The 176309-nt window shown below is 73.3% G+C and carries 177 protein-coding genes, 4 pseudogenes and 1 riboswitch (1 of these 182 only partly in view); of the genes and pseudogenes, 96 read left to right on the top strand and 85 right to left on the bottom strand.

Features of this window, described 5'->3' with window-relative positions:
* Positions 1-191: pseudogene (locus ACZ56V_RS24550) on the bottom strand (aa3-type cytochrome oxidase subunit I); the annotation flags it as partial.
* Positions 192-266: 75 nt separating this feature from the next.
* Between ACZ56V_RS24550 and ACZ56V_RS24545 the strand changes: the two are divergent.
* Together ACZ56V_RS24545 and ACZ56V_RS24540 are read left to right on the top strand one after the other, a co-directional pair.
* Positions 267-848 carry an RNA polymerase sigma factor gene (locus ACZ56V_RS24545; RefSeq protein WP_403873863.1) on the top strand — a complete coding sequence of 194 codons (582 nt, stop codon included), beginning with the start codon at positions 267-269 and terminating at the stop codon, positions 846-848.
* Positions 841-1851 carry a CU044_5270 family protein gene (locus ACZ56V_RS24540; RefSeq protein WP_398908416.1) on the top strand — a complete coding sequence of 337 codons (1011 nt, stop codon included), beginning with the start codon at positions 841-843 and terminating at the stop codon, positions 1849-1851. The genes ACZ56V_RS24545 and ACZ56V_RS24540 overlap by 8 nt, the downstream gene beginning before the upstream one ends.
* Positions 1852-1876: 25 nt before the next feature.
* Here the strand turns inward: ACZ56V_RS24540 and ACZ56V_RS24535 are convergent, their stop codons facing one another.
* Positions 1877-2242 (bottom strand): nuclear transport factor 2 family protein, encoded by a 366-nt coding sequence (locus tag ACZ56V_RS24535; protein ID WP_356372677.1) that lies wholly within the window; start codon positions 2240-2242, stop codon positions 1877-1879.
* Positions 2243-2422: 180 nt separating this feature from the next.
* Here ACZ56V_RS24535 and ACZ56V_RS24530 point away from each other — a divergent pair, with 180 nt between their 5' ends.
* The 4 genes from ACZ56V_RS24530 (at position 2423) to ACZ56V_RS24515 (ending at position 5651) form a co-directional block, all read left to right on the top strand.
* On the top strand, positions 2423-2707 hold the full coding sequence (locus ACZ56V_RS24530) for a hypothetical protein (protein WP_356372675.1): 285 nt from the start codon (positions 2423-2425) through the stop codon (positions 2705-2707).
* Between the two features lie 127 nt (positions 2708-2834).
* Positions 2835-3923: an S-(hydroxymethyl)mycothiol dehydrogenase gene (locus tag ACZ56V_RS24525; protein WP_468945213.1), complete on the top strand. Its 1089-nt coding sequence runs from the start codon at positions 2835-2837 to the stop codon at positions 3921-3923.
* Complete coding sequence (locus tag ACZ56V_RS24520) at positions 3923-4552, top strand: MBL fold metallo-hydrolase (protein WP_398908420.1); 630 nt, start codon at positions 3923-3925, stop codon at positions 4550-4552. Before ACZ56V_RS24525 ends, ACZ56V_RS24520 begins: the two co-directional genes overlap by 1 nt.
* A 172-nt stretch (positions 4553-4724) precedes the next feature.
* On the top strand, positions 4725-5651 hold the full coding sequence (locus tag ACZ56V_RS24515; protein WP_398908422.1) for an SDR family oxidoreductase: 927 nt from the start codon (positions 4725-4727) through the stop codon (positions 5649-5651).
* Here the strand turns inward: ACZ56V_RS24515 and ACZ56V_RS24510 are convergent.
* On the bottom strand, positions 5635-6174 hold the full coding sequence (locus ACZ56V_RS24510; protein WP_468945208.1) for a hypothetical protein: 540 nt from the start codon (positions 6172-6174) through the stop codon (positions 5635-5637). The two genes, ACZ56V_RS24515 and ACZ56V_RS24510, sit on opposite strands and share 17 nt — an antisense overlap.
* Positions 6175-6223: 49 nt before the next feature.
* On the opposite strand from ACZ56V_RS24510, the gene ACZ56V_RS24505 reads away from it, so the two are divergent.
* Together ACZ56V_RS24505 and ACZ56V_RS24500 are read left to right on the top strand one after the other, a co-directional pair.
* Positions 6224-7024 (top strand): SDR family NAD(P)-dependent oxidoreductase, encoded by an 801-nt coding sequence (locus tag ACZ56V_RS24505; protein ID WP_398908426.1) that lies wholly within the window; start codon positions 6224-6226, stop codon positions 7022-7024.
* A gap of 155 nt (positions 7025-7179) precedes the next feature.
* Positions 7180-7875 (top strand): L,D-transpeptidase family protein, encoded by a 696-nt coding sequence (locus tag ACZ56V_RS24500; RefSeq protein WP_398908427.1) that lies wholly within the window; start codon positions 7180-7182, stop codon positions 7873-7875.
* A gap of 32 nt (positions 7876-7907) precedes the next feature.
* On the opposite strand, the gene ACZ56V_RS24495 is transcribed toward ACZ56V_RS24500, so the two are convergent.
* Positions 7908-9110, bottom strand: coding sequence for a Gfo/Idh/MocA family protein (locus ACZ56V_RS24495; RefSeq protein ID WP_398908428.1), 1203 nt, complete (start codon positions 9108-9110; stop codon positions 7908-7910).
* Between the two features lie 167 nt (positions 9111-9277).
* Between ACZ56V_RS24495 and ACZ56V_RS24490 the strand changes: the two genes are divergently transcribed.
* On the top strand, positions 9278-10444 hold the full coding sequence (locus ACZ56V_RS24490; RefSeq protein ID WP_467379869.1) for an ROK family protein: 1167 nt from the start codon (positions 9278-9280) through the stop codon (positions 10442-10444).
* Positions 10445-10594: 150 nt separating this feature from the next.
* On the top strand, positions 10595-10780 hold the full coding sequence (locus ACZ56V_RS24485) for a hypothetical protein (RefSeq protein WP_356372657.1): 186 nt from the start codon (positions 10595-10597) through the stop codon (positions 10778-10780).
* A gap of 73 nt (positions 10781-10853) precedes the next feature.
* Here the strand turns inward: ACZ56V_RS24485 and ACZ56V_RS24480 are convergent, their stop codons facing one another.
* A complete protein-coding gene (locus ACZ56V_RS24480; RefSeq protein ID WP_468945203.1) occupies positions 10854-12197 on the bottom strand; it encodes a S1 family peptidase in 1344 nt (447 codons plus the stop codon).
* A gap of 150 nt (positions 12198-12347) precedes the next feature.
* On the opposite strand from ACZ56V_RS24480, the gene ACZ56V_RS24475 reads away from it, so the two are divergent.
* Both ACZ56V_RS24475 and ACZ56V_RS24470 read left to right on the top strand, forming a co-directional pair.
* Positions 12348-13529 (top strand): MalY/PatB family protein, encoded by a 1182-nt coding sequence (locus ACZ56V_RS24475; protein ID WP_468945200.1) that lies wholly within the window; start codon positions 12348-12350, stop codon positions 13527-13529.
* A gap of 48 nt (positions 13530-13577) precedes the next feature.
* On the top strand, positions 13578-13985 hold the full coding sequence (locus ACZ56V_RS24470; protein ID WP_467379875.1) for a PPOX class F420-dependent oxidoreductase: 408 nt from the start codon (positions 13578-13580) through the stop codon (positions 13983-13985).
* A gap of 7 nt (positions 13986-13992) precedes the next feature.
* On the opposite strand, the gene ACZ56V_RS24465 is transcribed toward ACZ56V_RS24470, so the two are convergent.
* Positions 13993-14415 (bottom strand): Zn-ribbon domain-containing OB-fold protein, encoded by a 423-nt coding sequence (locus tag ACZ56V_RS24465; protein ID WP_467379877.1) that lies wholly within the window; start codon positions 14413-14415, stop codon positions 13993-13995.
* A gap of 195 nt (positions 14416-14610) precedes the next feature.
* On the bottom strand, positions 14611-15345 hold the full coding sequence (locus ACZ56V_RS24460; RefSeq protein ID WP_467379878.1) for a TetR family transcriptional regulator: 735 nt from the start codon (positions 15343-15345) through the stop codon (positions 14611-14613).
* A gap of 160 nt (positions 15346-15505) precedes the next feature.
* Between ACZ56V_RS24460 and ACZ56V_RS24455 the strand changes: the two genes are divergently transcribed.
* Both ACZ56V_RS24455 and ACZ56V_RS24450 read left to right on the top strand, forming a co-directional pair.
* Entirely contained in the window at positions 15506-16339 is an 834-nt protein-coding gene (locus ACZ56V_RS24455; RefSeq protein WP_468945195.1) for an ATP-grasp domain-containing protein, read from the top strand.
* 220 nt (positions 16340-16559) lie between these two features.
* Positions 16560-17051, top strand: coding sequence for a flavin reductase family protein (locus ACZ56V_RS24450; protein ID WP_398908443.1), 492 nt, complete (start codon positions 16560-16562; stop codon positions 17049-17051).
* A gap of 17 nt (positions 17052-17068) precedes the next feature.
* Here ACZ56V_RS24450 and ACZ56V_RS24445 read toward each other — a convergent pair whose 3' ends face one another.
* Together ACZ56V_RS24445 and ACZ56V_RS24440 are read right to left on the bottom strand one after the other, a co-directional pair.
* Positions 17069-17452 carry a hypothetical protein gene (locus ACZ56V_RS24445; RefSeq protein ID WP_356372515.1) on the bottom strand — a complete coding sequence of 128 codons (384 nt, stop codon included), beginning with the start codon at positions 17450-17452 and terminating at the stop codon, positions 17069-17071.
* 305 nt (positions 17453-17757) lie between these two features.
* Entirely contained in the window at positions 17758-18675 is a 918-nt protein-coding gene (locus ACZ56V_RS24440; protein ID WP_398908448.1) for a MurR/RpiR family transcriptional regulator, read from the bottom strand.
* Between the two features lie 236 nt (positions 18676-18911).
* Here ACZ56V_RS24440 and ACZ56V_RS24435 point away from each other — a divergent pair, with 236 nt between their 5' ends.
* A complete protein-coding gene (locus ACZ56V_RS24435; RefSeq protein WP_167307139.1) occupies positions 18912-19085 on the top strand; it encodes a hypothetical protein in 174 nt (57 codons plus the stop codon).
* Between the two features lie 5 nt (positions 19086-19090).
* Here ACZ56V_RS24435 and ACZ56V_RS24430 read toward each other — a convergent pair whose 3' ends face one another.
* Entirely contained in the window at positions 19091-19768 is a 678-nt protein-coding gene (locus ACZ56V_RS24430; RefSeq protein WP_467379884.1) for a nucleoside/nucleotide kinase family protein, read from the bottom strand.
* A gap of 53 nt (positions 19769-19821) precedes the next feature.
* Here ACZ56V_RS24430 and ACZ56V_RS24425 point away from each other — a divergent pair, with 53 nt between their 5' ends.
* The 4 genes from ACZ56V_RS24425 (at position 19822) to ACZ56V_RS24410 (ending at position 25143) form a co-directional block, all read left to right on the top strand.
* Positions 19822-20562: a beta-phosphoglucomutase family hydrolase gene (locus ACZ56V_RS24425; protein ID WP_356372509.1), complete on the top strand. Its 741-nt coding sequence runs from the start codon at positions 19822-19824 to the stop codon at positions 20560-20562.
* On the top strand, positions 20559-22937 hold the full coding sequence (locus ACZ56V_RS24420) for a glycoside hydrolase family 65 protein (RefSeq protein WP_467379886.1): 2379 nt from the start codon (positions 20559-20561) through the stop codon (positions 22935-22937). Before ACZ56V_RS24425 ends, ACZ56V_RS24420 begins: the two co-directional genes overlap by 4 nt.
* A 163-nt stretch (positions 22938-23100) precedes the next feature.
* A complete protein-coding gene (locus ACZ56V_RS24415; protein ID WP_468945188.1) occupies positions 23101-24594 on the top strand; it encodes a hypothetical protein in 1494 nt (497 codons plus the stop codon).
* A 72-nt stretch (positions 24595-24666) separates the two neighbouring features.
* Positions 24667-25143, top strand: a complete 477-nt coding sequence (locus ACZ56V_RS24410) for a DUF5709 domain-containing protein (RefSeq protein ID WP_398908456.1) — start codon at positions 24667-24669, stop codon at positions 25141-25143.
* Positions 25144-25201: 58 nt separating this feature from the next.
* Here ACZ56V_RS24410 and ACZ56V_RS24405 read toward each other — a convergent pair whose 3' ends face one another.
* The 3 genes from ACZ56V_RS24405 to ACZ56V_RS24395 form a co-directional block, all read right to left on the bottom strand.
* Positions 25202-25423 (bottom strand): hypothetical protein, encoded by a 222-nt coding sequence (locus ACZ56V_RS24405; RefSeq protein ID WP_104635345.1) that lies wholly within the window; start codon positions 25421-25423, stop codon positions 25202-25204.
* 91 nt (positions 25424-25514) lie between these two features.
* Positions 25515-26645 carry a PP2C family protein-serine/threonine phosphatase gene (locus ACZ56V_RS24400; protein ID WP_468945183.1) on the bottom strand — a complete coding sequence of 377 codons (1131 nt, stop codon included), beginning with the start codon at positions 26643-26645 and terminating at the stop codon, positions 25515-25517.
* Between the two features lie 81 nt (positions 26646-26726).
* Positions 26727-27929 (bottom strand): glycoside hydrolase family 64 protein, encoded by a 1203-nt coding sequence (locus ACZ56V_RS24395; RefSeq protein ID WP_468945180.1) that lies wholly within the window; start codon positions 27927-27929, stop codon positions 26727-26729.
* A gap of 280 nt (positions 27930-28209) precedes the next feature.
* Here ACZ56V_RS24395 and ACZ56V_RS24390 point away from each other — a divergent pair, with 280 nt between their 5' ends.
* Positions 28210-28584 (top strand): hypothetical protein, encoded by a 375-nt coding sequence (locus ACZ56V_RS24390; RefSeq protein WP_398908462.1) that lies wholly within the window; start codon positions 28210-28212, stop codon positions 28582-28584.
* Positions 28585-28589: 5 nt separating this feature from the next.
* Here the strand turns inward: ACZ56V_RS24390 and ACZ56V_RS24385 are convergent, their stop codons facing one another.
* Positions 28590-29474, bottom strand: a complete 885-nt coding sequence (locus ACZ56V_RS24385; protein ID WP_467379894.1) for a Gfo/Idh/MocA family protein — start codon at positions 29472-29474, stop codon at positions 28590-28592.
* A 383-nt stretch (positions 29475-29857) separates the two neighbouring features.
* On the opposite strand from ACZ56V_RS24385, the gene bdeA reads away from it, so the two are divergent.
* From bdeA to ACZ56V_RS24340, 9 genes and pseudogenes are all read left to right on the top strand, one after another.
* Positions 29858-30790 carry a bis(hydroxyethyl) terephthalate hydrolase gene (gene bdeA, locus ACZ56V_RS24380; RefSeq protein ID WP_398908466.1) on the top strand — a complete coding sequence of 311 codons (933 nt, stop codon included), beginning with the start codon at positions 29858-29860 and terminating at the stop codon, positions 30788-30790.
* 134 nt (positions 30791-30924) lie between these two features.
* Positions 30925-33762: a helix-turn-helix transcriptional regulator gene (locus ACZ56V_RS24375; RefSeq protein ID WP_468945174.1), complete on the top strand. Its 2838-nt coding sequence runs from the start codon at positions 30925-30927 to the stop codon at positions 33760-33762.
* A 120-nt stretch (positions 33763-33882) separates the two neighbouring features.
* Positions 33883-35164 (top strand): annotated as a pseudogene (locus tag ACZ56V_RS24370) (PucR family transcriptional regulator).
* A 485-nt stretch (positions 35165-35649) separates the two neighbouring features.
* Positions 35650-36441 (top strand): ABC transporter ATP-binding protein, encoded by a 792-nt coding sequence (locus tag ACZ56V_RS24365; RefSeq protein ID WP_468945171.1) that lies wholly within the window; start codon positions 35650-35652, stop codon positions 36439-36441.
* Positions 36438-37235, top strand: coding sequence for an ABC transporter ATP-binding protein (locus ACZ56V_RS24360; protein WP_468945168.1), 798 nt, complete (start codon positions 36438-36440; stop codon positions 37233-37235). The genes ACZ56V_RS24365 and ACZ56V_RS24360 overlap by 4 nt, the downstream gene beginning before the upstream one ends.
* Positions 37232-38131: a branched-chain amino acid ABC transporter permease gene (locus tag ACZ56V_RS24355; RefSeq protein WP_467379903.1), complete on the top strand. Its 900-nt coding sequence runs from the start codon at positions 37232-37234 to the stop codon at positions 38129-38131. Before ACZ56V_RS24360 ends, ACZ56V_RS24355 begins: the two co-directional genes overlap by 4 nt.
* Entirely contained in the window at positions 38124-39275 is a 1152-nt protein-coding gene (locus ACZ56V_RS24350) for a branched-chain amino acid ABC transporter permease (protein ID WP_468945163.1), read from the top strand. The genes ACZ56V_RS24355 and ACZ56V_RS24350 overlap by 8 nt, the downstream gene beginning before the upstream one ends.
* The gene (locus tag ACZ56V_RS24345) at positions 39272-40552 is read left to right on the top strand and encodes an ABC transporter substrate-binding protein (protein ID WP_398908478.1); all 1281 of its coding nucleotides are present in this window, start codon (positions 39272-39274) and stop codon (positions 40550-40552) included. Before ACZ56V_RS24350 ends, ACZ56V_RS24345 begins: the two co-directional genes overlap by 4 nt.
* 147 nt (positions 40553-40699) lie before the next feature.
* Complete coding sequence (locus ACZ56V_RS24340; protein WP_398908480.1) at positions 40700-41518, top strand: SAM-dependent methyltransferase; 819 nt, start codon at positions 40700-40702, stop codon at positions 41516-41518.
* An 80-nt stretch (positions 41519-41598) separates the two neighbouring features.
* Here the strand turns inward: ACZ56V_RS24340 and ACZ56V_RS24335 are convergent, their stop codons facing one another.
* The gene (locus tag ACZ56V_RS24335; protein WP_356371907.1) at positions 41599-42519 is read right to left on the bottom strand and encodes a helix-turn-helix domain-containing protein; all 921 of its coding nucleotides are present in this window, start codon (positions 42517-42519) and stop codon (positions 41599-41601) included.
* 121 nt (positions 42520-42640) lie between these two features.
* The gene (locus ACZ56V_RS24330; protein WP_356371906.1) at positions 42641-42868 is read right to left on the bottom strand and encodes a DUF397 domain-containing protein; all 228 of its coding nucleotides are present in this window, start codon (positions 42866-42868) and stop codon (positions 42641-42643) included.
* Between the two features lie 226 nt (positions 42869-43094).
* On the opposite strand from ACZ56V_RS24330, the gene ACZ56V_RS24325 reads away from it, so the two are divergent.
* From ACZ56V_RS24325 to ACZ56V_RS24310, 4 genes are all read left to right on the top strand, one after another.
* Entirely contained in the window at positions 43095-43577 is a 483-nt protein-coding gene (locus ACZ56V_RS24325) for an ATP-binding protein (protein WP_398908483.1), read from the top strand.
* A gap of 28 nt (positions 43578-43605) precedes the next feature.
* Positions 43606-44151 (top strand): hypothetical protein, encoded by a 546-nt coding sequence (locus ACZ56V_RS24320; RefSeq protein ID WP_198601889.1) that lies wholly within the window; start codon positions 43606-43608, stop codon positions 44149-44151.
* A gap of 161 nt (positions 44152-44312) precedes the next feature.
* Positions 44313-46082 carry an ABC transporter ATP-binding protein gene (locus ACZ56V_RS24315; protein WP_467379908.1) on the top strand — a complete coding sequence of 590 codons (1770 nt, stop codon included), beginning with the start codon at positions 44313-44315 and terminating at the stop codon, positions 46080-46082.
* A 159-nt stretch (positions 46083-46241) separates the two neighbouring features.
* Positions 46242-46505: a DUF5133 domain-containing protein gene (locus ACZ56V_RS24310; RefSeq protein WP_398908487.1), complete on the top strand. Its 264-nt coding sequence runs from the start codon at positions 46242-46244 to the stop codon at positions 46503-46505.
* Between the two features lie 24 nt (positions 46506-46529).
* Here the strand turns inward: ACZ56V_RS24310 and ACZ56V_RS24305 are convergent, their stop codons facing one another.
* Positions 46530-47498 carry a GlxA family transcriptional regulator gene (locus tag ACZ56V_RS24305; protein ID WP_468945154.1) on the bottom strand — a complete coding sequence of 323 codons (969 nt, stop codon included), beginning with the start codon at positions 47496-47498 and terminating at the stop codon, positions 46530-46532.
* Between the two features lie 207 nt (positions 47499-47705).
* Between ACZ56V_RS24305 and ACZ56V_RS24300 the strand changes: the two genes are divergently transcribed.
* Positions 47706-48200, top strand: coding sequence for a hypothetical protein (locus ACZ56V_RS24300; RefSeq protein ID WP_467379913.1), 495 nt, complete (start codon positions 47706-47708; stop codon positions 48198-48200).
* 108 nt (positions 48201-48308) lie between these two features.
* Positions 48309-48524 (top strand): hypothetical protein, encoded by a 216-nt coding sequence (locus tag ACZ56V_RS24295; protein WP_398908492.1) that lies wholly within the window; start codon positions 48309-48311, stop codon positions 48522-48524.
* Between the two features lie 15 nt (positions 48525-48539).
* Here ACZ56V_RS24295 and tgmB read toward each other — a convergent pair whose 3' ends face one another.
* From tgmB to ACZ56V_RS24280, 3 genes are all read right to left on the bottom strand, one after another.
* Positions 48540-49526 carry an ATP-grasp ribosomal peptide maturase gene (gene tgmB / locus ACZ56V_RS24290; RefSeq protein WP_468945150.1) on the bottom strand — a complete coding sequence of 329 codons (987 nt, stop codon included), beginning with the start codon at positions 49524-49526 and terminating at the stop codon, positions 48540-48542.
* A gap of 16 nt (positions 49527-49542) precedes the next feature.
* Entirely contained in the window at positions 49543-49734 is a 192-nt protein-coding gene (tgmA, locus tag ACZ56V_RS24285) for a putative ATP-grasp-modified RiPP (protein ID WP_003978169.1), read from the bottom strand.
* Between the two features lie 119 nt (positions 49735-49853).
* Positions 49854-50174, bottom strand: a complete 321-nt coding sequence (locus tag ACZ56V_RS24280) for a YkvA family protein (RefSeq protein WP_398908496.1) — start codon at positions 50172-50174, stop codon at positions 49854-49856.
* Between the two features lie 203 nt (positions 50175-50377).
* Here ACZ56V_RS24280 and ACZ56V_RS24275 point away from each other — a divergent pair, with 203 nt between their 5' ends.
* The gene (locus tag ACZ56V_RS24275) at positions 50378-51826 is read left to right on the top strand and encodes a hypothetical protein (RefSeq protein ID WP_467379918.1); all 1449 of its coding nucleotides are present in this window, start codon (positions 50378-50380) and stop codon (positions 51824-51826) included.
* A 73-nt stretch (positions 51827-51899) separates the two neighbouring features.
* Here ACZ56V_RS24275 and ACZ56V_RS24270 read toward each other — a convergent pair whose 3' ends face one another.
* The 4 genes from ACZ56V_RS24270 to ACZ56V_RS24255 form a co-directional block, all read right to left on the bottom strand.
* On the bottom strand, positions 51900-54029 hold the full coding sequence (locus tag ACZ56V_RS24270; protein ID WP_468945145.1) for a xanthine dehydrogenase family protein molybdopterin-binding subunit: 2130 nt from the start codon (positions 54027-54029) through the stop codon (positions 51900-51902).
* Positions 54030-54057: 28 nt separating this feature from the next.
* The gene (locus tag ACZ56V_RS24265; protein WP_468945142.1) at positions 54058-55050 is read right to left on the bottom strand and encodes an FAD binding domain-containing protein; all 993 of its coding nucleotides are present in this window, start codon (positions 55048-55050) and stop codon (positions 54058-54060) included.
* Positions 55047-55610 carry a 2Fe-2S iron-sulfur cluster-binding protein gene (locus ACZ56V_RS24260; RefSeq protein ID WP_468945139.1) on the bottom strand — a complete coding sequence of 188 codons (564 nt, stop codon included), beginning with the start codon at positions 55608-55610 and terminating at the stop codon, positions 55047-55049. Before ACZ56V_RS24260 ends, ACZ56V_RS24265 begins: the two co-directional genes overlap by 4 nt.
* A 168-nt stretch (positions 55611-55778) precedes the next feature.
* Positions 55779-56954 (bottom strand): hypothetical protein, encoded by a 1176-nt coding sequence (locus tag ACZ56V_RS24255; protein WP_468945136.1) that lies wholly within the window; start codon positions 56952-56954, stop codon positions 55779-55781.
* A gap of 195 nt (positions 56955-57149) precedes the next feature.
* Here ACZ56V_RS24255 and ACZ56V_RS24250 point away from each other — a divergent pair, with 195 nt between their 5' ends.
* The gene (locus ACZ56V_RS24250) at positions 57150-57944 is read left to right on the top strand and encodes an SDR family NAD(P)-dependent oxidoreductase (RefSeq protein ID WP_365618496.1); all 795 of its coding nucleotides are present in this window, start codon (positions 57150-57152) and stop codon (positions 57942-57944) included.
* 27 nt (positions 57945-57971) lie between these two features.
* On the opposite strand, the gene ACZ56V_RS24245 is transcribed toward ACZ56V_RS24250, so the two are convergent.
* A complete protein-coding gene (locus tag ACZ56V_RS24245) occupies positions 57972-59054 on the bottom strand; it encodes a YihY/virulence factor BrkB family protein (protein ID WP_467379924.1) in 1083 nt (360 codons plus the stop codon).
* A gap of 192 nt (positions 59055-59246) precedes the next feature.
* On the opposite strand from ACZ56V_RS24245, the gene ACZ56V_RS24240 reads away from it, so the two are divergent.
* Genes ACZ56V_RS24240 through ACZ56V_RS24225 form a run of 4 tightly spaced genes read left to right on the top strand, consistent with a single transcriptional unit; the run spans position 59247 to position 61404 of the window.
* Entirely contained in the window at positions 59247-59642 is a 396-nt protein-coding gene (locus ACZ56V_RS24240; protein WP_356368064.1) for a hypothetical protein, read from the top strand.
* Complete coding sequence (locus ACZ56V_RS24235) at positions 59639-60424, top strand: hypothetical protein (protein WP_398908507.1); 786 nt, start codon at positions 59639-59641, stop codon at positions 60422-60424. The genes ACZ56V_RS24240 and ACZ56V_RS24235 overlap by 4 nt, the downstream gene beginning before the upstream one ends.
* 38 nt (positions 60425-60462) lie before the next feature.
* Positions 60463-60987 (top strand): roadblock/LC7 domain-containing protein, encoded by a 525-nt coding sequence (locus ACZ56V_RS24230; RefSeq protein ID WP_398908509.1) that lies wholly within the window; start codon positions 60463-60465, stop codon positions 60985-60987.
* Between the two features lie 42 nt (positions 60988-61029).
* Positions 61030-61404 (top strand): roadblock/LC7 domain-containing protein, encoded by a 375-nt coding sequence (locus ACZ56V_RS24225; RefSeq protein WP_104633220.1) that lies wholly within the window; start codon positions 61030-61032, stop codon positions 61402-61404.
* A 90-nt stretch (positions 61405-61494) separates the two neighbouring features.
* Here the strand turns inward: ACZ56V_RS24225 and ACZ56V_RS24220 are convergent, their stop codons facing one another.
* On the bottom strand, positions 61495-62859 hold the full coding sequence (locus ACZ56V_RS24220; protein WP_398908512.1) for an FAD-dependent oxidoreductase: 1365 nt from the start codon (positions 62857-62859) through the stop codon (positions 61495-61497).
* A 242-nt stretch (positions 62860-63101) separates the two neighbouring features.
* Between ACZ56V_RS24220 and ACZ56V_RS24215 the strand changes: the two genes are divergently transcribed.
* Positions 63102-64574: an MFS transporter gene (locus tag ACZ56V_RS24215; protein WP_356368051.1), complete on the top strand. Its 1473-nt coding sequence runs from the start codon at positions 63102-63104 to the stop codon at positions 64572-64574.
* A gap of 30 nt (positions 64575-64604) precedes the next feature.
* Here ACZ56V_RS24215 and ACZ56V_RS24210 read toward each other — a convergent pair whose 3' ends face one another.
* Positions 64605-64751: a hypothetical protein gene (locus tag ACZ56V_RS24210; protein ID WP_104633223.1), complete on the bottom strand. Its 147-nt coding sequence runs from the start codon at positions 64749-64751 to the stop codon at positions 64605-64607.
* Between the two features lie 165 nt (positions 64752-64916).
* On the opposite strand from ACZ56V_RS24210, the gene ACZ56V_RS24205 reads away from it, so the two are divergent.
* Entirely contained in the window at positions 64917-65090 is a 174-nt protein-coding gene (locus ACZ56V_RS24205) for a CsbD family protein (RefSeq protein ID WP_356368089.1), read from the top strand.
* Between the two features lie 111 nt (positions 65091-65201).
* Here the strand turns inward: ACZ56V_RS24205 and csnA are convergent, their stop codons facing one another.
* The 3 genes and pseudogenes from csnA to ACZ56V_RS24190 all read right to left on the bottom strand — a co-directional run.
* A complete protein-coding gene (gene csnA, locus ACZ56V_RS24200) occupies positions 65202-66044 on the bottom strand; it encodes a chitosanase CsnA (protein ID WP_467379932.1) in 843 nt (280 codons plus the stop codon).
* A gap of 152 nt (positions 66045-66196) precedes the next feature.
* A complete protein-coding gene (locus ACZ56V_RS24195; protein ID WP_468945125.1) occupies positions 66197-68944 on the bottom strand; it encodes a SpoIIE family protein phosphatase in 2748 nt (915 codons plus the stop codon).
* 120 nt (positions 68945-69064) lie between these two features.
* Positions 69065-70037: pseudogene (locus tag ACZ56V_RS24190) on the bottom strand (PP2C family protein-serine/threonine phosphatase); the annotation flags it as partial.
* Here ACZ56V_RS24190 and ACZ56V_RS24185 point away from each other — a divergent pair.
* Together ACZ56V_RS24185 and ACZ56V_RS24180 are read left to right on the top strand one after the other, a co-directional pair.
* A pseudogene (locus ACZ56V_RS24185) lies at positions 70018-70484 on the top strand (endo-1,4-beta-xylanase); the annotation flags it as partial. The pseudogenes ACZ56V_RS24190 and ACZ56V_RS24185 sit on opposite strands and share 20 nt — an antisense overlap.
* Before the next feature lie 255 nt (positions 70485-70739).
* A complete protein-coding gene (locus tag ACZ56V_RS24180; RefSeq protein ID WP_467379936.1) occupies positions 70740-71090 on the top strand; it encodes an ATP-binding protein in 351 nt (116 codons plus the stop codon).
* A gap of 8 nt (positions 71091-71098) precedes the next feature.
* Here ACZ56V_RS24180 and ACZ56V_RS24175 read toward each other — a convergent pair whose 3' ends face one another.
* Positions 71099-71464, bottom strand: coding sequence for an STAS domain-containing protein (locus tag ACZ56V_RS24175; RefSeq protein ID WP_104633230.1), 366 nt, complete (start codon positions 71462-71464; stop codon positions 71099-71101).
* Between the two features lie 174 nt (positions 71465-71638).
* On the opposite strand from ACZ56V_RS24175, the gene ACZ56V_RS24170 reads away from it, so the two are divergent.
* Positions 71639-71917, top strand: a complete 279-nt coding sequence (locus ACZ56V_RS24170) for a hypothetical protein (protein ID WP_398909391.1) — start codon at positions 71639-71641, stop codon at positions 71915-71917.
* A gap of 109 nt (positions 71918-72026) precedes the next feature.
* On the opposite strand, the gene ACZ56V_RS24165 is transcribed toward ACZ56V_RS24170, so the two are convergent.
* Together ACZ56V_RS24165 and ACZ56V_RS24160 are read right to left on the bottom strand one after the other, a co-directional pair.
* Entirely contained in the window at positions 72027-73610 is a 1584-nt protein-coding gene (locus ACZ56V_RS24165; RefSeq protein ID WP_468945121.1) for a glycerol-3-phosphate dehydrogenase/oxidase, read from the bottom strand.
* Entirely contained in the window at positions 73607-74224 is a 618-nt protein-coding gene (locus tag ACZ56V_RS24160) for a TetR/AcrR family transcriptional regulator (RefSeq protein ID WP_398908524.1), read from the bottom strand. The genes ACZ56V_RS24165 and ACZ56V_RS24160 overlap by 4 nt, the downstream gene beginning before the upstream one ends.
* 71 nt (positions 74225-74295) lie before the next feature.
* Between ACZ56V_RS24160 and ACZ56V_RS24155 the strand changes: the two genes are divergently transcribed.
* Together ACZ56V_RS24155 and ACZ56V_RS24150 are read left to right on the top strand one after the other, a co-directional pair.
* The gene (locus ACZ56V_RS24155; protein WP_468945118.1) at positions 74296-75894 is read left to right on the top strand and encodes an FAD-binding oxidoreductase; all 1599 of its coding nucleotides are present in this window, start codon (positions 74296-74298) and stop codon (positions 75892-75894) included.
* Positions 75895-75967: 73 nt separating this feature from the next.
* On the top strand, positions 75968-76849 hold the full coding sequence (locus ACZ56V_RS24150; RefSeq protein ID WP_468945115.1) for a diacylglycerol kinase family protein: 882 nt from the start codon (positions 75968-75970) through the stop codon (positions 76847-76849).
* A gap of 54 nt (positions 76850-76903) precedes the next feature.
* On the opposite strand, the gene catB is transcribed toward ACZ56V_RS24150, so the two are convergent.
* The 19 genes from catB to ACZ56V_RS24055 form a co-directional block, all read right to left on the bottom strand.
* Positions 76904-79183: a catalase CatB gene (gene catB / locus ACZ56V_RS24145; RefSeq protein WP_356368020.1), complete on the bottom strand. Its 2280-nt coding sequence runs from the start codon at positions 79181-79183 to the stop codon at positions 76904-76906.
* A gap of 134 nt (positions 79184-79317) precedes the next feature.
* On the bottom strand, positions 79318-79545 hold the full coding sequence (locus ACZ56V_RS24140; RefSeq protein ID WP_468945111.1) for a hypothetical protein: 228 nt from the start codon (positions 79543-79545) through the stop codon (positions 79318-79320).
* 173 nt (positions 79546-79718) lie between these two features.
* Complete coding sequence (locus ACZ56V_RS24135; RefSeq protein WP_468945108.1) at positions 79719-81614, bottom strand: DUF2264 domain-containing protein; 1896 nt, start codon at positions 81612-81614, stop codon at positions 79719-79721.
* On the bottom strand, positions 81611-82642 hold the full coding sequence (locus tag ACZ56V_RS24130; RefSeq protein WP_468945105.1) for a hydroxyacid dehydrogenase: 1032 nt from the start codon (positions 82640-82642) through the stop codon (positions 81611-81613). The genes ACZ56V_RS24135 and ACZ56V_RS24130 overlap by 4 nt, the downstream gene beginning before the upstream one ends.
* On the bottom strand, positions 82639-83502 hold the full coding sequence (locus tag ACZ56V_RS24125) for a carbohydrate ABC transporter permease (RefSeq protein WP_104633238.1): 864 nt from the start codon (positions 83500-83502) through the stop codon (positions 82639-82641). The genes ACZ56V_RS24130 and ACZ56V_RS24125 overlap by 4 nt, the downstream gene beginning before the upstream one ends.
* Positions 83499-84485: a carbohydrate ABC transporter permease gene (locus ACZ56V_RS24120; protein WP_467379951.1), complete on the bottom strand. Its 987-nt coding sequence runs from the start codon at positions 84483-84485 to the stop codon at positions 83499-83501. The genes ACZ56V_RS24125 and ACZ56V_RS24120 overlap by 4 nt, the downstream gene beginning before the upstream one ends.
* Before the next feature lie 26 nt (positions 84486-84511).
* Complete coding sequence (locus ACZ56V_RS24115; RefSeq protein WP_467379952.1) at positions 84512-85843, bottom strand: ABC transporter substrate-binding protein; 1332 nt, start codon at positions 85841-85843, stop codon at positions 84512-84514.
* Between the two features lie 125 nt (positions 85844-85968).
* Entirely contained in the window at positions 85969-87072 is a 1104-nt protein-coding gene (locus tag ACZ56V_RS24110; RefSeq protein WP_398908539.1) for a substrate-binding domain-containing protein, read from the bottom strand.
* A gap of 114 nt (positions 87073-87186) precedes the next feature.
* Complete coding sequence (locus ACZ56V_RS24105) at positions 87187-87489, bottom strand: gas vesicle protein K (protein WP_356368000.1); 303 nt, start codon at positions 87487-87489, stop codon at positions 87187-87189.
* On the bottom strand, positions 87486-87734 hold the full coding sequence (locus ACZ56V_RS24100; RefSeq protein ID WP_468945099.1) for a gas vesicle protein: 249 nt from the start codon (positions 87732-87734) through the stop codon (positions 87486-87488). Before ACZ56V_RS24100 ends, ACZ56V_RS24105 begins: the two co-directional genes overlap by 4 nt.
* On the bottom strand, positions 87731-88579 hold the full coding sequence (locus tag ACZ56V_RS24095; RefSeq protein ID WP_468945096.1) for a GvpL/GvpF family gas vesicle protein: 849 nt from the start codon (positions 88577-88579) through the stop codon (positions 87731-87733). The genes ACZ56V_RS24100 and ACZ56V_RS24095 overlap by 4 nt, the downstream gene beginning before the upstream one ends.
* The gene (locus ACZ56V_RS24090; RefSeq protein ID WP_468945094.1) at positions 88576-88923 is read right to left on the bottom strand and encodes a gas vesicle protein; all 348 of its coding nucleotides are present in this window, start codon (positions 88921-88923) and stop codon (positions 88576-88578) included. The genes ACZ56V_RS24095 and ACZ56V_RS24090 overlap by 4 nt, the downstream gene beginning before the upstream one ends.
* 21 nt (positions 88924-88944) lie before the next feature.
* On the bottom strand, positions 88945-89868 hold the full coding sequence (locus ACZ56V_RS24085) for an SRPBCC family protein (RefSeq protein ID WP_468945092.1): 924 nt from the start codon (positions 89866-89868) through the stop codon (positions 88945-88947).
* The gene (locus ACZ56V_RS24080) at positions 89865-90476 is read right to left on the bottom strand and encodes a hypothetical protein (RefSeq protein ID WP_467379961.1); all 612 of its coding nucleotides are present in this window, start codon (positions 90474-90476) and stop codon (positions 89865-89867) included. The genes ACZ56V_RS24085 and ACZ56V_RS24080 overlap by 4 nt, the downstream gene beginning before the upstream one ends.
* Entirely contained in the window at positions 90473-90751 is a 279-nt protein-coding gene (locus tag ACZ56V_RS24075) for a gas vesicle protein GvpG (RefSeq protein ID WP_398908552.1), read from the bottom strand. The genes ACZ56V_RS24080 and ACZ56V_RS24075 overlap by 4 nt, the downstream gene beginning before the upstream one ends.
* A 4-nt stretch (positions 90752-90755) precedes the next feature.
* Positions 90756-91547: a GvpL/GvpF family gas vesicle protein gene (locus ACZ56V_RS24070; RefSeq protein WP_468945088.1), complete on the bottom strand. Its 792-nt coding sequence runs from the start codon at positions 91545-91547 to the stop codon at positions 90756-90758.
* Positions 91544-92056: a gas vesicle structural protein GvpA gene (locus ACZ56V_RS24065; RefSeq protein WP_468945084.1), complete on the bottom strand. Its 513-nt coding sequence runs from the start codon at positions 92054-92056 to the stop codon at positions 91544-91546. The genes ACZ56V_RS24070 and ACZ56V_RS24065 overlap by 4 nt, the downstream gene beginning before the upstream one ends.
* A gap of 36 nt (positions 92057-92092) precedes the next feature.
* The gene (locus ACZ56V_RS24060; protein WP_356367974.1) at positions 92093-92410 is read right to left on the bottom strand and encodes a gas vesicle protein GvpO; all 318 of its coding nucleotides are present in this window, start codon (positions 92408-92410) and stop codon (positions 92093-92095) included.
* 42 nt (positions 92411-92452) lie between these two features.
* Complete coding sequence (locus ACZ56V_RS24055; protein WP_468945081.1) at positions 92453-93106, bottom strand: class I SAM-dependent methyltransferase; 654 nt, start codon at positions 93104-93106, stop codon at positions 92453-92455.
* Between the two features lie 411 nt (positions 93107-93517).
* Here ACZ56V_RS24055 and ACZ56V_RS24050 point away from each other — a divergent pair, with 411 nt between their 5' ends.
* Both ACZ56V_RS24050 and ACZ56V_RS24045 read left to right on the top strand, forming a co-directional pair.
* A complete protein-coding gene (locus tag ACZ56V_RS24050; protein ID WP_468945078.1) occupies positions 93518-95629 on the top strand; it encodes a DUF1996 domain-containing protein in 2112 nt (703 codons plus the stop codon).
* 227 nt (positions 95630-95856) lie between these two features.
* Positions 95857-96543 carry a lytic polysaccharide monooxygenase auxiliary activity family 9 protein gene (locus ACZ56V_RS24045; RefSeq protein ID WP_468945075.1) on the top strand — a complete coding sequence of 229 codons (687 nt, stop codon included), beginning with the start codon at positions 95857-95859 and terminating at the stop codon, positions 96541-96543.
* A gap of 88 nt (positions 96544-96631) precedes the next feature.
* Here the strand turns inward: ACZ56V_RS24045 and ACZ56V_RS24040 are convergent, their stop codons facing one another.
* A complete protein-coding gene (locus ACZ56V_RS24040; RefSeq protein ID WP_104633254.1) occupies positions 96632-97207 on the bottom strand; it encodes a TerD family protein in 576 nt (191 codons plus the stop codon).
* A 95-nt stretch (positions 97208-97302) separates the two neighbouring features.
* Here ACZ56V_RS24040 and ACZ56V_RS24035 point away from each other — a divergent pair, with 95 nt between their 5' ends.
* From ACZ56V_RS24035 to ACZ56V_RS24015, 5 genes are all read left to right on the top strand, one after another.
* Positions 97303-97731 carry a BlaI/MecI/CopY family transcriptional regulator gene (locus tag ACZ56V_RS24035; protein WP_356367961.1) on the top strand — a complete coding sequence of 143 codons (429 nt, stop codon included), beginning with the start codon at positions 97303-97305 and terminating at the stop codon, positions 97729-97731.
* Positions 97732-97737: 6 nt separating this feature from the next.
* Positions 97738-98670 carry a M56 family metallopeptidase gene (locus ACZ56V_RS24030; RefSeq protein ID WP_356367959.1) on the top strand — a complete coding sequence of 311 codons (933 nt, stop codon included), beginning with the start codon at positions 97738-97740 and terminating at the stop codon, positions 98668-98670.
* A gap of 159 nt (positions 98671-98829) precedes the next feature.
* Positions 98830-99015: riboswitch (cobalamin riboswitch) on the top strand.
* A gap of 64 nt (positions 99016-99079) precedes the next feature.
* A complete protein-coding gene (locus ACZ56V_RS24025) occupies positions 99080-100159 on the top strand; it encodes an ABC transporter substrate-binding protein (protein WP_398908564.1) in 1080 nt (359 codons plus the stop codon).
* Positions 100160-100191: 32 nt separating this feature from the next.
* Positions 100192-101217, top strand: coding sequence for a FecCD family ABC transporter permease (locus tag ACZ56V_RS24020; protein WP_468945230.1), 1026 nt, complete (start codon positions 100192-100194; stop codon positions 101215-101217).
* Positions 101214-101987: an ABC transporter ATP-binding protein gene (locus ACZ56V_RS24015; RefSeq protein ID WP_467379975.1), complete on the top strand. Its 774-nt coding sequence runs from the start codon at positions 101214-101216 to the stop codon at positions 101985-101987. The genes ACZ56V_RS24020 and ACZ56V_RS24015 overlap by 4 nt, the downstream gene beginning before the upstream one ends.
* 44 nt (positions 101988-102031) lie before the next feature.
* On the opposite strand, the gene ACZ56V_RS24010 is transcribed toward ACZ56V_RS24015, so the two are convergent.
* Together ACZ56V_RS24010 and abc-f are read right to left on the bottom strand one after the other, a co-directional pair.
* Entirely contained in the window at positions 102032-102487 is a 456-nt protein-coding gene (locus ACZ56V_RS24010) for a flavodoxin family protein (RefSeq protein WP_398908568.1), read from the bottom strand.
* A 78-nt stretch (positions 102488-102565) separates the two neighbouring features.
* A complete protein-coding gene (gene abc-f, locus ACZ56V_RS24005; RefSeq protein WP_468945069.1) occupies positions 102566-104200 on the bottom strand; it encodes a ribosomal protection-like ABC-F family protein in 1635 nt (544 codons plus the stop codon).
* Positions 104201-104795: 595 nt separating this feature from the next.
* On the opposite strand from abc-f, the gene ACZ56V_RS24000 reads away from it, so the two are divergent.
* The 7 genes from ACZ56V_RS24000 (at position 104796) to ACZ56V_RS23970 (ending at position 113424) form a co-directional block, all read left to right on the top strand.
* Positions 104796-105314, top strand: coding sequence for a GNAT family N-acetyltransferase (locus ACZ56V_RS24000; RefSeq protein ID WP_468945066.1), 519 nt, complete (start codon positions 104796-104798; stop codon positions 105312-105314).
* A gap of 248 nt (positions 105315-105562) precedes the next feature.
* On the top strand, positions 105563-106588 hold the full coding sequence (locus ACZ56V_RS23995; protein WP_468945227.1) for a LacI family DNA-binding transcriptional regulator: 1026 nt from the start codon (positions 105563-105565) through the stop codon (positions 106586-106588).
* A gap of 46 nt (positions 106589-106634) precedes the next feature.
* A complete protein-coding gene (locus tag ACZ56V_RS23990; protein ID WP_398908575.1) occupies positions 106635-108233 on the top strand; it encodes an FAD-dependent oxidoreductase in 1599 nt (532 codons plus the stop codon).
* 100 nt (positions 108234-108333) lie between these two features.
* Positions 108334-110463 carry a hydantoinase/oxoprolinase family protein gene (locus ACZ56V_RS23985; protein WP_468945064.1) on the top strand — a complete coding sequence of 710 codons (2130 nt, stop codon included), beginning with the start codon at positions 108334-108336 and terminating at the stop codon, positions 110461-110463.
* Entirely contained in the window at positions 110460-111110 is a 651-nt protein-coding gene (locus tag ACZ56V_RS23980; RefSeq protein ID WP_398908578.1) for a hypothetical protein, read from the top strand. The genes ACZ56V_RS23985 and ACZ56V_RS23980 overlap by 4 nt, the downstream gene beginning before the upstream one ends.
* A gap of 3 nt (positions 111111-111113) precedes the next feature.
* On the top strand, positions 111114-112394 hold the full coding sequence (locus tag ACZ56V_RS23975) for a TRAP transporter large permease subunit (protein WP_356367927.1): 1281 nt from the start codon (positions 111114-111116) through the stop codon (positions 112392-112394).
* A gap of 25 nt (positions 112395-112419) precedes the next feature.
* Entirely contained in the window at positions 112420-113424 is a 1005-nt protein-coding gene (locus tag ACZ56V_RS23970) for a twin-arginine translocation signal domain-containing protein (protein WP_467379984.1), read from the top strand.
* 81 nt (positions 113425-113505) lie between these two features.
* Here ACZ56V_RS23970 and ACZ56V_RS23965 read toward each other — a convergent pair whose 3' ends face one another.
* Together ACZ56V_RS23965 and ACZ56V_RS23960 are read right to left on the bottom strand one after the other, a co-directional pair.
* Positions 113506-115080: an MDR family MFS transporter gene (locus ACZ56V_RS23965; protein WP_398909395.1), complete on the bottom strand. Its 1575-nt coding sequence runs from the start codon at positions 115078-115080 to the stop codon at positions 113506-113508.
* A gap of 94 nt (positions 115081-115174) precedes the next feature.
* On the bottom strand, positions 115175-115840 hold the full coding sequence (locus ACZ56V_RS23960; protein ID WP_398908583.1) for a TetR/AcrR family transcriptional regulator: 666 nt from the start codon (positions 115838-115840) through the stop codon (positions 115175-115177).
* 357 nt (positions 115841-116197) lie between these two features.
* Between ACZ56V_RS23960 and ACZ56V_RS23955 the strand changes: the two genes are divergently transcribed.
* Together ACZ56V_RS23955 and ACZ56V_RS23950 are read left to right on the top strand one after the other, a co-directional pair.
* Positions 116198-118588, top strand: coding sequence for a phosphoketolase family protein (locus tag ACZ56V_RS23955; RefSeq protein ID WP_468945058.1), 2391 nt, complete (start codon positions 116198-116200; stop codon positions 118586-118588).
* Positions 118585-120960 (top strand): glycoside hydrolase family 65 protein, encoded by a 2376-nt coding sequence (locus tag ACZ56V_RS23950; RefSeq protein ID WP_468945055.1) that lies wholly within the window; start codon positions 118585-118587, stop codon positions 120958-120960. Before ACZ56V_RS23955 ends, ACZ56V_RS23950 begins: the two co-directional genes overlap by 4 nt.
* Before the next feature lie 29 nt (positions 120961-120989).
* Here the strand turns inward: ACZ56V_RS23950 and ACZ56V_RS23945 are convergent, their stop codons facing one another.
* Positions 120990-121451: a hypothetical protein gene (locus ACZ56V_RS23945; RefSeq protein WP_356367912.1), complete on the bottom strand. Its 462-nt coding sequence runs from the start codon at positions 121449-121451 to the stop codon at positions 120990-120992.
* A gap of 283 nt (positions 121452-121734) precedes the next feature.
* Between ACZ56V_RS23945 and ACZ56V_RS23940 the strand changes: the two genes are divergently transcribed.
* Positions 121735-122016: a hypothetical protein gene (locus tag ACZ56V_RS23940; protein ID WP_398908588.1), complete on the top strand. Its 282-nt coding sequence runs from the start codon at positions 121735-121737 to the stop codon at positions 122014-122016.
* Positions 122017-122018: 2 nt separating this feature from the next.
* On the opposite strand, the gene ACZ56V_RS23935 is transcribed toward ACZ56V_RS23940, so the two are convergent.
* The 10 genes from ACZ56V_RS23935 to ACZ56V_RS23890 all read right to left on the bottom strand — a co-directional run bounded on the left by ACZ56V_RS23935 (position 122019) and on the right by ACZ56V_RS23890 (position 131509).
* On the bottom strand, positions 122019-123281 hold the full coding sequence (locus tag ACZ56V_RS23935; RefSeq protein ID WP_467379991.1) for an arginine deiminase: 1263 nt from the start codon (positions 123279-123281) through the stop codon (positions 122019-122021).
* 66 nt (positions 123282-123347) lie between these two features.
* Positions 123348-124802, bottom strand: coding sequence for a basic amino acid/polyamine antiporter (locus ACZ56V_RS23930; protein ID WP_467379993.1), 1455 nt, complete (start codon positions 124800-124802; stop codon positions 123348-123350).
* Between the two features lie 67 nt (positions 124803-124869).
* On the bottom strand, positions 124870-125634 hold the full coding sequence (locus ACZ56V_RS23925) for a sulfite exporter TauE/SafE family protein (RefSeq protein WP_468945050.1): 765 nt from the start codon (positions 125632-125634) through the stop codon (positions 124870-124872).
* A gap of 1 nt (position 125635) precedes the next feature.
* Positions 125636-126394, bottom strand: coding sequence for a GntR family transcriptional regulator (locus ACZ56V_RS23920; RefSeq protein ID WP_468945047.1), 759 nt, complete (start codon positions 126392-126394; stop codon positions 125636-125638).
* 125 nt (positions 126395-126519) lie between these two features.
* On the bottom strand, positions 126520-127383 hold the full coding sequence (locus ACZ56V_RS23915; RefSeq protein ID WP_398908597.1) for a DMT family transporter: 864 nt from the start codon (positions 127381-127383) through the stop codon (positions 126520-126522).
* 67 nt (positions 127384-127450) lie between these two features.
* A complete protein-coding gene (locus tag ACZ56V_RS23910) occupies positions 127451-128284 on the bottom strand; it encodes a hypothetical protein (protein WP_467379998.1) in 834 nt (277 codons plus the stop codon).
* A 155-nt stretch (positions 128285-128439) separates the two neighbouring features.
* Positions 128440-128778 carry an SCO0607 family lipoprotein gene (locus tag ACZ56V_RS23905; protein ID WP_398908600.1) on the bottom strand — a complete coding sequence of 113 codons (339 nt, stop codon included), beginning with the start codon at positions 128776-128778 and terminating at the stop codon, positions 128440-128442.
* A 93-nt stretch (positions 128779-128871) separates the two neighbouring features.
* Entirely contained in the window at positions 128872-129822 is a 951-nt protein-coding gene (locus ACZ56V_RS23900; protein WP_468945043.1) for a hypothetical protein, read from the bottom strand.
* 91 nt (positions 129823-129913) lie between these two features.
* Positions 129914-130492, bottom strand: a complete 579-nt coding sequence (locus ACZ56V_RS23895; protein WP_398908604.1) for a DUF488 family protein — start codon at positions 130490-130492, stop codon at positions 129914-129916.
* 15 nt (positions 130493-130507) lie between these two features.
* Entirely contained in the window at positions 130508-131509 is a 1002-nt protein-coding gene (locus tag ACZ56V_RS23890) for a GlxA family transcriptional regulator (RefSeq protein WP_468945040.1), read from the bottom strand.
* A 193-nt stretch (positions 131510-131702) separates the two neighbouring features.
* On the opposite strand from ACZ56V_RS23890, the gene ACZ56V_RS23885 reads away from it, so the two are divergent.
* Entirely contained in the window at positions 131703-132878 is a 1176-nt protein-coding gene (locus ACZ56V_RS23885) for a GDSL-type esterase/lipase family protein (RefSeq protein ID WP_468945037.1), read from the top strand.
* Between the two features lie 13 nt (positions 132879-132891).
* On the opposite strand, the gene ACZ56V_RS23880 is transcribed toward ACZ56V_RS23885, so the two are convergent.
* From ACZ56V_RS23880 to ACZ56V_RS23870, 3 genes are all read right to left on the bottom strand, one after another.
* A complete protein-coding gene (locus tag ACZ56V_RS23880; RefSeq protein WP_398908608.1) occupies positions 132892-133593 on the bottom strand; it encodes a type 1 glutamine amidotransferase in 702 nt (233 codons plus the stop codon).
* A gap of 73 nt (positions 133594-133666) precedes the next feature.
* A complete protein-coding gene (locus tag ACZ56V_RS23875) occupies positions 133667-135292 on the bottom strand; it encodes an amidohydrolase (protein ID WP_467380006.1) in 1626 nt (541 codons plus the stop codon).
* A 20-nt stretch (positions 135293-135312) separates the two neighbouring features.
* Positions 135313-135957: a TetR/AcrR family transcriptional regulator gene (locus tag ACZ56V_RS23870; RefSeq protein WP_468945033.1), complete on the bottom strand. Its 645-nt coding sequence runs from the start codon at positions 135955-135957 to the stop codon at positions 135313-135315.
* A 69-nt stretch (positions 135958-136026) separates the two neighbouring features.
* Here ACZ56V_RS23870 and ACZ56V_RS23865 point away from each other — a divergent pair, with 69 nt between their 5' ends.
* Positions 136027-137490, top strand: a complete 1464-nt coding sequence (locus tag ACZ56V_RS23865) for a purine-cytosine permease family protein (RefSeq protein ID WP_468945030.1) — start codon at positions 136027-136029, stop codon at positions 137488-137490.
* Between the two features lies 1 nt (position 137491).
* Here ACZ56V_RS23865 and femY read toward each other — a convergent pair whose 3' ends face one another.
* Positions 137492-138613, bottom strand: coding sequence for a peptidoglycan bridge formation glycyltransferase FemY (gene femY / locus ACZ56V_RS23860; RefSeq protein WP_398908609.1), 1122 nt, complete (start codon positions 138611-138613; stop codon positions 137492-137494).
* Positions 138614-138888: 275 nt separating this feature from the next.
* On the opposite strand from femY, the gene ku reads away from it, so the two are divergent.
* Complete coding sequence (ku, locus tag ACZ56V_RS23855; RefSeq protein WP_467380012.1) at positions 138889-139932, top strand: non-homologous end joining protein Ku; 1044 nt, start codon at positions 138889-138891, stop codon at positions 139930-139932.
* Positions 139933-139946: 14 nt separating this feature from the next.
* On the opposite strand, the gene ACZ56V_RS23850 is transcribed toward ku, so the two are convergent.
* From ACZ56V_RS23850 to ACZ56V_RS23840, 3 genes are all read right to left on the bottom strand, one after another.
* The gene (locus ACZ56V_RS23850; RefSeq protein WP_398908613.1) at positions 139947-140792 is read right to left on the bottom strand and encodes an RNA polymerase sigma factor SigF; all 846 of its coding nucleotides are present in this window, start codon (positions 140790-140792) and stop codon (positions 139947-139949) included.
* A gap of 127 nt (positions 140793-140919) precedes the next feature.
* Entirely contained in the window at positions 140920-141849 is a 930-nt protein-coding gene (locus tag ACZ56V_RS23845; RefSeq protein ID WP_467380014.1) for an anti-sigma factor RsbA family regulatory protein, read from the bottom strand.
* The gene (locus ACZ56V_RS23840; RefSeq protein ID WP_467380016.1) at positions 141846-142199 is read right to left on the bottom strand and encodes an STAS domain-containing protein; all 354 of its coding nucleotides are present in this window, start codon (positions 142197-142199) and stop codon (positions 141846-141848) included. Before ACZ56V_RS23840 ends, ACZ56V_RS23845 begins: the two co-directional genes overlap by 4 nt.
* 171 nt (positions 142200-142370) lie before the next feature.
* Between ACZ56V_RS23840 and ACZ56V_RS23835 the strand changes: the two genes are divergently transcribed.
* Positions 142371-142727 (top strand): PRC-barrel domain-containing protein, encoded by a 357-nt coding sequence (locus ACZ56V_RS23835; protein WP_398908620.1) that lies wholly within the window; start codon positions 142371-142373, stop codon positions 142725-142727.
* A 62-nt stretch (positions 142728-142789) separates the two neighbouring features.
* Here the strand turns inward: ACZ56V_RS23835 and ACZ56V_RS23830 are convergent, their stop codons facing one another.
* Positions 142790-143353, bottom strand: a complete 564-nt coding sequence (locus ACZ56V_RS23830) for a Dps family protein (protein WP_398908622.1) — start codon at positions 143351-143353, stop codon at positions 142790-142792.
* Positions 143354-143447: 94 nt separating this feature from the next.
* The gene (locus tag ACZ56V_RS23825) at positions 143448-144053 is read right to left on the bottom strand and encodes a flavodoxin family protein (protein WP_398908623.1); all 606 of its coding nucleotides are present in this window, start codon (positions 144051-144053) and stop codon (positions 143448-143450) included.
* 44 nt (positions 144054-144097) lie between these two features.
* Here ACZ56V_RS23825 and ACZ56V_RS23820 point away from each other — a divergent pair, with 44 nt between their 5' ends.
* From ACZ56V_RS23820 to ACZ56V_RS23810, 3 genes are all read left to right on the top strand, one after another.
* On the top strand, positions 144098-144838 hold the full coding sequence (locus tag ACZ56V_RS23820) for a class I SAM-dependent methyltransferase (RefSeq protein ID WP_467380019.1): 741 nt from the start codon (positions 144098-144100) through the stop codon (positions 144836-144838).
* 106 nt (positions 144839-144944) lie between these two features.
* Positions 144945-145733 carry a hypothetical protein gene (locus tag ACZ56V_RS23815; RefSeq protein ID WP_468945021.1) on the top strand — a complete coding sequence of 263 codons (789 nt, stop codon included), beginning with the start codon at positions 144945-144947 and terminating at the stop codon, positions 145731-145733.
* Between the two features lie 171 nt (positions 145734-145904).
* The gene (locus ACZ56V_RS23810; protein ID WP_468945018.1) at positions 145905-146627 is read left to right on the top strand and encodes an FAD binding domain-containing protein; all 723 of its coding nucleotides are present in this window, start codon (positions 145905-145907) and stop codon (positions 146625-146627) included.
* A 28-nt stretch (positions 146628-146655) separates the two neighbouring features.
* Here the strand turns inward: ACZ56V_RS23810 and ACZ56V_RS23805 are convergent, their stop codons facing one another.
* Together ACZ56V_RS23805 and ACZ56V_RS23800 are read right to left on the bottom strand one after the other, a co-directional pair.
* On the bottom strand, positions 146656-147495 hold the full coding sequence (locus ACZ56V_RS23805) for a lysozyme (protein ID WP_468945015.1): 840 nt from the start codon (positions 147493-147495) through the stop codon (positions 146656-146658).
* Positions 147496-147564: 69 nt separating this feature from the next.
* Complete coding sequence (locus tag ACZ56V_RS23800) at positions 147565-148425, bottom strand: PhzF family phenazine biosynthesis isomerase (protein WP_398908634.1); 861 nt, start codon at positions 148423-148425, stop codon at positions 147565-147567.
* 85 nt (positions 148426-148510) lie between these two features.
* Between ACZ56V_RS23800 and ACZ56V_RS23795 the strand changes: the two genes are divergently transcribed.
* From ACZ56V_RS23795 to ACZ56V_RS23770, 6 genes are all read left to right on the top strand, one after another.
* Positions 148511-149398 (top strand): LysR family transcriptional regulator, encoded by an 888-nt coding sequence (locus ACZ56V_RS23795; protein WP_468945011.1) that lies wholly within the window; start codon positions 148511-148513, stop codon positions 149396-149398.
* 296 nt (positions 149399-149694) lie between these two features.
* Entirely contained in the window at positions 149695-151425 is a 1731-nt protein-coding gene (locus ACZ56V_RS23790; RefSeq protein WP_468945008.1) for a sensor histidine kinase, read from the top strand.
* A gap of 146 nt (positions 151426-151571) precedes the next feature.
* Positions 151572-151991, top strand: a complete 420-nt coding sequence (locus ACZ56V_RS23785; protein ID WP_171986992.1) for a roadblock/LC7 domain-containing protein — start codon at positions 151572-151574, stop codon at positions 151989-151991.
* On the top strand, positions 151988-152344 hold the full coding sequence (locus ACZ56V_RS23780) for a DUF742 domain-containing protein (RefSeq protein ID WP_468945005.1): 357 nt from the start codon (positions 151988-151990) through the stop codon (positions 152342-152344). Before ACZ56V_RS23785 ends, ACZ56V_RS23780 begins: the two co-directional genes overlap by 4 nt.
* Positions 152325-152999, top strand: a complete 675-nt coding sequence (locus ACZ56V_RS23775) for a GTP-binding protein (RefSeq protein ID WP_467380034.1) — start codon at positions 152325-152327, stop codon at positions 152997-152999. The genes ACZ56V_RS23780 and ACZ56V_RS23775 overlap by 20 nt, the downstream gene beginning before the upstream one ends.
* Complete coding sequence (locus tag ACZ56V_RS23770; protein WP_398908643.1) at positions 152996-154258, top strand: cytochrome P450; 1263 nt, start codon at positions 152996-152998, stop codon at positions 154256-154258. Before ACZ56V_RS23775 ends, ACZ56V_RS23770 begins: the two co-directional genes overlap by 4 nt.
* 15 nt (positions 154259-154273) lie before the next feature.
* Here the strand turns inward: ACZ56V_RS23770 and ACZ56V_RS23765 are convergent, their stop codons facing one another.
* Positions 154274-155497 carry a cytochrome P450 gene (locus ACZ56V_RS23765; RefSeq protein WP_398908645.1) on the bottom strand — a complete coding sequence of 408 codons (1224 nt, stop codon included), beginning with the start codon at positions 155495-155497 and terminating at the stop codon, positions 154274-154276.
* A gap of 92 nt (positions 155498-155589) precedes the next feature.
* A complete protein-coding gene (locus ACZ56V_RS23760) occupies positions 155590-156351 on the bottom strand; it encodes a FadR/GntR family transcriptional regulator (protein ID WP_356369255.1) in 762 nt (253 codons plus the stop codon).
* Between the two features lie 236 nt (positions 156352-156587).
* Between ACZ56V_RS23760 and ACZ56V_RS23755 the strand changes: the two genes are divergently transcribed.
* From ACZ56V_RS23755 to ACZ56V_RS23730, 6 genes are read left to right on the top strand one after another with little or no spacing between them, the layout of a single operon-like run.
* Positions 156588-157955 carry an MFS transporter gene (locus ACZ56V_RS23755; protein ID WP_398908647.1) on the top strand — a complete coding sequence of 456 codons (1368 nt, stop codon included), beginning with the start codon at positions 156588-156590 and terminating at the stop codon, positions 157953-157955.
* Positions 157952-159682, top strand: a complete 1731-nt coding sequence (locus ACZ56V_RS23750) for a dihydroxyacetone kinase family protein (protein ID WP_468944998.1) — start codon at positions 157952-157954, stop codon at positions 159680-159682. Before ACZ56V_RS23755 ends, ACZ56V_RS23750 begins: the two co-directional genes overlap by 4 nt.
* Positions 159683-159693: 11 nt before the next feature.
* Positions 159694-160191, top strand: coding sequence for a ribose-5-phosphate isomerase (locus tag ACZ56V_RS23745; protein ID WP_356369249.1), 498 nt, complete (start codon positions 159694-159696; stop codon positions 160189-160191).
* Positions 160191-160970, top strand: coding sequence for a triose-phosphate isomerase family protein (locus tag ACZ56V_RS23740; RefSeq protein ID WP_468944994.1), 780 nt, complete (start codon positions 160191-160193; stop codon positions 160968-160970). The genes ACZ56V_RS23745 and ACZ56V_RS23740 overlap by 1 nt, the downstream gene beginning before the upstream one ends.
* On the top strand, positions 160970-161770 hold the full coding sequence (locus ACZ56V_RS23735; protein WP_468944991.1) for a sugar phosphate isomerase/epimerase family protein: 801 nt from the start codon (positions 160970-160972) through the stop codon (positions 161768-161770). The genes ACZ56V_RS23740 and ACZ56V_RS23735 overlap by 1 nt, the downstream gene beginning before the upstream one ends.
* Entirely contained in the window at positions 161770-162645 is an 876-nt protein-coding gene (locus ACZ56V_RS23730; protein ID WP_468944988.1) for a phosphogluconate dehydrogenase C-terminal domain-containing protein, read from the top strand. The genes ACZ56V_RS23735 and ACZ56V_RS23730 overlap by 1 nt, the downstream gene beginning before the upstream one ends.
* A 54-nt stretch (positions 162646-162699) precedes the next feature.
* Here ACZ56V_RS23730 and pepE read toward each other — a convergent pair whose 3' ends face one another.
* Both pepE and ACZ56V_RS23720 read right to left on the bottom strand, forming a co-directional pair.
* A complete protein-coding gene (gene pepE, locus ACZ56V_RS23725; RefSeq protein WP_467380044.1) occupies positions 162700-163425 on the bottom strand; it encodes a dipeptidase PepE in 726 nt (241 codons plus the stop codon).
* 53 nt (positions 163426-163478) lie between these two features.
* Complete coding sequence (locus ACZ56V_RS23720) at positions 163479-164321, bottom strand: IclR family transcriptional regulator (RefSeq protein WP_398908659.1); 843 nt, start codon at positions 164319-164321, stop codon at positions 163479-163481.
* 140 nt (positions 164322-164461) lie between these two features.
* Between ACZ56V_RS23720 and ACZ56V_RS23715 the strand changes: the two genes are divergently transcribed.
* The 10 genes from ACZ56V_RS23715 to ACZ56V_RS23670 all read left to right on the top strand — a co-directional run bounded on the left by ACZ56V_RS23715 (position 164462) and on the right by ACZ56V_RS23670 (position 173966).
* Positions 164462-165415, top strand: coding sequence for a DUF1177 domain-containing protein (locus ACZ56V_RS23715; RefSeq protein WP_398908661.1), 954 nt, complete (start codon positions 164462-164464; stop codon positions 165413-165415).
* A gap of 2 nt (positions 165416-165417) precedes the next feature.
* Entirely contained in the window at positions 165418-166812 is a 1395-nt protein-coding gene (locus ACZ56V_RS23710) for a cytosine permease (protein WP_398908663.1), read from the top strand.
* The gene (locus ACZ56V_RS23705; RefSeq protein WP_468944983.1) at positions 166809-168137 is read left to right on the top strand and encodes a M20/M25/M40 family metallo-hydrolase; all 1329 of its coding nucleotides are present in this window, start codon (positions 166809-166811) and stop codon (positions 168135-168137) included. The genes ACZ56V_RS23710 and ACZ56V_RS23705 overlap by 4 nt, the downstream gene beginning before the upstream one ends.
* A gap of 105 nt (positions 168138-168242) precedes the next feature.
* Positions 168243-168407, top strand: a complete 165-nt coding sequence (gene rpmG, locus ACZ56V_RS23700) for a 50S ribosomal protein L33 (protein ID WP_030749084.1) — start codon at positions 168243-168245, stop codon at positions 168405-168407.
* Positions 168408-168436: 29 nt separating this feature from the next.
* A complete protein-coding gene (ykgO, locus tag ACZ56V_RS23695) occupies positions 168437-168559 on the top strand; it encodes a type B 50S ribosomal protein L36 (RefSeq protein WP_059296629.1) in 123 nt (40 codons plus the stop codon).
* 142 nt (positions 168560-168701) lie between these two features.
* Positions 168702-169775: a polyprenyl synthetase family protein gene (locus ACZ56V_RS23690; RefSeq protein WP_467380051.1), complete on the top strand. Its 1074-nt coding sequence runs from the start codon at positions 168702-168704 to the stop codon at positions 169773-169775.
* A 126-nt stretch (positions 169776-169901) separates the two neighbouring features.
* Positions 169902-170186, top strand: a complete 285-nt coding sequence (locus ACZ56V_RS23685) for a polyprenyl synthetase (RefSeq protein ID WP_356369219.1) — start codon at positions 169902-169904, stop codon at positions 170184-170186.
* The gene (locus ACZ56V_RS23680) at positions 170179-171237 is read left to right on the top strand and encodes a polyprenyl synthetase family protein (RefSeq protein ID WP_398908670.1); all 1059 of its coding nucleotides are present in this window, start codon (positions 170179-170181) and stop codon (positions 171235-171237) included. The genes ACZ56V_RS23685 and ACZ56V_RS23680 overlap by 8 nt, the downstream gene beginning before the upstream one ends.
* 13 nt (positions 171238-171250) lie before the next feature.
* On the top strand, positions 171251-172411 hold the full coding sequence (locus tag ACZ56V_RS23675) for an oxygenase MpaB family protein (RefSeq protein ID WP_468944977.1): 1161 nt from the start codon (positions 171251-171253) through the stop codon (positions 172409-172411).
* A 121-nt stretch (positions 172412-172532) separates the two neighbouring features.
* Positions 172533-173966, top strand: a complete 1434-nt coding sequence (locus ACZ56V_RS23670) for a WGR domain-containing protein (RefSeq protein WP_398908673.1) — start codon at positions 172533-172535, stop codon at positions 173964-173966.
* 13 nt (positions 173967-173979) lie between these two features.
* Here ACZ56V_RS23670 and ACZ56V_RS23665 read toward each other — a convergent pair whose 3' ends face one another.
* Together ACZ56V_RS23665 and ACZ56V_RS23660 are read right to left on the bottom strand one after the other, a co-directional pair.
* A complete protein-coding gene (locus ACZ56V_RS23665; protein ID WP_052841286.1) occupies positions 173980-174402 on the bottom strand; it encodes a DUF350 domain-containing protein in 423 nt (140 codons plus the stop codon).
* A gap of 83 nt (positions 174403-174485) precedes the next feature.
* Positions 174486-175589, bottom strand: coding sequence for a DUF475 domain-containing protein (locus ACZ56V_RS23660; protein WP_398908674.1), 1104 nt, complete (start codon positions 175587-175589; stop codon positions 174486-174488).
* A gap of 132 nt (positions 175590-175721) precedes the next feature.
* Here ACZ56V_RS23660 and ACZ56V_RS23655 point away from each other — a divergent pair, with 132 nt between their 5' ends.
* Both ACZ56V_RS23655 and katG read left to right on the top strand, forming a co-directional pair.
* Positions 175722-176177 carry a Fur family transcriptional regulator gene (locus ACZ56V_RS23655; RefSeq protein ID WP_398908676.1) on the top strand — a complete coding sequence of 152 codons (456 nt, stop codon included), beginning with the start codon at positions 175722-175724 and terminating at the stop codon, positions 176175-176177.
* Between the two features lie 24 nt (positions 176178-176201).
* Positions 176202-176309 carry the beginning of a catalase/peroxidase HPI gene (katG, locus tag ACZ56V_RS23650; RefSeq protein WP_468944973.1) on the top strand. It continues 2115 nt past the right edge of the window, so only the first 108 of its 2223 coding nucleotides appear in the window; the start codon lies at positions 176202-176204; the stop codon falls past the right edge of the window.

Here is a 176309-nt window from a genome sequence, read left to right as displayed (position 1 = left end):
TTCGACATGATCTGCAGACCGGGCCGGGCGAGCTCGGCGCGCATGAACAGCGCCATCACGCCGCCGATCACGAAGAACGCGAACGACGTCACCAGATACAGCGTGCCGATCGTCTTGTGGTCCGTGGTCGTCAGCCACTTGATGCTCTTGAGGTTCCTCACGCCCCGCCTGTGTCCGCGCCCGGCCCGCACGTCACACTCGACGGACGAGACGAGCGTCACGAAATCACCCGTGACGATCACGAGGGTGCCGGACAGATACGGAGCATGAGCAACGACGAGATCTTCGCCGCTGCCTACCGGGAGCACTACTGGGCGGTCAGCCGCTATGTGGCGCGCCGGCTGGACGGGCGCACGGGCGAGGTCGAGGAAGTGGTGGCCGAGGTCTTCACGGTGGCCTGGCGCCGCCGTGCGGAACTGCCGCACACCCCGCTGCCCTGGCTGTACGGGGTGGCACGCAACTGCCTGGCCAACGCGGTACGCGGCCAGGGACGCCGCCGCCGGCTCCTCGCCCGGCTGGGCAACGACGACGCCGCCCACGGGCGGCACATCGCCTCGGGGCCCGAGGCGGAGCCGCCCGGCGGCTGGGTGCACGAGGCCCTCGGCAGACTCTCCGCCAAGGACCAGGAGGTGCTGCGGCTGACGGCCTGGGAGGAGCTGGGCGTGGACGAGCTGGCCGTCGCCCTCGGCTGCGGCAGCCGGGCCGCGTCGATGCGCCTGCACCGCGCCCGCGCCCGGTTGAGAACGGAGATCGACCGCATGGGCCCGGCATCCGCCCCGGCCCCGCACCGCCCGCATCCGGCGACCGCTGTCGACGCCACCCCCGCGAAGGAACACGGCCATGGCTGACGAACTCGACCTCCTGCGCCGCGCCAACCCGGTGCCGGCCGACGCCCCGCCCTTCGCCGACGGGCCGCTCGACCACCGCGGCGCCCACCACCTGGACCGGCTGCTGCACGCACGGACCCGCGCCACGCCCTCCCGGGGGCCACGGTCCGGCCGGCGGTCAGGCCGCCGCGGCGTCCGCCTGGCCTGGAGCCTCGCCGCCGGCGCCGTGGTCGCCGTGACCGCACTGGCCCTGCTGCTCGGCGGACCGAGCGCCCCGCCCGCCGTCGCCGCGCCCCGCCCGCTCGCCGTGCGCGCCGACGCCACCCCCGTCTCCCTGGACCGGCTCGCCGAGCGCGCCGAGGCCGCCGCGGCGGAGGGCGGGCCGGCCCTGCGCAGGGGCACGCACGTACAGTCCTGGAGCCTCGGCATGTCCGACGACGCGCCTCCGATCACGCTGCCCGAGGAGCGCGTCGTGCGCTGGACGGCCGACGGCCGGCACACCGAGCTGGTGGTGGCCACCGATCCGCGCCACCCCGGCCGCCCGGTCATCGGTGAGGACGCGGACGGCAACCCGCGCAGGGTCGAGGACGGCCACGTCATCAGCGACACGACGTACCCGCCGAGCTGGAGCGACGCCCCGCCCCAGGCCCGGCCGCCGCACGATCCCGGCCGGCTGCGCGCCTACCTGGAGGAGGCCCAGCAGACCGACTCGATGAACACCTCCCAGCTGCTCGACGCGGCCGACCTGCTCCTCGACAACTGGACCCTGGGCGCCCGCGAGTCGGCGGCACTCGTCCGCCTCCTCGCGGACACCGGCGGACTGCGGCCCGCCGGAGAGGTCACCGACCGCCTCGGGCGGCACGGCCAGGCCTACGTCCACGAGCTGACCGGCGTGCGCCGCATGCTGATCATGGACCCGGACACCGGCGCCGTCCTCGGTCTGGAGACCACCTTCACCGAGGCACAGCCGGAGTACGGCGTCGCGGCCGGCGACGTCATGGAGTACAGCGCCTGGACACGCTGACCCGACCGTCTCCCGAGACCCCGGACTACTCGTCCCAGGCCTGGATCATGGTCTGCTCGACGATCTCGCCGTCGCGCAGCGACAGCATCGACTCGGAGAGCACCCGCACCCCGTCCGGGTAGGTGCACTCCTCGCTGAACGCCACCTGGTCGCCCTGGACCACGCAGCGTTCCATCCGGTGGGTCAGGTCGCGGCTGTAGACGTCGTCGAGCATCTCGGCGATCTCGTCCCGGCCGTGCAGGACCTTGGGGCGGCTGGGCTGGTCGTACCGGTCGACGATGCGGACCTCCGCGTCCCGCGCGTACAGCGACAACAGGGGTGCCGCCGTCTCTCCTTCGATGCCCCGGCGCAGCGCTTCGGTGTCGAAGCCGGGGCCTGCCGTGGTACTCATGACGACCTCCTTCGAAGGGCGAAGGCCGCGGCCCGCAGCGGGAACGGGCCGTCTCGGCCCTCTCCTTTCGAGGTTCCTCCGTTCCGGCGCCCTCGGCAACGGCACCCGTGACACTGGTCCTCACGGGTGAGCGGCGCCGCCCGCCCGTGTCCGTCCCGGGGCGCCAGCGTTGCTCAGGACATGATCTCAACACGACGTATCGTCGCCGTCGTCGGACTCGCCGCCGGTGTCACCGGCCTCGCCGTCCCCATGGCGAGCGCGGCCGACGGGGGCGCGCTGGGCACGAAGAAGCTCAGCGTGACGAACACCCTCGACTCGCTCGCGGTCAACGACATGCCCGCCGAGGACCGGGCGCGGATGCCGCTCCCGTCCCAGCAGCTGAACCGGCTGCAGGACCTCCAGCAGCTCCAGCAGGTCACCGGCCTGGTCTCGCCCCTCTTCGGCGTCGTCCCCGCCCTGGGCTGACGCCCGCGTCCAGCCTGACGGCCCGGTCGGCCGGATCCCGTGAACCGCCCCGCCACCTGCCCCTTCACGATCACTTGCGCGTAGGGTCTGGGGGGAACGCTGAACGGCCGAGGAAGGGGTCAGGACCATGGCGCAGGAAGTACGCGGCGTGATCGCGCCGGGCAAGGACGAGCCGGTGCGCATCGAGACGATCGTCGTGCCGGACCCCGGCCCGGGCGAGGCCGTGGTCGAGATCCAGGCCTGCGGGGTGTGCCACACCGACCTGCACTACAAGCAGGGCGGCATCAGTGACGACTTCCCCTTCCTGCTCGGCCACGAGGCCGCGGGCGTCGTGGAGTCGGTCGGCGCCGGTGTCACCGACGTCGCCCCCGGCGATTTCGTGATCCTCAACTGGCGTGCCGTGTGCGGCAAGTGCCGGGCCTGTCTGCGCGGACGGCCCTGGTACTGCTTCGACACCCACAACGCCGAGCAGAAGATGGCCCTCGCCTCCACCGGCCAGGAACTGTCCCCGGCGCTCGGCATCGGCGCCTTCGCCGAGAAGACCCTGGTCGCCGCCGGACAGTGCACCAAGGTCGACCCGGCCGTCTCCGCCGAGGTGGCCGGGCTCCTCGGCTGCGGGGTGATGGCCGGCATCGGCGCCGCCATCAACACCGGCAACGTCGGCCGCGGTGACACCGTCGCCGTCATCGGCTGCGGCGGCGTCGGCGACGCGGCGATCGCCGGGTCCCACCTGGCGGGTGCGTCGAAGGTCATCGCCGTGGACATCGACGACCGCAAGCTGGAGACCGCCCGGGGCATGGGCGCGACCCACACCGTCAACTCCCGCGAGACCGACCCCGTCGACGCGATCCGGGAACTGACCGGCGGCTTCGGCGCCGACGTCGTCATCGAGGCCGTCGGCCGCCCCGAGACCTATCGGCAGGCCTTCTACGCCCGCGACCTGGCCGGCACCGTCGTCCTCGTCGGCGTGCCGACCCCCGAGATGAAGCTGGAGCTGCCGCTGCTCGACGTGTTCGGCCGCGGCGGCTCCCTCAAGTCCTCCTGGTACGGCGACTGCCTGCCCTCCCGCGACTTCCCGATGCTCATCGACCTCCACCTCCAGGGCCGCCTGGACCTGGGCAAGTTCGTCACCGAGACCATCGGTCTCGACCAGGTCGAGCAGGCCTTCGACCGGATGCACGCCGGTGACGTGCTGCGTTCGGTGGTGGTGCTCTGATGGCCGCCCGCATCGAACGCCTCGTCACCTCGGGACAGTTCAGCCTCGACGGCGGCACCTGGGACGTCGACAACAACGTCTGGCTCGTCGGCGACGACCACGAGGTCGTCGTCATCGACGCCGCCCACGACGCCGACGCGATCGCCGAGGCCGTCGGGGACCGGCGGCTCACCGCCATCGTGTGCACCCACGCCCACAACGACCACATCGACGCCGCCCCCGCCCTCGCCGAGCGCACCGGCGCCACCATCTGGCTGCACCGCGACGACCTGCCCCTGTGGCGGCAGACCCACCCCGACCGCGACCCGGACGCGTGGCTGACCGACGACCTCGTCATCGAGGCCGCCGGCGCCGACCTGACCGTCCTGCACACCCCGGGCCACGCACCCGGCGCGGTCTGCCTCTACGACCCCGGCCTCGGCACCGTCTTCACCGGCGACACCCTCTTCCAGGGCGGGCCCGGCGCCACCGGCCGGTCCTACTCCCACTTCCCGACCATCATCGACTCGATCCGGGACAAGCTGCTGGTCCTCCCGCCCGAGACCGAGGTCCGCACCGGCCACGGCGACTCCACGACCATCGGCGCCGAGGCCCCGCACCTGGAGGAATGGATCAGGCGCGGGCACTAGACCGGCGCGGCCGCGTCCCGCTCGTCCCGGTAGACGCGGGACACGCGGTAAAAGGTGACAGAAGATGTCCGGCTTCCCGGGCACTCTCGAACACGACATCGCCCGTGGGCGGCGTGACCCGTACGCGACGTGAGTTCGTGCGGGACGTGAGGGAGAGGAACGGAAGCCGGACATGACAGGGTCATCGAAAGGTCCGCTGGCGGGCAGGGTCGCACTGGTCGCCGGAGCGACCCGCGGCGCCGGACGGGGCATCGCCGTCGAACTGGGCGCGGCCGGCGCCACCGTCTACGTCACCGGCCGCAGCACCCGCGCCCGGCGCTCGGAGTACGACCGTCCCGAGGTGATCGAGGACACCGCCGACCTGGTCACCGAGGCGGGCGGCCACGGCATCGCCGTACCCGCCGACCACCTCGACCCGGCGCAGGTCGCCACCGTCGTCGACCGGATCGCCAGCGAACACGCCCGCCTCGACGTCCTGGTCAACGACATCTGGGGCGGCGAGACGCTCTTCGAGTGGGACAGCCCGGTCTGGGAGCACGACCTCGACAAGGGGCTCAGGCTGCTGCGGCTCGCCGTCGAGACCCACGCCATCACCAGCCACCACGCCCTGCCGCTGCTGCTGCGCCGCCCCGGCGGACTCGTCGTCGAGGTCACCGACGGCACCGACGCCTACAACCGCGACCACTACCGCAACTCGTTCTTCTACGACCTCGCCAAGACGTCCGTCCTGCGCATGGCCTTCTCCCTCGGGCACGAGGTGGGGCCGCGCGGCGCCACGGCCGTCGCGCTGACCCCCGGCTGGCTGCGCTCGGAGATCATGCTCGACCACTTCGGCGTGCGCGAGGAGAACTGGCGCGACGCCCTCGACCGCGTCCCGCACTTCGCCATCTCCGAGACGCCCCGCTACGTCGGCCGCGCGGTCGCCGCCCTCGCCGCCGATCCTGCCGTGGCGCGCTTCAACGGCCAGTCCCTCTCCAGCGGCGGCCTGGCCCAGCAGTACGGCTTCACCGACCTCGACGGCAGCCGCCCGGACGCCTGGCGCTATCTCGTCGAGGTCCAGGACGCGGACAAACCGGCCGACGTCACCGGTTACCGCTGACGGGCGGCAACGGCCACCGGGCGCCGTGCCCCGGCGGCAGGGCGAGGTCCTCGCGCACGGCCGTGTAGTAGCCCTCGCGTGCGGTGCGCTGCCGCTCCAGCAGGGCCCGCCAGGCGTCCGGGTCGCGGGTCTCCTCGCGCAGGAAGCGTTCCATCTCCATCACGGCCACCACCCAGACCCGCGCCTTCGCCACCACGTCCTTGCTTCCCAGCAGGAGCAGCGTCTCACCGGCCGGGTCCCGGGCGACGGTGGCCTCGGCCTGGGCGGGGGCGGCCTCCTGAGGGGTCAGCGGATGCGGGTGGGGGTCGTTGCCGAGGTGGGCGGCGACCCGGTACGTCAGCGTCACGGAGGTCTTCACGGTCCGCGCGTAGTCGGCGTACACCGCGAGCCTGCGCTCCTCCCAGCGGGCCGCCGTCTCCCGGTCGAACCGGGCCCGGTCGCTGCGGACCACGGCGAGATAGGAACCGAGGGCGCCGATGACGACGCCTATGAGCGCGGGGAGTTGCTGCAGGAACGCGGACATGACCGCACGGTATCGCCCGTGTGATCGTCGCGGCAGTACGGTCGGGCCCATGACGGACACCAGGCGATTCACCGACCACGCGGCACTCGTGACGGGCGCGGCCCGGGGCATCGGCGCGGCCACCGCACGCCGGCTCGCCACGGAGGGGGCCCGGGTGCTGCTGACCGACGTGGACCTCCCCGCGGCGCGGCGGAGGGCGCAGGGGCTGGCGGACGACGGGCTCGACGTGGCCGCGTTCCCCTGCGACGTGGGCGACCGGGCGTCCGTGGAGGCGGCCGTCGCCCACGCCGTGGAGACCTTCGGCGGCCTGGACGTGCTCGTCAACAACGCCTTCGCCTGCACGCCCGACGCCCCGCTCTTCGAGGACGAGCCGGACGAGGTCTGGGCCCGCGACCTCGACATCACCCTCACCGGGGCCTACCGCTGCTGCCGGGCCGCCCTGCCCCACCTCGCGGCCTCGGGGCGCGGCGCGATCGTGAGCATCGGCTCGGTCAACGGGGTCCAGGACTTCGGCAACCACGCCTACAGCGCCGCGAAGGCCGGTCTCGGCTCGCTGACCCGCACCCTCGCCGGACACGCGGCCCCGCGCGGCGTCCGCGTCAACCTGGTGACGCCGGGCACGGTGCGCACCACGGCCTGGGAGGGCCGGGACGAGGAACTGGCCGCGGTACGGGGGCTGTACCCGCTCGGGCGGGTCGGCGAGCCCGAGGACATCGCGGCGGCCGTCGCCTTCCTCGCCTCGCACGACGCCGCCTGGATCACCGGGACCACCCTGACGGTCGACGGCGGCCTGACCGCGGTCAACACCGGCTTCCGGCGGGCCGTCGCGGAGGCGGAAGGCGCGGACTGACGGACAAGGGCGGTCCGGTGGTGTTTGTCACGGTCGCGTCCCGGCGGCCTGCGACACGCAACCAAAGCCGCCGGACGGCGGTCTAGCATGCCGGGATCGCACGAAGGCGACCTTCCGCACAGCGCACCGCCTCGACGCGAAAGGCATGACCGGCCATGGGGGACAAACGCAGACGGGGAGCCGTCGCACTCGGGGTCACCGCACTGGTGGCACCGCTCACACTCGCGCTCACGGCGGCACCGGCCCAGGCCGCGAGCTGCACCGCGAAGGCGGGTCCGTACCAGAAGAAGGTGGAGAAGTTCCTCGGCCGCACGGCCGACGGCAAGCAGTCCACCGCCGACTGCAAGGCCATCCGCGCCTTCCAGACCAAGCACGGCATCCAGCCGAACGCCGGCTACGCGGGGCCCGTCACCTGGGGTGTGATGGACCTGATGACCAAGCAGAAGGCCGTCGGCAAGAACCCGAACAAATCCGGCAAGTGCCCCACCAACAAGGGTCGTATCGCCTGTGTGAACCTCAGCCTCCAGCTGAGCTGGATCCAGGACGGCAAGAAACTGGTGTACGGGCCGGTGCCGGTCCGCACCGGACGCAACGGCTACGAGACGCGCACCGGCCTGAAGAAGGTCTACTGGCGCCACATCGACCACGTCTCGACCATCTACCACGTGCCGATGCCCTACAGCCAGTTCTTCGACGGCGGCCAGGCCTTCCACTCCGTCGGCGTCAGCATGTGGAACCCGCCGGGCTCCCACGGCTGCGTCAACATGACGAAGACCACCGCCAAGAAGTACTGGTCGCTGTTGAAGAAGGGCGACGACGTCTACGTGTACGGCCGCAAGCCGGGCACCTGACCGAGACGGGCGCCCGGCGCGTGCCGCGGCGCCTACTGCTCGGGGGCGTCCCCGAAGTCCGGGATCGCGAGACGGACCCCGCCCTGCCGAGCGGACTCGTGCGCGACGATGCCCGGAAGGGTGTAGCGGGCGGCGACCCAGGCGTTCACGGGCGGCAGGGCCCGGGAGTTGACCGCGGTCACGAAGTCGTCCACCAGGAAGTGGTGGCTGCCCTCGTGCCCGTTGTGCATCCGGTCGAACGTCCGCGGCAGCCGTCCCCGGTCGTGCACGGGGGCCGAACCCGAGGTGAAGGCGGCCCGCAGCTCCGGCGCTATGTGCCGGAGCGACGGGTCGTCCGGGGACGTGGTGGGCTTGGGCTCCAGCAGCTCGCTGATGTCCTCCACCCCGGTCTTGTCCTGCCACAGTGCCACCGTGGCCAACTGCTCCATGCTCGCCTCGGTGCCGAAGAACCGGAAACGGGACTCCCTGATGTGCGACGGGTAGCCGACCCGGCGGAACTCGTTCGTGCGGAACGAACCGCCACCGGCCACCTCGAACAGCGCGGTCGCGTTGGAGACGTCGTTGTCGAACCGGCTGACCGACCGGTCGAAGACCCCGTCCCCGCGCTCGTCGACCACACCGATCGCCGAGACACTGACCGCGTGCGTCCGCCAGGCGCCCAGTACCCCGCCCACCGAGTGCGTGGGGTAGAGCAGCGGCGGATAGCTCGCGGTGGCCTTCCAGTCCTCGCCACCGCTGTACCGGTACGCGTCGTAGAAGCCGAGGTCCATGTCGTGGACGTAGTCGCCCTCGGCGTGGAAGAGCCTGCCGAAGGCACCCTCGGCGATCTTGTTGCGGGCGTGCACCGTCGCCGGGTTGTACTGGCTGGTCTCACCCATCATGTACGTCAGTCCGGTGGTCCCGACCGCGTCGATGATCTCCGCGATCTCCTGGGCGCTGACCGCCATGGGGACCGCCGAGTACACGTGCTTGCCCGCGGCCAGCGCCTGGAGCACGAGTGGGCCGTGGGTCCAGCGCTGGGTGAAGACCGCGACGGCGTCGACCGCGGCGGACTCCAGCATCGCCTCGTAGCTCGGGAAGGTGCCGGTCAGGCCTTCGGCGGCGGCGACCCGCTCGGCGCGCTCCGGCAGCAGGTCGGTGACGAACACGTCGCGCACACCCGGGTGCGCCAGGAACAGCCTGGCGAACTGTCCGGAGAACTGGCCGGCACCGACGATGCCGAGGGAGAACGTCATGGATGGCGTGCCCTTCACTGGTCGTACGACTGGACCACTTACTTTTGGCGCGGAACAATCCGACCGTCAAGGGGTCGCGTCTCCTTCCTTTCGCCCTACTCCCGTGGTCCACAGCGGCTTACAGTGGCCCTGTTGTTTCCGATGCGGAAGAAAATGGACACGAGCCCATGCCCACACGTGCCGACAGCTGGCCGCCCCTGAGCCCCGGGGAACGCTCCGTGGCGATCGAGGTCCTCGTGCACGGCCCCCTGTCCCGCAGTGAGATCGCGCGGCGGCTCGGCCTCTCGCCCGGCAGCCTCACCCGGCTGACCAAGCCGCTCATCGAGTCGGGGCTGCTGGTGGAGGTCCCGGAGGCGGGCGGCGGGGCCGGAGTGCGGCAGGGCCGTCCGTCCCGGCCGCTCGACGTGGTCGCGGACTCCCGGTACTTCCTCGGCTTCAAGATCACTCAGGACATGGTGTACGGCGTCGTCACCACCCTCAGGAGCGAGATCGTCGCCCGCCACGACCGCCCGCTCACCACCCACGACCCCGCGGAGGTCGTCGCCCTGCTGGCCGGCATGACCGCCGAACTGTCCCGCGGCCGGCCCGCGCTCGGCGGGATCGGCATCGGCGTCGGCGGACTCGTCGAGGACCGGGCCGTCGTCGGTGAGTCCCCCTTCCTGGGGTGGCGGGGGGTGCCGCTGGCCGCGCTCGTGGAGGAGCGCACCGGGCTGCCGGTCGTCGTCGAGAACGACACGGCCGCTTTCGTGGAGGCCGAGACCTGGTTCGGGGCGGGGCGCGGCCTGGACCGGTTCGTCGTCCTCACCATCGGCGCCGGCATCGGGTACGGACTGGTGCTGGGCGGCAGGCGGGTGCCGTACGCGGGGGACGAGGACCGTGGCTTCGGGCGCCACTGGATCCTGGACCCGCACGGCGGTCCGCTCACCCCCGACGGGCGGCGGGGCAGTGCCGTCTCCCTGCTGACCATCCCCAACATCCGCTACCAGGTGCGGGCCGCAACCGGCCGGGACCGGACCTACGAGGAGATCCTCGCCTCCGCCGCCGCGGGCGAGCCCGTGCCCGCGCGGGTCATGACGGAGGCCGGGCGGGCGCTGGGCACCCTGGTGGCGCAGATCGCCAACTTCGTGATGCCGCAGAAGATCCTGCTGGCCGGGGAGGGGGTCGGGCTGATGGACGTGGCGGGCGAGACGGTGGAGGAGGCCGTCCGTGCCAACCGGCATCCGCGGGCCGCCCCGGTCGGCCTGGAGACCCGGGTGTCCGACTTCCACGACTGGGCGCGCGGCGCCGCCGTACTGGCCATCCAGGTCCTGGTGCTGGGGGCGGCACAGGTGTGAACAGGTGAGCCGTGTGCGGCAGAACACATCCGGCGGTAACGAACTCGCCCGCAGGTCTTGACAGATGGGAGCACCGACGTGATCAGTAACACGGTCCGTTATGTCCGTTTGGCTCGCGATTACTCACATCGTCTTCACGCCGGGCGCCGTATGCTTCACAGCATGTCCACCACTGTTGAACCCTCCTCCGAGCGATCGGCTGCCGAGGTCAACGAGGAGATCCGAGCCCTGTGGCTCCGGTCGGGCGGGACACTGAGCGTCGAGCAGCGCGCGGAGTACCAGCGGCTCGTCATGGAGTGGGCCACCGCGGCCCCGGAGTCCGTGACCGCCGCCTGACCGGCGCCCGGGCTCCTCGCCGTCCCGGCCGCCCCCGGCAGCCCGCACGGGCCGGACCTCGTACCGGCCTCCGTCAGCCCCACGTCGCCGAGTAGTGCCGCCGGTACGCCTTGCGGTCCTGCTCCGCCCGGATCCACCGCGTGGCCACCAGCGCCACCAGGCTGCCCGCGACGATCAGCAGCCCCGGGCCGACGTTGCGGGGGTCCGCGAGCCGGGCGAGCAGGGGCGACCCGCCGACACCCGTCGCGGGCGCCGACGCCCCCGGGGCCGCGGCGCCCGGTGACGCGGTTGCCGAGGTGCCCGCGGCGGTGCCCTGCCGTCCGGAGCCGATGAGCCGGACCCCGAGCGACTCCATGGCCTCCGGCAGCGGCTGGAAGAACGTGGTGCCGCCCTTGGCGCAGTCACCGCTGCCGCCCGAGGTGACACCGAGCGCGACGCCCTCGGAGAACATCGGCCCACCGCTGTCCCCGGGCTCGGCGCACACATCGGTCTCGATCAGGCCGGTGACCGTGCCCTCCGGATAGTTGACCGTCGCGTCCAGCGCCGTCACCCGGCCGTCGCGCAGCCCACTGGTGCTCCCGCTGCGGAACACCCGCTGCCCGACCGCCGGTTCACCCGTCCCCGTGATCCGTACCCCCTTGCCGTCGCCGACCGCCACCACGTCGGCGCCGTCGCCCGCCTTGCCGTTCGCGTACTCGACCAGGGAGAAGTCGTCCCCGGGGAAGCTTCCGGCCACCGTCGTGCCGACCTGCCGGTCACCCCGGCCGTCGCCGAACCAGACGGAGCCCGTCGGCCCGCAGTGGCCCGCGGTCAGGATGAAGTCGCTCGTGCCGTTGGTCACGTTGAACCCCGCCGAGCAGCGCCCCGCCGTGGACAGGATCGGCTCCGCCCCGTTCAGCCGGGTGCTGAAGATGCCCTCCGTGCGCTCCATGCGGACGAACCCGCCGATGCCCTGAGCGACGCCCGTCAGCCGCGACCAGTCGGACCCGGAGACCGTGCGGTCGCCGCGCACCACCACCTCGTTCGACCGGTAGTCCAGCGCCCAGGCCGTACCGGACACCCGGGGGGCCGCACGCAGCGTCGAGGCCGCCGACCTCAGCTCGGACATGCTGTGCCGCACCCGCTTCGCCACGGCCCCCGCCCGCCGCACCGCCTCGGCCGCGCGCTCGTCCGTGACGGCCACCACCGGCCGCCCGTCGGAGCCGACCCAGTGACCCGCCGTGCGGTCGGTGCCGAGCCGGGAGACGAGGCCGGCGCCCGCGCCGGAGGCGCTCTGGGCGAGGGTGCGCGGTGCGGCGGACGCGTCGGGGGGCTCGCTCGCCACGGCCCGGGTGACCATCGTCCCCCCGAGCAGCAGTCCGCCGACCGCCGCCAGCCGTGCCACTCGCCGGACGATGCGTCGTCGTGCGTGCCTCATGCGTGCGCTCCCGAAACCGACCGCGCGGCGTCGCCGCCGCGGGGGCCTCCGGACGTCGAGCGCCCCCCTCCCATACGGCGGCGGGAACGTCCGTGTTCACCGGGCGGGCGTCCGGTTCCCCGCGCCGCCGCGGCGACCTATCTTGGCCCCATGACCAGCATCCCGTGGGACCAGTCCGGTGAACCGAACCCCCTGCGCGCGCTCACGCCGGACCAGCTGCGCCGGCGTACCAGCATGAAGTGGCGCACCTACCCCGCGGACGTGCTGCCGCTGTGGGTGGCCGAGATGGACGTGCCGCTCGCCGGACCCGTCGTGCGCGCCGTGACGCGGGCCATGGAACTCGGCGACACCGGCTACCCCGTCGGCACCGCCTACGCCGAGGCCCTCGCCGCCTTCGCCGGCAAGCGGTGGGGCTGGGACGACCTGGCGGTGGAACGCACGGCGATCGTGCCCGACGTGATGCTGGGCGTCGTCGAGATGCTCAAGCTCGTCACCGGGCCCGGCGACCCGGTGATCGTCAACCCGCCGGTGTACCCGCCGTTCTACCAGTTCGTCACCCACCTGGACCGGCGCGTGGTCGAGTCGCCGCTCGGTCCGGACCTGCGGATCGACCTCGGCGTGCTGGAGGAGGAGTTCCGGCGGGCCGTCACGGGCGGCGGCCGGGCGGCCTTCCTGCTGTGCAGCCCGCACAACCCGACCGGCACCGTCCACACCGCCGGCGAGCTGGCGGCCGTCGCCGCCCTCGCGGAGCGGTACGGCGTCCGGGTCGTCGCCGACGAGATCCACGCCCCGGTCGTCACCGCCCCCGACACGCGGTTCGTGCCCTACCTGAGCGTGCCCGGCGCCGAGCGCGGCCTCTCGCTGATGTCGGCGTCCAAGGGCTGGAACCTGGCCGGCCTCAAGGCGGCCCTGGCCGTCGCAGGACCCGGTGCCGCCGACGACCTGGCGCGGATGCCCGAGGAGGTCGGTCACGGGCCGAGTCACGTCGGCGTCCTCGCCCACACCGCCGCCCTGCGCGACGGCACCGCCTGGCTGGACGCCGTGCTCACCGGACTCGACGAGAACCGGCGGCTGCTCACCGGCCTGCTCGCCGAGCGGCTCCCGGGTGTCGTCCACCGCCCCGGGGACGCGACCTACCTGGCCTGGCTCGACTGCCGCGCCCTCGGCCTCGGTGACGACCCGGCGGCGGTCTTCCTCGACCGGGGCCGGGTGGCCCTCAGCTCCGGCATCCCCTTCGGCAGCGGCGGGGCGGGGCACGTACGGCTCAACCTGGCGACCTCGCCGGAGGTGCTCACGGAGGCGGTGCGCAGGATGGCGTCGGTCCTGGAGTGAGCGCGGGCGGCGCCGGGCGCCGGCGCGGGGGCGCCTAGACTTCCCGGCATGGACGACGACGCGTCACTGGACCGGCTCGGCTCCGGCAAGTACCTGCTGGTCACCACGTACCGGAAGAACGGCACCCCGGTCGCCACCCCGGTGTGGGTCGTGCGGGACGGTGACGCGCTCGGCGTCTGGACGGTGGCCGACTCCTGGAAGGTCAAGCGCGTGCGCAACCGCGCCGACGTCCTGGTGGGCCCCTGCGACGTGCGCGGCAGGCCGACCGGCGCCCAGGTCCCGGGAACGGCGGAGATCTGCGACCCGGCCACCACCGCCCGCTACCGGCGGCTGCTCGCCCGCAAGTACGGCGTCGTCGGCCGGCTCACCCTCCTCGGCAGCCGGTTGCGCAGAGGGCTCGACGGCACCCTGGGCATCCGCATCACGCTCACGCCCGGGCCGGCTTCCGGAAACTGACCGGCCCTCAGGTCCAGGCCCGGTACGGCTCGTCGACCAGCTGGAAGACCGGCTCGCCGCGCACCGGGTCCTTGGCCGTGGACAGCCGCACCCGGTCGCCGCTGTGGATGCCGATGAGCGGACCCATGACCCGGCCGCGCAGCACGAAACCCTCGGCCATCTCGATGAGGGAGACATTGCGCGCGGCGGGGGTGTTGCGGTGCACCACCGTGGCGTGGCGCACCGTCCCCGTGCCCTCGCTGCGCTCCGTCCGCAGCTCGCTGCCGCGGCAGACCGGGCACAGCACCCGGTGGTACATGGCGGTGCCGCACCAGGTGCAGCGCTGGTAGAAGACGGCCTCGGTGTCCGCGGTCCGGCTCTCGGCCTTCGGGTCGAGCAGGCCCGTCGCGGGGCCGGCTGCCTGCTGAGCGACGTTTCCTGAGTGGTACACGCTGGTCAACTCCCTGCACTCGGGCCGGAATCCCGCGTGCGCGGTCACCGGGCACGCGTGTGCGCGGCTCACCGTGCCACCGTGCACGGACCACAGCGTATGGCACTCAGTGTCACTCGTAAAGGCACTCGGTACCCCGGATTGCCGTGAGCGGGCGAGTGTGCGAGCCGTGGTCTCCCGGCCGCCTCCCCACCGTCAGTCGCGCCCGAACGCGTCCTCGATCTCCCGCAGTACCTGCCACAGGGGCGTCCCGCGGCGCGCCGCCACCACCACGACGTCCTCGGGCGAGGTGCCGCGCGGCGGCACGGGCACGTCGCCGAAGGCGGACTGCGCGTACGCCAGCGCGTGGTCCACCGCGGCACCCGCGTCGTCGCGGCCGTCCGAACGCAGCCAGGACCGCAGGGCGTTGTTGTGCGCCGCGACCACGGCGGCCGCGATGACGTCGGCGCGCAGGATCCCGTCCGGGCGTCCGCCCAGCCGCCCGCGCAGGTACTCGGCGAGGGCGCGCTCATAGCGCCACACCACCGACAACTCGTAGGCGCGCAGCCCGGGGACCTGCTTGGTGAGGCGGTAGCGCTGGACGGAGAACGCCGGGTTCTCGGCGTACATGCGCAGCACCAGCCGGGCCGCGTCGCACACCCGCCGCACCGGGTCGGCGTCCTCGGGGGAGCGGGCCAGGAACGCCTCCATGTCGGTCAGGCACCGCTCGTGGTCGGGGAAGACCACGTCCTCCTTGGACGGGAAGTACCGGAAGAAGGAGCGCCGTCCGACGCCGGCGAGGGTCACGATGTCGTCCACGGTGGTCTGTTCGTACCCCCGCTCGAGGAACAGCCGGAACGCCGCCGAGACCAGCGCCTCCCGCATCGGTGGCCGGACCTCCGCCGGGTCCGTCCCGTCCCCGCGGCGGGGAGCCGCGCTGCTGGTGCTCATGAAGGGGAACGTAGCAGCCCGCCGAGGTGGATGGCACTCAGTGCAGTAATGGGAGGGAACTGAGTGCGCTTGCCTGCATCTGACTGCGTCTGACCGCACCCGCCACCTCGCCACACCCGTCGCATACGATCACTTCCGATCAGCCCCGGAGGAGTCCCGTATGCCGTTCGCCCGCCCCCGCATCCTGTACGTCACCGACCTGGCCTACGAGGCGCGCGGGCGGCGCTACTGCGACGAGGACATCTACCTGACCGCGCGGCTGCGCGAGGAGTTCGACCTGGGCCTGTGCCACCCCCGGGACGCCGCCGCTCTGCTGGACGCCTTCGACGCCGTCGTCGTCCGCAACAGCGGGCCCGTGCTGGAGTACAAGGCCGCGTACGACGCCTTCCGCGAGCGCGCGGCCGAGCGCGGGACGCGCGTCTACAACCAGCTCACCGGCAGGGCCGACATGATCGGCAAGCAGTACCTGCCCGACCTCACCGCCGCGGGCTTCCCGGTCATCCCCACCGTCGACCGCGCCGAGGACCTGCACCGGCTGCCCGTCGCCGACGAGTACGTCGTCAAGCCCAGGCTCGGCGCCGACTCGGCGGGCCTGAGGATCGTCCCCGCGGGCCGCGTCCCCGACGCACTGGCCGGAAACGGGGACCTGCTCGTCCAGCCGCGCGTCGACTTCGTCTACGAGGTCTCCTTCTACTTCGTCGACCACGACTACCAGTACGCCCTCCACGCGCCGCACCCCGACCGCCGCTGGCAACTGGAGCCGTACGACGCCACCGTGGCCGACCTCGGCTTCGCACGGCGGTTCATCGAGTGGAACGGCATCGACCACGGCATCCAGCGCGTCGACGCCTGCCGCGCCCCCGACGGCGAGCTGCTGCTGGTCGAGCTGGAGGACCTCAACCCCTACCTGTCCCTGGACGCCCTCGACGAGCCGGCCCGCGACGCCTTCGTCACCGCCCTGCGCACGGCCCTGCGGCGCCTGCTCACCACCTGAGCCGCCCCGGCGGCCCAGGCCCTGTCGTCACATTCCCACCTGCCCGGCGACGCCATGCGCGCACTCTCGCCGCACCGGGGCGCCGACCACGTACCACCAGTACGCCGGTCGACGCCCGGCACTCCCCCAGCCTCCGGCCGGGGGACCCCCAGAGCACGCACCTGACGCCGCCGGGCCCGCCCTTCGGGCGGACGACGGGAATGTGACGACAGGGCCTAGCATGGCGGCCATGGACGTGTTCCTGGACCGGCTCGACCCGGACATGTGCGTCGTCACGGCCGCCGCGGACGGAGAACGGGCCGGCTGTCTGGTCGGTTTCTCCTCGCAGTGCTCCATCCGGCCCGTGCGGTACGCCGTGTGGATCTCCGACGTCAACCGGACCTTCCGCGTCGCACGGTCCGCCGATCTCCTGGCGGTCCACCTGCTGGCCCGCGACCAACGCGGGACCGCCGAGCTGTTCGGCGGGCGGTCCGGCGACGACGTGGACAAGTTCCGGCGGGTCCGCTGGCGGGAGGCGTACGGCGGGGCCCCCGTACTGGAGGACGCCGAGGCGTGGTTCGTCGGCCGGGTCGTGGAGCGGATGCCGGGGGGCGACCACGTCGGTTTCGTCCTCGAGCCGGTCGAGTGGGGCGGGCGAGGGAAGACTTTTGACGGCCCGCTGCTGCGGCTCGCCGACGCCCGCACCATCCGGCCCGGGCACCCGGTGGACTGAGGTGCGCCGCCGGCCGGTCAGCGTCCGGCCGCGCCCCGCTCGGCCAGCGCCTCGGTGACGGCCCGTACGCTGCGCGCGATGTGCTGCAACTGGAGCACCTCCGCCGCGTACAGCTTGATGGTGTGCTCGATGGCCGCCTCGTGCAGGCCGAGCCGCGGCAGGTCCGCCCGGGCGGTCTGCAGCGCGGTGCGGGCCACCCGGATCTCCTGCTGGACCTGGAGCTGCGCATGGCGGGCGAGCAGCACCGGGTGCCGGATCAGGGCCGGATAGCCGGCGTAGCGCGCCGGGACCAGCTCGCGCAGCCACCTGGTGGCCGAGCGTTCCCAGTCGTAGCTGCCGGGGGCCTTGACCTGGCAGGGCCAGTCCGGGCTGATGCGCGTGGTCGTCAGGGGCATGATCATCGCTTCCGGGTGTGCGGCGTCGAGGGGGTGGGCGACGGGTGGGGGCGGTCCCGGTCCAGGGGACGACCGGGACCGCCGCGGGCGCTCGCGCAGGCGATGCCCGCTCCGGAACACCCGGTGCGCCGGAGCGGGTAGGAGTCGGCGGCCGAGATGTTCGCGGCAGGTGCGGACGCGTTCCGGGGCGGCCGGGTCGCGATCCGTGAGCAGTATTTATATATGCCTTCCGGTTTGCAAGACGTATGAAAACATTCATGCCTGCTTTGACGGGGGATGACCCCCTCTGCGCCGCCCCGTCGCCGGGCGGCTCAGTCGCGCAGGAAGAACTGGTGCTGGTCCGCGACCTGCTCGTACTCCTCCAGCCGCGCCTGCGTCCGCTCGGGATCGGCGTCGGTCATGGCCTGCAGCAGTGCCGCGCACATCACGCCCGGCGCCGCGTAGGAGTCGAAGACGAGCCGGGAGCCCGTGCCGGTGGCGAAGGTGACGTCGGCCTCGTCCACGACGGGGCCGAGCGCGAGGTCGGTGATCAGCGCCACCTTCAGCCCGGCGCCGCGCGCCACGCGTACGGCGCCCAGGGTCTCCTGGGCGTGCCGGGGCATGGAGAAGGCAAGTACCCAGGTGCCGCCCGCCTCCCGGGACTGGAGCAGGGCGTCGTAGGCGACCGTGCCGCCCCGGGTGACCAGGCGCACGTCGGGATGGACCCGGCGGGCCGCGTAGGCGAAGTACTCGGCGAGCGAGACGGAGATGCGCAGCCCGAGGACGGTCAGCGGCGCCGAGGCGGCCAGCTTGCGGCCGACGTCGATCACCCGGTCCGCGTCGGCGAAGTCGCGCCGCAGGTTCTCCAGGTTCTCGATCTCGGCGTCCACGGCCGCCTGCAACTCGTTCCCCTGGTACTCCTCGGCCGCGGACCCGCCCCGGCCGCCCAGCGCGATCGCCTGGAGTTGCTCCCGCAACGCCGGGTAGCCGCTGAAGCCGACCGCCGAGGCGAACCGCGTGACCGAGGGCTGGCTCACGCCCACCCGGTCGGCCAGGTCGGTGATCGACAGGAACGCCGCCTCGGTGAGGTGCTCGATGAGGTACTGCGCGATGCGCCGCTGCCCCGGGGAGAGGCGGGGCCGGTCGAAGAGCGTCCTGAGCCGGGAGGTGGGGGAGATCTCCGACTCCGGGGCGGCCCGTCCCGAGGTGATCGCCGACGCCTGTGCACGTGCCTGCTGCGGCGATGGCACGGGTGCGCCTCCCTTGTCTCCCATGTCTCCCACGGAGGTCAACATAACCCACCCCCCGCACCCGGCAGAGCGGACCGCCGCGCCCCGAGGGACCTCACCGCACCCCCACCCGGAGGGGCCTCACCGCGTCCCCGGACGGCACCGCGCCGCATCACCCCCGGTCGGGGATAGCACCGCGTCGCCCGGGAACCCGGCGTCACGGAAGGACCCCCAGACACGGACGAGGAGCCGACGTCATGACCGTCCCGGAAGAGAACCGGCCGAAGACCGACACCACCGACGACGTCCTCGGCCGGCGCCGGCGCGAGCGCGAGGAGGACGAACCCCGTCCGCCGGGCGGCACCGGCCGGACCCTGCGCGAGGCCCTCGAAGAGGCCCACGTCCGCCCCGACGACTTCGACGAGGAGTGACCGCGTCACCCAGGAGCTGAGGGCGCGGACCCCCGGGCGTCCGGCACCGCCTGGGCCGGTACCACCAGGTCGGCCCGGTGCCGGGTGGCGGCGACCAGGTCGGCGTTGCGCTGGTCGGGGCCGAGTGCCCACGCGGCCGCGTCCTCGGGGGACTTGCCGAAGCGCTCGTGCCGCGCCACGAGGCGTCTGACGCGCTCCGGCTCCTCCAGCCCGCAGAACCACACCTCGTCGAGGCAGGACCGCACCCGCGCCCAGGGCCCGCTCTCCAGCAGCAGGTAGTTGCCCTCCGTCACGACCAGCCGGGCCGAGGGCGGCACCGGCACGGCCCCGGCGAGCGGCTGCTCCAGCACCCGTTCGAAACCGGGCGCGTAGACGACGTCGTCGTACCGCTTGGCGCGCAGCCGCTCCAGCAGCGCCGCGTACCCGGCGGCGTCGAAGGTGTCCGGCGCGCCCTTGCGGTCCCGGCGGCCCAGCCGGTCCAGTTCCGCGTCGGCGAGGTGGAAGCCGTCCATCGGCACGTGCGCCACCCACGGTTCGCCCGTGCCGTTCAGCTCCCGCACCAGGGACTCGGCGAGAGTCGACTTCCCCGCGCCGGGACTGCCCGCGATGCCCAGGATCGCGCGCCGTCCGGGACGGGGGAGTCGGCGGGCACGGGCGAGCAGATCCTGGAAAGTCAGCGGCACACCGCACAGTGTGTCACCTGATCGGACCCGCCCCGGCGGGGAACTGTGGGGGTATGACGACGCAGCTCGGACTTCCCGACGACATCCAGGCCTGCCTCTTCGACCTCGACGGGGTCGTCACCCGGACGGCCGTGGTGCACGCCGCCGCCTGGAAGGAGACGTTCGACGCCTTCCTGCGCGAGCGGGACGGCACGGACTTCCGGCCCTTCACCGACTCCGACTACGACCAGTACGTCGACGGCCGCCCCCGTGCCGACGGCGTCCGCTCCTTCCTCGCCTCCCGAGGCGTCGAACTGCCCGAGGGCACCCCCGACGACCCACCGGACGCGCGGACCGTCAACGGCGTCGGCAACCGCAAGAACGAGCTCCTCCTGGAGAAGATCCGCACCGACGGCGTGGAGCCCTACGAGGGCACGCTGCGTTACATCGACGCCGTCCGCGGCGCCGGACTCGCCACCGCGATCGTCTCCTCCAGCGCCAACACCCGGGACGTGCTGCACTCCATCGACGCCGAGCGGCTGTTCGACGTGCGGATCGACGGCGTCGTGGCCCGGGAGAGGAAACTGCCGGGCAAACCACACCCCGACACCTTCCTGGCCGCCGCCCGCGACCTCGGCGTCGAACCGTCCCGCGCCGCCGTCTTCGAGGACGCGCTGGCCGGCATGGACGCCGGCCGCTCCGGACACTTCGGCTACGTCGTCGGCGTCGACCGCGTCGGCCAGACCGACGCCCTCTACGCCCACGGCGCCGACCGCGTCGTTAAGGACCTCGCCGAGCTGGGGGGCCACGCGTGATCACCAACCGGACGTACACCGTGGAGCCCTGGCGGGTGCGCGAGACGGCGCTCAACCTCGACCTGCTCGCCCAGAGCGAGTCCGTGTTCGCCCTGTCCAACGGGCACGTCGGCTGGCGCGGCAACCTCGACGAGGGCGAACCGCACGGCCTTCCCGGCAGCTACCTCAACGGCGTCTACGAACTCCACCCGCTGCCCTACGCCGAGGCGGGCTACGGCTATCCGGAGTCGGGCCAGACCGTCATCAACGTCACCAACGGCAAGCTGCTGCGGCTGCTGGTCGACGACGAGCCCTTCGACCTGCGCTACGGACGGCTCGGCAAGCACGAACGCACCCTGGACCTCAGGCGCGGTGTGCTGGAGCGCACCTGCGAGTGGACCTCGCCGGCCGGTACGACCGTCCGGGTGCGCTCCACCCGCCTGGTCTCCCTCACCCAGCGCGCCATCGCCGCCGTGGAGTACGAGGTGGAGCCCGTCGACAGCCGCACCCGGATCGTCATCCAGTCCGAACTGGTCACCAACGAGAGCCTGCCCAGCGCCGACGGCGACCCCCGGGCGGCCCAGGCGCTGCAGTCCCCGCTGGAACCGGAGGAGAACCTGGCCATCGGCTCCCGGCTGCGTCTGGTCCACCGCACCCGGCGCAGCGGCCTGAGGGTCGCGGTGGCCGCCGACCACGTGGTCGACGCGCCCGGTGAGATCACCACCAGCAGCGAGAGCAACACGGACGTGTCCCGCCTGACCATCACCTCCGTCCTGGACCCGGGCCAGCGGCTGCGGGTGCAGAAGACCGTCGCCCACGGCTGGTCCGGCACCCGCTCCAGGCCCGCGATGAGCGACCAGGTCGAGGCCGCGCTGGCCGCCGCCGCCCACGGCGGCTGGGACGGACTCGTGGCCGAACAGCGGGACTACCTCGACGACTTCTGGGCCCGCGCGGACGTCGAGGTGCACGGCGACGAGGAGATCCAGCAGGCGGTCCGCTTCGCCCTGTTCCACGTGCTGCAGGCCGGCGCCCGCGCCGAGCAGCGCGCGATTCCGGCCAAGGGACTGACCGGCTCCGGATACGACGGCCACGCGTTCTGGGACACCGAGATGTTCGTGCTGCCCGTCCTCACCTACACCGCGCCCAAGGCGGTCGCCGAGGCGCTGCGCTGGCGCCAGGCCACCCTGCCCGCCGCCCGCGACCGCGCCACCCAGCTCGGGCTGCGCGGCGCCGCCTTCCCCTGGCGGACCATCGACGGCTCGGAGGGCTCCGCGTACTGGCCCGCCGGCACGGCGGCGTTCCACGTGGCCGCCGACATCGCGCACGCCGCGGTGCGCTACACGGCGGCGACCGGCGACACCGACTTCGAACGCGAGACCGCTCTCGAACTCCTGGTGGAGACGGCCCGCCTGTGGCGCTCGCTGGGCCACCACGACCCCCACGGCGTCTTCCACATCGACGGCGTCACGGGACCGGACGAGTACAGCGCCGTCGTCGACGACAACACGTACACCAACCTCATGGCGCGCTCCAACCTGCTCGCCGCCGCCGACGCGTGCGAACGCCACCCGGAGGAGGCGACCCGGCTGGGCGTCGACGAGGAGGAGAGCGCCACCTGGCGGGACGCCGCCGAGGCCGTGCACATCCCCTACAACGAGGAGATCGGCGTCCACGAACAGCACGCCGGCTTCACCCGCCACCAGCGCTGGGACTTCGCCGGCACCGGCGCCGACCAGTACCCGCTGATGCTGCACTTCCCGTACTTCGACATCTACCGCAAGCAGGTCGTCAAGCAGTCCGACCTCGTGCTCGCCATGTACACCTGCGGCAGCTGGTTCGACGCCCACTGCGACGAGGACCAGATGGCCGCCAACTTCGCCTACTACGAGCCGCTGACCGTACGGGACTCCTCGCTGTCCGCGTGCTGCCAGGCCGTCGTCGCCGCCCAGACCGGCCACCTGCGCCTCGCCTACGACTACGCCACCGAGGCCGCCCTGATGGACCTCGCGGACCTGGAGCACAACACCCGCGACGGACTGCACATCGCCTCCCTGGCCGGTACGTGGATGGCGCTGGTCGCCGGATTCGGCGGCACCCGGCGGGAGGGCGACAGCCTGCGCTTCACGCCCCGCCTGCCCGAGAAGTTCAGCCGCCTCGCCTTCCGGCTCCAGTTCCGCGGCCGGTGCCTGCAGGTGGAGATCGGTCCCGACCGGGCGTCGTACTCGCTGCTGGCCGGGCCGCCCCTGACGATCCATCACCACGGGACCGAGGCACACGTGACCGGGGACGGGCCCGTCACCCTCGGCATCTCCGCGCCCAAGTGGCGTCCCACGCCCGAACAGCCCCCGCACCGCCGCCCCGGCGTCATCGAGCGGTCGGTCCCGGACGACGGATGAGTCCGCGCGACTGGCCGAGTTCCGCCCTGCGTATCAGTGGCGCGCGGGTTAGTTTGATCATGTTTTCCGGGATTTCGGGCTCACCCGGTTCCGGGCTCCAGCCACAGGCGGCAGGAGGTGAAGGACGAGACACCCCGCGACGAGCGGGGGTGAGGGGTGCACGATGGCCGACGGCGCGAACGCAATTCTCGTCGGCGGACGCGGACGCGGCGGCGAGGCGGCGGGGACGCCCGGCACCCCCCGGCGGCTGCGCGGCGACGCGCCGGTCGCGGTGGTCGCCGCCGTCTTCGTCCTGGCCCAACTGGTCTTCGTACACCCCTCGATGGGCCTCGGCTGGGACGAGATCGTGTACGTCAGCCAGGTCACCACCCACCACCCCGCCGCTTTCTTCAGCGCACCGCGCTCCCGGGGAGTCTCCCTGCTGGCGGCACCCGTCGCCTCCTGGTCGGCCTCCACCGAACTCCTGCGCGTCTACCTCGCCGTCCTCTCGGGCCTTGGCCTGTACCTCGCCCTGCGCGCCTGGAAGGGCCTGTTCCCGACCCGCGTCCTCGCCACGGCCGGGGCGTTCTTCGCCACCCTGTGGGTGACCCTCTTCTACGGCCCGCAGGCCATGCCCAACTACTGGGTCGCGATCGGCGCCCTCGTCACCGTGGGCTGCGCCCTGCGCGCCCTGGGGGCAGGGAGGGGCCGCGCCGGCCGGGGCGCCCTGTGGGGGGTGGCCGCCGGGGCCGTGCTCATGGCGCTGATGCGGCCCACCGACGCGGTCTGGGTGGCCCTGCCCCTGCTGGTCCTCGTCCTCGCGCGCCGCCACTGGCCGCTGCTGCCGGCCCTGGCGGGAGGTCTCGCGGCCGGGGGAGTGGAGTGGGCGATCGAGGCGTACGCCTGGTACGGCGGCCTCGGGGAGCGGCTGTCCCGGGCCTCGGAGATCCAGGGCGGCCTCGGCTGGAACATCGCCGTCGACGACCAGATGCGCAGCCTGGGCGGACGGGGCCTGTGCCGGCCGTGCACCGGAGTGATGCCGCACCCGGTCGTCACCCTGTGGTGGCTGCTCCTCCCGGTCGTCGCCGTCCTCGGCACGGTCGTCGCGGTCCGGGCCCGCCGCGCCACCGCCACACTGCTCCCGCTGGCCTGCGCCGTCACGGCCGCGGTGCCGTACCTGTTCATGATCGGCTACGCGGCGCCCCGCTTCCTGCAGCCCGCCTACGCCCTGCTCGCCGTCCCGGTCGCCGACGCGCTGTGGCACCTGGTCAAGGCCGGGCGGGACCGGTGGCGGCCGGTGGCGGCGACGCTGGTCGCGCTCGCGGTGACCGGGCACCTCGCGGTCCAGTTCTCGGTGCTCGTGGGCACCGTGGACCGCAACGTCGAGAGCCGCGAGGACTGGGCCAGGGTCGCCGACGAACTGCACCGGCTCGGGGTCGGTCCGCCCTGCCTGCTCACCGAGCACGAGTCCATCCCGGTCGGCTACTACACGGGCTGCTCCTCCGGCGCCACCAGCGGCAACAACGAGAACACCACCGCCGCCGAGATCGTGGACACCGCCCGGCGCATCCCGGTCGCCGCCCTCACCGGCCCCGGCGGCACCCCGCCCGCCTACGCCCGCGACTGGGCGACGTATCGCGTCACCGACCTGGAGATCCGGATCGCACCCCCGGGTTAAAGATCGCGTATCGGGAAACGCGAACCGGACAGCCAGACGAACGAGCCGACGCAGCGCGAGAGGGAGGCAGCGATGGGCACGGACCCGATGGCCGACGACGCCTACCAGCCCACCGGAACCAACGAGGAGCAGGAGGACGCCGCGCCCCTCGACCTCCAGGACGCCGTCGACGAGCGGACCTACGACGACACGCTCGACGAGGGCTACTCCCCGCCGGAGAAGCCCCTGGGCGTGACCAAGCACGGCACCACGGCCGCCGAGCAGCACGACGGCGAGACCCTCGACGAACGGCTGGCCGAGGAGGTGCCGGACGTGTCGGTGCCCGACGGGGACGGCGTCGGCGACGAACCCGACGGCGAGGGCGAACCGGTCGACCCGGAGGCGGGCACCGACCGGGCCGGCCGTCTGGTCGCCCCCGACGAGGGCGTACGCACCGACACCACCAAGGAGAGCGTCGCGGAGGATGTCGGCATCGACGGCGGGGCCGCGGGCGCCGAGGAGGCCGCGGTGCATGTCGTGGAGGACGAGACGGAGCTGCCGGAGTCCTAGGACCCTGAATGCCGGGAGCCCCGGACGGACGACGTCGTCCGTCCGGGGCTCCCGGCATTCAGGGCAGCAGCTTGTCGAGGGCCGACGGGCCCTCCTCCGCCAGCTTGCGCCTGGCCCACTCCAGGCTTTCCGGGGTGACGTCCCGGCCGGCCGCCAGGACCAGGTCCTCCGGGGACACGTCCGTCCCGGTGCGGGCGTGGAGCAGGTCGTCCGGAGTGGCGCGGTCGTCGTCCGCGCGGGCTTCGGAGGGTCGGGAGGCGTCGGGCTGTGACATCGACATGATCAGTGCTCCTCGGATCCGGGTCGCTGCTTCGGTCCCGTGCTGTGGTCGGTCGTGCTGTTGTCGGTCCCGAATATCCCGATAACACCATTCAATGCCGAACCGGCCCGCGCATCCGGAGCGCCGGCGGCGAAGGGGCGAGCACCAGCATCGTCACGTCGTCCTGCACGTCCGGGCTGAAGCGCGCGAGGTCCGCCCAGACCAGGTCGGGGAGGGCGGCGGAGTCCTCGCCGACGAGGGTGCGCAGCCGCTCCGCCAGCGGGTAGAACGCGCCGCTGTCGTCCCTCGCCTCGACCACTCCGTCGGAGGCGAGGAAGAGCCGGTCGCCGGGGCGCAGCGACACCGTGCACGCCTCGATCGACCCGGCGTCCGCGAGGCCCAGCCCGAGCGGTGTCCACGGCGACACCTCCAGCTCCGTGGCATCCGCGCCCCGCAGCAGCAGGGGCGGCGGGTTGCCGCAGACGACGACGCGCACCTCCAGGGCGTCGGCGGAGAACTCCAGCAGCGCGGCCGTCGCGAACAGCTCGGCGTGCCGCGCGTCCGCCGAGTCCACCAGCAGCCTGCGGTCCAGCCGCCCCGCCACCGACGCCAGGTCCGGCTGGTCGAGCACCGCCTCCCGGAACGCCCCCAGCAGCGAGGCGACCGTCGACACCGCCGACAGGCCGTGCCCCTGCACGTCACCCATCACCACCCGTACGCCGAAGGGGCCGTCCCGCACGTCGAAGAAGTCGCCCCCGACCAGCGTCCCGCGCTGCGCCGCCCGGTACAGCCCCGTGCAGCGCACCGCCCCCACCCGCTCGGGCAGCGGCGGCGCGACGGCACGCTGCGCGGCCTCGGCGACCGTGCGCTCCAGGCCCAGCTGGGCGTCGCGGCGACTGCGTACGAAGGACACGAAGACGCTGAGTACCGCGACGAAGACGATGGTCAGCAGGTCGGCGTCGCCCGGCCGGTCGAGCCGGAGGGCCGGGATGTGCAGCAGCGCGATCACCACACCGCCCAGCACGGCGGTCGCCAGCGGGCCGTAGGACAGCACGGCCAGCGGCGGGATGGCACCCAGCAGGAACCCGATCTCCAGGGGCTCGTCGCTGAGCAGGGTGGCCGCGCAGATCGCCGCGACGAGGGCCGGCGGCAGCACCCGCACCCAGCGGGGCGGCGGCGCCCCGCTCAGCCAGCTCCGCCGGTCCTCGCCCCGGCGCGGCTGCGGGACGGACACCTTTCGCACACCCCTACGCTCCTACGCCGCCGCGCCGTCCGCATGTGGAGAGGCGGCGGGCGGACGACCCCGGACGGGCCCGGACGGGTCCTAGAAGGCGCCGAGCGTCAGCCGGAAGCCGGTGGGCGCCGTGTCCTGGATGTAGGAGGCGAAGTCGGCCACGTCGTCGAAGGCGAAGCCGTAAGCCCTGCCGTCCTCGGTGGCCGCGTGCACCGCCTTCGCATAGTGGTTGGTCAGCGCGGTCCCGTAGAACGCCGCGGGGTCGGTCGTGGGCTGGTCGGCCGAGGAGACCAGCGTGGAGCGGTTGAACCCGGCGCCGAGGACCGCGGCGACCGGACCGGTCGTGCCGTCGTTGGGCGCGGCGAGATCGCCGTCGCAGAACAGCACGTCCCGGGTCGACGGCTTGGCGAAGGACACCTGGGCGGGCCCGTCGAACGTCAGCCGGTCCCCGCGCACCCGGCCGGTGAAGGTCCCGGCGTTGGTGGTGATCCTCAGGTCCTTTCCGGTGTAGGTGCTCCACACCTCGTCGACGTACGGGGCGAGGTAGTCCTTGGGGAACAGACCGGCGTCAAGACCGTGGCCGGGGGCGATCACCCGGGTGTCGTCCACGACCAGCGGCGCGAACTCCTCCACCTTCCGCACCGCCTCGAAGACGGCCGCCCGGCCACCCGGACGCACGGTGCCGGTGGTCTGGTCGTCGGCGCCGGTCAGCCTGATGGCGAGGGGCACGCTGAACATGTCGACCATGGTGGTGTTGCAGAACATCCCGGCGGAGTTGTAGGTGAACTCCGCGCAGTCGTGCAGCACCCCGTAGTTCGGGTCGGACTCGACCCAGCCCGCCGGGTACTGCAGCGCGGCGTTTCCCGCGCCGTCCGCGACGACCTTGAACTTCAGCTTCTCGCCCAGGGACACGTAGATCCGGCCGGAGAGGTGCGGCAGGCTCAGCTCGGTCTCGCCGCTGCCGGCGAGGCCGATCGCGTAGTCGGTGTAGCCGTCGGCGCCGTTGTCGGAGAGGGACACGGGGGCGACGGTGCCGTCGGGGGTGACGCGCACCTGGCGGCCGTCCACGTTGCCGACGATGTAGACGTGCACGTCGGCGTTGCCGAAGGAGCCGGTGCCGTTGACGATCGTCAGCGGCAGGGCGCCTGCGGCCTCGGGGGCCGGGCCGTCCGAGCCGACGCCCGCGAGGGCGTGCGGGGCGACGGCGGCGGCGACCGGTGCGGCCACGACCGCTCCGCCGAGGGCGACGAGCAGCTTGCGGCGGGCGAGCGGACGCTGGTGACGAGGAGTCATGTGGGGGGTCTCCAGTGATCGGGGCCTGACAGAGCCTGAGAGCGCTCTCACGCGGTGCGGCGATGGTACGCAGCACGGCCTGCCCGGCCAACCGTCCGCATCCTGCTCCAAACCCGTTGCCCCAGTTGGGACTTGGGGTGCGGGCGAGTCGCGCAGGGAACGCTTAACCGGTGTTTAAGGCGCGCTTAATCGGCGGCGCGAGGCGGTGTCGGCCGATCGCGGGGGCCGGATGACATGCTGGCCCCTCGGTTACAGGCGGCGAGGGCGCGGCGGAGGCGGTATGGGATTCGAGGGCGAGGTCTGGCACGTGCGGCGGGCGCCGGACGCCGGTCGGGTGTCCGACGCGGAGTCCGGCGACATCGGGGAGATCCTGATCGACGACGCCGACTTCCCCTGGCTGTCCGGCCGGTTCCGCGCGGGTCCGGCCTACGGCGCCGTCCGCGATCTGTTCGCCCGTGAACTCGCCCTCGCGGAAGCGGACGACACGGAGCACCGGGCGCGGTGGGAGGCCGCCTACGCCGAGATCGAACGGCGGGTGCGGCTGGTGTCGCCCGACGGCCCGGTGGCCGAGTTCCTGCTGCACATCAAGGGCGACCGGGCCTGGTTCCGGTGGAGTGACGAACCCTTCGGGGCGACTCGGCAAGCCAGTACGTAGGTACGTCAGGACGTCAGCAGGCCCTCGGCCTCGGCGAGGATCTCGGTGACCCGCAGCCCGAACGCGGCGTCGCACGGATGCGGGCGCCCGCCACCGGCAGCGGCGAGCAGCGCGTCCGCGGCCCGACGCAACGCGGGCACCGGACCGTCCGTGGTCTCCGGGAGCAGCGTCACCCCGGCCCGGCCGCGCAGCTCCACCGTGGCGCCCGCCGCCGCGGGCGGCGCCGTCAGGCTGAGCGTGAGCGTGCTGGAGGCCCCGCCCGTGTGGTCGAGCACCAGGTGGACGGTGTCCCCGGGGCCCGGTGCGGCCGCCGCCACGCGCCGGGCGTCACCGAGGACCGGCAGCAGTACGGACAGGGCATGCGGTCCCACGTCCCACAGGGCGCCCTTCTCGCGCCGCCAGGGCGAGGCGGCGAACGGGCTGTCGCCGCCGTCCCCGAACACGGCACCCAGCCACTGCGCCCGTGCGGTGAACCAGCCGTCCGCGGCGGCCTGTTCGGTGATCCACGCCTCCGTCTCGGGCTGGAACCGGGTGGTGAAGAAGACCGCCGAGGCGACGTCCGCCGCCCGTACCGCCTCCACCACGGCCCGCCCCTGCGCCACCGTCGCCGCGAGCGGCTTGTCGAGCAGCAGATGGCACCCCGCCCGCGCCGCGCGCACCGCCAGGTCGGCCTGCACGGCCGGGGGCAGCGCGACGGCGACGGCCTCCACGTCGGCCAGCAGGGCGTCGACGTCGTCGTAGGCCCGCGTGCCGTGCCGCTCCGCCAGCTCCTTGGCGGCGTCCGGGCGGCGGCCCCACACCCCCACGAAATCCAGGTCGCCGTGCCCGGCCAGGGCGGGGGCGTGCGCCATGTCCGCCCAGGGGCCGGTGCCGAGCAGTCCGATGCGCATCCCGTCGCCTCTCCACGGTGCCGACCCGATGACGGGCCCGCCGACGATCCTCCGACGACCGGCGCACGACAGCCCGGCCGAGGTCGAGCGTGCCACATGGGCGGGGGTGCGGACAGGGCGGAGGGTGTCCGGCAGCAGAGGCGGCAGGGCGTTACCGGCCTCCGCGTCGGCAGCGTGATGCGCCCGCGCTCCGGAAGGCCGCCCCCGTCGTACGAGACCGGTGAAATTGCCGATCCCCCCGCCCGTCCCGCCGCCCGACAGTGGCAACGCCAACCCATCGGCGAGGCCCGCCCGGCGGATGTCCCGGGACGCGACCCCACGCGTTCCGGGCCGTGTGCGATCACCGGGCGGCCGGCTCGCCACGACCGAGAGGACCACCCCTCGTGCAGCAGAACCCCCACACCCACGCCGCCCCCGGGGCCGCACGCCCCGCCTTCCGCGGTGCCCGGCGGCGACTCGCCGGCGTGACGGCCGCCGCGGCCGCGATGGTCGCGCTCGGCGCCCTCACCGGCCCGGGCGCCCAGGCCGCCGACAACCCGTACGAGCGCGGCCCGGCACCCACCGAGTCAAGCATCGAGGCACTGCGCGGCCCCTACTCCGTGGCCGACACCAGCGTCTCCTCCCTCGCGGTCACCGGATTCGGCGGCGGCACCATCTACTACCCGACCAGCACGAGCGACGGCACGTTCGGCGCCGTCGTGATCGCGCCGGGGTTCACCGCGTACCAGTCCTCCATCGCCTGGCTCGGGCCGCGGCTGGCCTCCCAGGGCTTCGTCGTGTTCACCATCGACACCAACACCACGCTGGACCAGCCCGACTCCCGCGGGCGCCAACTGCTGGCCGCCCTGGACTACCTCACCGAGCGCAGCTCCGTCCGCGGCCGGATCGACAGCAGCCGACTCGGCGTCATGGGCCACTCCATGGGCGGCGGCGGCACCCTGGAGGCCGCCAAGTCCCGGCCGTCGATCCAGGCCGCGATCCCCCTCACCCCCTGGAACCTGGACAAGAGTTGGCCCGAGGTCAGCACCCCGACGCTGATCGTGGGGGCCGACGGCGACACGATCGCCCCCGTGGCCTCGCACGCCGAGCCGTTCTACTCGGGCCTGCCCTCCGCGACCGACCGGGCCTATCTGGAGCTGAACAACGCGACCCACTTCTCGCCCAACACGTCCAACACGACGATCGCGAAGTACAGCGTTTCCTGGCTCAAGCGGTTCATCGACAACGACACCCGCTACGAGCAGTTCCTGTGCCCGCTGCCCCGGCCGAGCCTGACGATCGAGGAGTACCGGGGCAACTGCCCGCACGGTTCCTGATCTCCGGTCCGCTGTGCCGGCGCACGACCGGGCCCGGGGCCGGTTGGGCGCCGGCACAGTGCGCGTGCCGCCCGCCCGGGCGTGGGCGGACCGGTGCCTTCCGCCTCAGGTTACGCGCGCGTAACCTCCCGGGAATGACCGGAGAGACGACCGTACCCACGGCCGGGCGGATCCACGGCCGAAGCGCACAACGCAAGGCGCTGCGCGCGCTGTTGGACGCGCTGCCCCGCCACGGCGGCCCACTCCTCCTGGCCGGCGAACCCGGGCTCGGCCGCACCGCCCTGCTCCAGTGGGCCGCCCGCTCCTTCCGGGCCGGTCCCGTACTCCACCTCGGCCCCGCCCCCGACATGAGCGCGCACGGCACCGCGGAACAACTCCTCGACACCCTGCGGGCGGCAGCTGCCGAGGCGCCGGTACTCGTGTGTGCGGACGACGCCCACCTGTGGGACGCCCCGGCACGGACGGCGCTCGGCCGCGCGGCCCGGCGCCTGCGCACCGCCGACCGGGTCGGCCTGCTGCTCACCGTCGCCTCGGACCGCGCCGTCGACCCGGAGTTCGCCCGGCTGCCCGTCGTCCACCTGGACCCGCTGGCCCCGTCGAGGGCCGCCGCCCTGCTCGACGACGTGACCGACGGCGCCGCCGCCCCGGCCGTCCGCGAGCAACTCCTCGCGGAGGCGGAGGGGAACCCGGCCCTCCTCGTCGCCCTCGTGCGCCGCCTGTCACCCGCCGAACTGCGCGGACACCGGCCGCTGCCGCACCCGCTGGCCGACGCGACCGCCCTCGCCGAGGCCGCGGGCGGCGTGCCGAGCGGCCCGTCCGCCCACGCGCGGGACCTGCTGCTGACGGTGGCGGCGGCCGGACAGGCCGCGGACGGCGCGGACGTCGACGCCGGTCTGGTCCACGACGCGCTGCGGCGCCTGCGGCCGGAAGCGGGACCCGGCCCCCGGGCGGAACCGCTGCCCGGGCAACTCGTCCTGGCCGGCGACCGGCTCCGCTTCCGCAGTCCGCTGGTCCGCCGTACGGTGCACGCCACCGCCGCTCCGGAGCGGCGCCGCGCCGTGCACCGCGCGCTGGCCGACGTGCTGGAGGGCGGTGGCCACCGGCTCACGTGTCTGCTGCACCGCTCGTGGTCCCTGGGCGGCGGCCCGGACTCCGCGCCCGGGCCGGCGGACCGGCTCGCGGCGGTGGCGGCGGACCGGCTCGCGCTGGTGGCGGCCGACGGCGCGGTGCCCGCCTCGCACCGGCTGCGCGCGACCGCGTACGCCCGGGCCGCCGAGCTGACGGCCGACGGTGTGCGGCGGGCCGAGCGGTACACCGCCGCGGCCGAGCAGGCCCTGCTCGCCGGGCGCCCCGAACGGGCCCGCCCCCTGCTCGCCGCGGCTCGTGACCGCACCGCCCCCGCCGCCGTACGGGGGCGGGCCGAACTGGTGCGCGGCGTGACGGAACTGAGGGACGGTCCGGTCGGCGACGCCCACCAGTCCCTGCTGCTGGCCGCGTCCCTGCTCGCCGCGGACGCGCCCGCCGACGCCGCGACCGCCGCACTGGCCGCCGCCGACGCGGCCTGGGCGGCGGGCGACCTGCCGGCGTGCCTGGCCACGCTCGCCCCCGAACCGCCGCCTCGGGCCGAGAACCCGGCACCCGGGACCGACGGGCCCGCCGCCGCCCGTGGTCCCGCGGCGCCCACTTCGCGCACGGCTGCCGTCGTACATGACCACCGCGTCGGCATGCGGGCGCTGCTCGAAGGACGGCTCGACCGGGCCGGGACCCCGCTAGGGCAGGTCGTGGAGCGGGGCAGGACCGAGGAACGGCCGGAGGCGCTGCTGCGGTCGGCGGCGGCCGCGCTGCTGCTCGGGGACGTGGACGCGGCCCGCAGCGGCGGGGCCCGGGCCCTGGCCGCCGCGCGGCAGCTCGGGTCGGACGCGCTGGTGCCGCAGGCGCTGGAGTACCTCGCCTACGCCGAACTGCGCGCCGGCCGCCACCCGCAGGCCCGTACCCACGCGGAGGAGGGGCTGCGCACCGCACTGCGGGCCGGACAGCGCAACACGGCGGCCCACCACCGGGCGGTACTGGCGCTCGCCGCGTCGATCGAGGAGGAGCCGGACGTCGTGTCCCGGCACGTCACGGCCGCGCTGGACACGGCCCGCCGGCACGGACTGGCCCAGGCGGCCACCCTCGCCCAGTGGGCGGCGGCCCGCGCCGACCTCGGCCGGGGGCGCCCCTTCGACGCCGCCGACCGGCTCGGACTCCTGGTCCTGCCCGGGCCCGGGCGGGGCCACTTCGCGGTGTGGCGGCTGGCCGTGCCCTGCTTCGTGGAGGCCGCGGTGCTCGCCGGACGCCACGAGGACGCCCGTACGGTGCTCACGGACTTCGCCGACTGGGCGGCGTTCGGCGCCGACCCGCAGGCCGCCGCCCAACTGGCCCGCTGCCACGCCCTCCTCGCCCCCGCGGAGCACGCCGACGACCTCTACCGCCGCGCCCTCGACCGGCACGACGAGGCGGGCGGCGACTTCGAGCGGGCCCGCACCGTGCTGCTGTACGGCAAGTGGCTGCGCCGGCGCCGCAGACCGCGCGAGGCCCGCGGCCGGCTCGGTACCGCGCTGGCCGGCTTCGAGCGCTGCGGCGCCGGTGTCTGGGCCGCACAGGCGCGCGACGAACTCCGCGCCCTCGGGGCGGCCCCGCAGCAGGGCACCGACGCCGCTGCGCCGACCCGGCTCGGCCGTCTCACCCCGCAGCAACTGCGCATCGCGCGGCACGTCGCCGAGGGCGCCACCAACCGCGAGGTCGCGCTGGCCCTCGGCGTGAGCACCCGCACCGTCGACTACCACCTGCGCAAGGTCTTCGCCGCCCTCGGCGTACGGTCCCGCCTGGAGCTGGCCCGCCTGGTGGGCCAGGCCGAACAGGCCCGGGAGGTTCAGGGGGCCAGAGAGGCCCGCCGGGCCGGGCACCACGAAAAGACCGGTGCACAACACTAGGGACCGACCGGACGGTATGCCATCCTTCGGGGCAGGACGAGTCAGGGGGCAGGCCCGGCGCGGCGGGACGGCCCGTCGCGGCGCGGCACCTCCACCAGCCCTGCCCCGGGGAGGACCGCGATGCAGCACGCCGTACGGTCACGAGCAGCGATCCGCACCGGGCTGACGCCCGTTCCACGCCCGCGGACACCCGGCGTCACGTCGTTGATCGACGCCGACGCCCTGCGTGTCCTGCACCGGGCCGCCCGCGCCCTGCTCGACGACCTTCCCGACCTGACCGACCGGCTGACGGCCCTGCTGCGGGAACAGGAGCCCGCGTACCGGACCGCGCTCGCGAAGGACCCCGCCGCCACCTGGCAGGAGGCCCACCGCTCCCTGCGGCACAGCGTGGCCTCCCTGCTCGACCCGCGCGGCGCCCGGGACGCGGCCCGCCGCTGCTCCTGGCGGATCGGCGCCGCCCGCGCCGAGCAGGGGCTCCCGCTGGACGCCCTGCTGCACGCCTTCCGCCTGGGCGGCTCGCTGGTGTGGCAGCGGCTGGTCGAGGAGACGTCCAGGGCCGCCCCGGAGGACGTGCGGCTCCTCGTGCACGTGGCCGCGGACGTGTGGAACTTCGTCGACGAGCACTGCACCCTCGTCGCGGACGCCTACCGGCAGACCGAGTGGCAGATCGGCCGGCGCCGCGAGAACCGGGCCCGGCTGCTGGCGGCCGGGCTGCTCGACGGCACCGGCCGCATCGCCGACCTGCCCGAGGCCGCCCGCGCCCTCGGCCTGCCCGAGCAGGGCCGGTACGTCGTCGTCGCCGTCACCGGCGGGCCGCCGGTCCGGTCCGCGGCCGCCCGCGCCGCCGCCGTACCGCCCGGGAGCCACGTCCACTGGCACGCCGAGGCGGAGGTCGACTACGGCATCGTCCTGGTCGGCGCCCGCGAGGGGCTCCCGGAGACGCACGAACCCACCATCGCGCCGCCCGTCCCCGTCCCGGGGCTCCGGATCGGCGTCGGCAGCCCGGTCGACGGACTCGCCGCCGTCGGGGACGCCCGCAGGCTCGCGGACACCGCCCTCGCCATCTGCCCGGCGACGGGCGGCACCGTGCGGCTGGCCGACCAGCTCCCCGCCGCCCTGGTCGTCTCCAGCCCCGAACTGGGCCGGGCCCTCGCCGAGAAGGTGCTCGGCCCCCTGCTCCGCCTGGAGCCCGCCGACCGCGAGGTGCTCCTCGACACCCTCACCACCTGGCTCGACTGCGACGGCGGCCCAGCGTGCCGGTGAGCGCCTCTACTGCCACCGCAACACCGTCCTCAACCGCCTCCGCCGCTGCGAACAACTCACCGGCCGCTCCCTGGCCCGCCCGGCCGACGTCGTCGAGTTCAGCCTGGCCCTGACGGCCCGACGGGTCCTGCACGACTGAGCGGGGGCGCGGGGCGCGACGTCCCCGCGAGCACCGCGGCCACCGGACCGCCACGGCATGCCCCTGTCCCTCCCACCGGCACCCTCGGCGGCCCCGCGGCTGTGCCGTCGAGTCCGGCTCGGCCGTGACGATCCGGCGGCGGGCGGCACACGGCTGGGCGGCGGGACGGGGCGAGGCCCGTGAGCGTGAGGGCCGCAACGGGTGCGTTACCGGGCTTCCTGCCCCTCTCGTCCCCGGCTCCGGCTGCCGGGGCGGCGGACCGTGTCCCGTGGGGCAACCGGGGACCGCCGGTGCCTGGTGGGTGATCCCGCTCGGAGCCGGGCCGGCACCGGCCTCTGGGCATCCGCACAGACTCGCCGCCTCCCGACTGGGACACCGCAGCGACCCTGCCCGGGACCCCTGTACGGCCCCCGGTGCCCGTGCTGTCGTGAGCTCCCCCCTTCACCCGTCACCGTGCCGTTCCGGCCCGGTCCCAAGGAGCCGCGATGCCCGCAGCACGACCGGACGGCGCGCCCGCGCTGCACGTCGAGAGCCTCGACGTGACGTACGGGCGCGCACTGTCCGCCCTCCGCTCCGTGTCCCTGACCGTCCCGCACGGCGCCGTCGTCGCCCTGCTCGGAGCCAACGGCGCGGGCAAGACGACGCTGCTGCGGGCCGTCTCGGGCACCCTGCGTCTGCACCGCGGCGCGATCACGGCCGGCCGCGTCCGCTACGGCGACACGGTCCTGGACGGCCGGGACCCGGTCGCCGCCGTACGCGCCGGAGTCGTCCAGGTGCCCGAGGGCAGGCGGGTCTTCGCCGGACTCACCGTCGACGAGAACCTGCGGGCCGGCGGGCTCGGCCTCAACCGGCGGGCCCCGGCCCAGGTCCGCGAGGCCAGGGACCGCGTCTTCACCCTGTTCCCGCGGCTCGCCGAGCGCACCCGCCAGGCCGCCGGCCTGCTGTCCGGCGGGGAGCAGCAGATGCTGGCCATCGGCCGCGCCCTGATGGCGGCGCCCCGGCTGCTCCTCCTCGACGAACCCTCGCTCGGGCTCGCCCCGATGATGGTGGACCGCATCGCCGAGGTCGTCCGCGAGATCAACGCCCAGGGCACCGCCGTCCTCCTCGTCGAGCAGAACGCCGGCATGGCGCTCTCCCTCGCCGGACAGGCCCACGTCCTGGAGGTCGGCGAGATCAGGCTCTCCGGCGCCGCCGCCGACCTCGCGCGCACGGACGCCGTACGCCGTCTCTACCTGGGCGAGACCACCGACGGCGCCGACGGCAAGGGGGCCGCGTGACCACCCCCGCCGCCGCACCGCCCGCGCTGGAGGTGAGGGGCGTGACCGTGCGCTTCGCCGGTCTCCTCGCCCTCGAGGACGTCTCCTTCACCGTCGCCCCCGGCACCGTGCACGCCGTCATCGGTCCCAACGGCGCCGGCAAGTCCACCTGCTTCAACGTCCTGTCCGGCCTCTACCGCCCCACCGCCGGTTCCGTACGGCTCGGCGCCGCCGAACTGACCCGGCTCGCCCCGCACCGGATCGCCGCCCTGGGCGTCGCCCGCACCTTCCAGAACATCGTCACCACCCAGGGCACCGTCGCCGACAACCTGATGCTCGGCCGGCACGCCCTGTCCCACGCCGGGTTCGCCGCCAGCGCCCTGCGTCTGCCACGCGCCCGGCGCGAACAGCGCGAGCACCTCGCGAAGGCCCGCGAGATCGCCGAACTGACCGGCCTGGCACCCCACTTCGACTCACCCGTCGCGCTGCTGTCCTACGGCGACCGCAAACGCGTCGAACTCGCCCGCGCCCTCTGTCTGGAGCCCCGTGTCCTGCTGCTCGACGAACCCGTGGCCGGCATGAACGCCGCCGAACGCACCCGCATGACCGGGGTGGTCCGGGAGATCCGCGCCGAACTCGGCCTGTCCGTCGTGCTGGTCGAGCACGACATGGGCCTGGTCATGCGGCTCGCCGACGAGGTCACCGTCCTCGACTTCGGCCGGGCCATCGCCCACGGCACCCCCGACGAGGTCCGGCGCCACCCCGAGGTGCTCCGCGCCTACCTCGGCACCACCACGGGGGAGGACGCGGCATGACCGGCTTCCTCGACAGCCTGTTCAACGGCCTGGCTCTCGGCTCCGTGTACGCCCTGATCGCCCTCGGCTTCGTCACCATCTTCAAGGCATCCGGAGTCCTGAGCTTCACCCACGGCTCGCTGCTGCTGCTCGGCGGGTACCTCGTCGCCGTCCTCCACGACGACGTCGGCTTCGCCGGGGCGCTGGCCGTCGCGGTCCTCGTGACGGCGGCCGTGGCCGGGATCCTGGACCGGCTGGTGCTGCAACGCGTCGGCGGGACCGACCCGCACGCCGCCCACGTCCAGACCATCGTCACCATCGGCATCGACATCGTCCTGGTCACCGACCTCGCCCGGCGCATCGGCGGCGACCTGCTGCCGCTCGGCGACCCCTGGGGCTCCGCCGTGACCGACCTCGGCCCGGTGACCGTGGCCGACAGCCGCGTCGCCGCGATCCTGGTGTCCGCCGTCGCCATCGCCGGCGCCTTCGCCCTCTTCCGGTTCACGCCCTGGGGCCTGTCGCTGCGCGCGGCGGCCGAGGACCGCGAGGCCGCCGCCCTCATGGGCGTACGGCTCACCCGGGTGCGCACCGTCGCCTGGTGCCTGGCCGGGGGGCTCGCCGCCCTCGCCGCCGTCTTCCTGGTCGCCTTCCCGGCGCCCGGCCTGGAGCGCACCACCGGGCAGATCGCGCTGAAGGCCTTCCCGGCCGCCATCCTCGGCGGCATGACCTCCCCGGTCGGCGCCCTGGTCGGCAGCATGCTGATCGGCCTCACCGAGGCCTTCGTCGCCGGCTATCAGTCCGACCTGCACGTCCTCGGCGAGGGCTTCGGCGACGTCGCGCCGTACGCGGTGATGGTGCTCGTCCTGCTGGTGCGCCCCGCCGGACTCTTCGCGGCCAAGGGAGCGGCCCGTGTCTGACCTGCGCCCCCTCCTCAAGCGCGGCCCGCTCCTGCTGTGCGCCCTGCTCCTGTGCGCCCCGCCCTTCTACCTGGACGCCTTCTGGCTGCGCATCGGCCTGTTCTCCATGGCCGCGGCCATCGGCGCCGTCGGGCTCGGCCTGCTCAGCGGCACCGCCGGACAGCTCTCCCTCGGGCACGCCTTCTTCCTCGCCGTCGGTGCCTACGGCTACGTCTGGCTGGCGGGCGAGCCGGGCCCCGGGCTGCCGCCCGCCGTCGCCGCCGTCCTCGCCGTACTCCTCGCCGGGGCGGCGGGCGGGCTGTTCAGCCCCGTCGCCGGACGCGTGAAGGGCATCTACCTCGGCGTCGCCACGCTCGCCCTGGTCTTCCTCGGCCACCACCTCCTGCTCACCGCCGACTCCGTCACCGGCGGCTTCAACGGCCGCTCGGTGCCGCCGCTGGAGCTGGGCGGCTTCACCTTCGCCGAGTCGGACCCGGAACTGACCGTCCTGGGCGTGCCGTTCGGCGCCGAGGAACGCCTCTGGTACCTGGGACTCGCCCTGTTCGCCGTCACCTGGTTCACCGCGCGCGGCCTGCTGCGCGGACGCCCCGGACGCGCCCTGGCGGCGCTGCGCGACAGCGAGACCGCGGCGTCCGTGATGGGGGTGCACGTGGCCCGGTACCGCTCGGCCGCGTTCGTCGTCTCGTCGATGTACGCGGGCCTCGCCGGCGTCCTGCTCGCGCTCTCCTTCCGCCGCGTGGTGCCCGACTACTTCTCCCTCGCCCTCTCCGTCGACTACCTCGCGATGATCGTCATCGGGGGGCTCGGCTCGGTGGCCGGAGCCACCGCCGGAGCCGTCTTCGTCACCGCGCTGCCCCTGCTGATGACCCGCTACGCCGACCAGCTGCCCCTGGTGGCGGCGCCCGGGTCCGGCGGCGGCTCGATCGGCCCGACCGAGGCGTCCCGCTACCTCTACGGCGCGGCGATCGTCGTGATCCTCCTCTACGCCCTCGACGGCCTGCACGGACTGGCCCGCCGCACCCGGGCCCGCCTGCGCCGCCGCCCGCCCCGCACCGGACCGCCCGGCACCGGGCCCGCGCCCGGCCCCAGCACCACCTCCGACACGACCGACACCACCGCACGAGCCAAGGAGCACACCCCGTGAACGTCACGCACCCCAGGCCCCGCACCGCCCGGACCGCCGCCCTGGCCGCGGCACTGGCCGCCGTGCTGCTCGCGGGCACCGCCTGCAGCTCCAAGGCGGACGGCGGGAGCACCGACGACGCCGCCGACGGCGTCAGGTCCGGCCCCGGAGTCACCGACAAGACCATCAGACTCGGCGCGCTGACCGACCTCACCGGCCCCTACGCCACCCTCGGCAAGAGCATCGTGCAGGCCCAGCAGATGTGGGCCGACGAGACCAACGCCGCGGGCGGCATCTGCGGGCGCAAGGTGGAGATCGTCGTCAAGGACCACGGCTACGACGTGCAGAAGGCGGTCACCGCCTACGCCGACATCGCCCCGGACGTCGTCGCCCTGCCCCAGGTCATCGGCTCTCCGGTGGTCGCCGCGCTGCTCGACGACATCGAGCGGGACCACATGCTGACCTTCCCGCAGGCCTGGGCGGCCAGCCTGCTCGGCCGGGACTCCGTCCAGGTCCTCGGCACCACCTACGACCTCGACATGATCGCCGCCGTCGACTTCCTCACCCGCACCAAGAAGATCGCCAAGGGCGACACGATCGGTCACGTCTACTTCGAGGGCGACTACGGCGCCAACGCGCTGGAGGGCTCCGAGTGGGCCGCCGAACAGGCGGGGATGAAGGTCGCCGGGCAGAAGATCAAGGCCACCGACACCGACCTGACCGCGCAGGTGTCCGCGCTGAGCAAGGCCGGGGTGAAGGCGATCCTGATCAGCGCGGGCCCCGCCCAGACCGCCTCCCTCGCCGGCGTTGCCGCCGCCCGCGGCCTGAAGGTGCCGATCGTCAGCAGCGCGCCCGGCTACGCCCCGCAGCTCCTCAAGACACCCGCGGCGCCGGCGCTGGAAGCCATGGTCCACGTCGTCAGCGCCGCACCGGCGGTCAGCTCCGACCTGCCGGGCGTCAAGAAGATGGTCGCCTCCTACCGGAAGGCGTACCCGGGGGAGCCCGTCGACTCCGGCGTGCTGTCCGGATACAACGCCGCCCAGCTGACCGGCGCCGACCTGAAGAAGGCCTGCGAGGGCGGCGGCCTCGCCCGTCAGGACGTGGTCAAGGCGCACCGTTCGCAGAAGAACGCCGACACCGGACTCGGCACCCCGCAGAACTTCACCTACGTGACCGCGCCGGCCAGCCGGTCCACGTACGTGCTGAAGCCCGACGCCAAGGCGGTGGGCGGCCTGGTCGGTGTGGAGGAGGCGCACAAGGCGCCCGGAGTGGACGCGTACCTGGCCGCCCGCGGCTGACCCGTTCGAGTGGCCGTCAACTGGTTTGTGCCGCAACCGGGTTGACGGCCACATGATCCGGCCTCTGGTTTGGCTGACCACTAGGTCTTTAAGATGTACTGTCTGTCATGCCAGTCCAGTTGGCGCCGGTACGGAGCTGGGGGAACGATGCAAGCCGACAAGCAGCTGTCCACGGAGATCGACGCCAACGTGCCGACAGCGGCACGTATGTACGACTTCTACCTGGGCGGCAAGGACAACTACGCGGCCGACCGCGAGGCCGTGGGCGAACTCGACAAGGTCGTCCCCAGCACGCGTCGGCTGGCGCTGAACAACCGGCGCTTCCTCCAGCGGGTCGTCCGGGTCCTCGCCCAGGACTACGGCATCCGTCAGTTCCTCGACCACGGCTCCGGCCTGCCCACGCAGGACAACGTGCACCAGGTCGCCCAGCGCATCGCCCCCGAGTCGCGCGTCGTCTACGTCGACAACGACCCGATGGTGCTGGTCCACGGCCGGGCCCTGCTCGACCAGAACGACCAGACCGCCGTCATCCACGCCGACATGCGTGCCACCGACGAGATCTTCTCCCACCCGGAGACCCAGCGTCTGATCGACTTCTCGCAGCCGGTCGCCGTCCTGTTCAACTCGGTGTTCCACTGCATCCCGGACAGTGACACCGACGGGCCCAAGGCGGTCGTCCGCCGGGTGACCGAGCGGCTGGCACCCGGAAGCTACGCGGTGATGTGTCAGCTGGTCAGCGAGGACGCCGAAGTGCGGAAGTTCGTCACGGACTTCATGAACCAGGCGACGCAGGGCCACTGGGGCCGGGTGCGCGAGCCCAAGGACGTCGAGGCCCTCTTCGAGGGCATGGACATCCTGGAACCGGGTCTGGTGGAGGTCTCCACCTGGCGCCCGGACACCGAGGTGGCGCCGCGTCAGCTCAGCGACGAGTGGATCGAGTTCGGCGGACTGGGTCGTCTGCGCTGACCGGACGGGCCGAGTCGATCACGGTATGACGGAGGAGGGGCCACGCGCGGTGCGCGTGGCCCCTCCTCCGTGCCGTGCCGCTACTTCGCGGGGTAGCGCGTCGCCATCGTCTCGCGCAGCCGCTCCACTGACTCGCGCGGAGTGAGCGCCTCGTCGGCCAGCCGGTCCAGCGCGACCCGGTACTGCTCGGTCTCGTCCCGGTCCTCGAGGAAGTTGGCGCTCCCGATGTGCTCCAGGTAGACCACGTCCGGCAGATCGGCGCCGCCGAAACGCAGATAGGTGACGGGGATCGCCGGCGCCGACGCGTTCGTCACGTCCAGCGGCACGATCTGCAGCGTCACATGGGGCCGCTTCGCCATGGTGACCAGGTGCTCCAGCTGTGCGCGCATGACCTCACGGCTGCCCAGCACGCGCAGCAGGACCGACTCGTCGATGACCGCCCACAGCTGCGGCGCGTCCTTGCGCTCCAGCAGCGCGGCCCGGCGCTTGCGCAGTTCGACGCGGCGCCGGACCTCCGCCGTGGGGGCGTTCGGCAGGCCGCGCTCGACCACTGCCTCCGTGTAGTCCTCGGTCTGCAGCAGACCGGGGACGTACTGGATCTCGAAGGTACGGATGGTCGCCGCGGCCTCCTGGAGGCCGACCAGACGGTCGAACCACTCGGGCATCAGGCGCTTGTCGTACCGCTGCCACCAGCCCGGTTCGCCCGCGCGCTGCAACAGCTTGAGCAGGACCGAGGCCTCGTAGGCATCGGTGCCGTACCGCTCGAGCAGCGCACGGACGTCCTTCTCCGAAGGGGGCCTGCGGCCCTTGCCCGACTCGATGCGCGAGAGCTTCGCGCCGCTGAAGCCCAGGTCGCGTGCCGCCTGGTCCTGGGAGAGGCCGGCATCCTCGCGGAAACCCGCCAGCTGCACGCCGACGAGCATCTTGAGCAGAGTCGGAGCCGGCTCGGCGCGGTCCAGATAGGGTTCGAGACGGGAGATGCGATGCGACGTGGCGGACATCCTGGCTCCCAGCAGACCGGCAGACTTGAAGGAAAGACTATCTCATCCCCTCGGTGCTCGCCGCATCCGCCCGTGGAAATCGGGTAGTTGGACTCCGCTTCGGGCCGCCGCGTCGCCCGGTCTACAGCAGGTGGTCGAACTCGCCCTCCTTCGCCCCCGCCAGGAACGCGGCCACCTCCGCCGGGGTGTACACGAGCGCGGGGCCGTCGGGGTCACGGGAGTTGCGCATCGCGATGCCTCCGTCCACGAGGGCGACCTCGACGCAGTTGCCCTCGGCGTTGCTGTGCCGACTCTTCTTCCAGCAGGCGTCCAACTGGCTGGCCTGCACTCCGTTGCGCACTGGTGGCACCGCGGTCTCCTTGCTGTTCGGGGGGAGCGGACCGAGTCGTGCCGGTCCCCGAGCGCCCCCATCCGATTTTTTTCGCGCAATTTCTCGTGCAATTGCACGCGAGCGCTCTCAGCGTGGATAATAGCCGTGGCGTCAACCCTCCGGTTGAGGTCCCTTTCTGACGTCGCATCAGGGAGATGCAGTGCCGTCACCTGCGCATCCAACGCTCCGGTCGCCCGGCGAACCCGTGTCGGAGGCAGGCGCGACGAGTCGCTCCGCAGGGCTCCCGCACGCGGGGCGCCCCGCCCTCGGCGGCCCCCCGGCCGCCGTGGCGCTGCGCGTCGCGTGCAGCGGGGCCGGGTTCGCCCGGGCCCGGCGCTTCACGCGGGACACACTGCGCGCGTGGTCGCTCGACCACCGCGGTGACGACGCGGCCCTCGTGATCACCGAACTGATCGCCAACGCCGTGACGCACGCGGTGCCGTCGGCCGCGGCCGGCGCTCCGGAGATCAGGCTCGGACTGGCCCTGGGCCCCGGCGACCTGACGCTGACCGTCTCCGATCCCGGGGACAACATGCCCGTGTTCAACCCGTCCGACGGCTCCGCACTCCGGGAGCACGGACGCGGCCTGTGCATCGTCGACGCCCTCGCCGAGGAGTGGGGCTGGACCCCGCGCCCTCCGGCGGGCAAGACGGTCTGGGCCACGTTGTCGACCCGCCCCCTCACCTGACCCGACTGCCGCGGAAGGGCCCCACACCATGCGCAGCGCTCCGACACCCGAGCCGAGCATCCAGCGCAGCGACCGTCAGACGTCGCCCGGCTCCCCCCGCACCACCGCCCTGCTCGCAGGACTCGACGGAGTGCCCTGGAGCGACATCCAGGACTCCACCGGTTCGGCGGCGGCCATTCCCAGGCTGCTGCGCAAGGTCGCCCGGGGCGACGCCGAAACCGCCCGTGCCGCCCTCGGCGACCTGCGCAAGCGCATCTGCCAGTACGGCTTCGTCGTCGAGCAGGCGACCGCCGCCACCGTCCCCTTCCTGTGGGAGCTGGCGCAGCGGCCCCAGGTGAGCTGCCGGGCGCAGATCATCCAACTGCTCAAGAACATCGCCGACGCCCGGCAGTGGGAGACCACCGCCACCGCCTACCCCAAGCTGCTCAACCACCGTGAGAACCCGGTGGCCTGGGAGCGCGCGGCGCGGCAGGCCGTCCGCGCCCGGCGGGACGGCCTGGAACGGCTGCTGGCCGAGGACGACACCGAGATCACCCGCGCCACCACCGAACTCGCCCGCACCCTCGGCGACTGAGCCCCGCGCCCCCGAAGACCGGGACCCGCGCCCTCCACGGGGGAGAAGGCGCGGGTCCCCCTTCCAAGGCGCGGAACGGTGTGGCGTACTCCAGGCCGACCGGGTAGGAAAGCGCGGGAAGCAAGCGCTTGCCCCACTCGGTCACCAGGAGGACCACGCCGATGGCGTCGTCGATGGAAAAGCCGCTCGATCACCGCTACCGGGGCGAACACCCGATACGCACCCTCGTCTACCTGTTCCGCGCCGACCGCCGCCGACTGGCCGGCGCGGTCGCCGTCTTCACCGTCAAGCACAGCCCCGTCTGGCTGCTGCCCCTGATCACCGCGGCCATCATCGACACCGTCGTCCAGCACGGTCCCATCACCGACCTGTGGACCAGCACCGGGATCATCATGTTCATCCTGGTGGTCAACTACCCGCTGCACCTGCTGTACGTGCGCCTCCTGTACGGCAGCGTGCGCCGCATGGGCACCGCCCTGCGTTCCGCGCTGTGCACGCGCATGCAGCAGCTCTCCATCGGCTACCACTCGCGGGTGAGCGCGGGCGTCCTGCAGGCCAAGGTCGTCCGGGACGTGGAGACGGTGGAACAGATGGTGCAGCAGACCGCCGAGACCGGACTCGGCGCGTTCACCGTGCTCACCGGCGGCCTCGTCATCATCGCCGTGCGCACCCCGGAGTTCCTCCCCGTCTTCCTCGTCGTGGTCCCCGCCGCCTCCCTCCTCGTGGCCCGCCTCCGCGCCCGGCTGCGCACCCACAACGAGCACTTCCGCCACGAGGTCGAGACCCTGTCCTCGCGGGTCACGGAGATGACCCGGCTCATCCCGGTCACCCGTGCCCACGGACTGGAGGGCAAGGCGCTGCGCCGCATGGACGGCACCCTGGACCGGCTGCTGACCTCCGGGATGCGCCTGGACCTGGTCAACGGACGCTTCGGCTCGCTGTCCTGGGTCGTCCTCAACGTGGTCGGCGTCCTGGTGCTGGCGGGCGCCGCGCTGGTCTCGTACTACGACGTCTGGGGCGTCACCGCCGGCGACGTCGTGATGCTCAGCGCCTTCCTGACCACCCTCACCAACTCCACGACGACGCTGGCGGGCCTGGCCCCGGTCATCACCAAGGGCCTGGAGTCCGTCCGTTCGGTCGGCGAGGTGCTCCAGGCCCCCGAACTGGAGGACAACGAGGGCAAGGCGGAGCTGACCTCGCTGCGCGGAGCCGTCGCCTTCGAGGGAGTCGAGCACCTCTACGACAGCGACGGGCGGCCCGCGGTCAGCGACTTCACCCTCCGCGTCGAGCCGGGCGAGACCATCGCCCTGGTGGGCGCGTCCGGCGCGGGCAAGTCCACCGTGCTCAACCTGGTGATCGGCTTCCTGCGGCCGACCTCGGGCCGGCTGCTGCTGGACGGCGTCGACATGAACACCCTCGACCTGCGCACGTACCGGCGCTTCGTCTCGGTGGTGCCGCAGGAGTCGATCCTGTTCGACGGCACGATCCGGGAGAACGTCGCCTACGGCATGGACGACGCCGACGAGGAGACCGTGCGCGCCGCCCTGCGCGACGCCAACGCCCTGGAGTTCGTCGACCGGCTGCCGCACGGCCTGGACACCCTGGTCGGAGAGCACGGGGCGCGGCTGTCCGGCGGGCAGCGCCAGCGCCTGGCCATCGCCCGCGCCCTGATCCGGGACCCCCGGGTGCTGATCCTCGACGAGGCCACCTCGGCCCTGGACACCCGCTCGGAGGCGCTCGTCCAGCAGGCGCTGGCCCGGCTGCTGCGCGGGCGCACCACGTTCGTCGTGGCGCACCGGCTGTCCACGGTGCGCGGTGCGGACCGCATCGTGGTGATGGGCGACGGCCGGATCCAGGAGACCGGCACCCACGAGGAACTGCTGGCCGGCGGAGGGGCGTACGCGGCACTGCACAGCGGCCAGGTCGCCTGAGCGCGTCCGCGCCGTCCGGATCCCAGGACCGTGAAGCCTGAAGGGGGAGGTGCTGAAAGAAGGGGCGGGATCCGGTCAATCGCGAGCAGGGGTGCCCATGGTGCGATTGCGGCGAGGGGTTCGGGGCATACGCAGCGAAAGTCGAGAGAGGGGCGCTTCGTGCTGGAACCGGACCCGAAGGTCGTCAGAGAGTTGCTGACGCGGTACGCGTCGTTGAGGATCGCTCAGGCGGAGAGGCCCCGGCACGCGACGGTGCGGGAGCTGACGGACGTCAGTTACACACTGTGCGTGATGATGGCGACCACCAGCGTCCACGACGCGGTGGCGAAGGCGGACGCGCTGCTGCTCGCCAAGGGGCGGACGGCGCCGCAGGCGCGCCCGGTGGACGCCAACGGGGAGACCGGGCTTTCGCTGGCCGTGTGACGGTGCCGGACCGCGCCGCGCGGCCTACGAGGTCCCCGGCGACACGGGGGTCTTCGCCCGGAAGGCGGCGCGGTAGGCGTACGGCGTGGTGCCGACCACGCGGCGGAACCGCTCGCGGAACGCCGTGGGAGAGCCGAAACCCGCCTGCCGGGCGATCCGTTCGACGGAGTGCTCCCCGTTCTCCAGCAGGTACTGGGCGCGTCGCACCCGCGCCCGCAGCAGCCACTGCAGCGGAGTGGTGCCCGTCTGCTCGCGGAACCGACGGCTGAAGGTGCGCTCGCTCATCCCCGAGCGCGCCGCCATGGCCCCGAGGGTGACCTCCTCGGCCAGATGGTCCTCGATCCACCGGAGGAGCGGTTCCAGGTCCGACCCCCGCGGCACGGGTGGATGCTCCTGCACGATGAACTGGGCCTGCCCGCCCTCCCGTTCCAGTGGGACGACGCACATCCGGGCGGCGTGCGCGGCCACGGCCGATCCGAGGTCCCGGCGGATCATGTGCAAGCACATGTCCAGACCGGCGGCCGCGCCCGCCGAGGTGAGGATCTGCCCGTTGTCGACGTAGAGCACGTCCGGCCGCACGTCCACCCGGGGGTACCGGCGGGCCAGTTCCGCCGCGGCGATCCAGTGGGTGGTGGCCCGCAGCCCGTCCAGCAGCCCGGCCTCCGCGAGCACGAAGGCGCCCGCGCACACCGAAGCGACGCGCGTCCCGGCGGCGGCCGCTCGCCGCAGGGCGCCGAGGACGCGGTCGGAGGGCGGAGCGGACTCGTCGGAGCGACCCGGCACGATGACCGTGTCGGCGGTCTCCAGTGCCTCCAGGCCCCTCTCGATCCGCAGGGCGAGGCCTTCGGTGCGGACCTCGGGCGACTCCGCGCACAGAGTGACCCGGTAGGGGCTGCGGCCGTCGGGCAGCCGCGTCCAGTCGAACGCCTGCATGGGCACCGCCATGTCGAACGGCACCACGTCGTCGAGGACCAGGATCGCCACCGAGTGCATGGGGGCCACCCTAGGCGGATTCCCGCCGGTCGCAGAAGCCCGGGCCGGCCCGGGCAGAGTCCGGGTGGCGTCCGGGAGGCGCTGGTGGAAGCACTGGCGGGATTCCGTTGGAAGCTGTCGTTTCAGCCCCTGTGCGACCGGTCGCCGCCTTTCTACCTTGGTTTTCGATCACCGCATCGCCCGATCCTGCCTCCCGGAGCCCGACCGATGACCAAGTTCCTGCTGTCCCTCCACGTCCTCGCGGCCATCGTCGCCGTCGGGCCCGTCACCGTCGCGGCCAGCATGTTCCCGGCGGCCGCGCGGCGCGTGCCGGTGGACGTGCCCGTCGGGGGCGGGGGCGGGGACGGGGCGGTGGACGCCGGGGACGTGCGCACTGTCCGGCTGCTGCACCGCATCTGCCGGGTCTACGCCGGCCTCGGCATCGCGGTGCCGGTCCTCGGCTTCGCCACCGCCGCCTCGATGGGGGTCCTGCAAGACGCCTGGCTGATCGCGTCCGTCACTCTCACCGCCGTCGCCGCCGGGCTCCTGGCCGCCTTCGTCCTGCCGCGCCAGGAGGAGCTCCTGCAGCAACTGGCCGACGGGCAGCCCGTCGAACGGGCCCGCACGGCCCGGCTCGCCATGTTCACCGGCCTGTTCAACCTGCTGTGGGCCACGGTGACCATCCTCATGATCGTGCGGCCCGGGTCCACGACCGGCGCCTGAGGGTCCGTTCACATCCTGGCGGAATGCGCACCACCACGTGAACGGGCGCCTAGACTGCTCAGTCGCGCCCCCGTACGGGGGCGGACGACACGAAAGGCACGTTGACGGGTGTTCCAGGATTCCCCCATCTACGACCGACTCGTCGCCGAACGCGGTGACGTCCCCGAGCAGGTGCGGCGGGACGCCGAGCGTGTGAGCAGGGAACTGGAGGTGGTCATGCGTCCGTTGCGCGCCCCCGGGCACCTGCCGGGCGTCGAGCGCCAGCCGTCCCCGGGTGCCGGCTGGCAGCGTACCGCCCTGCTGCCCGGTCCCCGCCCGCACTGACGGGCGCGCCGGACCTCACCCGACCGCCGCCGTCTCGGGACCGCCCGCCTCCACCGCCTCCTCGGCGCCGGGCCGGGCCAGCCACTCGGCGATGGTGCGGGCGATCGGCTGGCCCGTGTCCACCTCGACGAAGCCGAACTGCCCCGACTGGTTGCACTCGAGGAACCACCAGGTGCCGTCGCCGTCCTCGGCGAAGTCGAGGGCGCCGTAGGCCAGTCCGGCCGCCCGGAGGTAGGCCCGCACCTGCTCGGCGACGCGCGGCGGCACCTCGGCCGGCCGCCACGGCTCGCCCGACGCCGTGAAACGGACGTCCACCTCGTCCGGGTCCAGGCTCGCCAGTGCCGTCTTGCGGGCGGCCAGCAACACCTCGCCGACGGCGGTCAGCCGGATGTCGGCGCGCTTGGCGATCCGGCGTTGCAGCAGCGTCGGGCCGTGCGCGACGGCGGAGAAGTCGGCCTCGGGCGGAACCCGGCTGGTCGGCACGGCCCGGGGCGGATCCTGCGGATGGGCGCCCGAGACGGGCTTGACCACCAGATCCGGATAGCGCTCGGCGAACTCGCGTGCCGCCCGCGGAAACGTCGTGATCAGCGTCGCCGGCACGGGCAGCCCGCACCGCTGGGCGAGACGCAGCTGCCAGGGCTTGTACCTGGCCCGGTACGCGGCGTCGGGCTGGTTCATCCAGCGTGCCTCCGAGCCGCGCAGCATGCCGTACAGCGCCTGGCCGGCCTCCTCGGTCAGCCACGCGGACGGCTCGGCGGCCCGCGTGGCCGCGCCGCCCGGCCTGCGCACCCAGACGGACCGCAGCCCGCCGATGCTCACCAGGCGGCCGCCCGAGGACAGATGGCCCCGGAAGGAGCCGTGCACGAACTCGCCGGACAGCGCGACGGAGTCGGTGAGGTCGGCGGGGTCCAGGCGGACCACCGGTACTCCCGACGCGTTCAGGTGCACCACCACCATGTCGGCGGTGACGTCCTCTTCACTGGTCAGGATCAACACGGTCATTCTCGACGGCCCGTGTTCAGTCGTCGAAGTGGGTCTTCGACCCCGCGGTGGAGGTCGTGGTCCCCAGTTCCCTCAGCAGCGCGTGGTCGCAGGCGGCGACCCGCCCGTCGAGGAGCACGTTCAACTGCAGCCCGGAGTCGTAGACGTACGGAGTGGTGGCTTCCAACTCCACTGCGGGCCGTGCGTAGTTGAGCGCGAACGGTTGCATCGTCTCTCCCTAGTCGGTGCTGCGCCGATCAGGCGACGATCCCTGTGCGCCGTCACCTGGTCCGCCGACTTCCTTCGGCTTCCAGAGACTTATACGAATCGAACGGGTGATTGGTTTCCTTACGCTGCGTAATCACCGGGCGGGCCGGTGCCCTGCCGCCCGTCCGCGGGGCCGCGCCGCCCGGCGATCGGGCCGCGCGCGGAACGCAGGGCCAGGAGCAGCACGCCGATGTCGTCCAGGTAGACCGGATCGGGCAACAGGTCCGTCGGGAGCACCAGGTAGAGGACGGCGCCCCAGAACACCCAGCGCGGGCCCGTGGGCAGGCCGGCCCGCCTGAGGTCCCGCCGGGTGCGGACCAGACGCACCAGGACGGCGAGAGCCGCCGCGAGGACGAGCGCCGCGAGCAGCACCGCCACGACGATCACTGTGGTCGTATCCACGGTCCCCTCCTTCGGCGCGCGGTACGCGCCTCCCCACCCGGATGCCCGCTCAAGTCGGCGGCAAGACCCGGGGAGGCGGTCTCTCATCCCTGTGGCCCACCGGAGTGGCACGGCGCGCTGGACGTGCCTAGTAATGGCAGCACACAGCGCGAGTCGCATGTCGGGGACGCAGGGCGGCCGCACCCCCACCACACGGAGAGATCATGACCACCGGCTCTTCATCACCCCGCTCGCCCGAGTACGCCATATCCGCCGTGGACCTGCCCACCGGGGAGACGACCACGACCACCGGCACGGCGCGACCGCCCGGCGCGGAACACGCGGTCCGGACGTCCGCCGACCGGCCCTCGCCCGAGCTGGAGGGCGACCTCTGGGACGTCGACTTCGACGACGCCGACCTCCCCGAACTCGAGCCCGATCCCGACCTCCCCGCCTCCGAAGCGGCTGCCGCCCCCGACGCGCAGCCCGACGCCGCCGACGGTGCGGCGCGCGCGTACGGCGATCCCGTCGGCGACCTGGTGCGCGCCGCCGTCGCCGACCGGCCGCTGGACGAGGTCGTCGACCTGATCACGACGCTGGAGCAGTCACCGCGGTACGCGCAGGCCACGATCGACGCGCTCCGCGCGGTCGGCGTGAACCGGTCCGTCGAGGACGTCACCCGGCTGGTCGGCCTGCTGACCCGGCCGCCGCGGCCGTCCGACAGCGCGGACGAGGCGATCCGGGCCGCGGCGGAGTGCCGCTCCGTGGAGGACGTGACCCGGCTGATGGCGCTGCTGCACCGCACCCCCCTGGAACCGCACTGCGGGCAGGAGGCCGTGCGCGCCGCCGCCACCGGACGGCCCGTGGAGGAACTGGTCGAACTGATCGGCCGGCTCGCCGAGGACGGCCACGTACGCCCGGAGCGGCCCGATGCCCGGCGGTTGCGGGCGGCCCGGGACGCGGCCGACGAGGACGACGGCGGCGAGCCCGCCACCCGGTCGGCGGGGCTCACCGGCGCCCCCGGCGGAGCGGACCGCCGCGGCCGCGAACGCCGCAGGCCGCCACTCCCGTTCCGCCGGGGACGCGACCGCGACGAGTCCCGTGCGGCCCGCGACCGTGAGGCGCCCCGTGCGGCCCGCGACCGTGCGGAATCCCGTGCGTCGCGTCATGAGGAGTCCCGTGCTCCGCGCGACCGCGACCGGGCCCGTGCGGCCCGCGACCGGGACCGCGCGGCACGGCGGGCCGCCCGCGGCCCGGTCTGGCCGGCCTGGCTCACCGTCGCGGTCCTGGCCGGGTGCGGCGTGGCCTACTTCCCGCTGCACCGCGGCGACGCCTCCGCCCCGGCCTACGGGGTGGCGCTCGGCCTGTCGGCGCTCTGCCTGGTGCTGGCCCTGCTGCTGACCGTGCGGCCGGCCGTACCGCTGCTCGCCGCCGCGGTCGTGGGACCGGCGGCCCTGGCCGCGGCCAAGCTCTACGGCAGCGCCACCCCCTCGGCCCGGGTGTCCCCGGTCACGGACCTGACGCTGGCACCGGTCTGGATCGCGGTCGCGGTGGCCGTGGTCGCCTCGCTCGTCGCGCTGACGGCACTGTGCGTGCGGGTGGCCGCACCGGCCTCCGCGCGGCGCAGGCCGGCCCGCTCCGTGGCCGTGGCGAGCCGCACCGCCGCGGACTGACCGGCACGGCCCGCTTCCCGACAGCGCGTGGTCCGCGCCGGAAGGTGAACCGGCGCGGACCACGCGTGTGCCGTCAGACGCCCAGCGTGCCCGCGGGATGCTCGTGTTCCAGCAGGGCGGTGAGCACCCGGTCGGGAGTGAGCGGCAGTTCCCGGAAGCGGATGCCGGTGGCGTGGTGGACGGCGTTGCCCACGGCCGCCGCCGAACCCACGATCCCGATCTCGCCGATCCCCTTGCTGCCCATGGGGTTGAGGTGGTCGTCCTCCTCGTCGACCCAGTGCGCCTCGACGTCCCCGACGTCGGCGTGCGCGGGCACGTGGTACGACGCCAGATCACGCTCGACGAAGTCGCCGAACACCGGGTCCACGGTGCTGTCCTCGGTCAACGCCATGCCCAGGCCCATCGTCATGCCCCCGATGAACTGGGAACGGGCCGTCCGCGCGTTGAGGATGCGCCCCGCGGCGAACACGCCCAGCAGCCGGGTCACCCGCACCTCACCGGAGACGGTGTCCACGCCCACCTCGGCGAAATGGGCGCCGAACGCGTGCCGGGCGAAGGGGCTCTCCGCGTCCACCGTCCCGGAGGTGTCGGCCTCGGCCGTGACCCCCTCGTCCGGCAGCGGCCCCGAGCGCTCCGCCAGCCGGGCGGTCAGCCGGACGCAGGCCTGGTGCACGGCCGACCCCCAGGACGCGGTGCCCGAGGAACCACCGGCCATCGGGGCGAACCCGATACCGCTGTCGGCGACCTCGACCCGCACCCGGTCCAGCGGGGCGCCGAGGGCATCGGCCGCGATCTGCGCGAGCACCGTGCGGGCACCCGTGCCGATGTCGGTGGCGTTCACCCGCACCAGGAACCCGCCGTCGGGCAGGGCGCGCGCCGAGGCGACGCACGGGGAGACCAGCACCGGGTAGGTGGCCGCGGCCACCCCGCTGCCGATCAGCAGGGGACCGGCCTCGCGGGACCGCGGACGGGGATCGCGGCCCTCCCAGCCGAAGCGCCGGGCGCCCTCGCGCAGACACTCCACCAGATGCCTGCTGCTGAACGGCTTTCCGCTGTCCGGCTCGCGCTCCGGTTCGTTGCGGATCCTCAGCTCCACCGGGTCGACGCCGAGTTCGGCTGCCAGCTCGTCCATCGCCGATTCGAGGGCGTACATGCCGGGGCACTCGCCGGGGGCGCGCATCCAGGAGGGCGTGGGCACGTCGAGCGCCGCCACGCGGTGGACCGTGCGCAGGGCGGGAGCGGCGTACATGACCCGCGCGGGAACCGCCGCCTGTTCCACGAACTCCTTCACCCGCGAGGTGTGCGTCGTCACCTCGTGCACGAGCGAGGTGAGCCGGCCGCCGTCGTCCGCGCCGAGGCGCAGCCGGTGCAGGGTCGGCGCGCGGTGCCCGACGACGGCGGGCAGGTAGCGGCGCGGCAGCGCGACGGTCACCCGCCGGCCGGTCTCGCGCGCCGCCATCGCGGCCAGCACCACCTCGGGACGCGGCGTGCCCTTCGAGCCGAACCCGCCGCCCACGTGCTCGGCGCGCACCGTGATCCGGTCCTCGGGCAGCCCGAACAGTCGCGCCAGTTCCTTGCGCACCGCCGTGGTGCCCTGGCTGGAGCAGTGCACGGACAGCCGGTCGCCGTCCCAGTGCGCCGTACTGGCGTGGGGTTCCATGGGGTGGTTGTGCAGCGGAGGCACCCGGTACTCGACGTCCACCCGGGCCGCCGAGGAGGCGAGGGCGCCGTCCGGGTCGCCCTGCTCGGTGACGGCCGGGAAGCCGCCGTTGGCGGACTCGGGGATGTACGCCCCGGAGTGCGAGGCGGTGAGCGTCACGTCGTGCGGCTCGGTCTCGTAGGTGATCCGGACGGCGGCGGCTCCGGCCCGGGCCGCCTCCAGCGTCTCGGCCACCACCACGCCCACGAACCAGCCCCGGTGCGGGACGTGCGGGTCCTGCAGCACGGCCAGCGTCGGGTCGTCCGGGGTGCCGAGCCGGGGCGCGTTCTCGTGCGTGAGCACCGCGAGCACGCCGGGCAGGGCGAGCGCGGGCGCGGTGTCGACGCCGGTCACCCGGCCCCGTACGACCGTCGCCGGCACGGGCCAGGCCTGGGCGCGGCCCGGCGCGGGGTACTCGGCGGCGTACCGGGCGGTGCCGGTGACCTTCTCCCGCCCCTCCCGGCGCTCGACGGGAGCGCCCAGGACGGCATCGGTGGCGGTCATGGAGTCCTCCTCGTGGACACCTCGGTCGTCAGGTGGTGGCGGGCGGGGCGAGCCGACCCAGTACGTCCAGGGCCAGCCGGCGGGCCAGCGGCACCTTGTAGGCGTTGTCCCGCAGGGGTTCGGCCGCGGCCAGTTCCAGGTCGACGGCGTGTTCGAACGCCGCCGTCGTGGGCGCCGCGCCCAGCAGCGCGTCCTCGGCCCGCCGGGCCCGCCAGGGCCGGTGCGCCAGCGCGCCGAAGGCGATCCCGGCCCGCTCCACCACCCCGTCCGCGAGGTGCAGCACGACGGCGACGGAGGCCAGCGCGAAGGCGTACGACGCCCGGTCGCGGGCCTTGCGGTACGCCGAGGGCAGCCCGGCCGTGGCCGCGGGCAGGACCACACCGGTGATCAGCTCGCCCGGGTGGATCTCCGTGTCCCGTTCCGGATGCAGCCCGGGGAGCCGGTGGAAGTCGGCGGCGGGCACGCTGCGGGCGCCCTCGGGGCCGTGCAGCTCCACGCGCGCGTCGAGGGCGGCCAGCGCCACCGCCATGTCCGAGGGGTGGGTGGCGATGCACCGGTCGGAGTGGCCGAGCACCGCGTGATCGCGGTGCACGCCCTCCAGCGCGCCGCAGCCGCTGCCGGGCTCCCGCTTGTTGCAGGGCTTGGAGACGTCCTGGAAGTAGGGGCAGCGGGTGCGCTGCAACAGGTTGCCGCCGGTGGTGGCGGCGTTGCGCAACTGGCCGGAGGCACCGGCCAGCAGCGCCTGGGACAGCGCGGGGTAACGGTCGCGCACCGCGGGGTGGGCCGCGAGGTCGCTGTTGCGCACCGTCGCCCCGGCCCGCAGACCGCCGTCCGGCAGTTCCTCCACGGTGTCCAGCGGCAGCCGGGTGACGTCGACGAGCACGGCGGGCGTCTCCACGCCGAGCTTCATCAGGTCGACGAGGTTGGTGCCGCCGCCGAGGTAGCGGGCGCCGGGGTGGGCCGCGAAGGCCTCGGTGGCCTCCTCGACGCTGCCCGCGCGTACGTAGGCGAAGGACTTCACGGGATCACGTCCTCGACCGCGTCGGCGATCCGCGGATACGCACCGCACCGGCACAGGTTGCCGCTCAGCCGCTCCCGGATCTCGTCCCGGCCCAGCGCGACGGGCTCCCCGGAGGGCGTCCCCGGGTCGGTGACGTGGGAGGGATGTCCGGCCGCTGCCTCGGCGAGCGCGCCGACCGCGGAGCAGATCTGGCCCGGGGTGCAGTAGCCGCACTGGAAGGCGTCGCGGTCCAGGAAGGCGCGCTGCACCGGGTGCAGCTCCTCGCCGTCCCCGGCGAGACCCTCGACGGTGGTGATCTCACAGCCGTCCAGGGCGACCGCGAACAGCAGGCAGCTGTTGACGCGCCGCCCGTCGACCAGGACCGTGCAGGCCCCGCACTGCCCGTGGTCGCAGCCCTTCTTGGCGCCCGCGAGGTCGAGATCCTCCCGCAGGAGGTCCAGCAGGACGCGGCGGTGATCGACGGTGAGGGTGTGCGGTTTGCCGTTGACGCGCAGCGTGGTCTGCGAACGGGAGGGTGCCGGTGGGCGGGAAGCGGGGGCGCTGTCGTGCTGGCTGTCCATGGCGTCGATGACCTTCCGGGACGGGCCGTGCTCCTGTGCCGTCCGCGTATCCACCTCGCGCCGGATGACACGTGAGGGTGCCCTCACCGCACGGCACCGCCTCCCGCAGGGGAGACCCCCGGGTTCGATGCCCCCGAGCCAGCCGAAGGCGCCCGGCGCCGGGCGCCTTCAGTCGTCGGTCGCCCGGGGCCCGGGAGGCTCCGACGTGTCGCGAGGGGCGGTGGCGTGCGGGCGGGAGGCCCTGGCGGAGCCCCTGAACCGCTCCAGCGTGCGGGTCAGACCCCGCAGGGGAGACGCCGACGGTGTCTGGGCGGGCGCGGGTGCCGCCGGTGCCGCCTCGGCGGACTCCCGGTACACGGCCAGGGCCTCGGCCGCGCGTTCCGCCGCCTCCCGGTACAGGTCACGGGACCGGGTCATGGCCTCCAGCGCCTCCGCGTACATCTTCACCAGCTTGCGCTCGCGCTCCAGCTCCTCCTCCAGCGTCAGCAGCCGCCAGTCCTCCCGCAGCGAGCCGAGGGCCGCCACCGCGTCGTCGGGCAGCGGCCTGGGCAGCGCGGCGAAGGACGTCACCGCCGCGATCAGCCCGGTGGGCTCGGAGCCGTCCAGGAAGACGGTGCGGACGGAGAAGTCGTCGGCGGCGTAGTCGGCCGGGGCCGGCGTGCCGGGCAGCACCACGGCGCCGCCGCGCGGCACCTGGACCCCGAAGTCCTCCAGGGCCCAGTTCACCACCCGCAACTGCTGCGGCGCGGCGCGGTGCTCGACCACCCGGTGCCGCAGACCGGGCGGCAGCCGCTGCGCCAGCGGCACCCGGCCGCGGTGGTCCGGGGTCATCGCCTCGTGCAGGACGACGTGGATGTTCCACGGGCTGCGCCCGGCCTCCTTGAGCAGCCGGCGCACGGCCTTGTCGTCGTCGGGCAGGGTGTTGATGCCCCGCAGCCGCAGCCCCGTGGCGGCGTCCCGGTCCCAGGTGACGTCCGGGTCGTCGGGCCAGAACACGGTGGCGGGGGAGGGCCAGGCGAGGTCCCAGGCCTCCTCGGCCTCCGCGAGCAGCGTCCAGTCCTGGCCGCCCGCCGAGCCGGGCTCCAGGATCAGTCGGGCCCGCACGGTGACGGCCCCGGGGGCCTTCCAGCGCGCCTCGAAGATCCGTGGACCGGGAGTCCCGGCGGCCGCGGGCTCGGCCGCAGGCTCCCCGGGCGGCTCCAGGAAGTCGTCGATGACGTGGTCGTCCTTGAGCCGCTGCAGCCGGTGCCGGACGGTGTCCTCGGCCGCTGAGCCGACATGGCGGCCGCGAGCGGCCCACAGCGTGGGCGGATGCGTGGGGCGGGCGGTGGGAGAGGTCGGCATGGGTCCATCGGGCAGCAGGGGCACGGACGTAGGCAAGTATCGTCGCCGCAGGTCGGTCGAGAGCACCGGGGGGTCCGCCGACCGGGCGTGCCGCGGCGCTGCGCACGGTGCGGCCGGCCGTGGCGCGGGTGCGTGGTGAGCGAGGGTGGGCAGGAGCAACCCGACCGACCGTACGGCACGAGAAGGAGCGACCTGATGAACCTCGACCTCGGCGGACGCACCGCACTGGTGACGGGCTCCTCGCAGGGCATCGGGGCGGCGATCGCCGCCGGGCTGGCGCGGGCCGGTGCCACCGTGGGCGTCAACGGGCGCGACGCCGGTCGCCTGGCGGAGAGCGTCGAGAAGCTGCGGGCCGAGGTGCCGGACGGCGCGTTCGTGCCGGTCGCGGCCGACCTCGGTACCGAGGAGGGCGCCGAGCGGGCCCTGGAGGCGCTGCCCGACGTGGACGTCCTCGTGAACAACCTCGGCGTCTTCGGTGCCGCGCCCGCGCTGGAGATCAGCGACGCCGAGTGGCGCCGCTACTTCGAGATCAACGTCCTCGCGGGCGTCAGGCTGACGCGCGCCCATCTCCCCCGGATGAGGGACCGCGGCTGGGGCCGGGTGCTGTACATCGCGAGTGACTCGGCCGTGGTGATCCCGGCCGAGATGATCCACTACGGGGTGTCCAAGACGGCCCTGCTCGGAGTCGGCCGCGGCTTCGCCAAGGAGGCCGCGGGCAGCGGCGTCACGGTGAACTGCGTCATCGCCGGGCCGACCCACACCGAGGGCGTCGAGGACTTCGTGTACCAGCTGGTCGACCGCGACCTGCCCTGGGACGAGGCACAGCGCGTCTTCATGCGCGAACACCGCCCGCAGTCCCTCCTCCAGCGGCTGATCGAGCCGGAGGAGATCGCCAACCTGGTGGTGTACCTCAGCTCCCCGCTCGCCTCGGCCACCACCGGTGCGGCCGTCCGGGTCGACGGCGGATACGTCGACTCGATCCTGCCGTAGCGTCTTGGGCCCCGGTCGCCCTCGGCCTCAGTCGTCCTCGGCCGCGCGGCGCCGGTCCGCCTCGTTCCAGGCCCGGGTGTCGCGCGGTTCGACGTACGGTTCCTCGTCCGGCGGGAAACCGCCGTCGATGACCCGCTGCCGGGCCAGCTCCGCGTCGAACTCCAGGCCGAGCAGAATGGCCAGGTTCGTCACCCAGAGCCACACGAGGAAGATGATGACGCCCGCGAGGGTGCCGTACGTCTTGTTGTACGAGCCGAAGTTGGCCACGTAGAAGGCGAACCCGGCGGAGGCGAGCAGCCAGATCAGCAGCGCGACCAGGCTGCCCGGAGAGATCCACTTGAATCCCTTGACCCGGGCGTTCGGCGCGGCCCAGTACAGGATCGCGATCATCAGGGTGACGAGCAGGACCAGCACCGGCCACTTGGCGATCGACCACACGGTCAGCGCGGTGTCGCCGACGCCGAGCGCCGTGCCGGCCTGCCGGGCCAGGCTCCCGGTGAACACCACGATGAGCGCGCTGACCACCGCGAGCACGAGCAGCACCACCGTCAGGGCCACCCGCAGCGGCAGCACCTTCCACACCGGACGCCCCTCGGGCACGTCGTAGACCGCGTTGGCGGCGCGGATGAACGCGGCCACGTAGCCGGACGCCGACCAGACCGCGCCCACCAGACCGACCACGGCCAGCACGGAGCCCAGGCCCGCCTTGGCCTGGAGTTGCTCCACGGCGTTCGTGATCACGTCCCGCGCGGAACCCGGCGCGAGCTTCTGTACGTTGTCCAGGACCTCCTGGGTGGCGGACTGCCCGGCGATGCCGAGCAGCGAGACCAGCACCAGCAGGGCCGGGAACAGCGACAGGATGCCGTAGTAGGTCAGGGCGGCGGCCCGGTCGGTCAGCTCGTCGTCCTTGAACTCGTGGACGACGCGCCGCGACAGCGCGAACCACGAACGCCGGGGCAGTTCGGTGGGGGAGTCGGGGGCGGCGTCCTCGGTGGCGGCGCCGGGACCGTAGTCCTCGGCCGTCTTCTCGCCGTCCGGTCCGTCGGCCGGTTCGTCCGCCGGTGTGTCCTTAGGATGCTTCCCGCTGCGGGGGAGGTGGAGTCGGGCCATGACCCCCGGGTTGCCCGTCTCGGCGGTCGCACGCTCCCTCACCGGACGGGCCCTGGACGGGCCGAACTCCGCAGTATGCCCGAGCGCGCGCACGTTCCTCTGGAAAATGCCAAAGCGCTCACCGGATGCGTGCACTTTCCGTAGTGTCGTCGTCACGTTCGCGGTACAGCCGTGCAGGGGAGGGGATCCGGCGTGCCCGGAATCGACGAGAGTCTGCTGGAAGCCATGCGACTGCCCGGCGCGCGCGGAGCGTCCCTGGTCGACTGGATCAGCGGGCTCGCTCTCGGTGCCGTCGGCGAGGCACCGGGCGGCGACTGGGAGGCGACCGCCGCGGAGACGGCGGAGCTGGGCCGGCACGTCGCGGAGAGCGGCTCCCTCGCGGCGGGCGGCATCGCGGAGCCCGGCAAGGAACCCCCGGTGGAGGACCTGATCGCCACCACCGGCGACGCCTACCACCTGCTCAGGTTCGTCAGCACCCCGTTCGACAGCACCGTCTTCCTCCACCTGTGGCTGGACCGCAACGACGGAAACCTCGCCCTGGCCCGCATCCGGCTGGCCGAGCTGGCGGACCGGCTGGTGCTCGGATGACCCGGGTGACGACCGCCTGGACCACGCACGGGACGACGTCGGAGGCGCTCGGTGCCCTCGCGGCCGAAGGCGCCACCGGTGCCCTGTCGGGCGAGCGGGGCATCGTCTACCTCTCGGCGGGCCGCGTCGTGCACGTGGAGTCGGCCGTCACACCCGACCTCGGCGCGCTGCTCACCCGCAGCGGCGCGGTCCCGCCGGACGGCTGGTGGGAGGCGGTCGACCGGGGTGGCGCCCAGCACCGGGTCGGCCACCGGCTCGTGGCCGGCGGCCGGCTCACCGCGGGCGCGCTGGAGGTCTGCCACCTGGGCGCACTGTTCGACGCCGCGTACTTCGTCCTGGCCCACGACACACGCGCCCAGCGCTTCCGGCCCGGGGCGGTGCACTGGCTCGGCGCGGTCCGCTCCGTCCCGGTGGACGTCGTCGTCCGCGAGTGCGGGCGCCGGCGCGACCTGCTGGACCGGATCTGGCCCGACCCCGCCATCGACGCGCTCCCCCTGGCCCGGGTGCCGGGCGCGGACACCGCCGAGCTGCCGGTGCGGCGCGGCCGCACCCTGGCCCAGGTCGACGGCGTACGCACCGCCGCGCAGATCGCGTCGGCGCTCGCCTGCCGCACGTACCACACCCTGGTCGAACTGCGGCGCCTGGCCGCCGACGGCCTCGTCCGTGCCGCGCCACCCGCCGCCCCGCCCCTTCCCCCCGGCCCGGAACCGCGGGCGGTCGTGTGGGACGACCCCGACACGGCCCTGCTGCGACGGCTTCGAGACGCCTTGGAGGCCCTGTGATCCGCGCGCGCCGCCGGCGCGACGAAAGGAGACTGCTCATGGCCGTCGAGAGCGACGTCCTGGACGAACTGCACCGACTGCGCAACCGCGTGCCCCAGCTGACCGGGTCGCTCGCGGCCACCGTGGACGGCCTCGTCCTGGCCCACGACGCGCCGGGCACCGAACCCGAGGGTCTCGCCGCGCTCACCGCGGCCGCGCTCGGTGTCGCGCACCGCATGGCCGAAGCCACCGCGCGCGGCGGTTTCCGCGAACTGCTGCTGCGCGGGACGGACGGTTATGTCGCCACCTACGCCGCCGGTCCGGCCGCCGTGCTCACCCTGCTCGCCGACGGCCGGGTCAACGTGGGCCGCCTGCACCTGGAGGGGCGGCGCAGCGGCGCGCGGATCGGGGAGCTGGTCGCCGCCGGGACCGGGGCGGAACGCGTCCGCGCCCCGGCCGCCGGGCACGGTGCGACGCCGCCCGCCCAGCCGGCCCGCCCCATCGGCACCCTGCCGGTGCGCACCCCGCAACGGCCCGCACACCAGCCCACCCCCCGGGCCGGCGGTCACCACCGGCCGGCCTGATCCACCCCTCGCGTACCGATCACGTCCGGAAAGGAAACCACCATGGCCAACCTGGAGACCTCGCTCAAGGAATGCCTCAGCTCCATCGACGGAGCGACCGCCGTCGCGCTGGTCGACTACACCAGCGGAATGGCGCTCGGCACCCTGGGCGGCGGCAAGGACTTCAACCTCGAGGTCGCCGCCGCCGGCAACACCGACGTCGTACGGTCCAAACTGCGCACGATGGAGCACCTCGGTCTCAAGGACGAGATCGAGGACATCCTGATCACCCTGAACACCCAGTACCACATGATCCGCCTGCTCAAGGGGCGCGGCGGCAACGGGCTGTTCCTCTACCTGGTGCTGGACGCGAGCCGCGCCAACCTGGCCATGGCCCGCCACCAGCTGCGCCGCATCGAGACCGACCTGGAGGTCTGAGCCCGCCCGCCCGTTCGCCCGCCGCGGACCCCGCGGACGCGTCCGGCGCCGGTGCCCCGCGAGGGGGCCACCGGCGCCGGACGTCCTGGCTCAGGCGCCGCTCTCGCGGAGCATGTCCTCGCGCTCGACGTACTTCACGCGCTCACGTCCCTGCGGTTCGCCCTGCGCCTTCTCCGCGGCGTCGAGCCTGTACCAGCCGTCCCAGGTGGTGAAGCGGACGTTGCGCTCGGCGAGGAAGGCGTCCACGGCCTCGGGAGCGGGCGAGGCGGGCGTCTGGAGACGGCCGTTCGCGTAGTCGTCCAGCAGGTTGGCCACCGTCTCGTTGGCATCGCCCTTGGTGTGCCCGATCAGACCGACCGGACCGCGCCGGATCCAGCCGGTGACGTACGTCGACTGCAGGTGCTCGCCGGACTCCTGGACGACCCGGCCGCCCACGTCCGGGACGGTGCCCGTCTCGAGGTCCCAGGGCAGCTTGGGCAGCTGGTCGGAGAGGTAGCCGACGGCCCGGTAGACCGCCTGGACGTCCCAGTCCTTGAACTCGCCGGTGCCCTTGACGTTGCCCGTGCCGTCCAGCTCGGTGCGCTCGGTGCGCAGGCCGACCACCTTGCCGTCCTCGCCGAGGATCTCCGCGGGCGACTCGAAGAAGTGCAGGAACAGCTTGTGCGGGCGGTCGCCGACGTCGCGGATCGCCCAGTTCTCCAGGGTCTTGGCGACCATGTCGGCCTGCTTGTTGCCGCGCCGGGTCGCGATCGAGCCCTCGTCGTAGTCGATGTCCTCGGGGTCGACGATCACCTCGATGTTGGGGGAGTGGTCCAGCTCCCGCAGCTCCATCGGGCTGAACTTCGCCTGCGCCGGGCCGCGGCGGCCGAAGACGTGGACCTCCAGCGCCTTGTTGGCCTTCAGGCCCTCGTACACGTTCGGCGGGATCTCGGTGGGCAGCAGCTCGTCCGCGGTCTTGGCGAGGACACGGGCGATGTCGAGGGCCACGTTGCCGACACCGAGGACGGCGACCTTCTCCGCCTCCAGCGGCCAGGTGCGCGGGAAGTCGGGGTGGCCGTCGTACCAGGCGACGAAGTCGGCCGCGCCGTACGAACCGTCGAGGTCGATGCCGGGAAGGGACAGCGCCCGGTCCGCCGTGGCGCCGGTGGCGAAGATCACACCGTCGTAGAAGGCGCGCAGATCGTCCAGGCTGACGTCGGTGGGGTAGTTCACGTTGCCGAAGAGGCGGATCTGCGGCTTGTCGAGCACCTGGTGCAGGGCCGTGATGATGCCCTTGATCCGCGGGTGGTCGGGCGCGACGCCGTAACGGATGAGTCCGAACGGGGCGGGCATGCGCTCGAAGATGTCGATGGAAACACCGGGGTCGGCGGCCACTTCGGACTTGAGCAGGGCGTCAGCGGCGTAGATCCCGGCCGGGCCGGATCCGACGATGGCTACCCGCAGAGGGCGGGGCATGTTCAGGTTCCCTTCGAGCGGTGACAGATCGACTCTCCGGGAAGCCTAAGCTAAGGCAAGCCTAAGTCGGTACGCGGGTCCGGTCTATGAGGTCATAAGGACATCTTATGGGATCTCATGGCCCGGGTTTGGGGGTCGGGTGCGCGTACCGGGCCGGGCACGGGTTTGAAGCCCTGGTCACGGGTGACGCAGGCGTGGGGACGCGGTGGTGCGCCCCGTGCCGCCTCACGAGAGGAGCCCGTGTGCAGCGTCCGGACGACGACAGCTCGGACCCCAACCGTTGGCGGGCCCTGTGGGTGACCCTGGTCGCCGGGTTCATGACCCTGCTGGACGTGACGATCGTCGCCGTGGCCCTGCCCTCCATGCGGGAGGGGCTGCACACCTCGCCGGCGGCCGTGCAGTGGGTCGTCTCCGGCTACGCGCTCGCGTTCGCCCTGACCCTGGTGACCGCGGGCCGGATCGGCGACGCGTTCGGCAGGCGACGCGTCTTCCTCGCCGCCCTGGCCGCCTTCGTGCTCTGCAGCGCCGCGGCGGGGGCCGCGCCCGGCATCGAACTGCTGGTGGCCGCCCGGCTCGCCCAGGGAGTCGCCGCGGGCAGCCTCGCGCCCCAGAACTCGGCACTGATCCAGCAGCTGTTCCGGGGCGCGGAACGCGGGCGCGCGTTCGGGCTGTTCGGTGCCACCGTGGGGGTCTCCAGCGCCGTGGGACCCGTCGTCGGCGGTCTGATCCTGGCGCTGGCGGGCCCCGAGGGCTGGCGGTGGATCTTCTACGTGAACGTGCCGGTCGGCGTGCTCGCGCTGCTCCTCGGCTTCCGCCTGCTGCCCCGGGTGGCACCCGGCGGCCGGGGGAGGCTCGACCCCGTGGGCGTGGCGCTCCTCGGCGCGGGCATCCTGGCGGTGATGCTGCCGCTGGTCCTCGCCGAGGGCGGGGGCCTGACCAAGGTGTGGTGGCTGTTCCCCGCGGGCGCGCTCGTCCTCGTCGCCTTCGCGCGATGGGAGCGCCGGGTCGCCCGGCGGGGCGGGCAGCCGCTCCTGGAGCCGGGACTGCTCACCGAGACCCGCGGCTACGCCACCGGCGCGGGCCTGGGCGCCCTGTACTTCGTGGGGTTCAGCGGGGTGTGGCTCGTCTTCGCGCTCTTCTTCCAGAACGGCCTGGGCTACTCACCGCTCATGTCCGGCCTGGCGGTGACCCCGTTCGCCGTGGGCTCGGCCGTCGCCGCCGCCGTGGCCGGCCGGCTGGTGGAACGGCTGGGGCGGCTGCTGACCGTCTGGGGGCTGGTAGCCGTCATGGTGGGGCTGGGCACGACCGCGCTGCTGCTCTGGCTCGCACCCTCCGGCCCGGCCGCCTGGCTCGCCGCCCCGGCCCTGCTGCTCGGCGGGCTCGGCAGCGGCTGTGTGATCTCCCCGAACATCACCATGACACTCCGCGACGTGCCGGTGCGGATGGCGGGCGCCGCCGGGGGCGCCCTGCAGACGGGCCAGCGGCTGGGCGGCGCCGTGGGCACCGCCGCGCTGCCGGGACTCTTCTACCTGACGCTGAACGCCACCCACGACGACTACCACGAGGCCGTGGCCCTGTCGGTGGGCACCGGAGTCGCCGCCATGCTATGCGCGCTGACCGTCGCGGTCCGCGACTGGCAGCGGGACCGCCCCGGCGGCGACCGCGGCTGCCCGCCGGAGACGTCCCACAGTCACACCCACGCCGGTCAGAACTGACCGCCCCGCCGCACCTCCGCGGGCGGGCGCTCAGCGGCGCTTGCCGAACCTGCGCAGCATCTCCTGGGCCTGCGCGCGGCGGCGCGGGTCCGAGGCGGCCCGGCGCACCTGTTCGGTCGCCCGGCGCCCCTGCGGGCTGCGCGCGAACCGCTTGATCCGGTCCAGTACTCCGGCCATGACGTTCCTCCGAGTCGACGACGTGACGTTCCGTCCTGCTGTCCTGCCGTGCTCGTACCCAGAGCCCCGCCGGACACCCCTGCCGGGCGTTCGCACGTTTGAACCCGCCGCACCGGGCGACCCGCCGGACAGGACATCGCACACGAACGCCGAGAGGTGAACACAGTGGCCGGCAAGGAGAAGTCCAAGTCCAAGATGGAGCAGGCCAAGGGGAAGGCCAAGGAAGCGGCCGGCCGGGCCGTCGGCAACGAGAGGATGACGGCCGAGGGCCGCGCCGAGCAGTCCAAGGGCGACGCCCGGCAGGCCAAGGAGAAGGGCAAGGACGTGTTCCGGCACTGACGCGGAACACGGAACCGGCGGCACACGGGCCGCGGAACCCGGCGTACGGCCGGTTCCGCGGCCCGTCTCCTGCCCGGACGCCCCGGTGGGGGCCGTGGGCCGGACCGAGGGTCAGCCGATGTGGTAGGCGTCCCCGTACACGTGCCAGTCCAGCGGCGGCTCCAGGTCGAGGTTGCCCTCGTTCAGGAAGACGCGCTGGGCCGTGTCGACCCGGCTGGTGTCGCTGTGCGCCTCCTCCTGCTTCATCGCCCACACCCGCTCGTCGAGGAAGGCGTGCAGGTAGGCGACCTCGTCGCCGCCCTGGGCGGGCGGCCGGGCCCGGCCGAGCGCGCGCTCCCGGATGCTGCCGAAGCCGAGGCCGCCGCCGTCGCCGTGCATCACGAGCGCGTCGTAGTACGCGAACTGTCCCAGCGTCCGCAGCCCGTCCTCCTTGCCCCGCCGCACGGCCGGGTCGAAGTACACGCGGTCGCGCTCGTCGTCCTGGGCCCGGCGGAAGTCCGGGTCCTCGTCGGCGGCCCGGCGCCAGTCGTCCGGGAAGCCGGGGTCGAGGCCCTCGTGCGAGTCGGAGCCGTCCACCCGGCGCAGCGCCGGCAGATAGGGCGCGAGCACGTTCCCGGGACGCCGCTCGGCGTACAGCTCCACCAGGTCGAGCATGTCGCCGGTGCCGGAGCAGAAGCCGATGATGCCCGCGGTGTAGCCGCGGCCGTCACCGATGTCCTCGATGTACCGGTACTGCGCCTTCCAGTCGAGCGAGGAGTTCTCCGCGCTCGACACCAGTTGCATGGCGATCTCCTTCTTCGCCGGGTCGTCGAGTCCCGTCGCGCGCGCGGACGCCGCCGCGGCACGCGAGGGGGTGAGCAGGGGGACCGTCGCCAGGGACGCGCATGCCATGGCGAGCACGGTACGGCGCGAGGGGCCTGCGGGGCGCGCCGGGCCGGGGATGGGGTGCCTCACGGGATCTCCAGGTGTGGGGGAGTGGGGGAGGGAGTGCCGGGCACTGATAGGAAAGTTTCCTACCAGACAATCGGCGTACTGGGCACCCGTCCGGCGCGAAATCGGTACGGAACAGGGGACGGCCACGGGGCGGCCACGGCCCCCCGCGTCCGTCAGGGAACCGGCTGCTCCGCCCAGATGACCTTGCCGGCCGGTGTGTAGCGCGTGCCCCAGCGCTCCGCGAGCTGGGCGACCAGGAAGAGTCCGCGTCCGCCCTCGTCCGTCATGGCCGCGTAGCGCAGGTGCGGGGAGGTGCTGCTGCTGTCGAACACCTCGCAGATCAGGCTGCGGTCGCGCACCATCCGCACATGCACGGTGTCACCGCCGTACCGGATCGCGTTGGTGACCAGCTCGCTCAGGATCAGCTCCGTGGTGAACGCCAGCTCGTCCAGACCCCACTCGTCCAGCCGCCGGGTGACCTGGGACCGGATCTCGGCGACCGCCGCCGGATCGTTCGGGACGTCCCACTCGGCCACCTGGTCCGGACCCAGCAACCGGGTCCGGGCGACCAGCAGGGCGATGTCGTCGCCCGGCCGGTCCGGGAGCCGGGCGTCCAGGACGGTCCGGCAGGTCTCCTCGGGCGTCTCGCCGGCCGTCTCCAGAGCCTGGCGCAGCTGCTCCAGACCGACGTCGATGTCGTGCACGCGGTCCTCGACCAGCCCGTCGGTGTACAGCACCAGACGGCTGCCCTCCGCCAGCCGCAGTTCCGTCGTCTCGAACGGGAGGCCGCCCAGGCCCAGCGGGGGCCCCGCGGGCACCTCCGGGAACTCCACGGTGCCGTCCGGCCGGATCAGGGCGGGCGGCGGATGACCCGCCCGGGCGATCACACAGGAGCCGGCGACCGGGTCGTAGATCGCGTAGAGGCAGGTCGCGCCGGTCACCGGGGCGTTGCTGTCGTCGGCCGCCTCGTCCTGGTCGATCCGTCCGACCAGCTCGTCCAGCAGCCCGAGCAGTTCGTCGGGCGGCAGGTCGAGGGCGGTGAAGTTGTGCACCGCCGTGCGCAGCCGGCCCATGGTGGCGGCGGCGTGCAGCCCGTGCCCGACGACGTCGCCGACCACGAGGGCGACCCGGGCCCCGGACAGCGGCAGCACGTCGAACCAGTCCCCGCCGACCCCCGCCTGCGCGGGCAGGTAGCGATAGGCGACGTCCAGCGCGTTCTGCTCGGGCAGCCTGCGGGGCAGCAGACTGCGCTGGAGGGTCACTGCCATGCTGTGCTCGCGGGTGTAGCGGCGGGCGTTGTCGATGGAGACCGCGGCCCGCGCGACCAGTTCCTCGCCGAGCGCCAGCTCGTCCTCGTCGAACGGCTCGGGCTTGACCGAACGCCAGAAACTCACCACGCCGAGCACCAGGGTCCCCGCGCGCAGCGGGACGGTGATCAGCGAGTGGACCCCGTACTCCACCACCTGCGCGGAACGCTCCTGGTCCTGCGCCTGCCAGCCCGGGGCCTCGCCGAGGCGGGGCTCCAGGACGGCCCGGCCGCTCCGCAGGGTGCGGCCCTGCGGGGACGAGTCCACGTAGCGGATCTGCCGTCCCACCGGATAGAGCGGAACGTCCTCGGTGATGCCGCTGAGCGCGGCGCGGCGCAGCGGCGTCACGCCGCCCGGCTGACCGCCGGCCAGCACGGTGTCGAAGAGGTCGACGGTGACGTAGTCCGCGAACCGGGGCACCGCCAGCTCGCCCAGTTCCTCGGCGGTGCGGGTGACGTCCAGGCTGGTCCCGATGCCCACGCCGGCCGCGTAGAGGATGTCCAGGCGTTCCCGGGCGGTCTCCGCCCGGCCGGACAGGGCCCGCAGCTCGGTGGAGTCCCGCAGGGTCGCGACACTGCCGGCCGGACCGCCCCGGACGTCCGTGGGGCGCTGGTTGATGGCCAGCAGCCGGTCCTTGACCAGATGCACCTCGTCGGTGGCGGCCTGGCCCGAGGCCAGCAGCTCCGCCAGGTCGGACGGCAGCCCGAGCGCGCTGACGTGCCGCCCCTCGGCGTCGGGGGGCAGGGCGAGTAGCCGCCGCGCCTCGTCGTTGGCCAGCAGCAGTCTGCCCTCGCCGCCGACGATGAGCACGCCCTCGCGGACGCTGTGCAGCACGGCGTCGTGGTGTTCGTACATCCGGGTCATCTCGTGCGGCCCCAGGCCGTGCGTCTGCCGCAGCAGCCGGCGGCTCACCAGGGCCGTGCCCCCGGTCGCCAGGGCCAGTCCGACGGCCGCCGCGCTCAGCACCAGGGGCAGCTGGCGGTCGGCGACACCGCCCACGTTCTCGGTCGTGATGCCCGCCGAGACCAGCCCCACCACCCGGCCGTCGGGGTCCTCGACGGGCACGATGGCCTGGACCAGCGGGCCGATGGTCCCCTCGATCTCCTCGGTCACCGTCTTTCCGGCCAGCGCGGGGGCGGTGTTCCCGACGAACTTCTTGCCGATGCGGTCCGGCTTGGGATGGGTGTAGCGGACGCCCTCGGGGTTGGTGACCACCACGAAGTCCACGTCCGTGGCCTTGCGCACCGCCTCGGCGCGGGGCTGCAGCACCGCCGTGGGGTCGGGGCTGCGCAGCGCCTGGAGGATGCCGGGGGAGTTGGCGAACGTCTCGGCCACGGAGACGGACCGGTTGCGGGCCTCCACCGTGCTGTCGTGCCGCACCTGGAGCACCAGGGCGACCGCCGCGGCCACCACCAGGAGCAGCACGATGACCACGTTCATCACGAAGACCTGGCCGGCCACGCTGCGTCCGGACAGCGCCGAGCGCAGCGCCGAGGCAGGCCGCCCCGCGCCCCCTCCCCGCCGTGACCGGTCCGCGTCCTGCCGGTGTCGGGCGTGCGGGCCGCCGGGACGACGGGGTGACCGTTGTCCCGATCGACCCATCAGTCGGACCATGTGCCCATGTCTACACTGCCGGGCCCGGAGTGGCGAGGGGCACCCCCCGTGACACGGGGCTCGCCGGACGGGGGCCGCGGGCGCGGGCGCCGCGGGTTACCGGGTCGGGCACGGCTGTGTTCACCGGGGGCTCCCCGGGCGGGCGCGGCGGGTGGCGAGCAGCAGCGCGATGTCGTCGGGACGGTCCGTGGTGCGGCGGGCGGTCACGACGATCCGGTCCGCGACGCCCGCGAGCGAACGGCTCCCCGGCCGCGCGGCGGGCGCACCGGCCCTGGTCGGCGCGAGGCGCAGGGCGGTGATCCCCTCGTCGATGTCGGTGCCGGGCCGCTCCACGAGACCGTCCGTGTACAGGGCGAGGACGGCGCCGGGCCCGACCGTGAACTCGGTCAGCGGATACGGCGCGCCCGGGTCCACCCCGAGCACCACCACGCCGGGCAGGTCGAGCGTCTCGGTGCGTCCGTCCGGGTGGCGCAGCAACGGCGGCGGGTGCCCCGCGCGAAGCCGCGCAGGCCCGCCCGGTGGCGGGGTCGAGCCGGATGTAGCAGCAGCTCGCGAACAGGCCGGGGTCCAGATCGGCCAGCAGGTGGTTGACGCCGCTCATCACCTCGTCGGGCGGACGGTCGCCGAGGGCGAAGGCGCGCACCGCGCTGCGCAGTTGCCCCATGGTGGCCGCGGCCTGCACGCCGTGCCCCTGCACGTCCCCGATGACCAGGGCCATGCCGTCGCCGGAGGCCACCACGTCGTACCAGTCCCCGCCCACGTCCAGGCCCTGGGTGCCGGGCAGAGAACGGCCCGCGGTGTCGAGCAGCGGGTGCGCGGGCAGCCGCCGGGGCAGCAGCACCTCCTGCAGCCCGCGGGCGAGCGCGGTCTCGGACTCGTGGCGCCGGGCCTTCTCCATGGCGTGGGCCATGAGCCCGGCGAGGGCGGTGAGCACCGTGCGCTCCTCGGTGCTGAAGCCCCGGGAACGCTCGAGGCCGAGGATGCAGGAGCCGACCGGGCGTCCGGAAGCGATCAGCGGCAGGAAGGCGCGGGCGCCCTCCGTGGCGTCCAGCGGGATGCCCGGGCCCGCGGCGGCGAGCGCCTCCATCGAGTCGCGCCCGGCGCAGCTCGCCCTTCCAGGACAAGCCGGGCGACGGATTCAGCGAGGAGGCAAAGTGGTGGAGGCCTGCCTCGCGGTGAGCCGTTGCACCGGCATGACGGTCTGGGGCGTCACCGACAAGTACTCGTGGCGCGGCAGCGGCACCCCGCTGCTGTTCGACGGCGACTACAACGAGAAGCCGGCCTACGACGCCGTCCTGGCCGCCCTCGGCGGCGCGGGCGACCCCGGAGACCCTCCTGGACCGCGACGGTCACCCTGCCCGCGCAGCAGACCGTCTCGTCCCTCTGGAACGGCACGCCCACCCGGAGCGGCAACGTCATGACGGTGCGGCCGAGCTGGAACGGCACCCTGGCGGCCGGCGCGTCGACCAGTTTCGGGTTCACCGTGGCGAAGAACGACAGTGACGCAGCGCCCACGGCCGGCACCTGCACCGCCTCCTGACCCGGGCGTTCCGGGCCGGCCGTCCGCGGGCGCGGTCGGCCCGGGGCCCGTGCGAAAAACGGTGTGTCCGGCGGAAGTCGGGGCAAAGGGTTCGTGGGAAGCGCCCTGGTGCGTATCGTGAGAACCGGGGACCTTCGCTTCCTCCACTCGGCCCCGGACCGGACGGTGAGGCTCGGTATGACTCCGGCGCACGGATGCGACGCCGCGGATGCCTCCGTCGTGTCCGCGGTCGCCGAGTTCAGGGGAGAACCGGCGATGATCCCCGCTTCCAGGGACGTCGTGCACGGCTTCGTCGCGCGGCTCGCCGAGCGGGGCCTGGACCTGACGGACGCCTTCCTGGACGCCGCCCGTCTGGTCGCGACCGAGCTGGTGACGAACGCGCTGCGGCACGCGCCCGGCCCCTGCCGGCTGGAGCTGACCCTGGTGGACGACCGGGTGGAGTTCGCGGTGTCGGACACGGGGGACGCCTTCCCCACGTTCCTGCCCCGTGATCCCTTGCGGGTCGGCCGGCACGGACTGGAGATTGTGACGCGGCTGTGCGGCGAGGTCATCACCAAGCCGCACGCGGCCGGGAAGACGGTGTACGCGCGCCTGCCGCTGGCCTGACCCGCCGCTCAGGCGGTCAGGGCCTGCTCCACACTCGGGTAGCAGGGAATCAGCGCGTCGACGCCCACCAGCCGCAGCACGCGTTCGACGGCGTCGCGCGGCGCGGCGAGCCGGAACCAGACGCCGCGGGACTCGGCGGCCCGGTGCGCGGAGATGAGGACGTTGATGCCGCTGGAGTCGAGGAACCCCACCTCGCCGAAGTCCACCACGGTGCCCGGCGCCGACTCCACCGATGCCAGCAGGACCTCGTGCAGCTGACTGCTGCCGTCGAGGTCGACCTCCCCGGAGAGGCTCACGAGGCTGACACCGCCGCCCGTGGTGGTACGGGTGATCAGCAGCCGCTCCGGTACTGCCGCTCCCTCGATCTCCGCCACGCCGACCTCATCTCTCGTGTGCGCCGCATATGCCCCGGCCGTCTTCGGTGGCTTGATGTTAAGGCTCTTCGCGGCCCGCGTGGCCCACTTGAGCGGACCGGAACACATCGGCCGGACGGCCGCGGGGCGCTCGACGCGCGCGACGGCGTTCCTCTGACTACGGTCGGAGGTGTGGTGGTACACACATTCGAGGAGCTCGTGCACAAGCGCCGCGCGGCTGACCTGGCACAGCACCGGGTCGAGGAGCTGCGCGACTCGTACGGGCCTCCCACGCAGCATCAGTGGACCCCGCGGCAGTCGGACACGTACGAGACCGCCGTACGGGCCTGGCGCGACCTGGACCGGGACGCGCGGACCGCGATGTCGGAGTACGTCAAGGAGGGAGGCCAGTCCCGGCACAAGATCGAGGCGAGGCTCCGCAGGGCCGTCCAGGAGGACGACCGGAACGGCTGACCGATCGGGCCGGCCCGGTCCGGGCGTTCGGGGACAGCCCGCCTGGCCGGGCGCGGCCCGGACCGGTCGGCGCCCAGGTCGCTGCCGTGGGGCCGACGGACGGCCGGCGTCAGCCCCGTTCCGCCGTGATCTCACCGACGAGGTCGCGTGCGGCGGTCAGGGCCGCCGCACGGTCCTCGGGGACCAGGCCGACGCGGGTGCGCCGGTCGAGCAGGTCGGCCTCGTCCAGGGCGCCCTCGTGGCGCAGGGCCCACACCAGTTCGGCCCCGGTGACGGGGTGCTCCGGCAGCACGCGGTCGGCGAGGCGGGGATCACGGGCCGCGAGGGCCTGGACCGCCGGGGCCTCGGTGCCGTACCGCTGTACCAGGCGGCGCGGCGCCCGGACCACGGCCAGGGTGTGCGGGGCGGCGGCGCCGACCAGGGGCAGCGAGGCGGTGGGGGAGGGGCCGGCAGCCAGCCCGCGGGCGGCGACGGCGGCGTCCACGGCGTCCTCGGCCATGCGCCGGTAGGTGGTGAGCTTGCCGCCGACCACGGTGATCACGCCCTCGGACGAGGTGAGCACGGCGTGCCGGCGCGACACGTCCGCCGTGCGGGGTCCGGCGCCGGGCCGGTTCGAGGGGGTGGTGTCGAGCAGGGGGCGCAGGCCCGCGAAGGCGCCCACCACGTCCTCGCGGCGGACCGGCACGTCAAGCACCGAGCCGAGCACGTCGAGCAGGAAGCCGACGTCCGTCTCGGGTACCTCCGGAACGTCCGGAACGTCCCCGTCCACGGGCTCGTCGGTGAGCCCGACGTAGACGCGGCCGTCGCCCTGGGGCAGGACGAGGACGAACCGGTTCGTCTCCCCGGGGACGGGCACGTGCAGGCCGGCCGGGAGCGGGCCGAGCCGCTCGGAGCGCAGGACGAGGTGGGTGCCGCGGGAGGGGCGGATCCGGAGGCCGTCCACCAGGCCGTCGGCCCACACCCCGGAGGCGTTGACCACCGCGCGGGCCCGTATCAGGCCCTCCTCGCCGGTCAGCTCGTCGCGTACGCGGGCGCCTGACCCGGTCAGCTCCAGCGCCCTGACCCGGGTCAGGATCCGCGCGCCGCGGGCCGCCGCGGTCCTGGCCAGCGCCGTCACCAGCCGGGCGTCGTCGGTGAGCCGGCCGTCCCAGGAGAGCAGCCCGCCCCGCAGCCGGTCGGAGCGCAGCGCGGGGGCGAGGTGGCGGGTCTCCACCGCGGACAGCCGGCGCGGCGCGGGCAGCGTGGCCCGTGCGGTGCGCGCCGCGAGGCGCAGGGTGTCCCCGGCCCGGAACCCGGCCCACGCCAGCGCGCCCTGGCCGCGGGAGACCAGCGGGGTGAGCGGCAGGACGAACGGCTGGGCGCGTACCAGGTGGGGTGCCGTGCGCTCCATCAGCACCCCGCGTTCCACCGCGCTCTCGTGGGCGACGTCGAGCTGGCCGGAGGCGAGGTAGCGCAGTCCGCCGTGGATGAGCTTGGAGCTCCAGCGGGAGGTGCCGAAGGCCAGGTCGTGGGCGTCCACGGCGGCGACGCTCAGGCCCCGGGCGGCGGCGTCGAGGGCGGCACCGGCACCGGTCGCGCCGAGACCGACGACCAGGACGTCCACGACGGGGCCGCCGACGGTGTCGGCCACCTCCCGGGAGCGCCGTGCGGCGGACAGGGAGGCCCCGGCGGCGGGGCGGCTGGCGGGGCTCATGGGGTGAGGGTCCTCTCCAGGATGGTGCGCAGCTCCGCGAGGAGGGCCGCGGGGGTCAGCTCGGCGTCGTCCTCGTCGGTCATGGTCCGCAGTGACAGGGCGAAGGACTGCACGACCAGCAGCACCGAGCGTGCCTGCCGCCCGGTGTGCGCCCGGCGGACCGACCCGTCGGCGTGGCCCTCCTCCAGCGCGTCGGCCAGCAGCTCCAGCAGGGCCTCCTGGCTCGCCCCGCGCCGGTCGAGGACATAGGGCAGGAGCAGCTCCGGATCGACGTCGACGATCTTGCGGAACAGGGGATGGGCGCGGAACGCCTCCACCCCCGCCACCAGGCCCTCGACGATGCGCGAACGGGTGTCGGTGTCCTGTCCGGGTCCGGGGATGGCGCCGGTGGCCACCGCGATCCACTCCCGGGTCATCAGATCGCCGACCAGGGACCGCACGTCCGGCCAGCGCCGGTACAGCGTCATCCGGGAGACACCGGCGCGGCGGGCGACGTCGGTCATCGTCGTGCGCCGCACCCCGACGGCCAGCACGCAGTCGCGCACGGCGTCCAGCACCGTGTCGTTGTCCGAGGGGGTCTGCCTGCTCGAGTGGTTGTGACGATTGGGCGTCATGTGTAACAGTGTAACGCCCAGTGGGGCGGTGCGTACGGCATCCCTCGAAGCGACCGTGAGGACGACAGTCAATGGACATGCTGTGGAACGGCTGGGGCGACCCGGCCAGGGCGACGCCGCTGCCCGACACGGTGACCGGGCTGCTGCGCGAGCTGCTCGGCGTCGCCCCCCGCGAGGCCGCGCCCCTCCCGCTGGAGGAGATCGACGTACCCGAGTCGCCGCTGGACCCGGACGCCCGCCGTGCCCTGGAGGCCGCCGTCGGACAGCGCGCGCGGGACGTGCGCACGGACGCCGAGAGCCGCATCCGGCACACCCGCGGCAAGTCCACCCCCGACCTGCTCCGGATGCGGACCGGCGACGTCGCCGACACCCCGGCCGCCGTCGTCCTGCCGGACAGCCACGACGAGGTGCTCGCCGTACTGGCCGCCTGCGCGGAACACCGCCTGCCCCTCGTCCCCTTCGGCGGCGGCACCTCCGTCGTCGGCGGCCTCGCCCCCGGGCGCCGGGGCGCGTTCGTCGCCCTCGACCTGCGCCGCATGAACCGGCTGCTCGACCTCGACGAGGTCTCCCGCACCGCCACCCTCCAGCCCGGACTGCGCGCCCCCGAGGCCGAGGCGCTGCTCGCGGAACACGGATACACCCTCGGCCACTTCCCCCAGTCCTACGAGTGGGCCACCATCGGCGGCTTCGCCGCGACCCGCTCCAGCGGACAGGCCTCCGCCGGGTACGGCCGCTTCGACGAGATGGTCCTCGGCCTCACCCTCGCCACCCCCGAGGGCACCCTCGTCACCGGCCGTGCCCCGCGCTCGGCGGCCGGACCCGACCTGCGCCAGCTCGTCCTGGGCTCGGAGGGCGCCTTCGGCGTCATCACCTCCGTCACCGTGCGGGTGCGACCCGTACCGAAGGCCCGCCGCTACGAGGGCTGGCGCTTCGCCTCCTTCGACGAGGGAGCCGCCGCCCTGCGCCGGCTCGCCCAGGACGGCCCGCGCCCCACGGTGCTGCGGCTGTCCGACGAGACCGAGACCCTGATCGGCCTCGCCCAGCCCGACGCCATCGGTGCCTCCCTGGAGCGCCAGGACGCCGGATGCCTGGCGGTCGTCGGCTTCGAGGGCACCGAGGAGGACACCGCGCACCGCCGCGAGGGCGCCGCCGCCGTCCTGCGCGAGAGCGGCGGCACCTTCGCCGGTCAGGAGCCGGGGGAGCGCTGGGCCCACGGCCGCTACGCGGCGCCGTACCTGCGCGACGCCCTGCTCGACGCCGGGGCGCTCGCCGAGACCCTGGAGACCGCGGCCCGCTGGTCCCGCCTCCCCGCCCTGTACGCCGCCGTCCGCGAGGCGCTCACCGCCACCCTCACCGGGGCCGGCACCCCGCCCCTGGTCATGTGCCACATCTCGCACGTCTACGAGAACGGCGCCTCCCTGTACTTCACGGTCGTCTCCGCCCAGGGCGAGGACGCGGTGGCGCACTGGACCCGGGCCAAGCACGCCGCCAACGACGCCATCCTCGCCGCGGGCGGCACCATCACCCACCACCACGCGGTGGGCACCGACCACCGCGACTGGTACGTCCGGGAGGCGGGCCCCCTCGGCGTCGAGGCCCTGCGCGCCGTCAAGCGGGTCCTGGACCCCGCCGGACTGCTCAGCCCGGGCGTCCTGCTGCCCGCGGACTGACCCCGCCGCACGACCCGCTCCCCACCCCGTGAGACAACAGTCCGGCACCACCCGTCAGCCCGGAGGCACATCGATGCGACAGTTCACCGCCGTCGTCAACCCCACCGCGGGCGGAGCCACCTCGGCCGCCGCGCTCCTCGGGGTGGCCCGCCTGCTGCGGGAGGCGGGGGCCGGGCTGGAGACCGAGTACAGCCACAGCCTCGCGCACGCCCGTGAACTCGCCCGGCAGGCCGGGGAGCGGGGGCGGGTGGTGCTCGCCGTGGGCGGGGACGGCATGGCGGGCGGGATCGGCGGCGCCCTCAGCGGCACCGGAGCCGTGCTCGGACTGGTCCCGGCCGGACGCGGCAACGACTTCGCCCGCGCCCTGGAGCTGCCCGCCGCACCGGCCGAACTGGCCGAGGTGCTGCTGCACGCCGAACCCCGCCCCGTCGACACCGTCGAGGTCACCTCCGCCGTCCACGACCGCACCGTCGTCCTCGGCAGCGTGTACGCCGGTGTCGACGCGCTCGCCAACCGGCACGCCAACCACGCGCGGCTGCTGCGCGGCGCCGCCTCCTACTACGCGGGGGCGGTGCGGGCCGTGGCGGGCTGGCGTGCGGCGGGCTACCGGGTCACGGTCGACGGCGAGGAGCACGCCTTCAGCGGCTACACGGTGGTGGCCGCCAACTCCGGCTACTACGGCTTCAACCGCCGCATCGCCCCCTCCGCCCGGGTGGACGACGGCCTGCTGGACGTGGTGATGATCCACGACGCCCCGCGGCGGCTGTTCTTCGCCCTGATGAACGAACTCTCGACGGGCGCCCACGTCCGCCGGCCCCAAGTACGCGTCCTGCGCGGCCGGGAGGTCCGCATCGAGGCGGACCGGGCGATACCCTACGGCGCCGACGGCGAGGTCGAGGCCGTCGTGCCCGTCACCGCCAGGGTGCTGCCCGGAGCGCTGCGCGTCCTGTGCTGAACACACCGCGGGGCCGGACGCCCGCAACGGCGCCCGGCCCCACGGCCCGTCGGTTCAGCCCCGCGGCGTGGTGAAGCGTTCCCACACGCGGTGCGAGCCCATCAGCTCCGTGACCCGTTCCAGGGCCGCGGTGCCGGAGTCGGCGACGATCACGCCCGGTGCGTCGGCGGGCACACCCGACGCCGCCAGCGCCGGCTCGCCGCCCGCCCAGACACCGATCGCCTTGCCGTGCCGGAACGCCTCCGACAGCAGCAGGCTCACCCGCGGGTCGATCGTCCCCGGGCCCGCGGGCGCCGGTCCGGCCTTGTAGTCGCGCGGGGTGTAGGCGTCGCCGCCCATGTCGGGCGTCCCCGCGATCAGCACCGCGTCGAACTCGACCGACCGCGCGGTGACATAGCTGCGCTGCACGGTCAGCGCGGCGTCGCCGGAGCCGAGGGTGCCGCCGGTCGGCGCCACCACCAGCGGCACCATCCCGGCGTTCAGCACCGCCTCCCGTACCGCGCCCACGCCCTCCAGGTCGGCCCCGCCGGTCACGATGCCGATCACCCTGCCGTCCAGCGGCCAGGTACCGCCCACCTGGGACAGCGCCGGGCTGGGCTCGACGTCGGCCAGCGGCACGGTCGGCTCCGGGGCGGGCAGGCCGAGGCCCTCGGCGACGCCCGCGCACAGCTCGGGGTCGATGTTGGCCAGGACCTGAAGCGTCCGCTCCCGGATCGCCTGCTCGTAGCACTTGCCCAGCTCGAAGGTGTAGGCGCCGATGATGTGCTCGCGCTCCACCGAACTCATGCTCAGCCAGAACCGCCGCGGCTGGCTGAAGTGGTCCGCGAAGGTCTCGGGGGCCTCCCGGACCTTCCTGCCCTCCGGCACCCGGACCGGGGCCTCGATGAACGCGTTCGTGTCCGCGCCCGCGGTGAACGGGCAGCCGCCGTCCAGGGAGTTGGGCCGGTAGGGCGCCACGCCCCGGTGCACGGCGGTCTGGTGCATGCCGTCCCGCAGCATGTCGTTGACCGGCGCCTGCGGCCGGTTGATCGGCAACTGCGGGAAGTTGGGGCCGCCCAGACGCGTGATCTGCGTGTCCAGGTACGAGAACAGCCGCCCCGCGAGCAGCGGGTCGTCGGTGACGTCGATACCGGGCACCAGGTGGCCGACGTGGAAGGCGATCTGCTCGGTCTCGGCGAAGAAGTTGGACGGGTTGCGGTTCAGGGTCAGCAGGCCGACCGGCTGCACCGGCGCGAGCTCCTCGGGCACGAGGTTGGTCGGGTCCAGCAGGTCGATGCCCTCGAAGGTCTGCTCCGGGTTGTCGGGGAAGGTCTGGATGCCCAGCTCCCACTGCGGGTACGCGCCCGCCTCGATCGCGTCGGCGAGGTCCCGGCGGTGGAAGTCCGGATCGACGCCGTTGATGATCTGCGCCTCGTCCCAGACCAGCGAGTGCACGCCCAGCTTGGGCTTCCAGTGGAACTTCACCAGCGTCGTGGCGCCCTCCGCGTTCACCAGCCGGAAGGTGTGGACGCCGAAGCCCTCCATCATCCGGTAGGAGCGCGGGATGCCCCGGTCGCCCATGAAGAAGAGGGTGTGGTGCGTCGCCTCGGTGTGCAGCGAGACGAAGTCCCAGAAGGTGTCGTGGGCGCTCTGCGCCTGCGGGATCTCCCGGTCGGGGTGCGGCTTCGCGGCGTGCACGACGTCCGGGAACTTGATGGCGTCCTGGATGAAGAAGACCGGGATGTTGTTGCCGACCAGGTCGAAGACGCCCTCACTGGTGTAGAACTTCGTCGCGAACCCGCGGGTGTCCCGCACCGTGTCCGACGATCCGCGGGAGCCGACCACCGTGGAGAACCGGGTGAACACCGGCGTCTCCACGTCCGCGGCCAGGAAACCGGCCTTGGTCACCGAGGCCGCCGTGCCGTAGCTCTGGAACACCCCGTGCGCGCCCGCGCCCCGCGCGTGCACCACGCGCTCCGGGATGCGCTCGTGGTCGAAGTGCATCACCTTCTCGCGCAGGTGGTGGTCCTGGAGCAGCACGGGTCCGCGCGGCCCGGCCTTCAGCGAGTGGTCGGTGTCGTACAGCCGGGTCCCCTGAGCGTCCGTCAGATAGCTGCCGGACTGTGCCACCCGGGCCTGGTCGGCGCCCGTGGGCTGACCGGTCGGCGACACGGTGTCCGGGCCGCTCTGGTCCGGCTTCGGGGGCAGCGGCTCGCGGGGCTCGGTGGGTTCGGCGACGGGCGGCGACTCGGGGCCGGGCCTGCCGGGGATCCCGTCCGGCGGGCCGCCGGCCTCGCCGTGCAGGCCCTCGGTCACCTTGTGGACTGCTCGCTTGAGGGGATTGGCCTCGCTCATCGGCCTTTCTCCGTTCTGGGCGGGCCGCTGGACGCGCCCGATCGTGTTCGAGTACCGACTGCCGTGGTGGGCCGTGACCGCGTACCCAGCGTTCGGCACTCAAGGCATGGGCGCGGGCGACGGAAGCCGTCGGCTCAGGTGACGGCCTGTCCGTCGCGGGTGCCGCCCCGGCAGAGCGCCGTGAAGGAGCCGGTCCCGTCGCCGTCCGCCGAGATGACGATCACTCCGCCGCCCTCGATGCACTCGTTCGCCGTCACGTCGCTCGGCAGGCCCGGGGCGCGCGGCACCGAGGCCCGCGCTCCGGTGGCGCACAGGACCGACAGGACCATGGCCGCGATCACGGTGCACGACGACTTGCGCATGGGGACGACTCCTTCTCGCGGGTGCCGTCCCAGCGTCACCGGCCCGGACGCGGCACGCCACCGGGGAAGCGCGCACGGGGGAGGACGCGTGGGAAGGACGCAGGCGGGAGGACGCACGCGAGAGGGCTCCGACCGCGGCCACGGGTCGGAGCCCCTCGAAGCGCCGTACGCGTCTACGCCTCCGTGTGTGTCACTCCCACCGGCTCGAACGAGACCCGGGTGCGGGCGCCGTCGGCCGACCAGACCACCTCCACGCCGTCCTCACCCGGCACCACCTCCGCGACGGCCCCGGCAGCCGGGACGCTCACCGGCTCACCGGTCAGCGCGGCCAGGCTCACGTGCACGGAGGTGCCGCCCGCCGGTCCGGACAGCCGGGGCAGCTCCGCCCACGGCACATACGCGGTGCCCTGCGGGGCGCGCACGGTCTCCGCCTCGGGCTCCCAGCCGTACAGGCCGCACAGCGCGGAGGTCAGGGGTTCCTCGGGACCGGTGGCCCAGCCGGTGTGGGTCACCCGCGCCCCGGGCGGCGCCCCGACCACCCGGTGCACCCGCAGCTCGTACGGCCCCCGGGCCACCGTCACGCTCTCCACCCGCAGCCCCGGCACCATCGGCGGCCCGGCCGCGAAGACGGGACGGTGCCAGGACGCCGCCCAGCCCCAGCCGTCGCCGTGCCCCGCCCCCAGCGGATGGACGCGGCGGCGCACACTGGACCGGCCGTCCACCTCGACCGACAGATGGTTGTCCGCCGTGTTCTCCCGCGCCGTGGGACCCGTCCGGGTCGAATAGGCCTGACGGCCGTAGTGCGGGTCGTCCTCGGCGGCCGACTCGCCCTCGTGCGGCCGGACGTGGTCGCTGCCGTGGTTGTGCAGCCGTACGATCCCGTCGCCGCGGGTCGCCTGCACCAGCAGCCCCGGCGCCGGCAGCGCCAGGACCCGGTCGGCCTCCTCCACCGGCGCGGGCTCCTCCGGCGCCGTCCACAGCGGGTGGTCCGCCGGGGCGAGCAGCGACACGAACGCCTTCGACGCCCAGTACGGGGAGGCCGGGCCCGAGTACGGCTGCAGGGACGCCTCGTGCGGGCCGTACCAGCCGAGGCTCAGCACCCCCTCGTCCGTCAGCGCCCCGCGGTCCACGAAGTACCGCAGACTGCCGCTGACCAGCCGCCGCGAGGCACCCGGCGTCAGTGGGGTGTGCCCGGTCAGCGCGCCCAGGCCCACGGCCGCCGACGCGGCGAAACGGTAGGTGAGCGAGCGGCCGAAGTGCAGCGGCGCCCCGTCGGCGCCGAACATCAGGGCGAAGCCGTCGAGGTGGGCGCGCAGCCGGTCCCCGTACAGGGCGAGGGCGTCGGTGTCGCCGCCGAGGTGGGCGTCGAGCACCGGGTAGAGGTGCAGCGCCCAGCCGTTGTAGTGGTCGAAGGCGCGGCCGTCGCCGTCGGCGTACCAGCCCCCGCCCCGGTACCAGCCCTCCATCAGCTCCAGCGCCCGGTGCCGGGCCGCGGCCGTCTCGGCGTCGCCGCGGCCGACCGACTCCAGGAACCCGGCGACCGTGTACGGGAACAGGTACCAGTTGTTCGGCGCCGGCACGTGCCGCAGCGCCCCGCGCAGCCATTCCTCCACCCGGTCCTGCACCCCGGAGTCCAGGTGCTTCCACAGCCACGGCGCGGTCAGCCGCAGCCCCAGCGCCACCGAGGCCGACTCGACCATGGGCTGGCCCTGCACGTCGTGGTCGAGGATCAGCGGCCAGGACTCGGTGTCGTCGCGGCCGGGCGTGCGGGTGCCGGAGGCGAGGCCCTCGGCGTAGCGGTCCAGCCAGCCGTGCGGGTCCGCGCCGTCCGCGCCCGCGACGCGGAAGCCCGCCGCGAGGAAGGTCCGCGCGAAGCCCTCCAGTCCGTCGGAGCGCACCCCCGAGCGCGAGGGCCGCCCCGGCAGGTCGAGCAGGGCGCGGCCCGGGGTGCTCCAGCGCCACGCGGCCCACAGCAGCCCGTCCGCGACGGCCTCCCAGTGGGCCCGGGTGTAACCGGTGTACGGGCTGGACGCACGGTCCTCGGTGGGCAGTTCGAACGGGATGCTCATGCCAGGAACGCCAGCCTTTCGCGTCGTACGGGATGGAGAAAGCCGGAACCGGACGCCCAGCGGGTCGTCTCGGCGAGGGCGAGGTCGGCGAGACGGCGCCACTCGTTGCCCTCGGAACCGGCCAGGTGCGGGGTGATCAGGGCGTGCTCGCAGTCCCACAGCGGGTGGTCCGGCGGCAGCACCTCGGGGTCGGTGACGTCGAGGACGGCCCTGATCCGGCCCGCCAGCACGGCATCGGTCAGCGCCTCCTGGTCGACGACCGCCCCGCGGGAGGTGTTGATCAGCACCGCATCGGCGGGCATCGCGTCGATCAGCGGACGGCTCACCAGCCCACGGGTCGTGGGCAGCAGCGGGGTGTGCACACTGACGGTGTCGCAGCGCGCGAACAGCTCCGGCAGCCCCACGTTCTCGACGCCCAGCCCGGCGGCCTCCGCGTCGGTGATGTACGGGTCGTGCAGGAGGACCTCCACGTCGTGCGGCCGCAGCAGTTCGACGACCCGGCGGCCGATCAGCGACGCCGACAGGATCCCCACCGTGCGGCGGTAGTTGCCGACGCCGCGCGGGGTGCGCAGCCAGTTGCCGCGCGTCCGGGACACCCGGAAGTCGCGGGCCCGCTCCAGCACCCGCTTGCCGGTGAGCAGGATCATGCCGAGGGTGTACTCGGCCACCGGCAGCGCGTTGGCCGCGGCGGCCGAGGAGACCTCGACGCCCCGCTCCCAGCACGCGTCGGTGACGTGCCCGCGGACACTGCCCGCCGTGTGCACCACGGCCCGCAGCCGGGGCGCCGCCCGCAGCACGTCCGCGTCCAGCGGCGGACAGCCCCAGCCGGTGATCAGCAGCTCCACGTCCGCCAGTACGGATCTCGCCCGTGCCGCGGTCAGGTCGTCGAGCACCGGGAACGGTGCGAGGTCGCACACCCGGCGGAACGCGGCGAGGGACTGGGGGTCGAGGACGGCCGAGGCGGCGTCCGGGGACATGGCCACGGCGGCACGGGGCCGGAAGCCGGGGCCCGGGGCGTGCACGGTCACTTGACGGCTCCGGCGGTCAGGCCGCTGCGCCAGAAACGCTGGAGCAGCACGAAGGCGAGGATGAGCGGCAGTACGGCGAGCAGCGAGCCCATGATGACCACGGGGTAGTACTCGGGCGACACCGACGCCGAGCTGTTCCACTGGTACAGGCCGAGACTGACGGGATACAGGTCCTGGTCGGACAGCATCACCATGGGCAGGAAGAAGTTGTTCCAGATCGCGGTCAGCTGGAAGAGGAAGACGGTGATCAGGCCGGGTCCCAGCATTCTGAGCGCCACCCGGGCGTACATGGTCAGCTCCCCGGCCCCGTCCACGCGCGCCGCCTCCAGGACCTCGTCGGGCACGTAGCCCCGCGCGAAGATCCGGCCGAGGTAGACGCCGAACGGATTGAACAGCACCGGGATGAACACCGACCAGAAGGTGTTGACCAGGCCGGCCTCGGAGGCCATCAGGTACAGCGGCAGCGCGAGCACCGTCTGCGGCACCATGACCGCCGCGAGGACCAGGCCGAACAGCTTCTCCTTGTGCCGGAAGCGGTACTTGTCGAATGCGTAGCCGCAGGCAACGCTCACCAGTGCGCCCACGGCGGCGCCGATCACCGCGTACAGCAGGCTGTTGACGTACCAGCGGCCGTAGAGCCCGCCGTCCATGGCGAAGACGTCCTTGAGGTTCTGCAGGAAGGAGAAGTCGCTCAGGGACAGCAGATCGCTGCTGAACAGCGCGTCGCGGTTCTTGGCCGAGGCGAGCACCAGCCACAGCACCGGCAGCAGGGTGTAGAGGACGGAGACGGCGACGACCACGTTGACGGTGGCGCGGCCCAGCAGCTTCGGGCGGAGCAGGGAGCTGTCGGTGGCGCTCATCGGGCCTCCTCGGAGTCGGCGCGGCTGGTGAAGCGGGTGACGCCGTACGACAGGGCGATGGTGCACACCAGCAGGACCACCGAGGCGGCCGCCGCGAGGCTGTAGTTGTTGCGGGTGAAGGCCGCGTCGTAGATGTACATGCTGGGCGAGAACCGCGAGTTGATCATCGGGGAGGACTGGCTGAGCAGCATCGGCTCGGTGAACAGCTGGAGCGCCCAGATCAGGGTGAAGATCGAGACCATCACGATGGAGGCCCGCACCAGCGGCGTCTTGACCTGGAGCGCCGTGCGCACCGGTCCGGCGCCGTCGACGACGGACGCCTCGATCACCTCGCGCGGCACGGCCTGGAGGGCGGCGTAGAAGACCACCATGTTGTAGCCGAGGTTGCTCCACAGGGCGATGTTTACGATGGACGGGATCACCGTGTGCACGCCCAGGAAGTCGATCGTGATGTCGCCCTCGGCGAACAGCTCGATCACCGGGCTGATGCCGGGCGTGTACAGGTACAGCCAGATCAGCGCCGCGATGATGCCGGGCACCGCGTGCGGCAGGAACAGGCCCAGCTGGGCGAAGCCGCGCAGCCGCACCACGCCGGAGTCGAGCAGCAGGGCGAGCGCGAGCGCGCCGACCACCATCAGCGGGATGTAGATCAGGCAGTACAGGGCGACCGTGCCGAGGCCGCCGAGGAAGGTGGGGTCGGTGAGCACGGCCGTGTAGGACCGCAGTCCGACGAAGACCGTGCGCTCGGGGCCGAAGCCGAGGCCCGGCTGGTCGTCGCTGAAGAAGCTGAGGTAGACGGCGGTGCCGACGGGGATCAGGAAGACGGTGACCAGCAGGGCGAAGAACGGCGTCATGAGGACGCCGGCGGCGGTCAGTTGACGGCGCCTGGCCGCTCTGCGGGCACGCAGGCCGGAGGCGGGGCCGTCCGGGGCGGTGGCGCGGGAGGCGCCGGTCGCCACCCGTGCGGGGGTCGTCGTGGTCATGGGGGTGTCACCTGCCTTTCGTCGGCTCAGGTGCTGTGCTGGGTGGTGGACAGGCCCAGGGCCTTGAGGTCGGGCATGGTGCCCTCCTGGGCGGTGCGCAGCGACTCGACGAGGCTGCCCTGGCCGCCGCTGACGCGGGCGAAGGAGTCCTGCATGACCTTCTGGGTGGCGCTCATCCGCGGACCCCACAGCCACTGGTCGCCGATCTTCTCGGCCTCCTGCTCGAACAGGCGGTAGATGTCCTGACCTCCGTAGTACGAGCGGTCGAAGGCCTCGCGGCCCACCGCGACCAGGCCGGGTGCGGCCGGGTACTGGCTGCTGGTGCCGCTGGAGAGCCGGGCGCGCAGGGCGTCGGGGTGGGAGACCTGCCACTCGATGAACTCCATCGCGGCCTCCGGGTGCCTGCTGTCCTCGGTGATCGCGAAGGTGGAGCCGCCGTGCGTGCCGGCCGAGGGGCTGCCGGGGTCCCACTGCGGCAGCGGCGCGATCCGCCACTGGCCCTTCTGTCCCGGCCGCGCGTTCATCTGCGCACCGGCGTCCCAGGCGCCGCTGAGCCGGGTCAGGACCAGTCCGTTGCCGATCTGCGCGTCCGACTGCCTGCTCTCGACGGCGTTCATGAAGACGTCGTCCCGGTCGATCAGCCCCTGCCAGTACTCCGCGACCCGCCGGGAGGGCGCGTCGGCGAGCGAGACGTTCCAGGCGCCCTTCGAGGTGTCGAACCACTGGGCGCCCGCCTGCCAGGCGTAGCAGGCGAACTGGGTCATCCCGTCGGTGGGGAAGAGCACCAGCCGGCGGTCGGGCGTCTTGCGGCGCACCGTCGCGGCCTGCTCGGCGAACTCGTCCCAGGTACGGGCGACTTCCAGCCCGTAGCGGTCGAACAGGTCGGCGCGGTAGTGCATCACCATGGGCTCGACGTCCAGCGGCACGGCGAACACCCGGCGTTCGAAGGTGGTCAGGCCGAGCGCTTGCGGCAGCAGTTTGCGGCGCAGGCCGTCGCTCATCAGGTCGGTGATGTCGCGGGCGACGCCGTCGATGGCGAACCCCGGGACCTGCGGGTATTCGAGGGTGGCGACATCGGGCGCGTTCCCGGCCCGGGCGGCGTTGCTGAGCTTGGCGTAACCGCCCTGCCCACCGGAGGGGATCTGCTGGAACTCCACCTGGACGGTGCGGTGGGTGCGGTTGAACGCGTCGACCACCTCCTGGCTGCCGCGCAGGGCGGACCAGAAGGTGATGCGCGTGGTGGTGCCCGTGCGGGCCGACGATGCGCCGCTCCCCCCGCTGCAGGCGCTCGCGGCTCCTGCCAGGGGTAGGGCGGTCATCGCGGCGAGCACGGAGCGACGGCTGGGTCGTCCGGGCATGGCGCCTCCGCGGCTCCTGCGGGTCCGCGCGGGTGCGGACACGACTCTTCGAGACACCGGAATCCTGAACGCCCTGACTCAAACGGTCAATAGATCGATCAGAAGAAAATGAAACGCTCAAACGCTCATTCGGCAAGCGGTTCGGCCGGCCGGTCCGTCGAACCGCGCACCATCAACCGCGGCAGCAGCTCGACCCGGCGGCCCGGCCGGCTGCCGGGCGCCTCGGCCAGCCGCTGGAGCAGCAGTTCCGCCGCCGCGTGCCCGACCTCGGCCTTCGGCGGCGACACGGCCGTCAGCGGAGGCGAGGCGAGACCGGCCACCACATCGTCGTACGCGACCACCGAGCAGTCCTGCGGCACCCGCACCCCCTCCTCCGCGAGCCGCTGGACGACCATCAGCGCGTCCACGTCGCCGTGCAGCACCATCGCGGACGCGCCCATCTTGCGCATCAGCGCGGGCAGCTCGGCGGTCTCGTCCGCGGAGTACGGCCCGTCGGCCCCGGCCTCCCGCGCCACCAGCGCCCACGCCCACCGCTCCACCAGGGGGTGCGCCCCGGCGATCCGGGTGAACGCGGCACGCAGCGAGCGGGCGGTGGGGCTGTCGTGCCGGGTGGCGAACACGATCCGCCGGTGCCCCAGCCCCACCAGGTGCTCCACCGCCAGGTGCGCGCCGTACCAGTGGTCCGAGCAGACCGAGTCCAGGGCGTGCAGCGCGCTGCCGCGCCACGGGCGGCGCTCCATCAGCACCGTGGGCACCCCGACCCCGGCCAGCCACTCGTGGTCGGCCTCCTCGTCGGCCCGGCCGCGCCAGCGCGGGGCGATCAGCAGCCCGTCCGCGCCGTCCGCCAGCGCCCGCTCCACCAGCGGGCGTTCGGCGCCGGACGCCTGCGGCGCGAGGTGCAGGGCCATGCGCACCCCCGCCCGCTCCAGGACCGTGCGGGCCCCGTGCAGGGTCTCGGTCAGGTACGAGTGCCGCACGGGAACCACCACGGCCACCCGGTCCCCGGCCGCCGGGACCGCTTCGGCGACGGTCTCCCGGGCCGGCAGCGTCGACCGCACGACCCCGTGCCCGCGGCTCAGCCTGCCCTCGCGCGTCAGCTCCTCGACGTCGCGCCGCACGGTGACCACCGAGACCTGCAACTCGTCGGCGAGGTCGCGCACCCGCGCGGTACCGCGCGCCTGGACCGCCGCGAGTATCCGCTGGCGCCTGAGATCGACCGGCTCCCGCATCAGGTCTCCCCACCCGAGAATGTTCGTTTGAGCGATTCCGCGTCATCATAACGATCGCTCGCGCCGGGTGTCCGGGCCTTTCCCCACGACCGGGCGTCTCACGCCAGGAGCGTCCTACGGCTCCGGGTCCGCCAGCAGCGGTCCCAGCGGGCCCAGGTCGAGGTTCAGGTCGCAGCGGCGCAGACCGTGCTGGGCGCACAGGTCGTCCATGCGCTCGTCCAGCAGCATGAGCGCCGTGCCGAGCCGGTCCTCCTGCTCCGCGCTCAGCGTCCCCTCGTCGAAGCGGCGCACGGCCTGCCGTTCCATGAGCTGGCGCAGCAGCTCCACCACGGTGAGGACCAGCGCGGCGAGGTCGTTGGTGACCCGCTCGGGATCCAGGTCGAGGGCGTGGGCGGCACGGTCCCGGGGCGCGGTCACAGCGGCCCGCTGTCCGGCCAGGGAGCGGGCACCCGCTCGTTCACCGACGACAGCAGCGCGTGCAGGGAGATCCGCACCAGCGGCACGTCCGCGACGGCCAGCACCAGATCGCCGCTGACCACGACGCCGGTCGCCAGCACCCGGTCCAGCAGGTCGACGAGGGGCACCCCGACCGGTGCGTACGGCTCCGGGCCGCCCCAGGGCACGGTGGCCGGGCCTGGCGTACGGGCGTCCGGGACGGTCATGAAGGCGCCTCCTGGTCCGGTCCGGCCTGCGGGTCCTCGTCCCAGCGGGCGAAGGAGTACGGGATCCACGGGCCCGAGGCCTCCACCCGCACCGCCGGGTGCGGCCCGCCGGCGGTGAACCGGGCCAGGGCCGCGGTGAAGTCGGCGCGCCGCGCGTCCTCCACCAGGTAGGCCGCGTTGAGCAGTTGCGGGGTCCGGCGGCCGGTCAGCCGCTCGCTCTGCGGGCGGTGCCGGGTCGCGGCCACCGCATGGCGCCGCAGTGCCGCGTCGACGGCCTCCGCCTCGGCCAGCGCCTTCCCGCGCGCACCCCGCTCTTCGCTCCGCCGTGCGCTGACCCGGCTGAGGTAGGCACGCCCGCCGCCGCCGGATCCGGTGGGGGCAACGGTGCCGGTGTCTCCGGCGGCCTCGGGCGCGGCCTCGGCGGCGTGCACCTTCACCGCCCACTCCGTACGGTCCCGGAGCCGGTCCAGCAGCGTTTCCAGCACCGGCTGCCGGGCGGCCACCGCCCGCGCCGCGGTCAGGTCGCCCCGGTACAGCGTCGCCATCGGCAGCGGTACGACGGGGCCCCGCCCGGCCGCGGCCTCGACGCCCCGGTGGTGGGCGCGGGCGCAGCGCTCCAGGTCCTCGGGCCGGTTGAGGCGCTCGGTCAGCGCCTCCTCGCCGAACAGGGCCGCGGGCACGTCCTGCACGACCAGGCACAGGCCGCCCGCACGCAGCACGCGCAGCGGGCCGCCTTCCTCGTGCCCCCTGGCCGCCGCCAGACCGTCCGGGTCGGGCGGGGTGCGGGTGACGGCGAAGGCGCACACGAGGCCGGTGGCCGCCGGGGAGACGGCGGACGCGCTCATCGCACGGCTCCCGTCGTCTCGCCCTCGGCGGCCCCCTCCAGGGCATCAAGGCGCTCCCGCAGCCGCGCGTTCTCCTCGGCGAGCGCCTCCCGCGCGGCCCGGGACGACAGCGCGGGATCGGTCTCCCACCAGTCGATGCCCGCCTTCTTGGCGGTGTCCACGGAGGCGATGAACAACCGCAGCCGGATCGTCAGCAGTTCGATGTCGAGGAGGTCGATCTTGATGTCGCCGGCGATGACGATGCCCTTGTCGAGGACGCGTTCGAGGAGGTCGGCGAGGCTGCCGGAAGGGGGCCCGTAGGGCTCTGTCCCCGGGCCCGGGTACCGGTTGTCGAGGTCGGTCACCGCCTGCCCCCCGCGGCGGCGTCAGCGACGCGGGCGAGCACGTTCGTCGTCCTCCTCGTCCTCGTCGTCGTCCTCCTCGTCCGCATACGGCTCCTCCTCGTCGTCGTACTCACCTTCCTCGTCGTCCTCGTACCGGTCCTCGTACTCGTCCTCGGCGTCCTCGGCGTCCTCCGCGTCGTCGGAGTCGTCGGCGTGCTCCTCCTCTTCCAGCGCTTCCTCGTGGCTCCTGACGACCTCGCCGTCGCGGATCTCGCCGCGCCAGCCCTCGACGTCCTCGCCGTCCGTCAGGGACACGTGCCGCGCGAAGTGCTTCAGGTCCAGCCGCAGCCGGCGCCCCTGGGCGCGCCAGAGGTTCCCGGTCTTCTCGAAGAAGCCCGCCGGGTAGTACTCGACGACCACGACGACCCGGGTGAGCCGGGGCGCCAGTTCGTGGAAGGTGACCACTCCGTTGGTACTGCCCTTGGCGCCCTCGGAGGTCCAGGCGATGCGCTGGTCCGGGATCTGCTCCTGGACGGTCGCCTTCCAACTGCGGGTCGACCAGGCGATCTTGGCGGTCCAGTCCGAGGTCACCTCGTCGTGCGGGCTGACGCTCTGGACGCCCTTGGTGAAACCGCTGAAGTCCTGGAGCTGCGTCCACTGGTCGTAGACGGTGCGCAGGGGGACGCCGATGTCGACGGTCTCCATGATGTGCGTCGCCTTGACGCTGCCGCCGCCGCTCTTCGAACCGCCGCCGCTCTTCGAATCGCCACCGGTTTTCGAATCGCCGCCGCCTCCTGGGGAACCGCCGCCGTCGGCGGACTCGGTCAGGCGGTCCGTCAGGGAACCGATCCGTTCCCCGGCCTTGCCTACGAGCCCGTGTCCCGCGGCGGAGAGGTAGCCGCCCAGGGCGTCCTTGAGGTCGCCGAGGGGGGACGGTCCGCCGTCGTCCTGCCGGTCGGGGGTCATGCGCGCCCACCTCCGCGCCTGCCGCCCGGACCCGCCGCCCGCTTCGCCGGTGCGGCCTTCTTGGCGGCTGACTTCTTCGCCGTGGTCTTCTTGGCCGGCGGCCTCTTCGCCGCCTTCTCCGCCGACTTGCGGGGCGGTGCCGGCGCGGGCCGCCGGTCTTCCGCCCGGTCCTCGTCGTCGAAGTAGGCGTCCTCGTCCGGAGCCTCCTCGTCCGGAGCGTTCTCGTCCGGAGCGTTCTCGTCCCATGAGTCGTCGTCGTAGTCGTCGCGGCCGTCGTCCCCTCGCTCCCCGCGGTCCTCGCCGGTGAGCGCGTCGGTACGGTCGCGGAGGCTGTCCGCGAGGCCGGTGAGCCGGCGGTTCGCCGCGGCGGTGACGGCCGCGCGTCCGGCGGTCAGCAGCTCGCCCCGGACCTGGTCGCTCAACTCCTTGAACTGCGGAGCCTGTCGTAGGCTGCCCAGCCCCTGGCCGAGCACCTGGCCGGGGGAGAGGCCGACGCGTCGGCCCACCAGGTAGGAGCCGACCGCGAAGGCGAGCTTGGCCTTCTTGGTGCGTCCCAGGAGGTATCCGCCCGCCACGGCAGCCGCCATGGCCGTCCTGCTGTCGTTCATAGGTGTCGTCTCCGCGCTGGATTCGTGGTGGTCGTAGGGCTGGTGGTCCGGGCCGGGCGTTCGAGGAGGGTGAGCAGCCGCTCCTCCTCGCGTTCGAAGGACGCCTCGTCGACGGCGCCCTCGTCCAGGGCCCGGTTGAGTGCGGCCAGCCGAGCCTGTACGGCGCGCGGGTCGTGGGCCTGGCGCCGGGCCTCCTGGAGCAGGTGGTCGGCGATCCACGCCGTGCCGCGCACCGGCGCGAGGGGCAGCAGGAGGAGACCGCTCACGATGCCCACGCGGTCACCGGCCGGCCGGTGTCGTGGGGCGCGGGTCGACGAAGCTGTAGCAGGGCAGCGGTCCGGTCACGCTCAGGGCCAGCCGGTCCCCGCAGGCCCGGGCCCGTGCCGCCACCGCCTCCCTGAACCGCGCCTCGTCGGCCGAGCGCAGCAGGAACGACGCGCTGAGCACCTGCTCGTCGTCGGTCGTGCCCTGGACCGTGCGCACGGCGAGCGGGGCCAGCCGGTCGACGACCTCCCGGGCCGCGCGCCGCGCCTCGCGGCGCACACCGAGGGCGATCGCCTCTCCCAGCCGGACGTTGGCCTCATAGTCGGGCCGGCGCCGGGTCCGCAGGGCCAGGCTGCGCAGCTTGTCGTCCCGGCGTACCAGATCGGCGAAGTGGCCGGGCACCACCGTCCCCTTGACGTTGAATTCCACGCACCCCCGTACGCCGTCGAGCTGTGCCGTCAGGTGGGCGGCGTCCGAGCGCAGTTGGGAGAGCAGGGTGTCTGGCCGCGGGCTGAGGACCGCGAACCGCATGGGCAGCACCGGTCCCTGGGCCGCCAGTTCGTCCAGAACGGCCTGGTGGGCCAGCAGGTCCCGGCGCCGGGGACGCAGCCGCGGGGGCGCGTCGGACACCGCGGCGCACAGTCCGGACCGGCTCAGCAGCCGTACCGGGGCGCCGTCGACGCCCGGGGAGCGGGGGGTGCGGGTCCCGGCGGGGGCGATGCCGTAGACGTACAGGGCCTTCGGGGCGGGCGCCGGTTCGACGGCGGTGCCGGTGCCGGTGGTGGTGGTAGTGGCGGGCGCGGTCATCGGTCCTCCTCCTCGGTGCGCCGGCGGGGGCGGGAACGGGGGCGGTCGTCCTCGTCGCGGGGCCGAGCGGAGGGCCGGCTGCGGGACCGCTGCGGGCTCCTGCCGCGCTCCGCGCGTGCGCGGGGACGGTCCTCCGCCCCCTCCTCGTCGTGCTCGGGCTCGTCCTCGGGCGTGAGGACGTCGCGCACCTTGTCGGTCAGGGAGCGTGCCGTCCGCCTGGCACCGGCCCTGCCCACGGTCTTGGCCACCGGGCTGCCGAACATCTCGGGCACGGTCTTGGACCGCACGTCGTGCTCAAGGTCCAGCCGGTTGCAGGCCTCGGCGAACCGGAGATAGGTGTCGACGCTCGCGACCACGATGCGCGCGTCCACCTTGAGGATCTCGATGCCGACCAGGGAGACGCGCACGAAGACGTCGATCACCATGCCGCGGTCGAGAATCAGTTCGAGGACGTCGTAGAGGGTTCCGGCGCGGGGCGCGCAGACGACCTCGTCGTCGTAGGTGATCATGCGGGGGTCCTTCCGGGTGCGGGCCTCACGGCCCGCTCACTGGTCCTGGGCACCACGCCGGTAGCGCGCGGTCCTGCGGTACTGGACCAGGTCGCCCGCCGGGTCCAACTCGACCTGGTAGGTGGCGAGGAGACTGGTGGTGTCGGGGATGCGTGCCACCTCCAGCACGTCCACGTCGACGATCCAGCCGCCGTCCTCGCTCCGGCACACCGCGGAGACCCCTTCGAGGTGGTGCCGGATCAGCTCGGACAGGGCGTCGGCGGCGCGCCGGGCGGCGTCCCGGGCGTCCCGCACGCCACGCTCGCGCGTGGTCGTGGAAGTGGTGCGGCGCCGTCGCTCGCCAGGTTCGGTCATGTGCCCACTGTGACCGTGGGTGCCCGGACCCCGCGTGCGCAGTTACCCCATCCGGGGCTGTCCCGTGCGCCGGCAGTGCAGGAAGAGGTGCGGCTCCGGCCGGGCGTCCGGGTGGGCCGGGGTGAACATCGACGCCTCCTGCGCCAGCACCTCCAGGCCGGACCCCTCGGCCAGGGTGATCAGTTCCTGTGCGGGGAAACTGGTCACGCGCACCGGCTGACCCATGAAGGTGGCGTCGACGTCCTCCACGTCCAGAGGCACGGTGGCCAGGACCAGGTAACCCCCGGGCTTCAGCAGCCGCACCAGGTGCCGTACGAGGTCCTTCTGCTCCTGCCGGTCCATCTGGAGCAGGGAGAAGTACACGCAGACGGCGTCGAACGAGGCGTCCGCCAGCGGTACGTCTCGGATGTCGGCGCACCGGAAGGTGGCGGTCGGCACCTGCCGCGCGGCCAGCTCCACCATGACCGGGGAGATGTCGACGCCCAGCACCTCGTGCCCGGCGTCCGCGAGGGTCTCGGCGGTGGGCCGGCCCGTGCCGCTGCCCACGTCCAGCACCCGGCTGCCCGGCGCGAGCCGCGCCAGCAGCCACTCCAGTGAGTGGCGGTGCGTCTTCGACCTGGCGAACGCCTTCTCGTACTCGACGCCCAGCGCGTCGAACGCGGCGGCGGCCCGTGGGCGCTCCCGGTCGTCGGTCACGGCGGTCCCTTCGGTGCGGTGGGCCGTTGCCCGGGCATCGTTCCACCGGGAGCGAGCCGCCCACAAGGGGCCCTTCGGGCGACGGGCCCCCGACCGGACGGGCCGGCGGCCGCCGGCGTCCCGCGCCGTGGCCACCCGTCCTAGGCGCACCCGCGCCCTGACGACCGCCGGGTTCCCCCGGTCCGAACCTTCACGACACCCGTCGGTCACGCGCCCGGGCCGCTCACGGCGGCGACCCGGTCGGCGAAGCCCGGACCCGGTGAGCCGTCCACCGCCACATCGCCCGTCCCTCCACGTCGCGCGTGCCCCGCCGCCGGTGCGTACTGCGCCCGTGACGTGAGGGAATCCTGAGAATTCCGAGGGCACTTGAACGCTCCGGCCCCCGACTCCGTATGGAGCCGGGGGCGATTCATGTCCGAGTCCGTCACGACACAGGAGCACGCCTTGGGACACAACAGGCGCAGACGCCCGACCGGGGCGCGGCGCGCGACCTTCGGAGCGGTCGCGCTGATACTGGGGGGCAGCGGCCTGGTGGCCGTGAACGTCTTCGCCTCCGCGACGGAGTCAGGCAACGCCGCCGTCCCCCTGGGCAGTTCCGGAGTCGCGGCCACCGTCGACTGCCCCGACCTGACCGAACGGCTCACGGCCGTTCCGGAGCAGGCCAGGCCGGAGGTCGACACCGAACTCGCCCACCTCGACGAGCAGATCGCCGCCGCCTACCGCGGCCTCCAGGACGCCGCCCGCACCGCGGACGACGGCACCCTCGACGAGGGCGCGATCCTCGACCCGCTGCGGAAGGAGCGCGCGGCGACGATCGAGCGCATCGCCGCCGCCGTCGGCAAGGCCGGAGACCGTCCCGAGGGCCTGGACGCCCTGGCGGAGTGCGCCCTGCGCCGCACCGAGATCGCGTCGGCGGACGCGGGGAGCGGCAGCCCGGACCAGCAGGGACAGGGGCAGGAGCAGGAAGAGAGCCAGGGACAGGAGCAGGGTCAGCAGGACGGCAAGGGCCAAGAGCCCGGTGACGGGCAGCAGCAGCCCGGCAACGGCGGACAGGCGGGCAACGGTCCCGTGGCGGCGGACTACGTCGACATCGAGTCCCTCCAGCCCAACGTCGTGCGCGCGTCCCGGCAGAAGCAGGCCTCGACCGGCTCCTTCGCCACCAGTTGCGGCGTCAACGCCGAGGGCCTGTTCAACTCGGACAACCTGATCGCCGCCCCCGGCGTCAGCAACGGCGCCCACCACTTCCACGACTACGTCGGCAACCAGGCCAACGACGCCCTCGCCAGCGACGACGACCTGGCCGTCGGCGCCACCAGCTGCGCCGACCAGGGCGACAAGTCCTCGTACTACTGGCCCGTGCTGCGGCTCCAGAACGGCACCGCCGAACAGGACGCCCAGTCACCCGGCGGCGGCATCGAGGGCAACGCGGGCGAGATCGTCACGCCGGCCGAGGTCACCCTGACGTTCGAGGGCAACGAGCGGGGCAAGGTCACGGAGATGCCGCGGCTGCTGCGCATCATCACCGGCGACGCCAAGGCGTTCGTCAACGGCAACACCAACGCCAACGCCTCCTGGAGCTGCACCGGTTTCGAGGACCGGCAGCTGAAGGACAAGTACCCGCTCTGCCCCTCGGGCAGCGACGTGGTGCGCACCTTCACCTTCCAGAGCTGCTGGGACGGCCGCAACATCGACAGCGCCAACCACCGTACCCACATGGCCTTCGCCGCCGCCGACGGCAGCTGCCCGGAGGGATTCCGGGCCGTTCCGCGACTGGTGCAGCGGGTCGTCTACGACGTGGCCGCGCCCAGCCTGGAGGACGGGGGCAGGACCGTCCCGCTGTTCGCCGTGGACTCCTTCCCCGAGCAGCTGCACAAGCCGGTCACCGACCACAGCGACTTCATCAACGTCTTCGACGAGGATCTGATGCGCGAGATGGTCGAGTGCATCAACCTGGGCCGCGAGTGCGGCCCGGACACGCCTCCGGAGTCCGAGCCGGGTGAGGGCGAGGAGCAGCCCGGCGGCGGTGACGGCGGCGGCCAGACCGCCCAGCCCCCGGCCGAGCAGACCGCCACGGCCTCGGCACCCGCGGACCCCGGCCAGGGCGGCCAGGATCAGCAGAACGGACAGGGAGGCGGGAAGGACGACGGGAAGGCCCCCGGCCGGAACGAGGAGCAGAACGAGGGACGGAACGAGGGGACCGGCGGGGACATGCCCGCACACCCGGCCGAGGACCAGGCCGTCGGCGCCTCCGCCGGCGCCGAGCCCAGGGCCGCGACGACGCCTGCCGCCGACACCCCGGACGACGTGAGCAGCGCCGGGGCCGCGACCGAGGCGTCGGAGAACAGCGGCAACACCGGCAAGGGTGGCAACGCCGGCGGCGCCGGGTCGGCGCCCCGACCGCAGGCGCAGGGTGGACTCGCCGAAACCGGTTCCGGGCTCGGCCTGTGGCCCGCGGCGGTCGGCGGCGTGCTGTTCGCCGGTGGATGTGTGCTGCTGATCCGTTCCAGGCGGCGTGCGCTGTGACGAACACGCCACCGGCATGACGACGGGTGGGCGGGGAACGTCCCCCGCCCCCCGTCGCGTCGAAGGCATCGACCACGCCACCTCGGGGCGGGAAGTGGCTCGTTTCGGATGTTGCCAAATCCTTTACCCAGGCGCAGCCTGGATTTCGAGCCGCCCTTGGGAGCGCTCCCACTCGCGCTCGCGACGCCGCGTGCTCCCGCTGTCCCCCCACGCGAGAGAAGGACGTCATGACTTGTCATGATCACAACACAGCGACACCGATCAGAGGCACCCGGCGGGCCGCGACCCTCGCCCTCAGCACCCTGACCGCGGTCCTGCTCACCCTGATCCCCTGGAGCGGCACCGCCGTCGCCCACGGCTCGGTCGTCGACCCCGCCTCCCGCAACTACGGCTGCTGGGAACGCTGGGGCGACGACTTCCAGAACCCGGCCATGGCCGACGAGGACCCCATGTGCTGGCAGGCGTGGCAGGACAACCCCAACGCCATGTGGAACTGGAACGGCCTGTACCGCAACGGCTCGGCCGGCGACTTCGAGGCGGTCGTCCCCGACGGCCAGCTCTGCAGCGGCGGCCGCACCGAGGGTGGACGCTACAACTCCCTCGACGCCGTGGGCCCGTGGCAGACCACGGACGTCGCCGACGACTTCACCGTCAAGCTCCACGACCAGGCCAGCCACGGCGCCGACTACTTCCTGGTCTATGTCACCAAGCAGGGCTTCGACCCCGCCACGCAGGCCCTGACCTGGGGAGACCTCCAGCAGGTCGCGCGCACGGGCAGCTATGGGCCTAGCCAGAACTACGAGATCCCGGTGAGTACCTCGGGGCTGAGCGGCCGCCACGTCGTCTACACGATCTGGCAGGCCTCGCACATGGACCAGACGTACTTCCTGTGCAGCGACGTCGACTTCGGCTGACCCGTGCCACTCCCACCCCCCACCCCTCCCCGCCGGGCGCACCGCGCCCGGCGGGGAGGCCGGTCGTGCCGTCGGCCGGGGTGTCCGATCAGACGTTGACGCCGAAGTCCGCGGCGATGCCCGCGAGGCCCGAGGCGTAGCCCTGTCCGACCGCCCGGAACTTCCACTCGGCGCCGTGCCGGTACAGCTCGCCGAAGACCATCGCGGTCTCGGTCGAGGCGTCCTCGGACAGGTCGTAGCGGGCGAGTTCCTGGTTGTTCGCCTGGTTGACGACCCGGATGAAGGCGTTGCGGACCTGGCCGAAGCTCTGGCCGCGGTTCTCCGCGTCGTGGATGGACACCGGGAAGACGATCCGGTCCACCTCGGCCGGGACCGAGGCGAGGTTCACCTTGACCGCCTCGTCGTCGCCCTCGCCCTCGCCGGTGAGGTTGTCACCGGTGTGCTCGACCGAGCCGTCCGGGCTGGTGAGGTTGTTGTAGAAGACGAAGTGCCCGTCCGAGAGCACCTTGCCCGACGCGTCGAGGAGCAGCGCGGAGGCGTCGAGGTCGTAGTCGGTGCCGGTCGTGGTGCGCACGTCCCAGCCCAGACCGACCAGCACGGCGGTCAGGCCGGGCGCCTCCTTGCTGAGCGAGACGTTGCCGCCCTTGGCCAGGGAAACTCCCACTGCGTTCTCCTTCGTCGTGTTCGCTGCGTTCCGCGTTCCGTGTTCATTGTGCCTGCCGACAATCTACAACACTGTAGAAGTAAGCCTTCTATACGATGTCGCTCCGGAAGACGATCGGCGGCGGAAGGAGGCGGGCGGTGACGGATGACCGGCGTCCGCGGCGGCGGGGCCAGGGTGAGCTGGAAGCGCTGGTGCTGTCCGCGCTGCGCGAGGCGGACGGGCCCGCGACGGCCGGCTGGGTGCAGGAACGGCTCGGCGGCGACCTCGCCTACACCACGGTGATCACGATCCTGACCCGGCTGCTCGAGAAGGGCGCCGTCAGCCGCGAGCGCGCGGGCCGGTCCTTCGCCTGGACGCCCGCCTCGGACCAGGCGGGCCTGGCCGCGCGGAAGATGCGCAAGGTGCTGGACGCCGAGAGCGACCGGGAAGCGGTACTGGCCAGCTTCGTCACCGGCCTCGACCCCGACGACGAGCGACTGCTGCGCGAACTGCTCGGGCACGCGCGCGCCGCGGAGGACGGCTGACACCGCATGGGGGTCTTCGTCTTCCTGCCCCTGGTCCTGCCGCTGACGGCGTGGCCGATCGCCAGGCTCGCCGAGCAGCACCTGCACCCGCGGACCGCGACCAGGCTGCTCACCGCCGTCGCCGCCGTGATGGCCCTGTGCAGCACCGTGTGCCTGGCCCTGGTGATGGTGGTCGGCACCGCCCAGCTGCCCGGCAACCCGCTCCCCGACGGCTGGTCCGACCCCGAGGTACGGGCGGCGGTGCCCTACGACGAGATCGTCGGCAAGGCGGCCATTCCCGCGCTCTGCGCGGTGGTCGCGGCCTCGGCGCGGGCCCTGTGGCGGCACGGCCGGGTGCGCCGCCGCGCCCACCGCGCACTGGCCGGGCTGCCGGGCACCGGGGTGGCCGTACTGCCGGACGACGTGCCCTACGCGTACGCGCTGCCGGGGGGACGCCGGGACCGGGTGGTGGTGAGTACGGCCCTGCTCGACTGCCTCGAACCGGGCGAGCGGCGCGCCCTGTTCGCCCATGAGCGTGCCCACCTCGCCGCCCGGCACCACCGCTTCCTGCTCACAGTCCGGCTCGCCGCGCTGGCCAACCCGTTCCTGCGCCCCCTGCGGACGGCCGTGGCCTACACGGCGGAGCGGTGGGCGGACGAGGCGGCCGCACGGGCGGTCGGTGACCGCCGCGCGGTGGCGACCGCGATCGGCAAGGCGGCCCTCGTCTCCCGCGGCACCCCCGTCGCCACCCTCGCCGGCCTCGCGGCGCCCGGCCCGGTGCCCCGCCGGGTGGCGGCCCTGCTGGGGCCCGCTCCCGCCGTCCGCACCTGGCCCCCGGTGTTCACGTCGGTCGGCCTGGCGGCGTGGGCGGCGGCCGCCGGGACCGCCGTCTCGGCGATGTCGTCCGCGAACGCCGCCGTCACGATGTTCCTCATCCTGCGGGCCGCGACGCCGTTCTGACCGGTTCTCACTCCTTGACGCACGCATGCGCCAACGCCGACGGCTACATCATCGACGTCGACACCGTCCTCATACCGAAGAGCTGACGCGCGGACGGGCGTGGTGGCCCGGGGGAGCGGGTGAGGCAGTGGCCCGTCCCCCGGCGGGGCGATGACCCTGTGGTAGCTTGCGCAAGCCAGTCGAACCCACCTGGTGGGTCAGGGAATCCGGTGCGAATCCGGAACTGACGCGCAGCGGTGAGGGTGACGGGCGGGACACGGGCCACTGGGCGGCGTACGCCGTCCGGGAAGGCGTCCCGTCCGGTCGATCCCGAGTCCGAAGACCTGCTGGCACCCGTGCCGCGTGCGGCGCGGGCCGCATCGTACGGACGGGCTTCGCGCATGAGCCCTCGACGCCAGAGGATCCTTCCTTGCCCGCAGCACGCCCCGTCGGCCCCCGACGACGACTCCTTCTTTCCCGCCGTGCCCTGCGCGGTCCCGCCCTGCTCCTGTCCGGCGCCGTGCTGGCCTCCGGCTGCGGGTCCGGCGCGGGCACCGACGACCCGGCCGCCCGGGCCGACGCGGCCGGTTACCCACGCACCGTCCGTGACTGCGGGCACGACGTCCGGGTCGACGCGCCGCCGCGCCGGGCCGTCTCCCTCAACCAGGGCACCACCGAGATCCTGCTCTCACTCGGCCTCGCCGACCGCCTGGCGGGCACCGCCACCTGGACCGACCCGGTCATGAAGGGACTGGAGAAGGCGAACGCCGGCGTCCCCCGGCTCGCCGACGACATGCCGTCCTTCGAAACGGTCCTGGACGCCGAACCCGACTTCGTCGCCGCCTCCTTCGCCTCCACCCTCGGCACCGGCGGTGTGGCCACCCGCGAACGGTTCACGGAACTCGGCGTGCCCGCCTACCTGTCGCCGTCCGACTGCGCCGGCAAGGACAACAGCGGCGACGGCGACGGCGTCCGGAACGAGCCCCTCACCATGGACACCGTCTACGGCGAAGTCCGCGACCTGGCCCGCATCTTCGACGTCGAGCAGCGCGGCGAGAAACTCGTCGCCGAACTCGAGTCCAGGGTCGACAGGGCGACCTCCGGCATCGACGCCTCCGGCGTCACCCTCATGTACTGGTTCGCCAACTCCACCTCCCCCTACCTGGCGGGCTGCTGCGGCGCGCCCGGAGTCATCACCCGCGCGGTCGGCGCCGACAACGCCATGGACGACACCCACGAGGAGTGGCCGCAGGCCGGCTGGGAGACCGTCGCCGACCGGGACCCCGACGTCCTGGTCCTCGGCGACCTCACCCGCAAGTCGCAGACGGCGGAGACGGCCGCGAAGAAGATCGAGTTCCTGGAGTCCAACCCCGTGACCAGGAACATGACCGCCGTCCGCGAGAAGCGCTACGTGCTGCTCAGCGGGCAGGCCATGAACCCCACCATCCGTACCGTCGAGGGCGTGGAACAGGTGGCGGCGGCCCTGCGCGGGTTCGGGCTCGCCAAGTGACGTCCGCGAGCCGGACGGCTCCCGTCCCCGGCATACGCGCGCCGCGCAGCACCCTCGTGTGGGCGGTGGCCGGGACCGTCGCCCTGTGCGTCTCCGTGGCCGTCGCCGTCACCATCGGACCGGCGGACATCGGTGTCGCCGACGTGTGGTCCGTGATCGCCGCCCGCCTCGGCGCCGGCACCGACGCCGGGGCCGTGTCCCCGATCCGCGCCGGCATCGTCTGGGACCTGCGGCTGCCCCGCACCCTCCTGGCCGCGGTGTGCGGAGCGGGACTCGCCGTGTGCGGGGCCGTGCTCCAGTCCCTGCTGCGCAACCCGCTCGCCGACCCCTTCGTCCTGGGCGTCTCCTCCGGCGCCTCGACCGGCGCCGTCCTGGTCGTCGTGCTCGGAGTGGGCGGCGGCGCGCTGTCCGTCCCCGGCGGGGCGTTCATCGGCGCGGTCTGCTCCTTCGCGCTGGTGATGCTGCTCAGCCACAGTCTCGGCGGCACCACGGACCGGGTGGTGCTCGCGGGCGTGGCGGCGATGCAGCTGTTCTCGGCGCTCACTTCCTTCGTCGTCATGACCGCCGCCGACGCCGAGACCACCCGCGGCGTGCTGTTCTGGCTGCTCGGCTCGCTCGGCGGCGCGGGCTGGAGCGACGTGTGGACCGGCACGGCCGTCCTGCTGCTGGTCCTGGCCGTCTGCCTCGGCCACGCCAGGACGCTGGACGCCTTCGCCTTCGGCCAGGACGCGGCGGCCGCGCTCGGCGTCCACGTGGCCCGCACCCGGCTGGTGCTGCTGTGCGCCACCGCCCTGCTCACCGCCGCCCTGGTCGCCTCGGCCGGCGCGATCGGCTTCGTCGGGCTGGTCCTGCCGCACGCGGTACGGGCGCTCACCGGTCCCGGACACGCCCGGCTGCTGCCGGTCTGCGTTCTCGCCGGTGCCGTGTTCCTGGTGTGGGTCGACACCCTGGCCCGTACCGTCCTCGAACCCCAGGAGGTCCCGGTGGGAGTGGTGACCTCGCTGATCGGCGTACCGGCCTTCGTGCTCGTGCTGTACCGCACCCGGAGGACACGGTGACCCTGAACGCCGAGCGGGTCTCCCGCACCACCGGTGGCCGGCTGATCCTGGACGGCGTCGACCTGAGCCCCCGCGACGGCGCCATGACGGGCCTGCTCGGCCCCAACGGCTCAGGCAAGTCCACCCTGTTGCGGCTGCTGGCCGGCGTACTCGCCCCGACCTCGGGCCGCGTCAGCCTCGACGGACGCCCCCTGGGCCGGGTGGGCCGCCGGGACGTGGCCCGGCGCGTGGCCGTGGTGGAGCAGCAGACGGACACGCAGGTGGAACTGACGGTCCGGGACGCCGTCCGGCTCGGCCGCATCCCGCACCGCCGCGCCTGGTCACCGGCGTCGGCGGCCGACGAGGAGGCGGTCGCCGACGCCCTGGACCGCACCGGACTGACGGGTCAGGCCGACCGCCTCTGGCACACCCTCTCCGGCGGCGAACGCCAGCGCGTCCAGATCGCCCGCGCCCTCGCCCAGGAGCCGCGTGAACTCCTGCTCGACGAACCGACCAACCACCTCGACATCCAGCACCAGCTGGACGTGCTGGCCCTCGTCTCCGCCCTGCCGGTCACCAGCGTGGTCGCGCTGCACGACCTCAACCTCGCCGCGATGTACTGCGACCACCTCGTCGTCCTCTCGGAGGGACGGGTCGTGGCCTGCGGCGAACCGACGGAGGTCCTGACGACGGACCTGGTCGCGAAGGTCTACGGGGTCGACGCCGAGATCACCCGCGCCGGTCCGGCAGGCCGCCCGCACGTGCGCTTCCTGGGCACACTGCCGCGCTAGGAGCCCGTGCGGGCGGTCACCAGGAACGCGCTCGGCCGGCCGGCTCAGTCGTCCATCAGACCGGCGGCGAGCGCGGCCCCCAGCTCCCAGCAGGCCTCCAGGTCGGCCCTGCCGGGCTCACCGGCCACGTTCACCGCGGGCGCCGCGCGCTGCCAGCCGAGGCCGGTCGTGACCGACTCGATGCCGCGCACCGCGCCCGTGGTGTCGCTGCCCCCGTGCACGTAGTAGCCGAAGGGGCGGCCCCGCGTCTCGTCCAGGCAGGGGTAGTAGACCTGGTCGAAGAAGTGCTTGAGCGCACCCGACATGTAGCCCAGGTTGGCCGGGGTGCCCAGCAGGAAGCCGTCCGCCTCCAGCACGTCGACGGCCGTGGCCGCCAGGGCCGCCCGCCGGACCACCCGTACCCCTTCGATCTCGGGCGCGGTCGCCCCGGACACGACGGACTCCAGCATCGCCTGGCAGTTCGGCGACGGCGTGTGATGCACGATCAGCAAAGTGGCCACACCGGCAGCCTGCCGCCCCGCACCCGCCGACCGCAAACGGACCCCACGGCATCCGGGAGGTCCGCCCCCGGCCGGCCCCTACTCCTCGGTCGCCCCCGTCTCCGTCAGCTCGCCGTCCGCCAGCCGCAGCCAGCGGTCGACGCCGATCTCACGCAGGAACCGCCGGTCGTGGCTGACGACCACGAACGCACCCCGGTAGGAGTTCAGGGCGCTTTCCAGCTGGCCCACGCCGACCAGGTCGAGGTTGTTCGTCGGCTCGTCCAGGAGCAGCAGGTGCGGGGCCGGTTCCGCGCACAGGACGCAGGCCAGCGTGGCCCGCAGCCGCTCGCCGCCGGAGAGAAGGCCGACGGGCAGATGGGCGCGGGCACCCCGGAAGAGGAAGCGCGCGAGGAGGTTCATCCGCTCGGCCTCCGGACGGTGAGGGGCGTAGGCGGCGAAGTTCTCGGCGACGGTGCGCTCCTCGTCCAGCAGGTCGAGCCGCTGGGAGAGATACGCGACGCGCCCGTCGGCGCGCCTGAGGTCGCCGCTCTCCGGCTCCAGGTCGCCGTTGAGCAGCCGCAGCAGCGTGCTCTTGCCCGCGCCGTTGGACCCGGTCAGCGCGATCCGCTCGGGCCCCCGGACCGTCAGGTCGACGCCCGCTCCGGCGAACACCTCCCGCTCACCGAGCCGGATCCGCAGCCGCTGACCGAGGAAGAGGGTACGGCCCGCGGGGACGTCGGTCTCCGGCAGGTCCAGCGTGATGCGCTGTTCCTCGCGCAGCGACCGCTCCGCCTCGTCCAGCCGTGCCCTCGCCTCACCGACCCGGTTGGCGTGGGTCTGGCCCGCCCGGCCCGCGGACTCCTGGGCCCCGCGCTTCATGGTGCCCGCGAAGATGCGGGGGAGCCCGGCGTTCTTGAGATTGCGGGCGGCGTTGCTCGCGCGGCGGTCGGCGCGCTCGCGGGCCTGCTGCAGTTCCCGCTTCTCCCGCTTCAGCTCCTGTTCGGCGTTGCGGACGTTCTTCTCGGCGACCTCCTGCTCGGCGCGGACGGCCTCCTCGTACGCGGTGAAGTTGCCGCCGTAGACGCGCAGTTCACCGCGGTCGAGTTCGGCGATGCGCTCCATGCCCTCGAGCAGCTCCCGGTCGTGGCTGACCAGCAGCAGACAGCCGCTGTAGTCCGTGAGCACGTCGTGGAGTCTGCTCCGGGCGGCCGCGTCGAGGTTGTTGGTGGGCTCGTCGAGCAGCAGTACGTCGGGCCGCTTCAGCAGTTGGGCGGCGAGTCCGAGGGAGACGACCTGACCGCCGCTGAGCGTGCTGAGCCGCCGGTCCAGGGCGAGGGCGCCCAGGCCCAGGCGGTCGAGCTGGGCGCGGGTGCGTTCCTCGATGTCCCAGTCGTCGCCGATGGCCGTGAAGTGCTCCTCGGCCACGTCCCCGGACTCGACGGCGTCGATGGCCCGGATCACGGTGTCGACGCCGAGGACCTCGGCGACGGTCAGGCTCCCCGTCAGGGGAAGGGTCTGGGGCAGATGGCCGAGGACCCCGGAGACCGTCACGGAGCCCGCGGTGGGCCGCAGCTCCCCGGCGATCAGCTTGAGCAGGGTGGACTTGCCGGCCCCGTTGGGAGCCACGAGACCCGTGCGGCCCGCGCCCACGGTGAACGACAGGTCCTCGAAGACGGGGGTGTCGTCGGGCCAGGAGAAGGACAGGTGGGAGCAGCGCAGGACGGCGTCGGACATGGAGACGACCTCGTGGAGCTGAGGGGCAGGGAACAGACCTCTGCCCGGGAAGGAAGACAGGGAAAAGGGAACGACGAAGGGGCCACTGCGTCGGCGCCAGAAATGCGCCCGCTGCGGCCTACCGGGACCGGATCTCACCCGGAGATGTCGTCGTCACCCACCATGTCCACGACTCCTCACTGCACGATCAACGTCCGCACCAGCCTAGCAGCCGGGCTTCTACCGCACCGGTCGCGGTGCGGCGTCGGACGAGGCGTGCGGCGCCGGACCAAGCGTGCGGCGCCGACCGCGGAACCGGTGGTCCGGCCGGGCGCATCGTGCCGTGGTCGTCGAACGAGAGCCGGGGCCGGGCGGCCCGCGGATTGGTCGAAGCCCTGGGAAGCCTTGGTGACCTCGCCCGACGCACGCGCTGCCACGGGTACGGTGGTCACCGTTCGCGTTCGATCGGGCTCCATGGGAGCGGGAGGACAGGGAGGTGAGGTTGATGACCGTGCACGACGCCGTCCTTCGCGGTGCCCGGATCTCCCTTGCGCCCCGAGCGGCGGCCTGACCCCGCATCCCCGAACGCACACCTGAAAAGGACTCCAGTCCCGTCATGTCTTCTTCTCGTTCCTGGACCACCCGCGCCGAGACCGGCGCCGACGTCCCCGCCGTCCGGGACATCGTCCGCACCGCCTTCCCCACCCCCGAGGAAGCCGTTCTCGTCGACGCGCTGCGCGCCGACCCGGGGGCGTGGATCGAGGGCCTGTCCCTCGTCGCGGTGGACGACGCCGACCGCCCGGTCGGTCACGCCCTGCTCACCCGCTGCCACATCGGCGACAGCCCCGCACTGTGCCTGGCACCCGTCGCCGTCCGGCCCGCGTACCAGAACACCGGTGTCGGTACGGCCGCCGTCCGGGCCGCGCTCGCCGCCGCCGAGCGCCTCGGCGAGCACCATGTCGTCGTCCTCGGGCACCCGGAGTACTACCCCCGCTTCGGCTTCACCCGGGCCTCCGCCCACGGCATCGGGCTGACCATCGACGTCCCGGACGAGGCCCTGATGGCCCTCACCCTGGACGCCGCCCACCCGCTGCCCGACGGCACCGTCCGGTACGCGGCACCGTTCGGCATCTGACCCGACACTCCGTGTGGCGGCGGGAGTCCCTTCCGCCGCCACACGGCATTTCCTCGGCGCAACCCCTTGACCGGATGCCCGCGGTCCTTCACATTGCTTGTTAATGCGCATTAGGTAATGCGCATTAACAACTGCGCGCGATGGAGCGACGGAGAGGAGCCGTGGTGGCGAAGGAAGCCGCAGGGCGGGCGAGGCCGGGGAGGACCCCCGCGCCGGCCGGCCGGCGGGCCCGGCCGAGGCAGGCGGAGGTGGCCAGGCTCGCCGGTGTCTCCCAGGCGACGGTGTCCCTGGTGCTGTCCGGCCGCGACATCGCGACGGGCCGGCCGATCTCGGCGGAGACCCGGGCGAAGGTCCTGGACGCCGCCCACAGCCTCGGCTACGTCCCCGACCCGGCCGCCAGCCGGCTCGCCGCCGCCCGCAACAACCTGCTCGGCGTCTTCAGCTTCACCGCGACCTTCCCGACCGACGTCCGGCACTCGTACTACCCGTTCCTCGTCGGGGTGGAGCAGGAAGCCGCCGCGCAGGGCTACGACCTGGTGCTGTTCACCGGGTCGAGCACCGGGGGAGCGGGCGCGGGGGGAGCCGGCGCGCTCAACCGCGTACGGCTGGCGGACGGCTGCCTCTTCCTGGGCCGCCACGCCCCCGCGGACGAACTGCGCCGACTGGTCGCCGACGACTTCCCCGTCGTCCACGTCGGCCGGCGCGACGAGCCCGAGGGCCTCGCCTGGGTGGGTGCCGACTACGTCAGCGCCAGCCGCGAGGTCGTCACCGCGCTCGCCGGGCTCGGCCACCGGCGCGTCCTCCTCGTCCGCGAGGACGACGACGCCCCCGCCTCCACCGACCGCGAACGCGGCTTCCTTGACGGGCTCGCGGACAGCGGCCTGCCCGCCGGTCCTGACGCCGTGTTCCGCTCCGGCGACCCGCGCGGTGACCTCACCGCCGACCGGGTCCGTGCCTGGGTGGCCGACGGCGTCACGGCCTTCGTCGCCGAGGAGACCGACACCGGCGCCGCCTGGCGGGCCCTGCGCGCCGCCGTCGACCAGGCGGGTCTGGACTGTCCCGGCCAGGTGTCGCTCGCGCTGCTCGGCAGCCCGCCCGCCGACCTCGCCGGTGAACCCGCGCCGATGGGCTTCGACATCCCGCGCCCCGCGCTGGGCGCCGAGGCCGTACGGCTGCTCGCCGCCCGTATCGCGGGCGGGCCCGCCGAGGGCACCCTCGTCGCCTGCGCCTTCAGGCCCGGCGCGACCGCGGGCCCACCCCCGGCCGCCCCCTGAACCACCGAGCCCACAGCACCGACCGCACCACCTAAGGAGCAGCAGCGTGATACCGGAACCCGACATCCTCGTCGTCGGCGGCGGCCTCGGCGGCGTCGCCGCGGCGCTCGCCGCCTGCCGGGCCGGCCGCAGTGTCGTCCTGACCGAGGAGACGGACTGGATCGGCGGCCAGCTCACCAGCCAGGCCGTGCCGCCCGACGAGCACCCGTGGGTCGAACAGTTCGGCACCACCGCCACCTACCGGCGACTGCGCGAGGGCATCCGCCAGTACTACCGCCAGTGGTACCCCCTGCGCGCCGAGGCCGCCGCCCTCACCGACCTCAACCCGGGCGCCGGCCGGGTCAGCAAGCTCTGCCACGAGCCGCGCGTCGCCCTCGCCGTCCTGGAGGGCATGCTCGCCCCGCACCGGGCGGCCGGACGGCTCACCGTCCTCACCGAGCACCGGCCGGTGGCCGCCGAGGCCGACAACGATGTCGTACGCGCCGTCACGCTGGAGGACCTCCGCGACGGCACCCGCCGCACCGTCCCCGCCCGCTACGTCCTGGACGCCACCGAGACCGGCGAACTGCTCCACCTCGCGGGCGTCGAGCACGTCAACGGCGCCGAGTCCCGGGCCGAGTTCGACGAACCGCACGCCCCCGACGAGGCCCAGCCGGGCAACCAGCAGGGCATCACCGTCTGCTTCGCCCTCTCCCACCACGAGGGCCAGGACCACACCATCGACCGGCCCGCCGACTACGACTTCTGGCGCGACTACAAGCCCGACTTCTGGCCGGGACCGCTGCTCGGCTTCGAGGCCCCCGACCCGCGCACCCTGGAACCGGTGCCGCGCACCTTCGAACCCAACCCCGACCTCGACCCGCTGGCCGTCAGCGCCGACCAGAGCGCCGACGCGGGCGACAAGGAACTGTGGGGCTTCCGCCGCATCCTCGCCCGCAAGCTGCACACCGACGGCGCCTTCGACTCCGACATCACCCTCGTCAACTGGCCGCTCAACGACTACTGGCTGAGGCCCTACATCGGCCAGGAGGCCGAAGCCCTGCGCGAGGCACGGCAGTTGTCCCTGTCCGTGCTGTACTGGCTGCAGACCGAGGCGCCCCGCTCCGACGGCGGCACCGGCTTCCCCGGGCTGCGCCCGCGCCCCGACGTGATGGGCACCGCCGACGGCCTCGCCAAGGCCGCCTACGTCCGCGAGTCCCGCCGTATCAAGGCCGTCACCACCGTCACCGAGCACGACGTCTCCATCGACCTGCTCGGACCCTACGGCCGCACCCGCCACCGCGACTCCGTGGGCGTCGGCAACTACCGCATCGACCTGCACCCCTCCACCGGCGGCGACGGGTACGTCGACATCGGCTCCGTCCCCTTCGAGATTCCGCTCGGCGCGCTCGTCCCGCGCCGGGTGCGCAACCTGCTGCCGGCCGGCAAGAACCTGGGCACCACCCACATCACCAACGGCTGCTACCGCCTGCACCCCGTGGAGTGGAACGTCGGCGAGGTCGCCGGAGCCCTCGCCGCCCACTGCCTCGCCGAGGACGTCGAGCCGCACGAGGTGCAGGCCGAGGACAAGAGGTTCGAGGAGTTCGCCAGGGTGCTCGACCGCGACGGCGTACAGCGTCACTGGCCCGACGTCAGGGGCTACTGAACGACCCCGCGCGGGACGGGAGTCGGGCGGGGCAGCACCACCTGCCCCGCCCGGTGACCGCCCGCGTGCGGACCGACCCAGCACAAGGAGGTGCCCGGACATGACCACCCACCGCATCCGCGTCGGCATCGACGTGGGCGGAACCTTCACCGACGCCGTGGCGGTCGACGCCACGACGCTCGCGCTCGTGGGCCAGGTGAAGGTCCCCACGAGCCACCATCACGAGGACGGTGTCGCGCACGGCATCGTCGAGGCACTGGACCGGCTGCTGAAGCAGACCGGACACGCACCCGCCGACGTGGCCTTCCTGGCGCACGGCACGACCCAGGCTACCAACGCCCTGCTGGAGGGCGACGTCGCCACCGTCGGCCTGATCGGCATCGGCACCGGCGGCGGAACGTACTTCACCCGCAGGCTCGCCACGCTCGCCAAGCTCGAACTCACCCCCGGCAAACGGCTGCCGCTGCACTACGCGCACGTCCCCGACCCCGAGGACGCACCCGCCGTACGGGCCGCCGTCGAACAGCTCACCGCCGCCGGTGCCCAGGCCCTGGTGGCCAGCGAACCCTTCGGCGTCGACCGGCCCGAAGGCGAGGAGGCGGTCGCCGACGCGGCCCGCACCACCGGCCTGCCGACCACCGCCGCGCACGAGATCACCTCCCTGTACGGGCTGCGCAAACGCACCCGCACCGCCGTCGTCAACGCGGCGATCCTGCCGCGCATGCTGGCCACCGCCGACCTCGTCGACGCCTCCATCACCAAGGCCGGTGTCACCGCGCCGCTGATGGTGATGCGCTGCGACGGGGGAGTGATGTCCCTGGACGAGATGCGTCGCAGGCCCCTGCTGACCGTGCTGTCCGGTCCGGCCGCCGGTGTCGCCGGCGCGCTCATGCAGGAACGCGTCAGCGAGGGCGTGTTCCTGGAGACCGGCGGCACCTCGACCGACATCAGCGTCGTCAAGCGCGGCAAGGTCGCGGTACGGCACGCCGTGCTGCTCGGCCAGAGCTCCTACCTCAACGCCCTCGACGTCCGCACCGTCGGCGTCGGCGGCGGCTCCATGGTGCGCGTCTCCGGCGGCCGGGTCACCGGTACCGGACCGCGCAGCGCGCACATCGCCGGGCTGCCGTACGCCTGTTACGCCGACCCGGCCGACCTGCGGGACGCGAAGCTGACCACGATCAGCCCGCTGCCCGGCGACCCCGCCGACTACGCGGTCCTGGACGCGGCGGGCGGCCGGTTCGCCCTCACCATGACCTGCGCCGCCAACGCGCTGGGCCGGGTCCCCGAAGGCGACTTCGCCCACGCCGACCCCGGCACCGCCCGCGCCGCGCTGGCCCCGCTCGCCGCCGCCCTCGGCACCGACGTGGACACCGCCGCCGCCCGGCTCCTGGACGCCGGCACCGACCAGGTGAGGTCCGTCGTGGACGACCTGGTGCGCGAGTACCGCCTCGACACCGACACCGCCGTCCTGGTCGGCGGGGGCGGCGGCGCCGCCTCGGTCACCCCGCACCTGGCCGCCCGCTCCGGCATGACCGGCCGCATCGCCCAGCACAACGAGGTCATCAGCCCCATCGGTGTCGCCCTCGCCCTGGTACGGGAACAGGTCGAGCGGATCGTGCCGGGCGCCACCCAGGAGCAGATCCTCGCGGTGCGCGCCGAGGCCGAGCGCGCCGTGGTCGAACAGGGCGCCGCCGCCGACGGCGTCGAGGTCGAGGTCACCGTCGACCCGCAGACCAACGTCGTACGCGCCATCGCCACCGGCGCCACCGAACTGCGCACCCAGGACCGGGCCCACCGGGCCGACGACGCCGAGCGCCTGCGGCTGGCCGCCGCCAGCCTCAAGACCGACCCGTCCCACGTGCACGTGCTGGCGGGCACCCCCGCACACACCGTGTACGGCGCCGAGGTCCGCCGCCGCTTCCGGCCCGTCCGCCACCCGGTCCGGGTCGTCGACGCCGACGGGGTCGTACGCCACCACGCGCCCGACGCGCGGGTCGAGGCGACCACCGTCGCCGCCGCCCCCGAGGTGCTCGCCAAGCTGGTCACCGAGAACACCTCCTACGGCGACGGAGGCGTGCGCGCCCCCGCCGTGCGGCTGCTGCTCGGCTCCCGCATCGCCGACCTCTCCGGCGTCCTGGACCCGCAGTCGCTGCTCGCCCTGGCCCGCAGCGAACTGCGTTCCCGCGCCGCCGACGAACCGGTGGTCGCCGTACTGGAGGTGCGCGAGTGACCGTCAAGAACGCTCCCGTCCAGGCGGACCTCGCCGCCATCGACGACATCGGGTGGGCGGTGCGGCTGCTGGCCGCCACGCCGACCCACGAGCACCGCGACCCGGAGCTGCTGCGCCGGTGGGCGCGGGCGGCCGACGCGTTCGGCTCCGCCCTCGCACCCGTGGCGTGCGAGGCCCGGATCGTCGAGCGCGACGGCGGACTGGAACGCGGGCTGCTCGCCCGCTACACCTCCAGACCGCCCACCGTCGAGCTGTACACCGACACGGTCGAACTCGCCGAACGGGTCGTGGACGCCCGCGGCTGGCGCGACTGGTACCCGCCCGGCTCCGTACGGGCGGCCGCCCTCGCCCACGAGGCGGTGCACGTCCACCTCCACCACGGCCCCGAGAAGACCGCGCTGAAGCGCGCCCTGGGCCACAGCGCCCTGCGCCTGGGCCGGTTGCGCGTCCCCGGCCATGTCGCCGGGGCCGAGGAGGTGGCCGCCCACGCCTACGCCCGCACCGTCTGCGGACTCGGCCGCAGCCCCCTGCTGCTCACCGCCGCCCTGGCCGCCGAGACCGAGAACGGGGCCGAGGCCGAGACCCGGACCGGTTCCGCGGCCGGGAGCACCCCACCACCCGCACGTGACGCAAGAAGAGAGAACTGACCCATGGGTGTCGTCATCCTCCTCGTCATGGCGGCCGGCGTCGCCGCGATGCTCACCCGCAAGCTGCCCACCGCCTTCGCGCTGGTGCTGCTGGCCGTGGTCATCGCCTTCCTCTCCGGCGCGCCCCTGACGGGAAAGAACAGCGTCCTGGACACGGTGCTCCAGGAGGGCGCCCCGGCGCTCGCGGCGACGATGGTCGCCATCATCCTCGGCTCCTGGCTCGGCAAGCTGCTCGACGAGACCGGCATCGCCGGCACCCTCGTCCGCAAGATCGTCGAGTTCGGCGGCGACCGGCCCACCGTCGTCGCCCTCGGCGTCCTCGCCGTCTCGGCGCTCGTCGGCACGGTCACCGGCTCGGCACCGGCCGCGATGCTGGCCGGCATCATCGGCATCCCCGCCATGGTGGCCGTCGGCGTGCCCAAGGTGACCGCCGCGGGCACGGTGCTGATGGGCATCGCGGTCGGGGTCCCCTTCGAACTGCCCGTCTGGCAGTTCTTCTCCACCGCCCTCGACCTGCCGGTCGACACCGTCCGCGGCTTCATGGTGAAGCTGTTCCCGTTCGCCCTGGTCGCCGCCGTCGCCTACGTCGTCATCGAGAACCGGCGGCGCGGCACCGAGCACGCCTGGTCGCTCACATCGGTCTCCGCGCGCCCCGCCCCGCGCCGCGAACGCCTCGGTGACGCACCCTGGTACGCGCTGCTCGCCCCCGTGATCCCGCTGGTCCTGGCCCTCGGCCTGGAAGTGGCCATCATCCCCTCGATGCTGGCCGGTGTGCTCTACGCGCTGGTCACCACCACCCGGCCCGGCGAGATGAACAAGCGGCTGCTGCGCACCCTGTACGGCGGCTTCGAGGTGGCCGCGCCGCCGCTCGCCCTGTTCGTGGCGATCGGCATCCTGCTCGCGGCCGTCAAACTCCCCGGCGCGGTGGACGCGCTGGAGCCGCTGATGAAGGCGGTCAGCCCGCAGAACCCGGTGCTGTTCGTCATCGTCTTCACCGTGCTGGTGCCGCTGTGCCTGTACCGCGGCCCGCTCAACGTGTTCGGGCTCGGCGCGGGCATCGCGGGCGTCCTCATCGCCACCGGCATCTACCCGGCCGTCGCCGTCCTCGGCATGGCCACCTCGTACAACCAGGTCTTCGGCGTCGCCGACCCCACCAGCACCCAGACCGTGTGGGCCGCACAGTACGCGGGCGTCAGTCCGCAGCAGGTCATGGTCCGCACCCTGCCCTACGTGTGGCTGGTCGCCCTCGGCGGCATGTGCGTCACCGCAGCCCTGTACCTCTGACCTCCCCCCTCTCCCAGGAGTCGACATGCACGAGCCGCACCTCGACCGCCGTCTGTTCCTGAAGGGCACGGCCGTCACCGGCGCCGCCCTCGCCCTGGGCGCCACCGCCGCGCCCACCGCCTCGGCCGCACCCGGCGGCTTCCCCGACTACACCTACGTCCGCACCCTGCTGACCCCGTCCCGGCTCGCCTACAACCCCACCGGCGAGATCATCTTCCCGACCGTCCGGGGCGTCTACGACCGGCTGCCCGCGAGCGGCCGACTGGGCCGCTACTACCTGTACTACGCCCCGCACGACGCCCCCGGCGGCATCTGCCTGGCCTACGGCGACTCGTTGGAGGGCCCCTTCACGGAGTACCCGCACAACCCGATCGTCTCCAACAAGTGGTCGCCGCACTACTCCGTCAGCCACGTCTCCTCACCGCACGTGATGTGGCACGCCGGGAGGAAGGAGATGTGGCTGTACTTCCACGGCGAGAACACCACGACCAGGCTCGCCCGCTCCTCCGACGGCATCCACTTCACCTACGACAAGGTCGTGCTGAGCACCTCGATGCTGCCGTCCGGCACCACCGAGACCTCGTACGCGCGGGTCTTCCCGCACGAACTTCCCTCGCGCGGCGCCCACTACGTCATGGTCTTCATGATCAACAACTCCACCAACCACCGCGACATCGGCTGGGGCTGGTCCGCCGACGGCCGCACCTGGACGTTCTCCCAGGAGCCCCTGGTGCGCCACGGCGACGTCGGCGCGGTCAACGTGGGCGGGCCGCACCTGCTGCACCGGAACAACAGCACGTACGTCGTCTACAACAAGGACAAGGAGAGCGGCGGCGACCTGATGATCACCGAGGTCGGCAACGACTTCTCGCTCCGCAGGCACCTAGGCGTCTTCTACGACTCCCGCGGCTCCGCGCCGGAGAACGGCCGCGCGGCCGCCCCGTCCTTCGGCACCGACCGCGGCGTCCCGTACATGATCTACGAGGCGGGGGAGCGGCTGGCGGGTTCGATCGCGATGGCCCGCGGCTGACCCCGGTCCGCCACCGCACACGGCAGCGGGGCCGCGCGTCCGGATCGGACGGGCGGCCCCGCTGTCTTCTCGCCGGGTGCCTCAGGCGACGGGCGCCGGGTCCTTGTCGGTCGGCGCGGCACCGCCCTCGCCGGCCTCCTCGGCCAGGCGCTCCATGCCGCTGGTTGTCTTCAGCGGCTTCTCCTTGATGAAGACGACGGCGACCAGCGCGAGCACCGCGAACGGCGTGGCGATCAGGAACAGGTCGGCCGTGGCGACGGCGTAGGCGTGCTCGATGATCGTCCGCATCGGGGCGGGCAGCGTGGACATGTCCGGGACGCCGCCCTCGCCCGAGCCGCCGCCACCGCCGGGGACGGTGACGCCCGCGTTGCTGAGCCCCTTGGCCGTCTCGCTGGCGACCCGGTTGGCGAGGATCGCGCCGAGGACGCTGACGCCGATGGTGCCGCCCATGCTGCGGAAGAACGACAGCACGGAGGTCGCGGCGCCCAGGTCGGTGGCGGGCACGTCGTTCTGGGCGGCCAGCACCAGGTTCTGCATCAGCATGCCGACGCCGACACCCAGGATCGCCATGTAGAGGCTGAGCAGGCCGAAGTTGGTCTTCGCGTCGATCGTGGCCAGCAGCGCGAGACCGACGGACATGATCACCGCGCCCGCCACCAGGTACCGCTTCCACTTGCCGGTCCGGCTGATCACCTGTCCGGCGACGGTGGACGACACCAGCAGGCCGAGGATCATCGGCAGGCTCATCAGACCCGCGACGGTCGGCGACTTGCCCAGCGAGATCTGGAAGTACTGCGAGAGGAAGACCGTCCCGCCGAACATGGCGACACCGACCAGGAGACTGGCGACGGTGGTCAGGGTGACCGTGCGGTTCTTGAAGATGCCGAGCGGGATGACCGGCTCGGCGGTGCGGGACTCGACGACCACCGCCGCGACCAGCAGCAGTACGCCGCCGCCGGTGAGGACACCGGTCTGCCAGGACGCCCAGTCGAACTCGTTGCCGGCCAGCGACACCCAGATCAGCAGCGCGCAGACACCGGCGACGATCAGGAACGCGCCGAGCCAGTCGATGCGCACCTCGCGCTTGACCGTGGGCAGGCGCAGGGTGCGCTGGAGCAGGGCGATGGCGAGCAGGGCGAACGGCACGCCGATGAAGAAGCACCAGCGCCAGCCCAGCCACGAGGTGTCCACCAGGACGCCGCCGACCAGCGGCCCGGCCACGGTGCCCACGGCGAAGACGGCACCGAAGATGCCGGCGTACTTGCCCAGCTGGCGCGGCGGGATGACGGAGGCCATCACGACCTGCGCGAGCGCCGTCAGACCGCCCGCGCCGATGCCCTGCACCACCCGGCTGAAGATCAGCAGGCCGACGCCGTGCGAGAAGCCGGCCAGCAGCGAGCCGACCACGAACATGCTCAGCGAGAGCTGGAGCAGCAGCTTCTTGTTGAAGAGGTCGGACAGCTTGCCCCACAGGGGCACCGTGGCGGTCATCGCCAGCAGTTCGGAGGTGACGACCCAGGTGTAGGACGACTGGCTGGCGCCCAGGTCGGCGATGATCGTGGGCAGCGCGTTGGCCACGACCGTACCGGCCAGGATCGCGACGAACATGCCGGCCATCAGGCCCGACATGGCCTGGAGTATCTGCCGGTGGGTCATCGAGGTGGGAGGCGCGTCGGCGGGCGCCTGGGTAGCGGTCACGGCATCTCTTTCGTGTGGTGGGTCCTGGTGGGTCGCGAGCCCGGCGCGGAGGCTACGCGGGGGGTGCCGGGAGACCGGCGGCAAGAAGGGTGAACACCTCGTGGAAGACGTCGAGGAAGACGGCTTCCTCCTGGTGGGCGGACCAGTGGTCCATGCTGGTGCGCACCGCGGCGCCCGCCACCGCGGCCAGCAGCCGCGGGTAGAGCCCCGACCCGGGGCCGGGCTCCGGCCCGGGCCCGGTGGCGTCCGGGAGGCCGACCCGGCGCAGTCGTTCGGCGATGGCGTCGGCCAGGTCCGCCTCGGCCGCCATGTGGGCCCCGACACCGCGCGCCAGGAGGTGCGGCGAGGCGTGCAGGACCTTGGCGTGCAGCCGCCACAGTTCGTGCTGCTGTTCCGCCTCGGCCAGCTCCGCCGCCATGGCCTCGCGCAGGGCTGCCAGCGGGGAGAGTTCGGCCGGTGCTTCCAGGACGGCGCGCCGCATGCGTGCGCCGGCGTCCGCGTCGACCACCACGAAGGCGTCGTCACGGCTGTCGAAGTAGTTGAAGAAGGTACGCACGGACACACCGGCCGCGGCGCTGATCGCCTCGACAGTGACCTTCTCCGCCCCGTGTTCGGCGGCGAGCCTTACCGCGGCTTCGGACAGGGCGGCACGCGTGGCCCGCTTCTTCCGCTCCCGCAGTCCGCCCCTCGCGGCACCCTTCTCCGACATAAGTTGCATGATATGCAAAGATGCACGACATGCAAAATTGGCCGCCGTCCCGCGCCGGTGCCGGCGGCCCCGTCAAGGCGGGCCGCCGCCTGGTTCCGGCAACTCCTGTGTGAGGAGCAGAAGTTGGGGTATCCGCTGCACCAGCACGGTCGGCACCGGGGTCGGCGCCGGTGACGGCCGTGCTGTTCCCGTCACGCCCCGCCGCCCCGCCGCCCCGCGGCACCGGCGCTCCGTGACCCGTTCGGAACACCACGTGACCCGAACGGCCCTCTCGGGTACCCGCCCGGTCGGCGCAGGGTTGGGATGTGCACGGGCACCCCGTGCCCGCGCGCCCCGACCGGCTGTCCCGACACGGAAGGACCACCGATGTCCGTCGACACGCAGCAGGCGCCCCCCGAGCCGACCGACGAGGAGCTCGCCACCCTGGACGCCCACTGGCGCGCCTCCAACTACCTCGCCGTCGGCCAGATCTACCTGATGGCCAACCCCCTGCTGGCCGAACCCCTGCGCCCCGAGCACGTCAAGCCGCGCCTGCTCGGCCACTGGGGCACCTCACCCGGCCTCAACCTGGTCCACACCCACCTCAACCGGGTCATCAAGGCCCGTGACCTCGACGCCCTGTGCGTCTGGGGGCCCGGCCACGGCGGTCCCGCCGTGCTGGCCAACGCCTGGCTGGAGGGCTCGTACACCGAGACCTACCCGGACGTCACCCGGGACGCGGCCGGCATGGCCCGGCTGTTCAGGCAGTTCTCCTTCCCCGGCGGCGTACCGAGCCACGTCGCGCCCGAGACGCCGGGCTCGATCCATGAGGGCGGCGAACTGGGCTACGCGCTCTCGCACGCCTACGGCGCCGCCTTCGACCACCCGGACCTGGTGGTCGCCTGTGTGATCGGCGACGGCGAGGCGGAGACCGGCCCGCTGGCGACGTCCTGGCACTCCAACAAGTTCCTCGACCCGGTGCACGACGGCGCCGTCCTGCCGATCCTGCACCTCAACGGCTACAAGATCGCCAACCCGACGGTGCTCGCCCGCCTCCCGGAGGGCGAGCTCGACGAACTCCTGCGCGGCTACGGCCACGACCCGATCCACGTCACCGGCGACGACCCGGCCGCGGTCCACCGCGCGACGGCCCACGCCATGGACACCGCCCTGGACCGCATCGCCGCGATCCAGCGCGCCGCCCGCGAGGAGGGCGCCACCGGCCGCCCCCGCTGGCCGATGATCGTCCTGAGCACCCCCAAGGGCTGGACCGGCCCGGCGGTGGTCGACGGACTGCCCGTGGAGAACACCTGGCGCGCCCACCAGGTGCCCCTGTCCGCCGTACGGACCAATCCCGAGCACCTCGCCCAGCTGGAGCAGTGGCTGCGCTCCTACCGGCCCGAAGAACTGTTCGACGACGCCGGAGCCCCGCGGCCCGCCGTCCTCGCCGCCGTCCCCGAGGGGCCGCGCCGCCTGGGCGCCACCCCCTTCGCCAACGGCGGCCTCCTGCTGCGCGAGCTGCCCATGCCCGCGCTGGAGAAGTACGCCGTGCCCGTCGACAAACCCGGCGCGAGCACGCACGAGCCCACCCGGGTCCTCGGCGACCTGCTCCGGGACGTCATGGACGCCACCGCCGACCGGCGCGACTTCCGGCTCGTCGGCCCCGACGAGACCGCCTCCAACCGCCTCCAGGCCGTCTACGCCGCCAGCGGCAAGGCCTGGCAGGAGCGGACGCTGCCCGTCGACGAGGACCTGGACCGGCACGGCCGCGTGATGGAGATCCTGTCCGAACACACCTGCCAGGGCTGGCTGGAGGGCTACCTCCTCACCGGCCGGCACGGACTGTTCTCCTGCTACGAGGCCTTCGTCCACATCGTCGACTCGATGGTCAACCAGCACGTCAAATGGCTGCGCGTCACCCGCCGCCTGCCCTGGCGCGCGCCGATCGCCTCCCTCAACTACCTGCTCACCTCGCACGTGTGGCGCCAGGACCACAACGGCTTCTCGCACCAGGACCCCGGTTTCGTCGACCACATCCTCAACAAGAGCCCCGAGGCGGTCCGGGTCTATCTGCCGCCGGACGCCAACACCCTGCTCTCCGTCGCCGACCACGCCCTGCGCAGCCGCGACTACGTCAACGTGATCGTCGCCGGCAAACAGCCCTGCTTCGACTGGCTGACCATGGAACAGGCGAAGGTGCACTGCGCGCGCGGCGCCGGCATCTGGGACTGGGCCGGCACCGAGGACGGCAGCCGCGAGCCCGACGTGGTGCTCGCCTGCGCGGGCGACGTACCGACCCAGGAGGTGCTGGCCGCCGCCCAGCTCGTCCGCCGCCACCTGCCCGACCTAGCCGTGCGCGTGGTGAACGTGGTGGACATCGCCCGCCTGCTGCCCAGCGGGGAACATCCGCACGGCATGAGCGACTTCGAGTACGACGGACTGTTCACCGCCGACAAGCCGGTGATCTTCGGGTACCACGGGTACCCCTGGCTGATCCACCGGCTCGCCTACCGGCGCACCGGCCACGCCCACCTGCACGTGCGCGGCTACAAGGAGATCGGGACCACCACCACCCCGTTCGACATGGTGGTCGGCAACGACCTGGACCGCTACCGCCTCGTCATGGACGTCATCGACCGCGTGCCCGGCCTCGCCGTGCGCGCCGCCGCCGTCCGGCAGCGGATGGAGGACGCCCGGTTGCGGCACCACGAATGGATCCGCGAACACGGTGTGGACCTGCCCGAGGTCGCCGACTGGACCTGGGAGGGCTCGCGGTGACCGCGACCCCCTCGTCCTGGGACTACGACCACTACGACCCCGCGGAGGAACGGCTGCGCGAGTCCCTGTGCACCCTCGGCAACGGCTACTTCGCCACCCGCGGCGCCCTGCCCGAGTGCGCCGCCGACGACGTGCACTACCCGGGCACCTACGTGGCCGGCTGCTACAACCGGCTCACCTCCGCCGTCGCGGGGCGCGAGGTCGAGAACGAGGACATGGTCAACCTCCCCAACTGGCTGCCGCTGCGCTTCAGGACCGCCGGAGGGGACTGGCTCACGCCCGACACCGCCGAGGTGCTCGACCACCGTCAGACCGTGCACCTGGACTCGGGCGTCCTGGAGCGCCTCACCCGCTTCGGGCTCGACGGAGAGCGCCTGCTGTCCGTGCGCCAGCTGCGCCTGGTGCACATGGCCGATCCCCACCTCGCCGCCCTGCGCACGGAGTTCACCGTCGAGGGCGGCCCGGCCGACCTGGAGGTGGAGGCGGCCCTCGACGGCGGCGTCACCAACTCCGGCGTGCCGCGCTACCGGGACCTCGACGGCCACCACCTCACCCACGTGCACACCGACAGCGCCGACGACGACATGGTGTGGCTGCGCTGCCGGACCCGCACCTCGGACATCCGGATCGGCATGGCCGCCCGCACCACCGCCGACGCACCGGTCACCGCGGCCCGTGAGCACCTGTGCGTCACCCAGCGCGCCGGCCTGCGCGCCGAACCGGGCCGCACCGTCACCGTCGACAAGGTCGTGGCCCTGCACACCTCGCGCGACCCGGCGATCAGCGACCCGCTCCAGGCCGCGATCGAGCGGGTGGCCGGAGCCCCCGGCTTCGACGACCTGATGGTCAGCCACCGCGCCGCCTGGGGCCAGTTGTGGCGCCGCGCCGAACTGGACGTCCCCGGCGAGGCGGGCAGCATCCTGCGCCTGCACCTCTTCCACGTGCTGCAGACCCTCTCCCCGCACACCGCCGACCTCGACGTGGGCGTACCGGCGCGCGGACTGCACGGGGAGGCCTACCGCGGCCACGTCTTCTGGGACGAGCTGTTCGTCCTGCCCTACCTGAACCTGCACTTCCCGGAGGTCTCCCGCGCCCTGCTGCACTACCGGCACCGCCGCCTGGAGAAGGCCCGCTCCGCGGCCCGCGCGATCGGCAGGCGCGGCGCGCTCTACCCCTGGCAGAGCGGCAGCGACGGCCGCGAGGAGACCCAGCAGCTGCACCTCAACCCGCGCTCGGGCCGCTGGCTCCCCGACCACTCCCACCTCCAGCACCACGTGGGATCGGCCATCGCGTACAACGTGTGGCAGTACTGCGAGGCGAGCGGCGACGCCGAGTTCCTGCACACCAAGGGAGCCGAGACGCTGCTGCAGATCGCGCGCTTCTGGGCCGACTCCGCCACCTGGGACGAGCGGCTCGGCCGGCACCGCATCCGGGGCGTCGTCGGCCCCGACGAATACCACGAGGCCTACCCCGGAGCCGCCCGGCCGGGCCTGGACGACAACGCCTACACCAACGTCACCGCCGCCTGGGTGCTCTCCCGCACCCTCGACGTCCTCGCCGACCTGCCCGAACCCCGCCGCCGCGAACTCGTCGAGCGCACCGCCCTGGACGACGCGGAACTGGAACAGTGGGACAGCGTCTCCCGCACCCTCCACGTCCCCTTCCACGAGGGCGTCGTCAGCCAGTTCGAGGGGTACGGCGAACTCGCCGAACTCGACTGGGCGGGCTACCGCGAGCGGTACGGCGACATCCGGCGCCTCGACCGTCTCCTGGAGGCCGAGAACGACAGCGTCAACAACTACCAGGCGTCCAAGCAGGCCGACGTCCTCATGCTGGGCTACCTGTTCTCCCCGGCCGAACTCCGTTCACTGTTCCGGCGGTTGGGCTACAGCCTCGACGAGCGGACCTGGCAGCGCACCGTCGACCACTACCTGGCCCGCACCAGTCACGGCTCCACCCTCAGCGGACTCGTCCACGGCTGGATCCTGGCCCGCGCCCGCCGCGCCGAGGCCTGGACGTACGTCCAGGAGGCGCTCAAGGGCGACGTCGCCGACCTCCAGGGCGGCACCACCGGCGAGGGCATCCACCTGGGCGCCATGGCGGGCACCCTCGACCTCGTCCAGCGCGGCCTGACCGGCCTGGAGACCCGCGCGGGCGCCCTGTGGCTGGACCCGGTGCCGCTGCCGGAGCTGTCGTCGTACGGTTTCTCCGTGCGCTACCAGGGCCACTGGGGCGTGCGGTTCCGGCTGGAGCACGGCCGGCTGGAGATCGCCGTGCCCGCGGTCGGTCCGCTGCCGATCGACGTCCGGCTGCCCGACCGCGAGGTGCGCCTCCAGCCGGGCGACACCTGCCGGCTGGTGCTGCCGGACTGACCGGCGGTCCGCTCGGCCCCGTCGGCCGGTCAGCCGGGCAAGGGGTAGGTCACCGTGCGGGGGGACCCGTCCGGCCTGCCGTCGGTGTAGGTGAGGGTGATCCGGGTGAAGTGCGCCTGGCCCGTGCCCTGCTCCCCGCCCGTCGGCATGTCGAGCCGCACGGTCACCGGGTAGGAGTGGAAGGCGCCCGCGGCACAGTAGGGGTCGCAGTCGTTCACGGCGTTCGTGCCCCGGCCCACGGCGGCCTGCGGGTCCCAGCGGAACCAGCGCAGGGAGACCAGGCGGCTGTTGCCGTCCCCGCAGGCGAGCACGTACGCCGCGGGCCCGATCTGCGGCTGCCCGGAGCAGTCGACCAGCACCGGATCCTGCGTCTGCTGGGTCCGCGCCGCGGGCTGTGCCGACGGTGCGGCGGATGCCGTGCCCACCAGGGGTACTGCGAGCGCGGCGGCGGCACAGAGTGTGACCGCTGCCCTCATCGGGTTCCTGCCCATGTCTGCTCCCGCCGTCTCGGGGTCGCTTGCCTCCGCTTTCCCCTTTCTCCGTTCCGACCGTACGACCGTGTCCGTGAACGCACCACTCGTACGGAGCAGCGGCCGGGACCGCCGGGGCGTCGGTCCGCACGCCGGCCCGGCCCTCCGGTTCGTGCGACAAGACGCCGATTGCATCCCCCGAGTGGTCCTCGCGGCGGCCCGCAACCGCAGTCCGCGCCCCGGTGTCTCATGCCGTCAAGAACGGCGCCCCGCCCGGGCGCCCCCTCACGTGGAGGACCGCGGTATGCACCCGACGACTGCTCCGACCGCCGCCGCCCCGACGCACTCGCACGCCCGCGACACGGGCGACTTCCTGCTCCAGCCGCCGGACCCCGCCCGGCGCGTCCCCTGCCGCGTCGACCCCGTCGACCTGCGCCGCCTCGACCTGCTCGCCCTGCTGACCGCCGCCGGCATCGCGCCCTCGGCCGGGGACCGGGCCGCCATCGAGCAGCTCAGCGTGCTCCCCGGCAGCGTGCACACGGCACTGCACCGGTGGCTGGAACAGGCGTACGGGTTCTGCCGCTGAGCTCAGAAGTCGACCGGGTCACGCACCAGCGGACACGTCATGCAGTGCCCGCCGCCGCGCCCCCGGCCCAGTTCCGCGCCCACGATGGTGACGACCTCCACCCGGGCCTCGCGCAGCAGGGCGTTGGTCAGGGTGTTGCGGTCGTAGGTGAACACCACGCCCGGTTCCACCGCGACCGCGTTGTTGCCGCTGTCCCACTGCTGGCGCTCGGAGGCGTAGGCGTCGCCGCCCGTCTCCACCACCCGCAGCTTCGGCAGCCCGAGCGCCTTGGCGACGACCTCGACGAAGGGCGTCGTCCCCTCGTCGACGACGTCCAAGCCGGGGGCCCGGTCGCCGGGGCGCAGCGAGAAGGTGTGCACCGCGTCCATGATGCGGGGGTAGAGGGTCACCACGTCGCGGTCGGCGAACGTGAAGACCGTGTCCAGGTGCATGGCGGACCGCAGCTTCGGCATCCCCGCGACGACGACGTGCTCGGCGGCGCCGTTGCGGAACAGCGCGGCGGCGACCTGCGTGATGGCCTGCCGCGAGGTGCGCTCGCTCATGCCCATGAGGACGACCCCGTTGCCCACCGGCATGATGTCGCCGCCCTCGAAGGTGGCCTGCCCCCAGTCCTGCTCGGGGTCGCCCCACCACACCGTCGAGCCCCTGAAGTCGGGGTGGAAGGTGTAGATCGCCTTCATCAGCAGCGTCTCGTCGTGCCGCGCGGACCAGTACAGCGGGTTGAGGGTGAGACCGCCGTACAGCCAGCAGGTGGTGTCGCGCGTGTACAGGGTGTTGGGCAGCGGGGGCATCAGGTACTCGCGGGCGCCGGTGGACTCGCGGGCCAGTGCGAGGTGCGGGGAGCGGAAGTCCTCGGGCAGGTCGGTGGTGGCGAGCCCGCCGATGAGGTAGTCGGCGAGTTCCCGCGGCGACAGGCTCTCCAGATAGGCGCGGGTGGCGTCGATGAGACCGATGCCGACCTGGTTGGCGACGATCTTGCGGTCCAGGAGCCATGCCCTGGCCTCCGGAAGGGCCATGATCTGCGCCAGCAGGTCGTGCAGCTCCACCACCTCCACCCCGCGCCGGCGCAGTTCACCGACGAAGGCGGCGTGGTCGCGCTGGGCGTTCTCCACCCACATGACGTCGTCGAAGAGCAACTCGTCGGAGTTGGTGGGGGTCAGCCGCCGGTGCGCAAGGCCGGGGGAGCACACCAGGACCTTGCGCAGCCTGCCGACCTCGGAATGGACGCCGAGCGCGGGCCTCACGGCGCTCTCGTTGCTGGTCACACGGCCTCCTTGAGGGATGCGGGACGAGATGGGGAAGACGAACGGGGACAACGGACGGACAACGACTCACAGGCTGATCCACCCGGCCACCAGGGCGACGAGGCCGAGCACCGCGCCGGTCACGGAGACGGCCAGGACGACGAGTTCCCCGGGCGAGAACAGCCGACGGCCCTGCTCGCGGCGGGCCATCACGAACAGCACGGTCGCCGGGGCGTAGACGACGAAGGACACCAGGACGAACTTCAGCCCCGCCGCGTACAGCAGGAACGCGGTGTACAGCGTGGCGACGACCCCGACCGCCAGCTCGCGCCGCGAGGTGCGGCCGCCCTCGGTCAGCGGGTCGTCCCGGCTGCCGATCCGCACCGCGAAGGCCGCCGCCAGCAGGTACGGGATCAGGGAGAGGGCGCTGGTCAGGTTGAGCGCGAAGTCGAAGGCGTCGCTGGAGAAACTGGTGGCGATCAGCACCACCTGGGTGAGCAGCGAGGACATCAGCAGCGCCGGCACCGGCACGTCGGCGGCGTTGGCGCGGCGCAGGAAGCGGGGCATGTCGTCGTCCTTGGCCGCGACGAAGAGCACCTCCGCCGCCATCAGCGTCCAGGCCAGATAGGCGCCCAGGACCGACACGATCAGACCGACGCTGATGAACACCCGGCCCCAGGTGCCGACGGCCGCCTCCAGGACACCCGCCATGGACGGCTGGCGCAGGCCGGCGATCTCGGCCATCGGCATGATGCCGTACGACACGATGGTCACCGACGCGAAGACGGCGAAGACGCTGAGGAAGCCGAGCACCGTCGCCCTGCCCACGTCGGACCGGCGCCGGGCGTGCCGTGAGTAGACACTGGCGCCCTCGACGCCGAGGAACACGAAGACGGTCGCCAGCATGGTGCCGCGCACCTGTGAGAACAGGGAGCCGGCGTAGTCGGCGCCGCCGAAGTTGTCCGCGAAGACGCCCGGTTCGAAGTACACCAGGGCCAGGACGATGAAGAAGACGATGGGGACGAGCTTGGCCACCGTGACGATCCGGTTGATCGCCGTCGCCTCCTTCACCCCGCGCCGGATCAGCCAGAAGAACGCCCACAGCCCGGCGGAGGACAGCACCACCGCCACGGCGGTGTCCCCGTCGCCCAGGGCGGGCCAGACCGACCCGGCGGTCGACATGATCAGGACCCAGTAGGTCACGTTGCCCACGCACGAACTGGCCCAGTAGCCGAAGGCGGCGAAGAAGCCCGGGTACTCGCCGAAGCCCGCCTTGGCGTACGCGTATACGCCGGCGTCGAGGTCGGGTCTGCGCACCGCGAGGGACTGGAAGACGAAGGCCAGCGTCAGCATGCCCGTGCCCGCGATCGCCCAGGCGATCAGCGCGCCCGCGACGCCGGTCTCCTCGGCGAAGCGCCCCGGCAGCGAGAACACCCCGGCGCCCACCATCGACCCGACCACCATGGCGGTCAGGGTGAACATCCCCACCTTCGCGGTGGGCGGTGCGGTGCTGTCGACGTCGGAAGCAGCGGCCTGCGACATGCCGTCCCTCCGGGTGGCTGAGCGATTGCGACCACTGTGCATGAGGTGGTCGCTCCGGGCATCTCGGTCAGCCGTGCAGGGCGAGGTACGGGGCGAGCGCGAACAGCGTGGCGATGAGGGCGTACTTCAGGTGACGCGTGGGCAGCGCGTGGGCGATCCGCCAGCCCAGCAGCACCCCCGCCAGCTCGGGCACGCCGACCAGCACCGCCAGCGGCCAGTCGACCGCCCCCTGGGCCAGGTACCCCACCGTTCCCACCCCGGCGATGACGACGGACTGGGCCTGGGCCGCGGCGAGGGACTCCAGCACGGGCACGCCCAGGGCCACCAGCAAGGGGACGGTCAGCATCGGTCCGCCGATGCCGACGACCCCGGCCGCCACGGCCACCGCGCAGCCCGGCCCCGCCACCACCGCCGTCGACGGGTGCGCCCGCCCGGCGGCCGCACGGCGGCGCTCGCGGAGCCACACCAAGCCCGCCACGCCCGCCACGAACACACCGAGCACCAGCCCGAACACCCGCTTGGACACGTACGAGTTGACCAGGACGCCGAGCGGGGTACCGGCGACCGCGCTCACCGCCAGGACCAGCGCCGTGCGCCGGGTCCCCGGCTCGCGCAGCTGCCCGGAGCGGGTGTAGGCGGCGGTCGCGAGGACCCCGGTGGCGACATGGGTGACGAGGGCCGTCCCGGCCACCTCCGCGGGCGTCAGACCGGTGAGCGCGAACAGGCCGATGGTGGGCAGCACCCCGCCCGGCCCGACGGCGGTGATGCCCACCCCGCCGACCAGCCCCAGCAGCCCCAGCGCCACCAGCACGGGCACACTCGCACCGGTCATCTCAGTCCTTCTCCGACGCGGTCCGCGGCCCACCGCGGTGGAGCGTGGCGCGCAGGGTCATCCGGTCCGCGCGGACCCGGATCGACTCGGCGTCCACCGGTCGGCCGTCCGCCAACCGGGTCAGCCGCTCCAGGGCGAACACCGCCGCCCCCGGCTCGATCCCCAGCAGCCGTGCCGTGCCCGGGTCCGCGTTGACCGCGTGCACGGCCACCTCGGCCCGCCCGAGCCGGACACCGGCGGCCTCCTCGACCAGGTCGAACACATCACGGTCCCGCAGATCGCCGGCGAGCACGGCACGGCCGACGTCGTCGGTCAGGCAACTGGTGTCCAGCGACAGCGGCAGCCCGTCCAGCCACCGCAGCCGCTCCACGTACACACCGCCCGCCCCGGCCGGCACCTCCAGACGGGCGGCGATCGCGGCGGGCAGCACCGGCACCTCGGCGGCGACCCGCACCTCGTTGGTCACGGTGCCGCGCCCGGTCAGCTCCTCGGCCAGCCCGGTCAGCCGGTCGAGGCCGTGCCCGTACTTCGGCAGCAGCACCGTCGTCCCGATCCCGCGCCGCCGGGTGATCAGACCCTCCTCGCGCAGCAGCCCCAGGGCGTCCCGCACGGCGTTGCGCGAGGCACCGAACCGGCGGCCCAGATCCCGCTCGTCGGGCAGCCTGCCGTCGGCGAAGGCACCGCCCGTGATCTGCTGCCGCAGTACGTCGGCCAGCTGCCGGGCCCGCTCGGCGCGCGGCCGTCCCCCGTGGTGGTCCATGCCGCTCACGGTAACCCGGACCATGTTTCGCCGACGTTACGCCACCCCAGCTGACCTGCGAAAACGTCTGACCTGCGGATTCATGGGGGAGCGCGGCGCGCTTCGCCACCCGGCCCGCGGGACGCTCACCGCGCGGTGCGCAGATCCACGCCGCGCCGGGCCAGGTTCAGCACTCCGACGACGATGAGTGCCACCCCGAGCAGCTGCGGCACGACCCACCAGTCGCCCCGTACGTCCTCCCGGTACAGGACCACGCCGAGCAGCAGACTCACCGTCGCGTCGCCCAGCGTGAGGGCGGGCTGCGAGGCGACGAGCGGGCCGCCCTGCATGGCGTGCTCCAGCAGGAGCACGGCGCACACCCCGGCCACCGCGAAGCCGTAGGTCTGCCAGGCGGTGAAGAAGCCGACCGGGCCGTCGGCGTCCAGGACGCGCATGGAGTCCTTCATCAGTCCGGCCGTCAGCGCGTAGCACACCGCCGTGGCCGCGCCGAGACACCCGGCACGGGCCTTGCCGACCGGACGCTTGAGACCGGCGGCGGCCAGCAGTACGGCCGCCCCGGCACAGGCCGCCAGCGCGGGCACCCAGCGGTCCAGGGGTACGTCGGCCTCGCCGCCGTCCGGCGCGGCCGAGGCCAGCGCGACACCGAGCCCCACGACCACCCCGCCGACGGCGAGCCACATGACCTCCGGCAGCCGGTTGCCGGTCAGCAGCGAGGCCAGCAGCAGGGCCAGCGGAAGCTCCAGCACGAACAGGGGCTGTACGAGTGACAGCGGCCCCGTCGCCAGGGCGACCGCCTGCCCCACACCGGCCACCACGACGGCCAGCATGCCGCCGAGCCACACGGGGCGCCGCAACAGATCGAGGACGAGTCCGGGGCGGAACCCCTGGGACTGCGGCACGCTCAGCGCGGCGCGCCGCTGGAGCACGGTGGCCAGCGCGTTGCTGAAGGCGGCGAGGAGTGCGAAGAGCACCGGCAGTACAACACCCATCCACCGATACTCACCCCGATCGCCCCCGGCCGCGCGCCGCGTCGCGTCCGGGGTGCCGGGGGGCTGCTCAGCTGTCGCTCTGTCCGGAGGCAGCCTCGGCCGCGGGGTCCTGCTTCCGCTCGGGCGCGGCGGCCTCGGTGGCGGTGTAGTAGACCGAGGTGCCCTGCTTGGTGCGCTGGGCCTGGTTCTTGGCGACGAGTCCCTCGAGCGTGGTGCGCACGACCGTGGTCTTGACGGTGCGTCCGGAGTGGGCCTCGCTCAGCGCCGTGGTGACCTCGGCGGCGGACCGCGGTTCCCGCTGCCCGGCGAGGTGCTCGCGCACCAGCTCCACCAGGGTCGGCCGGCCCGCGTCCCGTGCCGCCGCCTTCTTCGCCGCGGGCTTCCCGGCGCTCTTGGCGGCGGTCTTGGCGGCCGACTTTGCGGGTGTCTTCTCGGCCGTCTTGGCGGATGCCTCGGCGGGTGTCCTGTCCGCCGTCTCGGTGGTCGTCGTGGCGGTCGACCTGGTGGCCTTCTTCGCGGTCGGCTTGGAGGCCGGCTTGGCACCCGGCTTCGAGGCCGCCGCGCGCTTGGGCGCGGAGGTTGCCTTCTTGCTCCGCGTCGACTTGCCCGCGGCCGACCGCGAGGCGGCACCGCCACGCGGAGCCGGCACCGTGGCCGCCCCGGTCGCGGCGGCGGGCTCCGGGGCGGGGGCGGACTGCGGCGGCGCGGTGATGCCGAGGGCCTGCTGCATGTTCACCAGCAGGGCGTGGTCGTGCTGGAGCGCGGCCAGTTGCTGCTGGAGAGCCGTGATCTCCGCGCTGACACGTTCCTGCTCCTTGACGTTGCGCTCCAGGTCGTCGGTGACCTGGACGCTGTACTGCGACGCCAGTTCGGTGGCGGACTGCATCGTGCTCTCGGACATGGTGTGGACTCTCCTTGGTTCGCGGCCGTGAAGGCTGACGCGCAGCCCTCAGTTGTTGCCCTGTTCGCTGCCGAGTCGGTATACCACGTATGGCCGCCCTCGTGGTATGTGCCGCCGCAACCCAGTGCGTGTGTTCGGACCACGGAGAGAGGTGCTCACCCGCCCGCGGGCACCTCCACGACCTTCCCGTGCTCGTCGACGGTATGTGTCTGCCAGTAGGTGTCCCACTTGTCGCCGACGTGTTCCGGGACCTTGCCCTCGGGGTAGCGGGTGTAACCCTTGGGCGGCTCCTCGCCGTTGGGCACACATGCGCTGCCGGTGCCGCCGATGCTCAGGACCGGGTACTCACCGCCGCCGCAGCTGGCCTCCTCCATGGAACAGCCGGTCAGCACCGCCGCGGCGGCGACACAGGCCAGGACGAGACCACGGACGGACCGCCCGGTGCGGTCGGCGGACGCGGTCGGCGGACGGTGAAGCAGGTGAGTGGTACGCACGGTTGGCTCCCTGAGGGGGTGACTGGTGCGGCAAGCGTCCCCTGGCGGGGGGACGCACCTCATGAGTACGAGTACTCAATCGGACGAGCCGTATTACCTGTCACGGTCGGTCAAGCGGTCCACCCGGCGCGCGCTCGCCCGGGCCTCCCGCTCGGCCCCCGCCACGGCGTCCGCGGCCGCGCGGTCCCGCTCCTCGGCCTCCCGCCGTCCCCGTTCGGCCCGTTCGAAGTCCTCATGTGCCGCGCGCAGCCGCTCCTCGGCGGCGGCCACCGTCTCGCGGACCCGGCCCAGTTCGTCGTCGGCCCGGCGGAACGACTCCCGCGCCTCGGCCTGCTCGGCGCGTGCGTCGCGCAGGTGCCGTTCGGCCCGCTCGGCCTCCTGTTCGGCCCGCTCCCGTTCTTCTCGCCGTTTGCGGCGCCGCTCGGCGAGTTCGTCCTTCGCCCGGGTGCCGGACGCGGCGCGGGGGGACTTCGGGCGCGCGGTCCGGGGTTCGGTTCGGGCGGGCTCGGGCGGAGCGGTGCCCGAAGGAAAGGCCGAGGGCGGGGTCAGGGAGACCTCCAGGCGTCCCCCGGCCCACCGGCCGGCCGCGTCCGGGTCCGCGAGGACCGCGCGCAGCGTCGACTCGACCTCCCGCTGCGCCGCCTGGGAGAGCCGCTGCCCGGCCTCGCCGGCGAGCTGTGCGGCCTGCCGGGAGAGGGCGGCGACGATCCGCCGGCGCTGCGCCGAGAGTTCCTTGAGTCCGGCGGCGTCCAGGGTGCGGTGTGCCTCGCGCAGTGCCTGCCCCAGCTCCAGGAACCGCCGGGTCTCCTCCGGCCGGGAGCGGGTCAGCAGATTCGCCGCCCACGCGGCGAGGGTGGGCCGGCGGGCGGCGTGGATGCGGCGGGCGTCCTCCTTGCGACCGGCGGTTCTGGCGGCCGCGGCGCGTTCCTCCCGACGGGAGACGAAGGCGGACGGAGGCATGGCGTACAGCTCGTCCAGGACCTGCTCGACCGCTTCCGCGTCCCGGCCGTCCGTGTCCCGGCGACGTCCGCCCTTGCGCTGCATGGTCTCCGCCTCCGTCCTCCGCCGTCCGTCCTCCGCCGTCCCGCTCCGTGCCGACCGCGAGCCGCCGGGACCGTCCCGGCGTCGGCGCGGCCTACGTCGCCGCCGCCTCCAGGTCGTCGTAGACGAGCAGGCCGTCCGACCGCAGCCTGGCGCCCGGGGTGGGGGAATGGGCCGTCAGCCGGCCGTCGTGCATGAGGTGGTCCGCCGGGGTGTCACGGGCCAGTACGGCGAAGTCGGCGATGAGGCGCCGGTGGCAGCGCCACCACACCGACTCGCCGCACATGACCGCGGTGCGCTCGTGCGCCGCCGAGGCCAGCAGCTCGTCCATCGCGGCGACGAACTCCGGCGACCGCGTGTGCCCCGCGTACGCGCGGAAGGACGCGTTGCGCCAGACGACGTCGGGAGATTCGGGTGCCGGCTTGCGGAACCCGCCCAGCCGCCGCTCCCACCGGTAGTCCAGGCCCTCCTCGGGCATCCACTCGGCCAGCCGGTCCCGCAGCAGGTCGGGGTCGCGGCGGCTGCCGGGGGCGGTCCTGACGTCGACCACGGAGGTGACACCGGCACCACGCAGCAGTCCGGCCAGCTCCGCGCGGCCCGCGGTGCCGTGCCCGAACGTGACCAGGTGGGGCTGCGCCATGTCGTCGCCGGTCCCCGCACTTCCTGCGCCCATGCCTTCTGTCTACGGTCACCCGGGCGGCCCCGCGACCCGAACGGGGCCCACCCGGGCACGGTGCCGGGCCGCCGTCCGCCGGCCGAAGGTGCGCCGGTAGGCGTGCGGGCTGACTCCGGTGGTGCGCTTGAAGCGGTCGCGGAAGGCCGTCGGCGAGCCGAAGCCGACCTGGGCGGCGATGCGTTCCACGGAGTGCTCGGTCGTCTCCAGCAGGTGCTGCGCCTGCCGGACCCGGGCACGGTGCAGCCACTGCAGCGGGGTGCTGCCGGTCTGCTCCCGGAAGCGGCGGATGAGGGTCCGGGTGCTCATCCCGGCGTGGGCGGCGATGTCGGCGAGGGAGAGGTCGCTGGCCAGGTTCTCCCGCAGCCAGGTGAGCAGGGGTTCGAGGGCGGAACCGCGGGGCACGGGGGTGTAGTCGTGGACGATGAACTGGGCCTGGCCGCCTTCGCGTTCGAGCGGCATCACCGACAGCCGGGCGGCGTGCGCGGCGACCGCCGAGCCGTAGTCGCGCCGGATCATGTGCAGGCACAGGTCCAGGCCCGCGGCGGCGCCGGCCGAGGTGAGGATCCGGCCGTTGTCGACGTACAGGACGTCCGGGTCGACGTCGATGTCCGGATGGCCGTCGGCCAGGGCTTTCGCGGCGGCCCAGTGGGTGGTGGCCCGCAGCCCGTCCAGCAGTCCGGTGGCGGCCAGCGGGAAGGTGCCGGAGCAGATGGAGGCGATCCGGGTGCCGTTCCCGGCGGCCTTGCGCAGCGCGTCGCGGACGGCGGGGGAGAGCGGCTCGGCGACGGCGGCCGTACCGGGCACGATGATGGTGTCCGCCTCCAGCAGCCCCTCCAGTCCCCAGGGCGCGCGCAGCGTGAACGCGCCGGCGTCGATCTCGGGGTGCTCGGCACACACCCGGATCCGGTAGCCGGGGCGGCCGTCGGGGAGCCGGGTACGGGTGAAGACCTCGATCGGGGTGGACAGGTCGAACGGGATCACCTGGTCCAGCGCGAGAACGGCGACGGTGTGCATGGCCGGAACGTACCTCCTCGCTGGACGGTGACCGGCGGCCGTGGCGTTTTCCCGTGGGAAGCCGTCACTCCTGCCACGGGAGGCCGAACCGGCCGTCCTGTCATGTTAAGCCATTTGCCTAATTGAATTAGGCCAGTGCACAATCGGTGAAGGGGAGAGCCGTACACCAAGCCGCACCACCGCCGGAGACGACATGCACACCACGGACGACTGGATCACCACGCCCATCACCGGGGACCTCCTGCGGGGCGCCCTCGACCTGGAGCGCACCGAGCGCGGCCTGCTGCCGCACCGGCTGCCCGCCCGGGCCCGCGCGCAGAACAACGACGGACAGCTGGCCATGGCCGAGTCCCAGCCCTCAGGCGTACGCCTGGCCCTGCGCACCCGCGCCACCGTCCTCGAACTGGACACCCTGCCCACCAAGCGGGTCTACGTCGGTGTCCCGCCGCGCCCGGACGGCGTGTACGACCTGCTCGTCGACGGCCGTCCGGCGGGCCGGGGCAGTGTGACGGGCGGCAACACCCTGACCATCGACATGACCACCGGCACGGCGGGCGTCGAGCCCGGTCCGGTCGGCACCCTCCGCTTCGCGGACCTGCCCGAGGGCAGCAAGGACATCGAGATCTGGCTGCCGCACAACGAGACCACCGAACTCGTCGCCCTGCGCACCGACGCCCCCGTCGAGCCCGCACCGGACCCCGGCCGCCGGGTCTGGGTGCACCACGGCAGCTCGATCAGTCACGGCTCCGACGCCGCGAGCCCCACCACCACCTGGCCCGCCCTCGCCGCATCCCTCGGCGGCGTGGAACTGATCAACCTGGGCCTGGGCGGCAGCGCCCTGCTCGACCCGTTCACCGCACGGGCGATGCGCGACACCCCCGCCGACCTGATCAGCGTGAAGATCGGCATCAACGTGGTGAACGCCGACCTCATGCGCCTGCGGGCCTTCGGCCCCGCCGTGCACGGCTTCCTCGACACCGTCCGGGAGGGCCACCCCACCGCCCCGCTGCTGGTCGTCTCGCCCATCCTGTGCCCCGTGCAGGAGGACACCCCCGGCCCCCTCGCCCCCGACTTCTCCGGCATCGCCGAGGGCCGCCTCCGGTTCGTCGCCACGGGTGACCCGGCGGACCGCGCGAGCGGGAAACTGACCCTGAACGTCATCCGGGACGAGCTGTCCCGGATCGTCGCCGAACGGGCCGCCGACGACGAGAACCTGTACTACCTCGACGGGCGCGAACTGTACGGAGAGGCCGACGCGGCAGACCTGCCCCTGCCGGACAACATCCACCCGGACGCCGCCACCCACCGCCTCATCGGCGAACGCTTCGCCAAGCTGGCCTTCGCCGACCGGGGAGCCTTCAGCGGCTGAACCTCACGAGCCCTCACGACCCGACGACGACCCCGGCGAAGCGACCGGCCACCTCGCGCCAGACCGCCTCGGCCGCGGGCTCGTCGCGTTCCGCCCGGCGGGAGATCTCCACCGGGTCCAGCCCCCGGGCCCGGAGCCGTTCGGCGTCCCACGACCTGACCCGGTCAGCCCCCGCCTCGGGGTGGAACTGCACACCCCACGCCCGCTCACCGACCCGGAACGCCTGGTACGGGCACCGCTCGCTCGACATGAGCCACGCTGCGCCGGGCGGCAGGGCGGTGACGGCGTCCTGGTGGTGCTCGACCGCCGTCACCCGCTCCGGCAGCCCTGCGAAGAGCGGATCGGCAGCGGCCTCGGGCCGCACGGTCAACGGCGTGCTGCCGACCTCCGGTTCACCGTGCTCGCCCCGCACCGTGCCGCCGGCGACCTGGGCGAGGAGCTGTCCGCCGAGGCAGATCCCGAAGACCGGGGTGCCCCGCTCCACCGCCTCGGCGACCAGGGCCCGGGTGGGGGCGAGCCAGGGAGCGCGCTCGTCGTCGTCCGGCAGGTAGCCACCGCCGAGCACCAGCACGCCGTCGTGCTCCGGACGCCGGGGGAGCGCCGCACCGGCGTACGCGTGCACCACGTCCAGTGCCACCCCGCCCGCGACCAGCCAGTCACCGAACCGGCCCGCCCCACCGCCCCGGTGGTTCTGCACCACCAAGAGCCGCGACATCTCCCCACCCCGCTTCACCTCGTACGGACTCGGCCTCGCCGCACGCGACGCGGCGGGCCGTCCGCCCACCGTGTCACAGACCGGCCGCCCGATGCGTCGGCTCACCGTCGAGGACGGTCAACAGCACCGGTACGTCGGCGAGTTCGGTGGACGCCACGGTGAGCGGGTCGGCGCCGAGGACTGTCAGGTCGGCACGGTGGCCCACGGCGATCCGTCCGGCCTCGTGCTCCTCGCCCGCCGCGTAGGCGGCGTTGACGGTCATGCCGCGCAGCGCCTCCGCCGCCGTCAGCGCCTGTTCCGGGCCGTGCGGGGCCCGGCTCAGATCGCGCGTCGGCCGACGGTGGCGGGCGCCCGCCATGACGCCGAGCGGCGGGTACGGCGCGATGGGCCAGTCGGAACCGAGGACCACGAGGGCACCCGAGTCGTGCAGGTCGCGGCAGCGCCAGGCCCGCGAGGCGCGCGGCTCGCCCAGCCGCCGCGACCAGTTGTCGGTGTGGTCGGCACGGGTGAAGTCGCAGCAGTGCGTGGGCTGCATGGACGCCACGACACCCAGTTCGGCGAACCGGCGCAGCGTGTCGTCCGGGACGGTCTCGATGTGCTCGACCCGGTGCCGCGGCCCTGGGCCGCCCTCCGTCCGGGCCTTCTCCACGGCGTCGAGGACGTGCCGTACGGCCGCGTCGCCGATCGCGTGGGTGGCCGTGGGCACCCCCGCCCGGTGCAGCACGCCGATAACGCGCGTGTACTCCTCGGGGTCGGGCCAGAAGGCGTGCCGGGACTCGCCGTGGCAGTCCGGCTGCTCCAGCCACGCGGTGCCGTTGTCGACGGTCCCGTCCATGAAGATCTTGACCCCGGCGGTCCGCCACAGCCGGCCGCCCACGCCCTGCCGTGCGACGAGCGCGCGCACCCCCTCCTCGTCCGTGCCCGGCTGGCACCAGGGAGCCACCCGCAGCCGCAGCGGCAGCCGCCCGGCCTCGTCCAGCTCGGTGAAGAAGGCGAGGCTGTCGCCGTTCGCGTCCATCACGTGGCCGCCGGTCAGCCCGGAGGCGGCCATGGCGCGCAGGGCCGCGGCGAGCCGGTCACGCCGCTCCTCGCGGGTGGGCCGCGGCGCGATGCGCTCCACCAGGTCGCAGGCGGCGTCCTCCAGCAGCAGCCCGGTCGGGCTGCCGTGCGCGTCGCACACCACCTCGGCCGTCGCCTGGTCGAAGGTGCGCGGCCCGTCCACCCCGGCGAGTTCGAGTGCCCGCCGGCTGGCCAGCATCGAGTGCGCGTCGAAGAGCAGCAACAGCGCCGGCACGCCCTCCAGCACGGCGTCGAACGGCGCCACCTCGACCGGACGGCCGGCGAAGACGTTGGGGTCCAGCCCCCAGCCGTGCAGCCACGCACCCCGGGGGAGGTCGCGCACCGCGCCGGCCAGCGCCCCACGCACCTGGTCGAGGTCGCGGCAGCCGGACAGGTCGAGGCCGTGGGTCAGCTCGGCGCCCGTGACGGGATGGATGTGGCCGTCGACCAGACCGGGAGTCACCACGGCGCCGCCCAGGTCGATCACCGTGGTCGAGGCGTCCGCGAGGGCCCGGACCTCCCGGTCGTCACCGAGGGCCGCGATCCGGCCGTCGGCCGCGGCCAGCGCGGTCTGCGGCAGGAGGGCACCGGTGGCCGGATCGAGCAGCCGAGCCGAGAGCAGGATCAGAGAGGTGCGCACAGTCGCTCCTTGGAAGCGGGTCAGTTCGGGGCGGTGGCAGCCGTCAGAGTGCCCGCGGGCAGGCCGAGTTCGCGCTCCGCGGTGAGGGCCGGCATCAGCCGGACCCCGGGCGGGTCGTCGGCGTTGTCGGCGCTGTTGACGAGCATGCCGAGACCGTCGAGGACGACCAGGATCCGGATGGCGGCCAGCAGCGGGTCAGCGGTGCGGAACTCGCCTCGCTCGACACCGTCGCGGACGACCGTCTCGAGCCGGTCGCGCCACGCGGCCTCCTGGACGGCGACACGGTCGCGCAGCGTGGGCCGGTAGCGGCTCAGGTGCCGGGCGTTGAGCCAGAGACGGCTGATGTCGTCGAACCCGGCGCCGGCCGCCCGGGCGAAGAACCGGGCCAGGTGCCGCGTCGGCGTGGCTCCGGCCCGGTCGGCCGGGAGGAGTTCGTCGAGTTCCGAACCGGCCGCGTCGCCGTACGCCTCGGCCACCAGATCCTCCACCGCGGGGAAGTAGTGGCTGATCAGTCCGGGACGGACGTCCAGCTCCTCGGCGATCCGCCGCAGGGTGATGCACTCCAGTCCCTCGGTCAGTGCGACGGACGATGCTGCGGCAACGATTTCCGCACGTCTGGCCGCTGGATTTTTGCGGATTCGCTTGTTCGAGATGCTTGACGGCATGGAATCGATGCTATTGAGTGTGCGACCAACAAGCAAGCAGGTGGGCCACCAGCACCCCGGAGGAGCCTCATGGCGTCCACGATCCCCGACCCGCAACCCGGCACCGGCGCCTTGCGCGGGGAGGGTCCGCCGCCCCGGACCGCGTCGGACCGGGCGAGCCGGGTCGAGGCCCACGGCATCGACCACATCCCCGAGCACGAACGGCACGGGCGCCCCAGGCAGCTCTTCTCCGTCTGGGCGGCGGCCAACGTCAACTACCTGAACCTGGTGACCGGCGGCGCCCTGATCCTCATGGGCCTGACCCCGTGGCAGGCGCTGGCGGTGATCGTGGTGGGCAACCTCTTCTGGCTGCTCACCGGAGTGCTCTCCCTGTCCGGTCCGGCGGCCGGCGCGCCGAGCGAGGTCGTCACACGCGCCATGTACGGGGTCCGCGGCAACCGCGTGAACAACGCGATCGTCGGCTGGCTGATCTCCGTCTGCTACTTCGCGCTCAACCTCGCCGCCGCCGCGACCGCCGCCTTCGCCCTCGTGGCCATGGCCGGTATCACCGTGAACACCGGCGTCAAGGTCGTCGTGGTGATCGTCGTGGCCGCGCTCACCCTGACCATCGGCGTCTACGGCCACGCCATGATCATGAAGCTCTACCTGCCGATCACACTGTCCCTGACGGCCGCCTTCGCCGTCGTCGCCGTCGGCGTCCTTGGGCACGCCGACTTCTCCTACGTGCCGGCCCAGCCGCTCACCGGCCACGAGCTGTGGGCGGTCCTCGTCGCCGGCGTCACCCTCATCGGGTCCGGCCCGCTGTCGTACACGACCAGCGCCGACTTCTCCCGCTACCTGCCCCGTACGACGTCCGCCAGGGCGATCGTCGGCTGGACCGCTCTCGGCGGCTTCCTGCCGGGTGTGGTCGTCTGCTTCCTCGGCGCCCTCGCCGCGACCGCCGTCGACATGACGGACCCCCAGGCGGGCCTGCGGCAGATCCTGCCCGGCTGGTTCGGCCCGGTCCTCCTGCTCGCCCTGGTCCTCGGCACCGTCGCCATCAACGCCCTGACCGCCTACAGCGCGGGCCTCGCCCTCCAGGCCGTCGGAATCCGCATCCGCCGCTCCCGCAGCGTGCTCGCCGACGGCGCCGCGGCCGTCGCCCTCACCCTGTACGGCCTGCTCGTCTCCGACTTCCTCGACACCGTCAGCAACGTCCTCCAGCTCACCGTGGTCCTCCTCGGCCCCGCCATGGCCGTCTACGCCACCGACATCGCGCTGCGCCGCAACCGGTACGACGGCCGGGCCCTCATGGACGAGTCATGTGGCGGCCCCTTCTGGTACACCGCCGGCGTCAACCCGGCCGGCGCACTGGCCCTGGCCGGGGGCGTCGTCGTGGCCGCCCTCAGCGTCGACACCCTCTACGCCGGGCCGGTCGCCCGCGCGCTGGGCGGCGTCGACCTCTCCCTGCCGGCCGGCATGGTCGTGGCCTCGGCGCTCTACGCGGTCCTGGCGCGCGGCCGAAGGTCGGGGGCGGGGACGCCGTCGGCCTGACTCAGCGGCGTGCCAGGTAGAGGGACACCGCCTTGTGCAGCACCCTGTTCAGCGGATAGTCCCACTCGCCGAGGTACTCGACGGCCTGTCCGCCCGCGCCCACCTTGAACCGGAGCAGTCCCAGCAGGTGGTTGTCCTCGTCCAGGGTGTCGGTGATGCCGCGGAAGTCGTAGACGGCGGCACCCAGTTCACGGGCGTCGCACATCATCCGCCACTGGAGGGCGTTGTTGGGCTGCACCTCGCGCCGCCGGCTGGTGGACGCGCCGTAGGAGTACCAGACGTGTTCGCCGACCGTCAGCATCGTGGCCGCGGCGAGCACCTCCCCGTCGTGATGGGCGAGGTACAGGCGCATGCGGTCCGGGTCCTCGGCGGTCAGCGCCCGCCACATCCGCCGGAAGTAGGCGAGGGGACGCGGTACGAACCGGTCCCGGCGCGCGGTCTCCACGTACAGCTCGTAGAAGGTGGGCAGATCCTCCTCGTCGCCCCGGACGACCTTGACGCCGGCCTTCTCGGCCTTCTTGATGTTGCGCCGCCACTGCTGGTTGAAGCCGTTCTGCAGCTGCTCCAGCGACCGCCCGGCGAGCGGTACCTGGCACACGTGACGCGGCTGGCCCGCGGCGAAGCCGTCCTCGCCGCCGGGCTCGGTGCGCCGCCAGCCCATCCCGCGCAGCCGCTCGGCGATGTCGTCGGCCCCGGGCTCGCGCACCGTCGCCTCCACGTCGCCCAGCCGCCGGGCACCCGGGTCGGCGATCGCCGCCTTGACCGCGTCGGCGCTCCAGCGCCGGGTCACCACCGGCGGCCCCATCCGCACCGTGAACGCGCCGCGTTCCCTCAGGTGCGCGAGCATCGGCTCCAGCCACCGCTCCAGACCGTCGGCCGTCCAGTCGATGACCGGGCCCTCGGGCAGGTAGGCCAGGTACCGCTTCAGCCGCGGCAGCGGCCGCAGCAGCACCAGCCCGGCGCCCACCAGCTCTCCGCCCTCGTCGAACCAGCCCAGGCTCTCCGCCCGCCAGTCCGGCTTCACGTCACCCCAGGAGGGGACTTGGAGGTGGCTCACGGAAGGCCGGGTCGTGACGAAGCGCAGATGCTCCTCGCGGGTGATCGGCTTCAGACGACAGCTCATGGGGCGTCCCTCTGTTCGGCTTCGTTCGACGGTGAGGCGGTGTGACGGTGCGGCGGTGGGGTGGTGGGGTGGTACGACGGTGCGGCGGAGAGACGGCCGAGCCGCGGGGGTCGTCCGCCGTCCCGCACACCTCACAGGGAACAACGACGGCGGCCGTTCCGCGCGCTGTCACCGTGCCGCCCACCCGTGTGCCCCGTCCGGCGCGCGGGGACGTGGGCCGGATGGCAGCGTGGCAGGACCGGGCGGTGCGAGCGGGACGGACGGAGCGGACGGTCATGGCACGGGCGATCTGGACGGGCGTGATCACCTTCGGGCTGGTCTCGGTGCCCGTCGGTCTGTTCACGGCGACCGAGGACCACACGGTCCACTTCCACCAGTTGCAGCGCGGCACCTCGGACCGGGTACGCAACCGGCGCGTCAACGAGCGCACCGGCAAGGAAGTCGCCGCCGACGACATCGTCAAGGGATACGAGGTGGGCGAGGGCGAGTACGTCGTCGTGGAGCCCGGGGAACTCGACGAGATCGCGCCGGGACGCTCCCGAACCCTCGAGATCACCGACTTCGTGGACCTGGACCGGATCGAGCCGGTCTACTTCGGCCGCACCTACTACATCGCCCCGCGCGGCAAGGAGTACCTCAAGGTCTACGAACTCCTGCGCACCGCCCTCGCCGAGACCGGCAAGGCGGGTGTCGCCACCTTCGTCATGCGCAACCGGCAGTACCTGACCGCGCTGCGCGCCGAGGACCGGGTCCTGCTGCTCCAGACGCTGCACTGGGCCGACGAGGTCCGCGACCCCGTGAAGGAGCTTCCGGAACTGCCGTCGGACCGGGTGGGCCGCGGCAAGGAACTGGACATGGCGCTGCGTCTCGTCGACGCCCTCAGCGGCGACTGGGAGCCCGGCCGCTATCGCGACACCTACCAGGAGAAGGTCCGCGAGCTGGTCCGGGCCAAGGCCGAGGGCGAGGAGATCGCCGTCGCCGAGGAGGCGCCCGAGGCCACCAACGTCGTCGACCTGATGGAGGTCCTGCGCGGCAGCCTGGAACAGGCGAAGGGCGGTACGGGCGATGACACGGGCGCCAAGGAGCGGTCCGCGCCGCAGAAGAAGGCCGCCACACCGCGGAAGAAGGCCACCGGACCCTCCCGCCGGAGCGCACCCGCCCGGGGCGAGCTGCGGGAGCTGAGCAAGGCGGAGCTCTACCAGCGGGCCACCGAGCAGGACATCGCCGGCCGCTCGAAGATGAGCCGCCAGCAACTCGTCGACGCGCTCGGCGACAGCAAGAGCCGCGGTCGCCGGAAGAAGAAGACGACCGCGGCCTGAGACCGGACCACCGCTCAGGTGGTGCTGAGCATGCCCTCCCGCAGGCGGGTCAGCAGGCGGGAGATGAGCCGGGAGACGTGCATCTGGGAGACGCCGAGGCGCTCGCCGATGTCCTTCTGGGTGAGTTCCTCGACGAACCGCCAGTGGATGATCTGCCGGTCGCGCTCGTCCAGCTCGGCGATCATCGGGGCCAGGGCGTGGAAGTCGTCCACGAGGGCCAGGGCGGCGTCGTCGGCACCGATGAAGTCCGCGAGCGCCGACTCGCCGTCCTCACTGCCGTTGATGGCCGCGTCCAGGGAGGAGGAGTTGTAGCCGTTGGCCGCCAGGCGGGCCTCGACGACCTCGTCCTCCGGCAGGCTCATCAGCTCCGACAGCTCCTGGGTGGTGGGGTTGCGGCCCAGCCGGCTGCGCAGCTCCTCGGTGGCCCGGGCCAGCTGGACGCGGGCCTCCTGGAGGCGCCGGGGCACGTGCACCGCCCACGAGGTGTCCCGGAAGAACCGCTTGATCTCCCCGACGATGTAGGGCACGGCGAAGGAGGTGAACTCGACCTCGCGGGTCAGTTCGAACCGGTCGATGGCCTTGATCAGACCGATCATGCCGACCTGGACGATGTCCTCCATCTCCTCCGGCCCGCGGCTGCGGAACCGGCCGGCCGCGAAGCGGACCAGGGACATGTTCATCTCGATCAGCGTGTTGCGCGCGTACTGGTACTCGGGCGTGCCCTCCTCCAGGACCGCCAGCTGCTCGAAGAACAGCTTCGACAACTCCCGCGCGTCCCTGGGCGCCACCTTGGACGGGTCCGCGATCTCCGGCATGCCCGTAGTGGCGTGCTCGGTGGTCTGTGCGGTCGTCGTCATCATGATGTGCCCTCCCGGTGGATCGGTCGTCGTGTCACCTTGTCGGCCGACGACCGGTCGCCTACCCCGGGTCAGGCCTCGCACACCTGGCGGAGTGCCGCACCATCGGAAAGGAGTCCGCAACGGTGCCTCACACGCCCAGGTAGAAGCGGACCGCGGTGCCCTCATCGGTCGTGTGGACCCGCACCAGATCGGCGACGTAGTGGACGAGCAGGAGGCCGCGGCCACCGATCTGCCCGCGCTCCGGAGGCCGCCGGCCGGCGAGCGGATCCGTGAGCCGGCCCGCGTCGCGGACCTCGCACACCACCTGTCCCGCCTCGGCCCAGACCGCGACCGTGCCGTCGCCGCCACCGTGGACCACGCTGTTGGTGATCAGCTCGGACACCGCCAGTTCGGCGTCCTGCAGCCGCTGCCCGGTCAGCCCGAGCGAGGCCGCCCGGTCGGCCGCGAAGCGGCGCGCCTCGGGCAGTTCCCCGGACCCGAAGGCCAGGGCATCGGCGTCGGGAGCGGGCTCGAGCGGCTCGTTGTAGCGGTCGACGACCGCGCGCCAGTCGTACCCCTCGCTGACCCGCTCCCTGCCTTCGGTGATGACCGTGGGGTGGGTGATCAGGGCGTCGGCCAGCACGTCCGCGGTCAGCCGGGTCTCGTCGTAGGGGCACAGGATGGTCGCGGGACGGTCCACGAAGGCCGCGTTGATCAGCGCCTCGTGCTGGGCGCACGCCGGGTACTCCACGGCACTGCGCTCGGCCCAGACCGGCTCGCCGATGATCCGCACCCGTACGCGCGTGTGCGCGTCGGCGAACGCCCGCAGCACGCCCGGGATGATCCGCCCCGGGTTGCGCCCGGCCTCGGTCATGTCCAGGAAAGTGACGTCCCGCGCGTCCGTGCCGAGTCCCGCCCGGACCAGCTCCAGGTTGGGGCCCGGCACGGCCACCGCCACCGGTTCGCCCGCGGCCAGTCCCTCCCGTACGAACGCCACCGTCCGGTCGGTGTACTCGGCTGCCGAGCGGTAGAACAGCGCCGGATGGACGAACGTTCCGTCGGTGGTTGCCGTGCTCATCGGGGCGCCACCTCGATCCGGTGCAGGGACGGCCAGAACAGGTCCAGCACCCTCGGCAGTTGCGGCGGCGGGTGCTCCACCACGACCCGGCCGACAGGCAGGTTCATGGCCGTGACGGCCAGTGCCGTCACCCCGGCCACGTCGACGAACCGCACCCCCGACAGTTCCACGTAGGACACGTCCGTGTGCCTGCGGGACAGGTCGGTGAGGGCGTTCTCCCAGGAGAGACGGGTACTCACGTTGATCTCACCACTGGCCCGGATGCCGGGCCGGCCGGGCAACGGGCCCACGTCCAGCAGGGCACCGTTCCCGGCGCGGGCCGGACCGCCCTTGGCACCTGTGCCATCCACACTCGATCCCCTTCGGAACTCCACCGGACACCCGAGGGAGCCCGGGCGCCTCTCCCGGCCAGGCAGCCTATCCCGAGCGGGCGCCGTACGCCGGTGAGGGGACGTACGGGCGACAGCCGGGCGGAGCGGGGAACAAGACACTGAGCGCGTCCTCGGAAGGGAAGACTGGGCATGTTTGAAGCCGAAAACATTCGTGACTGGCGCGGCCTCGACGTCGTGGACTACGACGGCCGCAAGATCGGGACCCTGGAGTCCATCTATTTCGACACCCTCACCGACCGGCCCGCGTTCGCCACGGTCACGGTCGGCCTGCCGACCCGTCGGCGGCTCGTCTTCGTGCCGGTGGACAAGGCCACCGTCGCACCGTCCTACCTGAAGGTGACCTACGACAAGTCGCTGGTGAAGGACGCGCCCGGGATCGACCCGGACGGTGAGCTGGCGGCCGAGGACGAGGGCGCGGTCTTCGCCCACTACCACCTGCCCTACGAGCAGGGCAGCCGCGGCGAACGCCGCCTCGGCCGGCGCTGACTCCGCGTGCGGTGTCCCGGCCGCGCGGCCGGGACACCGCCGTGCGGGTCCGGGCGGTCCGGCTACGCGATTTCCGCGCCGCGTGCCGCCGCCTCGGTCTCGGACGTCGCGCTGCCCGTGGCAAGGGCGCCGCCGGCGCTCTCCAGGTGGGCCCGCACGAACCACTGGAACTGCTCCAGATCCCTGAGCTGGCCGATCAGGAGGTCCTCCGTGGCCGTGTCGATCTTGCCGGCCTCCTCGATCGCGGCGCGCATCCCCTCGACCACGCCGGTGTACACCACGTCGAGCGCGCCGAGATGGGCGATGGCGTCCGCCCGTCCGATGGAGTAGTCGTCCCACTTGCGCTCGGCCACCAGCGCCCCGGGCGTGCCCTGGGCCACCCCGCCGAGCGCGGCGATGCGCTCGGCGACGTCGTCGGCCATGTCGCGCACCTGGTCGACCTGGGGGTCGATCATCTCGTGGACCGCGATGAAGTGCGGACCCACCACGTTCCAGTGCACGTGCTTGAGGGTCAGGTGCAGGTCGTTGAGGGCGTGCAGGCGCAGCCGCAGCACACCGATGAGCCGTCCGGCGGCCTCGCGCTCGATGCCGGGGACCGTGTACTTCGGGGTCAGGTCGTGCGTCATGGCGGACCTCAGCTCCTCATGCGTTTCGTACGTCATTGCTCGTGCACGAATGCCCCGTATCGGCTCCGGCAGACATGCGCGGGCGGCTTCCGGATCAGGAGGGCGGGGCGGGCAGCGGCATCGCGCCGAGCGCGCGCGCCGCGTGCACCAGGTTGGACGCCATGGCCCGGCCGGTGGAGACCGACCAGTCGTGGCCGCGGTCGTCGTCGAGGAAGTCCGGACCCGGGCCGGGACCGAGGTGCCAGTAGGTCCAGGCCTGGCCGGGGATGGTGTAGCCGAGGTCCGCGAGCCCGCCGCTGATCTCGCTGATGACGTGGTGGGCGCCGTCCTCGTTCCCGGTGACCAGGACGCCGGCGACCCGGTTGTAGGCGACCGGGCGGTCCTCGTCGTCGGTCTCACCGAGCATGGCGTCCATGCGTTCCAGGACCCGCTGGGCGACGGAGGAGGGGCGGCCGAGCCAGGTCGGCGACGCGATGACCAGGATCTGGGCGGCCAGCAGCTTCTCGTGCACGCCCGGCCAGTCGTCCCCGTCGCCCATGTCGGTCTCGACCCCCGGTTTCAGGTTCAGGTCGACGGCCCGTACGACGTCCACCTCCGCCCCGTGGCCCTTGAGCGCCGCGATGACCGTGGCGGCGAGTGCCTCGGTGTTCGACGGCTGGGGGGAAGGTTTGAGGGTGCAGTTGATCACGAGTGCGCGCATGCCCACCCGTGTTCCCCGGCGGGAGTCACGCTACCGTCGGCCGTATGGCTGACGAGTGCTTCCGGCATCCGCGGCTCGCCGCGCTCCACGACGTGTTCGACACCGACCGCGGCGACCTCGTCCCGTATCTGCGCATGGCCGACGAGTTCGGTGCCCGGAGCGTGCTGGACATCGGCTGCGGAACCGGGGTCTTCGCCCTGCTGCTGGCCGACCGCGGCCTCGACGTCGTCGGTGTCGACCCCGCCGGGGCCAGTCTCGACGTGGCCCGCGGCAGACCGGGCGCCGACCGGGTGCGCTGGATCGAGGGCGACGCCACCTCGCTCCCACCGCTGCGCGTCGACCTCGCGACCATGACGGCGAACGTCGCCCAGGCGATCACCGACCGGTCCTCCTGGCAGGGCACACTGCGCGGCGCGTACGAGGCGCTGCGGCCCGGCGGCCACCTGGTGTTCGAGACCCGGGACCCCGCCCGGCGCGCCTGGGAGGAGTGGACCCGCGAGCACACCCACCAGGTCGCGGAGGTCCCCGGTACGGGCACCGTCGAGAGCTGGTGCCGGCTGCTGGACGTCAGCGGTCCGCTGGTCAGCTTCCGTTGGACCTACGTCTTCGGCGCGGACGGCGACGTGCTGACCTCCGACTCGACGCTGCGCTTCCGGGAGCGGGAGGAGGTGGCGGCCGACCTGGCCGAACAGGGCTACGCCGTTCGGGAGGTGCGCGGGGCCCCCGACCGCGCGGGGCGGGAGTTCGTCTTCGTCGCGCGGCGTCCGGAGGCGGACGGGCGCTGACGCCGCCCGCACCGGAAGGAACCCCGGGAACCGGCAGCCGACGCCGCCCCCTCACTGCCCGGCCGCCCTCATGACGCGGCCCCCTCCGGGCGGCCATCCTCGCCGCATGGCCCGTTTCCAGCACACCGTGACCCTCGTCCCCGTACCCCGTCGCTGGTTGGAGTCGTGCGTAGCCGCGCTGTACGACCTGGCGCAGGGCACGGCCGTCGAGGGAGGGCGGCTGCGGCTGCCCGACGGACGTCCGCTGCCCGGCCTGGTACTGGCGCGGGGACGGCATCTGGGGCCGGGCGCGCAGTACCGGCCCGTGCGCGAGGAGGGCGGGCGACCGGACGCGGACCAGTGGCTCACCGTTCTCTCCTGGGACCGCCGCCGGGAGACGGCGCTGGAGGTCGTCACCCTCGACGACGCCCCGGACCGTCCCGCCCGGCTGGACTGCGCCCTCGGGCTCACGAGCGCCGGACGGCCCCGGCAGGCGTGGCTGTCGGCGACGCTGCGGTCGGGCGGCGAGCGGGCGAAGTACCTCGGCGGCACCGGACGGCTGCGCCTCGACCTCGGCACGTGGTGGCAGGCGACGAGCCATGGCCGCCACCCGTCCCGCGCCCCCCTGAGCGGGACCCTGACGCACGCGCTGGCCCGCGTCTCGGTGACGGTCGTACCGTGCCCCGCCCCGGACGGACGCTGGCGGGTGACCGTGCGGGCACGGGTCAGGGGCCGCTCCGTCGCCCGCCCGCTCCTGCCGCTCGCCACGGCGGTGCTGGGGCGTCGCGCCCGGCGGACCTGCGCCGAAGCCCTGGAGCGCGCGGCGGCGGCATGGAACGCACAGGTCCCCGAACTGGTCCGCAAGGACGGCGAGCGACTGGGCGCCGAACTGGCCGAGGCGCTGCTCGGCCCGTGAGGCGGCAGCCGAGCCTGCGCATCCCCCATGGCGCGCGGAGGGCGCACGCGAGAAACGAGTGAGCCCTGTACGCGCCCCCTGCGCGGTGCGGACAATCCCAGTGACCCTGATCACCCGGCGGAAGACGCGGTGTCGTCCGGCCGCCGACTCCCGGGAAGCAGGTCGATCGCCATGCTGTTGCGTCAGCCCACGACCGTGACCGAAGCGCAGGAGTGCATGGCGCAGGGCGCGGTGCCCGTCGGCGGGGCCACCCTCGTCTGGGCCACCTGGCAACGCGACGGCTTCCCGGACCTGGCCATGTCGCTGCGCGGGCTGCCGGAGGCGACCGTCGTCGAACCCGAGTCGCTGGGCGCGGCCGTGGTGCTGCACCGCATCGACGACCGGGTGCCGGAGGTACTGCGCCGGGCGGCGGGCTCGGTCGGCACCGGAGCCGTGCGCCGGACGGCCACGGTCGGCGGAAACCTGGTCGGCAGCAGCCTGCGCTGCCTGTTGCCCGCGGCCCTCGTGCTGGACGCCCGCGCCACGGTGCTGGGCCCGGACCGGCCCTACGAGACCGATCTGGCCGAGGTCGTGGCGAAGCGTCACCTGCTGCTCGGCCTGCGCTGGCGTACGCCGGTGGCCAGCGGCTACCGCAAGCAGCCCGCCGAAGCCGGCGGCCCGCCGCCCCTGGTGGTCGCCACCGCCGTGCACGTCGACGGCGAGGGCGGGCACCTGCTGCGCGTCGCCGTCCGCGAGGGCTACGACGTGCTCAGCGAGAGCGCCGGGTGCGACGCGGGCCCCGACGAGACCCTCGACGCCCTGGAGCGGACGGACATCGGCGCCCTCCCGGCCGGGGCCAGGGACGTGGTGCGCGAGCAGGTCGCCGACATCCTGGGTCCCCTCGCCGGCCGCTGAACCCGGCGGCCGGCGAGGGCGGACCGTGTCAGCCCTTGGCGAGGGCCTTGACGCGGTCCAGTGACCCGTTGAACTTGTCGTGGTCCCCGACGGTCGGTCCGGACGAGGTGTACTGCCACATCGTGTGGAAGTCCCAGCCGGCCGGGAGCGTCCCCACGGTCGAGGCGTACCGGGCGACCCACAACGGGTTGCTCGCGCCGAAACCGCTGTAGTTCCCGGTGCACTGCGTCCACCAGTTGGTGGAGGTGTAGATGGCGGCATGGCGGCCGGTGCGCTGCTTGTACCGGTCCAGGAAGGCCCGGATCCAGCTCACCATCTGACTGTGCGTCCGTCCGTAGCAGGTGGCCCCGTACGGGTTGTACTCGATGTCCAGGACACCCGGCAGCGTCTTGCCGTCCTTGGACCACGCGCCGCCGTGCTCGACGAAGTAGTCGGCCTGGGCGGCACCGCCGGCGGTGTCCGGGGTCGCGAAGTGGTACGCGCCGCGGATCATGCCGACGTCGTACGAACCGCCGTACTGCTGGGCGAAGTAGGGGTTCCGGTAGGAGGTCCCCTCGGTGGCCTTCACATAGGCCCACTTCACGCCGCTCTTCCAGAGGGTCGACCAGGCGACGTTGCCCTGGTGGCTGGAGACGTCCACCCCCTCGGTCTGGGCGACGCGGGTGCCGACGGGGTGACCCTGGACCCCTTCGTGGGCGAGGACACCGGTGCCCATGTGGGCGGTGCCACGAGCGGGCGTCCGGGTGTCGTCGGCGGAGGCGGTGGCCGGAACGGCGGCCAGGGTCAGCAGGAGTGACTGGGCGGCGAGGATGACGCCTGAGGTGAGCAGGCGTGAGTGGCGTTTCGCCACGCTTATGGGTCTGCGCATGGCACCCATCCGAACCGCAGTCGGGCCCTGCCGCATCCCACAGTCGCCCAGACGGTGTTGGGGGTGGTCTCAGACCGATGCCCCGGAGAGGGACACGGCCTGTCCGGTGACCCGGGTACGCGGATCGCGCGGACTGACCTCGATCAGCAGCTCGCTGGTCCGGCCCATGTCCTCGCCCTGGCGGATCGCGATCGTGCCCGGCCGGGTGACCAGACCCAGCTCACGGAGGTACCCGCCGAACGCCGCGGCGGCCGCACCCGTCGCCGGGTCCTCCACGACGCCGCCGACGGGGAACGGGTTGCGGGCGTGGAAGCGCTCCGCCGACTCGCGCCACACCAGGTCCACCGTCGTCCAGCCGTACCGCCGCATGACCTCGGCGAGCGCGTCGAAGTCGTAGTCGAGGTCGGCCAGCCGGGCCCGGGACACCGCGGCGAGCACGAGGTGGTCGTTGCCCCCGAACGCCACGTGGGCGGGGAGCGCGGGATCCAGGTCGGCGGGGCTCCAGCCGAGCGCCCGCAACGCGGCGTCGCGTTCGGCGGGGAGAGCCGGGCGCGAACGCGTCGGCACGCTGGTGAGGGTGGCCCGCACCGCTCCGGTCCCGTCGACCGCGGTGGACACCGGGATCTCACCGGCGGGCGTGTCGAGGACGACCTCGCCGGGGCCCAGCCGCTCCGCGAGGGCGACGGCCAGCGCGACTGTCGCGTGCCCGCAGAACGCCACCTCGGCGAGCGGACTGAAGTAGCGGACCCGGAACCGCCGTCGCTCCACATCGCCGCCGGTGACGAAGGCGGTCTCGGAGTAGCCCACCTCGGCGGCGACGGCGAGCATGGCCGTGTCGTCCAGCCCGGCGGCGTCGAGGACCACCCCGGCCCGGTTCCCGCCCGCCGGGTCGTGGGTGAAGGCCGAGTAGCGCAGGATCTCTGTCGTCATGGCGGACACGCTGCCAGCCGCCGGCCGATCGTGTCCAACGATCGTTTGTGATCAGCACCATCGCGAAATCGCATACCCTGGCTCCGTGGACACCCGGCTGCTGACGACCTTCACCGTGCTCGCCCGCACCGGCGGCTTCACCGCCGCAGCGGCCGAACTCCACCTGGCCCAGTCCACGGTCACCGTGCACATCCGCACCCTGGAACAGGACCTCGGCGTGCGGCTCTTCGACCGCCTGCCCACCGGCGCACTGCTCACGGACGCCGGCCGCCGGCTCCTGGAACGGGCCGAGGAGGTGCTCGACGCCGTGGCGCGGCTGCGGGCCGCGAGCGACGACGCCGGCGCCGTGTCGGGGCGGGTCGTGATCGGCAGCCCGGAGTCCCTGTGCGCGAGCCGCCTGCCGGGACTGGTCGCCGCGCTGCGCACGAGCCACCCCGAGGTCGACGTCCACCTGTACGCGGCCGGGACCCGGGAGTCCGTGGAGGGGCTGCGGTCCGGACGGCTCGACCTCGCCCTGCTGCTGGAGGAGGAGACGGACTTCCCCGACGTGACGTCCGAGCCGGTCGGCCGCGAGCCGCTCGTCCTCGTCGCCGCCCCCGGACACCCGCTGGCCGCCCGGGGGCGGCGGGCGAGCTGGCCGGAGCTTGCGGGGGAGAGCTTCTTCCTGCTGGAAGAGGGCTGCTCCTACAGCGACGCGCTGGCCCGCCGACTGCTCGAGGTGCCGGACGGCAGACCGCGGCTGACCAGGTTCGGCAGCGTGGACGCGGCGCGCAACTGCGTCGCGGCCGGGCTGGGACTGACCCTGCTGCCCCTGACCACCGTGACGGAGGAACTGCGGCGCGGGCGCCTGGTCCGGGTCGAGGGACCCGGCTTCCCCGACACACCGGTACGGCTCGCCCGGCACCGCAGGCGATGGACGGCACCCGCCGCACGGGAGGTCGCCCGGGCGCTCGCCCGCCATCTGGGCGACTGAGCGCGCTCAGCCGGCCCCGTCCACGGAACGTCCGGTCCCGGAACACCCGCCCTTGGAACACCCGCCACAGGCAGAACGCCTGTACCACATCGGTGCGTTCGATGGGCGTGATGTCGGGAAAGTTCGCTCCTCGGTGGGGTCCGCCGCTGGTCCGGCATGCGCGGTCAACCCGGTGACTAGCATGAGCCGCAAGCCCGCCGGAGTGATCACCACTCGCCGGTGGCACGGCTCCGGCCCGCGGCCGACCCAGGTCGACCGGCCCTTTCCCCGCTCTCAAGGACCCGAGGGACCGCGGAATGTCAGTGTCTGCACCCCCCACCCCGCCCCGGACGCAGAAACCCCGCCGCTCCACCCCAGCCGTCGCCCTGCTCGTGCTGCCGGCCGCCGCCGCGGCCGCCGGTGCCGCCTGGGCGGCCGCTCCCGAGGCCGCCCGGAGCTGGACCGCCACCCTCGCCGTGACGTCCTGGCTGTGCGTCGCGGTGTCCGTCGTCCTCGGCTCCCACCTAATCGGACGGGCGCGCCGGACCGCGGCGGCCCGGCGGACGGAGGTCAGCGCCCTCAAGGCCCAGCTCGCGCAGGAGAACGCCGGGCTCGTGCACCTGGTCAACGTCGCGTTGCCGGGCATCGCGCAGCAAGTGCGCGACGGCACCGGCGCGGACGAGGCCGTCGCCCACACCGCTCCCGCCTCCGGCCCCCACCTGCGTCAGGTGGTACAGAGCTTCGCCGTCCTGGTGCAGGACGCCGTACGGCAGGCCGCGGACGCCGAGTCCCGGCGGGAGCAGGCGGTGCGGGAGACGCGCCGGGTCACCGCCGAGCTGGAACACCTGACGCACAGCACCCTGCCCGCCGCGGTGGAGAAACTGCGGGACGGCACCTCGGCGGAGAACGTCCTCGCCGAGCTGGAGTGGCCCCGGGGAGCACAGACCCGCGCCTGCGCCGAGCTGTTCGTCCGGGAACTGGCCCACAGCGAACGGCGCACCGCCGCCGCGCAGGCCGCCGCCGCCAGGTCCCTCAGCCGCGTCCAGGCCAAGGCCGTCAGCATGCTCGCCGACCTGAGGGACATGCAGGATCGTCACGGCGAAGAAGTCCTCGGAGACCTGCTGCGCCTGGACCACGGCACCTCGCAGCTCGGCCTCATCACCGACCGGCTGGCCCTGCTGATGGGCGGGCGCTCCAGCCGGGCCTGGAACAGGCCCATCGTGATGGAGAGCATCCTGCGCGGCGCCGTCGGCCGGATCGCCGCCTATCAGCGGGTGCGGATGCACTGCTCGACCGACGCCGCGATCTCCGGCTACGCGGCCGAGGGCGTCATGCACCTGCTGGCCGAACTCATGGACAACGCCGCCAACTTCTCGCCGCCCATCGACGAGGTCCACGTCTACGTGGAGGAACGTACCGCCGGAATCGTCGTCACCATCGAGGACAGCGGTCTGAAGATGGCCGACGCCGCCATGCGCCACGCCGAACAGGCGGTGTCGGGGCGGATGAACGACCTCGCCTCGCTGCAGGGCACGCGCCTCGGCCTCGCCGTGGTGGGACGGCTGGCCGCCAAGTACGGCGTCGGCGTGAGCTACCGGCCCTCGTCGCGCGGCGGCACGGGCGTCGTCGTCCTGGTGCCGCCCCAACTGCTCGCCCAGCAGCGGGACCCGGGACCTCCACTGACCGGCCGTACCCTCGGCGGGGGCGGCGCCTCCACCGTCCCCGGCCCCGCCCCGGCCGCAGAGGCCCCGGCGTTCACCCGGCGCGTCCCGGACGCCCGGCCGGCGGAGCGGACCGGCCTGCCCGAACCGGCGCCGCACCCCGGACCCGCGCCCGCCACACCGGGCGGCCTGCCCGTGCGCTCCCCGGGCCGCACGATGGCCGAGGCGGACGCCGAGCGGGAACGCCGCGACCACCAGCGGCCGCCCGTCGACCCGGCCGCCTCCTCCTCCCGCGACGCCGGGGCCAGCTTCGGCGCCTTCCATCGCGGACGCCGGTCCGGAGCGGCCGGCGGGGCGCCGGAGTCCGAACCGCCCGCCCCGGCCTAGGCGGCCGACCGCGCCCGCATCGCAACCGCACCGCGCCGCACGGCCCCGTACCGGGGCCCGCTCGCCCCTCTTGCCCGTGTCGCTCGTGAGATTGGAGGAACGGGCCGGTGACCGCAGTACCCGGAACCACCGTCCCCGCACCCACCATGCAGACCACCGACAACAGCCTCACCTGGCTCCTGCAGAACCTCCTGGACCGCACCCCCGGCACCCGCCACGCCCTCGTCCTCTCGCGCGACGGCCTCAAGCTCTGCTGGACCGAACACCTGACCCAGGACCGGGCCGACCAGCTCGCCGCGATCTGCTCGGGCATCCAAGCTCTCGCCCAGGGCGCCTCCGTCGAGTTCGGCAACGGAACCGGCGGCGTCCGGCACTCCATGACCGAGTTCCACGGGGGGCTGCTGTTCATCGTGGAGGCGGGCGAGGGCGCGCACCTGGCCGTCGTCGCGGTGGAGGATGCCGACCCCGGCGTGGTGGGCCACCAGATGACCGAGCTGGTCGAGCAGATCGGTGAGCACCTGCGGGCCGAGCCGCGCCACGCCGTCCCCGGAGGCAGCTCGTCGTGACGCGGAGGCCCGTGGACACCGGCGCACCCGACCGGCTCTACACGGTCACGGGCGGGCGCAGCCGCGCCGACGACTCGTTCGACCTCGTCACCCTGGTGGTCGCCGAGTGCGGGCCGTCGGCCGGCATGCAGTCGGAACACGTCCGCATCCTCGACCTGTGCCGGCACCCCACGGCCGTGGTCGAGATCGCCGCCGAGCTGACCCTGCCGATCACCGTGGTCCGTATCCTGCTCGGCGACCTGCTCGCCACCGGATCCGTCACCGCCCGCCACCCGCGCCTGGGCCGGACCGCCGCGTCGCACCCCGATACCGTCCTTCTCCAGGAGGTGCTCCATGGGCTCCGCAACCTCTGACCCGGCCGCCTCCGGCTCCACCACCGCCTCCGGGGCCACCACGACCTCCGGCGCCGTCGGGGTCTCCGGCCGCAAGCCCCTGACCGACGCCGCGGAGACCGGGCTGAAGATCGTCGTCGTGGGCGGCTTCGGAGTCGGAAAGACCACCCTCGTCCGCTCGGTGAGCGAGATCCGGCCGCTGAACACCGAAGAGGTCATGACCCAGGCCGGAGTCGGCGTCGACGAGACCGGCGGGGTCATGGCCAAGACCACCACGACCGTGGCCTTCGACTTCGGCCGCATCAGTCTCAACGACCGCATGGTGCTGTACCTGTTCGGCGCCCCCGGCCAGGAACGCTTCTGGTTCCTGTGGGACCGGCTGTTCTCCGGCACCCTCGGCGCGGTCGTCCTGGTCGACACCCGCCGCATGGACGACTCCTGGTACGCGATAGACCGGCTGGAAAACCACCGCACTCCCTTCGTGGTGGCCGTGAACCGCTTCGACGACGACACCGCCCGGCACTCCCTGGACGAGATCCGGCTGGCCCTCGCGCTGCCCGAGCACGTGCCGCTGATCGACTGCGACGCGCGGGTGCGGACCTCGGGCAAGAACGTGCTGGTCACCCTCGTGGACCACCTCTACCAACTGGCCCTGGCCCAGGAGAGCGCATCGTGACCGACATCGACCCGTCACCCCACCCCGTCGCCGCACCGGGCTGCCCCGCGCACCCGGACGCCGTGCCGCTGGCCGGACTGGAGTACCAGCAGACGCCGTCGGACCTGTACCGGGGGCTGCGGGCCCGACACGGCGCCGTCGCCCCCGTGCTCCTCGACGGTGGCATCCCCGCCTGGCTGGTCCTCGGCTACCCGGAGGTCAGCTATGTGACCAGCCACGACGAGCTGTTCGCCCGGGACTCGCGCCGATGGAACCAGTGGGGGAGCATCCCGCGCGACTGGCCCCTGCTGCCCTACGTCGGCCATCAGCCGTCGGTCCTGTTCGCCGAGGGCGAGGAGCACCGGCGGCGGGCCGGGGTCATCACCCAGGCGCTGGCCGGCATCGACCAGTTCGAGCTGGCCCGGGACTGCCGGCAGCTCGCCGGCCGGCTCATCGCCGCCTTCGCCGGCAGCGGCCGGGCCGAGCTGATGAGCGGCTACGCGCACCCCCTGCCGATGCGCGCCGCCGTGCGTATGTGCGGGATGCCGCACACCGGCGCCGAGACCCGGCAGCTCGTCGAGGACCTGCGCGTCTCCCTCGACGCGGCCGAGGGCGACGACCCGGTCGCCGCGTACACGCGCGTGGGCGAGCGCATCCACCACCTGGTCCGCCACAAGCGCGAGCGGCCAGGACCCGACGTCACCTCCCGCATGCTGACCCACCCCGCGGGACTGACCGACGAGGAGGTCGTCCAGGATCTGATCTCCGTCATCGCCGCCGCCCAGCAGCCCACCGCCAACTGGATCGGCAACACCCTGCGGCTGCTGCTCACCGACGAGCGCTTCGCCCTGAACGTCTCCGGCGGCCGCCTCAGCGTGGGGGAGGCCCTCAACGAGGTGCTGTGGCTGGACACCCCCACGCAGAACTTCATCGGCCGCTGGGCCGTCAACGACACCCAGCTGGGCGGCCGGCAGATCCGGGCCGGTGACTGCCTCGTGCTCGGCCTCGCCGCGGCCAACACCGACCCGCAGCTCTGGCCCGAGGCACATGTCGGCGCCGAGAACTCCGCGCACCTGTCCTTCAGCAACGGCGAGCACCGGTGCCCGTACCCGGCACCCCTGCTCGCCGACGTCATCGCCCGCACCGCGGTCGAGACCCTGCTGGAACGGCTCCCCGACCTCGTACTCGCGGTCGAGCCCGAGGAGTTGGCCTGGCGACCGTCCATCTGGATGCGCGGCCTGACCGCCCTGCCCACGCTCTTCACCCCCGTCGTGGCCTGACGGCCGTGCCGTTGCTCAGGCCGCGGGGGTGAAGCGCACCGGCAGCGACTGCGGGCCCCGGGTGAACACGCCCCGTTCCACCACCTCGAAGCCGTCCTCCGTCCGCAGGTCGGGCATGGCGTCCAGCAGTTGTCCGACCCCGGTCTCCACCTCGGCCTTCGCCAGCAGCGCCCCGACGCAGAAGTGCCGGCCGAGCGCGAAGGCGAGGTGGTCGGCCGCGGCCGAGAAGGCGGTCGTCGTGGTCAGGTCGTCGCGCATGATGTCGAAGCGGTCCGGGTCCCGGTAGCGGCTCTCGTCCCGGTTGGCGGCCCCTATCAGGCAGGTGACGGTGGCACCGGCGGGTATCGTGCCGCCGCTGAGCGTGACGTCCGTCGCCGTCTGGCGCATGATCATGTGGACCGGCGGGGTGTAGCGCAGCGTTTCGGCGAAGGCGCGGGGAATCAGGCTCCGGTCCTCGCGGACGGCCGCCAACTGCTCCGGGTGGGCCAGCAGGTTGGCGAAGATGCCGGCGATCGCCTTGTCGGTGGTCTCGCCGCCCGCCGCGAGCAGCAGACTGCAGAACGCCTTGATGTCCTCGTCGCTCATCCGGACCCCGTCCACCTCGGCGGCGCACAGCGTGGACAGCAGGTCGTCGCCCGGCTTCTCGCGCCGCTCCCGGATGACCGGGAACATGTACTCGGCGAACTCCACCCGGGTGCGCGCACCGGCCGCCGCGACCGCGGGGTCGCCGGAGAGGTTGCCGAGGAAGGCGATGACCGACGTGTACCAGCCGTGGAACCGGTCGTGGTCGGCCTTGTCCAGGCCCAGCATGTCGGCGATGACGTTGACGGGGAACCGGGTCGCGTAGTCGGCGACCAGATCCGCCCGGCCGGTGTGCCGGAACGCGTCGATCAGTTCACGGGAGTTGCGCTCGATCACCGGCAGGAACCGCTCCTGGAGGTCGGCCCCGCGGAAGGCCGGGGCGACCAGGGCGCGCCGGACCGCGTGCTCCCGGCCGCTCAGCTGGAGGATCGTCCTGCCGTGCACGGGCTCGATCTGCCAGTCGTAGTTCTCCGTCGTGAACTGCCCGCCGCGGTCCTTGAAGACGCGCTCCACGTCCTCGTAGCGCGAGACGATCCAGCTCTGGGTGGCCTCGTGCCGGATGAGGGGAGCGCTGTCCCGCATCATCCGGTAGACCGGATACGGGTTCGCCGCGAACTCGGGGGAGAGGATGTCGGGGACCTGCTGCGCGGTGGACATGGGACTCCTCGATCGACAACGGCATGGCCGCCCCAGGCTATTGACGACGCGCCACCTTCGACAGACCGCGCGGCGGTCCGGTCGTCACCGGGTCAGGCCACGCCGTCCACCGAGGCGCGCAGCCGTGCGCTGGCCATCCGCATGTGCTCGGCCATCGCCCGGTCCGCGGCCTCCGGGTCCCGTGCGCGGATGGCCTGGAGTACCGCGTCGTGCTCGCACAGCGTGCCGCCGACGGTCCCCTCGATGTCGCTGACGCGCTCCATCCAGACCTGGAGCAGCGCCCGGATGCTGTGCAGGATGTCGCTGAGCACGGTGTTGCGGGCGATGCGGGCCGTCTCCAGGTGAAAGGCGATGTCGGCGTCGATGAACGCCGTGACGTCCCCGCCCGCGTCGCGCATGTGCTGGAGGTGCTCCTCCAGCCTGGCCACGTCCGCGTCGGTGGCGCGCTCCGCCGCGAGCCGGGCCGAGACGCCCTCCATGTACGTGCGGACCTCGACCAGGTCCTGTGTGCGCCGCTGGCCCAGCATCAGGCCCCAGTTGATCGCCCGGGGCAGGAACTCCGAGGTGCCTTCGCGGACGTAGGAGCCGGAGCCGGGACGGATCTCGATGATCCCGAGGACGTCCAGGGCCGACAGGGCGCCGCGCACGCTGGACCGCGCCACCCCCAGGGCCTCGGCCAGCTGCCGCTCGGCGGGCAGCCGGGTGCCGGGCCGGATGTCACCGGCCGAGAGGTGGTCGAGGAGCCGCTTGGCGACCTCGCTGACGGACGACTCGCGCACCACGGGGCGCAGCAGCCGCGCGAGGTCGGGCGCGTCGGCGGAGCTGTGCTGATCAGGCTGACTGGTCACGGTCACCAGTCAACCAGATGCCGTACTCACTCCGCTGACCAGGCAGTTCATCGCTCTCTCGGGTGTGGTTTGTCAAGAGTTGGGGTGCTCGGAGAGCTATGACGCTCACCACACTGGTAAATTGGTGACCAATTTGATCCGGAGGCTTAGCGTGAACACGAACCGGTCGGCCGCCCCTGTGGCGGACCACCCGGAGTGACCCACCCCGGACGGAGTTGTCCGGGCGAGCCGAGGAGTCGCCCATGGGTGCCCAAGCGCCATCCGCGGCAGTCGAGAGAACTGCCATCAAGAAGGTCTCAGTCCGCCTCGTCCCCTTCGTGGCGCTGATGTTCTTCGTGAACTACCTGGACCGCACGGCCGTCTCGTTCGCCGAACCGAACGGTATGGGACAGGACCTCGCCCTGACCGCTGCCCAGTTCGGCTTCGCGTCCGGGATCTTCTTCCTCGGCTACATCGTGCTCGAGGTCCCGAGCAACATGGCCCTGCACCGCTTCGGGGCCCGCCGCTGGCTGGCCAGGATCATGGTGACCTGGGGCATCGTCTCCCTGCTGTTCACCTGGGTCAGTAGCAGCGGCCAGCTCTACACGCTGCGCTTCCTCCTCGGCGTCGCGGAGGCCGGGTTCTTCCCCGGCGCGATCCTCTTCCTGAGCCAGTGGGTGCCCTCCCGCCACCGCACCAAGATCCTCGGCCTGTTCTACCTCGCCCAGCCGCTGACCACGGTCTTCGGTGCCCCGCTGGCGGGCTGGCTGATCGGTCGGCACGGACTCTTCGGCCTCGAGGGCTGGCGGGTGATGTTCCTGTTCGTCTCGCTGCCCGCGATCGTCCTCGGCGTCGTCGCCTGGTTCTACCTGATCGACAAGCCCGCCGACGCCAAGTGGCTCACCCCCGCCGAGCGTGACTGGCTGACCACCGAACTCGCCGCGGAGAACGCCCGGAAGACCGGCCACGAGGGCAAGCACGCCAAGGGCGACCTCAGGAAGGCCTTCAGCAGCGGACGCGTCTGGACCCTCGCCGCCGTCTACTTCGGCTTCGTCTACGGCCTGTACGCCCTCGCCTTCTTCCTGCCGACCATCATCAACGGCTTCCAGGACCAGTACGACACCACGTTCAGCGTCATGGACAAGGCCTGGATCACCGCGATCCCGTACCTGCCCGCTGCCGTCGTCCTCTTCTTCTGGACTCGGCACGCCACCCGCCACGGCACCCGCACCTGGCACGTGGCAGGCCCTGCCGTCGTCGGCGGTGTGTCCATCCCCCTCGCCCTCTACATGGGCTCGCCGACCGCCACCGTCGCCGTGATCACTGTGACCGCCTGCGCCATCTTCGCCGCGCTGCCCGTCTTCTGGTCGGTGCCGTCGCGCTTCCTGACCGGCGCCGCCGCCGCGGCCGGCATCGCCCTGATCAATACCGCGGGCAACGTCGCCGGGTTCGCCTCCAGCTACATCACCGGCTGGCTCAAGGACTGGAGCGGCGCCTACTACCTGCCGCTCTACCTCGTCGGGTTCTTCATGCTGCTGTCCGCCGCGCTGATGATCCTGCTCGCCGCCCGCAACCGCACCGGCGAACCGGCCCACGCTCCTGAACCCCAGGCCGAGGAGGCCCTGCGATGACCCGCCTGTTCAACGACCCGGCCGCCTTCGCCGACGAGGCGCTGGAGGGCTTCACCGCCGCCCACCGGCGCTGGGTCCGGCCGGTCCCCGGCGGCGTCGTCCGGGCCACCGCCACCCCGGCCGGCCAGGTCGCCGTGGTGATCGGCGGCGGCTCGGGCCACTACCCCGCGTTCTCCGGACTGGTCGGCCGCGGTCTGGCGCACGGCGCCGCCGTCGGCAACGTCTTCGCCTCGCCGTCGGCCCGGCAGATCCACTCCGTGGCCACTGCCGCGAACGGGGGCGGGGGAGTCCTGCTGATGTACGGCAACTACGCCGGTGACGTCCTGCACTTCGGACAGGCCGCCGAGCGACTCGCCGCCGACGGTATCGAGACCCGGACGTTCGCCGTCGCGGACGACATCTCCAGCGCGGGTCCCGACGAGTCCGCCAAGCGCCGCGGCATCGCCGGTGACCTGCCCGTCTTCAAAGCGGCGGCCGCCGCGGCCGAGCAGGGCCTGTCCTTGGAGGAAGTGCTGCGCGTCGCCGAACGAGCGGGCGCCCGCACGCGTTCCTTCGGCATCGCCTTCTCCGGTTGCACCCTCCCCGGCGCCGATCACCCCCTGTTCACCGTCCCCGAGGCCCGCATGGCCGTCGGCCTCGGCATCCACGGCGAGCCCGGCATCGGGGAGGAGGCCCTGCCCACCGCCGACGAGGCGGCCCGGTTGCTGGTCGACACCCTGCTGAAGGAACTCCCCCCGGACGTCTTCGCCCCGGCGGGCCGGTGCGCCGCGGTCATCCTCAACGGGCTCGGCTCGGTCAAGTACGAGGAACTGTTCGTCGTCTACCGCAAGGTCGCGGCCCTGCTCGGCGCAGCCGGTGTGGAGATCGTCGATCCCGAGGTGGGCGAACTGGTCACCAGCTTCGACATGGCCGGTGTCTCGCTGACCCTGACCTGGCTGGACGACGGGCTGGAGGAGCTGTGGCGGGCCCCGGCCGACACGCCCGCCTACCGCAAGGGCGCCCTCGACGCACCGGAGCCGGACCAGGACCCGGCGCCCGTGACCGCCGTCGCCCAGGACACCGCCGTACCCGTGGCCTCCGACGACTCCCGCCGGGCCGCAGCCACCGTGCTGGCCGCGCTGGAGGCGGTGGCCCGCATCGTCGACGCCCACGCCGACGAACTCGGCCGCATCGACGCCGTGGCCGGCGACGGCGACCACGGCATCGGCATGCGGCGCGGCTCCACCGCTGCCCACCGTGCCGCCGCCGACGCCCACGGGCTCGGCGCGGGCGCCGGTACCGTCCTCACCCGCGCTGCCGACGCCTGGGCCGACAAGGCGGGCGGTACCTCCGGTGCCCTGTGGGGGAGCATCCTGCGCTCGCTGGGCACGGCCCTTGGCGACCGGGACGCCCCGGACGCCGCCCGGGTCGCCGAAGGGGTCGAGGCGGCCTCGACCGCCGTGCGCGGGCTGGGCGGGGCCGAGGTCGGCGACAAGACCATGGTCGACGTCCTCGTCCCCTTCGCCGACGCGCTGACCGCCGGCACGGCCGAGGGGCTGAGCCTCACCGAAGCCTGGGACCGGGCCGCCGCCGGCGCCGCCGCGGCCGCCGCCGCGACCGCGGACCTGCTGCCCCGCAGGGGGCGGGCCCGCCCGCACGCCGAGAAATCCCTCGGGACCCCCGACGCGGGGGCCCACTCACTCGCCCTGATCACCCGCGCCGTCCACGGCGCACTGCTCGACCACTGAGGAAAGCCGCCATGACCGACAAGCTCCGTATCGTCGTCGGCTCCGACGACGCCGGCCACCAGTACAAGGAAGCCCTCAAGCAGGACCTGCGCGGCAGTGCCCTGGTCGCCGAGGTCACCGACGTCGGCGTCGACGCCGACGGCCACACCGCCTACCCGAAGGTGGCCATCGCCGCCGCCGAGATGGTCGCCCGCGGCGAGGCCGACCGTGCCCTGCTGGTGTGCGGCACCGGCCTCGGCGTCGCCATCGCCGCCAACAAGGTCAAGGGCATCCGCGCCGTCACCGCCCACGACTCCTTCTCCGTCGAGCGGGCGATCCTCTCCAACAACGCCCAGGTGCTCACCTTCGGCCAGCGCGTCGTCGGCCTCGAACTCGCCCGCCGCCTGGCCGCCGAGTGGCTCACCTACCGCTTCGACGAAGGCTCGGCGTCGGCCGCCAAGGTCCAGCTGATGAGCGACTACGAGAGCGCCGTCGACGCGAGCCCGGCCGACGACGGGGCGGCCGCCTGATGCCCGCCCCCGCACCGGCACCCGTGCTGCTGGGGGTGAGCCTCAAGATGTACTTCGGCCACCACCAGACGCTCAACTGGTCCCGCCGGATCGCCGCCCTCGCCGAACGCCACCCCGCCGTCACCTCCGGCGCCACCCGCGTCTTCGTCCTGCCCGCCTTCCCGGCCTTGGTCCCCGCCACCGGCATCCTCGCCCCCTACGGCATCGCCCTCGGCGCCCAGGACATAGCCACCGAGGACAGCGGCCCCTACACCGGCGAGGTCGGCGGCCCCGTCCTCAAGGAGATCGGCTGCCGCTACGCCGAGGTCGGCCACGCCGAGCGCCGCCGCCTGTACGGCGAGGGCGACACCGTCGTCGCCGCCAAGACCGCCGCCGCCCTGCGCAACGGCCTCACCCCAGTCCTGTGCGTCGGCGAACGCGACGAGGCCGATCCGGCCGACGCCGCCTCCCGCACGGTCGCCGAGGTCGAGCGCCTGCTCAGCGGGCTGCGGGGCGCGGTCGTCCTCGCCTACGAGCCGCAGTGGGCCATCGGAGCCCCCGAGCCCGCCTGCGCCGACCACATTGCGGCTGTGTGCACCGCCCTGCGCGGCTGGCTCGACGCCCATCCCCGGCACGCCGGTTCCACCGTCATCTACGGCGGCAGCGCGGGCCCCGGCCTGCTGACCCGCCTGGCCGGCACCGCCGAGGGCCTGTTCCTCGGCCGCTTCGCCCACGACCCGGCCAACGTCGAGGCCGTCCTCGACGAGATCCGCTCCCCGTCCCCGGCGGGGGTGGCGTGATGGCCTACGGCATCAGCACCTACGCCTACTTCTGGCGCCTGTCGACCCGTGCCCCCGAGCCCATGAGCCTGCCGGAGATGCTCCGGGACACGGCCGGACTCGGCGGCCAGGTCTTCCAGATCTGCGACTACGCGCCCATCGAGTCCTACGACCGCGCGCGACTCGCCGACCTCCGCGCCACTGCCGAAGACCTCGGCCTGACCCTGGAACTCGGCACTCGGGGCATCCGCCCCCAGCACCTGCTGAAGTACCTCGACATGGCGGGCGACCTGGGCGTGCCCCTGGTCCGCTCCATGCTCAACACGGCTGACCACCGCCCGGACACCACCGAGGCGGTGACCCTCCTGAAGGAGGCCGTGCCGCGCTACGCCGACGCGGGCGTCACCCTCGGCCTGGAGACCTACGAGCAGGTCGCCACCGACGACCTGGTGAACGTCGTACGCGCGGTCGACGACCCGCACCTCGGCATCGTTCTCGACCCGGGCAACAGCGTCGCCCGGCTGGAACGCCCCGCCGACGTCGTGGCAGCCGCCGCGCCGTACACGGTCAACATCCACGTCAAGGACTTCGCCTTCTCCCGCCGCGACGGCTGGGTCGGCTTCACCTACGCGGGCTGCCCGCTCGGCGAGGGCCTCCTCGACTACGACGGCATGATCGCCGCCGCACGTCCCGAGGAGCGCGGCATCAACCAGATCGTGGAGCACTGGCTCCCGTGGCAGGAGGAGGGCTACGACGCCACCGCCCGGCTCGAACACCAGTGGACGCAGCACAGCATCAACACCCTCCTGAGGAGCAAGTAATGGCCACCGAGATCCAGACCCGCGCCGCCGTGCAGACCGTCGCCGTCATCGGGGCCGCCGGCAAGATGGGCCAGCGTGTCTCCAACAACCTGGTCGAGAGCGACTTCCGGGTGCTCTTCAGCGAGGCCTCGCCCAAGGGGCAGGAGCTGATCCGCGCCCTCGGCCGTGAACTGACCGAGTCGGCCGCCGCCGCGGCCGAGGCGGACGTCGTCGTCCTCGCCGTGCCCGACGTGGTGCTCGGCAAGGTCTCCGAGGAACTCGTGCCGCTCATGAAGCCGGGTACCGTCGTCCTGACCCTCGACCCGGCCGCCGCCTACGCCGGACTGCTCTTCACCCGCGAGGACATCCACTACGCCTGCGCCCACCCCTGCCACCCCTCGGTGTTCCTGGAGCGCACCACCAAGGAGGAGTGGCAGGACACCTTCGGCGGAATCGCCGCCCCGCAGGAGGTCGTCGCCGCCTACGAGGGCGGGGACGCGGCGAAGCAGGAGCTGGCCGACTCCGTCATCCGCGTCATGTACGCCCCGGTCGTCGACGTCCACTGGGTCACCGTCAAGCAGCTCGCCGTCCTTGAGCCGACCCTCGTGGAGACCATCGCCTGCATGGTCGGCGCCCTGCTCACCGAGGCCCTGCACGAGACGGTCCACACCGTCGGCGTCCCCGAGAAGGCGGCCCGCGCGATGCTGCTCGGCCACACCCAGGTCGCCCTCGCCAACACCCTGAAGGGCTCCAACCCCTTCTCGGACGCCTGCCTGATCGCCATGGACTACGGCCGTGAGTCCATCGTGCGCGAGGACTGGAAGAAGGTCTTCGACGACGAGGAGCTGGACAAGGTCATCACGCGCATGCTCAAGATCAAGGAGATCAGGCGCTGACCCACCCGCCCATGCGACGCCGGAGATCCGCACGGACCTCCGGCGCCGTCGTACTCAGGCGCGGGTGTCGAACTCCGCCCGCACGCGCAGGAGTTCGGACAGGTCCGAACCCACCGCCAGCTCGCGCGGCGCCGTGCCCCGCCGGAACAGCCGGGCGTCGCGCTCGCCGCCGAGCACGGCCCTGACGCCCTCGACCCGCAGCCAGGACCCCTCCCGCAGGCCCAGCACGGGCACGTCGTTCTCCTCCAGGAACTCCGTGAGCCGCTGCTCGCGGGTCTCGCCCTTGTGCGTCGAGCCGGGGTCCGGGTCGAGGTAGTGCGGATTGATCTGGAACGGGACGAGACCGAGCGTCTGGAAGGACGGCGGCTCGACGATCGGCATGTCGTTGGTGGTGCGCAGCGAGGGCGCCGCCATGTTGGTCCCGGCGCTGGCCCCCATGTACGGCAGCCCGCCGCTCACCGCCTCGACCAGCGCCTCCCGCAGCCCCGTGCGGTACAGCGCGGTGAGCAGCCGGAAGGAGTTGCCGCCGCCGACGAACACGGCGTCCGCCTCACCGAGCCGCGCGAGCGGGTCGCCGCCCTCGTGCACGCCCCGCACCTCGATCCCGGCGCCGGAGAGCGCGCCGCGGACCCGGGCGGTGTAGGCGTCGTGGTCGGCCAGCGCGTACGGGACGAAGGCCAGCCGGGCCCCGGCGGGCAGGAAGCCGGTCACGGTGTCGAGGGCGTGTTCCAGGTAGCCGCGGCCGTGCTGGGTGGAGTTGGACAGGAGCAGCAGATTCACGGGGTCGGTCCTCGCAGACGGGTGGATCGGGTGGATCAGATGGGCCGGTGGGGTCAGGCGGTGGGGGACGTGCGGGGTGGACGCGGACGCCGGTGGTGCTGGGGCGGATGCGTCAGGCGCTGCTCCAGCAGCCGGGCGGCGCGGCGCAGCACCTCGAGCCGGTCCTCGGGCCCCTCGGGGAAGCGCTCCTTGGCGGCGCCGAGACTGAGGCTGCCGTAGGGCTCCGAGCCGAGGAACACCGGCATGGCGACCGTGCCGATGCCCGCGTCGTACTCGCCGACCGTCCACGCGTAGCCCTGCGCGCGCACGGTGCGGAACTCGCGCTCCAGCTGGTCGGGGTCGGTGACCGTGCGCTCGGTGAAGCGCGCCATCGGGCGCCCGCGGAAGAGCCGGTGGCGCTGCTCGTCGGGCAGGAAGGCGTAGAACGACTTGCTGGTGGCCCCCGCGTGCGCCGGGTACAGCTCGCCGACCAGCGGGTAGTAGCGCAGCGGCCCCTCCTCGCCCTCGACGGCCGCGACACAGCGCATGTGGAAGCTGTCGGGCAGGCAGAAGAGCACCGTGTCACCGGTCGCCGCCCGCAGTTCCTGCAGCACCGGTTCCGCGAGCAGTTCCAGGGAGCCCGAGCGCTCCCACAGGCGGCCCAGGCGCAGGGCGGCCGGGCCGATCCGGTAGCGGCGGGTCGCAGGGTCGGAGACCAGGAAACCGCGGCCCGCGAGGGTGGACAGCAGACGCTGGGCGACCGAGGTGTCCCAGCCGAACTCGGCGGCGATCTCGGTGACGCCCCAGTCCGGGCGGGTGCGCTCGAACGCCAGCAGCACCAGCAGGGCGCGGTCGACGGTCTGCAGCGCCCCGGCCGGTGTCCTGCGGTCCACGGGTTCGGCCGGGCGACCGGTCATGACGGGCTCCTCTCCCTCACATCTCACCATCTCACCATTCAGACCCGTATTGCAAATAACGGGAAACAGTTGCGGACAACGCTAGTCGATCCCGAACCTGCTGGGAGCACCGCCCCCGGTGCGGATCAGGAGAACTGCCCATGTTGAAGTACGTCCTGGACCTCGTGGATCTGCTCGACGATCCCGACGTCGACGGCAAGCGCGTCGCCGCCCACCTCGACGCCGTCGCGGGCCCCGAGGGCTCCGGCGCCGAGGTCACCACCGTCACCGGCGAGCGCGGCTCGACGGACTTCGTGCTCGTGCGGATACCGGGCCGGGCGGGCCGTGCCCGGGGCGGTTCCGCGCGGACGCTCGGCGTGGTGGGGCGGCTCGGCGGCGTCGGGGCGCGCCCGGAGGCCGTCGGCCTGGTCTCGGACGCGGACGGCGCGGTCGCGGCGCTCGCCACCGCCGCCAAGCTGCTCGACATGCGGCGCCGGGGCGACGTGCTCGACGGGGACGTGATCGTGGCCACGCACATCTGCCCGAACGCCCCGACCGCGCCGCACGACCCGGTGCCGTTCATGGACTCGCCCGTAGACATCGCGACCATGAACCGGTACGAGGTCACCGGCGAGATGGAGGCCGTGCTCTCCGTCGACACCACCAAGGGCAACCGGATCATCAACCACAAGGGCCTCGCCCTGTCGCCCACCGTCAAGGAGGGCTGGGTGCTCAAGGTGAGCGAGCGGCTCGGCGAGCTGCTGGCCGTGGTGACCGGTGAGCCCTTGGTCACGTACCCGGTGACCACCCAGGACATCACCCCGTACGGTAACGGTGTACACCACATCAATTCGATCCTGCAGCCCGCCACGGCGACGGCCGCACCGGTGGTCGGCCTCGCCATCACCTCCGCGGCGGCGGTGCCCGGCTGCCAGACGGGCGCGAGCCACGAGACCGACATCGCGGCCGCCGCCCGGTTCGCCGTCGAGACCGCCAAGGCCTACGGCGGCGGACAGCTCGACTTCCACGACGACCAGGAGTTCGACGCCCTCGTGTCCCGCTACGGCTCGCTGACCCGGCTGCAGACCCTCGGCCGCGAACCCGGGGGATCGTGATCATGACCACGCACAAGAACTCCGCCACGGAACCGGCGCAGTCGGCCACGGGAGCCGTGGGCAGCGACGACTACGCCCTGTCCCGCGTCCCGCGCGACAAGCGACTCGGCTTCTGGACCATGCTGCTGCAGTGGCTCGCGCAGTCCGGCTCCATCTCGCAGTTCACCCTCGGCGCCACCATCGGCATCGGCATGACCTTCGGCGACGCGTTCCTCGCGTTCACCCTCGGCGCGGTGATCCTCGAAGTCGTGATCTTCGCGATCGGCCTCGCGGGCATGCGCGAGGGCCTGGCCACCCCGCTGCTCACCCGCTGGGCGGGCTTCGGCCGCAACGGCTCCGCGCTGGTCAGCCTGGTCATCTCGGTCAGCCTCGTCGGCTGGTTCGGCGTACAGAACACGATCTTCGGCGACAGCGTGTCCGCGCTCGTCGGCGGGCCCTCCTGGCTGTGGTGCACGGCCGCCGGTGTCGCCATCACCGTGCTGGTGATCTTCGGCTTCCGGTACATGGCCGTCTTCGCGAAGATCGTCACGCCGCTGTTCTTCGCCATGGTCGCCTGGTCGGTCACCGACGCGCTCAGCGACCACTCGTTCTCCGAGCTGATCCACTCCCCGGCGCCGGGCGAGACCATCCCGCTCGCCGTCGCCGCGACCGCCATCGCGGGCGGCTTCATGACCGGCGCGATCGTCTCCCCGGAGATGACCCGCTACAACCGCAAGGGCAGCCACGTCTTCCTGCAGAGCGCCTCGTCGATGATCCTCTCCGAGTACATCGTCGGCCTGACGGGCGTCCTGCTCGGCCACATGGTCGGCAGCGGCCAGGTCTCCCAGATCGTGCTCTCCACCTCCGGTGTCTTCGGCGTCCTCGTCGTCCTGATGTCCACCGCGAAGATCAACGACTGGAACCTGTACGGCTCCTCGCTCGGCGTCGTCAACTTCTTCCAGGTCGTCTTCGGCAAGCGGGTGCACCGCGGCGCGGTCACCATCGTCCTCGGGATCGCGGGCACCCTGCTCTCCGCCGTCGGCATCATGACCCACTTCACCGACTTCCTGTCCGTGCTGGGCGTCGCCATCCCGCCGGTGGGCGGCATCATCGTCGCCGAGTACTGGGTGGTGCGCCGCATGCGGGCCCCCCTGGACGCCACCCGCGAGACGGGCACCCTGCCCGCCACCTCGCCGACCTGGGTGCCGATGTCCCTGGTCATCTGGGCCGCCGCCTTCTGCGTCGGCAAGTTCTACGACGGCGGCATCCCCGCCCTGAACTCCCTGCTGACCGCCTTCGTCCTGTACTGCGTCCTCGGCCTCGCCGGCTGGATCAGGACGTACGGCACCACGGCCCTGGACGACACCGCCGAACCCACCCCGGCCGCCTCCGGCACGGCCACCGTAGGAGCACCGTGAGCACCACCGTCCCCGGCCCCGTCCCGGCCTCCGAGGAGGCCCAGCGGGAGGTCGTCGACCTCTGCGCCGAGCTGATCCGCTTCGACACCTCCAACCCGACCAGCGACGAGCGGGCCTGCGCCGACTGGGTCGTGGCCAGGCTCGCCGAGGCCGGCATCGCCTCCGAGCTGGTGGAGAGCGCCCCGGGCCGCGCCAACGTCGTGGCCCGCATCCCGGGCACCGACCCGGCCCGCGGCGCCCTGCTGGTCCACGGCCACCTGGACGTCGTACCGGCGGACGCGGCCGAGTGGCGGGTGCCGCCGTTCTCCGGCGAGATCCGGGACGGCTACCTGTGGGGCCGCGGTGCCATCGACATGAAGGACACGGTGGCCGTCATGCTCGCCACCGCGCGGCACTTCGCCCGCACCGGCACCCGGCCCGCCCGCGAGATCGTCCTCGCCTTCCTCGCCGACGAGGAGGCCGGCGGCGCGTACGGCGCCCACTGGCTGGTCGGGCACCGGCCTGATCTGTTCGCGGGCGTCACCGAGGCGATCGGCGAGGGCGGCGGCTTCAGCTACGCCCTGGACGACACCCGGCGCCTGTACCCGATCGAGAACGCCCAGCGCGGCATGGCGTGGATGGAGCTGACGGCGTCGGGCCGCGCCGGGCACGGCTCGTCCCCGAACGACGAGAACGCCGTCACCGACCTCGCCGAGTCCCTCACCCGCATCGGCCGGCACACCTTCCCCGTCCGGCTGATCGAGCCGGTGCGCGCCCTGCTCGCCGAGGCCGCGCGGCTCCAGGGGATCGACCTCGACCTCGACGCCGAGGACCTGGACGCCGAACTGACCAAGCTCGGGCACGTGGCCGACTTCATGCAGGTCGTGCTGCGCAACTCGGCCAACCCCACCATGCTCACCGCCGGCTACCAGACCAACGTCATCCCCGGCCGGGCCACGGCCCGCGTGGACGGCCGCTTCCTGCCGGGCCACGAGCAGGAGCTGATCGACACCATCGACGCCCTGCTCCTGCCCTCGGTCACCCGCGAGTGGGTCAACCATGACATCGCCATGGAGACCGGCTTCGACGGAACGCTCGTCGACGCCATGTGCGCCGCCGTGCGCGCCGAGGACCCCGACGGCCACCCCGTGCCGTACTGCAACCCGGGCGGCACCGACGCCAAGGCCTTCACCAAGCTGGACATCCGCTGCTTCGGCTTCAAGGGGCTCAAGCTGCCCCACGACCTCGACTACGGCCGGCTCTTCCACGGCGTCGACGAGCGGGTGCCGCTGGAGGGCCTGCGCTTCGGCGTACGGGTGATGACCCGGCTGTGGCAGGAGTGCTGACGCGCGCGACCGGTGGGGAATGCATCGGCGGCCGACCGCGTTGTGCAGCATGACTGACATGCGCGGGACAGAACGGCAGCCCGCGCCGCGGTCGGAAGGAGCACCATGGCACGCAGTACCGTACGCCCCGTCGTCAGGCTGAAGTCGACCGCGGGCACCGGTGTCACCTACGTCACCCGCAAGAACCGCCTCAACGACCCCGACCGGCTCGTCCTGCGCAAGTACGACCCGGTGGCGGGGGAGCACGTGCCGTTCCGCGAGGAACGCTGAACGGCGCCGAGGAGAGCGAGGAGGCAGTCATGAAGGTCCGCAACTCCCTGCGCGCCCTCAAGGCCAAGCCCGGCGCGCAGGTGGTGCGCCGCCGGGGCGTGACCTACGTGATCAACAAGAAGGACCCGCGTTCCAAGGCCCGCCAGGGCTGAGCGGACGACACTTTCCGGCCCGGCCCCCGCTTGTCGACAGGGGGCCGGGCCGGGGTGTGTGCGTGACCCGCGCCGCGCGCTCCCGGCCCGTCCTGACACACTGCTGAGCGCGCCATCCGCCCGTTCACAGGAGGACTTCGTCATGACCGAGCAGCCGCCGGCCCGCCTCGCGGGGTACGAGCGCCGGTTCAACACGCTGTTCGCGGAGTACTTCGACACGCTCGGCGCGACGCTGGACGCCCCGTCCTTCAGCCGCTTCACCCCGGACTGCGTCGAGTTGCTGCGCGACCTGTCGCTGCGCGGCGGCAAGCGGATGCGGGTCGTGCTGCTGCACGAGGCTGCGCGGCTGGTGACCGCCGAGCCGGTGGAAGGGCTGGACGCCGCCGCGTTGAGCGTCGAACTCCTCCAGACCCACGGCCTGGTGCACGACGACCTCATCGACGACAGCGCCACCCGCAGGGGCGGCCCCACCACGTACTACGCCTTCCGGGAGAAGTTCCCCCGGCATCCCCGTGCGGCTCTCGCCCTCACCGTGCTCGCGGGCGACCTCGCGCTGGCGCTCTCCCTGCGCGTGCTCCTCGAAGCCCGGTTGCCGGTCGAGCTGCGCCAGGCCATGGTCGAGGTCCAGACCCGGGCGGCGGCCGACACCTTCGTGGGCCAGATCGTCGACCTGGAACGCGACTTCATCGCCACCACCCCGGACGACGACCTCCTGCACACCGTCGCCGACCACAAGTCGGCCCGGTACTCGGTCCTCGCCCCCCTGCGCCTCGGCCTCCTGGCCGCGGGAGGCCAACCGGAAGCGTACGAAACGGAGTTGCACCACTACGCCCGCCTGATCGGCATCTGCGGACAGATGCGCGACGACTACCTGGACCTGTTCGGTGACGCGGCGGCGATGGGGAAGCCGACCGGCACCGACATCCGCGAGGGCAGGCGCACGTACACCGTCGTCCGCCTGCTGTCCGCCGTGAGCGGACCGGAGCGGGCCTTCGTGGAGAAGGCCCTGGGCGATCCCGCCTGCACACCGGAGACCGTCGCGGAGATCCGCGCGATCGCCGAACGCGCCGGCGTCGCCGACCGGATGCGCGCGGACATGCGCCAGTACGCCGATCAGGCCCGCGTGGTGGCGGCGGGCTGGCGTCCCCGGTGGCGCGAGGACGCCGTCGCCTTCTTCGAACGGCTGCCGCGGTGGAGCGTCGAGCGGACCGCCTGACACCTGTTCCCCATGTCGCTCGAAGGGGTATTCGGGATCTTTCGCCCCGTGTGCCGGGTCATGCTCTGACCGGGGGTGCCGTCGACCAGGCGCTTCCGTGACCACGTGACCCTTTGGGGGAGAAGCATGGCGCACTCGACACGACAGGGGCCGGGCGGGGACGACCGGACCGTGCTGCTGGCCGCCGGACTGGCCGACCTGGCGCTGAGCACGATCGGCTCGGCGGTGGGCGGGCTGCGCGGGCTCCTCGGCCGCTCGGACACCGCCGACCTGGTGCGCGAGGCCGAACAGGACCTCCAGGCCCGGGGCAGGCTGGCCCTGGACCGCTGCGCCCACGTGCCCCCCGCTCACCTGGAGGTTCTCGCCCAGCACGTGAAGGCGCGCCGGGCCGCCGACGACGGCGATGTCTGACCACTGGGACCCGGCCGACTTCAGAGCCCGCGTCGACGGCGTCCTGCGGGACTTCCTGGCCGAGGAGAGCGGTCACCTCGTGGCGCTCGACGAGGATCTCGCGCCCGTGGCCGAGCAGTTGCGGAACTCGGCCGGACACGGCAAACGGCTGCGCGCGGCGTTCTGCTACTGGGGCTGGCGGGCGGCCGGACAGCCCGAGAGCGACGCGCTGGTGCGGGCGGCGGCCTCCATGGAACTGGTGCACGCCGCCGCGATCGTCCACGACGACCTCATCGACGACAGCGCCCTGCGTCACGGCCTGCCCACCGCCCAGGTGGCCCTGGAAGCCGTCCTCGCCCGGGACGGCCGCCCCGGAGCCCGGACGGCGGCGAGATCCCTGGCCATGCTGGTGGGAGACCACCTGATGGTCCTCGCGGGCCGCCTGTTCACCACCAGCGGCCTGCCGGCCGCCTATCTCGCCCGCGCCCGGGACCTGTGGACCGCGCTCGCCCGTGAACTCATCGCCGGCGAGTGCCTGGAGATCCTGCACACCGGCGGTTCGCCGGACACCGACACCTCCCTGAAGGTCGTCCGCTACAAGACCGCCAAGTACACCGTCGAGCACCCCCTGCTCATCGGCGGCCTGCTCGCCGGCGCCGCACCCGCGCTGCGGGACACCTACCGGGCCTACGGACTGCCGCTCGGCGAGGCATTCCAGCTGCGCGACGACCTGCTCGGCCTCTTCGGGGACCAGGAACGCACCGGGAAGGCGGCCCTGGACGACCTGCGCGCCCACCGGCCCACCGCGCTGCTGGCCGAGACCTGGAAGGCCGCCGACGCCTCCCAACGCGCGTGGCTGCGGCGCCTGCTGGGCCGCGCCGACCTGGACGCCACCCATCTGCGCGACGTGCGCCGCCTCATGCTGGAGCTGAAGGCGCCGCAACGGATCGAGCAGATGATCGCGGCCCGCGTCGAGCGCGCCACCCGCGCCCTGGACACCGCCGGGACCCCACCGCACGCGCGCCGGGCGCTCGGCGAACTCGCCCGGCAGGCCACCGACCGCACGCACTGACGAGGAGACCGCGATGCCCCACACCGAGAAGTCGATGGACGCCCTGCGCCGCAGCGGAGACGAACTGGCCGACGCGGTCGTCGCCACCCTGTTCGAGCGCGGCGAGGTCGGCACGTTCAACTCCCTGATGCGCTACGTCTCCACCACCGGCCAGGAACTCCCCGACGGCCTCCCCGGCGTCGCCCGGGAGTACCTGCGGGTGACCGCCACCCCGCCGGACTGGGTGGACTGGGCCGAGATGGAGAAGGCCCGCCTGTTCTTCATCGACAACAACGTGCACATCTCCACCGCGCTGTCGTTCGCGTCCATGCCCGCCTGCTACCTGGTCCCGCACGTAGCCCAACTGCTGTCGGCCACTCACGGCCTGAACTACCCCTCCAAACGGATGGCGGAGACCGGCCAGTTCACCGTCTACCTCATGCGGCCCGACGCGTTCGAGGCCGGCGGACGCTTCCTCCCGGCCGCCCAGAAGGTACGCCTCCTGCACGCCGCCATCCGCCACCACCTCAAGCGGGAGAACCGCTGGGACACCGACACCCTCGGCGTACCGATCTGCCAGGAGGACATGATCGGCGGGCAGATGTTCTTCTCCCTGCTCGTCCTGGACAGCCTGCACCGGCTCGGCATCCACATGTCCGCCGAGGGAGCGGACGCCTACTACTACGCCTGGCGCGTCGTCGGAGCCATCCTCGGCGTCGACCAGGCGGCCGTCCCCACCACGCTCGACGAGGCACGCCGTTTCCTCGACTCATACATGCTCCGCCACATGGGCCCCTCCGAAGAGGGCGCCCACCTCACGCGGCAACTGATCGACCTGTACGAGGAAGTCGTCCCCGGCACCCTCTTCGACCCGGTCGTCTCCGCGCTGATCCGCTACCTCGTCGGCGACACGTGCGCCGACTGGCTGGACGTGCCCCGCACCGCCTGGGACACCTTGGTCAAGGCCGCCCCGCACCTCCTCGGCGTCCTGGAGACGATCGAGGACCGCTCACCGCTGGGCGCGTGGGCGCTGGACCGGCTCGGCCACCTCACCACGGCCCTCGAACTCTCCTCCCTCACCCGCGGACGCGTGATGCACTACGCCATCCCCGAGCAACTGAGGAAGGAGTACGGCCTCTCCGGCCCCGCGGCCCGCACCCGTCGCTGGACCCCGCCGCCCGCGACCGTCTCCTGAGCCACCGCTCCCGCCGCTCCCGCCGGTCCGCGGTCACGGCCCACTGTCAGTGGGACCTCCTACGGTGTGATCAGTGGAACCCGCGGAACACGCCGCGGGCCCGAGCGGGGAGGGGTCTGCCATGTCGACGACGTACCTGGAGCTGTCGCAGGACGACGGGAGCGCGCACAAGTTCTACGAAGTCACCGTCCAGGGGCAGGTCGTGACGGTGCGCTACGGCAGGATCGGCGCGGCGGGACAGACCCAGACGTCGACCTTCCCCACCGCCCGGAAGGCCGAGGCCGCGGCCGCCAAGAAGATAGGCGAGAAGGTGCGCAAGGGCTACGAGGCCGCCGTGCGCGGACAGCGCGCGCCCCGCGCGGTCACCCGCCGGCAGGTGGCCTCCGCGCCGTCCACGGCCCGCGCGGTCGCACCGGTCCTGTGGCGGTTCCGCACCGGCTCCGCGGCCTTCGGCATCCACATCGACGAGGACCGGTGCTGGGTGGGCAACCAGGCGGGCGACGTCTACACCCTCGCCCACGGCGGCGAGGTCCTCGCCCGCTACCAACTGCCCGACGGCGTCAAGTGCCTGGTCGCGGACGACTTCTGGATCTACGCGGGCTGTGACGACGGCCGGGTCTACGACCTGTCGTCCAAACTGCCCTTCGCCGCCTACGACATCGCCGCCGACGTGGACATCTTCTGGCTCGACATCCACGAGGGCGTGCTGAACGTCGCGGACCGCGCCGGACGGCTCACCGTGATCGACCACGAGGACGAACACCAGTGGTCGCGCGGCGGACGCGGTGAGCACGCCTGGATGGTGCGCGCCGACGACCGCGCCGTCTACCACGGGCACACCCGCGGCGTGACCGCCCACTCCCCGGACGGCGGCGCCGAGTTGTGGCACACCCCCACCCAGGGGGCCGTGCTCTTCGGCTGGCAGGAGGACGACGCGGTCTACGCCGGCACCGCGCGGCACACGGTCCAGCGGCTCTCCAAGACCACCGGTGCGGTCGAGGCGACGTACCACTGCGACAGCCCGGTGTACTCGTGCGCCACCTCTCCCGGCGGCCGGTTCGTCTTCGCCGGCGACTCCGCGTCCTCGGTGTACTGCTTCGACCGCGACGGCACCCGGCTGTGGAAGCTGGGCACGGGCGGCGGCTCCGCCCTGTCCATGCAGTACCGCGACGAGCGGCTGTTCCTCGTCACCACCGACGGCTCGCTGGTGTGCGTGGACGCGAGCGAGGCGGCGGTCACGGCCGCCCAGCAGGGCTCGGTGCCCGTCGCCCGCGACGTGAAGCTCGCCGCCACCCTGCCGACGTACGCGCCCGCCACCGCGGCCGCCGCCGTGACGACCGTGACCGCGGCGCCCGCGGGCTCCGTCGTCGTCGAATGCGTCCAGGAGAACGGCCGCACCCGCATCCACGTGGTGTCGCAGGGGTACGACCGGTCGTGGAACGTCCAGTTCCCGAGGGCGATCCGGGAGCCGGGCGCGCGCTACGTGGTCGACGCCCTGCACGCCGCGTCGGGTGGTTTCTACCGGGTGCGAGGGGACATCAGGCGCCTGCGGTGACGGGGAAGCGACGTCAGGCGATCGAGGCCGCGATGACGGCGGAGACCGCGAGGTTGCAGGACGCCGTCACCCACACGGCCGGGTGCGGCTCCGGCTCGACCAGCGTCGCGCCCAGCCGCCCCGGGGTGATCAGGTCGACCACCAGGAACGCCACCGCCATCATCACCAGACCCAGCAGCCCGAACACCGCCGTGGAGACCAGGCCCTTGCCGAAGTCCTCGTACGTCGTCCATATGGAGGTGAAGACGATGCCGCCGATGCCGAGCAGCGCGGAGCTGAGCACCAGGGCGGCGTTGCGGTTGCGCTGCTCCCAGATCTGCCGGCCGAGCTTTCCGGGTGTCAGCACGTCCACGAGGACGATGCCGAGGACCAGGAGGACCAGACCCAGGCCGCCGTAGGCGGCGGCCCGGCCGAGTCCGTTGACGATGTCGCTCATGGCGTTGCCGGCTCCGTAGCGTGAGGGATCGCGAGTGATCCGTGGTCAAGGCGATGCAAAATGTAGCGCACCGGCCGGACCGCTCAAGAGGCGGTACGCAGCGCGCGGTTGCGGCGCACGGAGGACCAGAAGGACGCACCGATCAGGACGACGCCGACGAGGCCGGTGATGATCTCGTTGATCTCGTACTGGATGGTGACCAGCAGGATCAGCGACAGGGCGCCGATGGCGTAGTGGGCGCCGTGCTCCAGGTAGACGTAGTCGTCGAGGGTGCCCTGGCGGACCAGGTAGACGGTCAGGGACCGCACGTACATGGCGCCGATGCCGAGGCCGAGGGCCATCAGGACGATGTCGTTGGTGATGGCGAAGGCGCCGATGACACCGTCGAAGGAGAAGGACGCGTCCAGGACCTCCAGGTAGAGGAACATGAAGAACGCCGCCTTGCCCGCCAGCTTGACGGGGGACCCGGAGGACCTTCCCGCCCGTTCCGCGTCCTCCTCCGCCTCCTGTTCGCGCTCCTCCTCGTCCTCGAGCCGCTGCTCGAAGAAACCGGACAGGCCGCCCACGACCATGTAGGTGATCAGACCGGCGACGCCCGCCAGCAGGACCGTCTCCGCCTTGTCGGCATGCGTGCCGCCGTGCTGGTGGGCATGGGCGCCGAAGGTGGTCGCGGCGATCAGCAGCACGATCAGGGCGATGCAGACCGACAGCATGTCCACCCTGCCCAGCTTGGCGAGTGGACGCTCCAGCCACCCCAGCCACTTGATCTCCCGGTCCTCGAACACGAAGTCCAGGAAGATCATCATCAGGAACATGCCGCCGAAGGCGGCGATCGACGGATGGGCGTCCGTCACCAGTTCCTGGTAGCGGTCCTTGTCGGTGAGCGCGAGGTGCACCGCGTTCCAGGGACTCAGCCGGGCACTGATCGCCACGATCACCACCGGGAAGACCAGCCGCATTCCGAACACCGCGATCACGATGCCGACGGTGAGGAAGATCCTCTGCCAGAAGGCGTTCATCTTCTTCAGGATCCCGGCGTTGATCACCGCGTTGTCGAAGGACAGCGAGATCTCCAGGACGGACAGGATCGCCACGATGCCGAGGGCGGTCCAGCCGTCGTAGAGCACGCCCGCCGCCAGGCCGAGGGCCGTGACGGCGAAGGCCCAGCGGAACGTCTTCAGAAGCACCGGCCACTCATTCCTGTCGTCGCGTCGTACGGGGCGGCATCCCATGCCAGTGCCCACCACGCACGTTGTTTACCACGCTGGAGTTGTTCGTTTCCTTGAGTGGTTCGTGTTTCGGGGAGTAGGTTCGCCGCCATGACGGCATCCCGGAACTCCCGGAATCCGGCCACCGCCGAGGAGCTGCGCGGGGCGGGGCTGCGGGTGACCGCCGCCCGTGTCGCGCTGCTCGAGACCGTACGGGCGGGGGACCACCTCGACGCCGAGGCGCTCGCCTCCGGCGTACGCCTGCGCGTGGGGCACGTCTCCCTCCAGGCCGTGTACGACGCCCTGCACGCCCTCACCGCGGCACGGCTCGTACGCCGTATCGAACCGCCCGGCGGCCCGGCGCGGTTCGAGGGACGGGTCGGTGACAACCACCACCACGTCCTGTGCCGGTCCTGCGGTGCCCTCGCCGACGTCGACTGCGCCGTCGGCGACGCGCCGTGCCTGACCGCCTCCGACGACCGCGGCTTCGTGATAGACGAGGCCGAGGTCATCTACCGGGGCCTGTGCCCCGGCTGCTCCACCCCCGGCAGTTCCCCAGCACCCTGATCCGCCCCGTCCGGAAGGATTCCCATGTCCGAGAACCACGACGCCATCGTGACCGACGCGAAGGCCGAGGAGACGGGTGGCTGCCCGGTCGCCCACGGACGCGCCCCGCACCCCACGCAGGGTGGCGGCAAC

It is taken from the genome of Streptomyces sp. NPDC034099 (assembly GCF_055575415.1).
Note: the sequence above shows the minus strand (reverse complement) of the source record. Positions and strands in the feature narration are given on the sequence as shown.

Coding starts and splice junctions, on each gene's coding strand:
- ACZ56V_RS24335 (WP_356371907.1), bottom strand. CDS start 42,519: ATGTCCGCCACGTCGCATCGCATCTCCCGTCTCGAACCCTATCTGGAC.
- ACZ56V_RS24220 (WP_398908512.1), bottom strand. CDS start 62,859: ATGCCCCGCCCTCTGCGGGTAGCCATCGTCGGATCCGGCCCGGCCGGG.
- ACZ56V_RS23825 (WP_398908623.1), bottom strand. CDS start 144,053: ATGCGCGCACTCGTGATCAACTGCACCCTCAAACCTTCCCCCCAGCCG.
- abc-f (WP_468945069.1), bottom strand. CDS start 104,200: ATGTCCGACGCCGTCCTGCGCTGCTCCCACCTGTCCTTCTCCTGGCCC.
- ACZ56V_RS23745 (WP_356369249.1), top strand. CDS start 159,694: ATGACCGACAAGCTCCGTATCGTCGTCGGCTCCGACGACGCCGGCCAC.
- ACZ56V_RS23805 (WP_468945015.1), bottom strand. CDS start 147,495: ATGCGCAGACCCATAAGCGTGGCGAAACGCCACTCACGCCTGCTCACC.
- ACZ56V_RS24315 (WP_467379908.1), top strand. CDS start 44,313: ATGGCGTCGTCGATGGAAAAGCCGCTCGATCACCGCTACCGGGGCGAA.
- ACZ56V_RS24395 (WP_468945180.1), bottom strand. CDS start 27,929: ATGACTCCTCGTCACCAGCGTCCGCTCGCCCGCCGCAAGCTGCTCGTC.
- ACZ56V_RS24455 (WP_468945195.1), top strand. CDS start 15,506: ATGCCGTTCGCCCGCCCCCGCATCCTGTACGTCACCGACCTGGCCTAC.
- ACZ56V_RS24235 (WP_398908507.1), top strand. CDS start 59,639: ATGACCCGGGTGACGACCGCCTGGACCACGCACGGGACGACGTCGGAG.
- ACZ56V_RS24160 (WP_398908524.1), bottom strand. CDS start 74,224: ATGACGCCCAATCGTCACAACCACTCGAGCAGGCAGACCCCCTCGGAC.
- ACZ56V_RS24535 (WP_356372677.1), bottom strand. CDS start 2,242: ATGAGTACCACGGCAGGCCCCGGCTTCGACACCGAAGCGCTGCGCCGG.
- ACZ56V_RS23900 (WP_468945043.1), bottom strand. CDS start 129,822: ATGCAGCGCAAGGGCGGACGTCGCCGGGACACGGACGGCCGGGACGCG.
- ACZ56V_RS23865 (WP_468945030.1), top strand. CDS start 136,027: ATGGCGTCCACGATCCCCGACCCGCAACCCGGCACCGGCGCCTTGCGC.
- ACZ56V_RS24180 (WP_467379936.1), top strand. CDS start 70,740: ATGATCCCCGCTTCCAGGGACGTCGTGCACGGCTTCGTCGCGCGGCTC.
- ACZ56V_RS23940 (WP_398908588.1), top strand. CDS start 121,735: ATGCACCCGACGACTGCTCCGACCGCCGCCGCCCCGACGCACTCGCAC.
- ACZ56V_RS24305 (WP_468945154.1), bottom strand. CDS start 47,498: ATGCACTCGGTGGCGATCCTGGTCCTCGACGACGTGGTGCCGTTCGAC.
- ACZ56V_RS24425 (WP_356372509.1), top strand. CDS start 19,822: ATGACGACGCAGCTCGGACTTCCCGACGACATCCAGGCCTGCCTCTTC.
- ACZ56V_RS24450 (WP_398908443.1), top strand. CDS start 16,560: ATGGCGGCCATGGACGTGTTCCTGGACCGGCTCGACCCGGACATGTGC.
- femY (WP_398908609.1), bottom strand. CDS start 138,613: ATGAGCTGTCGTCTGAAGCCGATCACCCGCGAGGAGCATCTGCGCTTC.
- ACZ56V_RS24245 (WP_467379924.1), bottom strand. CDS start 59,054: ATGGCCCGACTCCACCTCCCCCGCAGCGGGAAGCATCCTAAGGACACA.
- ACZ56V_RS24110 (WP_398908539.1), bottom strand. CDS start 87,072: ATGCGGGAGCCGGTCGATCTCAGGCGCCAGCGGATACTCGCGGCGGTC.
- ACZ56V_RS24270 (WP_468945145.1), bottom strand. CDS start 54,029: ATGACCGCCACCGATGCCGTCCTGGGCGCTCCCGTCGAGCGCCGGGAG.
- ACZ56V_RS24140 (WP_468945111.1), bottom strand. CDS start 79,545: ATGCGCAAGTCGTCGTGCACCGTGATCGCGGCCATGGTCCTGTCGGTC.
- ACZ56V_RS24525 (WP_468945213.1), top strand. CDS start 2,835: ATGGCGCAGGAAGTACGCGGCGTGATCGCGCCGGGCAAGGACGAGCCG.
- ACZ56V_RS23675 (WP_468944977.1), top strand. CDS start 171,251: ATGCCCCACACCGAGAAGTCGATGGACGCCCTGCGCCGCAGCGGAGAC.
- ACZ56V_RS24505 (WP_398908426.1), top strand. CDS start 6,224: ATGACGGACACCAGGCGATTCACCGACCACGCGGCACTCGTGACGGGC.
- ACZ56V_RS23970 (WP_467379984.1), top strand. CDS start 112,420: ATGCACGAGCCGCACCTCGACCGCCGTCTGTTCCTGAAGGGCACGGCC.
- ACZ56V_RS23910 (WP_467379998.1), bottom strand. CDS start 128,284: ATGTCCGAGAGCACGATGCAGTCCGCCACCGAACTGGCGTCGCAGTAC.
- ACZ56V_RS23715 (WP_398908661.1), top strand. CDS start 164,462: ATGTTGAAGTACGTCCTGGACCTCGTGGATCTGCTCGACGATCCCGAC.
- ACZ56V_RS23930 (WP_467379993.1), bottom strand. CDS start 124,802: ATGTCGCAGGCCGCTGCTTCCGACGTCGACAGCACCGCACCGCCCACC.
- ACZ56V_RS24475 (WP_468945200.1), top strand. CDS start 12,348: ATGACCAGCATCCCGTGGGACCAGTCCGGTGAACCGAACCCCCTGCGC.
- ACZ56V_RS24095 (WP_468945096.1), bottom strand. CDS start 88,579: ATGAGCGCGTCCGCCGTCTCCCCGGCGGCCACCGGCCTCGTGTGCGCC.
- ACZ56V_RS23850 (WP_398908613.1), bottom strand. CDS start 140,792: ATGATGACGACGACCGCACAGACCACCGAGCACGCCACTACGGGCATG.
- ACZ56V_RS23915 (WP_398908597.1), bottom strand. CDS start 127,383: ATGGGTGTTGTACTGCCGGTGCTCTTCGCACTCCTCGCCGCCTTCAGC.
- tgmB (WP_468945150.1), bottom strand. CDS start 49,526: ATGACCGTGTTGATCCTGACCAGTGAAGAGGACGTCACCGCCGACATG.
- ACZ56V_RS24435 (WP_167307139.1), top strand. CDS start 18,912: ATGACCGTCCCGGAAGAGAACCGGCCGAAGACCGACACCACCGACGAC.
- ACZ56V_RS24250 (WP_365618496.1), top strand. CDS start 57,150: ATGAACCTCGACCTCGGCGGACGCACCGCACTGGTGACGGGCTCCTCG.
- ACZ56V_RS24540 (WP_398908416.1), top strand. CDS start 841: ATGGCTGACGAACTCGACCTCCTGCGCCGCGCCAACCCGGTGCCGGCC.
- ACZ56V_RS24030 (WP_356367959.1), top strand. CDS start 97,738: ATGGGGGTCTTCGTCTTCCTGCCCCTGGTCCTGCCGCTGACGGCGTGG.
- ACZ56V_RS24150 (WP_468945115.1), top strand. CDS start 75,968: ATGCGACAGTTCACCGCCGTCGTCAACCCCACCGCGGGCGGAGCCACC.
- ACZ56V_RS24485 (WP_356372657.1), top strand. CDS start 10,595: ATGCTTCACAGCATGTCCACCACTGTTGAACCCTCCTCCGAGCGATCG.
- ACZ56V_RS24495 (WP_398908428.1), bottom strand. CDS start 9,110: ATGACGTTCTCCCTCGGCATCGTCGGTGCCGGCCAGTTCTCCGGACAG.
- ACZ56V_RS24470 (WP_467379875.1), top strand. CDS start 13,578: ATGGACGACGACGCGTCACTGGACCGGCTCGGCTCCGGCAAGTACCTG.
- ku (WP_467380012.1), top strand. CDS start 138,889: ATGGCACGGGCGATCTGGACGGGCGTGATCACCTTCGGGCTGGTCTCG.
- ACZ56V_RS23975 (WP_356367927.1), top strand. CDS start 111,114: ATGGGTGTCGTCATCCTCCTCGTCATGGCGGCCGGCGTCGCCGCGATG.
- ACZ56V_RS24070 (WP_468945088.1), bottom strand. CDS start 91,547: ATGACCGCGCCCGCCACTACCACCACCACCGGCACCGGCACCGCCGTC.
- ACZ56V_RS24320 (WP_198601889.1), top strand. CDS start 43,606: ATGCGCAGCGCTCCGACACCCGAGCCGAGCATCCAGCGCAGCGACCGT.
- ACZ56V_RS24480 (WP_468945203.1), bottom strand. CDS start 12,197: ATGAGGCACGCACGACGACGCATCGTCCGGCGAGTGGCACGGCTGGCG.
- ACZ56V_RS24500 (WP_398908427.1), top strand. CDS start 7,180: ATGGGGGACAAACGCAGACGGGGAGCCGTCGCACTCGGGGTCACCGCA.
- ACZ56V_RS23710 (WP_398908663.1), top strand. CDS start 165,418: ATGACCACGCACAAGAACTCCGCCACGGAACCGGCGCAGTCGGCCACG.
- ACZ56V_RS24060 (WP_356367974.1), bottom strand. CDS start 92,410: ATGACCGAACCTGGCGAGCGACGGCGCCGCACCACTTCCACGACCACG.
- ACZ56V_RS24365 (WP_468945171.1), top strand. CDS start 35,650: ATGCCCGCAGCACGACCGGACGGCGCGCCCGCGCTGCACGTCGAGAGC.
- ACZ56V_RS24445 (WP_356372515.1), bottom strand. CDS start 17,452: ATGATCATGCCCCTGACGACCACGCGCATCAGCCCGGACTGGCCCTGC.
- ACZ56V_RS23775 (WP_467380034.1), top strand. CDS start 152,325: ATGGGCTCCGCAACCTCTGACCCGGCCGCCTCCGGCTCCACCACCGCC.
- ACZ56V_RS23690 (WP_467380051.1), top strand. CDS start 168,702: ATGACCGAGCAGCCGCCGGCCCGCCTCGCGGGGTACGAGCGCCGGTTC.
- ACZ56V_RS24405 (WP_104635345.1), bottom strand. CDS start 25,423: ATGTCGATGTCACAGCCCGACGCCTCCCGACCCTCCGAAGCCCGCGCG.
- ACZ56V_RS24520 (WP_398908420.1), top strand. CDS start 3,923: ATGGCCGCCCGCATCGAACGCCTCGTCACCTCGGGACAGTTCAGCCTC.
- ACZ56V_RS23720 (WP_398908659.1), bottom strand. CDS start 164,321: ATGACCGGTCGCCCGGCCGAACCCGTGGACCGCAGGACACCGGCCGGG.
- ACZ56V_RS23750 (WP_468944998.1), top strand. CDS start 157,952: ATGACCCGCCTGTTCAACGACCCGGCCGCCTTCGCCGACGAGGCGCTG.
- ACZ56V_RS24000 (WP_468945066.1), top strand. CDS start 104,796: ATGTCTTCTTCTCGTTCCTGGACCACCCGCGCCGAGACCGGCGCCGAC.
- ACZ56V_RS23815 (WP_468945021.1), top strand. CDS start 144,945: ATGGCCCGTTTCCAGCACACCGTGACCCTCGTCCCCGTACCCCGTCGC.
- ACZ56V_RS24255 (WP_468945136.1), bottom strand. CDS start 56,954: ATGCCGACCTCTCCCACCGCCCGCCCCACGCATCCGCCCACGCTGTGG.
- ACZ56V_RS24260 (WP_468945139.1), bottom strand. CDS start 55,610: ATGGACAGCCAGCACGACAGCGCCCCCGCTTCCCGCCCACCGGCACCC.
- ACZ56V_RS23670 (WP_398908673.1), top strand. CDS start 172,533: ATGTCGACGACGTACCTGGAGCTGTCGCAGGACGACGGGAGCGCGCAC.
- ACZ56V_RS23955 (WP_468945058.1), top strand. CDS start 116,198: ATGTCCGTCGACACGCAGCAGGCGCCCCCCGAGCCGACCGACGAGGAG.
- ACZ56V_RS24120 (WP_467379951.1), bottom strand. CDS start 84,485: ATGACCACGACGACCCCCGCACGGGTGGCGACCGGCGCCTCCCGCGCC.
- ACZ56V_RS23890 (WP_468945040.1), bottom strand. CDS start 131,509: ATGCACACCGTCGCCGTTCTCGCGCTGGACCAGGTGATCCCGTTCGAC.
- ACZ56V_RS24045 (WP_468945075.1), top strand. CDS start 95,857: ATGACTTGTCATGATCACAACACAGCGACACCGATCAGAGGCACCCGG.
- ACZ56V_RS24490 (WP_467379869.1), top strand. CDS start 9,278: ATGCCCACACGTGCCGACAGCTGGCCGCCCCTGAGCCCCGGGGAACGC.
- ACZ56V_RS23885 (WP_468945037.1), top strand. CDS start 131,703: ATGCACACCACGGACGACTGGATCACCACGCCCATCACCGGGGACCTC.
- ACZ56V_RS24135 (WP_468945108.1), bottom strand. CDS start 81,614: ATGAGCATCCCGTTCGAACTGCCCACCGAGGACCGTGCGTCCAGCCCG.
- ACZ56V_RS23830 (WP_398908622.1), bottom strand. CDS start 143,353: ATGACGCACGACCTGACCCCGAAGTACACGGTCCCCGGCATCGAGCGC.
- ACZ56V_RS24275 (WP_467379918.1), top strand. CDS start 50,378: ATGACCACCGGCTCTTCATCACCCCGCTCGCCCGAGTACGCCATATCC.
- ACZ56V_RS23740 (WP_468944994.1), top strand. CDS start 160,191: ATGCCCGCCCCCGCACCGGCACCCGTGCTGCTGGGGGTGAGCCTCAAG.
- ykgO (WP_059296629.1), top strand. CDS start 168,437: ATGAAGGTCCGCAACTCCCTGCGCGCCCTCAAGGCCAAGCCCGGCGCG.
- ACZ56V_RS24155 (WP_468945118.1), top strand. CDS start 74,296: ATGGACATGCTGTGGAACGGCTGGGGCGACCCGGCCAGGGCGACGCCG.
- ACZ56V_RS24050 (WP_468945078.1), top strand. CDS start 93,518: ATGTCCGAGTCCGTCACGACACAGGAGCACGCCTTGGGACACAACAGG.
- ACZ56V_RS24390 (WP_398908462.1), top strand. CDS start 28,210: ATGGGATTCGAGGGCGAGGTCTGGCACGTGCGGCGGGCGCCGGACGCC.
- ACZ56V_RS24125 (WP_104633238.1), bottom strand. CDS start 83,502: ATGAGCGCCACCGACAGCTCCCTGCTCCGCCCGAAGCTGCTGGGCCGC.
- ACZ56V_RS23835 (WP_398908620.1), top strand. CDS start 142,371: ATGTTTGAAGCCGAAAACATTCGTGACTGGCGCGGCCTCGACGTCGTG.
- ACZ56V_RS24355 (WP_467379903.1), top strand. CDS start 37,232: ATGACCGGCTTCCTCGACAGCCTGTTCAACGGCCTGGCTCTCGGCTCC.
- ACZ56V_RS23945 (WP_356367912.1), bottom strand. CDS start 121,451: ATGGGCAGGAACCCGATGAGGGCAGCGGTCACACTCTGTGCCGCCGCC.
- ACZ56V_RS23755 (WP_398908647.1), top strand. CDS start 156,588: ATGGGTGCCCAAGCGCCATCCGCGGCAGTCGAGAGAACTGCCATCAAG.
- ACZ56V_RS23730 (WP_468944988.1), top strand. CDS start 161,770: ATGGCCACCGAGATCCAGACCCGCGCCGCCGTGCAGACCGTCGCCGTC.
- ACZ56V_RS23790 (WP_468945008.1), top strand. CDS start 149,695: ATGTCAGTGTCTGCACCCCCCACCCCGCCCCGGACGCAGAAACCCCGC.
- ACZ56V_RS24230 (WP_398908509.1), top strand. CDS start 60,463: ATGGCCGTCGAGAGCGACGTCCTGGACGAACTGCACCGACTGCGCAAC.
- ACZ56V_RS23785 (WP_171986992.1), top strand. CDS start 151,572: ATGCAGACCACCGACAACAGCCTCACCTGGCTCCTGCAGAACCTCCTG.
- catB (WP_356368020.1), bottom strand. CDS start 79,183: ATGAGCGAGGCCAATCCCCTCAAGCGAGCAGTCCACAAGGTGACCGAG.
- ACZ56V_RS23810 (WP_468945018.1), top strand. CDS start 145,905: ATGCTGTTGCGTCAGCCCACGACCGTGACCGAAGCGCAGGAGTGCATG.
- ACZ56V_RS23680 (WP_398908670.1), top strand. CDS start 170,179: ATGTCTGACCACTGGGACCCGGCCGACTTCAGAGCCCGCGTCGACGGC.
- rpmG (WP_030749084.1), top strand. CDS start 168,243: ATGGCACGCAGTACCGTACGCCCCGTCGTCAGGCTGAAGTCGACCGCG.
- ACZ56V_RS24035 (WP_356367961.1), top strand. CDS start 97,303: ATGTCGCTCCGGAAGACGATCGGCGGCGGAAGGAGGCGGGCGGTGACG.
- ACZ56V_RS24165 (WP_468945121.1), bottom strand. CDS start 73,610: ATGAGCCCCGCCAGCCGCCCCGCCGCCGGGGCCTCCCTGTCCGCCGCA.
- ACZ56V_RS24115 (WP_467379952.1), bottom strand. CDS start 85,843: ATGCCCGGACGACCCAGCCGTCGCTCCGTGCTCGCCGCGATGACCGCC.
- ACZ56V_RS23895 (WP_398908604.1), bottom strand. CDS start 130,492: ATGGGCGCAGGAAGTGCGGGGACCGGCGACGACATGGCGCAGCCCCAC.
- ACZ56V_RS23685 (WP_356369219.1), top strand. CDS start 169,902: ATGGCGCACTCGACACGACAGGGGCCGGGCGGGGACGACCGGACCGTG.
- ACZ56V_RS23920 (WP_468945047.1), bottom strand. CDS start 126,394: ATGGACCACCACGGGGGACGGCCGCGCGCCGAGCGGGCCCGGCAGCTG.
- ACZ56V_RS23870 (WP_468945033.1), bottom strand. CDS start 135,957: ATGCCGTCAAGCATCTCGAACAAGCGAATCCGCAAAAATCCAGCGGCC.
- ACZ56V_RS24375 (WP_468945174.1), top strand. CDS start 30,925: ATGACCGGAGAGACGACCGTACCCACGGCCGGGCGGATCCACGGCCGA.
- ACZ56V_RS23665 (WP_052841286.1), bottom strand. CDS start 174,402: ATGAGCGACATCGTCAACGGACTCGGCCGGGCCGCCGCCTACGGCGGC.
- ACZ56V_RS24515 (WP_398908422.1), top strand. CDS start 4,725: ATGACAGGGTCATCGAAAGGTCCGCTGGCGGGCAGGGTCGCACTGGTC.
- ACZ56V_RS23880 (WP_398908608.1), bottom strand. CDS start 133,593: ATGTCGCGGCTCTTGGTGGTGCAGAACCACCGGGGCGGTGGGGCGGGC.
- ACZ56V_RS24340 (WP_398908480.1), top strand. CDS start 40,700: ATGCAAGCCGACAAGCAGCTGTCCACGGAGATCGACGCCAACGTGCCG.
- ACZ56V_RS24195 (WP_468945125.1), bottom strand. CDS start 68,944: ATGGTCCGACTGATGGGTCGATCGGGACAACGGTCACCCCGTCGTCCC.
- ACZ56V_RS24065 (WP_468945084.1), bottom strand. CDS start 92,056: ATGATCACCTACGACGACGAGGTCGTCTGCGCGCCCCGCGCCGGAACC.
- ACZ56V_RS23960 (WP_398908583.1), bottom strand. CDS start 115,840: ATGCAACTTATGTCGGAGAAGGGTGCCGCGAGGGGCGGACTGCGGGAG.
- ACZ56V_RS24530 (WP_356372675.1), top strand. CDS start 2,423: ATGATCTCAACACGACGTATCGTCGCCGTCGTCGGACTCGCCGCCGGT.
- ACZ56V_RS23655 (WP_398908676.1), top strand. CDS start 175,722: ATGACGGCATCCCGGAACTCCCGGAATCCGGCCACCGCCGAGGAGCTG.
- ACZ56V_RS23845 (WP_467380014.1), bottom strand. CDS start 141,849: ATGAGCACGGCAACCACCGACGGAACGTTCGTCCATCCGGCGCTGTTC.
- ACZ56V_RS23985 (WP_468945064.1), top strand. CDS start 108,334: ATGACCACCCACCGCATCCGCGTCGGCATCGACGTGGGCGGAACCTTC.
- ACZ56V_RS24210 (WP_104633223.1), bottom strand. CDS start 64,751: ATGGCCGGAGTACTGGACCGGATCAAGCGGTTCGCGCGCAGCCCGCAG.
- ACZ56V_RS23965 (WP_398909395.1), bottom strand. CDS start 115,080: ATGACCCACCGGCAGATACTCCAGGCCATGTCGGGCCTGATGGCCGGC.
- ACZ56V_RS23735 (WP_468944991.1), top strand. CDS start 160,970: ATGGCCTACGGCATCAGCACCTACGCCTACTTCTGGCGCCTGTCGACC.
- ACZ56V_RS23925 (WP_468945050.1), bottom strand. CDS start 125,634: ATGACCGGTGCGAGTGTGCCCGTGCTGGTGGCGCTGGGGCTGCTGGGG.
- ACZ56V_RS24510 (WP_468945208.1), bottom strand. CDS start 6,174: ATGTCCGCGTTCCTGCAGCAACTCCCCGCGCTCATAGGCGTCGTCATC.
- ACZ56V_RS24410 (WP_398908456.1), top strand. CDS start 24,667: ATGGGCACGGACCCGATGGCCGACGACGCCTACCAGCCCACCGGAACC.
- ACZ56V_RS23765 (WP_398908645.1), bottom strand. CDS start 155,497: ATGTCCACCGCGCAGCAGGTCCCCGACATCCTCTCCCCCGAGTTCGCG.
- ACZ56V_RS23820 (WP_467380019.1), top strand. CDS start 144,098: ATGGCTGACGAGTGCTTCCGGCATCCGCGGCTCGCCGCGCTCCACGAC.
- ACZ56V_RS24085 (WP_468945092.1), bottom strand. CDS start 89,868: ATGACCCCCGACCGGCAGGACGACGGCGGACCGTCCCCCCTCGGCGAC.
- ACZ56V_RS24300 (WP_467379913.1), top strand. CDS start 47,706: ATGACCAAGTTCCTGCTGTCCCTCCACGTCCTCGCGGCCATCGTCGCC.
- ACZ56V_RS24100 (WP_468945099.1), bottom strand. CDS start 87,734: ATGACCGTCCCGGACGCCCGTACGCCAGGCCCGGCCACCGTGCCCTGG.
- ACZ56V_RS24385 (WP_467379894.1), bottom strand. CDS start 29,474: ATGCGCATCGGACTGCTCGGCACCGGCCCCTGGGCGGACATGGCGCAC.
- ACZ56V_RS24460 (WP_467379878.1), bottom strand. CDS start 15,345: ATGAGCACCAGCAGCGCGGCTCCCCGCCGCGGGGACGGGACGGACCCG.
- ACZ56V_RS23800 (WP_398908634.1), bottom strand. CDS start 148,425: ATGACGACAGAGATCCTGCGCTACTCGGCCTTCACCCACGACCCGGCG.
- ACZ56V_RS24080 (WP_467379961.1), bottom strand. CDS start 90,476: ATGAACGACAGCAGGACGGCCATGGCGGCTGCCGTGGCGGGCGGATAC.
- ACZ56V_RS24225 (WP_104633220.1), top strand. CDS start 61,030: ATGGCCAACCTGGAGACCTCGCTCAAGGAATGCCTCAGCTCCATCGAC.
- ACZ56V_RS24415 (WP_468945188.1), top strand. CDS start 23,101: ATGGCCGACGGCGCGAACGCAATTCTCGTCGGCGGACGCGGACGCGGC.
- tgmA (WP_003978169.1), bottom strand. CDS start 49,734: ATGCAACCGTTCGCGCTCAACTACGCACGGCCCGCAGTGGAGTTGGAA.
- ACZ56V_RS24545 (WP_403873863.1), top strand. CDS start 267: ATGAGCAACGACGAGATCTTCGCCGCTGCCTACCGGGAGCACTACTGG.